We start from the raw sequence: 230686 nt of genomic DNA, 5'->3' as shown, positions 1-230686 counted from the left end.
GCACAGCTCGAAACAATGAGCACCGACCTGGGCCACCGCGACGCCGTCGGCGAAGGTGCCCACCTGCGGCAGGATCACCCGCTCGCCAGCGGCCATGGCGGCCTGCAGGCAATTGGAGTCTTCCGGTTCTACTCCGATCACCTTCACCTCAGGGCGCAGGTACTTCACATACGCGGCGATGCCCGCCACCAGCCCGCCACCACCGACCGGCACGAAGATCGCGTCGAGTTGGCCTGGTTGTTGGCGGAGGATCTCCATGCCAACGGTGCCCTGCCCGGCGATCACGTCCTGATCATCGAAGGGTGGCACGAAGGTTGCGCCCTCGCTGTCTGCAAGCTTGAGCGCATGGGCCAGGGCATGGGGGAAGCTTTCACCCTGCAGCACCACATGACCGCCCCGCGAACGCACACCTTCGACCTTCAACGAAGGTGTGGTGGTTGGCATGACTATCGTTGCCTTCAAGCCCAGATGCGACGCCGCCAGGGCCACACCTTGGGCGTGGTTGCCCGCTGATGCGGTGATCACCCCACGCTCGCGCTGGGCTGTGGTCAAGCGCGACAGCCGCGTGTAGGCACCGCGGATCTTGAACGAGAACGTGGGCTGCAGGTCTTCGCGCTTGAGCAGCACCTGATTGCCCAGGCTGGCAGACAGTGCAGGCGCCGCTTGCAGCGGCGTCTCGATGGCCAGGTCGTACACCGGCGCGGACAAGATGCGCCGCACCTGCTCCGACAGCAGCTGCTGCGGGCTGAGCGGGGTACGTGGGTTGACGTTGAGGCTGGTCATCGAATGCAACTCCTTGGCTGTTGTTCACGTTGCCCAGGAGTCAGAGATTGAAAACCCGCCTCCAGGGCGGGTTAGGTGCACGTACGCGCTAGCCCGCCAAACTGATGATGGCGGTAATAATAATGGCGTTCACGTGCGGGAAGGTGTTCATGGGGTGGGAACTTATCCCGCCGCGCGCAGGCCTGTCAACACTTGGCCTGTTGCGCCGAGAGCGGCACATCGAAGACCTTGTCGAAGCCCCACTGGAACACGAAGGCATACACGAAGAAGAACACGAACAGCGCCAGGTTGGTGAGCAGCGCCGCCCACAGGCTGACATCCAGCCAGTACGCCACCAGTGGCAGCAGGATGACCACCAGCCCGCCTTCGAAGCCGAGCGCGTGCAACAGCCGGCGCATGAAGGTGCGCTCGCGTTTGGGCTGTCGCGCTTCCCAACGCTCGAACACCCAGTTGTAACCCATGTTCCAGCTCATGGCGATGCCCGACATCAGCACCGACAGCACGGTCGATTGCGCCATGCCGGCGCCGAACGCCAGTTCCAGCGCAGGCGCCACGCAGGCCACGGCGATGGCTTCGTAGAGAATGGCCTGGACGATCTTGCGTGCCTTGCCTTGCATGTTCAGATCCCTCTCGAAAAGGCCTACCAAATTACAAGAAGCAGCCTGCAAGAAAAAGTCTGAAATACATTTTTGACTGACCATTCAGTCAAGAATAACTAGCATAAACGTTTCCGCACCACCCCATTCCCCTGGCACCCGGCCGCGTGACGGCCTGACCCGACCTCGCCTTCATTCGCTCAGCGCATGCCGCTGACCGCGAACGGCCGTGCATTGGACAACCCCGCAGCTGACTGCTTGTATCTATCCATTGCAAGTGGCGCGAAGTCGTACACCTACGTCCAGGGAATCGTACGAGGAACAAGACGATGGCTAACACCGTCATGATGGTATTCGGTACCCGCCCAGAAGCGATCAAGATGGCCCCCCTGGCCAGGGTCCTGCGCGAGTGGCCCGACATCGACCTGCATATCTGCTCCACCGGCCAGCACCGCGAGATGCTCGGGCAGGTGCTCACCGCGTTTGGGCTGAGCGTCGATCAGGACCTCAAGGTGATGACCCAGAACCAGACCCTCAACGGGCTGGCCCGCGACCTGTTGGACAAGATCGACAAGGCCTATGAACAGGTCAAACCGGATATCGTACTGGTCCATGGCGACACCACCACCAGCTTCATTGCCGCCCTTGCCGCGTTCCACCGGCATATCCCCATCGGCCACGTCGAAGCCGGGCTGCGCACCGGCAACCTGCAGCAGCCCTGGCCCGAGGAAGCCAACCGGCGCCTCACCGGGGTAATTGCCGACCTGCATTTCGCCCCCACTACCAAGTCCCGCGACAACCTGCTGCGCGAAGGTGTACCGCTGGAGCACATCGAGGTCACCGGCAACACCGTCATCGACGCCTTGCTGTGGATGCGCGAATACCTCGCCACCACCGCCTGGCACCCCGCTGCCGACTCCCCGCTGCACAACCTGCGTGATGACCAGCGCATGGTGCTGATAACCGGCCACCGTCGGGAGAACTTCGGTGCCGGTTTCGAGCGCATTTGCCTGGCGTTGGCCGAGCTGGCCTTGCGTTATCCCGAGGTGCAGTTCGTCTACCCGGTGCACCTCAACCCGCAGGTGCAAAAAGCGGTCTACGGCCTGCTGTCGGGGCGCGACAACATTCACCTGGTGGCGCCACAGGACTACCAGCACTTCGTCTGGCTGATGAACCGCGCCCACATCATCCTCACCGACTCCGGTGGCGTGCAGGAAGAAGCCCCGGCGCTGGGCAAGCCGGTACTGGTGCTGCGCAAGGTCACCGAGCGCCCATCGGTGCTGGAGGGCGGCACGGTCAAGCTGGTCGGCACCCAGGCCGAGCGCATCGTCAAGGAAACCAGCCAACTGCTGGAAGACGAGGCCGCTTACCAGCGCATGGCCCGCGTCTTCACCCCATTTGGTGACGGCCACGCCAGCGAGATCATCGCCGAACGCCTGAGCCGCTGGTTCGAGGCAACCTCCAATCAACGGGAAGACGCATGAGCCTGGCTTTCATCGATTTCCTCACCTATGTGCTGTTCGGCCTCAAGATCCTGGCCATCATCCTCGCCACATTGATGTTCCTGCTCGGCCTCGATGACCTGTTCATCGACCTGTGCTACTGGTGCCGCAAGCTGATCCGGCGTTTTCGCATCTACGACAAGTACGAGCGGGCCGACGAGAAACGCCTGTTCGAAGTACCGGAAAAACCCCTGGCGATCATGGTCCCAGCCTGGAATGAAGTAGGCGTGGTCGGCGAAATGGCGCGCCTGGCGGCCTCCACCATCGACTACGAAAACTACCAGATCTTCGTCGGCACCTACCCCAACGACCCGCAGACCCAGGCCGACGTCGATGCCGTGTGCCTGCACTACCCCAACGTGCACAAGGTGGTTTGCGCCCGCCCCGGCCCGACCAGCAAGGCCGACTGCCTGAACAACATCATCGATGCCATCCTGCGCTTCCAGGACGACGCGCGCATCGAGTTCGCCGGCTTCATCCTGCATGACGCCGAAGACGTGATTTCGCCCATGGAACTGCGCCTGTTCAACTACCTGTTGCCGGCCAAGGACATGATCCAGATCCCGGTCTACCCCTATGCGCCGGAATGGAAAGGCTTCACCGCCGGGCACTACGTGGACGAGTTTGCGGAAAACCACGGCAAGGACGTGATCGTGCGCGAGGCCCTTACGGGCCAGGTGCCCAGCGCCGGGGTCGGCACCTGCTTCAGCCGCCGCGCCATCAGCGCCCTGCTCGAAGACGGCGACGGCATCGCCTTCGATGTGCAGAGCCTCACCGAAGACTACGACATTGGTTTTCGCCTGAAACAGAAAGGCATGAAATGCATCTTCGCCCGCTACTCCGTCACCGACCCGGCCCTGGCGCTCAAGCACGAATGGCGCCCTGGCATGAGCCGCGAGTTCTCTCAGGTGATTTGCGTGCGCGAGCATTTCCCGCGGGACTGGCAGCATGCTATCCGGCAGAAGTCGCGGTGGATCGTCGGTATCGTGTTCCAGGGCACCAGCAACCTTGGCTGGAGCCGCACGGGCGCGCTCAATTACTTCCTCTGGCGTGATCGTCGAGGCTTGTTCGCCTACCTGCTCAGCTTCCTGGTCAACCTGTTGTTCCTGGTGTTGCTGGCGATGTGGCTGGTGACGGTGGTCGCGCCGGAGTCCTGGCGTTTCATGTCGATCCTCAGCGACAGCTGGTGGCTCACCACGCTGCTTTGGCTCAACGGCCTGATGCTGATCAACCGCCTGTTCCAGCGCGGCTGGTTCGTGACCCGCTATTACGGCATCGGCGAAGGGCTGCTGTCGGCGCCGCGAATGATGTGGAGCAATTTCGTCAACTTCTTCGCCAATTTGCGCGCCTTGCGCCAGGTCATGGAGATGGGTGATTCGCGCCGTGTCGCCTGGGACAAGACCACCCACGAGTTCCCCGCCCTGGCCTCCCCTGCCCGCACACCCCTGGGCCACCGCCTGGTGGAAAAAGGCTACATCACCGAATTACAGCTGGAGCAGGCGATCACCAGCCCGGTGCGCCGACGCCTGGGCCGTGAGCTGCTGTTGCGCGGCTGGCTGACCAGCGAACAGCTGGTGCAGACCCTGGCCGAGCAGCTCGACATGCCCTGGGCACCGCTCAACCCGTTCAAGCTTGACGCACACCTGATCGCGCAACTGCCGCGCCGCTTGGCGACGCACTATGGCGTGCTGCCAGTGGCCGAAGACGGCGACACCTTGCTGCTGGCCAGCGAAAGCCCGGTCAGCCAAGTCTCGCTGGGAGTGATCAGCCGCCAGCTCAAGCGCCCGGTCAAATGCCGACTGGCGCCCCAGGGCCGGGTCACCCTGGGCCTGCGCTATCACTACCCCAGCCCCTGGCAGCACGAGGAGACCCGGCAGATGCTGGAGGTGCTGGAAAAACATCAGGACAACGCCGAACTGATCGAGCAGGTCAGCACCCACCAGGTCATGCTCGGGGCCTTGCTGCAGGTACGCGGCATGGTTCCGGTGACCCTGTTCAACCAGGCATTGATCGACTTCGACCCGGAGCAGCAGAGCCTGGGCGAACACCTGATCGCACGCGGCATCATCACCGAGCACGTGCTGCAGCAGGCGCTCGACGAACAGGCCAGCGAACAGCAGGCCGCCTTTGACCTGATCAGGGAGGTGGCATGAAGCCGCGTTTTACCCTTACGTTTACCGGCCTGCTGCTGTGCTACACCGCCCTGCCCGCCCTGGCCGCGCCGATGACTGATTTTCAGCGCTTCACCAGCTATCCATTCATGGAGCGCAGCTACCGCGAAGCGAAAAAGGACAACTGGGCCGAGGTCGAGCGCCTGACCCGCCATGTGCTGGGGCGCGTGCCGAACAATGACGAGGCCCGCGCGCTGCTGGTCGAGGCGTTGGCCCATCAGCGCCGCTACAAGGACGCTGAAGCAGTAGCAGAGCAACTCGACGGCGGCCCCGAATATGCCGATGCCCTGCTTGAATTGCGCCTGACCTGGATCGAACAGGACCCACCCTCCGCCACTCAGGTGGAGGGCTGGATGGCCACGGCTGACAGCATGCACCGAGTACGCCTGTGGCAGGCATACAGCTTGAGCCTGGCCAAGTTCGGCGGGGCCGGCAAGGCCCTCGAATGGCTCAACCAACTGCCGCCCCGCGACGATGGCCAGGTGCTGCGTCTGGCCCGAGCCAACTTTGCCGAGCAACTGCGCAACTGGAAAGAAACCATCGAACAGCTGCAACCCTTGGCCGACAAAGGCCAGTTGCCGGCCCAGGACTGGCAGCGCCTGGCCAATGCCTACGTGCAACAGGTCGATGAAAAGGGGCTGACTAAACTGCTGGAGAGCGCCCCCTCGCCCGAGATCGCCAACCAGACCCGGCTGGCGATGGCCAACCGCGCCATCGCCGTTGGCCATAACGAGCAGGCCCAGCGCTGGCTGCAAACCTTGCCTGCCGAGCAACTGCAAGACCCCGCACTGCGCCAACAGCTTTGGGAACTGGCCCGTGAAGGCGACGATGCGCCCTTGGTGCGGCGCCTTAGCAACGAATTGCAGCGTCCGTGCCTGGACACGGTCGACTGGCTGTCACGCCACGACCCGGATGTCGCCCGCGAGCAGTTCAAGGACTGCCAGGCCAGTGCCGATGCCCGTGCCTATGCAGTACTCAAGCAGCGCCTGTATGGCGACCCCGCACCAGCGCCACAACCGCGCACCGCAGCTGAATGGGAGCAGCGTTACCGGCAGAGCGGTGATCTGGCAGCCCTCGAACAAGCCAGCTTCCTGCTGTTGCAGCAAGGCCACAGCGACCGCGCACGAACGCTGCTGGAGCAGGCCTACGACCGCCGCCAGGGGCGCCTGACGCCCTCGCTGCTGCAGCGTCTGGGCAATCTCTATGCACGCAACGACGGTCCGCTGGACACGCGGCGCATGCTCAACCTGGTCCCCAGGGTCGATGCCAACACCCGCGCCCAGTTGCTCGGCCGTCTTGCCGAGGCCGGCGAGTGTGACGCCGTGCGCCAGGCCATTCCGGCAAACCCCACCGAGGCCGGGCAGTACCGCGCCTTAGGCCGCTGCGCCATGCCTGACCAACCCGGTGAAGCGGTGGTCTATTACCAGGCCGCCGAGCGCCTGGGCGACAGCGGCAATCGCCTGCCATTGGCCTACGCGCTGGAAGCCGCCGGTGATTCCGAAACGGCCCTGCCCATCTGGCGCGATTTGCCGGCCAGCGCCTGGACCGACAATGCCCGCCTGACCGCCGCCGCGGGTGCATTGAACGCAGGCGAGCCGCAAACCGCTCGTCGATACTGGGATGCTGCCGCGCACAACAGCGCCGACGACTGGGCGCTCGGCGCCGCGATCGCGCAACGCCAGGGCGACCCGCAGGCGGCTTTGGGCTTCCAGCGCCAAGCGTTGGCCCACAACCCGCGTGCCGACCACTACTACGCGGCTGCCAGCACCGCGCAGCTGGCCGGCGACAACGCCCAGAGCACCGCCTGGCTGGCCGAAGCAGTACGCCTGGCGCCCAACCAGCCACGCTACCGCGCCGACTACGGCATGCGCCTGGCCGGCTCGCCAGACAAAAGCCAGCGGCGGCAGTCGATCCCCTATCTGGAGCAGGCTACCCGCGACTTCCCTGAAGATTATCGCCTTGGCGAAACCCTCGCTGTGCGCTACGACGAAGCCGAAGACAGCGCCTCGGCCCGCCGCGAACTGCGCCGGATCCTCGATGTTGAAGAGAACCTGGTCGACGCCGACGACGAATACGGCAGCCTCGAAGCGCGCAAGTATCGCCAGCGTCGTGCCCACGAAACCTTGTCACGCCGCGACAGCATCACCCTGGCCAGCACCTGGTCACCAGCGGGTACCTCGACCAACGACAAGTTCCTCGACAACGGCGAACGCAGCGGCAGTTCCCGCCGGGCGCAATCGCAGAACGTGCAGTTGGCCATGTGGGACCACGCGCTGGGTGAAGAACCCAGCCGCAACGGCAGCACCCTGTCGGTCTACGGCCGGGTGCTGTTCGGTGGCCAGAGCCGCACGGATTACGCGCAAAGCATCGGCACCGGCGTCGGCCTGCGCTACAAACCGCTCGGCCAGGCCAACCTCAACCTGTATGCCGAGCTGTATCACCAGCGGCAGATCGATACGGAGCACTACAACGGCCTGAGCCTGGGCGAACTGCTGAGTCCGAGTAAGGTTGGCGGCAACTGGGGCGACCTGCGCAACAACGCCGAGTCGAGCAATGACCTGCTGCTGCGCGCCACGGCTTCGTTCCTCGACCAGGGTGCCTGGCGCAATGACTGGCGGGTCGACGAAGACGACTGGAACGAGCGCTTTCTCTACCTCGACGCGGCCTGGTGGACCCGTGCCGGCGACCATGCCTGGCTGTCGCGCTACCAGCAAGGTCATGCCTGGAAGCTCCCTGGCAGTTCGCCGCAGACCCTGATGCCATACGGATTCCTCGAATTTTCCAGCCAGGATCCGAGCAACGACTGGCGCCAGGATGCCCGCGCCGGTGTCGGCGTGCGCTGGCAATGGTGGTTCGACGACGATCGCTACAACGCCTATCGCGGCACGCTGAAAGTACGCGCCGAGTATCAGCAGTCGTTGGGTGGCAACCTCTACGAACGCGCCAACGGTGTGCTGGTTGGCGCGGAGATGACCTTCTGATGCGTACCTTCCTGGCAATCTGCATGCTCGCCCTGTGCCTGCCGGCGCTGGCCGACCAACGCCTGTTCTACCAGCCGCTGAACCGCGATGCCGATGTCAGCCCCGCCCAGTGGCAGCAGCTGTGGCGCGCCACTGCGGCGCAGGGCGGCAAAACCCTGATCGTGCAATGGAGCGCCTATGGCGACAGCGATTTCGGCGGCGCCCAGGGCTGGCTGGCCAACAGCTTGCGCGAAGCGCGTGCTCAGGGGCTGGAGCTAGTGCTCGGGCTTTATATGGACCCGGCTTACTACAAGCGCATCGAGGAACTCGATGGCGATGGCCTGAGCAGCTATTGGAAGGCCCAGCTGGGACGCTCGTTGAGCCAATACCAGCAGTTGCGCAAGGACTGGAACATCGAGGTGGAGGGGTGGTACTTGCCAATGGAATTGGACGACCTGCACTTTCGTGACGTCGCCCGACGCGAGGCGTTGTACAGCCGGTTGCAGGCCTTCAACCGGCAGTTGGACAAACCGCTGCACATCAGCGCGTTCAGTGCTGGCAAGCTGGCGCCACGGGTCAATGCCGCGTGGTTGGATCAACTGGCGGGGCTGGGCTTGACTGTGTGGTGGCAGGACGGTGCGGGGACAGGGCGATTGCCAGCGATGGTGCGCCAGCGTTACGAGCAAGCCTTGCCGTGCCGGGTGGGTGTGGTGCGTGAGGCGTTTCGCCAGGTGAGTGGGTCGGGGGAGGCATTTCGGGCGCAGGGGACCAAACCGAGGCTGACTGGTGGATGCCATGTCGAAGCGGTGTTCGCTCTTCGGTATCGGCCTTGGGCTCGCGGGATACTGTCGCAGAATTAAGTCGCCTGCTCCGGCCTCTTCGCGGGGCAAGCCCGCTCCCACAGGTTCTGCGAACGCCACGGAACCTGTGGGAGCGGGCTTGCCCCGCGAAGAAGCCGCAGCAGCCATGCATTCCTCAGCAGGAACACACCCATGCTCAAGACCATCGAGGACCACGTCCGCCAGCAGGTCGCCCCCGCCGCCCTGCGCGCCGAGTTCCGTCAGCATGAGTTCGACAACTCACGGCGCTTCTGCCAGCTGATCTTCTGCGTCAGCATCGCCGTCTGGCTGGTCTTCGACCTGATTGTCAGCTACCTCGGCAATCAGGGCTTCACCTGGCTTTCCGGTCTGTTCCTGGCGCTGATGTGCAGCCTCACCGTGGTCCTGGGCTTCACCCGCAGAAGCCACCATTTCGACGTGCTCAACCTGCTGTTCATCAGCGTCATCACCCTGGGCATGCGCCTGGTCATCGAGGGCATCCCCACCCCTTTGCGCCCGGTCTGGCTGGTGCTCGGCACGTCCACCGTGCTGTACAGCGTTTCGGTACTGCCAGTACGGCGCTGGTCGTTCTTCTGTGCCATGGTCATCACCTGGGCCATGCTCAACCCGTTCTACGGCACCAACATCGACCTCGACGACCTCGAAGCCGCCATGCTGCTGAGCTATGCCGTGTTCCTCAGCGGCCTGGTGATCTACAGTTACCTGCGCATCCGTCAGGCCAAGCTGCACAACTTCTATATGTCCAAGTTGCTGCTCGAACAGGCTTATGTCGACGTGCTCACCGAAATCCCCAACCGCCGCTCGTTCATGGCCAAGGCCGAGCGCCAGTTGCACCAGGCGCCGCCTGGGCAATACCTGGCGATGGTCGATATCGACAATTTCAAGAAGGTCAACGACCGCTTCGGGCATGACATCGGTGACGAGGTGCTCAAGCGGGTGGCCATGCACATCAAGGCGTCGATGGCGGCTTACGCGTTCGCAAGGCTCGGCGGCGAGGAGTTCGCGATCTTCTTCCAGGGCCTGGATCAGCCAGCTGCCGAGGGCCTGGTCGAAGCATTGTGCAAGCGTGTGCGGGAAGACCTGGGGGCGCATCCGGTGACGATCAGTATCGGCCTGGCCCACGTCGATAGCGCGGACACCCTGACCATGGCGCTGGTCAAGGCTGATCAGGCGTTGTACGAAGCCAAGCACACTGGCAAAGACCGCTTCGTACTGTGGACTAGCCGGCTGGCAGCCGAATCCTGAACTGCGCCCCACCCAACGCCGATTGCGCCACCGTCAGTGTCCCGCCCTGCCCCTCGATGGCCCGCCGGCTGATCGCCAGCCCCAGGCCAAACCCGCCGGTATTGCGATCGCGGCTGCGGTCCAGGCGGTAGAACGGCTGGAAGATCCGCTCGCGTTCCTCAACAGGGATGCCGATGCCGTCGTCCTCGACGGTCAGCAGGCAGGCGCCGTCCTCTTCCAGGCGCAGGCGCAGCAACAGGCTTTCATCACAATAGCGCATGCCATTGCGCACCAGGTTCTGCACGGCACGCGCCGTCAGCCGTGGGTCGAGTACGAAGCGTGGCAGGTTGCCCTCGGCACGGACTTCCCAGGTGATACCCCGGGTATCGAGCTCTTCGGCAAAGCCACCGAGCACACTGTCGACCAGCTCAAGCAACGACACCTCGACCCGCTCGCGGGCCTGGTCGGCGTTGTACAGGCGGCTGTATGAAAGCAGTTCGAGCACCAGTTCGTCCAGCTCGCGCACATGCCCGACCAGCTCCAGCAAGCGCTTGCGACTGCTCGCCGGCACTTCGTCGAACAACAGCACCAGGCCGAAGTCCAGCCGGGTGAGCGGCGTGCGCAACTCATGGGATACCGCATTGAGCAGCTCGCGCTGCTGATTGACGTGGCGTTCCAGGTCGCTGGCCATGGTGTCGAACACCCCGGCCAGCTCACCGATGTTCGAGTGTGGCGAGATGTGCGTACGCTCGGCCATCTGCCCTTGGCCCAGACGCCTTGCAGTCTCCTTGAGGCGTTCCAGATCACGCCAGTGCGGCCACACCCACAACAGCAGGCACCCGAGCATGGCGGCGCCGATCAGCACGGTCACGCCCCAGGACAGGACATTGATGTCCAGCGGGTCTGGTGGCGCATGCAGGCTCACTAACCAACCTTCTTCCAGCGGCGCCAGCGCCGTCTGGTAGTAACCCCAGTCGCCGATGCGCACCACGTACAAGCCATGTTCCAGACGAGCTTGCTCCTGTGGGCTCAGACCGGCCTGGTCACTGCGCAACAGCTTCACTTCCAGCGGCGCGAACTCCTTGGCCAGGTCCTGCTCCACCTCAGGCCACTGCTCGCGCGGCGCCTGGCGGAACTGGCGGACGATCAGCGATTGCACGCCTTTGGCCTGGTCCAGGTTGTAGGCCATGAAGCGCTCATGGAACAGGCCGACGATGGTGTCGGGGATGAGCAGCAACGCGCCGGCGTAGGCGACGATGATCACCAGGTACAGGCGCACCAGGATCTTGAGCATGAGCAGTCAGCACTCCCACTCGACACGGCTGAACAGGTAACCCTTGCCCCACACGGTCTTGATCTTGCGCGCCTCGCCGGCGCTGTCGTCGAATTTGCGGCGCAGCTTGGAAATGGCCACGTCCACCGAACGGTCGGTGCCATTGAACTCGATGCCGCGCAACTGCTGGAGGATGCGGTCGCGGCTGAGCACTTCGCCGGCATTGCGCGCCAGGACCACCAGCAGGTTGTATTCGCCGCTGGACAGCTCCACCTCTTCACCGCGCCAGCTGACCAGGCGCTCGGCGAGGTCGATACGCAGGCCGCCGACCAGGATCTGCTCGCTGTCCAGGCGCGGCTCGTGCACGCTGCTGCGGCGTAGCAAGGTACGTACCCGTGCCAGCAACACTCGAGGTTCGCAGGGTTTGGTCACATAGTCGTCGGCGCCCATCTCAAGGCCCAGCACCTGGTCGTGGCTGTCGTCGCGTGCCGTCAGCATCAGGATCGGCAGGCTCTGCGATTCCTGGCGCAGCAGGCGGCATACTTGCAAGCCATCGATGCCCGGCAGCATCAGGTCGAGGATCACCAGATCGGGTTTGTCCTGGCGAAACGCCTCCAGCACATGGTCGCCACGGGCGATGACCCGCACATGGAAGTCGTTGCGTTGCAGGTAGCTGGCAATCAGCTCGGACAGGGCACTGTCGTCTTCGACCAGTAGAATATTCGGCATAGGGGCTTGAAACAGAATTTGGAGGAGACTTCACCGGCCTCTTCGCGGGGCAAGCCCGCTCCCACAGGTTCTGCATGAAACCCTGTGGGAGCGGGCTTGCCCCACGAAGAGGCCGGCACAGACAGCGAGAATATAGAATCCCGCCGGCAGGCAGGATTGTTCTTCACACTTTTTCACACACGCCCTACACAGCTTAACAGGCGCTCAGGCAGCCACTGCCTTAGCATACGCACGGTCATCATCGGAAGATCCGTATGCCTATTATCTTCACCCCTCGCCTGCGCCCTGTGGCGCTTCTGGCACTGCTGAGCCTGTCCCTGGCCGGTTGCGGCGACAACACCGAGCCGGACGAACAGGCACCCACGCCCGAAGTACGGGTAGAAACCCTGCAGCTGCAGCCGTTGGCCATCAGCACCGAACTGAGCGGACGCATCCTCGCCCCGCGCACCGCCGAAGTGCGTGCCCGGGTGGCTGGCGTGGTGCTCAAGCGCGTTTACCGCGAAGGCAGCGACGTCAAACGAGGCGATGTGCTGTTCCTGATCGACCCGGCGCCGTTCAAGGCCGACCATGACAGCGCCAAAGCCACCCTGGCCAAGGCCGAGGCCAACCTGTACCAGGCGCGCCTGCAGGAACAACGCTACCGTGAGCTGGTCGACGACAAGGCCGTCAGCCGCCAGGAGTACGACAATGCCCGTGCGACCTACCTTCAAGCCGACGCCGAAGTTGCCGGGGCCAAGGCCGCGCTGGAACGTACGCGCCTGAACCTGGGCTACGCCACCGTCACCGCGCCGATTTCCGGGCGCATCGGCCGCGCGCTGGTCACCGAAGGCGCACTGGTCGGGCAGAACGAGACCACGCCACTGGCCACCATCCAGCAGCTGGACCCGATCCACGCCGACGTCACCCAGTCGACCCGCGAGCTCAATGCCCTGCGCCGCGCGCTGCGGGCCGGCGAACTGCAAAAAGCAGACAACGGTGAGGCGCGCGCCACGTTGATTCAGGACGACGGCAGCGCCTACCCGTTGCCCGGCAAGCTGCTGTTCTCCGACATCAGTGTCGACCCGAGCACCAACCAGATCACCCTGCGCAGCGAGTTCCCCAACCCGGACCTCGACCTGCTGCCCGGCAGCTACGTGCGCGTGCGCCTGGAGCAGGCCGTGCAGCCCCAAGGGATCAGCGTGCCGCAGCGCGCCATCCTGCGCGACAGCGCCGGGGTGCCGAAGGTGCTGGTGGTCGATGACCAGGCGCGCATCAGCGAGCGCCAGGTGGTGCTCGGCAGCGCACAGGGTGACCGCTGGATCGTCAGCGAGGGCCTGAAAGCCGGCGAACGCGTGGTGGTCGAAGGCCTGCAGCACGTCAAGGCCGGTGACCAGGTGCAAGTCGACACCAGCCAGAACACTCAGCCCATCGCCCAGCACAACGGCCAATGAGGGCCTGACCCATGCCGCAATTCTTCATCGACCGCCCGGTATTCGCCTGGGTGGTCGCCCTGTTCATCCTGCTCGCAGGCGCGCTGGCCATCCCCCAGTTACCGGTGGCCCAGTACCCCAACGTGGCGCCGCCGCAGGTGGAAATCTACGCCGTGTACCCGGGCGCCTCGGCGGCGACCATGGACGAGAGCGTGGTCAGCCTGATCGAGCAGGAGCTCAACGGTGCCGACAACCTGCTGTATTTCGAATCGCAAAGCAGCCTGGGCAGCGCCACCATCACCGCCACCTTCGAGCCGGGCACCCACCCGGACCTGGCCCAGGTGGATGTGCAGAACCGCTTGAAAGTGGTCGAGTCGCGGCTGCCGCGCCCGGTTACCCAGCAAGGGCTGCAGGTGGAGAAGGTGTCCACCGGCTTCCTGCTGCTCGGCACCCTGACGTCCGAAGATGGCAGCCTCGATGAAATCGCGCTGTCCGACATCCTCGCGCGCAACGTGATGAACGAAATCCGCCGCATCAAGGGCGTCGGCAAGGCCCAACTGTATGGCTCCGAACGGGCCATGCGGATCTGGATCGACCCGGCCAAGCTGATCGGATTCAACCTCACACCCAACGACGTGGCCGAAGCCATCGCCGCGCAGAACGCCCAGGTTGCCCCCGGCAGCATCGGCGACCTGCCCGCCCGCAGTACTCAGGAAATCACCGCCAACGTGGTGGTCAAAGGCCAGCTGAGCACCCCTGAAGAATTTGCCGCGATCGTGCTGCGGGCGAATCAGGACGGCTCGACGGTCACCATCGGCGATGTGGCCCGGGTCGAGATCGGTGCCCAGGAGTATCAATACGGCACACGCCTGAACGGCAAACCCGCCAGCGCTTTCAGCGTGCAGCTGGCGCCGGGCGCCAATGCCATGGAAACCGCCACCCTGGTGCGGGCGAAGATGCAGGAGCTGTCGGGCTACTTCCCCGAAGGCGTGAAATACGACATACCCTATGACACTTCGCCATTCGTCAAGGTCTCGATCCAGCAGGTCATCACTACCCTGTTCGAGGCCATGCTGCTGGTCTTCGCGGTGATGTTCCTGTTCCTGCAGAACCTGCGCTACACGCTGATCCCGACCCTGGTAGTGCCGGTAGCGCTGATGGGCACCTTTGCCGTGATGCTGGCGCTGGGCTTTTCGGTCAACGTGCTGACCCTGTTCGGCATGGTGCTGGCCATCGGCATCCTGGTCGACGATGCCATCGTCGTGGTGGAGAACGTCGAGCGGATCATGGCCGAGGAAGGCCTGCCACCCAAGGCGGCCACGCGCAAGGCCATGGGCCAGATCAGCGGCGCCATCGTCGGCATCACCCTGGTGCTGGTGGCGGTGTTCCTGCCGATGGCGTTCATGAAAGGTTCGGTCGGCGTCATTTACCAGCAGTTCTCGCTGTCGATGGCCGTGTCGATCCTGTTCTCGGCTTTTCTCGCCCTGAGCCTGACCCCGGCCCTCTGCGCCACCCTGCTCAAGCCCATTGCCAAAGGCGAGCACCACGAACGCAAAGGCTTCTTCGGTTGGTTCAACCGCCGTTTCGAAGCCATGAGCACTGGCTACGAGCGCTGGGTCGTACAAGCGCTTAAGCGTAGCGGGCGCTACCTGCTGGTGTACGGTGTGCTGCTCGCCGTGTTGGGTTACGGCTTCAGCCAGCTGCCCACGGCGTTCTTGCCGACCGAAGACCAGGGCTACACCATCACCGACATCCAGTTGCCACCGGGAGCCAGCCGCATGCGTACCGAGCAGGTCGCCGCGCACATCGAGGCGCACAACGCCGAAGAACCTGGCGTGGGCAACACCACGGTGATCCTGGGCTTCAGCTTCTCCGGCAGCGGGCAGAACGCGGCGCTGACCTTCACCACCTTGAAGGACTGGTCCGAACGCGGTGCCGACGACAGCGCCCAATCGATTGCCGACCGGGCCAATGCGGCGTTTTCGCAGATCAAGGATGCAGTGGCGTTTTCCGTGCTGCCGCCACCTATCGATGGCCTGGGCGAGTCCACTGGCTTCGAGTTCCGTTTGCAGGACCGTGGCGGCATGGGCCATGCAGCGCTGATGGCAGCCCGAGACGAACTGCTGGCTGGTGCCCACAAGAGCAAGGTGCTGGTCAACGTGCGTGAAGCCTCGCTGGCGGAAAGCCCGCAGGTGCAACTGGAAATCGACCGCCGCCAGGCCAACGCGTTGGGCATCTCGTTCGCCGACATCGGCGCGGTGCTGGACACCGCCGTGGGCTCCAACTACGTCAACGACTTCCCCAACCAGGGCCGCATGCAGCGCGTGGTGGTGCAGGCCGAAGGCGACCAGCGCAGCCAGGTCGAGGACCTGTTGAAGATCCACGTGCGCAACAGCAGCGGCAAGATGGTCCCGTTGGGTGCCTTCGTCCAGGCCAAGTGGGTCAGTGGCCCAGTACAGCTGACCCGCTACAACGGCTACCCGGCGGTGTCGATTTCCGGCGAGCCTGCGGCAGGCTACAGCTCGGGCGAAGCCATGGCCGAAATCGAGCGCTTGGTCGCAAAATTGCCGGCTGGCGCCGGCCTGGAATGGACCGGCCTGTCGCTGCAAGAGCGCCTGTCCGGCAGCCAGGCACCGCTGCTGATGGCGTTGTCGCTGCTGGTGGTGTTCCTGTGCCTGGCGGCGTTGTACGAAAGCTGGTCGATCCCCACCGCCGTGCTGCTGGTGGTGCCGCTCGGTGTGCTCGGCGCGGTGCTGGCAGTGACCCTGCGCGGCATGCCCAACGACGTGTTCTTCAAGGTTGGCCTGATCACCCTGATCGGCCTGTCGGCAAAGAACGCCATCCTTATCATCGAGTTCGCCAAGAGCCTGGTGGACCAGGGCGTGGATGCCGTCGACGCCGCGATCCAGGCAGCGCGCCTGCGCCTGCGACCGATCGTCATGACCTCGCTGGCGTTCATCCTCGGTGTAGTGCCGCTGGCGATCGCCACCGGCGCCAGCTCGGCCAGCCAGCAGGCGATTGGCACCGGGGTGATCGGCGGGATGCTCAGTGCGACGCTGGCGGTTGTGTTCGTGCCGGTGTTCTTCGTGGTGGTGATGCGTTTGGCTGGGCGCAAGAAAGCCCAGGCCAGTCAGGTCGAAGCCAGCGAAACCTGACTGGACAAGCATTGCGTTGAATGAGAGGGTTCCGGGCATCGACTGCTCGGAGCCCTTTTTCATGACCGCCCCCCTGCCCCCTTGCTCCATCCTCATCCTCGCCGGTGGCCGTGGCCAGCGCATGGGCGGGCGTGACAAAGGCTTGCTGGAATGGCGCGGCGAGCCGTTGATCGCGCATTTGCACCGCTTATTGCGGCCGCTGAGCGATGACCTGTTGATTTCCTGCAACCGCAACCAGAAGGCATATGCAGTTTACGCCGACCAGTGTGTGGGCGATGCCGAGGCGGACTTCCCCGGGCCTCTGGCCGGGGTGATTGCCGGATTGAAGGTGGCACGCCATGAATGGGTCGTGCTCCTTGCCTGTGATGCGCCATTGGTGGATCAGGCGCTGATCGATGCCCTGCGACAGCTGGCTGTGGCCAGTAACAGCGCTGCGATGGTGCGTCAGGGCGGGTATTGGCAACCGATGTTCAGTGTCTTGCCTCGCAGTATCCTGCCCGTGCTGGAACACGCCTGGTTGGCGGGAGAGCGTAGTTTGCAGAAGGCCCTGCTGCGTGAGGAGGTGCAGGGGTTGACCTGCACCGACGACGACCCAAGATTGAACAATTTCAATACACCCGACTGGCTACAGGTTGTAACAGGCCCTCACGACTTGTAACACACCAGGCAGCATCGACCTTCAGGCCCCGCCGAGCTGATTCCACCCAACACCAGCCGAGAATCTCCCCATGCCAGCGCGCACGTGGTGATATCGGCGCCACGGTCGACATTGGTGGGCCACATGCCTCGGCCGGCTCCAAACCGGCTGTCCAGTCCGCCGTTCTTCAGGTATCGCCCTACCAGAAGCTGGGTAGCTTCGCCGTTGAAGGGAACACCCGCCAACCCTGCGACCACGATATCGCCGTCTTCCTGATGAAACACCCGTAGCCAACGTGAGCCTTGAACGACGGCAGTGTTTACCCGAATCATGCCGCCATTGAACAACGGATCAGGGCGCCCGTCATCGGCAACTCGGCACAAGACACCGGCGTGCGGAGCAGATGCCGTTGCGCCCGCAACCAGCAAGCAACCTACTTCATCCTCTGCCACGTCGAAGATTTCCACACCCTGCTGACGGTAGATGGCGGGCAGCATCAGGTGTGCCACACCCTCATGCGCGAAGCCGGTGTCCAGGTGCAGTTCTTTGTTCAAACGTAGCAGCAGCCCCGACGAGCCTTCCATACCCCATACGACAATCTGGCCGTCACGTTGCTGCATCAGCCCGTCAAAGCTCACGTCAACCGCGTCACGCAGACTGAATGTGAAGAATCCGCGCTGATGAAAACCCTGGGCCAGAGTGCCATCAGGCTGCAAGCGCACCAATAGGCCAGAGGCCTTGCCGTCGGCATCGAATCGGGTAGCCGCGACCATCAGGCTGTCATCGCTACATGGCAATAGCGCGCATGGCTCATCGCTCAGCGCTGCCCCACCTCGGCGCAAAGACACCACCCCGGCGTTACCGAAGCTCATGTCTGGCGAACCGTCAGCCCTGTAGCGGGCCAGCAGCGGCGCGCTGCAAAACTGCGAACGGTCTTCGGCGAGCACCACGAATGTGTCATCGCTGGTTACCTGCAGGTCGATGGGCACAACGCTCGCTTCGCCGCCGAATGGAACACGCAGCAGCCCCTGCTGGGCAAAGCTGCGGTCCAACGCGCCATCGGCGAGCAAGGCACACACGAAAGTACACGCCTTGCCATCGACATAGGCTTTGCACAGCACCAGCAGCCTTTCTCCTTGCACTGCCATTGCACTTGCCTGGCTGGTCGAGCTGCCTGCAATCTCCAACTCCACTTTTCCAGCCATGCCGAAATCCGTATCTCGATGACAACCGCCGCAAAAACGCCCGCTCATCAATCAATCCTCAATGCACCTATGAACGGCAATTGACGCACGTTCACTGCAATGAGGGCGCCTGGCAGCCATTCCCGATGGGAGGTACTAGCCACTGGCTTGTCGAGCAAGCATTTCAACGCTGATCTCGCGCATGCGAAACTTCTGCACCTTGCCGGTCACTGTCATCGGGAATTCATCGACGAAACGGAAATACCGGGGCACCTTGAAATGCGCGATGCGCGCCCTCGCCCACTCGCGCAATTCTTCCTCGCTGACCGCATGCCCCGGATGCAAGCGCACCCAGGCGACAATCTCCTCACCATACTTGCTGCACGGCACGCCGATCACCTGCACATCGGCCACGGCCGGGTGGGTGAAGAAGAACTCCTCCAGTTCCCTTGGATAGATGTTCTCGCCACCGCGGATGATCATGTCCTTGCTGCGCCCGACGATGCGCACATACCCCTCCTCGTCCATCACCGCCAGGTCACCGGTGTGCATCCAGCCCTCGGCATCGATGCTTTCGGCAGTGGCCTTGGGGTTGTTCCAGTAGCCCAGCATCACGCTGTAGCCACGGGTACACAGCTCGCCGATCTCGCCTCGCGGCAGGGTGTTGCCGTCGGCATCGATCACTTTGTTTTCCAGCCGTGGCTGGGTGCGGCCGACGCTGGTCACGCGGCGTTCCAGGTCGTCGTCGGGCCCAGTCTGCAGCGAAACCGGGCTGGTTTCGGTCATGCCATAGGCGATCTGCACTTCGGCCATGTGCATCTCGTCGATCACCCGGCGCATCACTTCGATCGGGCAGGTCGCACCGGCCATGATTCCGGTGCGCAGGCTCGACAGGTCGAAGTCGCCGCGCTGCGGGTGGTCCAGTTCGGCGATGAACATGGTGGGCACGCCGTACAATGCAGTGGCCTTCTCTTCAGCAACGGCGCGCAGGGTGGCCAGCGGGTCGAAAGCGTCATTGGGGTAGATCAAGGTGCTGCCGTGGGTCATGCAGCCGAGGTTGGCCATGACCATGCCGAAACAGTGGTACAGCGGCACCGGCACCACGAGGCGGTCGTGCTCGGTCAGGCCGAGGCTTTCGCCGACCATGTAGCCATTGTTGAGGATGTTGCTGTGGCTGAGCGTGGCGCCCTTGGGGAAACCGGTGGTGCCGGAGGTGTACTGGATGTTGATCGGGTCGCCGGGTTGCAACTGTGCCTGGCGCTCGGCCAGCGCTTGAGCACTGACCGCAGCGGCACGGGATTGCAAGTCGTGCCAGGGAAGGAAGCCAGGCGGTGGCGCGGCGGCAAGGCTCACTACACCGCGCAGCTTGGGGAATCGCTCGCAGCTCAAGGCGCCGGGTTGGCCATTCGCCAAGGCCGGTATGAGGCCCAGCAGCATGGCGTGGTAATCCGAGGTCTTGAACGCGTCGGCGCAGATGACCCAGCGGCAACCTGCCTGGCCCAGGGCGTAGTCCAGTTCGTTTGAGCGGTACGCGGGGTTGATGTTGACCAGGATCGCGCCGACCTTGGCGCTGGCGAACTGGGTGATGCACCACTCGGCGCAGTTGGGTGCCCAGATGCCCAGCCGATCACCCGGTTGCACGCCCAGAGCCATGAGGGCGCGGGCGTGCTGGTCGACGGCGTCGGCCAGTTGCCGCCAGGTGTAGCGCAGGGCCTGGTGGTGCACGACCAGGGCTTCGCGGTCGGGGAAGCGGGCGACGGTGGTGTCGAAGGCGTCGCCGATGCAGTGGGTGAGCAAGGGCTTGGTCGGGTCGCCTTGGGAGTGGCTTGGCTGGGGCATGGGTGTTCTCTTGTTGTTTTTGTGGTGTTTGAATTGGCGTCATCGCGGATGAATCCGCTCCTACGGGATCTCCGGTAGGAGCGGATTCATCCGCGATGCGGCCAACACCGATCTAGCGGACAAACACCTGCGGCGTAGTGGTCGACATGTCCCCACCCGGCAACTTGATGTTCTTCACTTTCTCCAGCGTCTGCGGGTCGAACACCGCCAGGTCGTTGAAGGTGCCGCCCAGGTACAACTTGTCGCCCTTCTTGTCGAAGGTCACGCAGTAGTAAGTGTGCTCAAGGTTAGCCGCCTTGAGCAGCTTGCGCTGCTTGATGTCGTACTTGGCCAGGCGGTTGAGCACGCCGTAGATCTGGTTCGGGTCCTTCGGCGAGCGCAGGCCGGTGAAGTACAGCTCGGTCAGGTCGCCGAACTCCTGGGTGTGGGTCTTGCCGGTTTTCAGGTCGACGCTCAGGTAGCCATACAGCAGCTCGGCGGTGTTGGGGTCCTGTTTCTCGTCCTTGAACTTGGCGATGGTATAGAGCATCGAGAATTCATGGCGGGGGCTCTGGTGCGGCCAGAAGTACAGCACATCCGGCGCGCTGTAGCCTTTGCGGTTCCAGCTGCGCAGCGGCAAGGCGACCTCGTACTTGCCGGTGTTGACGTCCATCTTGTAGATATCCGGCCCTGCGACGAACAGGCTGCCGTCGTCGGCGGCGCGCATCAGGTAGACCTGACGCGGCATCGGGAAGGTGCGTACCGGCTTGGCATCGACACCATCGGCCGTGCGGAACACTTCCAGGCGCGGCGGCTTGACCACGTAGTGGTCGTTCAGGCGCTGGCTGGGGTTGACCGTGGCGTACACCTCTTTGCCATCCGGGCTGATGGCGAACGAGTACATCGACTTGCCGACCTCGCCCGGCACGCTGGACAGGTTGGCGTGGAAGGTGGTCTTGCAGCTGTCGAGGTCGATGCCGTAGATGTCGGCATAGTGGTTGTTGAGCACATACGCGGTGCGGTTGTCCGGCGCCATCATCGCGGTGCCGGGGCCGAACGCGTCGGGCAGGCGGCAGCTCTTGTACAGCGTGTCGCTGGCGACATCCACCACGTGCAGGTTGTTCGGGTAGTTGGTGGCGATCAGGTATTCCTTGCCGGCCGTAAGCGCCGGCCCGGTGTCATCGGCCTGTACCGCCCAGGCGCAGGCCGTGGCGGCGACGGTGAGCGCGAGTTGCGCGCAGAGTCCAGGTTTCATGCGGTTTCCCCTTGTCATTCTTGTTGGGCCGGTCACTTGTCTTTCGGGAACACGGTGCCGAGGTTGCGCCAGTCGTCCTGGGAGTTGGTCGCCTGGGCGTTCCAGTCCTGGTAAGTGCTCATCATGTCCGGCACCTGGGCCGGCCACCAGCACGGGTCGGAGCAGCCGTACAGGTCGGCTTCCATCGGCTGGCACAGCGAACTGACGCCGCCAAAGGCGTCGACTTCCCAACCCGGGTCGGTGGTTGCAGTGCAGCCAGCCACCGCGCTCATGGCCATGACTTCTTCGACACGGTCTTCGGCGGCGGCCTGTTCAAGGATGCGCGCCTTGTTGTTCAGGGGCTTCAAGTGCTTCATGTCAATGCGCCTTCCGCGGGGTGATGTAGCGGTCGATGAAGGCCGGGTTGGCGGCCATGATGCGGCTGTAGACCTCGATGCCGAAGTCGACCCAGTCACGCATCAGCTCGCAGTAGTGGTAGGTCGGGTGCTGAGGGTCACCGTAACGTGCGTAGCTTTCGTGGTAGCAGCCGCCGGAGCACAGGTTGCGGATGCGGCAGCTGTCGCAGCCGGTGTTGCTGCGGTCCAGGCGTTGGGACAGGAAGTCGTTGAGCTGCGCCTGCTTCACGCCCTGGTGGACGTTGCCGAAGGTCGGCAGGCTGGAACCGGTGAAGCGGTGGCACAGGTTCAGCTCGCCCTCGTGGTCCACCGCCAGCATCTTCAGCCCGGCGCCGCAAGGCAGGGCTTTCTTGTGGCCCTCGTGGATGTCGGTGATCAGCTGGTGCAGGTTGGAGAAGCCGATGTTGCGGTGCTCCAGCGCCGCCTCCAGGTAGCGCCGGCCGAGGGCCTTCATGTTGGCGAAGACCTCGATCAGTTCTTCGCCGGTCAGGTTGAAATCGGCCATGTCGCCAGACGTCACCGGCGCAAAGCCGACTTCGGCAAAGCCCAGCTCGTTGAACAGGTGGTTCCAGATGGTCTCGACGTCGGTGATGCCGCGGGTGAGGGTCACGCGCGCGCCCACCGGGCGGCTGGTATAACGCGACAGCAGCATCTGCGCCTTGCGCCGCACCACGTCATAGGTGCCCTGCCCGCCCACGGTGATGCGGTTGCGGTCGTGCACGGTCTTGGGCCCGTCGATGCTCACCGACAGGCCGAAGCGGTGGGCGTTGAGCCAGTCGATGGTGTCTTCGGTGAGCAGCGTGGCGTTGGTGGTCATGATGAATTCCACCTGCTTGCCGGCCTCGGCGAAGCGCCGCTCGCAGTAGGCGACCATATGCTCGATCAACGGCCGGTTGGACAACGGCTCGCCACCGAAGAACACCACGCTGTAGCGTTCTTCATCGGGCGATTCCTTGAGCAGCATCTCGACCGACGCTTCAGCGGTGGCGGTGCTCATCTTCTTGCCGGCGGACGGTTTGTCCAGGTCTTCCTTGTAGCAGTAGGTGCAGCTGAGGTTGCAGCCGGTGTTGACGTTGAGCACCACGGTGTTCAACGCGGTCCGCTCGACCTGCTTGAGGGCGATTTCCGGGGTCAGCGGCGAACCGTCGCTGACCAGTTCCAGCGCAATCAGCTCGTGCAGGGTTTCCTGGATATCGTTGCCGGCGAACTGCTGGCCGAGGCGCTGCATCAGCTCCTCGGCGGAGCAGCCTTGCTGGCGCAGGGTGTCGATGATGCCCCCGGTCACCGCGTCGGCGGTGAACAGCGAGCTGCTGGGGATATGGAACAGCATGCGGTCGGCATCGACCTGCACTTCGTGCAGGTTGCGTTCGACCAGGTTCAGTAGTGCGCCCATGATGACTCCTGATAATCGATCCGTTGGTTGACGCGTCTGCGAACCGGCCCCTATGGCAAGGGCGGGTTGTTCCAGCGCTGTACGGTGACGATCATGTGCCCCTCGCCACGCTGGCCGCCGTCAGCCAGGGTGGCGATGACTTTCAGGTTGCCGGCGTTGTTGGTCATCATCTTGCGCGCCGGGTTCGGTCCTGCGCCGCCCGGCACGAACACACCGTCGGCCTGCATCTGCCCGGCGAATTTGACGTCTTCGTCCTCGACCGCCCGTTCGTTGAACGGCTCGACCTGCCACGTGGCTGGCAGGTAGCCGATGCGCAGCGGTTGGCCGCTGGCGTCCTTGCCCCAGGCTTCGGCCTCGAAGCGCCCCTGCACCTTCGGTACCGAAGCGCCGTTTTCGCCGATACGGGCGATGGAGAATGCGGGTATCACCTTCACTTCCTCGACCTTGTCGTATACGGCGAGATTGACGCCCTTCAGCGCACCGACCGCGACTTGACGCTGGCCAGGCTTGGCATCGGCCGCTGCGCGCGCCTTGACCCGTACCAGGGTTGGGGTCTGCTCCAATACTTCGGTCACCTCTACACCTTCGCCCAGGTCAGGTTTGCCGCTCAGGTCACTGCCGACCAGGGTGATCTCGCTTCCACCGCCCGCTTTGATGAAGGCAGGCTGCACCGCCAACAGTCGTGGCGTGCCTGCTTTCACCGCTGTGAAGTCCAGCCCGCGCTCATCATGCTCGGCCTCGAACATACGGCCCTTCATCTCGCCATCCAGCGCAGCGAACACCTGACGCAGGTTGGCATCGCCGACCTTGACGTTGCCACGCCACTCGTAGCCGTTGTAGAGAATCGCCGAGCCCGTGCCATTGAAGGCCGTGCCGTCGGCGTAGGCACCCTTGACCTCGACCTTGAAGGTATCGCCCTGGTCGGGGCTGACCGTCATCACCCCGCGCACATCGCCTTTGGCCAGCATGTGGCCGCTGAACGACCATTGCCCCGGCAGCGTCTCGGCCTTGGGTTTGACTTTCTGCCAGTCGGCCCAGGCGGCGTCTTCCAGCGGGTAGCGCTTGCCCAGTTCCGGCACCACTTGCTTGAGGGCGATGTCCAGCCAGTCGCGGTCACGCGCCTGGGCCTGGTACTCCAGCGATGGCCACTGGCTGAGGTGGAAGTTGACCAGATGTTCCCATTCCTTTGCCGGGCGGCGCTGCAGGGCGACGCGGGCACCCGAGTGGCAGCGGCCACAGGTTTCGCCAATCAACGGATCGAAGTGCTCGACGGTGTTGAGCCGGCGTTCCATGGCGTAACGCACACCTTCGGTTTCACTCGGCGCCAGGCCCTGCTTGTCGGCCAGGTACTTCACCAGGGTGCGGCGGTCGTCGTCGCTGATCTGCAGGCCGTGCATGATCTGCATGCGGGCGATGCTCATCAGCCAGCCTTCGGGGGTTTTGCGCTGATGGCTGATGCGGCTGTAGCTGTCGTTGCCCTCGGGGATATGGCACCCCATGCACTTGTTCTGCAACAGGCTCGGGCCCTGCTCGGCCGCCATGGCCTGGGTGCCCAGCAGTGCGGCGGCGATCAGCGCCAGCTTGCCCGCATGCCGCCGGAGTCGAGTCGTCTTCAAGGTCAGACCTCCACGGTTGTTGTTCTTATGGTTTTCGCACGCTTTGGTACAGCAGGTGTGCATGTGACAGTTGCGATACAGAAACTGTGCCACATGCTTGAAAGTTGTTGTATTTCAGCTTTTTAGTGAATTTGACAGGCCTACGGCTGGCTGTCGAGATAGCGTTGGAGCGTGCCATTTCGCGACAGGGTGTTTCATCTTGAGACAGCGCCAACTCCTCAGGCCTCTTCGCGGGCAAGCCCGCTCCCACAGGGCAATGTGGTGACCCTGTGGGAGCGGGCTTGCCCGCGAAGAGGCCAGTACAGGCACTGTTTCAATCACCGTCTCACAGCGTCTCAATGTGCAACAGCGCAGCGCTGCAATTGCATCCTTGCATCAGAGCAAAACCCAATGCAGTCAAGACCTTGGACTCTTTTGGTCAGCTTGGCACGAGCATTGCGCCAATGCCCGCCACATCCAATGACAAGAGGCACAGCCCCATGCTTTCCGACCTGCCCATCCTGCCCGCCACCCGCGCCTTCCTGGAGCGCAAGCTGAAGATGCGCATCGGCGCCGACTGGCAGGACGCCGCCAGCGGCCGCACCCTGTCGTTCCGCAACCCGGCCACGGGTGACGTGCTCGGCGAAGTGCCCGCCGCCGACCTGGAAGACGTCGACCGCGCCGTACGCGCCGCCCGCCAGGCCTTCGACGACTCGCCGTGGAGCCGCGTGCGCCCACGCGAACGGCAGAATTTGCTGTGGCGCCTGGCCGACCTGATGGAGCGCGACGCGCAGCAACTGGCCGAGCTGGAATGCCTGAACAACGGCAAGAGCGCCGTCGTGGCCAAGGTCATGGACGTGCAGCTGGCCATCGACTTCTTGCGCTACATGGCCGGCTGGGCCACCAAGATCGAAGGTAGCACCGTCGAAGCCTCGATGCCGTTGATGCCCAATGACCAGTTCCATGGTTTCGTGCGCCGGGAGGCTGTCGGTGTAGTGGGCGCCATCGTCGCCTGGAACTTCCCGCTGCTGCTGGCTTGCTGGAAGCTCGGCCCGGCCCTGGCCACTGGCTGCACCGTGGTGCTCAAACCCGCCGACGAAACTCCGCTGACCGCGCTCAAGCTCGCCGAACTGGTGGATGAGGCCGGCTACCCGGCCGGCGTGTTCAATGTGATCACCGGCACCGGCATAAGCGCTGGCGCGGCGCTGAGCCGCCACCCCGGCGTGGACAAGCTGACCTTTACCGGTTCCACCGAGGTCGGCAAGCTGATCGGCAAGGCGGCGATGGACAACATGACCCGGGTCACCCTGGAGCTGGGCGGCAAGTCGCCGACCATCGTCCTGCCCGACGCCAACCTGCAGGAGGCCGCCGCCGGCGCCGCCACGGCGATCTTCTTCAACCAGGGCCAGGTGTGCTGCGCCGGCTCCCGGCTGTACGTGCACCGCAAGCACTTCGACAACGTGGTCGCAGACATCGCCGGTATCGCCAACGGCATGAAGCTTGGCAGCGGCCTGGACCCCGCCGTGCAGATGGGGCCGCTGATCTCGGCCAAGCAGCAGGACCGCGTCACCGGCTACATCGAGCTGGGCCGCGAACTGGGGGCGACCATTGCCTGTGGCGGCGAAGGCTTTGGGCCGGGTTATTTCGTCAAGCCGACGGTGATCGTCGACGTCGACCAACGCAATCGCCTGGTGCAGGAGGAGATCTTCGGGCCGGTGCTGGTGGCGATGCCGTTCGATGACCTCGACGAGGTGATCGGCATGGCCAACGACAACCCCTATGGCCTGGGCGCCAGTATCTGGTCGAACGACCTGGCCGCCGTGCACCGCATGATCCCACGTATCAAGTCGGGCTCGGTGTGGGTGAACTGCCACAGCGCTCTGGACCCGGCCCTGCCGTTCGGGGGCTACAAGATGTCCGGCGTTGGCCGCGAGATGGGCGCGGCGGCGATCGAGCATTACACCGAACTCAAATCGGTGCTGATTAAGCTCTGATCCTTAATCTGCGCTGGCCTCTTCGCGGGGCGAGCCCGCTCCCACAAGTCCTATGCTGCACCTCAGATCAGCACAACACCTGTGGGAGCGGGCTGGCCCCGCGAAGAGGCCGGAACAGCCAACTCAAAAACAACAACAAAAAACATGGAGCACACCATGAGGCACTCGCTCGCCTGCACACTGGCCCTACTGCTTGCCACCCCGCTCAGCCAAGCCCACGAACTCTACAATCACAACGGCACCACCTTGAGCGCCGACCTCGAAGCCCTGTTCGGTGTCTTCCACAGCGACGAGAGCTACAACCAGGCCGGCAACCGCCAGCCGGGCAGCAGCAACTGGCGCGAGGGCTACGTCAAGTACGGCCTCAGCGGCAGCCAGGCGCTTGCCGACAACGGCGCGCTGTATGGCGCTTTCAACCTGCTGAGTTCGGCCACCTGGGGCGATGGCGATGCCGCCGGCCTGACCCTCGGCGACGAACGCCGTACAGCCATCGAAGACCTGTACCTGGGCTGGCGTTCGGCCAATCTGTTCCCCGCGTTGGGCGAGGACGGCGTGGACATCTCCGGCGGCCGTCAGGTGGTGACCCTGGGTGACGGCTTCCTGATCCAGGGCGACCCGGTCAACCTGGGCAAGGTCGACCTGGGCGCCAATTTCGACCGCGGCGGCGCCTATTACCTGGCCGCACGCAAGGCTTTCGACCGCACTGCCGTACTGCGCCTGGGCGGTAAGCAAGGCTGGCGTGGCGACGTGATGTGGCTCAAATCCGATAACCACTATCAAGCTGACACATCGCTGGCGGTGACCAACATCGAGCATGTCGCTGACGCCGGTAGCGTTGGCCTCAGCTGGATCCGCGGCCTGGACGTCGACCAGCGCTACGCGCAGATCATGGGCCTGGAACACCGCGATGGCATGGACACGGTCAGCCTGCGTGGGCGCGGCAATCTTGGGGTGAAAGACCTGGAACTGGCCGGGGAATACGTCACCCAGGACCGCACTGGCGGGCGCGAAGACGCCTGGTACCTGGAAGCTAACTGGACCTTCTCGGCACTGCCCTGGATGCCCACCGCCACCTACCGCTTCAGCCGCTTTTCAGAGGATTTCGACCCGTTGTTCTATGGCCTGAGCCGAGGCTACGGCACCTGGTTCCAGGGAGAAGTCGCGGCCAACTATGCCGGGCCGTTCAACAGCAACAGTCAGGTGCATCACGTGGCGCTCAAGGGCAAGCCCCGGGACAACCTGACGGTGGGGGCGTTGTACTTCGATTTCGATACCCTCGACACCGACCAAGGTAACCTCGGTGGGCGTGAGCTGGACCTGTATGTGGAATGGATGGTCAATGAGCATCTGCTGATCAGCCCGTTGGTGGGGTTCTACAAGCCGGAGCGCAGTGTGGCCAATGGCGGGACGCAGATGGGCAGCCGGGATACCGGGACCTACCTGCAGCTGGTGGTCGGGACCTTCTTCTGATCGGCATACCGGGGCCGCCCTGCGGCCCCCTGTTTTCAGGGGCAGCCCTGCTCTGCCAGCCAGCGCCGCAGCCTCAGCTGGTCGTTAGCAGAAAGGCCGATCATGGTCGCCTCCAACCCCTGCCCCGACTGCACTGCCTGCACCACCGGCGCCAGCTCGACCCCTTGCAAATGCCAAACGCCCAAGGGTTGATCCGCCGTCACCACCACGTCGGCCTCATCCACCCACCCCTCCCGCAACACAGGCCTGCGCTCTACCCGCACCGCCCGCCAATCCGCCGCCAGATGCAATGGCTGTGCATCCGGCCATTCTCGCCGCCGCGCCCAGAACGGTTGCCCTGCGCGAGCCTGCTCCTGACCATAGAAATCCCGCCCAATGCGCGCAAAGCGCATGAACAACTGCTCGACACGCTGCTGATGAAATTGCCGCGCCAACGCTGCTCGCTCGGGCCGACGCAGCAAGGTGTTTATCACCACGGGCGCCAGCAGCGCTGACGACAGCGACTGGAAAATGCCGTTCCCCGAAAGTGGGTCAACCGCCATGGCCGCATCGCCCACCCGTATCCAGTCGTCCCCCACGCAATCCCCGGCAAGGATTGCCGTACTGCTGCGGGCATGCACCTGCGCAGGCTCCAATGCGCGCGCGTCGAACAACTCAGCCACTAACGCTGACTCACGTCGACGTGCTGCGCAGTATTCCGGCAGTTCGGCTTTACCCGGTACGCCTTCGGCATTCAGGGTTATCTGCCAATAACAGCGCCCATCGCCCAACCTGGCCATCCAGGCCCAGCCGTCGTCCAGGCTTTCCACCGCTGAAGCCGGTGTGCCGGGGTCTCCTTGCCAGTGATTGAGCAGGCTGACCGTCTCTGGCCCACGCAGTCGATCAGGTGCCAGAGGTGCCTGGCGCCCACGCGCTTCAATCATAAAGTCGGCTTGCAGGACTTGCCCATCGTCCAGGCGTACCTGTTTCGCCACTTCACGGATACGCCCCTCGATCAGCGTCACCCCCGCTCGCTCAAGGTCAGCGCGCAAGGCGCGATCGAAGCGTTGCCGGTCGAGCAGAAATTCCTGGTTCATCAGCAGGTGTTCGCCGTTCCAGCGCACCTGACGGGTCGCCGGCATCGCCGCTTCACCCAAGGCAGCCCCCAGTCCGGCGTGGCGCAGACCTTCCAGTACCCGTTGCGATACCCCTTCCACGGCCGCGAAACGTCGCCAGTCGGAGACCACCGTCACCGGATAGCCGAGCCGACGCAGGCCAATTGCGGTGGCGGCTCCGGCAGGTCCGGCCCCCAACACAAGAATCTGTGGCTCAGGCATCACGCGCACCTCGCCGCTCAGGGCCGACGAAAGTCGCGTGGGCCTGCAGCCAGGTCAGGACCTGCTCGCGCTCAAGGGAGGGATGCTGCTGCAGCAGGGCCGCAATCCGCCCGGTCAGCGCAGCGCAACCCAGGCTGGCACCGGCCATGCTGCGTTCTCCCACATAGCCGCCAAAATCGGCCTGGGCACTGTTCAGCCACGACCACTGCCCGGATGCACAACGGGCATCGCCAGTAATGCGGATGACATCAGGATAAGCGGCCGGGTACACCGCATTACCCCGCGCTGGGCTCGACGCACAAAGCAGTACGCCAGCCGCTTGTACCTCAGCGCAAGCCTGGCGTAACACTGGACGATCTTGCTGGATACCGAGACTGAGGTTGATCACCGTTGCGCCCTGCTCGGCCAGCCACAACAGCGCAGCGGCAACCTGCAAGGCACTGGTGCTGCCCTGCCCGCTGAATACCTGGGCCACCAGCAGCGTCACCTGGCCCGCTTCCTGTTGCAGGCGAGCCAGCACGGCACTGCCATGGCCAAGGCTATCGGGCTCAGGTTCGCCCTCACGCAATACGCCGTCTTCCAACCAGAAGCGCCGCGCCGCTACCACCCACTGGGCCTGTTCGGGAGAGTAGCCACTGTCAATCATGCCAACCCGCAGTTCATTGGCCATGTTGAGTGGCCTCCTGCGGCAGTTCGCGCAGTAGCCCGCCCTGCAGGTGCAGGCGCAGGTCGGCATCGGCCAGGGTTGAAGCACGGTGGCTGATCAGGATGCGAGTGCGACCCGCAAACAAGTGGTCGATGGCAGCTATCACCTCGCGCTCCGTGGCTTCGTCGACCGCCGAGGTGGCCTCGTCCAGTACCAGGATCGACGGGGCCTGCAGCACGGCGCGGGCGATGGCGATGCGTTGCTTCTGCCCGCCGGAAAGCTGCTGGCCACGCTCACCGAGCAGGCCATCCAGGCCCAGCGGCAGGCTGTCGACCAAGGTATCCAACTGCGCCAGTCGCACCACCCGCTCAAGCTCCGCACGGCTGGCCTGCGGCGCGCCGTAGGCGAGGTTCTGCGCCAGGGTGCCACGGAACAGCACGATATCCTGGCTGACCACGGCGATTCGCTGGCGCAGCGCAGCAAGGTCAAGTTCGCGCAAATCAACGCCATCGAGCAGGATGCGCCCGGCATCCGGATCATAGAAGCGTTGCAACAGGTCGATCAGGGTCGATTTTCCAACACCGGAGGCCCCGCTGATGGCGACTTTCAAGCCGCCTGGCACGCAGGCATGCACATCCTCCAACACCGCGCCTTGGCGGCCGTCGTGGGCAAAGTGCACCCCTTCAAGGCGCAGCTCTCCTGGGCCTTGCGGCATCGGCCGGGGCGACTTTGCTTCGCGCACAGCCACGGGCTCCTGCTTCAGCTCCATCACCCGGCCCAGGCTGACGGCCATCCGCTGCACCGCGACATAAAGCCCCAGCAGGCTTTGTACCGGGCCAACGGCCATGCCCATGTAAGTGGAAAACGCGATCAGAGCGCCCAGTTGCCAGGTCCCCTGGATCACCCACCAGCCACCGACCAGAAACGCACACGCTCGGCACCACGACGTCAGCGTGCCCGGAATCGCCTGGGTGAAGAACTCGGTGACCTGCACCTTGAGCAACTGGCGCATATAGCCCTGCCCCAGCTGGTCCAGGCGCCCGGCCTCGCGGCCTTGCTGGCCGGCGGCCTGGATGAACTTCATCGCGGGCAGCGTCTCCACCAGGAACGACGACACGTCCGCCGAACGTTCGCGCAAGCTGCGCACTTCGCGCTCGACCTTGCGCCGCATCCAACGCAGCCACAGCACCTCGATCGGGATCAGCATCGCCAGCAACAGCGACAACTGCCACGACAGCAGCAACATCAACGCCACCGCGCCCACCAGGCCGATCACCGCCGACACTGCGGAGAACAGCGAGTCCACGGCAAAGCGTTGAATCTCCGCAACGTCGCCATCCAGCCGCGACAGGATATCGCCCGTGCGCCGCCGCCCATAAAACGTTGGCGACAACTGCTGCAGATGGCGGTAAAGGTCGTCGCGCAGGGCAAACAGGATGCGCCCGGAGAGCCGCGTGTGCAGGTAGCGGTTGACGCCCGCCAGCACGGTGCCGAGCAGGCCGGCGACGATCATGATCGCGGCCATGTGCCAGAGCGTCTGGTAATCCTTGGCCAACAGGCCTTCGTCGATCAACGTCTTGACCAACCAGGGTTGCGCCAGGGCCAGGAGCGAAGCGCCCAGGGACAAGCCCAGCAGCACGCCGATGGCCCGCCGCTGCGGGCGGACGAAACCGTACAGCCAGGCCAGCGCCTGGCGCATGAGTACTGGGTCGCTGGTTTCTACCAGCCTTGCGAACAAGCCGCCCATATCAGCTCCGCAACTGCTTGAGCTTGCGGTACAGCGTCGCCCGGCTGATCCCCAGCGCTTCGGCGGCGGCCGAGACATTGCCCTGATGGCGGGCCAGGGCTTCGCGGATCAGCTCCAGCTCGTTGTCCTTCAGGCTGCCGGAAGGCGCCGTGCCGCTGGCCAGTTCATCGAGCAGGCAGTCGGTCAGGTGGTCCAGGGTCAGGTGTTGTTCGCCGTCCTCGCGCATGGCCAGGGCCGTGCGCACGACCATCTCCAGTTGACGGATGTTGCCTGGCCAGTCGAAACCTTCGAGCAATGCGGCCAGCGCCGGGTCGAGGCTCACGCCCTTGGCCCCGGCCTTGTCCAGCAGGCCCTGGATGATGGTCGTCAGGTCGTCGCGTTCGCGCAGGGCTGGCAGGCGCAACGAGACGCCGTTGACCCGGTAATACAAGTCTTCACGAAAGTGCTGCTCTTGCACCAGGCGCTTGAGGTCGCGGTGGGTGGCGCAGATCAGCGCCACATCGATGTCCTGCTCGTCGGCAGCCCCTAGCGGCGCCACCCGACGCTCCTGCAGCACCCGCAAAAGGCGCGCCTGCAGGGCCAGCGGCATGTCGCCGATCTCGTCGAGGAACAGCGTGCCGCCGTGAGCCTGCATCAGCCGCCCGACCATGCCACCACGGCGCGAGCCGGTAAATGCACCCTCGCGGTATCCAAACAGTTCCGACTCGATCAGCCCCTCGGGAATGGCCGCGCAGTTGACCGCAATGAAGGGTTTGTCTGCCCGTGGACTGGCTTGGTGCAAGGCCCGCGCCACCACTTCCTTGCCGGTACCGGTCTCGCCCAGCAGCAACACCGGCAGGCCATTGCCCAGGCCCTGGCGGGCCATGCGCAGGTTGCGCGCCAGGCGTGCATCACCCCCGGCGAGGGCGTCCAAGGCCGGTGACTTGTTGGCCAGCGTCGGCTTGCTCGGCGCCGCGTTGCCGTTCAACTGGCCATGGCGCGGCAGCTGCAGCGCACGGAAGAAGAACTCGCCCTTGGCGGTCTGCACGCTGCTCACGCCGCCCTGCCACAGGCGTGCGATGAAGGCCGGCGAACGCTCGCCCAGCAGGTCACTGCTGCGCCGCCCGATCAGGCTCTGGCGCGGCATCTGCAACAGCTGGCAGGCGTTGTCGTTGGCGGCCAGCACTTCACCGTCCAGACTCAGCGCAAGCAAGCCGTGCCAGGCGCTGTTGAGGTATTGCGGGCGGCTGTGGAAGGCCAGCACCAGGTGCTCGGGGTGGCACAGGCCGAAGAGTCGGCTTTCGATATTGCCGGCCGCCAGCATCAGCATGGTCAGGCTGTCCTGCGGCTGGGCCAGGTTGCCTTCGCGGGTGATGTCGAGTACGCCGATCACCTCGCCATTGGGGTCGCGCAGCGGCACCGAGGTGCAGGCGAAAGGGCTGAGCCGGTCGAGGTAATGCTCGCCGCAGTTGATCAGGGTCGGCCGCCCTTCCACCACCGCCGTGCCGATGGCGTTGGTACCGCGCAGCGACTCGCTCCAGCAGCTGCCGGGGTGCAGGTCGCGCAGACCTTCGCGTTCGAGGACGTGGGTCTGCCCTTCGATGGCCAGCACGTTGGCCTGGGCGTCGCCGAGGATGATGATGCCGGCCTTGCCTTGGCGTGCGACCAGGTAGTCCAGCTCGGGGGTGACGGCATCGACCAGCAGCCGGTTGTGTTCCAGCAACGCACGCAGGTCGTGGCCGTGTTGCAGGCCCAGGCCGACCTGTTCGCCTTGCAGGCAATCCAGGCCATGGCCCAGGCTGCGCCGCCAGGAAGCGTCGATTTCGTCGCGCAGCATGCCCAGGGGCAGCTCGCCTTCGCTGGCCAGCTTGAGCCGGGCCTGGCGGGATTCGTGCAGTGGGTCTTGGGCGTTTGGTTGTTGTTGTCGCGCCATTTTTTGCTCCGGCTGTGACCCCCTCACGGTGGGGGTTACGGGCTTGGGATTTTTTTGCAGTGTGCGGGAGAATTTTCTGGGCGTCATTAGGGAGATTGCGTTGGGGCTGGGTGCTCGCCTTGGGTTTTTTGGCGCTCTAGAGATCGAGCGCCGCCCGCGCGGCGCATCGCGGATGAATCCGCTCCTACCGTCCACCTCCGGCCAGTCTTGTCAGTGGCATCTCCATAGCCAGCCTTGGTGCCTGACTTGATATTGAGTCGGTCACACAAGGCGGACAGCGGAGATGCCACAGGCATAATTGGCCTGAGGTGGACGGTAGGAGCGGATTCATCCGCGATGCGCCGCGCGGGCGGCGCTCGATCTCAAGAGCGCTGAAAATCCCAAGACAGGCCCCCCGCCCCACCACCAATCCCACCCCCAACCCTGGGGACCACCCCCCATCCGCGCACCGCGCAAGCCCCCGAGCCGAAGCCTAAAACCCAAGCCCCACAAGCCCTCCAGCCCATTTCCCGACACTTGGCACGCCTGTTGCCCCTCCCCTCCCAGACGCCCCAAGTCCATGGGCCCGTTTGCAGGAGGAATAGACTCATGCACCGACCGAAACCCACCCGGCTGGCCGTGGCGATCTTCGCCAGCCTGCTCCAGCTACCGGCCCAGGCAGCGCTGTACGCCGTCGACACCGGTCCCTACAACCCCGCCAACGGCGGCTTTGCCGCCTGGTACCAGGATTCCCATGGCCGAACCCTGGACCTGTGCCTGACCAAGGCAGTCAGCTCTCGCGTCGCTGGCGCCCCCGGTGCACCGGCCTACATGTGCACACTGCTGCCGACCCCCGGCGTGTTCGACGACACCCAGCCGATCGTCTTTCCCAGCAACTTCCCCGACGAAGCCTTCTGGTTCACCGCTGACGCCGCCATCGTCGACGCCGCCCGCGGCATCGACCTGAGCTACGGCACGGCGATCGAAGCGGCATTCGCCGCAGAAGAGCCGGTCGAAGGCGACCAGGTGAGCTTCGCCCGGGTGCGGATCCGCGTCGATGTACCGACCGCAGGCACCTACGTGGTCACCCACCCCTACGGCGTCGACGTGTTCGACGTGCCCGCCGCCGGCCGCCGGGCGATCAACATGACCCGCGACATCGGCATTGCCGGCGCTGGCGACTTCAGCGGCGCACTCAAGGGCGATGTCGGGCCGTTCCTGCGCAGCGTCAACGGCCCCTACACCGAGGGCAGCGAACGCTTCATCGGCGACCCCAACCTGGAAGAGCGCGTCACCGGCAGCCCGTTCAACACCAACTACGTGCGTATCGAAGGCCCTGGCGGCATCGACCTGCGCACCGAACTGTTCGCGATCTCCGGCAAGCTTTCCGACGTCGCCCGGCCCACCCCGCTGATGCCACTGCGCAGCACCTACTCCCGGCACACCGAGAATGGTGACCTGCGTGCCCAGCAGGATGTGTTCGTCATGGCCCCACCGCCGCCGGCCAGCGTCACCCTGACCAGCCAGACGCCGAACCTCAGCCTCACCGAAGCCAACGGTACCGGCGCCTGGTATGCCCAATCGGTGCTCAACCCGATCCTGCCGGCCACCCTGGTGCTCAACGCTGACAACAGCGTGGCGATCCCCACCAGCAGTGCGAGCACCGCCAATCTGCCACTCACCGACCTGGTCACCATCAGCCGCGCCGAATTCAGCCTGGCCAGCGGCCAGCTGACCCTGGTGGCCAGCACCAGTGACGAAACCAGCCCGCCGGTGCTCAGCGCCCGCACCGGCAATGGCACGTTCATCGGCAACCTGGCCGGTAACGGTGCGGTGAAAACCCTCAACACCTCTCTGTCGCCCCTGCCTCCGGCCAAGGTGCAAGTCATCAGCGCCAACGGCGGTAGCGACAGCGAAGACGTGGTGCTGGTGCCATGAACAGACAAAGGCTCCGCCTTCAAGGAGGCAGCATGAACACTTGGCAACGCCGCGCGCTGTTGGCCGCCGGTTTCTCCCTTACTGTCAGCAGCGCGGCCTGGGCCGCGCTGTCCGACGTCGACCCTGGGCCCTATACCTTTGCCACGGGTGGCTACCCCATGTGGTACAAGGACGCCAACGACCTGTCCCTGGAACTGTGCCAGTCCCGCGCCACCAGTTCCCGGGCACCTGGCGCGCCGGGTGCGCCGGCCTACATGTGCACCCTGCTGCCGGAGCCGGGCGTGTATGACGACGCGCTGCCGTTGGTGTTCCCGGACAACTGGCCGCCAGAGATGTTCTGGTTCCTGGCCGAAACCGAAATCCCCCAGGTAGGCAACAGCGGCTATGAGCTGGAAGTCTATGTAGCTGGCCTGGAAGCCGCGTTCGCCGAAGAAAACCCGGTAGATGGCGACCAGCAAAGCTTCGCCCGTATCCGCATCCGCGCCTCGGTGCCACGTACCGGCACCTACACCATCACTCACCCATACGGGGTGGAAACGGTCAACGTGACCACCGCCGGCCGCCGGGCAATCAACATCACCCGCGATATCGGCATCGGCGCCCCCGGTAATTTCAGCGGTGCGCTCAATGGCAACCTCGGCCCATGGCTGCGCGGGGTCGGCGGTCCGTACACCGAGGTCAATCCGGACACCGGTGCCAGCGAGACATTCGTAGGCGACCCGAACCTCACCGAAGCGGTGACCGGCAGCCCATTCAACACCAACTTCGTGCGCATCGAAGGCCCGCCCGGGGCCATCCAGACCAACGTGTTCACCGTATCGGGCAAGGTCCTCGACCAGCGCGCACAAACGCCAGTCACCCTGGAGCGCGCCACCTACTCGCGCAATGGAGCCGGCACCCGTGTCGAGGTCTTCGCCAAGGCACCCAACGATGCCAGCGTGTGTCTGCGCAATGGCCTGGCACTGGTCGGTACACCGCCCTCTCCTTGCCAGTTCAGCCTGCTGTCGGATAACAACGGCTTGTTCTTCAGCCAACAGCTCGGCCAGGCCGCGCCGCCATCGGTAGTGGTGGTCACGGCCAGCGCGACCACCGGCGGCACCCGCCCGACCGCGTTGTCGAGCAAGCTGACCGACGTGGTCAAGGTCAGCACTGCCCGCTATGACTGGGCCAACAAACGCCTGGTGATCGAGGCGCGCTCCAGCGATGAGGTGGTGATTCCCGACCTGCTGGCACAGGGCTATGGCCGGATGTCCAAATCCGGCACCCTGCAGAGCCTGACCGTCAACGACCTGGCCCAACCGCCGGCTAGCGTCACCATCAAATCGTCCCACGGTGGCAGCGATGAGGAGCCGGTGATCGTGGTCGGCAATGCGCCGGTCGAAGCCGCCAACCAGCCGCCATTGGCGCAAGCCGACAACGGCAGCACCAGCGTCGGTGTACCGCTGACGCTCAACCTGCTGCAGAACGACAGCGACCCAGACGGCGATGTGCCGCTGACCATCAGCGACCTCACCCAGCCCGGCACTGGCCTGGGCGGCGTCGTACTCAACGGCACCACCTCGGTGACCTACACCCCGCCTGCAGGTGCTACGCAACCTCTGGTGGCCACCTTCACCTACCAGGCAGTGGACGCCAAAGGCCTGAAGTCGACACCGGCGACTGTGACCATCAACGTTGCGCCCAACCAGCCCCCCACCGTAGCAGCCCAGACCGTCGCCACGTTGGGCGTGCCACTGACCGTCAACGCGCTGGCGGGCGCTGCGGATCCGGAGGGCAATACCCCACTGGTCATCGCCGCGGTCACCCAACCCCCTGCCGGCCGCGGTACGGTCAGCACCGACGGCAGCACGGTGACCTACACCCCACCGGCCACGGTCACCACGGCGTTCAGCACGACGTTCACCTTCCAGGTGCGTGACTCGCTCGGTGCGCTGTCCAACCCCGGCACCGTCACGGTCAACGTATCGCCACGCCCCGCCGCCGAAAACTTCGCTGTTACCGCAGCGACCGTCCAGGCCCGTTCCAACAACCGCTTCAACTGGGACATCAGCGGTACGTCCTCGGCGACCACCGGCAACACCATCACCGTGCGCGTGACCACCACCACCGGCGTGCAGACGCTGGGCACCACCACGGTACCGCTGACTGGCCGTTGGCGCCTGGCGGTGGGCAACAGCACCACGATGATCCCGACAGCGGCACCGACGGCGACCATCACCACCAGCCAAGGCACCAGCCGCACCGTCAACGTAAACGTGCAGTGAAGCTGGGGGAGAACGCCATGAAATGCCGGTATCCGCTGCTGCTGTGCCTGGCCCTCGCCAGCCAGGCACAGGCCGACGACCTGATGGACAACGCCGACCTTGCCGCCGGCAGCGACCTCGGTGACCCGGTGATCATCCGCCTGCTGCCGGCCGGTGCCGGCCAGGTGGCGCTGATCGAACAGCAGGGCTCGGGCAACCGCGCCGCCCTCGACCAGAACGGCCAGGCCCTGCTGGGCCGTATCGTCCAGGCCGGGGGCGCGCAAGAAGCGTACATCCTGCAAGAAGGTAGTGACCTGATGGCCAGTATCCGCCAACAGGGAAATGGCAACAGCGCGTCGATCCGCCAGAGCGGCACCAGCAACAACGCCAGCATCGAGCAGGTCGGCAACGACAACAGCGCCAGCATCGTGCAAGCCGGCTCGGGCCTGAACAGCTCCGTGACCCAAGCCGGCACTGGCCAGCATGTGCAGATCACTCAATACCGATAGACCTGGAGGCACCACCATGTTCAAGCTCGCTCCCTTAAGCGCCGCTATCGTCCTGGCCCTGGCGGGCCAGGCCATGGCAGCCGACAGCACTTCGACCCAATCGCAGACCGGCAACCAGAACATCGCCGAGGTCAAGCAGACGGTCGCACCGTTCGCCGCCGCCACCCAAACCCAGGACGGCAAGGGCCACAACCACCTGGCCGTACAGGAAAGCAGCACGAGCTTCATCGACCAGAGCGCCAGCGGCTCGTACAACGCCGGCTACGGCGAACAGTTGTTCGAGAACGGCAGCCAGATCACCCAGCAAGCGGCAGGCACCTACAACGACGCCTTTGCCAGTCAGTCGCTGGGCGAGAACAACCAGTCGCTGCAGGTTCAGGAAGGCGCCGAGAACCGCTCGACCGTCTGGCAGGACTCCCAGCTGGGCAGCCAGGCCACCACCCGGCAGAACGGCCAACGTAACGAAGCCTTCGTCGAGCAGCTGTTCGGCGGCAGCAACAACAAGAGCCTGGTGAACCAGGACGGCCAGGACAACTACGCCGCCGCCGAGCACCTGACGCACAACGACGGCACCATCGAGGTCTACCAGCAGGGCAAACAGAACTGGGCCTACGGCGACCAGCGTGATGGCACCGGCGGCATCATCGCCATCGACCAGAATGGCACCGGCAACTCGGCCGAAGTGTGGCAGGACACCCAGGTCGGCAGCCAGGCCACGGTCAACCAGAATGGCCAGCTCAACGAAGCCTACATTGACCAGAGCTTGGGCAACGACAACACCGCCAGTCTGTATCAACAGGGCAAGTCCAACGCCAGCTGGTCCGATCAATTCGAAACCACCCACTCGAACACCCGAATCTCTCAGGCGGGTACCAGCAACCTGCATTTCACCTACCAGAACGGTGACAACCAGAGCCTGACCATCACTACCCAGGGCACCGGCAACAAGGTGATGGCCAGCAACTGGAAGGGCGAGAAGCTCGGCGGGCAGTTCGGCGCCGATCAAACCGCCGTGATCAACCAGAAAGGTACCGGCAACACCGCCAACCTGACGCAGAACGGCAACCTGCAACGGGCCACCCTGGGCCAGAAAGGCACCGGCAACTCGATGGAAACCAAACAGGCCGACAGCAACAACGAGCTGTACTTCGAGCAGAACGGCACCGACAACATCCTCGTCGCCGACCAGCGCGGCACCGACAACTACGCCACCGGTGACACCAATGGCACTGGCAGCACCATCACCCTCGACCAGTCGGGCTACGCCAACCAGAGCTACACCACCCAGCTGTACGGCAGTGGTAACGATGCCAACATCAAGCAGACCGACACCGCCAACGTCGCCTACGTGACCCAAGGCGGCAACAACAACAAAGCGATCGTCGACCAGGCCGGCGCCAACCAGAGCGCCACCATTACCCAGATGGGTAATGGCAACACCGCCACGGCTACCCAGCGGTAAGCAGCTCCCCCCTTGAACCGCGGCGTCTTCTCTCCCTGGCGTCGCGGTTCCTTTTTTGTGGGAGCGGCTTTAGCCGCGAAGCAAGCGACGCGGTAGATGGCACCGGCTTCGCCGGTGATCGCGGCTGAAGCCGCTCCTACCAGGGACTCCGCTGCATCCTTGCTGCGAATAGGCCAACGGCGCTGGCAGCGCTAGAATGGCTGCACTACATCCCAGCGCCGCCCCCATGATCCAGTCCGACCTCGACCTGTTCGGCCACCAACCGCAACGCCTGGCCAGCCACACCGTGCTGCTGCCCGGTTTCGCCCTGGCCGAAATCGAGCCACTGCTCGACGCTCTGCGCCCGGTTCTGCGCGCCGCACCCTTCCGGCATATGCAAACGCCAGGTGGGTTGAACATGGCGGTGGCGTTAACCAATTGCGGTTCGCTGGGCTGGGTGAGTGATACCAAAGGCTACCGCTACAGCCCAACCGACCCCGTCAGCGGCAACCCTTGGCCCGCCTTGCCCCAGGTTCTGCTCGACCTCGCGGGTCGCGCCGCAGCCGCAGCGGGCTTTGACGGGTTTGTGCCGGATGCCTGCCTGGTCAACCACTATCTACCCGGCACCCGCCTGAGCCTGCACCAGGACCGCGACGAAGCGGATTTCGGGCAGCCGATCGTGTCGATTTCGCTGGGGTTGCCGGCGGTGTTTCTGCTGGGAGAGTTACAGCGCTCGGATCGAACGCAACGGATCCCGTTGAGCCATGGCGATGTGCTGGTCTGGGGTGGCGAGGACCGATTGCGCTTTCATGGGGTGTTACCGATCAAGCCCGGCGTGCATTCGCGGATGGGAGAGCGTCGGATTAATTTGACGCTGCGTAAGGCCGGCTAAGGGCTATGCCAGTACCGGCTTGGGGGCCGGTACTGGCTTATGAATGACTCAGGCGCTACGCATCTGGGCGGCCTTGATCTGCACTGCCTCGTGCTGCAACTCCACCCCGTCGAGCAAGGCCTCGACAACCGCTTTTGCCGAGTCCAATGCGTGATCGTTACTCAACAACAGATCGCGGCAGGTACCGGTGGCCAATTCCATGGCCTTCAGATTGGTCGCAAACGCACCTTTGAGCAGCGTTGACAGGTGTACCAGCGCATCTTCGAAATCCACGCCTGAACGCACCGCGAACAACGGTGGATGGCTGCATTCGCAATTGCCGAAATCGGAAGATGCCGTGGTGGCGCGGGTTGGCGGGTCGGGTAAGCCTTTTGTCATTGTGTCGCTCCTTGATTCAATGGAGCCGCCACACAACGTGACCAAACGAATGGGTGGCGACTGTACGCGGGTTGGTCAACCGGGAATCAAGGAAACCGGCGCGCACGAAGGCGCCCCACGCACAGCCGCCATAACACGAGACAGTCTGGCAGGAAAATGCCGACTGATTCGGAGTGCGAGCGCTTGTGCGCCTTGATGATTGCGGGTGACCAAACCCGACTGCTGGATTGACAGCAGCGGGCGAAAGACTACCGGTCTAGAGGAAGGGTTTCAAGGGTGGGGCATTTTCAGAAACATTTGTGTTGTTTGGACTGGCGCTTCGCGGATGAATCCGCTCCTACGAGCGGGTGGTGTGTCATAGCCAGATTGCATCCCAGTGGGGGTAGTCGCCCACCTTGCGTACCAGGCCCGCTCTTATTGGATTGGCGATGATGTACCTTGCCACGTGCAGCACATCCTCCTCTCGGCGCAAGGCGTGGTCGTGGTAACCGGCTTGCCAGACAGGTGACGCAATGTCGAGCATGCGGCTCGAGCGGGCTTTGAAGTGACGCATCAGCGTACCTAGCGGTATGTCTTTCAACTCGATCAACCAATGAATGTGGTCTGGCATGACTACCCAGGCAAGGGATTGGCAGCTGTTCTGCTGCTCTGCCAGGCGAAGCTGATGAATCACCGTTCTTGCGCGATAGAGGTCAAGGAATAGAGGAAGGCGGTGTTGGGTGACTGTGGTGAGCAGGTAGAGCCTGCCGAATTCTGAATATCTGCCGCGACGCAGCAGAGAACCTTTGGGTTTGGGCATGTCAATCGTCCATGAATGAGCATAATTCAGCGTAGCTCTTGCGCAGGACACACTGAACACCCCACTTGTCTCAAGGCATGTACCAAGGCGGGCAACCATGGCCTGGCAGGCAATGGCACGTTGCAACAAACCGTAGGAGCGGATTCATCCGCGATGCGCCGCGCGGGCGGCGCTCGATTTCCGCCGCTCTGCAGGAATCAAGGCGGGCGTTTGTCAATGCCAACACGGTCTCAAACTGGGCAGGTTCTGTTTTGCGGTGTTCGCGAGGTGCATGCCTTGAGCCCTCCAGCGTCGCCCAAACCGAGCGCCGCCCGCGCGGCGCATCGCGGATGAATCCGCTCCTACATTTGTTGCAACGTGCCTATGTCTGGTAGGCCATGGTTGCCCGCCTTGTTTGCACGACGTTATTGCTGCTGCGACTGGCTCAGGTATTTTTCCACCCCTGCCTTGCCCTCCCCCGCATCCCCCGCCACCTGCCACAACCGCCGCTCGATCCCCTGCGCCAGCAGATGCCCCACCGCTGCCTCGATCGCCGACAGCACGCACAACTGCGCCGGCTCGTTGGTGGTGTAGCCCACCTCGGCCTCCAGCAGTTTCTTGAACTCGATGAACTTGAACACCCCAGCGCTACGCCCGACCGAATAGATGGTCTTGCTGGTCATCACGTTGGCCAACACCTGCCCGGTGCGCACGTCCACTGCGCGCAGGTTGACCGTCACCTGGTCGACCCGGTATTCACGGGAGATGTCTATCCCTAAGTAACGCGCCCCCTCCCCGCCGCTGCGCACGTTGGTGTCGTAGGCGATAATGCCGCCTTCGAGCATCAAATTAGCGGCCTGCAACGGTGGCAATTCAGCCGCGATGTTCTCGGCCACATCGGGCTTTTTCTGCGAGGCGCGGATGATCTTGCGCTCGGTCAGCAGGTTCTGCAGGCCTTCGCGCTCCAGCACCACGAACCAACCGCTGGCGCTCAGGGCATCCATCAACATGCTCGCCGCACCCTGGGTGACGCTGGTGGAGAACGAGCTGGCCGGAGTTGGCTTGTACTGCCCGGTCTGATCGCGGAAGCCGTAGACCACCGCCATCAGCCGGCCTTTGGGCCGTGGCATGTTGATCAGGTCGTAGTAGGTCGAGGCCCGCGGGGTCAGGGTCGGGGTTTCCGAATCCTGTTCGGCCGGCATCGGTTCACGCAGGCCGCAGCCCTGCAGGGTGGCGAGGATCAGCAAAGTGCTCAGCAGACGTTTCATGGTTTCTCTCCCCAGATAACAAGCCGTCCCTCTCAGGGGTTCAGGCCGCTGACCTCAATGATCGAAATTTCTCCCGTGGCGCGGTCGGTGACCCTGATGCTCAAGGCACCGGAGTCGTCGAGCACATCGATCAGGAACGCGTCGGTGGCCATGCTGCCGGTCTGGCCGTTGCTGATGTTGTCCAGCAGCTGCGACAACATCCGCGACTCCAGCTGGTTGCTGAAGCGCTCCAGGGCCGAGGTGCCGCCAAAGGCGGAGCTGCGGTCCTTGAGGTCGGGGTCGTCGTAATCGTTCTGTGCCTGGGCGTTGTTGAGCAGCCAGGTGCCGTTCAGCGGATTGCCGCCGAAGGCCGGATTGACAGGGGTGTACACCAGTTCCGTGGCCTGGGCGGCGAAGGCGCTGGCCAGCAAGCCGGCGGCGATGCAGTGCGCGATGCGAGTGTTCATAGCTCGTCCCTCTCCAGATCAGTGGTGTCCTGGAGCAGGCGCTGCAGCTTGCGCTGGATCACCTCCTGCTTGACCAGGTCGGCGGCCGCGACGGCCTCTTCTTTTAATTGGGTGACGTTGGGCGGCAGGAAGCGCCGGTACAGCACGTCGCGCTCGAACTCCACCGTCACCAGGCTGCCCCAGCGGGCATCCGGGCGTTCGCGTACCACCAGGTTGAAATCCAGGCGGCTAGTGGCGCGCAGGCGGTCGGCGAAGTAGTAGTAAAAGTCGTGGCCGATGTGCGAGATGGTGTTGTCGACGATGAAGCCCTTCATCTCATCCTCGGCTTCGGCCTGGGCCACACCGGACACCCCGGCGGCCAACAGCAGGCCAAGGCTCAGGCAGAACACGTTGAGGCCTTTCATGGCGTGTCTCCCGGGCCGCTGTGGGTTTGTGCGCCGCTGGCGCTTTCGTTGAAGGCCTGTTCGGCGACGAACTGCCAGTCGCTGTAGTGCTCCAGGCCCTCGAAGCCCGACCATTGGGTGTCGAAACCGCTGCGTTTGAACGGCATGGCGTCGGAGCGGCTGTGCACGCCGGTGATGCGCCCGTCGATCGAACGCAGCAGGCCCCATTCGTCACTGCCGGTAATCGGGTCGGGGTACAGCCGGCGGATGTGGTGCCGGGCCTCGGGGAAGCGGTTGTCGTCCAGCAGCTCGGTCAGATCCTGCGGGTACTGCGCAAGTCCTGGCGAGGCGCGGTAGTAGCTGCGCAGCGCCTGGGCGTACTGGCCGCCGACCCACAGCAATTGGCGTTCGTTGTCGCGCTGGGCCGCACTCGACCACACCGTGCCGGTAGCGGCCAGGGCCACGCTGCTGACCGCGATCAACAGCAGCACGCCCAGGTATGTGAAGCCGGCGCAGGCCTTACCATTCCGCGAAGAGGCTGCCATCACGTGCCCTCCCTGTTGCGCCGCTCTTGATATCGGCCACGCCACCTGCCACGCCTTCCGGCGGAGGCACCAGCTGCCAGCCATCGCTGCGTTCGGTGATCGGGTCGACCGGGGTGTTGCGCAGGTAGCGCAGCTCGACCAGTTGTTCCAGCGAATCGGGGTAGTGCCCGGTGTCGCCGTAGAAGTGGTCCAGCGACTCGCGCAACACCGCCAGGCTCTGGCGCAGGGTCGCTTCGCGGGAGCTCTCCAGGCTGTTGAAGTAGCGCGGCATGGCGATGGTCATCAGCGTGGCGATGATCGCCATCACCACCAGCAGTTCGATCAGGGTGAAGCCTCGGCTGCGTTTCATGGCCGTCACCATTGCCCGTAAGGGATGTTGTTGAGGCCTTTGCCGCGGGCCTTGGAGTACACGTCGAAGACGTCCTGCCCTTCACGCGGGTTGTCGGGGCTGCTGTCGTAGGCACGCAGGCCCCAGCCCCCGCCATCCTCGCCCTTGGCAGCCAGCAGCGGGTCGTGCGGGATGCGCCGCAGGAAGTAGAACTTGGCACCTTTGGCGCTGCGCACATCGCGCACGCCGTCGACCAGTACCTGCAGGTTCGGCGGGTAGCCGCTGGCGTCCAGGCGTTTTTCGATGAAGCCAGCGTCGAAGGCGCGCTTGTAGGCGTCGATGGCATCGCGGATCTGATACAGCGCCTCGCGCAGTTGCTGCTCCTTGCCACGGCGCACCACGGTTTCGGTCAGCGGCGCGGCCATGCTGGCGAGCAGCCCGAGCAGTGCCAGGGTCAGCACCACCTCGATCAGGCTGAAGCCTTGCTGCCGGCGTTTCATGGGCGTGGGCTCCGGGTAGCGGGCACCACCGCCATCTGGCTTTCAGCCACGGGGGCATCGCTCGGATCGTCGGCTGGCAGCGCACTGGCGGGCAGCGGCTGGGTCATTTGCCGCACCTGCATGGCGGATTCGGTGCCGGTACCAAACTCCATGTCCGACGGGCTCTGGTAAGGCAGGTTGCGCACGATGCGCGGGGTGATCGCCAGCACCAGCTCGGACTTGCTCATGTCATCGCGGTTGCTGCCGAACAGCCGGCCCAGGCCAGGGATGTCGCCAAGGCCCGGGATCTTGTTGCCGCTGGAGGTCTTGTCGTTACGCACCAGGCCCGCCAGCACCTGGGTTTCGCCGTCGTGAAGGCGCAGGCTGGTCTGTGCGTTGCGGGTGTCGACCTGAACCGGGATGGTGCCCTGGCGGGTCGGTTCCAGCGGTGTGGCGTTGCTGACCTCCAGCGCCACCTTGATCGCCACTTCGTTGTTCAGGTGCACGGTGGGCTGCACTTCGAGCTTCAAACCGACGTCCAGGTAGGTGACGCTTTCGGTGATCACCGGGCCCTGGGTGGACGGCACCGAGGTGGCGCTGATGATTGGCACGCGCTGGCCAATGTGGATGCGCGCCTGCTCGCGGTTGCTGACGCGGATCACGGGGCTTGCCAGGGTGTTGATGTCCTTGTCCTGGGCGTTGATCTTGGCCTGTGGCGCTGGTGCGATGCTGATGCGGCTGGAGTTGATGCCGCGCAATTGGTCGAGCACGCTGACCGGGTTGCCCTCGTCGTTGAGCACGCCGAAGGTGTTGGGCCACTGCAGGCCGAGGTCGAGGATGCGCGAGCGGGCCACCTCCATCACCTCCACTTCCAGCACCACCTCGGGGTTGGACTGGTCCTGGGACTGCAGCAGCTTCTCGGCCATGCGCACGGCGTCTGGGGTATCGCGCATGGTCAGGGTGTTGAGGCGCTCGTCGACGAACACGTCGCGCGTCTTGAGCATGGTCTTGACCATGTTCAATGCGGTGTTGGCGTCGATGCTGGTCAGGTAGAAGGTGCGCATGACCAGTTCCTGATAGTCCTTGGTCTTCTGCGGCGAGTCGGGGTAGACCATCAGGGTGTTGTCGTTGACGATCTTCTGGCGCAGCTGGTTCTGCTCCAGCAGCAGCGCGATGGCGTCCTCGATGCGTACTTCGCGCACGAAGATGGTCGCCTTCATGTCCGGGCGCAGGTCCTTGTCGAAAATGAAGTTGATGCCGGCCACCTGCGACAGCACTTCGAAGATGGTCTTGAGCTCTGCATCACGAAATTCCAGGGTGACCGGGCGTTCCAGCTTGCTGCGCAGTTGCGGGAACGGCTGCGCGGTGCGCGCCTGGACGTTCTCGATGTCGCTGCGCAGCATGATGCCCTTCTGGTTTTGCGGGTCCAGGCGCAGTACTTCGCGCATGTAGCGCTCGGCACCGAACAGGTCGCCCTGGCGCAAGGCCGCCTGGCCCAGTGCCATGCGGTCGTCGAGGGTGCGTACCAGTTCAAGCTGGCGAATGCCTTCCAGGGCACGGCGGTTGTTCGGCTCGATGGTCAGCACGCGGCCATAGCCGATGCGGGCGGCGGCGAAGTCGTGGCGGGCGCGGTCACTGTCAGCCTGGGTAATCAGCGCCTCGACCGCTTCCTGGCGGCCGTGGGCCAGGGCGATGTTCAGGTCGGTGTCACGCGGGTCGTCGCGCAGGGCCTCTTCCAGGCGGGCGATGCCGGCTTCGTACTGGCCCTCCTTCATCAGTTCCTGGCTGTCCTTGCGCACCGCGCTGGAGCCGCAGCCGGCAATGGCCACGCAGAGCGCCAGGAGCATGAACGGAGCAGGCTTGCACAACTTCGATGGCTTCATGGTGCGCTCCCTACAGACAAGGTCTGTGATTGGTGCAAAGGCAGGTAAACCAGGTCCAGCTCGTTGGCCGAGACTCTGTCGAGGCGGTAGGTGTCGTCGATCACGTCGCCCTGGCGCACGACGTAGAGCTTTGCGCCGCTCTGCAGGAAGATCTGCAGGTCGTCGCGGTCGCCGAGGCGGCCGATGAACTGGAATGGCAGTGCGGGGGCCGTGGGGGCGGCGGCTACCACGGGGGTGACGGCCAGGGGTTGTTCGGTGATGGTGGCCAGGGATTGGGGTTGGGTCCATTGCTGGCGGGGGAACAGGTCGCGGGATGGCTGTGCCGGCCTCTTCGCGGGCAAGCCCGCTCCCACAGGATTTATGGGCACCTCGGCCCCTGTGGGAGCGGGCTTGCCCGCGAAAGGAGCAACACCATCTTCCAGTCCAAACCAATGCCCCGGCGCCCAAGCCAACGCCCCGGCCAACCCCAGAAATCCCGCCCACATCACTGCACGCTGAAGGTTCATCACGACCTCGACAGGTAAAGGGTCATGCGCAGGCGGCCGTTGAGCTCGCTGTCGCCGATGCGTTTGCGTTGCAGCTCGAGATCTTCCAGCACCAGGGTCGGCAGCTGGCCCAGCAGGCCGCGCAGGAAGCCGCGGATCTGCGGGTAGCTGCCGCGCACCGGCAGGACGATCTGGTAGCGCGCCAGCTGGGTCTTGGGATCAACGCCGAGGGCGTATTCACCACGGGCCAGATTGATGCGCTCGGCGCTGGCCAGTTGGTACAGGCGCTCGATCAGCTCGCTGGCCTCGGGTTGCCCCGGCAGTTGCTGGCGCAGGCTGTCCAGCGCTTGCTGTTCAGGCTTGACGGCAATCTTCAGCTCGCCGCGCTTGACCCGCTCTACCTGGGCACTGGCATCGGCCTCGGTGGCGCGCAGTTCCCGCAGTGCCTGCCACTGTGGCAGCACGCCCACCAGGGCTACCCCCACTGCGAACACAGCCACCGCAGCTGCAGCCAGGCCGACCGGCCCGATGCGGCGCAGCTGCTCCTGGATGATCAGGCGGCTTATCGACTCAGGGACGCGCATGGCCGGTCTCCCAGGTGGCGGTGAGGGTGAAGCGCACCGGGTGTTCGGGCTGGCCCGCCAGCACCTCGTGGTTGAGCAGCGACACATCGCTGAGCTCGGCGCTCTGTTCCAGGCGGTGGTGGTACTGCAGCATCGCTTCCAGGTTGCGCGCCTCAGCGGCGATGCGGACCTGGCCCTTGCGCGCATCGGGGGTCAGGCCGAGCAGCGCGACGTCGTCCTGTGGCAGCGCTTCGAGCATGGCGAACAGTTGTTGCCACGGCCGTTGCAGTTGCTGCGAGACGCTGCGCATCTGCGCCAGCCGTTCGGCCTGTTCGCGGCTGGCGGCGCTGTTCTGGGGTGCGGCTGTGGCCGGGCGGCGGCCCAGTTGCAGTTCCAGGCCGTGCACGCGGGCTTCCAGGTCGACCTGCTCGTTTTGCAGGTGTTGTTGCAGCAGGACCAGCACCGCCACCACGGCGCCCGCGAGGGCGAGCAGCGACCAGGCCAGCGGGCTGCTGCGCCGGGGTTGGAATTCCAGATCCAGGCGGCGCATCTCAGGCCACCGCCCGCCACATTGCGCACAACGGGTCGGTTTCGCTGGCCGGTTGGCACAGTTGCACCGCCGCCAGTTGCGGCACGTCGCCCCGGCCTGGGGCATGCAGGTAGACCTGCGGCATCTGCTCACCGTACAGCTCGCAGGTACGCTCGATCAGCGCTTGCAGCGCCTGGTCACTGTCGGCGCAGCCCTGGGCCAGCACTTGCTGCCAGGCGCCGCCGCATGCCAGCAGCAGCACACTGCGGCGGGGCTCGGCGAGGACGAAGAGGAAGTCACCTGCTTGCAGTTGCGCCGAGCAACGGTTGTAGGCGGCCATCAGGTACGGCTGTACCGAACGCAGCCGTAGATGGCTCTCCTGGCCCAGTGCCTGCAGGCCCTGCAGCAGGGCGTCGGGCAACGCGGTGGCGATACGCGCGGCACCCGCTGGCTCTGGCGACAGGACGATGCGCCAGTCGTCCAGCGACTGCGCGTAGAGGTTTTCGAAGCAGGCTCGGGCGTAGGCATCCAGCTCGCGTGGGTGGCTGATGGCATCGCTCCAGGGCACCAGGCAGAAGCGGCTGTAGCGGGCCGACAGCAGCACCTGCAACTGACCGCCACGCACGACGTATTCGGCCAACAGTGCGCTGAGCGCTTGCAGCGCCGCTTGCCAGGCCGGTTGCGCGGCCTCGCAGGTGAAGGCGCGGCTGCCCAGCCACTGGTGTTGGCTGCCGTGCCAGCGCCCCAGGCCGACACCCTCTGCGCCGAGCACGGCGCAGTATTGATTGGAGGCTCGATCACGCAATGAATGTGACACGGTTGATCTCCTCGAGTGTGGTACGGCCCTCGCGGACCAGGTCCAGGGCGGACGTGCGCAGCAGGCGCAGACCGCGTTGGCAGGCCAGCGCCTTGATCTGCGCCAGCGGGCGGCGTTCGACGATCATCTGCCGCAGGTCGTCGTCCAGGTGCAGCAGTTCGGCGATGGCGCTGCGCCCGCGATAGCCACTGCCGCGGCACTGGCCACAGCCTTGGGCGCGGACGAACCTCCAGCCGTGTACGGCGTCGCGGGTCAGGCCCGAGGCGGCAAGCAGGCCGTCGTCGACCTCGCAGGGGCTGCAGCAGTGTGGGCAGGCCAGGCGGATCAGGCGCTGGGCCAACACGGCATTCAGCGCAGAGACGAAGCTGTAGGGGTCGACCTGCATCTGGCTGAAGCGGCCGATCACATCGAAGACGTTGTTGGCGTGGATGGTGGTGAACACCAGGTGGCCGGTGAGCGCCGACTGCACGGCGATCTGCGCGGTGTCGGGGTCGCGGATCTCGCCGACCAGGATCTTGTCCGGGTCATGGCGCAGGATCGAGCGCAGGCCGCGGGCGAAGGTCAGGCCCTTCTTCTCGTTGACCGGGATCTGCAGCACGCCGGGCAGCTGGTACTCGACCGGGTCTTCGATGGTGATGATCTTGTCCACGCCGTGGTTGATCTCGCTGATCATGGCGTACAGGGTGGTGGTCTTGCCGCTGCCGGTGGGGCCGGTGACCAGGATCATGCCGTAGGGCTCGCCAGCCAGGCGGCGCAGGGCGCGCAGGGTTTCCTCGGCAAAACCCAGGGCCTGCAGCTGCACGCCGCTGACCCGGTCGGACAGGTCTTGCTTGTCGAGCACCCGCAGCACGGCGTCTTCACCGAAGATGCTTGGCATGATCGACACGCGAAAGTCGATCTGGCGCTCGCCGACTGCGACTTTGAAGCGACCATCCTGGGGCACGCGCTTTTCGCCGATGTCCAGCTCGGCCATGACCTTGATGCGCGAGATCACCTGGTCGGCGAAGGCGCTGCCGCTGGCCTTGCCGGCAGCGTTGAGCACGCCGTCGATGCGGTATTTGATGGTCAGGCCCTGGCCGGTCATGCCCAGGTGGATATCACTGGCATGCTGCTTGAGGGCGTCGTAAAGGGTCGAGTTGACCAGCTTGACCACCTTGCTCTGGTCTTCGCTGATGCTGGTCAGCGACAGGCGCTGCAGCGGGTCGCTTTCGCTGCTGGTTTCGGCGTCGTGGTCGAGGGCGTCGACGGCATGGAAGCTTTCTTCGTGGCGGGCCAGGAAGGTGGCCAGGTCGGCGGCGTGGGCCAGGTACAGCGGTGCGCCTTGCAGCACGTCGTCGATCCAGGCCAGGCGGGCGTGGTCGAAGGGGTCGGCGAACACGCCGAGGCGTTCACCGCCCTGCTCTATCAGGACGAATTCACGCCTCAGGCACTGGGCCAGGCTGACCTGGTCGAAACGCGGCGTGCTGGCCAGCAGCGCCTGGCTGTCCAGCACCGGGTAATGCAGGGTGGTGGCCAGGCGGCGAACGAAGGTGTCGGGGGTATCGCAGGACAGGCGTTCCAGGCAGTTGAGCAGGCGCTCGTCGCTGGCTTGCAGGCGGGCCTGGGCCAGAAGGTCCCGGGGGTAGGCCGAAACGGTGGGCTCGAATGCATCGGACATGGCCTGCGACTCCGCTCAGGGGGCGCGTCGCAGGCTCGGTGAGGGCTGCGGGCGCCGCTATTCCCCAGTGAGCAGTTGGTCGTCGTCGGGTCCAGGGGGCTTGGCGCCAGTACGGCGGCGGTCGGCCAGGACCCAGCTACCATCGAACAACTGCAGGGGGAACGATTCGTTCCTCGACTGGCGTCGCTCGACGAACCCTTCTGCCGGGTTGTCCGTGGCCCTGCGCCGGCGCTCGATGCCCATCAGGTCGAAGATCGCGCGGGCCAGTTCCACCAGCGGGAACGGCTTGAACAGGACATGGGTCACGCCAAGTTCGGCGGCGCGCTCACGGACCTCGGCGGTCGGGTGAGCGGTGATCAGCACGAAATGGCACTGCCTGTTCTTGCGCACGGTCTCCAGGACCTGAAACCCCTCCATGTCGGGCAAGCGGTAATCCAGCACAATCACACCCGGTGCCAGGCTTTCAGCCAGGCCGATACCACTGGCACCGTCGTGGGCAACATGGACTTCCAGGCCTTGCGCCTGCAGATACGCTTGCAGGTTCTGCGCAAGGGTCTGTTCGTCATCGACTACCAATACTCTGTTCACCAAGGTCGACTCCCAAGAACTGCCCGGTTTCCCGGTCTGCGAAGTGCGGCCTTGATAAGGCTTGAGCAGGCTTCGTGCCAGGCGTGAATAGTCATGTTGCACCGTTTCAAGTCATTGATTTTACTGGGGCCTGTGGTTACCACTGGAGCAGCCGCTGATTCGCTGCCCCACATCCGGGGCAACTGATGGCACTTTGCCAAGGCGTTATTCCCCAGTTTTGGGGAAACGCCATCCGGGGCATCAGTCAGCGAGCTCCACTGTAGCGGATTCACGCAAACGTTGGCGCACGCTTTGCCGTGCTTGCGTCTGCAGTTGCCCGATGAGCGCGGCCCTGGCCAACACCAGGCCCTGTTCCGGTATGACCGAAGGGTTATCACTTTGGTTCTGCGCTCCTTGCAGTCTTTGTCGATTGGCCTGGTAGAACGCCTCCACCTCGGCCTGGGTGGGCGCCTGGACTGCGCTGAGCTGGGCGTATACCTGTTGCGAGGCCAGCTCGTGGCGCATGTAGTCAGCGTATGCTGCGCGGTCGAAACCTGCATCAGCAAGGCGCCTTTCGAACAGCGCTGGGCTGCCGAACGCCGCCTCCACCTCGCCGACCTGAGCCGACACTTGTTCATCTGTGATGACGATGCCACGGCGCTGGGCCTCCTGCCACAACAACTCTTTGTCGATCAGGTCATCCAGGGCCTGGGCCCGCAGACGCTTGTACAGCGCCGGGTTGCGGATGCTGGTAACCGCTCGGCCTTGTGCTTCGAGGTATTCACTGAAATACCGCTCCAGGCGCAGCACGCCGATGTCCACGCCATTGACCCGTGCCGCTGGCATGTCTGCCCAGCTTGTCTGGGCGAGCGTCAGCAGCATCAGGCACAAACATAGAGTCCGCATGGTGACCTCCAATCAAGGGCTGTCCGGCACGGGCCGGTACGGGGCTGCAGAGATGAAACGCGGACCGGGTAGCGCCACCGCAACCACGTGTGCACCGGCCATGCCCTGTCGTCGACCGGGGCCAAAGCCCAGCGCTGGGGTAAGGCCAGTGTCGACATCGTGCAGGCCCTCCAGGGCCGCGACCAGGCGCTCGCGGCTGGCGTCGCGGCCAATCTGCTTGAGTGCCTCGGTCAACAGTTGCAGCGCACACAGCGTATTTACCTGCAGCGATGCCTGGCGCGGGTCGAGGCCTTGGCGCTGCTGCAACCCGGCCAAGGTCGCCAGGCCCTGCTCAGTCCAATCGCCAGGCACGAACGGATAGGCCAGGAACACCCGATTCGACCATTGTGTCGGCAACGTCGCCACAGCACCGGCCACCTGGCCGGAACTGGCAAACAGATAGGGTTCACGACCTGCCGCCTGCGCCGCCGCAGCCAGTTCAGCAAAGGCCCTAGCGCGCCCGAGGAAGACAATACCCTGGCTCTCAACCGCCTGACCGGTGAAAGCCTCGGCCGGGGGTAGTACCCAGCCCTGCTGCTGCAATCGCTCTCGCACCTGTTCGGCCAGCGCTGCCTGATCGTTGCCGGCGTACACCACACGCAGGCCATCCGGCGCCAAGCCCAAGCTTTCGCGGGCATGCACGGCCAGGCTCAGAAGCTGCGTGGCGATGCCTGGCAGCGGGTCGAACATCTGCAAACTGCCGCCACTGCGCGGCGTGCTGCCGATTAAAGGCACGCCTTGCTGTTCGAGCACCGTGGCCAGGCGCTGGTCGAGCATCGGCGCCAGCGGGCTGATCAGGGCGAATGCCTGCTCTTGATCGAGCAATCGCATCAATGCTTGTTCGGCGCTGGCCTGATCGGGGCCAGGGTCGGCCACCACCAGTTCCAGGCGACGCCCATGGATCCCGCCCTGCTGATTGAGCTGTGCCACACCGTCTTCGAGTACGGCGCGCACCACCCGCCCGGCCTCGGCCAACGGCCCGTCGGCCGGTAACAGCGTGCCCAGGCGCAGCACGCCCTCCTCCACGCCGGGGTCACGGTCCTCTGCCAGACGTTTCAAGTAAGCGGTGAGGTTGCGCTGATCGGCCAGGGTCAGCTCAAAGCGCGGCATGGCCGGGTCCAGGCGATTGCCGCCGGGGTCGACGCCGTGCTGGATGGCGCGGGCCAGGCTGGCGTCGGTATAGGCCGGATAGCTCCGTGCGTTGCTCTGGCGGGCGCCTTGGCTCAGGGCCAGGCGTTGCCAGTCGAGGACCGAGGGGCGTACCCCTCCTTCAGCGCGGCCACGCCCATCTCTGCCGTGGCAACTGGCACAGGGCAGGACGCTGGCGGGGACGCTCAGGTCGCTGGCGCCGACGCGGGCGGTGAGTTGCGCGTCGCTGCTGGACAGGCCTTCGCGGTAGAGGCGTTTGCCGGCTTGTTCCTGGGGGGAGAGGGTCAGCGCAAGGGCTGGAGTGCAGAGACTCAGGGATATGAGTACGGCCAGGGCTTTGGCAGTGCTCATACCGGCCTTTTCGCGGGGCAAGCCCGCTCCCACAGATACCCCATTGCCCTTATGAGATGTGAAATCTCTGTGGGAGCGGGCTTGCCCCGCGAAGAGGCCGATACAGACACCCCAGATGTTCATTGCTCAGCGCCCAGCCAGAGGTTGGGTGAGCAGCTGCATCCGCTGAGCAATGGCCTGTGGCGGCGCATCTGGCCGAATCTTGCTCCAGCGCTTGCCGGCCACGTCCCCGGCAATCAACTGGGTCGAATGCTGCTCAGGACTTGGCAGGAACTGCCCGATGCGCCCGAGCACCAGGTCGACACTGGCCTTGTCGCCGGTCAGGAACAACCAGTTGGCACCGTCCACCCCCTGCTTCTGGGCAAAGGCCTTGAGCGCTGCCGGCGTGTCGTTGAGCGGGTCGCTGCTGATCGAGACGAAGGTCACCTGGCTGGCCAACTCCGGCCCCATCGCCTCACGCACCTCGCGCAACTTGCGGGTGATCAGCGGGCAGGCGTCGGTGCAGTGGGTGAAGATCACATTGAGCATCACCACCTTGTCCTTGAGCACATCGCTGTAGAAGCGCAGCTCACGGCCGTTCTGATCCTGCAGCACGGTATCGGTGAACCAGGTCTGCGCATCGCGGGTGCCGCCGCCGCTGGTCATGGTCGGTGGCGCTGGCTGCGGGCTGGGGCCACTTGGCGCATGGCCTTCGTGGGCCATGGCAACCGAGGCGAAAATCCACAGGCAAGCGGCCAACACCAGCCAGTCGAGGCTGCGCATGGTCGCATGCTGCGAGCTGTGAGCGCTCATGGTTGCACCTCATGATGGTCGGCGATGGCGGTACTTTTGGCGTGCACGCGGCGGGCGCTGAGGCGGTTGATTTCGGCAATCAGCACGGCGGGGTCGGTGAAGCCGTAATAGCGCGTCCAGTGGCCGCTGCGCCCGTCGCCCACCAGGATCAGCGGCGGGTGCTGGGTGAGGTCGGCGCTGAAGCTGCCCAGGCCTTTGAGGGTCTCGGTAATGGCGTAAGGCGAGCCCGTCAGCCAGCTCCAGCCGGGGCCGTGCTGGAACGCCTTGGCGTAGGTCTGCAGGCGCTTGGAATCGTCACGCTGCGGATCGACGCTGATCGACACCAGCTGGATCTCTTCGCCGACCCTGCCTCCAAGTTGCTGCTGGACCTTGCCCATGATCGAGGACACCACCGGGCACACCGTGGTGCAGCTGGTATAGATGAAGCCCATCACCACCAGGTGCTCACCCACCAGGTCCTTCTCCAGGCGCACCGGCATGCCGTTCTGGTCCAGCAGCGAGACATCGGCAAAGCGCACGCTGGCTTTTTCCTGGTGCTGAGCCGCCTGCGACCCAGCATGGCCGTCGTGGTCATGGTTGGCGTGGGCCAAGACCAGGTTGCTGAAACCGGCCAGGGCCAGGCTCAGGGCAAGCAGCTTGCAAGAATGCTTGGCGTTCATCGCACATTCCTCACGTCGGTCTGGGAAGCGTTGGAGGCTGCGGTCGGCAGGACGCGCAGGCTGGTGTAATTGTCCTCGGCAAACTTGCGTCCCAGCGATGGCGACTGCACATGCAGGTACCAGGCGCCGGCCTCCGGCAATATCAGCGAGGCCTGGTAGACACCTTCGCCCACTTCTTCCAGGCGCAAATTGCGCGGCATCGACGACGGGGCCAGGAAGTAGCGCAGGGTCAGATCGTCCAATCCCAACCTGGGCAAACCATCATCGCCGACGATGCGTACCTTGGCAGTGAAGGGGCTGTGCTGGGGCAGGGGCTGGTCGAGGCCGATGAACTCGGCGTGGGCGCCCTTGCGTTTGCTGGCGTCGGGCGCTGCGGCCACATCGGTGCTGAAGCAGTGGATGATCTGTGGTTGATTGAGCAGGAACGCCACGTCGAACTTGCCCGCCGCCGGCATTTTCACCGTCGAGCCGTACACTCCCGGCGCCAGCTCGCGCAGGCTGCGGTCAATGACGATGGCCGCGCGGGCCTGGTGACCGCGGTTGTTGTAGCCGGACATTGGCGCGTTCATGCCTTCGGCATAGAAGTAGGTGGTGTTGTCCACCGGGTTGACCACGAACACCGAGTTGTCATCACGCGATACCGACAGCCCTTGCGCTAACGGCAGGTCGCCGGCCTGGCGCGGCGCCGCGGGGCCGGCCTCGAAGCCCTGGACGATCGGCGTGCGCCCCTCGCCCAGGCTGCTCAGGTTGATCATGCTGACCTTTGAGGACGCCAGGCCGCGCACGTAGGCATAGCCTTTGGTGAAGGTGAGCTGGTACGGCTCGGCGGCCACCGGGATGCGATGGATCAGCTTGTCGGTGCTGGCGTCGATTACCAGCGCCTGGTTTTCCAGGGTGTTGAGGACGATGCCGTAACGGCCATCGCTGCTGAAGCGCATCGGCCCGAGGCCCTGTTCGGCCTGCACCGTATGGCGCAGTTGGTGGCTGTGGGCATCGTAGACGCGCACCGTGCCTTCCGAGCCATCGCTCACGTACACCCCCTGGGACAGTGCCGAGTAAGCCACCGCCAAGGGGTGCGGGCCGACTTCCACAGTTTTCACCAGGCGCATCTCGGGGATATCGATGATGCTCAGGGTGCCGCCGTCGCGGTTGCTGACGTAGGCATAGCGCGAATCGGCGCTGAAGGCGATCTCGTGGTGCCCGGAGCCGGTGGCGAAGTTTTTCAGCGTCGTGCGGCCCGGTACATCGATCACCGTCACCCCGCCCTTAGCCGGGTCGTCGCTGTTGTTGCCGACCCACAGCCGGTGCTGGTCCGGCTGCAGGGCCACGCGCAGCGGCATCTCGCCGGCATCCAGGGTGGCGACGCGGGTGAAGGTCTCGGTGTCGATCACCGCGACCTTGCCGCGCTCAGGGATCGACACGAATACCTGCTTGTCGTCACGGGTGGCGACCCAGTCCATGGGCCGGCCCGGCAGGTCGATACGTGCCATGGTGCTGGTGACGCCGCCCACCGATACCGTCGGGTCGATCACCGTCAGGCTGGCGTCCTTGTTCAGCACCAGCAGGAAGTAACTGTTCAGGTCAAGCAGCGGCCTGGCACCGATGCTGCTCTTGAGAAACAGCGCGACACGGGCCTTGCAGCTCTGGTCGCGGGTGCTTTCCAGTGGGGCCGCTTGCGCCGGGTCGATCCACGCTCCTGGTGCCATGCCCGAGAGCGGCTGACCGCTGCTCTGGTCGGTGACTTTGAAGCGGATGTTGGCGAAGGTGCCTTCGCGCAGCTCGCCGCCGGCCAGCGGCCTCGCCTCGAACTCGACGGTCACGCCGTCACGGCTGAGCCGGTGCAGGGCCTGCGGGTCGGCAGGTTCCTGCTGCACCTCGCGCAGGTCGCACCAGAGTTCCTCATAGGCGACCCCCAAACCGATAAGGGCCATGCTCAGCAGCAGGCCGGCGTAGGCTGGGCGTAGTTTGAACGTCATGTTGGAGCCCTCTTGCTCAGGCAGGGTTCAAGCGCAGGAGGTGCAACTGTTTCGGGTGTGATCAACATGATGCGGCACCTCCCCAAGCATTATTGTTCTGCAGAGGGTTCAAGCAAGCCGTGTGCCATGGATCAATGTTCGTAAAAACGGTCAGTTAGCTCAACAATCGAAAATCGATGGGGAAGATTCCCCGGCATCATTCCCCAAATGGGGGGAAACCGGGCCTGCAACTAGCATTTTTATCAGTTTCGGCGAGATGAAAATCTGTCGATACTTCTGGCTACCACCATTAAGCCGGAGCGAACATCAATGAAAAACGACACCAGAAGTGTATTTCAGTCAGCACCACTTTCTTTTTCGGTAGTGAGCGCCCCCACAATCGACTCCGTAGTGGGCAACTATGGGGATCAAATAGCGCACGCTGGCAGGACGATCTCTCGCACGGTGACATTGAGTGGAAGCGCCACTCCGGGCCAGCAAATCTCGTTGCTGCTTAACGGTTTAGCCGTAGGTACTTACACGGCGAATCCAAGCGGTGTGTGGAGCACGTCTTCGGCGGTCAGCCTGGTTCATGGCAATCACCAATTCATCGCCCAAATCAATGAAGGTCAAATCCAGTCCGCCGTGAGGGAGCTGCGCCGAGTCAATGGCGGGTATGAAGACTTTTCAGGGCTGCGTGACGGACAGACTTTTCTGGACGGTAAAAGTACTTCCTTGGATTCGGGCTTGATCATTGAGCCTGGCAAAGGGGACACGGGAATCACATCTAACGCTCGCATCAACGCCCACAACGGTGGCCTTGCGTTGGTCTATGACAATTTGAGTGAAGGTGGTCCTGCTTGGAACCGTGTATGGCTTGCCTTCGCAGACCTTGTCGTCCCATTGGAGCGCCCACTGGTGGTTACGGTCCGTCTGCAAGCAACTGGCAGTAGAAATAGATTGGTTGCATACCTCGCCTGGGCCGAGAGCAATCAGGCCGGGGTACAAAAACTGCATGCAGGCTTTGATTATTTCTCCATCAACGAAACTGTAAAATCATTTGTTTTTCCAGCCAACGCCTACTACCCGATACCAGGCTACAGCACTCAAGGCCTAGTGTTGGACATTTCCGTTAAAAGTAACACGACCGATATTGCTGAAATAATTTCTGGATCAGCAACAATCATAATCGATTCAGTAAGATGGGAAGAGCTGCCAGCGTAGGGCAGCCCTTCCAAGCAACCAAGCCGCTACTGGGCCACCGCTGACGTCGGCGGTGGATCATTGGTCACCCGCAAGATCCCCCATAACCCCGACGTATTGCCATACGCCGCATAGTCCCGGAACAGATAATCCCCCGGCACCGCATTCGCCCCCCCCGCACTCGGCAGCATGAAGCTGAAGTGCGCTGCTGGCAGCACGCTCTCTTGGGCGCCGACATACATCGACATCGGGTTGTAACCGAAACGCACCGAGCCAATCCCAGGCAAGCTCATCGGATAGCCATCGAGATCATTCTTCTCAGCCTGGTACGCATGCAGCGGCCACAGGTGCCCGTCGAGCTGATAGGTAATACCCCGGCTCCCCCCGCTCGGCATCACCACATGACTGCGCAGCGGCTGCCCAGGCTTGGCCCACAACACCGGGGTCTGCGGGTCACCGCCGACCAGGGCGTTGCTGTAGGCCATGTGCGCATTGGGCACGTCGGCGAAGCCAAAGCCATCGGCATGGCCGAACGGTGCATCGGGGGCCAGGCCGAAGCGCAGCCACAGCGGTTCGGTCTTGTAGTTGATGGCCATGTTGCCGTTGTCTTTCGGGTCACCCGGCACGCCGTTGCCTTCGGTTGCGATGCCCTCCACCGGGCGGCCGTCGGCCCAGCGCATGTTCAGCGAGCGCTGCCAGACCGTGACGAAGTCGCGGTAGTCAGGCTGGCCGCTGACCTTGACCGTGGCCTGGGCGCGGCTGGCGGTGTCTTCGGTCCAGGTCGCGGTTTGCGGCAAGATACTCATGGCACCGACCAGGCCCTTCTGCGACTGCTTGATGACATCCGCCGGGGTCAGGTTGAGGCCACCGAACTCGATCGCCGTGGTGTTGATGTTGTCCACCGTGCGGCCCAGTTGCAGCGTTGGTTTGCCTTCGCGCTCCAGGTGCCCGGCGTAGTACTGGTACACCTTGGTCGGGTAGGCACCGCTGCTGCCGCTGCGCGGTGGCACGGTCTGCACCGGGTTGAGGCCGACGTTGACACCATCGGACTTGGTGATGTCGTAGGCCAGCAACTGCGCGTGCAGGCCGACGTGGCTGGAGGGCCGCATCAGGTTGTTGTTGAAGGCGGTGGAGCCTTCACTGCCGTTGCGGTCGCGCTTGACCACGTTCTGCATCACCGCCGTGCTGGGCAGGTCGGGCATGACCAGCGGCAAGCGGTTCTCCAGAGTGATGCTGATGCAGTCGCCGGCGTTGGCACGCAGCACCAGCGGCTCCACCGGCACCCCGGCCTTGAGCTTGCCGGTGCTGGCATCCAGGTCGGCCTTGCGCACGTAGAGCACGGCGGTCGGGTCGTGCAGCGGTGCACTGTGGCCGCCCACAGTGAAGGTGGTGCCGTCTTCCTCGTCGGTCACCGTCACTTGCGGGATGCTGGTTTTACGGCTGTTGAACACCAGGGTACCGCCGTTGGCCTTGAGCGGGCCGCCGACGTGCTGGCCGATGCCGGCGGGGTCACTGATGCTGACGCCGTGGCGGTTTTCGAGGATGTCGTTGGCCAGCGCGGCGACGATCTCGTAGTTGCGCTTGACCGTCGCCCGGCTGCCGACGCCGTTGGGGTTGGCGGTGGTTTTCGGGCAGATGCCATCGAAGTTGACGGTGTTGCGCATGGCCACCGGCTGCGGGTTGTTGGGCAGCGGGAACAGGTCGGCGCGTTGCGCGGTGTAGTTGCGCATGACACCCCAGATACCGTTCCAGTAGCCTTCCAGCGCCGCATCCAGCGAGTACAGGTAGTCGCCGTTGGTGGCGGCGGAGCTGGAGATCATCGACACCGGCGACATGAAGCCCAGCTGCTCGGAGATCCCGATCATCTGCGACGACTTCCAGCCCGAGTTGGAGCTGTTGCCGAAACCGGTGCCGTTCTGCAGCCATTTGACGCCGTGCAGGGTGACGTTGTGTTCCTCCTCATGGCCGCCGGCATGCATGCGCAGGCGCACGTTGTCGCCGGAGTAGGTGCGCAGCAGCGGTGTGAACGGGTCGCCAGGCTCGCTGCCGGCCGTGTTGATGTGCGGCGGGAACAGGGTGGTGCCGCCGGTGGGGCCGACCGCCGAGGTGATCGCCGAAGGGGCCAGGTTCATCGCCGGAATGGCGCGGTCGGTGCGGCTTTGCAGGGCATAGCCGAGGTCGCCGCCGAGGCCATCTGCCTGCATGCCGCGTTTGCCGTCCGGGGCCACTTTGTTGGGGTCGAACACACGCAGGGCCAGTGGCTCGTTGCGGTAGTTGACGACGAACATGCCCGGGTCATCCACCGAGATCGCCTGCGGGCATGGCCGGGTCGGGCAGCCTGGGCTCAGCCCGCCGCGCGACTCGACCACCGACTCCAGCAGTGTCGAAGCCTTTTGCCGCACGGGTGGGTTGATGGCGTAGCGGAAGCTGTCGGCGGTGGCCGGGTATGCCTGGCCATTGGGGATGCCATCGGGGCCGGCGCCCACATACACACCGGCCTCGTAGGCATGTTGGAAATCGCTGTATTCGAGGAAGAACTCGCGGTAGCTGTCGTTTTTGCCATCGCCGTCATGGTCGCCGGTCTTGATCACCGCCTGCCACGAGGTCGGGCCGCCGTCCTGGCGCAGTGCCGGGTTGTACAGCTGCTCGCCGGTTTCGGCGTGGTACCAGGTGGAGCCGGCAGGCTCCGCCAGCACGGTGGCGTACAGGCCCAACTGCTGGTGGGTCGATGGGCCGAGGTGGTCATGGGTGAAGATGGTGCCCAGGCCACGGTCGACGTTGTGCACGTTGACCAGTGGGTCGGCGAACCACCGTTGCATGGCCGTGCGTGCGCCTACCCAGTCAGCCCGGCCGAAGCGGCCGAAATACGGGTGCAACTTGGCTTTCGGGCAGGCGGCTGTGCCATCGCGGCTATCGCCTTCGCTGCATTCGTTGAACGCACGGATGGCATGCACACGTTCCACAACGCTGCCGGGCGAGAGAATGCCGTCCTCGTAGTTCCAGCCGTTGGCCGAACCGTCGGCGGCGGTGAGGTCCCACTTGGGCAGGTGGATATGCTGGCCGATCACGTCGGTTGGGGTGCGCACCTGGTAGTCGTCCATTTCATAGAACGACGGGATCAGGTTGGTGTGCTGGTACATGGTGCAGTCGAAGGTGTTCATGCGCATCACCAGCGGCTCTGGTGGGCGCTGCTTGGTGATAACCGGCCAGGCGTCTTCCCACAGCGCGATGATGCGCGCTTGCGGGAAGTGGTAGCCGACTTTGTTGTACACCGCATCGAACTGGATGTTGGCGCCCTTGTAGATGCGCGGGCGGTCGGCGGTGAAGGTGGAAGCGCCACGGAAGTTGATGCCGCTGAGGCTCTCGCCGCTAAAGAACTCGCCGGTGCCCGAAGACTGGGTCAGGCGTTTGCCGCGGTCGTCCATGCACGGTTCGAAGAACGGCGCGCCAGCAGTGGGCAACGCGCCATTGGTGCGGAACGCCTTGGCCACCGGCTGGCTGCCGGGGATCAGAGCGAAGCTTGGGTGCTCGGCCTTGGCGTGGAACTGCATGGCGGCCTGTTCGACATCGGTGCCTTCTTCAGGCAGATAGATCGGCTTGGCCTTGTGCACCACCTTGGAGAAGTCCAGCTTGTTGGTGGTGGTTTCGGCTTCGCCGCCCGCTGAGACGCCGTCCAGTGCATGACGGCCGAGGCCGCCGTCCCAGCCGTCGACCTGATTGGCGTCGAGGTTGGCCCACAGGGCCTTGCCGCTGTCCTTGAGCTGGCGTGCCAGAACCGGGTCGAGCATGTCCAGCGGCGGGGTTGGTGGGCGTTGGCCGACGCTGCTTTCCATGCCACCGATCCAGAACGGGTAGCCTGGGTTTTTCAAGGTGCCGTCGGCGTTACGGTTGGCCTCGCTGCGATCGACCAGCGCCAACGAGCCGACTGCCTTGGCGAGCGGCGCGTTGCCGTGATCGTCATCCCCCTCCTCTTCCTCGTCATCGTCATGCTCGGCGACCAATTGCTCGGCAAGCTTCGGCACCACCACCACCTTGCCCGGCATCGGCGCCATGGCCTTGCCAGGCAGGGGCACGATGGCCGGAATCGGCGTACCGGCGACGATCTCGCCATCCGGCAGCGCCCGTGCGCCGACCGCCGGCTTGCCACTGCGCAGGGCGAACGGCGTGCCATGGAAGCCGTTCGCGCCCTCCCCGCTGACTTCCAGGCGGGTGCCTTCCTCGAACACATCATGCACCCGCCACATGGCCCACATGCCTTGGGCGAAGTGCGGATAGAAATGGCAATGGTAGATGGCATCGCCCGCCACCCGGTTGCGGTTGCCCGAACCGCCGTTGGCGATCTCGTAGGTGTAGCCCACACCTGGGCCGATGCCCTGGGCATCGATGTAGTCGGAGTTGTCGTCATTGGGGTTGAACAGCCACTGGTGGCCGTGCAGGTGGAAAATGTGCTGCTCGTGGCCGTTGTGGGTGTTGCGGAACTTGGTGAAGTCGCCAATGTAGCTGTGGTGCACGTTGGCCGGCTCCGCGGGGTACAGCGCCATGCTGGCCTTGACGCCGATGGCGCTGGCCGGTGGCGTTTCACCTGGGCGAATGTGCTCCAGCCCGGTGTTGGCAGGGACGTCCACGAGGGTGCCGATATCGCCCACGGTGTGGGCGCTGAGGAAGAACTCTTCATAGGCGCAGGACAGGCAGTCGTGCATCGGCCCGACCCCCAATCGGTTGGCGACCACTTCGGCACCCATGCCGCCCGAGCCGTAGTTGATCATGAACGAATCGCGCGCAGGCTCCAGCACATGCCCCATCACCGGGTCAGCCCAGTAAGCGGGGAAGGCCTGGGTGCCGGCCACTTCATCGGCGAACTGGGCGGCGAAGTCGCGAAACGCTTCCAGCCGGTTGGGCAGGGCCGGGTTGCGTTTGTTGATGCTTTCCAGCGGGTATGTGGCGCGGGGGAAGCTGCCATCCGGGTTAGGGCCCATGACGATGGCGTCGGTTTCACTGTTGATGATTTCGTTGCCGTCGACCATGGCGATGATCGGCTTGCCAGCCTTGCCTTCTGCGATCCACGGCTGAACTTGCGGGTAACGCGCCTCATAATTCACCACCGGGTGGCCAGTCGCGGTACGGCCTGTGCTGGCCAGGCGCATCTCCTCTTCGGTCAGGGTATTGCGGTAGGTGCGCCCACCTTTGGGTACGACGACCACCTGGCCGAACAGGCCATTGGACACGTTGCCGCCGTTGCCCTGCCCACCGAAAGTCGCACCCAGGCTGGTGGCAGCGAATGCGCCTTCACGTTCGGCATACAGGGTGTAGCTGCGGGTGGTGCCCGGGGCGATCAGGAAGTTGCCGTTGCGGCCGGTGTTGGCGGCGATGTCGCCGATGCTGTTGACTGCCTGCAGGCCGTTGACCTGGAAGCCGACATGGCGGTCGGTCACCTGTTCATCGGCGACGAAGTTTTCACCACCGCCGTTATTTTCCACTTCCGGGGCTTCTTCGCCCTCTTCGCCCTCTTCGCCCTCTTCTCCCTCGACCTCGTTCTCCTCGTGGTCGATGCCGTGCTTGTTGGGGTTGGCCTGATAGGCCAGCAGGTTGGTCAGGTTGACCGTCAGGCAGTCACCGGCAGCGACCCGCAGCACGATGGGGCGCGGGCGTTTGTCCGGGCGCAGGGTGACCTTGCCGGGGACAGCGGCCCCTCCCTTGCTCAGTGGCACCTGGTGCTCGTCCACTACATCCTGACGCAGGGCGAACATCATGCCGTTGGCGTTTTGCGCGCCAAGGCGGTTGAACATCAGTGGCTGGTCCAGCGCCACCACATTGGCCACCAGGGTGCGCTGGCATTGCACAGCCGCCTCGCTGGTCGCTGCCCAGCCCACCAGGGCCAGAACGAGTGAAGTCAGGACAGGGCCTTTAATCGGGGTCGACATGCTGCACCTCCGGGACACAGGGACTCTACGGAGGTGCAAGCAAGGTCTGTGCCGCCAGCAAACAGCGTTTCGTTTCAACGACTTAGGGTGATGTTTACGACATAGTGGGGAGAATTCCCCGCAGTATTCCCCAAGTGGGGGTTAGCCGAGGCCGATTGGCCCCCGCGAAAAAAGTTGAACGACCGCGTGATTGCGCTTTCAGAATGCTGATACCTGTTCATTTCGCAGGAGCCCCGCAGCGATGAAGATGCCCGGCCGATCCCCCAACGCCAACCTGCAACTCGATTATGTGCGCGACACGCTGTTCGGTCCGGTAGCGCAAAGTGTGGAGTGCCAGTGCCAACTTGCCGCACTCAACCTGCAGGGCCGCCCCGCCCTGCGCCTGCACATCTGCCCGCCGTTGCCCGACAAGGTCGAGCGAGCGCACAGTGTGGCGTTCATCTGGGATGGCCGCAGTTATCACGGTGTGGTACGTGATCAGGGCAAATGCGGCGATGGCGGCCTGAACCTGCTGGTTGAACTGCAATAAGCCGATCAACGGCGGCCTACCGGGCTGAACCTGCCGCCGACAGCGCGTCTCCATAACTAGAGGCCTGTGCCTTGAGGAGACCGCCATGAACAGTCCGTTGCTCAAGCTCTTCATCCACCCCTCCGACGCCTGGATGGAGATCCGCCGCGCCGAAGAAGATCACCCGCAGCAATACCTGCCACGCCTGCTGGTACTGGCTCTGATTCCCGCGCTGTGTCTGTTCGTAGGCACCACGACCTTCGGTTGGAGCCTGGCCGCCGAAGAGCGGGTGCGCCTGAGCATGGCCAGCGCAGCACAGCTGGCCGCGCTGCTGTACGCCACCACGGTGGTCGGAGTGATGTTGATGGGGGTGATGATCCGCTGGATGTCGCGCGGGTTCGATGTGCAACCGAGCCTCAGCCAGTGTATTGGCTTTGCCGCCTACTGCGCCTCGCCGTGGTTTTTTGCGGGAGTCATCGGCCTGGTACCCATCCGTTGGTTGGCGCTGGTTGTGCTGGTGGCCGCGTCTGCCTATGCGACGGTACTGCTGTACGGCGGGCTGCAAACGTTCCTGCGCTTGCGCAAGGAACAGGCAATGCTGTTTGCAACGTGCGTATGGGGGGTTGGGCTGTTGCTGCTGGTGACGATCCTGGTGTCGATGATTCTATTCTGGACCCACGGCCTGATGCCGGAATACGTGCGGCCGGGCAGCCTCGGCTGACCGGCACACGAAGGCAGTCAGGCAATTGCCCGTTGTGGCGCTGGGCGGTTGTCACGCAGCGCGTGCAATTGCCCAACCAGATTGACCACGTCGCGGCAGCTGTTCAGGTCCTGCAGTGACACCCCGGTGAGGATCACGCCCTTATCCAGGCTTTGGCCCTGACCGAGCCGAATGGTCAGGCTGGTACCATCGATGCAACTGACTTCGCAACGGTCAGGCAGGCAGGCCTGTTCGATCATTTGCCGCATTTCCAGCATCGAAACTCCAATCAACGACATGTCGCGACCCTCTCTTGTTATGGATGGCCTGTTGTTCAGTGAGTACGCCCTTGGCAGGCAGGGTGCCAATTGATAATGCGCATGCCCAAGCGGCCGTCCATGCGCCGGAGCAATGATAATGCGGCAGATCATCTAGCACCTTAGTGGAAGATCGCGCAACGGCCGTGACCGTTCGATCCAATGAAGACACTTGGCGACAGGCGGTCAGTCGGCCAAAGATATCCATAAATGCTGCGCGGCATATGCACGCCAAGGTTGCCAGGCAAGGGCCCGTTCGGCCAATTTCGCATCCGGCCCTTCCAGCAAGCGCAACGCCTTGACCAAGGCGACGTCACCCAACGGAAAAGCATCGCCCTCGCCCGCCTGGCGCAACGCCAGGTACTGAGCACTCCAGGGTCCGATACCCTTCAGGCGGCAGAGATTGGCGAGCAGCGTTGGCAGCCCCTGCCCTGCGCTCAGCAAGTCGGGTTGATCGAGCAGTGCGCTGGCCATGGTAGCGAGGGTCGCCGCCCGCGAGCGTGGCATACCGAGATTGGCCAAGTCTGCAGTAGCGAGCGCTTGCAGGGTCGGGAACACATGTGTCAGGCCTGGAGTGGGCACGCGCAGCGGTTGCCCATGGCGCGCCACCAGGCGCCCGGCCAGGGTCATAGCTCCAGCCACACTGATCTGCTGGCCGAGCACGGTGCGCATGGCTTGCTCGCAGGCGTCCCAGCCTTGGGGGACGCGCAGGCCTGGGCGGGCAGCGACCAGCTTGGCCATCAGTGGATCGTTCGACAAGGCAGTCGCGATGCGCACTGGATTGGCGTCCAGATCGAATACGCGGCGGATGCGGGCGATCAACGCCGGAATTGCGGGGCTGCCATTGGCGCTGATGCGGATGTGGAGATGGTTGCCTGCTGCGGGCTTGGCTTCGAGTACTCCCTGTTGGCCGTTGATGGCGAAGGTGCGACGGTAAATGCCGTTGCTGAAGGTTTCGATGCCGGGGATGCAGCGGGCTGACAGAAATGCCAGGGTCGAGGGCCAATGATAGGGGGCACGGTAGCGCAGCCACAGGGAATGGTGGCCAGTGGGGTTGAGGGTGCGACGTACCGCGTGCAGGCGATTCATTGCGGCATGATGCCAGGGTTTCGGCCAGTTGTGCCGGCCTCTTCGCGGCTAAAGCCGCTCCCACAGGGTGGACTGCACGCCAATCGGTGGTGTCCAACTTCTTGGGAGCAGTCCAATCGGTGGGAGCGGCTTTAGCCGCGAAGAGGCCGGTGCAGGCTGTCAGTGAGCTTCGGCCTCCATTTGCCCAAACCGCCCGGAATGGAAATCATCGAACGACTCGGCAATCTCCGCTTGGCTGTTCATCACAAACGGACCATAACCCACGATCGGCTCATCGATCGGCTCGCCACTGAGCAACAGCACACTGGCGCCTTCGAGCGCCTCGACCATCACGCCTTCGCCATCGCGCTCCAGCAACACCAGACTGGCCGGCCGAGCCTCACGCTCGGCGTTGATCCGCACCGATCCACGCAGTACCACCAACGCGGCATTGCGGCCGGCAGCGATGGGCAAGCGCAGCGTCGACCCGCCATTCAGGCGCATGTCCCAAACGTCCATGGCGGTGAATGTTCGCGCCGGGCCTTGATGCCCTTGGTAACGGCCAGCGATCACCCGCAGGCTCCCAGCATCAGCGTCAAGCGCAACGTTGGGAATATCCGCCGCAAGTAGCGTTTGATAGCCAGCAGCCGCACGCTTGTCGCGCGCCGGCAGGTTGACCCACAACTGCACCATTTCAAGCGGGCCGCCACTGCGGGCGAACGCCAGGGAATGAAACTCTTCATGGATGATGCCATTTGCGGCGGTCATCCACTGCACATCTCCTGGGCCGATCAGCCCACCGGCACCGGTTGAGTCCCGATGCTCCAGCTCACCCTGATAAACGATGGTCACGGTTTCGAAGCCCCGGTGAGGATGCTGACCGACGCCGCGCCGGTCAGTGGTCGGGGTGAAAACGTGGGGGCCGGCGTAGTCTAGCAACAGGAACGGGCTGATCTGGTTGGCCAGGTTGTCGTAGGTGAACAGGCTGCGCACCGGGAAGCCATCGCCTACCCAGTGGGCGTGGGGGCTGCGGTAAATGCCCAGAATCTTTTTCAAGGGAAGTCTCCTCTATCAGGCTGGGTTAACCTTACCAGCGAGACCAATTAGCCAGTAGCCAGCAGAAATGGCTTTGATCGTCCCACCAATGGAACAGTCGCTCAGCTCTGCAGGTAATCCACTACCTGTTGAGCGGCCATGGCCGGAGCTTCCTGCATGAAACAGTGCCCCCCTGCCACCTGCCGGGCTTGAACGTGAACATTGAGGGAGGCCAGTCGCTGCACGGAATGAGGCACGAAGGGATAGGTTTGTTCCCCATACAGCACCAGGGTAGGTGTTTGAATGGCGGCCAGCTGCGCCCACATCCGCGTCGGGAACGAACTGAAAATCTCCACCTCACGGCTGGGACGGCACTTGAGCACCACGCCCTCACCGCAGTCACCGAGCCCGTGCTCGATATACGCCTGCAGCGCCGTATCGCTCCAACCTTTGAAAATCCCCCGCCCTTGCAGCGAGGCCAGGGCCGCTTCGCGGTCCGGCCAGTGGCTGCGGCGGCTGGCAGCCTTGCGCGCCAGGGCATGGCGGCGGTGCAGGCCAACCAGTGCGGCGGCCCCCATCACACCGATCATGCGCCGGCTGAACAGCACCGGGTCGAGCAGTACGGCGCGTTCGAACAGGCTCGGCTCACTGGCCAGGATCAAACCGGTAAGCACACCGCCGAAACTGTGCCCCAGCGCGAAGCGGCGTACCTGGCCATATTCGCCACGGCCCGCCTCGAACGCCTCCACTGCCAAGGCAGCCGTGCGGTTCCAGCCGCGGAATACGCCACCATGATCACTGTCACCATGCCCCTGAACATCACACAGCCACAGGTCGAAATGCTCGCCCAGGCGCATCAGCATCGGCTCATAAGCCAGGCAGCAGAAACCGTTGCCATGCAGAAAATGCAGCAACGGCCTGCCGCTGGCGGGCGAGCGCCAGCCGCGCAGGGTGAAACCTTCGGAGCATTCATGAGACCAGGGAATCAACTGCATGGCTGGGTGATACTCGTTGCGTCACTAAAACGATGATTCTACAAACAGCAGCGGGTACAGCGATATCACCAGCAGCAAGGCCATCAGGACATTGAACAGCATCAGCCAGCGCGGGTTCTGCAACAGGTTGCGCAGCGCACTGCCGCACATCACCCACACCCCCACGCTAGGCAGGTTGACCAAGGCGAACACCGCAGCCACCACGATCACGTTCATCACGTAGCCTTGGGCGGGTGTGTAGGTGGTAATCGCTCCGACCGCCATCACCCAGGCCTTGGGGTTGACCCACTGGAACGCTGCCGCGCCGAGGAAGCTCAACGGTTTGCGGGCATTGGGCGAGTCGGCGCTGAGCGGCCCGGAGGTGGCGATCTTCCAGGCCAGGTACAGCAAGTAGGCAGCCCCTGTATAGCGCAGTACGGAATAGAGCGCAGGCCAGGCCTTGAACACCTCGCCCAGGCCCAGGCCGACGGCCAGCACCATGATCATGAAGCCAATGCTGATGCCCAGCGCATGGGGGATCGAGCGGCGCACGCCAAAATTGACCCCCGACGCCAGCAACATGGTGTTGTTGGGGCCGGGAGTGATCGAGGAAACGAATGCAAACAGCACGAAGGCGGTGAGCAGGTCAAGAGAGGCAAGCATGGCAGGCATTCCAGATACGTTATATGTGCTGTCAGACTACTGGAGTCGCCCTGCCCTGCGACTGGTACAGTTACATAAAATTAAGCAGATACACATCACTGTATCGTTACCAACCAGTTCAGAAATACCCTACACCACGGCGCGCCCTTGTTGGCTTTCTTTGTAGACGTGAATCGCTGATGGTTTGGCTTCTCGTGAAAAGGAGCCTCCATGCATCAGTTCTTACTTGCGTGTCTGACAGTGTTGCAGTTGTGGATTCTGTCACCAGCGGCCATAGCCGACACAGCCCATAAGGTAAAGATCGGCGTAGGTGGCCAAGCCACCCTTTACCACTTGCCGTTGGCCGTCGCCGTGGAGAAAGGTTACTTCAAGGATGAGGGGCTTGAGGTAGAGATCGTTGACTTCGCCGGTGGTGGCAAGGCAGTACAGGCCTTGGTGGCCGACGGGGTCGATGTGGTGGCGGGTGCCTTCGAGCACACATTGCGCACGCAGGCGCGCGGTCTGTCGATGCAAGCGTTCGTGGTTGCCAGCGCAGCCCCCCAGATAGCCATGGTGGTGTCGCAGGATGCGCTGCCTGGCTACCAATCGCTCGCTCAATTGCGGGGTAAAACAATCGCTATAAGTGCGCCAGGCTCCGGTACGCACATGGTCGCTACGCTACTGCTGAACCAGGCCGGTGTCCGCAGCGAAGATGTCTCCTTCATCGGACTGGGGACGGGGCCCGCTGCCATCGATGCACTGGTGTCCGGCAAGGTTCAGGCCCTGGTCAATACAGAGCCGCTGATCAGCCTGCTCGAACAACGCGCAGGCATGCGCGTGGTCGCTGACACCCGTACTGCCGCAGGCACGGAGCATGTATTTGGCGGGCCGATCCCCGCCAATGTTCTATTCGCAAAGACAGCCTACATTGAACAAAACCCGCAAACGGTTCAGCAGTTGACCAACGCCATGCTCAACGCCTTGGATTGGTTGCGCGAAGCCAGCGCCGAAGAGGTCTCAGCGACAGTGCCCAAACGCTGGCAACTGGATAATCAGGCGCTGTATAAACAGGCTTTCAGCAACATTCAGCCATCGTTGAGTTCGGATGGGCGCTTTAACGCAACGGCTGTGGAAAACATCCAAAAGGCGCTTAGCAGTTTCGATAAGGCATTCTCCGAAACCACCGCCGATTTGGATGCCACCTGGACCAACCGATTCGTTGACGGCGCCCGGAACCACAATCCATGAACGCCGCGCCTGCTTTGCAGATGCGTAATGTATGCGTCGATCGGGGCCAGACCAGAATCCTCGAGGGCCTGGATCTTGACATCCAACCAGGAGAGTTCGTTTGCCTCCTTGGCCCCAGCGGGTGTGGCAAAACCACCCTGCTCGACCTCGCCGCGGGCCTGATAAAGGCAGAGGTCGGCCAAATTGAATGCATGGGGCAGCCGGTCGAGGGACTGAACGCCAAGGTCGGCTATCTCTTTCAATCCGACGCACTCTTGCCGTGGAGTACGGCACTGACCAATGTCAGCCTCCCCTTACGTCTGAAAGGCTTGTCAGCCAGAGTGGCCGACAAGCAGGCTCAAGCCTGGTTGGAGCGGGTCGGCCTGGGCAAATGTGGCCATTACTATCGTTCTCAGCTGTCCGGCGGCATGCGCAAACGCGTAGCCCTGGCGCAATTGTTGATCCAGGACGCAGCCGTTCTGCTGATGGACGAACCCTTCGCCGCGCTTGATGCCCTGACGCGTCAACAGATGCACGGGCTTCTGTTGACACTCTGGGAGCAACAACGCAAAGCCGTTTTGTTCGTCACCCATGATCTGGATGAAGCCATTACCCTGTCTGACCGCATCGTGGTCCTGAGTGCAGGTCCTAACGCCCGCTGTCTACACGTACTGCCTGTCACCCTGCCCCGCCCTCGCTCAATGATGACCATGCGCACCCATCCGACCTACCTGCAAATGCATCAATCTTTATGGGGATTATTGCAGGGTGTTGCGCAGCCCGCTGAAGTGGAGCAGCTCGGATGAAACCTTGGCATCTTTGGGGCATCCGCAGCGCTCTGCTCACTGCGCTACTGGGGTTTTGGCTAGTGGCATCAGCCAATGAGCAACTGCGTTTTTTCATCGGCGACCCCATGCAAGTGGCGCAGCGTCTCTGGAGCTGGCTTAGCGCCGGAGGTGGGTCATTGCTGGTCGAATTGCCTGGAGCACAACCCTTTACTCTGCAGTTTCCTGGCCCGCTCTATCCGCATTTGCTGGTAACCCTCGCAGAAACGCTGGCCGCGCTGGCAATCGGTGTAGCAACCGGCCTTCTGGCGGGGTTATGGCTGGGCTTGAACCCTACCAGCGCCGACATCCTCGCGCCCTTCATCAAGGCCGCCAATGCCGTGCCGCGGGTGGTCCTGGCGCCCTTGTTCATCCTGTGGTACGGCCTGGGGATGACTTCCAAGATTGCCTTGGGAATATCCCTGGTTTTCTTCACCGTGTTCTTCAACGTGATGCAGGGCGTGCGCGAAGTGAGCCCGGCGCTCCTGTGCAACCTCAGGTTGATGGGCGCCAATCGTTGGCAGCTCATCCGGCTACTGTACCTGCCGTCTGCCACGGGCTGGGTGTTCTCAAGCCTCAATGCAGTCACCGGCCTGGCGTTCGTGGGGGTCGTGGTGGGCGAATACCTCGGTTCAACTCGCGGTATTGGCTACCTGATCCTGCAAGCCGAAGCGACATTTGACGTCAATACGGTGGTAGCGGGGATCATGGTTTTGATGATCTGTGCACTGTGCCTGGATGGTTTTTTTGGCTGGTTTGAACGACGTGCTCAAGCATGGCGCAGGGCGGACCTCTGAAGCGCTATCCGCTAAGGCGCTTATCTGCTAGTGCCCCATGGGCGAAACATCACGCCCATGGGACCGGGTTGATGGACAGGCTGCTACTGCACGACGCCGCAGGCGACTCGCGCACCACCGCCACCGAGTTTCTCGGGGTGGTCACTGTGGTTGTCGCCACCGGCATGCGATCAGCGTCAGGCGCAGGGCTTCGCTGGGCTCGTATTCCAGCATCCCGCGTACCCCCTTGCGCTTGTTTCCGTTGACATCGTGGCCGTTGGCGACGTTTTCGACGTTGCCGTCATAGTCGCCCCACAGGGTGCTGAGCGAGCCCTTGAGTTGCTCGTTCAGGCGGCCGCCATCGCGGGAGATTGGCAAGGTGGCGGCGTTGCGGGTGTTGCAGGCATTAGGCGCAAGGAGACATGAGGTCGACGTACAAAAACTGAATCTATTGACTTGAGTGCTAGTGGCACGGGAAAGCGCCTGAATGGTACATCCTCTACGCTGATACCTGGCATTTTTGTCAGGTTACGAAACACGCAAAATGTTGGATGCTCCGCTCACAAGACATCTTCTGAGCGGGCATTGGTATGGGCAATACAGACGCAACCGTCCATCGTAATACACCTGATGTTATGGTTCAGAGTAATCGTGGATTGGTCGTGCTCGAAATTGGCTATCACCGCCACCCCAACAGTACGGAAGAAACACAAGAACGCATTACCCGTCACTCCTACAATAGCTGTGGCTTCCTCATGCGCAGCGCGGATCCTCGGCTCGGGCAAAAGGGGCTGGCCAACTTCACTTACCTCAATGACCTTTCCGGCGGCCGATTGCGCACCAATAGTGTGGACGCCGGTACGTCCATAATGCTTAACGATACGGCCAGCCGACCACTTTTGAAGTTAACCAGCATCCTTATCAGAGACGATGGTGCGGATGACTTCACTCAGGCAGTTACCCATACCTATGAGTACGAAGGTGTCAACCTCTTAGGTCGTCCGCTGTCGGTATCAGACCAAGTTGCTGGCGGCAGCGCGTGGATCACCGAGCGTTTCGTGTACGCGGGCGACTCACCGGCGAACAAGCGCTTGAATCTCGTTGGACAATGTATTTGCCATTACGACCCTGCGGGCCTGCTCATGTCAGACAGCATGAGCATTGCAGGTTGTGAGTTATCCAATACCCGTCGGCTGCTGAAAGACGCCGACTTACCGGATACCCTGGCAGACTGGCAAGGTCCGGACAGCAGTACCTGGAACAAGTCGTTGAACAATGAGACATACACTTCTCTAAATATGCCAGATGCGACTGGGAAGATACGTATCTCCATTGATGCAGCTGGCCATCAGCAACGTGTGGAGTACCAGATAGCAGGAGAGCCCAAATCCTGCTGGCTGACAGTGAACGCTGGCCATGAACGCCCCATCATGACCGCCATCGCCTACTCGGCGAACGGAAAAAAGCTACATGAAGTTCACGGTAACGGGATTGTCAGCACCTGTAGGTATGACCCTCGTGCGCAGTACCTCACTGCGCTTAGAACGGAGCGTCCATCCGGGCACAAGGCTGGATCGAAACTACTGCAAGAACTGCGTTACCAGTACGACCCCGTGGGCAACGTGCTCCTTGCTGAAGATGCGTCTCAGCAGACCCGGGTCTGGCGAAACCAGAATGTGGTGCCCGAAAACCATTATGTCTACGATAGCCTTTATCAACTTGTATCAGCTACTGGCAGAGAGATGGCGAATGCTGCTAGACAGAGCAGCAGTATGCCTCGAGTGCTTGTACCTATTCCCACAGACCGAGATGCGTACACCAACTATGTCCGAACCTACCGCTACGACAGCGCCTGCAACCTTACGCAGATAGTCCACACAGCTCCCGCTACGGGAAACAGCTACACCACCCTAATTACGGTCAGCGATCGTAGTAATCGGGCTGTATCGGACTGGTTCACGGAGAATCCGAATCATGTGGAAGACCTATTTACCCCAAATGGACAGCAGCGACAGCTCACGCCAGGTCAAATACTCGCCTGGACAACACGTGGCACGCTTCAAATGGTTGCGCCAATCGTTCGCAATGGTGGAACGAACGACGTTGAACGCTATCTTTATGACGCAAACAGTCAGCGCGTATTGAAAGCTAGTATGCAGGTATCGCATAACAGTACTCAAAGGCAACGCATTGTTTACCTGCCAAGCCTGGAGCTCAGGGTGTCGTTTAGTGGCGCTGTCGAGAAAGAACAGCTGCAAATTATTAGTATGAGCACCAGCGAGAGAGCTCAGGCTCGTCTGTTGCATTGGAAGAGCGGAAAACCGCCAGAATTGAGCGCCGATGCAGTGCGCTACAGCTTTGGAAATCTTACAGGCAGCGTTAGCTTGGAGGTGGGCGATGATGGTAAGGTAATAAGTATCGAGGAGTACTACCCTTACGGTGGGACTTCCCTCTGGGCAGCGCGTAGCGCCACAGAGGCTTCATATAAACTTGTGCGTTACTCAGGCCAGGAACGGGATGCGACAGGGCTTTATTATTACGGATATCGCTACTACCAGCCATGGTGCGGGCGCTGGTTGAGTGCTGACCCAGCTGGCACGGTAGATGGGCTGAATCTTTTCACGATGGTCCGAAATAACCCTACAGGGCAAATTGATGCATTAGGATTGGTTTTGATAATAGCGCAAGGCTTGTCAGAATTCCCTGAGGACGAAATTGATAAAGTACTTCAAGCATTGCAAGATGCACGCAATGCGTTAGATACAGTTACTCAGCCAGACCAGGATCTATTGGCGACGGAAATGAAAAGCTTTTTTGGTCCCAATTACGCGATGGAGACTAATCAAATTATAAACACATGGAAAACAACCAATAATTTACTAGCTGAATACGACACGCCCTATCAGGGGTACCCGAAATTCTATAGAATATCCCAAGACGCTAGCCCAACGATTGCACAAGTCAGCCTGGATGATCCTGAGAGCAGGATATTCATTCACGATGACTTTTTTCTCGACGAACTGACTGATGAATCACGCGCAGCCGCACTTATTCACGAAGCAAGCCACCTAGAAGGTGTAGACAGTTTCCAGCTACCCGGGGCTAAAACAGAAGACTACTATTATTTATCGGACAGCACCCCATTAAGCGACTCTTTTAAAAAAGTCGTCGAAGGGGTTCTTGAAGAACATCAGATAAAGGCACCAGAGGCTTTCTTCGAGCAAATTGCCATCAGCAACAACATGAGCATCTTCGGAATAAATGAAAATTTCATGAGCTATGCAGATGGAGAAGGTATTCAAGACTTAACCCTAGCTGAGGCAGTTCAGGTTTATAACCACGTCCCTTCTCTTCGTACGAAGATAGCTTCTCGCAATGCAGATAATATCGCCTATTCAGCCATGAAAATGGCCGCCCGACTGTAGGTCGTCAACAATTCCCTGCACCGCTAGAGCCAGTCCCATGTGAGATCGCTGGCATGTTTGCGCACTACCCTCCCCCGCCGATTTTCCTGGCACTGTCAGCATGCGGCGCGGACCAGCGCGCCGTCCCTTGCCTGGGCGTCGCAAGAAATCTGTTACTGCACGACCCCACAGGCGACCCGCGCACCACCGCCACCGAGTTTCTCGGGGTAATCACTGTGGTTGTCGCCCCCGGCATGCACCATCAGCGCGTGCCCTTTGAAGTCAGAAGCTTTCAGCCGTGGCGCCAACACCGGGTAGGTAGCCTTGCCGTCCGCGCCTACATACAGCGCCGGCAGGTCACCGCGGTGACTGCCATCGTCATACGGCCCCTTGTGCGCATTGGTCTTGTCCGGATCCCAATGGCCGCCCGCCGCACCTGCCGGCACAGGCTTGCCGTTTTCATTGGCCGGCGCGCACGAGGGGTTCTGATGCAGGTGGAAGCCATGCACACCTGGCGGCAGGTCCTTGAGGTCCGGGGTAAGTACGGTGCCGTACTTGTTCTGCGCGATGCTGACGGTGCCAATCACCTTGCCTGGGCCGTCCGGCCCCGCCAGTTTGAGTTCCACCGTTTCAGCAGCTTGTGCAAGGCCGGCCGAAGCCATCAATGCGGTGAGTACCAGCGCTTTCATGTCGTGTCTCCATGTCTTGGGATGAGCGGGTGTCGTACCCACATGACTAGTGGGACTGCGCAGGTTGCCAGGCATTCCATCCAGCCACAGAATGAAATACTTCCCATCGGAGCCCTTCCGCGTGTCACTCAAAGCCCTGCGCACCCTCGTCACCATTGCCCGCCACGGCACCTTCGCCCGTGCCGCCGACCTGCTCAGCCTGACCCCCTCGGCGGTGAGCCTGCACATCAAGACGCTGGAAGACGAACTGCAGGTTGTGCTGTTCGACCGCAGCCGCCGCCAGGTGGTGTTGACCGAGGCCGGACAAATGGCCGTGGCACGGGCTGACACCATCCTCGCTGCCTATGACGAACTGGCCGATGCCGTGTCCACTGGCCCGAGCCTGCGCGGGCGCCTGCGTTTGGGTGCGATCCATACGGTCCTGGCAAGGCGCCTGCCCCGGGCGCTGGTGTGGATCAAGGCGCATCACCCGGACCTGCACATCAGCGTGGCCTCGGGCATGTCGGCGGAACTGGCGCGGCGTATCGAAGACGGCGACCTGGATGCCGCGATTACCACCGAGCCAGTCAGCCCCTACCCGCAGAGCCTGGATTACACGCCGTTGTTCGAGGACCGTTTCTGGGCTATCGCCAGCCCTGAGCTGGATGGCCAGAGCCTGCCGCAGCTGCTCGCCAGCCAACCTTTCCTGCGTTTCGACAAGCGCGCCTGGGCGGGCCGGCAGATCGAACAGGAACTGCGTCGCCAGCATCTGCAGGTCAGCGAGCAAATGGAATTGGACAGCCAGGAAGCGTTGGCCAGCATGGCGGTGATGGGGTTGGGGGTGGCGATCATTCCTATGTCCGATGAAGATCTGCAGCGCTTGCCACCTGCTATTTGCCTGCCGTTTGGCGAGCCGCAGCTGAAACGGCGGGTGGTGTTGCTGGAGCATGAAAAGAGTCAGCGACGGCATTTGAGTGCGGTGTTGAAGAGAGCACTGGAGGCGTGACGGTGTGGGAGCGACTTCAGTCGCGAAGCAGGCAATGCGGTGGATGGCACCGGCTTCGCCGGTGATCGCGGCTGAAGCCGCTCCTGCGGGGTGCGCGAAATCTTTAAGAAACCGTGCATTTTTTCTCAACAGTCACTGCAAAAATCAGCGTTTTTCCCAATCAATCAGCCAAGCTAATCTGTGCCGAACCCGACTACGGAACGTCACCCATGCTTCATCTGCTGCTGACCACTTTGCTGCCCATCATCTTGTTGATCGGCCTGGGCACCCTCCTGCGCGTGCGGGGTTTTCTCGCCGAGAGCTTCTGGCCGGGCGCCGAACGCCTGAGCTATTACGTGCTGCTGCCGTCGCTGTTCCTCCACGGCCTGGCCACCGCCGACCTCGATGGGGTGCCGGTGCTGGGCATGGTCGGCGTGCTGATGCTCTCGACCGTGCTCGGCGCGGCGCTACTGGTGCTCTACCAAGGCGCGGTCAACCATGACGGCGCAGACTTTACCTCGGTCTTCCAGGGCGGCGTACGTTTCAACAACTACATCGGCGCAACATTGGCGGCGGGCATCTACGGCAGTGCTGGCATCGCCCTGGCGGCAGTGGCCAACGCGGCCATCGTGCCGCTGGTGAACCTGCTCTGCGTGCTGGTGTTCGCCCGCTTCAGCGCGCGCCACAGTTCCCCAGTCACGGTGTTGCGGGCCATTTTCGCCAACCCGCTGATCGTCGGCTGTGCCGGCGGCATGTTGCTGCGGGTCACGGGAGTGGGGCTGCCCGCAGGGCTGGAACCAACGGTCAAGGCGCTTGGCCAGGCCGCCCTGCCCTTGGGCCTGCTGTGCGTCGGCGCGGCGCTGGGTGGCGTCAGCGCCGGGCAGCAGGTGCGGCCACTGATGGCGGCGTCGATGTTCAAATTCCTGGTCATGCCGCTGACAACCTGGGGCTTGTGCCGGGTGCTTGGCCTAGGTGGCCAGGCGGCGGTGGTGGCGGTGCTGTTCCAGGCACTGCCCACGGCGTCGTCGTCCTACGTGATGGCACGGCAGATGGGCGGCAACGCGCCTTTGATGGCCACCATCATCGCCGTGCAGACGGTGGCGGCTGGGGTGATATTACCCTTGGTGCTAATGCTTTCGCTCAATTGAATGCGCTTGGCTAGACTGTGAAGCAACACACACTTCGGAAATTCGACCATGCGCCTTACGTGGATGGTGATCGGCCTGACCTCGGCCCTGCTCGCAGGCCCATCGAATGCTGCCGACACCGCCAAGGCTGCGGTTGCCGAAGACAAGGCCGAAGTGCTCGAAGAAAAGGTGGTCGAAGACGCGCCACCGCCCAAAAAAGCCGAAACCCTGACGCCCAGTGAAGTCAAAGCCGTCGACCCGGCAGGCCAGGCGCCAATGGACGACAGCATCACCTGCCTGGCCCGTACCATTTATTGGGAAGCCAAGGGCGCCGATGAAAAAGACATGAGTGCGGTGGCCAGCGTGGTGATCAACCGCCTGGGCAAGGACGGTTTTCCCAACACCATTTGCGGCGTGGTCAAGCAAGGTGTCGAGAGCAAGTCCTGCCAGTTTTCCTGGTGGTGCGACGGGCGCTCCGATCAGGTCGAAGAGCCCGAGCGCTACGAAGTCGCCAAGGAGATCGCACGCAAGGCGCTCAACCAGCAGCTCAAGGACAGCACGGGCGGTGCGCTGTACTTCCATGACCGCAATGTCCGTCCGGACTGGGCCAAGGCTTACCGCAGAACCGCCGAAACCCGTCACTTTCTGTTTTACAAGCCGAACCAGGAACTGGCCCGCTGAATCCGCCATCAGAAGTCGATGGTACCGGAGAACTTCACCAGGCGCGGATCGCCTTGAGTCAGGTAGCCGCCATTGGCCGATGCCCAGTAGTTCTTGTCGCTCAGGTTCTCCACATTCATGCGTAAGGTGACAGCCTTCTCCTGCACCTTGAAGCGATACCGAGCGCCCACGTCGAAGCGGTTCCAGGTCGGCAGGCTTAGGGTATTCGCCGGGTTGGCGTACTGCCCGCCGGTGCGCAGCATGCGGGCATTGAGCGCCAGCCCTTCGAGCCCGGGCACGTCCCAGTCGACGCTGGCATTGAGCTGGAACGTCGGCACGCCCACGGCATGATTGCCGTCGTCGGCACCGTTGAGGGTTTTCTTCAGTTCGGTGTCCATGCGCGTACCACCCGCCATCAGCCGCAAGCCGGTGACCGGTTCGCCAAACACGCTGAGTTCGATGCCTTTGTTGACCTGCTCGCCATCCTGGACGAATACATCACCTTGCACGAAGCCGTCGGTGGGCCGTTCGATGCGGAACACTGCCAGGTTGGCGCCGAAGCTTTGGTAATCGAGCTTGACCCCCGCCTCCACCTGCTTGGTCTTGGCCGGCGGGAACACCTCGCCCGCGTTGATCACCTGGCCCGAAGCCGTGGCACCCTGGGCCAGGCCCTCGATGCGGTTGGCATACAGCGAGATAGACGGGTTGACCTTGTAGACGATGCCATACACCGGGGTGGTAACCGATTCGTCGTAGAACGCGTTGCGGCCGAGGTCCGGGCCTTCACCGTCGTAGGCATAACCCTCGACGCGCAGCTGCTGGCGACGGACGCCCACGGTAAGCAGGAGGCTGTCGTCGAACAGCCCGACGGTGTCGGACACGGCGATACTGCGATTGCGGGTTTTGCCGGTCACGCCCGGGTCGTCCAGCTTGCCGCCGGTAAAGGTTGGCGTGGTCGGTTTGGGCAGCGGGTCGGTGTTGTAGATATTGGTGTCCTGCGAGTTGTAGAAGACGAAGGCGTTTTCCTGCTGGGTCCAGATGCTGGCAGCGCCGATGTTCAGCTGGTGGCTGACCGGGCCGGTCTGGAAGCGGCCGTTCACGCCGCCCATGACCGTGCTGTTGTCCTCGTTGTGAGGTATTTTCGAGCCGCCGATGGTGGCATCGCCGCTGGCAGCGTCAGTGAGGATGGGGGTGCCGTAGAAGCCGTTCTCGTGGGTGTGCTTGACGCCGCCAGACAGGTACGCGCTCCAGTTGTCGTTGAAGTCGTAATCGCCGCGAACCATGCCGAAGGTGTCCTCGGTTTCGGTCCAGGACCAGTCCTGGCCGTAGTTGTGGTCGGCGTCTGGCGCGCGCGGGATGTCGGTCAGGCCAGCGCCCAGGCGCACCGTGTTGCGCATGTGATTGACCCGCTGCTTCTGGTAGCCGATGTCGGTGGACACGCGGAAGTTGTCGCCACGGTAGTCGAGGCCAACGATGAACAGCTTGCTGCGCTGGTCCTGGTCATCGACTCCCGTCTCGCCCTCGCGCTGCGACAGGTTCAGACGCACGCCGAAGCGGTTGTCTTCACCAAAGCGCTGGCCGAGGTCCAGGTGTTCGCCGAGCCGGCCATCGGTGCTGATGTCCTGGGTGTAACGGCGCGTCGGCGTGTCACCGGCACGCTTGGGTTGCAGGTTGACGTTGCCGCCCAGGCCCGTGCCGGTCGGGCTGGCACCATTGAGGAAGGCATTCGGGCCCTTGAGCACCTCGACCCGCTCCACCGCATCGGTGGAGATCATCTGCCGCGGCAGCACTCCATACAGGCCGTTGAAGGCCACGTCGTCGCCATTGAGCGGCAGCCCGCGAATGACGAAGACCTGCGACTGGTTGCCAAAACCGAACGACTGGCGCACCGACGGGTCATTGAGCAGCACGTCGCCGATGTCTTCGGCCTGTTGGTCCTCGATCAACTGCGAGGTATAGCTGGTCATGGTGAAGGGCACATCCATCATGTCCTGGTTGCCCAGTATCCCCATTTGCCCGCCACGGGCCACCTGGCCACCGGCAAAAGGTTCGGGCGGCTCGCCCTTGGGGCGCGCGGCTTCGGCATTGATGGCGGTGGCCTCCAGCTCGATGGTGCCGTCGGCCGCTTGGACAGGCACGGCGACGGAACAGCAAACGGCGAAGAAGGTCGACTGATACGAAGGGATTCGTGCCATGAAGGGCTCCAGAGTGCGCAAAGTGGGGCCTTCCTGGCGGATGAGGAATTATTAGCGTTTGCGTATTGTTTCTAGTCGAAGTTACGAATGATTACCAAACCATCGCACTTTCTGGGCGACCAGTGGTCTACTCCCTCTTTTGCCGCCTGCAAGCCATTGCGGGCGTTTTCATTGCTTTGCACGACACCGGGCCAAAAGCCTTGGGCTTGTGTAGGATGAGCAGCGCAAACCAAGGCGCTGCCAGTCACAGGGAGATCCACATGCGCGTCCTGTCATCCGTTGCCGCCTTGTCGCTGGGCCTGTTCCTTTCGACTTCAAGCCTGGCTGCCACCGGCGAAGAGGCGCAGCTGATCGATTCGATCAACGCCTACCGCAGCCAGACCCAGCGCTGCGGCGGTGAAGCATCGCTGGAGCTGCCGCCGCTCAATAGCGACACCCGCCTGGCGTTGTCGCCAGAGGGTACCCGCGACCTGCAGCAGGCCATGACCCGTGCCGCGTACCCGATGGTCAATGTGCAGGCCATCAGCCTGTCCGGCCCACGTGATGCACGCGCCGCGATGCACGCCATCGAGGAGAGCTTCTGCCAGGTGGTGCTCGACCCGCAGTTCGTCGACATCGGCGTCAGCCAGGAAGGCCGCGACTGGCGCATCGTCCTGGCGCGCCCTCTGCTCAGCGGGCGGCTGGGCGACTGGCAGGCCGAAGGCCAGAAAGTCATGCAGGCGATCAACGCTGCACGCAAGGCGCCCCGTCAGTGCGGCGGCCAGCCCTTCGCCGCAGCGCCCGCCCTTGGCTGGAGCAGCGCACTTGCCGGTGTAGCGGCCAACCACACCCGGGCGATGGCCAACCAGAACTTCTTCGATCATATTGACCGCGAAGGGCGTACTCCGGGCGATCGTGCGGAGCTGGCAGGCTACCTGTACCAACAAATTGGCGAGAACATCGCGGCCGGGCGGGACACCGCGCAGAAGGTGGTGGCTGGCTGGCTGGCGAGCCCCGGGCACTGCGCCACGTTGATGAACCCGGACTTCCGCGAGATGGGCGCGGCCTATGCCGTTGACCCGAAGAGCGATGCCGGCATCTACTGGACGGGGCTGTTTGGCACACCACAATGAACGTCACGGCGCAGTTCAAGCGCCGTGCACGCAAACCGACGCCGCACGCATTTTCCCAGATAGCTCGCATCGCCCAGCCCCACTTCATCGGCGATCTGCGAAAGGCTGTGGCTGGAGTTGAGCAGCCGCCAGCGCGCTTGCTGCAGGCGCGTTTCCAGCCACCAGGCCTTGGCGCTCATGCCATGGCTGGCCTGGAACTGGCGGTCCAGTTGCCGCCGGCTGATGCCCAGCTCCGCCGCCAGTTCTTCAATCGACAGATGCGCGCTCAGGTGATGACGCATCAGCGCCAACGCGCGCTGCACCTGCCGTCCCTGACCTGCGCCGGCCTCCAGCGAACGCAGGGCGTGACGACTGTCACGGGACTCGTCCACCAGCATGTCGGCCAGGCCCTTCAATGCGCGGGCACGCCCGCACGCTTTTGATAACAGCTCGACTGCCAGGTCAAGGGCTGCCGTGCCGCCCGCGCAGGTAATGCGCGTACCGTCGATGCAGTACAACTGCTCAGGCAGCAGCTGCAGGTGCGGAAACGATGCGCGAAACTCGGCTTCATGCCGCCAATGCACCACCACCTTGTGCCCGTCCAGCAAACCGCAAGCCGCCAGCAGAAAGGCGGCGTTGTCGATGGCGACCAGCTTCACGCCAGCCTTGGCCGCACGCTTGAGCAGGTTTTTGTAATGGGCTGCCAGACCGGCTGTGGCCTCGGCATTGCGGCTGCCGAACAGCACCAGATAATCATAGCCATCCAGTACGAGCTGATCGGTGATCGCTTCCACCTGCATGACCGCACCGCTACTGGACACGACGGGCTCGGCAGTCAGACCGGCCAGTGTCCAGCTGCAATAACGCTGGCGGCTGTAGTCTTCGTCGTCGGCGCTGAAGCGCAACTTGTCGAGAAAGGCGCCGAAAGGCAGCAAGGCGAAGTCCGGTAGCGGCAGGATCAGGAGTCGGATATCGGGGGGCATGGTTGACTGTCCGAAAATCACCACGAGATGTCCAGATCATACTCCTTGAATCGCATTAGGTCGCCTAGACTGGCCACCTCTGAATACTGACTGACTCAAGGCGCATGTCATGGCTCTGGATACCTGGCTCATCTACCTGCTGGCTAGCATTGGCTTGTCCTTGACCCCCGGCCCGAACAGCCTGCTGGCCCTGACCCATGGCGCGCTGTATGGCACACGGCGCACCTTGTTCACCATCGTTGGCGGGGTGTTCGGTTTCAGCGCTTTGATTGCCCTGGCCATGTTCGGACTCACTGCTCTGCTACAGACCTCGGCGTCGGTGCTGACCGTGCTGAAGTGGGTAGGTGGAGCCTATCTCGTCTGGCTGGGCGTCCAGCTCTGGCGCAGCCCGGCCTTGCACCTGGAGTTGAATGCACAGGCTGCTCGCCTGAGCAATTCCGGCCTGTTCCGCCAGGGCTTGCTGTCGGCCATGGCCAACCCCAAAGTGCTGCTGTTCTACGGGGCGTTCCTGCCGCAGTTCATAGACCCACAGCGGGGGCTGTTTCTGCAGTTCGTGATCATGGCCGCTACCTTTGCCAGCGTGGAGTTCATGGTCGAATACCTGCTCGCGCGCCTGGCGTTCCGGATCAAGCCTTGGTTGACCAGGGGCGGCAAGGGTTTCAATCGCTGCTGCGGGGGGCTGTTTGCGTTGATTGGTGTCGCATTGCCGCTCGGCCGCTAGCATGTGCGGATTCACTTATCCCGCGAAATCACCAGGAACATCAGTAGCCCCAGCCCAGGCAAGCTCGCCCCCAGCCATACCACACCTTGCCAGCCATACCCGGCGAACACCGTACTGGCCGCCGCCGATCCCATGGCGCCGCCCAGAAAGATGCTGGTCATGTACAGCGCATTGAGCCGCCCGCGGCTGGCCGGGTCCAGGGCGTAGACTTCGCGCTGACCGATGACCATGCTCATCTGCACAGCGAAATCCAGGAGCACGCCGGTCAACCCCAGGCCGATAATGCTGTAACCCGGCGCGGTGAGCCCCCACAGCAGTGCCACAGGCGCCAGTATCAATGCCAGCAATGAGGCTGCGCGAGCATGGCCGGCGTCTGCCAGGCGCCCGGCCATGGGCGCGGCGATAGCACCGACCGCGCCAATCAGAGCGAACAGCGCGATCTGGCTTTGCGATAGGCCATGTTCGGCCGCCAAGGCCAACGGCACCGCCGTCCAGTAAAGGCTGAACGCGGCGAACATCAACGCCTGGTACAGCGAGCGCTGGCGCAGTACCGGGTATTGCCGCAACAACCGGATCAGCGATGCCATCAAACCGGCATAGCTGGCCTTGTGGTCCGGTACCCGGCGCGGCAAGGTCAGCGCCAGCAGCAGGATGATCGCCAGCATCAAGCCCGCTGCACCGATGAACACTGTGCGCCAGCCGAAATGGTCAGCCACCAGGCTCGACAGCGGCCGCGCCAGCAGGATACCCAGCAACAGGCCGCCCATGATGTTACCGACCACCCGGCCACGCTGCTGCTCTGGCGCGAGGTGTGCAGCCAACGGGATCAGCATCTGCACCGATACGGAGCTGAAACCGATCAGCAAGGCATAGCCCAGGAACAACGCCCCCTGGCCATTGCTGCTGGTACCCGCCAGCAGCAGGCTGACGCAGGCGAGTACCGCTGTGACGATCATCAACCGGCGATTCTCCACCAGGTCAGCCAAGGGCACCAGCAACAGCAGGCCCAGCGCGTAGCCCAGTTGGGTCAGCGAGACAATCAGGCTGGCCCGCTCGGAGGACAAGCCAAGGTCCGGGGCAATCAGCCCGACGATGGGTTGGGCGTAGTAGATGTTGGCGACGATCGCGCCGCAACAAAACGCCAGCAAGGTGACCAGGGCGCGGCTCAGGCCCGACGCTGCGGCCTGTGTGGTGGCAAGGGAGGGGTTCATGCGAGGTGCCTCGGCATTGGCAAAGAAGATGCCGGGCACATTAGCGGGGCACCGTGGCCAGGAGAATCCGGGCGCGGCGCAACAGGGCTTTGCGCCCAGCGCAACGTAAGCGGTTCATGGCGCCAAAAGCTGCTCGCAGAACGCGATGAATGCCTGCACGCGCCGCGAACCGCGGTGGTTGGGCAAGTACAAGGCATTGATGCTGTCATTGGCCGCCCCTGGGCTGGCCTGCCAGTCGCTGAATACGCGCTGCAGGTGCCCCGCGGCCACGTCTTCGCGGACCAGCCAGTCAGCCAGCAGCGCTATGCCAGTGCCCGCCAGCGCGGCTTCGCGCAGCAAGTCGGCGTTGGCGCTGCGCAGCGGGCCGCGCACGTCCAGCACCTGGGTATCGTCTGCTCGCTGCAGGCGCCAGGGCAGCGCCTTCTGGCCATAGCGAAAGCGCAGGCAGGCGTGGTCCAGGAGTTGCGCGGGGTGCTGCAACGCTTCGTGGCGGGCCAGGTATTCAGGGCTGGCCACCAGCCAGCGTTCGAAGCGGCCCAATGGTCGGCACACCAATTCGTCGCTCGGTGAGGGGTCGCCAAGGCGAATTGACAGGTCGTAACGGCCGTCCAGAAGGTCATCGAGCCGGTCGCTCATGTCGATGTCCAGCTCCATAGCCGGATGCCTCGCCAGAAACATCCCCAGGTGCGGCGCGATCACGCGTCGACCGAACTCGACCGGCAGACACAGGCGCAATACGCCGACAGGCTCCTCACCACGGTCAGCGACGCTGGCATCCGCCTCGTCCAGCGCTTCGAAGATATCCCGCGCGCGGGCGTAGTAGCGAGCGCCAGCCTCGGTCAGGGTGATCTGACGCGTGGAGCGGTTGAGCAAAGTGGCACCCAGCGCCGACTCCAGCGCATCGACCAGGCGCGTCACCGACGAGGTGGCGATACCCAGCTTGCGCGCTGCGGCGGAAAAGCCCTGGGCATCGACGGTCGCGGTGAACATCTTCATCGCCAGAAACTTGTCCATGAACACCCCGGTTTTCAATTTGCGGAACGGTCCTACAATCCACGGTGCGGGTCAAGAAGCGCACGGCCGATTGAGCGGGGCCAAGGCCTCGACTGTCTGGCTTGCCATCTTCTACGGCAGTGTCCCGCCGTGACCTGCGATTGATGTCACCTGATACGAAGGTCTAACAGCTTTCGATGGGACCCGCTTAAATCTAGGATTTAGCGCAACTTTCGCCACGTGATCTAAGCTTTTAGGCACAGCTTGGCAAGTTCAGCCCTGCGACAATCAGCCTCAGAATATTATGTACTAACTTGTTAATTAGCTTGCTAAGGGCTTAAACTGCGCCCATTCCACCTGCTGAGATCCCTGGCATGAACGAAACACCGCGCGCCTCTGGCGCCACAAAAATCATCCTGGTCGGCTTGGGCGTAATCATCGCCCTGCTCGGCCTGCTCCTGGCTGCTGGCGGCGTCAAGCTGGCCGGCCTGGGCGGTTCCTGGTACTTCCTCATCGGCGGCCTGGCGATGGCCATTGCCGGTGTGCTCATCGCCCGGCGCAAAAAGGCCGGTGCCTGGTTGTACGCTGCTTTTCTGATCGGTACCGCACTGTGGGCGCTGATCGACGCTGGCCTGGTGTTCTGGCCACTGTTCTCGCGCCTGTTCATGTTCGGCGCGATCGGCATGGTGGTGGCGCTGGTCTATCCGCTGCTGGTGCGTAGCAATGGCGGCAGCACCGGGCGTGGCGCCTACGGCATTGCTGGCGTGCTCGCCGTGGTGCTGGTGATCGCCGCTGGCAACATGTTCGTTGCCCACCCAAGCGTCGCGCCTACCGGCAACGGCCCGGGCATGACCCCGGTCGAAGCTGGCAAGGAGCAGAAGGACTGGGCCCATTACGGCAATACCGAAGGTGGCAGCCGCTTCGCCGCGCTGGACCAGATCAACCGCGACAATGTCGACAAGCTCAAGGTCGCCTGGACCTACCACACCGGTGACGTGGCCATCAGCGACGGCAACGGTGCCGAAGACCAGCTGACCCCATTGCAAGTCGGCAACAAGGTGTTCATCTGCACCCCGCACAACAACCTGATCGCCCTCGATGCCGACACCGGCAAAGAGCTGTGGAAGAACGAGATCAACGCCCAGTCCAAGGTCTGGCAGCGTTGCCGCGGCATGGCCTACTTCGACGCCACCGCGCCGATCGCCCAGCCGTCCCAGCCGAACAGCTCGCCGATTACCGTCGGTAGCGTACCGGCCGGTGCCAATTGCCAGCGCCGTTTGCTGACCAACACCATCGACGGCCGGCTGATCGCCGTCGACGCCGATACCGGTGAGTTCTGCCAGGGCTTCGGCAACAATGGCCAGGTCAACCTCATGGCCGGCCTGGGTGATGTGCCGGACTCCTTCTACCAGCTGTCCTCCGCGCCGTTGATGGCCGGTACCACCGTAGTGGTGGGCGGCCGTGTCGCCGACAACGTTCAGACCGACATGCCAGGCGGCGTGATCCGTGGTTTCGACGTGTTCACCGGGGCCATGCGCTGGGCCTTCGACCCGGGTAATCCAGAAGACCGCAACGCCCCGGGCGACGGTGCCACCTATGTGCGCAGCACCCCGAACAGCTGGGCACCGATGTCCTACGACCCGGCCATGAACACCGTGTTCCTGCCGATGGGCTCGTCGTCCACCGACATCTACGGTGTCGAGCGCAACAAGCTGGACCACACCTACGGCGCTTCGGTGCTGGCCCTGGACGCCACCACCGGTAACGAGAAGTGGGTGTTCCAGACCGTGCACAACGACCTGTGGGACTTCGACCTGCCGATGCAGCCGAGCCTGATCGACTTCACCAAGGACGACGGCAAGTCGGTACCTGCGGTGGTGATCGGCACCAAGGCCGGGCAGATCTATGTGCTCGACCGCGCCACCGGCAAGCCGCTGACCCAGGTTGACGAAGTGCCGGTCAAACCAAGCAACATCCCTAACGAGCCGTACTCCCCGACCCAGCCGAAATCGGTAGGCATGCCGCAGATCGGCGCGCAGACCCTGACCGAATCGGACATGTGGGGCGCCACGCCGTATGACCAGCTGCTGTGCCGCATCGACTTCAAGAAGATGCGCTACGACGGCCTCTACACCGCGCCAGGCACCGACCTGTCGCTGAGCTTCCCAGGTTCGCTGGGTGGCATGAACTGGGGCAGTATCTCAACCGACCCGGTGCATGGCTTCATCTTCGTCAACGACATGCGCCTGGGCCTGTGGATTCAGATGATCCCGTCGCAGAACAAGGGCCAGGCGGCGTCCGGTGGCGAAGCGCTGAACACCGGCATGGGCGCCGTACCGCTCAAAGGCACCCCGTATGCGGTGAACAAGAACCGCTTCCTGTCGGTCGCTGGCATCCCGTGCCAGGCGCCGCCATTCGGCACCCTGACCGCCATCGACATGAAGACCCGCCAGGTCGCCTGGCAGGTTCCGGTCGGCACCGTTGAAGATACCGGCCCGCTCGGCATCCGCATGCACCTGCCGATCAAGATCGGCCTGCCAACCCTGGGCGGCACCCTGTCGACCCAAGGCGGCCTGGTGTTCATCGCCGGCACCCAGGACTTCTACCTGCGCGCCTATGACAGCAGCAACGGTAACGAAATCTGGAAGGCCCGCCTGCCGGTCGGCAGCCAGGGCGGCCCGATGACCTACGTTTCGCCGAAGACTGGCAAACAGTACGTGGTGATCACTGCGGGCGGCGCCCGTCAGTCGACTGACCGTGGCGACTATGTGATTTCTTACGCCTTGCCTTAAGACCGCGTCGCTTTCTTCGCGGGCAAGCCCGCTCCCACAAGGCTCACCTCGGCCCCTGTGGGAGCGGGCTTGCCCGCGAATAGGCCCCAAATAACAATCCGAGATTCAGCAATGCAATTCGCAATTCGCATTACCCCTGCCGTTCTTCTGGCCCTGGCCAGCACCACCGCCCTGGCCGACGGCGACCTCATGACCCGCAGCACGATGACCGGCGACTGGGGCGGCTTGCGTCACCAGCTCGAAGAAGACGGCGTCAAAATCACCGGCGACTACAGCGGTGAAACCGCCTACAACGCCCACGGCGGCTTGCACCGCTCGGCGCGCTACTCGCAGAACCTCAAGTTCGGTGTGCAGTTCGACCTGTCGAAACTGTATGGCCTGGACAACGGCGGCAAGGTCCAGCTGACCATCAACGACCGCCGTGGCAACAGCGCCTCGGAAGACCTGGTCGGCAACCGCCTGCCGATTCAGGAAAACTACGGTGGCCTGTACACCCGCCTGACTGAGCTGAGCTACGAGCGCACCCTGTTCACCCCGGCACTCAACGTCAAGCTCGGCTACATGGCCATGGGTAACGACCTCGGCGGCCTGGACAGCGGCATCCTGTGCAACTTCATGAACGCCGGTTTCTGCGGCCACCCGCTGAACATGTCCGGTGGCAGCGGCTGGACCAACTACCCCAACGCCCACCTGGGCGTGCGGGTGAAGTATGACCTGTCGCCTTCCTGGCAGCTGCGCGTGGCAGCGTTCAACGTCGACCCGGAAAGCAACGGCAACTCCAGCCGCGCCTGGCATCTGGGCCCCAAGCACACCACCGGCACCGTGGTGCCGATCGAGCTGGTATACAAGCTACAGGGTGAATTGCCGGGCGAGTACAAGCTGGGTTACTACTACGACAGCTCAGACGTCAAACGCATCGGCAGCGACAAGGAGGTTTCCGGCCGTGGTGGCCACTACCTGCTGATCGACCAGGCCGTGTGGAACGACGCCGGCTCACCGGGCCGCAGCCTGCATGCCTTCGGCCAGTACTCGGCATCGAGCGAAGCGGCATCGCCATTCACCAAGTGGTATGGCGCCGGCGTGGTGCTGTACAAGCCGTTTGCGAGCCGCCCGCGTGATACTGTGGCACTGGGCTATGGCCGCGCCGTGCAGAACCCGCGCAGCCGTGATGTGCTGGAAGACGCGGCGTTCAACGCCGGGCAGCAGTTCCCCAACATCGACGGCGCCGAGCAGTTGGTCGAGCTGAGTTATGGCTATCAGGCCACGCCGTGGCTGAATCTTCGTCCTGACGTGCAGTACATCATCGAGCCGGGCGCGTTCTCCGGGAAGGAGATCGACAACGCGTTGGTGGTTGGGTTGCAGGTCAAGGCGACCTTCTGATTCCTTGGGGCCGCTTTGCGGCCCTTTCGCGGGGCTAGCCCGCTCCCACAGTTCTTGAATTCAGCACCATTCCTGTGGGAGCGGGCTTGCCCCGCGAAAGGGCCACCGCTATCAGCCCTGCTTAAGGTAATCCACCAACCTCAGCAGCATCGCATCACATCCCTGCAACTGCTCGACACTGACAAACTCATCCGGCTTGTGTCCCTGTTCCATGCTTCCCGGTCCACAGACCACGGTAGGTATGCCCGCCTGATCGAACAACCCGCCTTCCGTACCAAACGCGACCGTGCCGAAGTCCTCCGATCCACTGAGCAACGCGACCAACCGCGCCGCCTCGCTGTCAGCCGGCGTGGCCAATCCCGGATAAGCACTCAATGGCTCCAGGCGAATGTCACTGGCCGCATTGACCTTGCGCATGCGCGGTAACAACTCGGCCTCGGCATAGGCCTGCAGCTGATCGGCCACCGCCTGTGCCTCGAAGCCTGGCAACGCACGCACCTCGAAATCGAAGGCGCACTCCTCGGGCACGATGTTCAGCGCCCTGCCCCCATGGATCACCCCGGTCTGCACCGTCGAGAACGGCGGATCGAAGCGCTCGTCATGCCGTTCAGGTAACGCCAATGCCTCACCAATCTCGCCCAGCCTGCCGATCAACTTCGCGGCATACTCGATGGCATTGACCCCGTAAGGCGCATAGGCCGAATGGCACGCCGCACCGTGCACCTGGCAACGCATGGCCAGCTTGCCCTTGTGTCCGAGCACCGGCTTGAGTTCGGTCGGCTCTCCGATCAGACACAAGCGCGGCTTGTGCGGGCGCTGTTCCAGCGCCGCGAGCATCGAACGCACGCCCAGGCAACCGACCTCTTCGTCATAGGAAAACGCCAGGTGCACCGGCAGTCGCAGCGGCTGCGCCAGGAACGCCGGCACCGCCGCCAGCACCGAGGCGATGAAGCCTTTCATGTCGGCGGTGCCACGGCCATACAATCGCCCCTCGCGCTCACTCAGGGCAAACGGCTCGACCGTCCAGGCCTGGCCGTCCACCGGCACCACATCGGTATGGCCGGAAAGCACCACGCCGCCGACGTCCTTGGGGCCAATGGTGGCGAACAGGTTGGCTTTCGTGCCCTCGGCGTTGTGGAACAGTTCGCTTTCAACACCCTGTTCGGCCAGATAATCGCGAATGAAGCCGATCAGTTGCAGGTTCGAATCGCGGCTGACCGTGGCGAAGCCGATCAGCCGGGCCAGCAAGGCGCGGCTGCTGAATTCACTCATCACCCGGCACCCCATAGCTGGGTGCGGTGGTGGGGTCCAAGGCGCGCGTGACGTAGTCCTGCATCTGCGGACGATACGCTTGCCACAGGCCATCCAGCGTGCCAATCGGGTCATGCTCGGCCCAGTCCACACGCAGGTCCACCAGCGGCCAGGTCAGCTCGCCGGCGATTTTCAGTGCCGCCGAATGCACCGGGCCGGCTTCACCGCCTGCAGCCATGGCCGCGTGCATCGCCGCCAGCAAGCGGTCGGCAAGATGCCCACCGGCCTGTTCGAAGGCTTGCACCATGGCTTCAATCACGTGAACCGATGACAGCAAGTTGCCGGCCGCGGCACATTGCTCACCGGCCACTGCATTGTGCACCCCCAGCGCTTCCTTGCCGGTGAACAGCGCCACCTGGCCATTGCTGTCGATTACCGTGACCTGGCGATACTCGCTCCAACCATTGGCACTGAGCACCCGGTCCAGCGCTGCGGCTGGCAGTATCTGGCCCTGTTCCAGAACATCGAGAATCTGCGGGCCGAGCGCCGGTAAGGTGATGTTCTGAGTAGCAACGGCGCCGACACCTGCTCGCACCCATGGGCAGCGGGCACCTACAGCGATGCTCGAAGAGCTGATGGCGATGCCGACCTGGCCGGTTTCCTGGCAGCGACCGATGATGGAAAAGGTCATGTGATGCTCCTGTTGTTCTGTGCAGTTGCAGGCCATCTGAACAGAACCCTTTAGTGCGCGAAACCAACATTTTCCTGTGCCTTGAACAGGAAAAAACTAAGGCCGCGAAGCGCGCTTCAAAACACTCGAAAAACGCCGGCAAACATCCCTGCAAGCCTTTCTGTGCAAGGCCTTCGCCGTTTTATCGGCAAGCCCAAGCTAAATACTATTTTCGCGATTTGCGCAGCGTCCCTAGTCTGGCCCCAGGTAACGGCGGTCCTCCAAACCGACCTGACAAAAACCGCCTGAACAAGGGCTCGGACAATGACAATGAACAACATCGAAATCGACACCCTCGTCGTCGGCGCAGGCCAAGCCGGCGTGGCCATGAGCGAACACTTGAGCAAGCTCGGCGTGCCGCACCTGGTACTGGAACGCAAGCGCATCGCCGAAGCATGGCGCACGGGCCGCTGGGACTCGCTGGTGGCCAATGGCCCGGTCTGGCACGACCGCTTCCCAGGCCTTGAATTCAACCTCGACGCCGACGCCTTCGCCGGCAAGGACCAGGTAGCCGACTACTTCGAGCAGTACGTACGCAAGTACAACCTGCCGGTGCGCACGGGCATCGAGGTCAAGAAGGTGGTGCGCAATGCCGACCGCCCGGGCTTCACCATCGAAACCAACGAGGGCGTGATCCGCGCCAACCGCGTGGTCGCCGCCACCGGCCCGTTCCAGCGCCCGGTGATCCCAGCCATTGCGCCCAAGGACGAGCAACTGCACCAGATCCACTCCGCCGCCTACTTCAACCCCGAGCAGCTGCCTGAAGGCGCTGTGCTGGTGGTGGGTGCCGGCTCCTCCGGCGTGCAGATCGCCGAAGAGCTGATGCGCGCCGGGCGCCAGGTGTACCTGTCGGTCGGCGCCCATGACCGGCCGCCACGCGCCTATCGCAACCGTGACTTCTGCTGGTGGCTGGGCGTGCTGGGCGAGTGGGATGCGGAAATCGCCAAGCCCGGTCGCGAGCACGTGACCATCGCCGTCAGCGGCGCCCGTGGCGGCCACACCGTGGACTTCCGCGCCCTCGCCCATCAAGGCATGACCCTGGTCGGCCTGACCGAGTCGTTCGACAACGGCGTCGCGCGTTTCCAGGACAACCTGGCCGACAACATTCGCCGCGGCGACGAAAACTACCTGGCCCTGCTCGACGCCGCCGATGCCTACATCGAACGCAACGGCCTCGACTTGCCGCAAGAGCCCGAAGCCCGCAAGCGCCTGCCTGACCCGGACTGCGTCAGCAACCCGCTGCGCGAACTGGACCTGGCCCAGGCCGGCGTCACCAGCATCATCTGGGCCACCGGTTATGGCGTGGACTTCAGCTGGCTGCAGGTCGACACCTTCGACGCCAACGGCAAGCCCCAGCACCAGCGCGGCGTATCGCGCGAGCCGGGGGTGTACTTCCTCGGCCTGCCCTGGCTGTCGCGCCGTGGCTCGTCGTTCATCTGGGGCGTGTGGCACGACGCCAAGCACGTTGCCGGCCACATCGCCACCCAGCGCACTTACCTCGCCTACCGCGACCGCGAACAGCGTGACGCGGACGAGCAGAAACCCGATTCGATCAGCAATGTCAGCACCCTCGGAGCCCACTGATGCCTACCCATACTCGCATTCGCATGTTCAACACCAAGGTCACCTACCCCAACCAGACCCTGGACAACGACCTGTGCCAAGCCGTGCGCGCCGGCAATACCATCTATGTGCGCGGCCAGGTCGGTACTGATTTCGAAGGCCGCCTGGTAGGCCTGGGCGACCCGCGGGCGCAGGCCGAACAAGCGATGAAGAACGTCAAGCAGCTGCTTGAAGAAGCAGGCTCGGACCTTTCGCACATCGTCAAGACCACCACCTACATCACCGATCCGCGCTTCCGTGAGCCGGTGTACAAGGAAGTGGGCAAGTGGCTCAAAGGGGTGTTCCCGATTTCCACCGGGTTGGTGGTGGCGGGGCTTGCCCAGGCTGAGTGGTTGATGGAGATCGATGTGATTGCAGTGGTGCCGGATCAGGCGTAATTCATTGAGATGGCCGGGGGCGCTTAGCGCCCCATTCGCGGGGCAAGCCCGCTCCCACAAGTACTGCACCAATCAGATACTTGTGGGAGCGGGCTTGCCGAGACGTCGGACCGCCCGCAAAGCTTTTAGAGCTTGCCCAGTTCCTCCCGGCAGAACTCCACGAACAGCTGCGCCGGCTTGGTCAGCTGCACCCGCTTCAAGCGCGCCGCCGCAAGCCCCGACAAGGTCACCGGCTCGGCGATCTCCAGCGTCACCAGCTTCTGCCCATCATAGGTGTACGGCGAATGCGGCCGGGTCACCAGCAGCGAGAAGCCGAAGCCCTGCCCCACCATTCCACGCACCATCTCGATCGACGGCGAGCTGAAGACGATATTGGGCGTCAGGCCCAGCTCGTTGAACAGGCTGACGAAATAGGTGCGGCTTGGCGCCACGTCCAGCAAGATCATCGGCTCCGGGCACAGGTCACGCAGTGAAACCTGGCCTTGGCCTGCGAAACGGTGCTTCTCGGGCAGCAGCACGTAGGGCTTCTGCGGCGGCATCAACGGCTCGGTTTCGATGGTGCCGTCGAGGTCGTGATCGTAGAGAAACGCCAGGTCGAAAGTGCCAGCCGTCAAGCCCTGGATCAGCTCCTGTTGCTCGCCGTCGCGCAGGCGTATGTCGACACCCGGGTAGCGTTCGCGAAAACCGGCGATCAGCCGTGGCAGGTACAAGGGCGCGACGGTTTCGAAGCAACCGATGTCGATCTGCCCGGCCACGGTGTCGTTATCTGCCAGCGCGTTCTGCTCGAACTCGTGGGTCATCTGCAGCAGCGACTTGGTCTTGGCGTAGAAGCGCTTGCCGCTGGGGGTCAGTGATACCCCCTGGGCGTGGTGGCGGATGAACAGCTGTACGCCAAAGCTTTCTTCCAGGCTTTTGATCGCCGTGGAGATGGAAGGCTGCGCAATGTACAGCTGACGCGAGGCCTCGGCGACGCTGCCGGCCTCGACGGTGGTGACGAAATACTTGAGTTGTCGCAAGGTATAGGAAGCCACAGGCACCTCATTGGCGCGGGTTTATGGGCGCCTTTGGAATTATCCTGCCACTTTACCGTGCCACTGGGTGCGTGGGCGCCTGGGTGATGAAGGATTTGCCTATGACCTGACGATATTCTATGTGAGGGTAAGGTTCAGGCGCCGATGAAGTTCACCTCGCGATTATCACCGCACGCTGCTGGTCAAATGAATCAGACCCGCTTTACTGGTAGATAAACAGCCGCAGGAACGGTGTGTGCCTATGAAGATCGTTGTCACCAGCATCCTCGTCGACGACCAGGCCAAGGCCTTGGCTTTCTACCACTATGTGCTCGGTTTCGAGCCCAAGGATGATATACCTCTGGGCCAGCATCGCTGGCTTACCCTGACCTCACCTCACGACCCCAATGGTGTGCAGTTGGTACTGGAGCCCGACGCTCACCCCGCCGCCAAGACCTACAAAGCAGCATTGCGCAAGGATGGCATCCCCGCCACCTCCTTTGGCGTACGCGACATCCGGGCCGAATACACCCGCTTGTGCAAGGCCGGGGTCAAATTCACCCAGGAGCCCACTGTTCTGGGCCCGGTGACCATCGCAGTTTTCGACGACACTTGCGGCAATCTTATCCAGATCGCCCAAAAACACTGACCCTGGTGCGCTAGAACAAGGAAAACCAATGCGCCATGAATTCAGCGAAGTGCTCAATGACCAGGTCGATTACTTTCTGGTCGGTGACATACAGTTGCTCGACCGCTTCAAGCATCAACATGACCTCCCCGACGACTTGGCCAGCGAATTCACCCACGCCGACAGCGGCGATCAGGTAGTACGCGAGGGCGTCGTGCTGCCCCTGGCCGGAGTCGACAACCTGCCCTACCACATCATTTTCACCCTCGATGGCGACCCACCCGCCCTGCTGGAGCCGGGCAGCCGGCTGAAGCACCGGCGCGGCGGCTATGTGCTGCAGGTCGAGCACCATGCAGTGATGGTCTACACCTGGCGCATTCTCCAGCATTTCACCAACAAGACCCTCGGCGACCTGCTGGCCGGGTATCAGGTGCCGGGGCGGCCGATCATCGAGCTGGACAATGGCTGGTATGACGTCGAGGTACTGGGGGGCGCGGTGGTGCGGGATGGTTTATACGAACCGGCGTTCGAGTTTGTGATGACAAAACGCTGGAGCCGAGGCGAGGCCAAGGACGTGGATATTGGCTATGCCTTCAGCCTGCGCGGGTATTTCGACTGAATGTGTTTATTCAATACCGGCCTCTTCGCGTGGCAAGCCCGCTCCCACAATGATTAGTATGGACAGGGCCATTGTGGGAGCGGGCTGGCCCCGCGAAGAGGCCGGTACAGGCTATGCATGGATTATGTGATATCCCGGTCTTTGGTCTCCGGCAGGAAGAAAATCCCCAGCACCGCCGTCATCACCGCAATCACGATCGGGTACCACAGCCCGTAGTAGATATCCCCGGTAGCCGCCACCATGGCAAACGCCACGGTCGGCAGGAAGCCGCCGAACCAGCCGTTGCCGATATGGTAAGGCAGCGACATCGAGGTGTAGCGGATGCGCGCCGGGAACAACTCGACCAGCCAAGCCGCGATCGGGCCGTAGACCATGGTCACGTAGATCACCAGGATGGTCAGCAGCAACAGCACCATCGGGTAATGGATCTTCGCCGGGTCCGCCTTCTCCGGATACCCGGCCTCTTTCAAGGCCCCCGTCAGGCTGGCGGTGAAGGCATCGCTCTGGGTCTTCAGGTCTGCCGCGGCCAGGCTGCTGCCTTCAAAGCTCGGGATCACCCGTTCACCGATGCGGATTTGCGCCACGCTGCCGCGCTCGGCCGCCACGTTCTCATACGGGATCGCTCGCTTGGCCAACAGGCTCTTGGCGATGTCGCAGGAGCTGGTGAATTTGGCCTTGCCCACCGGGTCGAACTGGAACGCGCACTGGCTCGGATCAGCCACTACCACCACAGGGTTCTGCTCCTGCGCAACGAATACGTCCGGGTTGCCGTACTCCGTCAGTGCCTTGAAGATCGGGAAGTAGGTCAACGCGGCGATGATGCAGCCCGCCATGATGATTTTCTTGCGCCCGATGCGGTCGGACAGGCTGCCAAAGAAGATGAAGAATGGCGTGCCGATGAGCAAGGAACCGGCGATCAGCAAGTTGGCTGTCTGCGGGTCGATCTTCAACGTCTGCAACAGGAAGAACAGCGCATAGAACTGCCCCGTGTACCACACCACGGCCTGGCCGGCGGTACCGCCAAGCAGTGCCATGATCACCACCTTGAGGTTTTCCCAGCGGGCAAACGACTCGGTCAGCGGCGCCTTGGATGCCTTGCCCTCGGCCTTCATCTTCATGAACACCGGCGACTCGTTGAGCTGCATGCGGATGTACACCGAAATCGCCAGCAGCAGGATCGACAGCAGGAAGGGTATGCGCCAGCCCCACGCCTCGAAAGCCTCGGTGCCCAACGCCGTGCGGCAGGCCAGGATCACCAGCAGCGAGAGGAACAGGCCCAGGGTCGCGGTGGTCTGGATCCAGGAGGTGAAGAAACCGCGCCGCCCCTTGGGTGCATGTTCGGCGACATAGGTGGCCGCCCCCCCGTACTCGCCGCCCAACGCCAGTCCCTGCAACAGGCGCAGGGTGATCAGAATGACCGGGGCTGCGACACCGATCGTGGCATAGCTGGGCAGCAGGCCGACGATAGCGGTCGACAGGCCCATGATGACGATGGTGATCAGGAAGGTGTGCTTGCGCCCGATCATGTCGCCGAGGCGGCCGAACACGATGGCGCCGAACGGCCGCACCGCAAAGCCCGCGGCGAACGCGAGCAAGGCGAAGATGAACGAGGTGGTTTCATTGACCCCGGCGAAGAAGTGTTTGGCAATGATCGCCGCCAGTGAGCCGTACAGGTAGAAGTCGTACCATTCGAACACGGTACCCAGCGAGGAGGCGAAGATGACCTTGCGCTCCTCCTTGGTGATACCCCGTTGGGGCGCGCTACTGCCCGTGGATGCGCTGTCGAGAACCGCCATGAGTTGCCTCCGTCTTGTCGTTATCGAAGGCCGGAGTACCTCACACCCATTTCACCGTCGCACCCAGGCCCTAGGCTTGCATTGGTTGCGCGAAGCACGACGAGGCGGGGCGCCTCGGATCGCAGCAAGGTATCTGAAGCATAATCGCCTTTGCCAAGATATCCACTGGCCATCGACCTTGAGAGGCGTCAGGCCGGCGCTTCGATCGGGCCCTTGAGCTCGACCTGATTACCATCAGGGTCGAAACAGTAAAGCGACAGTCCCTCGCCTTCGGCGCCATAGCGCTTTTCGGCCGACTCTACCGCAACCCCTTCCGCCTGCAGGTACGCCTTCAGGGCCTGTTCGTCAAATGGCTCGATGCGCAGGCAAAAGTGATGCAGGTTACGCCCTTGCGCCCCCGGTGCCGCGCCACCCGGTTGCCCCAGCGGGCCGTCGAGCGTCACCAGGTCGATCATTGCGCTGCCGGCCGCCAGGTGCACCATGCCCAGGTCCGGGCGTTCACGGCTGACAAGGCACCCCAGCAGGTCGCGGTAAAACGCCACACTGCGCTGCAGGTCGCTGACCCGTAGCACCAGGTGATCGATGTGTTTGATGGCGAACGGTCGCATGCCAGCTCTCCTTGTGGCGGTTGTTCAGCGGCGTTCGCTACCATAGCCCAGAAACCCACTCACTGGCCATCGCCCCTATTCATTGACCCACTGGCCCGCACGCCGCCAATTAAGTACCGCATCCGGTCGCTGCTTGTGCTGTCGACTATGCCCCCCTAATTGACCAGAGTGCGTTCAGCCATGACGACCGCCCCTCCTCCCTTTCATCAGGCCCAGATACTCGATACGTTGCCAGGCTGGGTCTCGACGATGCACCCCGACCACATCGGTCGCATCGTACAGGCCGTGCGCAAGGATTACCTGGATGAAAATGGCTCGCCGTATAGTTGGTACGGCACTGCCAGCCAAGACGATCAAGCGCTGTTACAGCAACTCATGACCGACCGCGACACCCGCATCAAGGCCTTGCATGGTGCACTCAAGGATTTCAAATCCATCCGTGAATTCTGCAAGCCATTGCTGGCAGCACGGCTGGGTCTTAGTGTCGAAGTGGATCAGGCGCAATACATCCATCAGCCATCCAAGACCTACAAGCATCAGGTAAACCCACCCGGCCTGGAGATATCGCTGGGCCGGGACCAACCCCATGACCCAGCGTTATCAATGGGCGCTGACCAACCCTACCTTGCAATTCCCGACGGGCCTGCACAAAAGCGCTCGCTGCTGGAAGCCGCCCTGCATAACTTCGAAGGGCCCGAGGAAGTGGGGACCCTTGATCAGCTGACCTTAGGCCTGAACGATGGCAGATCGATACCCCTTCTAGAACCTCGGGCGTTCGTCGAGCAATGTCGGGCGCTCGATCTGGGCCAGCGATATCAAGACCATCTGCACGCCGTTTACGAGGGCTCCAACCGCGCAGAAGTCCAGCGATTGTGGACAGAGGCAACCCAGCAGGCACTCGCTGTCGAATCGATGGCCGCTTACCTCAAAGGCCTGTTGACCCTCGAAGGCCGCGCCGCGCTGGCGCAACTGTGCAACAACGAGCGTGCGCCGGCCTATGGTGATCGCCCCCTTCACTGTTGGCGAATCAGCCTGTTCGATATTGCGCTCCATGATGTGCTGCTGATAGGTCCTGATGAGGACGACCAGGCCAATCCCTGCATCCTCTACATTCCCCAGGATACCGAGCATCCGATAAGGGAATACGCATCGCTGCAAAAGGTCGGCGACTTCCTGCGTCAGCACCTGCTGCACACGCCATTTCGCCGCCAGTTGATCAGCTTCGCTGACAAGAACAGGCAAGCCGAGCTGGCCAGCATGCTGGACGACGCGGTGTTCGAGGTGAACGACTCCCTGCGCAAGCCGCGCAAGACCCCTAAAAATCTTCACTTCAGTAAAACCGGCCTGTCACTGCCCATCTGGCCTGCGCTGTACACAGACCACACGCGACGGCTGATGGCCGATGCCCGAACCATTGCGGTCCCCACCGCCGATGCGGATGCCAAGGCACGCATGGAGCGGCTGAAAAGTTGGCTCGAGCAAGGCTTGACACTGCTCAACGTGGCCGCGTTCTTCGTGCCCGGCGCGGATGTGGTGATGATGGGTGTGTTCGCTTACGACATCATGGATTCGGTGTTCACCGGATTCGATGCCTGGGAAGCAGGCGATACCCATGAAGCATTGCTGCAACTCGAATCGCTGGCCATCAATGCCGCCGCGATTGGGGGCTTCGCAGGTACAGCCAAACTGGTGAAGGCATCGGGTTTCGTCGATGGGCTGGAGAGTGTCTGGAAAGGTGGCAAACCGCGGCTCTGGAATCCCGACATGGCGCCCTATGCGAGTACACGACCGTTGCCCGTTCGAGCGCTGCCTGACGAGCAAGGGCTTTACACCGTAGGTGAAAAACAGTTCCTGTCGCTGGATGACCACCTGTATGAAGTGTCACAAAGCGCAGAGGGGCAGTGGCTCGCTCATCAACCTGGTGTCCCCGACGCCTACACCCCGGACTTGCGTTACCTGGGTGACAAACGTTGGCAGTGGGTACATGACGACCCGCTCACCTGGGACGACGCGCGGTTGGTTCGCGGGCTCGGGCAGTTCAGTGAAGCCCTGGAAGCATCGGAGCAGCTCACCGCACTGCGTATTGCCGGCGTCGATGCAAAAGCCTTGCGCAATCTCCAGATCACCGGCAAGCGCCCTCCAGCCTTGCTGACCGACATGCTGCTGCGGTTGCATGTGGACAACGAGACCCAGCACATCATCACCCGCGTGCGCCATGGGCTGGCGCTGGATGCTTACAAGAACTTCGCACTGCCGGAATTGACCAACATGCCGGGCTGGCCTTTACGCTACCGGTTGAAAGTCTTCACCGGCGCTGAAAAATGGGGCGATGCCAGTTACTTCGGGCCCGCAGAGACGCCCGACTCGTTGGAGATCGAGATCAGCCGCGCGGACCTGAATGAGGGCAATCTGAGCAAGATAGTCGCGGCCGCGATGGATGAAGACAGCTTGAGCCAGCTGCTACCTGAGTCCGCACCTGAACGGCGCTGGCGAGACCTGAATGAGCTATTGGCCAACCGTTTGACCGAGCGCCGCCAGCGTATTTTCGAGAGCATGCTCAAAGGCCATCAAGCAACGCCCAGCATCGCGATACAGACGCTCGGCCGCCAGTTTCCAGGCTTGCCTGAAAATGCCCTGGAAGAGATCGTCGCCCAGGCGCACAGCTACGAACGCCAGCGCATGACCAGTGGCCGCGTGCCCTTGCGCGTGGCTGAAGAAGCACGCTACCTGCAAGCCCGCGCCCGCGTGGATCGCGCCTTGCTTGGCCTGTACCGGCCAAACCTGGCCAATGACGATAGCCAGCTGCTGCGCGAGGCACTGCTGGCCAAACACACGCAAGCAAGCGAAACCGAGTTGCTGGACTTGGCCCTGGAAGACCGTCGAGGATGTGCCACGGCGCTTGGCCAGCAACCGATCAAGCCAGGTTTCCGTTCCCCCCTGCGGCTGGCCCATGGACGCATCGGCTACCCCCTTAGCGGTCGGCTACAGTGGCTCGACACCGCCAGTCGCAAGCTGAATCGACTGTATCCAGGCTTGACCAAAGAGCAGACAAGCGCACTGCACGCGCAGCTCCACCAGCGTGGTGACATCGGCGCCCAGATTACCGCCTTGGAGCGCGAGCGCGAAACCCTCGACCGCGCGCTTGCCCGCTGGGTAGCGCAGGGCAGCGACGCTCAACAGCCCGATCGGCAACGCCTTCGGGATGGCCTGAACAGCAGCTGGCGCCGAGACGACGGCGCCACCCTCACCCTGCAAGGCCTGGCAATCGAAACGCTGCCGTCCCTGCCCGCGCGGTTCGATCACATCACCACCCTGCAAGTGCGCAATCTTGGCATCCGGCAGATCCCTGATGACTTCTTCCAGAGTTTCCCCTCCCTTCGCACACTGCGGTTGGTGCAAACTCCACAACTGGATTTCGATCAGCTCGCCCAGGCCCTGCAACATACGCCAAGATTGCAAGGGCTGGAGCTGGGCAGCAATCAGCTCGGCGAACTGAGCGAGGCGATGCGCCTGCGCATCGGCAACCTGCATGAGCTGCGCAGGTTGAGCCTGCGCAATAATGGGCTGCAGCTCTCCGATACTGATCTGCAAACCTTGGCGCAACTGCCACTTGAGCGATTGGACCTGGAAAACAACCTGATCACCCTTACGGCTGAAATGGCCAGCCGCTTTTCCAGCCTGCGGCGGGTGACCGACCTGCGCCTGAGTCACAATCCACTGCAGCATGCCCCCGACGTAACGGGCCAGATCGGCCTGGTAAGACTGGAGCTGAGAAACTGCCAATTGACGCACTGGCCACAAGGGCTGACCGAACTGATGAATGTGCGCAATACCCAGTTGCGGTTCATTGGCCTGAGTGACAACAACATCGCCCAGACCCCCGACCTGGACAGGGTACTGAACAGTGAGTTCGCCACCGCTCTGCAAGCTCGGCAGCGTTTCATGTCCTGGGATTTGACCTTCAATCCCATCGATGCCCAGGCAGCGCAGAGGTTCAGGGCTGTTGGCGCCGAGATCGAAGTGATCGCCCCTCCCCTGGAGGCGGTCGACTGGCTGTCGGACGCCAGCGAAGCGCAGCGTCAACTGTGGGCAGACCTCTTCGCTGAGGGCGACTATCCCATGCTGCGTGACTCGGTAGAACGCGTGGGGTTTTCAGCCCAGGCACGCAAGAATCCCCAGGGCATGGCCCGACAAGTCTGGCAGTTGCTCGAAAGTGCAGCACAGGATGAGCACCTGCGCGACCGCCTGAACAGCGTGGCCGACGAGTTTCCCGCGTCCTGCGGTGATTCTGCCACCGACGGCTTCAGCACATTGGAGGTGGAAGCCTTGGCTCACGCAACCGTCAGCGAAGAATCGAGTCGCCCCAGTGTCGTGTTCAACTTCTACAGGCGCCTTTACCGCAGGGAAATGGTCAACGTGCTGAGCGAACGCCTCCAGCTTGCGCGTTTTGCACGGCGCGAGGGCCTGTTCGCGTGGGAGCGGCTGCCGACCGAAGCACGGCCACCTGCACCTGACATGCCCGCGCTCGATGAACTCGATGACATTGGCGATGAAGACCTGCTGCAGGGCGGTGTGGACCTGATCGAGATTCGTTTGGCATTGCGTCAGGAACTGGCCCAGCGGCTCAACTTCCCGGAGCCGAGCTCGGACATGCTCTATCGCGACACCGCGATGATCACCTACACCACGACCTACAAAGTCGAGGATGCGGTAAACGCGCTGGATCATAGCGCAGTGGCACGCAGACGCTGGATTGCCCGGGCACCCGGCTGGAAAAGTTATCTCAAATCGCTTTACGCCGATCAGTTCGATGAGATCCTTTTGCGCTGGAACGAGGGGCTCGAGTACTTGCACTACTGCCTGGACGCCAACGCCGACGCGGTCACTGAGCTCGACCCGCGTGTGCTGAAGGTATTGCAAGGCATCTTCACGGAATCGCCGCTGGGCTCAGATGGGCAACTGCGCCGGGTGAACATCAACAGCGGCCTGTATGAGTCGGCCGCCAACGGCATCAAAATGGGCCGCGAACTCGAAGAAGAGGCATTGCTCTACCAGCGCACTGCCATGCACGATCCGAACATGTGAAACGGCCTACTGGCCGCGCAGGTCCTCGAAGAAGTCCTGGCGTCCATCCACCTGGCTCGAAGCGCGGGGCAGCTTGGCTGTCTCCGCACTCGGCGTTTCCACATGCCAATAGCAGTGCCTGACCGCGCGAGTCACCGCAACATAGGCCAGACGCTGCACTTCTTCCTTTTGCGCCGTATCGAACGCTTGAGCATCGCCGGGCCGGCCCAGGCCAGCTTGGCGATACACCTGATTCTTGTAGGGGGAACTGGTCAGGTATTGGCAATCGCCCAGCATGAACACGGCATCCGCTTGCAGGCCTTTGGCACTGTGGTAGGTCAACTGACGCAGACGGCGCTGGTCGGCAGGCAGGCTTGCCTCGGTCTGCAGCACCGCCTGCAGGTGCTCGTGCATCAGTGCCTTGTCACTGCCCTTGCGGTACAGCAGCATCACCGACTCGCCGCGTTGGTAATGCTCGATCAGCGTTGCTCCCAACGCCGCTTCATCACGCTCGAATACCTTGACCGCAGAGCCCGGCAGCTGCGCAGCTGGCCCGCTGGCCCGCGCTTTCTTGCCGGCAATGGCCGGGGTTCCCTTGACCAGATGCTCGGCAGCGTCGATGACCTGTTGCTGGCAACGGTAATTGTCGACCAGCATCACCCGCGTATTGGCTGGCGACGGGAAGGCCTTGGTGAACTCCATGAAGTACTTTGGCGAACTGCCGCGCCACCCGTAAATCGATTGCCAGTCGTCGCCCACGCACAGCAGCGAAGCGTGCTGTGCGTTGCGCCCGGTATGCATGGCCGGGCCTCGACGGCGGATCTCCGCGAGACAGGCGCGTAGCCAGCTGACGATCTGTGGAGAAACGTCCTGGAACTCGTCGATCATCAGGTGCGCCAGCGGCCTGAGCAGCGGGTCCGGGAGCAGCTGCAGGTTCTCGGGGTTATTCTCGCCGAACAAGGCGAACATGCGGTTGTAGGTCATCACCGGCGGCGACTGGTCCATCAGCTGGGTTTCCAAGGCTTTCCAGTACAGCGCCAGGGCCTCGAAGAACAACGCGTCGCTGTCGGCTGCGGGGAAGCTCATGGCCGCGACGGCGCTATTCACTTCAAGGCCAAGGTTCTCGATGAAATTGGCGGCAGCGACGAAGGCATCGAGCAAGGGTGCCGGAGCCAGTTCGCCCTTGACCTTGTATTCGAAACCAGGGCCGGCAACCGCATTGCCGGCCAGCGATGCGGCCAGGCCGCGGGCCATGGTGTAGTTGTCAAGCCAGATCAGCGGCTTGTCGCAGAACGCCTGCAACAGCGTGCGCTTGACCGCCCATTCGGCGCGCACCGCCAGTTTGGCGCCGGGACGTTGGTATTGGGCACTCTCCGACGGGTCGAAGCCGAGCACCACCCAGGCATCGACGCCTTCCAGGCGGCCATGCACATGGAACCGGCTGCCTCTGATCTGGACTGTCTCGCGACACGGCTCGATGCCTTTGATCGGCCACGCCCCTGCGGCGAACCAGAGGTCTTCGATCACGTCGCACAGTTCTTCGTCACGCTGGGCGGCGAGCTGGGTGACCTGCACCCGCTTCTGCACATCCGGATGGTCCGGGTCCAGCGGCTTGAGTTGCAACGCCTCGCGCCGCAAGTGGGTAATGATCTCGGCGAAGCGTGGGTTTTCCCCAAGCAAGTGGCTGTAGCACTGGTTGAGCTGTTGGCGCTGGGCATCGTTCAGGCGCAAGTCGAACGGGTTGCTCTCGGCTTCGGCTTCACGCCCCACGGGCATCTCATTGCCCAGGGTCTCGAACGCCCGCACCTGGCCGAAGCCAGGCAGGCTGCGCACCAGCGGCAGGATGCGTGAGTGGAACGTGCGCACCAGCTCGCGGGCCTTGGCTGGCTGCAGGTCGAGCTGCCAGAGGGCGAACACCTGCACCAGGCGCTTGATGAAATCCTTGCGCGATTCGCGGGTGAAGGTGACCACGGTCATCGCGTCCAGCTCGTAGCCCAGATAGTGGCGCAACAGCAGAATACGCAGCACCAGCGAGGTGGACTTGCCCGCCCCTGCCCCGGCGATCACGCAGGTAGAAGGCGTGTCGCTGAAGATTAGCTTCCACTGCGCTGCGCTGGGCTGGGCCTCGGCGGGCAGGCGCTGGGCGACATCGGCTTTGAAACGCTTCTTCAGGTCGGCGCTCAGCGGCAGGCGCCAGTCATCGAATAGGTTGTCATCCTGACCGGGCACGGCAGCACTTTCGGGGCGTGAATCGCGAATCACCAGCACTTGTCGCCCTGCCTCATACCCCTCGACCCGCCCGCGCTCGAAACCTTCGCGCAGGCCATCGGCGTGGCCACTGCGTTGGCCAGTGGCATGACCCAGGAACCAGGAATCGCGGTGCTGCGCCTGCAGGTGGCTCAAGCCGCGGCCCAACAGGCGGGCGGCCAGGCGGCGAAACCAAGGCAGTTGTGCAGGCGGGGTCAGTTCGGCGGGGGCCAGGGGTTGCTCGTGAGCCACGGTCACTCCGTTGAAAATTGAATCAGGGTGCATGTTCACCGCATCGGCAAAAAATCGCCAGCGAATGCTTACAGATCAGAGGATTAGGCGATGAATCGCACAACCAACATCGGCATTTAAATCGAATTATTAGATGATAACAAGCCGATATTTACGCTTATTTTCGATCTTTCTTTGCAGCATCATTGCCTCATTCCACTGATTCAAGGAGCACGACCATGCTGCAATTGCGACCCTTCGAAGGCCTCGGCCACGCCAACCACGGCTGGCTCGATGCCCACCACCACTTCTCGTTCGCCGAGTATTACGACCCAGCGAGAATGCACTGGGGCAACCTGCGCGTGTGGAACGATGACCTGATCGCCGCCGGCAGCGGTTTCCCGCCGCACCCGCACCGCGACATGGAAATCATCACCTATGTGCGCGAAGGCGCCATCACTCACCAGGACAGCCTGGGCAACAAGGGCCGTACCGAGGCCGGGGATGTGCAGGTGATGAGTGCCGGGTCCGGTATCGTGCACAGTGAGTACAACCTGGAAGAGGTCGATACCCGCATCTTCCAGATCTGGATCGTGCCGGAGCGTGTGGGCGATGCACCTTCATGGGGTACCCGCCCATTCCCTAAAGGCGAGCGCGGTGAAGGCTTCGTCACCCTGGCCAGCGGTCGGGCGGGTGATGAAGACAGCTTGCAGATCCGTACCGATGCACGGCTGGTAGCGGCCACCCTGAAAGCAGGTGAGACGGCCGAGTACCGCTTCGACACCGGGCGCAGAGGTTACCTGGTGCCGGCCAAAGGGCTGGTGGAGGTCAATGGACTGCGGGCCAAGGGCCGCGATGGCGTGGCGATCGAGGAAGAAGACGTGCTGCGGGTGACGGCGATCGAGGACAGCGAGATCGTATTGGTCGATGTGGCGTGAATGAATGGGGCCGCTGTGCGGCCCATTCGCGGGGCAAGCCCGCTCCCACAGGTATCGCGCTGATCTCAGGCACAGCGCAGATCCTGTGGGAGCGGGCTTGCCCGCGAATAGGCTGCGCAGCAGCCACCCTTCACTAATCAATCAGGCAATCGCTGCATCCACCAGCACCTGAGCTTCAGCGACCAGGCGCTGCAGATGCGCTTCGTCGATGAAGCTTTCGGCGTAGATCTTGTAGATGTCTTCGGTCCCCGATGGCCGCGCAGCGAACCAGCCATTGGCGGTCATGACCTTCAGGCCCCCAATCGCCTGGCCATTGCCCGGCGCATGGCTGAGAATCTGCTCAATGGGCTCACCGGCCAGTTCGGTCGACTTGACCTGCTCCGGCGCCAGCTTGCTCAGCAATGCCTTCTGCCTGGCATCGGCCTTGGCTTCAACGCGGGTAGCGAACGGCTTGCCCAGGGCGGCGGTGAGGTCGGCATAGGCCTGGCTGGGATTGCGACCGGTACGTGCGGTCATTTCTGCCGCCAACAAGGCCGGAATCAGCCCGTCCTTGTCAGTAGCCCACACCGTGCCGTCCTTGCGCAGGAACGATGCACCAGCGCTCTCTTCGCCGCCAAAGCCCAACGATCCGTCGAACAATCCCTGGGCGAAGAACTTGAAGCCCACCGGCACTTCGTACAGGTCACGCCCCAGACGTGCGGTGACGCGGTCGATCAGGCCGCTGGACACCACGGTCTTGCCGACGGCCGCATCGCTGCGCCATTGCGGGCGATGGCGGTACAGGTAATCGATGGCCACGGCCAGGTAGTTGTTCGGCTGCAGCAGGCCATCGGCGGTGACGATGCCATGGCGGTCGTGGTCCGGGTCGCAGGCGAAAGCCACGTCGAAACGCTCGCGCAGGCCGATCAGGCCTTGCATGGCGTATGGCGAGGACGGGTCCATGCGGATCTGGCCGTCCCAATCGACGGTCATGAAGCGGAAGGTCGGGTCGACCTCGCTGTTGACCACTTCCAGGTCAAGCTTGTAATGCTCGGCAATCGCCGACCAGTAGCGCACCCCTGCCCCGCCCAGCGGGTCGACGCCCAGGCGCAGCTTGGCGTTGCGGATGACGTCGAAGTCGATGACGTTTTCCAGGTCTGCGACATAGTTGCTCACGTAGTCATGACGGTGTGTCGTAGGTGCCTGCAGCGCCTGCTCGTGCTCGACACGCTTGACCCCCGCCAGGCCTGCGGCCAGCAGTTCGTTGGCCTTGGCCTCGACCCACTTGGTCACGTCGCTGTCGGCCGGGCCACCATGGGGCGGGTTGTACTTGAAGCCGCCGCTCTGTGGCGGGTTGTGCGACGGGGTGATGACGATGCCGTCGGCCAGGTCTTCGTTGCGGCCACGGTTGTAGCAGAGGATGGCATGGGACACCGCAGGTGTCGGGGTGTACTCATCGTCCTTGGACAACATTACCTGCACGCCATTGGCGGCCAGCACTTGCAGGGCGCTGGCGGCAGCAGGCGTTGACAGCGCGTGGGTGTCGGCACCGATGAACAATGGGCCGTCGATACCCTTCTCTTGGCGATACAAGCAGATGGCCTGAGTGATCGCCAGCACGTGGTCTTCGTTGAAGCTCAGGTCGAACGCGCTGCCCCGGTGGCCCGAGGTGCCGAAGGCCACGCGCTGGGCCGCCACGGACGCGTCAGGGCGGCCGGTGTAGTAAGCGGTGAGCAAGCGGGGGATATCGACCAGCACGCTGGCCGGAGCCGGCTTGCCTGCCAAAGGACTGAGCGTCATGCAGAAACCTCGAGTTCAACGGATGTTGGAGTTGGAACGCGCAGTGTACTGGGAGTTGCAAGGCCATGCGAAGGGCCTGCCGCGGATTATTCGCTGGCCGTCTGCCACCAGCTGGGGAACATCCGCTGCACCCGCGGCTCGGCGAACCGCTCATCGATCAGCACCAGCACGCCACGGTCCTGATCGCCACGGATGACCCGGCCTGCGGCCTGGATCACCTTGCGCACACCGGGGTACAGGTAGGCGTAGTCGAAACCCGCGCCAAACTGCCGCCCCAGGCGTTGCTTGAATTGCTCGTTGACCGGGTTCACCTGCGGCAGGCCCAGGGTGGCGACGAAAGCACCGATCAGGCGGGTCCCGGGCAAGTCCACACCCTCACCGAAAGCGCCCCCGAGCACGGCAAACCCGATGCCCTGCCCATCAGCGGCAAAGCGCGCAAGAAAATCATCCCGCGCCGACTCATCCATGCCTGGGGCCTGCGCCCAGGTTGGTATCGCCGGATGCCGTTCGCAAAGCAGCGCGTAGACCTGCTGCAGGTATTCGAAACTGCTGAAGAAGGCCAGGTAGTTGCCCGGCTGGCGCTGATACTGCTCCGCTATCAGTGCAACGATCGGGGCCAGCGAACCCTGGCGCTCGCGATAGCGCGTGGATACCCGGCTGGCGATGCGTACTTCGAGCTGATCGGCACTGAAGGGGGCCGCCACTTCGAGCCACGCGGTGTCGGCCGGCATGCCGAGCAAGTCGGTATAGAAATGCCGTGGGCTCAGTGTCGCCGAGAACAGTGTGACGCTGCGCGCCGCTTGCATGCGCGGCGCCAGCAGCCGTGCCGGGGTGACGTTGCGCAAGCACAGGGTGGCAAGGCGCCGCTTGCGCGGGCCGTTACGCAGGCTCACATCGAACAGGAAGTGTTCGTCGAACAATTCGGCGACACGATTGAACTGCAGCGCCTGGAAGAGGAACTGCAAGGTCTGCGCATCCACTTGGGTGGGCGTTTCGTTGAGGCGCTCCTGAATCAGCCCGACGCATTGTTGCAGCGCACGCACAAACGCTTGCGGTACTCGCTCTGTCGCTTGATAGGGCGCCTGCTGATCCTTGTACAGGGCATTCCACTGGCGGTTGAGCCGATCCAGCGCCCCGGCCAGCCCTTGTGGCTTGGCTTGGCGCAACGCGAGCAATTGGCCCTGGTCGAGGCTGGCGGTGTACATGCTGCGGCCACGCTCCACCAGGTTATGCGCCTCGTCCACCAGCACCGCAACCCGCCATTGGTTGGCCTGGGTCAGGCTGTAAAGCAGGGCGTGGGCGTCGAAGTAGTAGTTATAGTCAGCCACCAGTACATCCACCCAGCGCGCCATTTCCTGCCCCAGGTAGTAGGGGCAGACCTGGTGTGCCAGGGCAACCTCCCGCAGCCTTGCGCGGTCCAGTATTGGCAGCTGCGCAGCAGCCTCGCGCGCTGCGGGCAAACGGTCGTAAAAACCCTGAGCCAAGGGGCAGGACTCGCCATGGCAAGCGTTGTCAGGGTGCTCACAGGCCCTGTCGCGGGCAATCAGCTCCAGGGTACGCAGCGCTGGCTGCGCAGTGGCCCTGGTGACCTGCTGCAGGGCGTCCAGCGCCAGTGCTCGGCCGGGGGTCTTGGCGGTGAGGAAGAACACTTTGTCCAATTGCTGGGGCGCCATGGCCTTGAGCAAGGGGAACAGGGTGCCGAGGGTCTTGCCGATGCCGGTACTGGCCTGAGCCATCAGGCAGCGTCCGGTGCTGACCGCCTTGTACAAGGTTTCGGCCAATTGCCGCTGCCCCTGGCGAAACTGCGGGTAGGGAAACGCCAGCGCCTGCAGACCGTGATTGCGCGCCGCCAGCCGCTGCTCCTGCCCTTGGGCCCAGGCGAGAAAGCGCCGGCATTGGGTTTCAAAGAACACTCGCAGTTCATCGGCGCTGTAATGCTCGCTGAGCAGCGTCTGGCCGTCGCTGTCGACGTTCAGGTAGACCAGCGCCACCTCGATGGCTGGCAATTGCCGCGCCTGGCACATCAGCCAGGCGTACACCTTGGCCTGGGCCCAGTGCAGCTGACGGTGATTGGGCGGTTGCCGGGCCAGGTCGCCGCGGTAGGTCTTGATCTCTTCCAGGCGATTGGCCAACGGATCATAACCATCGGCGCGGCCACGGACCTGCAGGCCCTCATAGTCGCCTTCAAGGGCCACCTCCGCTTCGTAGCCAGCTGCGCGCCGCGCCACCACCCGGCGATGCCCTTCGATACCTTCCTGAGCTGTAGGTGAAGGTGTGAAGCGCAAGTCCAGATCACCGACCTTGGCGCTGAACTCGCACAACGCGCGCACCGCTACGCGGTAACTCACGCCGCCAGGCTCCAGCGCACGTGGCAAACCGCCACGGGCAGGCCATGCTCGGCGCAGAATTCCAGCCACCGCAACTGGTTGTCTTGCAGCCGATCGCCCGGCCCCTTGACCTCGACCATGCGATAGCGCCCCTGCTCCGGCCAGAACTGAATCAGGTCGGGCATGCCTGCGCGATTGTTGCGAATGTCCTGTAGCAAGCGCAGAAAACACTGCTTGAGGTGCGCGGGCGGCAGGCAGGCCAAAGCCTGGGCGAGCAAGCTCTCATCGAGCATCGACCAGAACACGAAGGGGGATTGCAGGCCTTGCTTGGCGGCATAGCAGTCGAGAATGGCTTGATGATGCGTACCGTCGTCGAGCCGCCCCAGACAAGCATCGAAGTAAGCGGCGCGGCGCTGCTGGAAATCGCAATCGTGCAAGTCCTGGGGCGCGGACTGAAATGGGTTGAAGAACGCACCGGGGACCGGGGCGAAGATCGCCTCCCAGCACAGCAGGCCGAACAGGCTGTTGAGCAGCGTATTTTCAACGTAATGCACCTGCCCCCCCGCTTGCGCCAGGTGTTGCCGAACAGCCTCTTCGACACCCAGCATGGCGTGCTCGTGCGGCAACTCCAGTTCGATCACTTGCGCGGCAACCGAGCGCCGCCTTGGCTGTGGCGGCCCGCCGAGCTTGCGGGCCAAGCGCGGCAACATGCGCTGCAGCGCCTGAACTTCCAGAGCGTTGGCGGGGGCTTGCGCGACCTGCAGGGCCAGTGCATGCGCCTGCGGCCAGCGTTCGCTGCGCTCCAGCACGCGCACGTGGCGGATGCGTGCTTGCGCATGACCGCACTGGGCATACACCGCAAGCGCCTGGTCCCAGTCACCGAGACGCTCGCACTGCTGGCCGAGGGCAAACAGCAGGCGCGCATGGCGCCGGGCAAGCCAGGCGTTGTCACTGTGCCAGCCTGCCAGGGCGGCAAGAATCGAAGCCGGTTCGTCGCCCTGCTCCAGCCGCTCGGCGCACTGGTGCAACGCCATGGCCAGGTCGACTTCGCTACGTTGCTGCAAGGCGCGCGAGCTGGAACTGAACGACACCTGCTCGAAGCGCAGCAGGCCGAGATCGGCCAGCACGAAGTCTGACCAGTCCTGATACAGGTTGCCGAAGAACAGCAGGCGCATGCGGTCGCACAGCGGCTGCAGGCACCATTGCACGATGCTTACCGGAGGCTGGGCAAACCATTCGGACAACGGCCTTGGGCCCAGTGCCAACGATTGCAGCTGCACGCGCAGGTCGGCCTTGGAGGCGCGGGGTCGGCTCAATTGCCCGGCAAAACCGCAGGCAAGCTCATCCTTGCGCAGCAGGGCAAACAGCTGTTCCAGGCTCAACTGCTCAGGTTCGCGGACCCATCCCAAGGCTTGCAAAGGCTGCAAGGCGCTGGGGGTATCACCGATTTCGGGATAGTCGAGCCGGTCGCTGCGAAACAACTCACCCTTGCGCATCACCATACGCACCAACAGCGCCTGGGCGGGCGCCTGCAACGCGGCAAAAGCCTGCAGGAAGGCCAGCTCTTCTGCGTCGAGCAAATCGGCGTAGCGCTGTTCGACCCACAGCAGCACCTGGCGGAAGTTATGCAGGTAATACAACGGGTCAGTGACGGAATGGGCGATCACAGGCGGGCGCAGGCAGTAAAATCGGATACTGTTTATACATACAGACATACCGTACTGGCAAGCGCCACAAGTCAGGTCGGCAAGGCGCCGACCAATGGCATGACGACGCGGTCAGAGCGTCATGATCATTTCATGCCAGGCCATGCCGCCGTGGTCGGAGGGCGACGGCCGCACATATTGGTAGCCCATCTTGCCGTACAACTCGACATGCTGCTTCTTGCACATGAGGTGAATGGTCTGCTTGTCGAGCGCTGTCATCCGCTGGATAAACGCAGTCATCAGGACTTTCGCATAGCCTCTGCCCTGAAAGTCAGCGTCGACGACCACCGACATGATCACCACATTGGGGGCAACTGGATCATGGCCCACCAGTTCCTTGAATGCTTCGTCGGACATGACCACTTCGTGAGCGCAGCCACTGTTGATGAAGCCCACGATCTGGCCGTCGAGTTCAAGAACGAGAAAACCTTCGGGGTATTGCGCAATACGGGTACGAATTTTTTCCAGGGTTGCGGCTTCATCCCCTTCATACGCACCGATTTCGATCTGGTAACAGCGTTCGGCGTCCTGGATGACGGGTTGGCGCAAGTGCGTGCTGCTCATGCCTTAGGCTCCTGATGTTCGACAATCGCGCCATGGTAAACCAACCCACCCTGCTTGTCCGAAGCCTGTGCCATCAGTGCGCGCCGCCCACCTTCAGCGCCTGTGCCAACAGGCACAGCGCATCTTGCAGCGGTTCTGGCTGATCATCCACCCAGCTCAGCGCGAGGTATTGCTGATAACGCCCCTGCACCCCGAACTGCTCGCCCGGTTCCACACGCAGGACCGAGCCGTCCAGCGCTGCAACTATGCGCCGAGCGGGTACTCGTTTGCCCAGCCGCAGCCATACGACCCGCCCGCCTTCAGGGATCGCGAAAGCAGTCTGCCTTCCCAGGTGCCGCTGCAACTGCTGACACAACAGTTGCATGCGCCGCTGCAGCTCGACGCGCTGCCTGCCCATCTGTTCATCGATCTCACCCATGCCGAGCATTTGCGCCAATGCCTGTTGACGCAACGGTGCGAGCTGGAAATCGCGCTGGGCAAAGGTTTGCACCAGGGCGGCGGGTCGGCCGAGTACATAAGCGTACGGCGCCTCAGCACCGACTGCCGCTTCCAGCGAACCCATCACCAGCAGCCAATGGGGGTCTACCCAGTCGCGCAAGCGCGAACGCACGGGCCCTGCGAAACAGTGCTCGCTGTCCAGGTCGTTCTCCAGCAGCCAGACAGGGTGCAACGCCAACAGGCGCGCGATCTGCTGTTGATCTTCTGGCGACATCGACAACCCCAGTGGCATGCCGAGGCACGACGGCATCACCACCATGCGCACCACCCCCTGCCCGAGCACCCGTGCAAGACGCCCCAGGTCGGGGCTGCCGAGGTGATTCAAGGGCAGCTCCTGGATTTGCACGCCTGCACGTTGCAGCGCACGCCACAGACGCCAGCAGCACGGTGACGTGACCAGCACCGTGCTGCCGTGCAGCGCCAATGCCGCCAGCAACGTTTCCAGCAATGCCTGCACATCGGGGGCCAAGTGCACATCTTCTGGCAGCCAGCACTGCCGGGATGAGCGGGTATAGCGTTCTGCCAATGCCTTGCGCAAGCGTGTGGACCCAGCGCTGTGAAGGCACAATGAGCGGGCCCGCTGGCGGGCCAGCCGTCGCTCATGGGCAAGCAGCGCACGTTCGATCGACGGCTGCATGGGCGTCGCGGGGCAGCGATGGGATTCGACGGCCTGGGCAAAGTAGCCGGACTTGGGCACCGACAGCACACGCCCTTCGTGCTCAAGCAGCCCATAGGCCGTTTGCACGGTGGACAGTGACACCCGCAGTCGTCGAGACAATGCTCGCAACGAGGGCAAACGCAGCTGGCCTCCCCGCTGCGCTTCTTCGACCAGCGCTTCCAAATAGCGATAAACCGCTTGATAGGCAAACTCACGCCCCATCAGCGCAGGCCTCGCACACGACCCGGTCGGCAGTGCGCCGTCGCGACAGCAGCGCCAGGTGTACATCGCGCCTGGCCAGGCTTTCCAGCATGCGCCACACGCTGGACTGCACGCGGCTGTCATAGATCGTGCGCAACTGTGTCAGCGAAAGTCCGCTGGTGTTGGTCAGCCAATGCTTGACCGCCTCGGGACATGCCTTGCCCTGCAGCGCCCGATGCAGGTAAGGCAAGGCCACCAACATATCGGGGTGGCAGCACTGCAGAAAACGCTCAAGACCACGTCCGTGATCGACGAATGGGCTGTGAAACAAGCACATCAGCTGGGTTCTTTCCAGCCCATAGGCCTTGGCAATGTGAGACTGCGGCACCTGCGTCTCGCCCAGACCAGGCTGACCAACCAGACTCAGCGTCCGTCGACTCCCGGTAAGGGCCGTGCAGCGCGTACGCAGACCCTGCAACTGTTCGAAGGCCAAGGTGTCGAGAAAAGCAGCCAACGGCTTGGCCTGCGGGGCAGGCTCCATGCCGAGCTCCATCATCCGGTCCAATTCGCCTTCACTCAGCAGTTGTGGCAGCAGATCATCGATCGCCATGAGCCTCAGCGGCGAATCGACAAGCGGACTCTGGTCGAGATCGTCTGGCAGCTCTTGGGGCAAAACGGCAACATGCTGCAGGCGACCGAGCCGCTCGGCCAGACCGGCCACACACTGATGCAAGGTGCCAGACCCGCCTCCTCCCGCCAGACGCAATGACCTGCGGGCCCAGACCAGATAACGCCGCCGTTGGCCTACAGGCATGGCCGTGAGCAGTACATCTGCCCTCGGCTGCCCACCGAGCGCCAGCCGAACACTGTCGGCCACTTCCAGGTGCAAGCGGCTGCCAAGCAACGCTTCTGGGCGCGAATCGATGAGGTGCCCGAACAACAGCAGGCCGTCGCGGGCCAGAGCCCTGGAATCAGCCGCCGCTGTGGGCCGGCGGCTGAACGGCGTCACAGCCCCTGCATCGATCATCTGCAACTGAACCCGCGGATCATCCTGCATGAACAAGGTGTTGAAACTGCGTTCATGCTGCTCCAGTAGCGCACTGCTGGCGACCGGCAGGCAAACCACGAGTACCCTTAGCTGGAATGTTACCGGAGCGCGCAGCGCGATACTCAACTGGGCCGCGCGCACCATTGCCAACAGGCGTGCGCTGGCGTGGTCACCGCCCTGCACGACCAGTACCCGGAACGTACCGATGTATTCCGGACCTCCGGCAGCCACCAGCAGGCGCTGGATCAGCAATTGCAGGGAGGCCCGTTGCGCTTGGGACATATGGCTCAACAAGCGCTCCAGAACTTGCTGGTAAATATAGTGCATAGCCTGGTCATGAATAATGGTCATGCGCCACCTCGCAACTTCAGTCATTTTCCGCATCCTTGACAACGACAGGAGGAATGAATGCGGAAGTTAGGTTTAAGAAACTTCCTACAAAATTTTAGGAAACACTGAAGTTCTGAGTTTCTGTCGCCAGGCCATTGAAAAAAACCGGCAGTTGCGTGGCGCTGAAGACGCCGCCTGTCGCACACTGCAATCCCCTCTCTTATCCATTGCACGCTCCTTGCGCCATCCATCACTGCGCCATTATCAAGCGTTGCCAGACGAATAAAAGATACAGATTTTGGTAAAAAAACCATTCACATTGTAGATAACACAGCTTGCACTGAGAGCCACTAACAATTAATTGCCACTTGTTACCTGTGATCAAGCAATGCAGCAGTCAGAATGTAGGACGCGCATTTAAATTGTGTAGGAAAACCCCAAAAAAGATCAAAAAAAACCCGAGTATATTACCCGGGTTTTACTTTGAGCAGTCTTTCAACCGTTGGCCATATCCAGCACCACCCGTCCCCCACAAGGACATTGATCCATATACCGGTGGGCTTCGACCACCTGCTCGAACGGGTACACCTTGATGATCTGCGGCGTCAGCAATTGGTCCGCGGTGAACTGGTTGATATCTCGCAGGGCGCGCTGCAAGGCAACCTGGTCCTGGCTGATGCCCAGCTCCGGCTTGCCGGTAAAGTTGCCGATGCAGTGCACATAGAACTGGATATTCTTCTGAAACGCCGCACAGGCCGGAAACGGGGTCTGGTTGCCGCCCTGCAGGCCATACAACACCAGGCTGCCACGTGGCGCGAGCACATCGCCCAGCAGCGACATCTGCGGCCCACCCATACCATCGAGGACCATGTCCACGCCACGGCCATCCGTGTACTTGCCGACCTGCATCAGCAAGTCCTGCTCTTCGGTGACGATCACCTTGTCGGCGCCCAAGCCCAGCAGGTATTCGCGCTGCTCTGGCTCCTTGGTGGCGGCGAATACCTTGAGGCCAAGGGCCTTGCCCAGCTGCACGAACGCAGGCCCGGCGCAGTGGCTGGCATCGGTTACCAGCGCCGTCTGGCCGGCCTTGGCCCGGGCCAGGTCGACGTAGGCAAAGTAGGCGATCAGCAAGGGTGTGTAATGCACACTGGCTTCGATCGGGGTGAGGACGTCCGGGTAACGAGTGATCGCGTTGCGTGGCAGGACGATGACTTCGCCGTAGACCGGATGTTCGTTGGCACTGGTCGCCGGGAAGCTGGCGACCTTGTCGCCCACCGCAATGTCCTCGACACCCTCGCCCACCGCCGTCACCACGCCAGCCATCTCATGGCCGATCCCGGCCGGCAAGCGTGCCTGGGACGGTGCCAGGTTCTGCCGCCAAAGCACGTCGTACCAGCTCACGCCGATCGCTTCGACGCGGATCTGCACCTCGCCGACAGCTGGGGACGGTTCGGCCTGCTCCTCGCAACGGAGCACATCGGCAGCGCCGAACTTATGGAACCGGATCATGCGGGACATCGCATACCTCGCCTTTGTGAATCTCGTATTACCACGGACTTTATCCGGGCTTTTGCCGTTAGACCATCAGTGGCTATTAATAGTCGACATGCCTGTCATCGATTGGGCACCGCACATTCCTGTGCATTGGCCCCCACAAATCGGTGCAGGGTAGCAGCCTTTGGCCTTAAGATTCACCCCTGCCCCACTTTAGGCGAAGCGCACCGATGAATCGAAACGACCTGCGTCGCGTAGACCTCAACCTGCTGATCGTGTTCGAAACCCTCATGCATGAGCGTAGCGTGACCCGCGCCGCGGAAAAGCTGTTCCTCGGCCAGCCGGCGATCAGCGCGGCGCTGTCGCGCCTGCGCAACCTGTTCGATGACCCGCTGTTCGTGCGCACCGGCCGCAGCATGGAGCCGTCGGCACGGGCCCATGAAATCTTTGCCCTGCTGTCGCCGGCCCTGGACTCGATCTCCACCGCCGTCAGCCGCGCCGCCGAATTCGACCCCGCCACCAGCAATGCGGTATTCCGCATTGGTCTGTCTGACGACGCTGAATTCGCCCTGCTGCCGCAATTGCTCAAGCGCGTGCGCGCCGAGGCGCCAGGCATCGTGCTGGTGGTGCGCCGGGTCAATTACCTGCTGATGCCGACCTTGCTGGCCTCGGGCGAGATCTCGGTAGGCGTGAGCTATACCAGTGAGCTGCCGGCCAACGCCAAGCGCAAGGTGTTGCGCCGCAGCAAGCCCAAGTTGCTGCGCGCTGACAGCGTGCCAGGCAGCATCACCCTTGATGACTTCTGTGGCCGCCCACACGCGCTGGTGTCGTTCGCAGGGGACCTGTCGGGCTTCATCGACGAGGCGCTGGAGGAAATCGGCCGCAAACGCCACGTGGTGCTGGCTGTGCCGCAGTTCAACGGCCTGGGGAGTTTGCTGGCGGGGACAGACATCGTTGCGACCGTGCCGGATTATACGGCCGATGCCTTGACGGCGGCAGGCGGGCTGCGCGCCGAGGACTTGCCGATGGAAGTGCGCAGCTTCGAGCTGCACATGGCCTGGCGCGGGGCGCAGGACAATGACCCGGCGGAGCGGTGGTTGAGGTCCAGAATTCAGATGTTTTTTGGGGACCCTGATAGTCTTTAGGCGTCGCCGGTTAGGCTGTTTATCTGATCATTTCTGCCTTTCCACAAACCATTGAGCTCCATTCACTTCCGGTAGATTGTTACATGGGTGGGGCCACATCTGAGGGCATGCGTTGGATTGATTGAAAAGGATGCCCCTAGCCTTGGGCCAAGTGGGCTATTGATGAGGATGGATGCACTGAGGGAGATGTGGAGCCCCTACCCATATCAATGACCGATCCCTAGAGAACGCACCACCCACCACGCTGGGCAAATGCGTGCAAATGTAAAAAATTATGATGGCATAATGCCTCGGCAACCGGCAAAATCCACACGTTCCTAACGGATTTTAAGGACCGGTTCCGATGACATGGCCAGTCACGCTGAAACTCGACAGCGCAGCCTACCCGCTCAGCGTGGTGCAACGCGCCGCTTATTCCCTGGCCGACACTGTCACGATTCAGGTCGGCATTGAAGCCAATCAGATAAGCCTCACGGCCCATCCCGCTGAAGTGAGGCTAACGCTTTCCCCGGAGCAGGCTCACTCGCTGATCCTTCAACATCTGAACGACTTCGCCCTACGCGACCTTATCAACCGCGAAACAGTAGGGTTGCGCGAAGTCCTGGCCCGAGCCGCTCTCGCTGGATGTGGGATTTCCCAGTGACATTGATTGCGACAGACGCCAAGCACTACCGCTTGCTGCCTTTTCGATTCATGCGCATGAACACGGGAAATGACCGTGACATCCTGCTCACCTCCGATACCGGTGAGTACATGCACGTGAACGACGCGCAATTACGAGCCCTCAGTTACTTTGACATTCAAGCAAGTACGCCTTTTTACAAGGACCTGCTGGCCCGCCACTACATCTACGAACCAGGCCGCCACGACCCGTTCCCGGAAATGGCTGCGCAGTATCGCAGCCGCAAGGACTTCCTCTTCCAGGGGCCTGCACTGCACTTGTTCGTGGTTACATTGCGCTGTAACCACACCTGTCAGTACTGCCAAGTGTCGCGGGCCCCTGTGGGAGGGTCCGGACACGACCTATCGGAAGCGGATGCACAAGCGGCGGTCGATCGCCTGTTCGAATCGAACGCTCCCGCCCTGACTGTGGAGTTTCAGGGTGGCGAGCCGCTTCTGGCCTTCGAGCGCGTCCGCCAGATCGTCGAATGGATCGTTGAACGGAACGTGGTCGAACAACGGGATATCCAGTTCGTCATCACCACCACGCTGCACCACCTGACGGAAGAAATACTCGGCTTCGCAGAACAACATCGCATCCAGTTTTCGACCTCGCTCGATGGGCCCGCGCCCCTGCACAATGCCAACCGCCCCACCCCGTCACGAAACTCCTACGAACGCACTGTAAAAGGCATCCAGTGGGTCCGTGAGCACCTTGGCCATGATGCGGTTTCCGCACTGACCACGCTGACTTCAAGAAGCCTCGAACAACCTGAAGCGATCATCGATGAGTATGTAAGCCAGGGTTTCTCCAGCATCTCGCTTCGACCTCTAAGCCCTTATGGGTTTGCCACCAAGAGTGCCCATCGACTTGATTACCCTATTGAGCGATACCTGGCCTTCTACAAGAAAGCACTGGCCTATTTGCTGCACATCAACCAGCAGGGCGTATACCTCTCAGAGAGTTACACAAGCCTGCTGCTGAAAAATATCCTGACACCCTTCTCCTCCGGGTATGTAGACCTGCGATCCCCTGCTGGCGCTGGCACTGCAGCACTGGTTTACAACTATGACGGCTACGTCTATCCCTCGGACGAAGCCCGAATGCTGCTGGAAATGGGTGAAGACGGCTTGCGGCTCGGCACGGTGCAGCAACCCTTATCGGAATTACTCGCATCGCCAGTTATGAATGCGTTGCTCGCCAGTGGTGTAGCAGAGACGCTGCCGGGCTGCTCCGATTGCGCACTTGTCCCGTACTGTGGCGCTGACCCTATCGAGCACTATGCCCGCCAAGCTGATCCGATCGGACACCGAGTGTTCAGCAGCTTCTGCAAGAAGAACATGGGGCTTCTGAAGCATCTATTCGGTCTGCTTTACGATGGCGACGATAACGTGCAGAGGGTGCTTCTGTCTTGGTTGAACAGGCGCTCTTACAACGATGTTCGGTTTCCGGGTTACAGGGGCTGATGGCGATGCTGCGCAAAGATACTCACTTCGAAATCCATCACCTGAATGGGCCGAAACTGCTCAAGGTCATCACGCTGGATGAGTTCATCGAACAAGGCCTGGCTGTTTGTGCCGGAAGCGCTGAGTTAAGTGACCTGCTACTTTGGCTGCCAAACGAAGAACGGCTACGGAGCCCGCATCTACTGTCATTACCAGTGGGTGGATTCCTGATCCCGGAACCATTGATCGGCGACTTCGACAGCGCGCGACCCTATCTCCACACACCAAAAGATGCGGATGTCGTGCAGCCCGGCGATGTCATTGCCATCACGCCAGGCAACACGTTGGTGCGAGTACTCTATCGACGAGGCTCAGACAGCAACCTGCTGTTCATGACCGATCGTTGCAACAGCCTCTGTCTGATGTGCTCGCAGCCGCCCAAAGATATTGATGACCGTTGGCACATTGAGGAGAACCTAAGGCTGATCGACCTGATGGACCCGGGCGAGGAGAATCTGGGAATCAGCGGCGGAGAACCAACGCTTTATCGCGACGGCCTGCTGGAAATCCTGGCCAAGTGCAAAGCCGTTATGCCGCAGAAATCCATTCATGTACTCAGCAACGGGCGCCTGTTCCAAGACCCGAGCTGGATCGCAGCGCTCTCTGCCATCGGCCACCCTCAGCTGAGCTGGGGCATCCCGCTGTACGCCGACAATGCCGAAGACCATGACCATGTGGTTCAGGCTCCAGGCGCGTTAAGCGAAACCCTGCAAGGTCTTTACAACCTGGCGCGGGCCAACCAAATCATCGAAATACGTGTGGTGCTCAATCGCCTGACTACGCCACGTTTGCCCGAGCTCGCCTACTACGTGTTCAGAAATCTGCCATTCGTGCGTCATGTTGCGCTGATGGGTATTGAAAGTACCGGCCTGGCCAGGAAGAACTATGAAGAATTGTGGATTGACCCGCTGGACTATCAGGAGTCGTTGAGCCAAGCCGTGTATTTCCTGTTCAACCGCGGGGTGCCGGTTTCGATCTACAACTTGCCCCTGTGCCTGATCCCGGCCCGCCTCTCACGCTTCGCCCGCCAGAGCATCTCGGACTGGAAAAACCTGTTCATCGATACCTGCCAACAATGCGCCGCCGTCAAACATTGCTCTGGCTTTTTCAAATCCCATACCGACCGCTGGCAGAGCCGCGGCGTACAACCACTATCGACCGAAGCCTTTAGTGCCTATGCAAGGAGTGCACAGTGAAATTGCTCGACCGCTGGAAAGTCCTGATCAGTGGGATCAGCCTGCTGCCAATGGCAAGTACCACCCTGGCACAGGTGGTCCCTACGCCGCTCGCCGATGCAAAATGGCAACCCAACGACAAGCTACAGCCCCCGGTCTTTGCCGATACGCTCAATGCGCCAGACACCGTCAACATCTATGCTGCGCATCGCTCGCACAGTTCACACCGGTCCCACAGTTCGCACAGTTCTCACTACAGCGGCTCGGGTGGCTATAGCGCACCTCGCTACTACAGTCCACCCGCGACCAGTACCCGAAGCTACAGCCCATCGAGTGCACAGAGCAGCACACCGAGCAGCAACAGCCTTTATCAGTCGTCTGGCACTACCCGTGGGACAAGCACGAACACTTCAAAGAGCCGCGCGACCAATGAGCAGAAAAGTAACCTGGTCACCCGTGTGCAGACCGCGCTGATGGTGCGTCAGTATTACCAGGGCACCATTGATGGGGTGATGGGCAAAGCGACGCGTGGTGCGTTGATGGCCTTTCAGATGGACAGTGGGCTGACAGTCAATGGCCGGATGGATACGCCATCGCTGAATGCGTTGGGGATCAAAATCCCTTGAGTCGCTTGGGGTTGAAGCAGGCGCACGTTCAACAACGAATAAAATATCCCTTGCTGCACAACACTCAAGTCGGCAACACTCGCTAGAGGTTGCTCGACCACCTGCAAAATGATGCCGGTAGGTAGAGTAAGTAATCCTAGGGAGTTGTTGAGCACCTGCCCGCTTACGTTTGATGAGCAGAAGACGAAGATTGACCATGTAAGGATTATTCCTTACCATTCACCCACCATACCCGGGAGAACACTCATGCCTGCCATCCACGAAATCGCCACGTTGACCTCGAAGGGGCAGGTCACACTGCCCAAATCCGTTCGCCAGCTTTTGGGAATAGACACTGGAGGCAAGATCGCATTCGACGTACGCGGCGGTGAAATCGTAGTCAGTCGCGTAGAAACCACCCACGAAGACCCTGCCATCGGTGCATTCCTGGGTTTGCTGGAGGCTGATATCCGAAGCGGACGCAACCTCACCACCCTGCCGGAGGATTTGACGCAAACCATGCTCGCCAACGCAAACCACTCCGTAAACCTGGACGAAGAGATCGACGGTGAGGTCGCGATCTGATGGTGCGACATGGCTGGACACTGTTGTTCCATGAAGGTGTGACTTTACAGCTACGCAAATTGCAAGAAGCAGCCGTCCGGGCCGAGCAGAACGACCCTCAGGGTTTTGAAGGCAACGCCAACGTGAAGCTGTTTCGGGCATTGAGCCATCTGATCATGGAGGCTGTGCCTGCCGACCCGGGTCGTGATGAGTTCCGCCAAGGCAACACGCTGGGCACCGCCTACCGACATTGGCGTCGGGCAAAAATCGGCAGGCGCTTTCGGCTGTTCTTTCGCTACGATTCAAGGTCCAAGGTCATCGTGTATGCATGGGTCAACGACGAAAATACCCTACGGTCCGCAGGCAGCAAATCCGATCCCTACGCCGTATTCGAGAAGATGCTGGGCCGCGGCAACCCTCCTGATGACTGGGATGCGCTGACTGCTGGGACGCGTAGCGACTGGGACGAGCCCAAGGCGTAACCGGCACGCTTTGGAGAGTGATATCACGTTCAACACCGCCCCTCAGTGCGTCCACTATCGTCCAATCGTAACCACTGCAAAAATGGGTACTTCTGGGGGTACAAATTGAATTCCCCACTCATAATTTGTTGATTAGCATGGATGTCCAAATGTTCTTTGGCGACCCTGAGAGTCTTTGAGGGCGGATGCGAGCGTGAAGGCGAATGCCCATGAACTGAGGTTTGCCGATGTGGGGTATTTCAGCCGGTTTTTTCGCAAGCAGTGTGGGGTGAGCCCGAGTGAATATCGGGGTAGCTGGTCAGACTAACGTCCTTTTTGCCAGCGACTGGCGCGGCTCGATGACGCAACGTCCGGGCACAGGTTTCGAGCGCATCGAATGCGTGAGTGAACAATGGGCTTAGCGTTTCCTCCAGCGGTGTAAGCCTCACGCCATTAGCATGACGCTCGAACAGTGCAGCACCGTATTGCTGCTCAATCTTCTTGATCAATGCAGTGATCGCACCTGGGCTGACCTGGAGCTCGCCAGCTGCTTGAGCAAAGCCACTAAGCCGGGCTGCTGCCTCGAACGCACGCAGAGCATTCAGCTGCAGGGGATGCCGCACAGGTAAGCTTGGCGACGCGGACCGGCCCATCGTTCCCGACGCCTATGCGTTGACAGCAGCGAGGACGTATCGGCTGACAATCAGATCAAGGTGCGCGCCGCCCGCATTCTTGTATAGGGTGATATCTGCAGATGATCGTGAAAAATCGGCCCGCTGACACAATTCGAACAGATCAGCCTCGATGGAACCTGCTTCGATTACACCCTGGCTCAAAGGAATGCACAGATCACCTGATGCCAGCGCTGATGCGCGATCATCTGCAAAAATGCGCGCCTTGCCGACCAGTTCGACGTCGGCCTCCTGCATGTCAGCCCTGTAGCCACCCACCAGATCGACATGAGTGCCAGGACGAACGCACCGGCCTGCAATCAACGGCGTTGCTGTCGAAGTCGCCGAGACGATGATGTCGGCCCGCGATACCGCCTGCTCGAGCTCGTCGACAATCGACACCTCGACCCCAAGGCTGGCAATACGCTGAACAGCGTGCTCAAGCTTTGCCGGCGTTCTGTTCCACAGCAACATATGCCGTAATTTCGGGCGAACATGCAGGTAGGCCTCAGTCAGCGCCCGCGCAATGGGCCCAGCACCGAGCACCAGTAACACCTCGCTGTCTTCCCTGCTGAGCAGGCTGGCTGCGAGAGCCGAATCTGCTGCGGTCTTCAGCTGGGTAATGGCGGGGCCGTCGAGAAAGGCGCCAACGACCCCGGTTTGCTCTTCTATATATAAGAAGGCTGCGTGCTCGTTAGGCAGGCTCGGCGTACGTGCGGCGTTGCCTGCTCGTATCGAAGCGATCTTGACGCCCGCCCCAACACCCGCGAGCACGACACCTCGGCTGAAAAGTCCGGCCTCGGCATCCCCGACAAAAAATTCGCCGTTCTGTGGGCGGTCGCCCAAATGCCCATTATGCAGTGCCTGGATGATCGCCCCCCATTCGGCCACTGCCTCGATCTGGTCTTTCGAGATGATCTGCATAACAAGTTCTCCAACGAACAAAGGGGGCTGCAAAGCCCCCCCGTTACAGGTGACAGCGCGTTGTTCAGCCAGTAATCACTTGAAGAGGCTGGCCGAGTACATCCATGCGTGGCGTGACTCCCAGGCCAGGTGCATCAGAGGCAACCATGTAGCCATCTTTGATGACCGGGCCGCCGTCAGCTATCGCCGCGCTGTGGTACTCATGGAATGCCGAGGACTGGAAGTGGAAGCCTTTGGGCGTCGAGTGTGCCAGGTGCGTCAACGCCGAGGTTGCGATCTCGCCACCCCAGGTATCCTCGATGGTGAGCGCAATACCCAGGCTCACGCAAAGGTCGCGGAACTGGCGCGCTTTGGTCAGCCCACCGACGCGGCTCACTTTAAGGTTGATCACATCCATGGCACTGTCCTGGTAGCCACGCATCAATACGCGCAGGTCATCCATGCATTCATCGAGGATGATGGGATGGCTGGTGCTTTTACGAACGGCCAGGCATTCCTCATAAGAAAGGCAGGGTTGCTCGACATAGATGTCAACATCGCGAATCGCCTTGACGACGCGGATGGCTTCATGTTGCTTCCAGCCAGTGTTTGCGTCCGCCGCCAGGACATTTCCGGACTTGAGGTTTTCCGATACCGCGAAAATACGCTCGATGTCGTCACTCGCCTTCGCCCCCACCTTCATCTGGAACTGGCGGAAACCTTGATCCTGGTAGCTTGCCAGCTTACTGGCCATGACGTCCGGCGTATCGCGGCTGATCACCTTGAACAGCGTGACGTTCTCGGTCAGCAAGCCGCCCAGCAAGTTGTAAACTGGCTGCTCGGTGGCTTTCCCCAGCAAGTCCCAGCAGGCCATGTCCATGGCCGATTTTGCATAGGGATGTCCCTTGAGCAGCTCATCCATACGCTGATTGATACGGCCGATCTGCAACGGGTCTTCACCAATGAGGCCTTGGGCGAGCTGAGCCAGCCCGGCGCGAGCGCCCGCTGCGAATGCAGGAAGGTAAGACGGGCCAAGGGGGCAGATCTCACCGACGCCGGTGAGGCCACTGTCGGTTTCGACCAGCACCACGGTGCTGTCGAACGCGGTGTAGGTCTGGGTCGACCAGCTGTAGGGTTCCCGCAGAGGGAGTGCAACCTGGTAGATCGAAATCTTGGAAATCTTCACGCGCCTTGCTCCTGCCTTTGGACCGATTTCGAACGAGGATAGTGGCTTTGCAAGGGCGGTAATTGTAGATTCAGGAAAATTCGTAGTAGATCTCAGCAGAGGCATCTGCATCATGCACGTCGATCAGTCCTACCTCGGGCCAACCCGGCCAGCCCCAGACGCCAAGCCCCCCCTGCGCGTGGGCATCGTCCCTTTGCCGGATTTCACGCTGATGTCGCTTTCCTGCTTCGTGGAATTCTTGAGGCTCTCTGCGGACGAGCGTGATTACAGCCGGCAGATCTACTGCGCATGGGATCTTCTGGCCGAAGATGCAAAACCCATCACGGCGAGTTGCGGGTTCCCGATGCTGCCAACCAAGCGCTTTGGCGATCCAGCCGATTACGACTACGTGGTCGTGCACGGCGGCATCCTGCACACCGCCAAGCCGATTCCGGACGCGACCATCGACTTCATCCAGCGAGCCATCAGCGCGGGAGTCCCTCTGATCGGCCTGTGCACCGGGCAATTTCTACTTGCCCGCATGGGGCTGCTCGAGGGCCGCCGCTGTGCCGTGCACTTCTCGATGGCCGATGCGTTGCGCCAGTTGCACCCAGGTGCGATCCCAGTGACCGATGAGCCGGTGGTGCGGGACGCGATCATCACCTGCCCGGGGGGGCTGGCGGCCATCAACCTGGCCATGCACCTGGTGACTGAACACTGCGGAAAAGTCAGGGCAGACAAGACCTTGCATTTCCTCATGGCCGACCGAGGTTACGACCAGATGCAGGTGGTCAGCGCTACCGACGACGAGATCGGGCTGAACTGCTCGGATCAGCGCGTGGTGAACGCAGTAGGCCTGATGCGCCAACGCATGCACGAGACCGGGTCGGTAACCAGCATCGCTTCTGCCGTGGGCGTGTCCGAGCGCGAACTGAGCCGGTTGTTTGACCTGCACCTGCATGTACCTCCAGCTGCCTACTGGCGGCAGATCCGCCTCAAGGCCGCACACTGGATGGTGTTGAACAGCACCCGCTCGATCACCCAGATCGCTCACGAATGCGGATTCACCGACAGTGCACACCTGATTCTATGGTTCAAACGCACCTACCAGACGACGCCCTCACGGCTACGAACGATCCGTAAACAGGTGGGCGGGCACTGAGCCGGTGACGTGCTTGCTGCCGATGCCTCAACACGACAGGCAGCGACACCAAACACGTCAGCGCATAACTTGTCACTGGCAACCATCCCTAAAACGACCTCTGACGTCCTGTTAGCGACAAATACAAAAAATTCTCATACTTCTAAGTCATTGATATTAAAAGACAAAATTTTCGCATAAATGTGCCGTCGTGCACGGCGCAGCGGCAGACTCACGCTGACCGCTATTGACCACCAACAAGACGCGTGCGATTTTGAATTGAAGCGACGGCATCAACTTTTACTATTTCAGGACTAACGTCAGAGTACTTGTGAATACTAAAGCCTTGCCACTCAAGCATCGTTCAGTTGTTGCAACATGCTGAGTCAATGGCTGTGGCATTTGCACGCCAATAAAAAATATAAAGCGAGGTTGTAGAACATGAACGACGCGAAAAAAACCTACGATTACATTATCGTGGGCGCGGGCTCGGCTGGCTGCGTGGTGGCTAATCGACTGTCGGCCAACCCCACTAATCGTGTGCTATTGATCGAAGCCGGCCCTAGCGATAACAACGTTATCATCAAGATGCCGGCAGCGATGGGGCTTCCCCTCGAAGCCACGCGGTACAACTGGATGTTTTCGTCGGAACCCGAGCCCGGCCTCAATGGCCGAGTCGATGTTCAGCACCGCGGAAAAGTGCTCGGCGGAAGTTCATCCATCAATGGCATGATCTTCAACCGCGGCAATCACCGTGACTATGATGCGTGGGCGCAAGCAGGGTTGGCGAAGTGGTCTTACGCCCATTGTTTGCCTTATTTCAAGCGCATGGAATGTTTCGAGGGTGGTGCCAACGAATACCGCGGCGGCAGCGGGCCTCTCAATGTCAAGCGCTGCGAGGCCAAAGGCCCGCTCTATGATGCGTTCATTCAGGCAGGCCAACAGTTCGGCTTGCCGCTTTCACGCGACCACAACGCCGCGCAACAAGACGGTGTGCATTATGTGCAAGCCACCATCAGGAAAGGCGTGCGGGAAAGCACCGCTGCGAGCTTTCTGAACCCTGCCGCCGACCGCCAGAACCTCACGGTGGTCACCAATGCCCTTGCCCAGAAGATCATCTTCAACGGCCGTCGGGCGATCGGGCTGCAGTACGCTGTGAATGACAAATCGTTCCAGGCTGAAGCCAACCGTGAGGTCATCCTGTGCGCAGGCGCCATCGGCTCTCCGCACTTGCTGATGCTTTCTGGCGTGGGCGACCGCCAGCAACTCGCCGAGCACGGTGTGAAGTCGGTTCATCATCTTCCAGGTGTCGGCCAGAATATGCTGGATCACTTGGGCGTGCCGATTCAATACACAACTAACCGCGATGTTTCGCCCGTTAAACAGCTTTCACCGGTGGGCCGAATTGTCACCGGTGCAAAGTGGGTACTGGCCAAGCGTGGGCTCGGCACCAGCAACTATTTTGAAGTCGGCTCTTTCATGCGCAGCCGCGACGGGCTCGATCGCCCGGACATTCAACAAGAGTTCTTCCCGATGATCGGCTTGTTCCACCAGGGCAAGTCGACAGCCACTGAAGGTTTTCAATACTTCACCAGCATTCTGCACCCCAAAAGCCGCGGCAGCGTGACATTGAAGTCGGCAGACCCGAAGGCGGCCCCAACCCTAAAGTTCAATTACCTGACCGATCCCTTCGACATCAAGACGCTCACCGACGGTGTTGAAATGACCCGGGAAATGGTCCGGCTGTCTGCCTGGGATGAACTGCGAAAAGGCGGCTTCGGCAAAGTCACTGAAATGAAAACCCGCGCAGAACTGGAAAACTGGGTCAGGGATAACTCCGGCAGCGGTTACCACCCCGTGGGGACCTGCATGATGGGCTTCGACGAGATGGCGGTGACGGATGAAAACGGCAAGGTCCATGGACTGGACGGCTTGCGCGTCATCGATGCTTCGATCATGCCGACCTTGACCACAGGCAACACCAACGCGCCAACCATCATGATCGCGGAGAAGTTGTCCGATGCCGTCCTGGGCCAGGCGCTCTCCCCGATCAACCTTCGCTGTGCGTAATGCCAGGCAGCCCATTGTACGTTTCAGGAGATCGAAGTAATGCAGCAGCCAATCCCCAGTACCATGCATGCCGTCTTGCTCACCGGGCATGGAGGGCTCGACAAGCTGGAGTATCGCACCGACGTCGCGACACCCGCGCCAAAAGACGGCGAAGTGCTCATTCGCGTCCTCGCAGCGGCGGTCAACAACACCGATGTGAATACGCGAATCGGCTGGTACTCAAAATCCGTCACTCAGGATACTGCCGCCAGCGCCAATGGCGATTTCACCCGCGATGCCGAAGATGCGTCCTGGTCTGGCACCCCGTTGAAGTTCCCGCTTATTCAGGGTGCAGACTGCTGCGGGATCATCGTCAATGTGGGTGAAGGTGTCGATCCTGCGCGGATCGGTGAGCGGGTGATCGTTCGGAACATGTTGCGAGGGCCAGTGAACGGTGCGCCGTTTGCCTGCTGGACGTACGGATCGGAGTGCAACGGTGCGTTCGCCCAATATACGGTTGCACCCTCGGTCGACACCTGGCCGGTACGTTCAGACTGGAGTGATATCGAACTGGCCTCGATTCCTTGCTCTTACTCCACCTCAGAACTACTGATGCAACGCGCCCAGGTGACGGGCAAGGACATTGTACTGATCACTGGTGCAAGCGGCGGCGTTGGCTCTGGCGCAGTACAGCTGGCCAAGTGCCGTGGTGCGAAAGTGATCGCCATCACCAGCGAAGACAAAAAGCAGGATGTGCTCGGGCTTGGCGCGGACGAGGTGGTGATTCGCGGAAGTGATCTGGTCAGGACGCTGGGCAAGGAGTCCGTCACCGTGGTGATCGACCTGGTAGGCGGCAGTGATTGGAGCCAGCTGCTCGATGTGCTGGTCAAAGGTGGCCGCTACGCCGTATCAGGCGCCATCGGCGGGCCATTGGTGCAGCTCGATCTGCGCACCGTCTACCTCAAGGACCTGACCTTGGTCGGCTGCACCTGGCAGGACGACGCGGTATTCCAGTCGCTGATCAACTACGTGGAATCCGGGAAGATCAAACCCTTGGTCAGCAAAGTGTATCCACTGAGCGAAATCGCCACGGCGCAAGAAACCTTCCTGTCCAAAAAGTACGCGGGAAAGATCGTCCTCACCCCGCCTAAGTGAATGACCGCACTCTTTTACCAGGCCCAGATCATGAAAATAAAAACCATTGAAGTCTACCAATATGACTTGCCCGTCAAGAATGGCCCCTACCGGATGGCGGGAAGTGATGTTTATGCACTGAGCGCCGCGCTGGTTAAAATGACCGCCGACGAGGGTGCGTGGGGTTGGGGCGAAACTTGCCCATTGGGGCCGGTTTATGCGGAATCCCACATCGACGGCGCGCTGGCCGCCTTGAAGGTATTGGCCAAGCAATTGATTGGCACTGAAGTGATGCCCAATGCCATTGCTCAGAAGATGGCACAGACACTGAACGGGCATCATTACGCAAAATCAGCGATTGATATTGCCTGTTATGACTTGCTGGGGAAAATACTCGGCGTGCCGGTCAGCACCCTGCTCGGTGGCGCCGTCACAGCGCACATCCCTTCTTATTACGCAGCGATCATTGCCTCACCCGAAGAAACCGCCCGAACCCTGGCGGAAAAGCAAAAGGCAGGCTATTCGAGGCTGCAGGTCAAAGTGGGCGGTCGAGCCATCGAAGAAGACATCGAAACGCTTCACAGGGTTTGGGAGAGGATCAAGGGCACGGACACCAGGCTTGCTGCGGACGCCAACCGGGGCTTGTTGCAACGCGACGCCATCCGCTTGAGCCAGGCGTGCAAGGATATTCCGTTCATTCTTGAGCAGCCCTGCGACTCTTTCGAAGAGCTCAAGGCGATTCGCCCACTCATTTGCCATGCCGTCTACATGGACGAAAGCAGTACCCACCTGGCCATTGCCATCGATGCGATCGCATCGGGCAGCATCGACGGCTTTGGCATGAAAGTGAGCCGCCTGGGCGGCCTGCGGGCGATGCAGGCGTTCCGAGATGCCTGTGCCGCGAAAAAAATCCCGCATACCTGCGATGATGCATGGGGTGGCGATATCGTCGCAGCGGCCTGCGTGCAAATGGCAGCCACGGTAGACCCGCGGCTGCTCGAAGGCACCTGGATCGCCGAACCTTACATCGACGGGCATTACGACCAGGAAAACCCCATTGTGGTCAAGGGAGGACGAATAACGGTGTCGAAAGCACCGGGTCTAGGCATCAACGTCAACGAGAAAATCCTGAAGGAACCGGTAATGGCATTCGATTGAAACTCGAGGCCTGTGCACACGTGGAAAAATAATAAACAAGCCATCTGTAGATCTAACTGCCCTCAGTGAAAAGCGAGGGCGCAGCGTGCAATGTGCTGCGCACTCGAACAATAAAATGACCGATAAGAAGAAATACCGGCGTTGCTTCAGGGCACACTATTTCTCGAGGAACAAGGCATGACCACCACTAAACCACATGTACATGACATTGAAATGATCGACGCTCAATCTGATGATGGGCGTGAAGTTACCCTGAAGCGCTCGCTTACCGTTACCGATCTTATCGTCTATGGCATGGTTTACATGCTCCCGATCGCGCCATTCGCACTGTACGGCATCATTGCGAATGCCTCGAACGGGATGGTCCCCTTAGTCTATGTGTTCAGCGTAGTGGCCATGATGTTTACCGCGCGCAGTTATCAGTTGATGAGCCGGGAGTTTCCCGTCGCCGGTTCTGCCTATGCCTATGCGACACAAGGCCTGGGCGAGTTCGTCGGTTTCTTCGCCGGGTGGGTGGTGTTCCTGGATTACATCCTGATCCCTGGGTTGCTGGCAGTCATCAGCGGCGCCGCCATGAACAACCTGTTCCCGGAAATCCCTCGCTGGGCCTGGATCATCGGTTTTGTCAGCCTGGGGACTGCGCTGAACCTCGTGGGTGTATCGGTGACGGCCAAGGTCAATAAATTCTTCCTGATCGGCATGCTGGCAGTACTGGCCACTTTCCTGATTGCCGGTTGCCATGCGCTGTATCAAGGCAAAGGCAGTGGCGCGTTGACCTTCGATACGTTCTTCAACAAAGACACCTTCACCTGGTCCGCCATTGGCGCCGGGGTGTTATTGGGTTCCTCGAACTTCCTGGGCTTCGATGCGATCACCACGCTGGGTGAAGAGGTAAAGAAGGAGCAGCGGCATCTGCTTGGTTTTGCCGGCATGGCGACCTTGATCATCATCGCGATACTCGCCGTTGCGCAGACCTGGGTCGCCAGTGACCTGGCGGCAGGTGCAGATATCAGATCAGCCGACACCGCGTTCTATGACATTGCCCGTTACGCAGGTGGCGACTGGTTGTTCGCGCTGACCTCGATCAGCACCGCCATTGCCTTTGGCGTGCCCTGCACCATCGTTTGCCAAATGGGCGTGACGCGCATCATCTATGCCATGGGCCGCGACAAGCAGCTGCCGTCGGTGCTTGGCCGGCTGAGCAAGAAAACACGCCAGCCTTGGGTCGCCAACCTGTTCGTCGCGGCTGTCACCTTGATCATTGCCCTGCTGTTCCAGGACCACCTGGAAGAAATTGCCCTGTTCCAGAACTTTGGCGCCCTCACCGCCTTCATGCTGGTGAACATCTCGGTCGTGGGGTACTTCTGGGGCCGCAAACGCACCGGTAACGTGCTGCAGCACCTGGCCATTCCTCTGGTCGCCCTGATCATCATCATTGCAATCATGTCCGCCATGCGCCCGATGACGCTGTGGATGGGCAGCTGCTGGCTGCTACTGGGCATTGTCTACTACCTGGTCATGCGTTTCGGCTTTGGTCGTAGTGCAGCCATCAAGGTCTGATCGCTGCCAGGTCAGAAGGCTCATGGCCAGGGTGATTGTCATGCGGGCCAAGACACAGCAACAAGCGCTCGCATGACGGATCAGCAACAAGTATTCCGTGATCTGCACAACCTTGATAGGGATCACTTGCTATCTCCATCGTCTGACGACTGCCACTCCCCCGTCACGGCGAACTCCGAACAGCTTCCAGTGTCCGGCTATTGGCGAAACGAGCAGCTGACTGCCGCATGCCTCAGACCATTACCTGTTCACTTTCAACTCTACTCCTCTGCATTCACAAAGGCTCTGACACCTCGCTGATCTTTGGCTGGTTGAATGCTTAGTGACGATGCTCGACCCCAGTTGATGATGAAGTAAAGGAAGCCCGCCAAGAGCAATCCAGCGATCCAGCTAACGTCTGCCCCAATCAGCTTCGCAAAGTAGCCCTCGAAGAACGAAAACTTCATGAATGGAACGGTTCCGATGATTGATACGCCATAAACGATCATGGTTTTCCCGTTCCAACGGCCATATCGACCTCGAGCATCGTAGAGATCGTCGATCCTGTAGCAACCTCGCTGAACTACGTAGTAATCCACAAGGTTGATCGCACTCCAAGGAATTAATAGGTAAAGCTGGCCTATCAGGATGTCGGCAAAGAACGTGTCGAAGTGATACTGCGTTTGGATAGCAATGACACAGGCAAGTACCGAGAGAACCGCCATGAGCAATGTCTTGGTGCCATGCCGCACATGCTGCAGTTTGGCAAATCCACTGAAAATAGTCGTGGTGGACATGTAGGCGCTGTAAAGACACAAGACGTTGTACTGAATTACTCCGAGCGCAACCACCAGTAGAGCGGCTTTCGCCCAAGGGCCAAACAGGGTGGCGATCGCAGTCCCTGGGTCGACGTCAAGAGCGGATGGCACCACAGCAGCCAGGGTTGCCCCCAACGCCATCATTCCCAGAGAGCCTAGTGCGCAGCCAAAATAAGTCGTCCAGAACGTATCCTTGGTGCGGACATCCGCTGGCAAATAACGGGAGTAATCTGCCACATAGGGGCCATATCCTAGTGTCCAGGATGCAGCTTGTGCGATCACCAGGTTGAACACCGGCATCGAGAAACCACCTGCATCCACATGGATTGCCTCGGCAGCGCTTGCTCGGATCAAAACCAGTACCAAGGCAGCGCCGAACACAACTGATGACAGCAAGGTCATCCAAGCCCCCATGCGATGAATGAGCTCATAGCCAACGACACCAATCAGGAACGTCAAGATGCCGATAATCAAGATTGCCTGGTTGTCCGAGACTGGGATCAGCGCCTTGAGCGGATCTCGCATCAAGACGCCGCTGGCCGCCATGAACAGCACTGCGGCAGTCACCATCACCAACAGTGGGATAGCCGCTCCGAATACGCCGAACTGGGCTCGGCTCTGGATCATTTGAGGCACCCCCAGATGCGGCCCTTGCGCCGAATGAGCTGCCATGAAGATGGTGCCCAACATGCAGCCAATCAGTAACCCTGCAAGCGTCCACATCAGGCTCAGCCCTGAGGCCACACCCAATGTACCGATCATCAATGCTGTCACCTGCAGGTTTGAACTGAACCACACAGTGAACAACCGTCGTGGCCGACCATAGCGCTCGTTGTGCGGTACGAATTCGATACTTCGCTTCTCGACTTTCATTTTATTGTCCTTATTTTCAGGCGAGCCTTTCCCCAGACAGGCAAGGCCTGGCCGTTCAGACAACCCCTTCAATGTGCCCCTTTCGGGGCAAGGTTACTTATTCAGAAAATGCTGGAACGCATCGAAACCGGGTTTTCCATCACGAGTCGTCACCCCATCAAACCAGGGCTTTACCTGTTCGGCGTTGGCTTTGAGCCAAGCAAACGCCGCGTCTTTTTGGAGAAACTCGTTCCAGGATTGGCACCATCAGGTGGCTTACCTGATCGCTTTTGAAGGACAGGTTTTGTGGTAGCCGGCCAGAGTTGGGACAACGTTGTTCGTACCCATTGGCTGTCATCACCGAAACGGTCGCTGCGCCTTCGCCTGGGCCGAATGCATCATCGCTTCCGGTTAGGTAGACCATGTCCAGCTGAAGGTTCATGGGATGTGGTTTCCAACCGAAGAACACTACCCACTCTTGCCTGCTCACGGCGCGCTTCACCGCCGTCAACATCCCCGCCTCACTCGACTCCATCAGAGTGAAACCTTTGAGACCAAACTGGTCGTTCTCGATCATTTTCGCGGTGATGCGGTTTGAGCCACTGCCAGGTTCGATGACGTAGATTTTGGAGTCGAGCTTGTCTTTGAATTTCGCGATGTCGCCGAAAGTACGTAGTCTTGCATCGAACGCGTAACGCGGTACAGCGAAGGTGGACTGTGCATCGGGCAATGCAGCGGGAGCGAGTACCTGGATCTGCTGTTTTTGGATATAGGGAGTAGCAACCGGTTGCATGGTTGGCTGCCAGTAACCCAGGAACGTATCCAGCTTTTTGTCAGCCAGGCCGGCGAGGATGATCTGCTGGGAAGCTGTTGTGAGCTTCACCTGATAACCCAGCGGCTCCATTGCGAGCTGAGCCATTGCGGAAGTCGCTACGGTATCCGACCAGTTGGTCGATCCCAGTTTCACCATCTTGCACTCGACGGGATTAGACGCCCAGCTGCCACCACTCGACAGGGCACACACTGCCCCTGCAAGGCCCAGTGCGATCCACGATGACGCACGTGAGCGCTTCTTCAGCCCTTGGAGATAGTTCATCATGGCGCCACCTCCGCTTTGACTTTCTCAAGGCCAGGCTGGCCATCCCATGTAGTCACCCCTGCTAACCAACCATCGAGCACCTGAGGATTCTGCTTCAACCAGGCCCTGGCAGCCGCCTCCGGCTCCATCTTGTCGTAAAGGATGGCGCCCATTATGTGGTTCTCCATATCCAGGGGTGAAGCTCAGGTTCTTGAGCAGTTGCCCAACGTTCGGACACTCTTCGGCGTAACCTTTTCGAGTACTGGTGTAGACCGTGGCATCGCCGAAATCAGGGCCGAAGTAGTCGTCGCCGCCAGTGAGGAACTTCATCTTGAAGCGGGTGTTCATCGGGTGCGGCTCCCAACCCAGATACAAGATCGCCTGATTGCGCCGCTGCGCGCGCTCAACCTGGGCCAGCATGCCCGACTCGCTGGACGCGACCACCGAGAACCCGGCGTCCTTCAGGCCGAAAGCGTTATCGCCAATGGCCTTGAGTACCGCATTGTTGCCGCCGTCACCGGGTTCAAGGCCATAGATCTTGCCACCCAGCTCGTTCTTGAATTTCGGGATGTCGGCAAAGTCCTTCAGCCCTTGATCCCATAAGGTCTGCGGAACTGCCAACGTATACTTGGCATGCTGCAGATTGACTCGAACGATATCGATTGCACCTGCATCACGATGGGGTTTGAGATCAGGTTCCATGGTTGGCAGCCAAGTGCCCAAGAACACATCCATGCTCTTGCCGTCAGCCAGAGCCTTGAAGGTCAGCGGCACGCCGACCAACGTGGATTTGGTTTGATAGCCGAGACTCTTCAGCAGTGTGGTGGCGATGGCGGTGGTGGTTTGAATGTCAGTCCAGCCGGGATCAGACATCCGCACCAAGCGGCACTGAGATGGCTCAGCTGCATAGGTATTCACGGAAAGGGCCAAGACGGAGCAGAACATAACGCGCAGTGCATTTTTCATGACGCAAATCCTCTCTGTAGCAGCTATGGGAAGCGGCAGTTTTTTGTTATTCAGAGGCAACGCAGTCTTGTTGTTCTATGGGTGCAGCAACAGATATTTCAGCGACGAATGCCAATCACACGACCGCAATAGCCGGGACGCGGCAGTGATCGATGAGATTCGTAAATCGCGCTGATTTTCGCTTCTACAGACGTGGCGAATTTAGCCGCACGCCCAGCCTCACTGGCGATGTTCATGAGCATCTGCTCACTGGCAGCCAAGAGTTCTCCGTCCTTGGGACGATACAAGTGATGGACAATGTGCAGCCGCTTACTGTCATGGTCGATCACCTGGGTAAATACTTGCACCTCCTCCCCTAGCCGGGTTTCGCTCAGGTAGTTGATATGGGCCTCCAGCGTGTACAGCGTGTGGCCGTAAATGGCCCGGCCGTCGGCGTCGAGGCCGATGTGATCCATCAGCGCATCGGTGGCATGGCTGAACAGCAGGAAGTAGAAGGCATCGCGCAGGTGCCCGTTGTAATCGATCCAGTCTTCGCCAATGGTGGCCTGGTGAATCAGCAGCAGGTTGTTCACGAGTAAATCCTTCCAGAAGTCATGGGCGCATTTCAGAGATCGAGAACGAGGCTTTCTGAAAGCGACCGGGAAACGCAGATCATCATCACATCGTTCTTCTTGCGTTCGGCTGCTGTCAGCACGCTGTCGCGATGGTCGGGGATACCCTCCAGGACGCAAATTTCGCACGAGGCGCATGTCCCCTCCCGGCAAGAGCTCTCGACGCGAAGGCCGTTCGCCTCCAGTACCTGAAGAATGCTTTTGTCTGCCGGCACTTCGAACGACTTGCCGCTCTTGGCCAGTTCTACAGTGAAGGCTTTATCTGCCCCCGAGTTTTTCGGCTCCTTCGGCGTAAACCACTCGAAATGCACCTGCTCATCGGGGTAGCCACTTGCGGCTGCTTCTACGGCAAGCATTAGTGGCGTAGGCCCGCAGGTATAGAAGTGAACATCTGGCGGCTGTTGACCGATCGCACCAGCGATATCGAACAAACCACCCGCCTCATCGTCAGCATGCAAGGTGACCCGATCACCAAAAGCACGAAGCTCCTCCAGGAACGCCGCACGCTGACGATTACGTACAAGATAAAAGAGGTGCCAAGGACGCTTGTTGGCTTCGCACCACTGGATCATCGACCACACCGGTGTGATGCCAATTCCGCCTGCGAAGAAAACGAAACCGGACGCGTCTTCTTCCAATGGGAAATGGTTACGCGGTGGACTGATCTTCAGCGTGTCTCCCACGCGAAGCGATTGATGCACATGCCGGGAGCCGCCGCGACTGATGGGCGAAAGGCCAACCCCAACGCAATAACGGTGGTTCTCTCGTGAGTCGTTACACAGGGAATACTGGCGCACGATATCGCCGGGCAAATGCAGTTCGATATGGGCGCCGGGTTTGAAGGACGGCAGCGCGTTACCCGAAGGAGAGCGCAGCTCTATGACCATGATGCCTTTGGCTTCGGCGATCAGGTCGGTTATCTGTAGGGTCAATACGTCATCAGGCATGGCAAACCTCACGCAACGGCAAACTGGCCCGAGACGGTAAGCGCCTCGGGCCCAAACTCAACGGCGCCGCAGTGGCGCGGTTGCCTTCAACATGTGAGTGATCAGTTCATCCCGAGTTGTCGCGAGAGAAGCCCAACTGTTGGCCCCGGCTTCGTGATTAACGCCCTCCACGAGCATGGTGGCCGTTTCTGCATCAAGACGTGGGTCACCCAGGTCATCCCACCAGCCGTTGAAGCTATCGGTATATTTCTGGCAGAAGGAACTGAGGCCTTCCGATCCACCGCCCAGGTGGAACAGCATGGTTGGCCCCATTGCAGCCCAACGTAGACCTGGGCCCGCCCATACGGCCTTGTCGACATCTTCCACGCTGGCGACACCGCTCTTGACCAGGTGAATGGCCTCTCGCCACAGCGCAGCCTGCAGGCGGTTTGCAACGTGTCCCTTCACTTCACGGTTGACCCGGATGGTCACCTTGCCGACTAGGTCATAGAAGCGCTCAGCCTTCTCGACGACACCGGCAGCGGTCTTGTCGTTGCCCATGACCTCCACCAGCGGAATGAGGTGCGGCGGGTTGAAGGGGTGGCCGAGAATGAAGTGCGACGGATTCTTCCAACCCGCCTGCATCTCGCCCAGGCGCAGGCCGGACGCGGACGACGCCACGATGGCACCTGGCTTGAGCGCCGCCTCCAACTTAGCGAAAAGGTCGTGCTTGATCGCAATCCGCTCCGGCACGCTTTCCTGCACGAAATCGGCGTGTTGCACTGCGCTGGCAACATCATCGTGGAAACTCAGTTGACCCGGCTCTGCGCTGGTCAAGCCCAGCTCGCGCAGTGTCGGCCAAGCATTGTCGATGTAGCTACGAACATCAGCTTCCATGGTCGGCGACGGATCATAGACGGCGACGTTACGCCCGGACGCCAAGAACAGTGCGGCCCAACTAGCACCGATGACACCAGCGCCGATCACCGCGACATTTTGAAATTCACTCATCAGAAAAACCTCGGTTGTAAAGGGGAAGCACTGGTCAGGCCGCCATCAACCACAAAGCACTGTCCGGTAATGAATCGCGCCGCATCGGATGCCAACCACACCACCGTTTCGGCGATGTCGTCAGGTTGTCCAAACCGGCCTGCTGGGTGACGAGCCAAAGCATCCGCTTTGGCCTTGTCAGGGTTGTCCGCCATGGCAAAGGCGTCTTCGGCCATCGCAGTCATGATCCAGCCGGGGCATATGGCGTTGCAACGCACTCGGGGCCCGTGATCCACCGCAATCGAGCGGGTAAGCCCGTGTACGAACGCTTTGGACGCGTTGTAGATCGCCATGGACGGGTCAGCTGTTTGTCCTGAAATAGAGCCCAGGTTGATGATCGAACCGCCGCTCTGAACCATCCCTGGCAGAACTGCACGGCAAAGGTTGAAAGTCCCGCGGGCGTTGATGCCCATCACCTCATCCCAATCGGCATCAGTGCTTTCCAGAACAGTTTTTTCGATCTGCACGCCGGCGTTGTTGACCAGGATGCTCACTCGACCAAAGCGCTGCTCAGCACGCTCTACGATGTATCGAGCGTCTTCGGGTTTGGAGACGTCGGCCTGCACCCACTCGACCGATGCATCAAAGTGTCTTGGCCTTACTCCACGCCCACACGTCACGACCTGGCGCCCTTGCGCTAAAAATTTTTCCACGATGGCGAAGCCAATGCCTCGGCTACCACCCGTCACGATTACTGCGGATCTGTCCATGCTGATCACCCGTGAGCAAGCATGACGTGACGAACACTGGTGTAGGCATCCAGCGCAAACACCGACATGTCGCAACCGTGGCCCGAGCCCTTCATGGCCGCCCAAGGCATTTCTGGCGTTGCAACACCATGCGTGTTAACCCACGTGAAGCCATAACGCAGGCGGCTACTGGCTTCCATTGCACGCCCACTGTCACGCGTCCACAGGGACGAGGCCAGGCCATAACGGGTAGCGTTGGCGATCGCGACGGGGTCTTGATCCGGGGTGAACCGAGATACCGATATCACCGGCCCGAACATTTCCTGGGTTGCGATTTCAGCATGATGGTCGACATCAGCAACCACGGTTGGGCTGTAGAAGAAGCCACCGCCAGGTTCGACCGTTCCTCCTGTTACTACCTCAGCGTAAGCCCGAGCGCGGTCTACGAACCCGGCTACCCGTTGGCGGTGCACTTCGGTCACGAGCGGCCCCATCTCTGTTCCGTTAGCCCTTGGCGCACCAACTTTGATCGATGTCGCAGCTTCGGCCAAGGCACTGACGACGCGGTCATAGATCTTGCTGGCGACCAGCACCCTGCAAGGCTGTGCACAGTCCTGACCCGCATTGAAAAATGCCGTGGCGCGCAGGGTCGCGACCAGCTTATCGACGTCGGCATCCTCATAAACGATTACGGGCGCCTTGCCGCCGAGTTCGACGTGAACCTGACGCATCTGCTGTGCAGCCGCTCGCATGGCCGCACTTCCTGTTGCCGGCGAACCGGTGATGCTTACGGCTTCGATACCTTCAGCATTGATCAGACGAGCCCCGGTCGAAGTGCCAATCCCGTGCACGATGTTGATGACACCCTTGGGTACCACATCCGCCAGTAATTGCCCCAGGCGCAGCGTCGATAGCGGTGTGACCTCCGAGGGCTTTAGTACCACGGTGCAGCCTGCTGCCAACGGCGCCGCCAACTTCCAAGCCGCCATCATGAGCGGATAGTTCCACGGTGCGATAGCCGCCACTGGGCCGATCGGGTCGCGACGAATCAGGCTTGTGTGACCAGGAACGTACTCTCCGGCAGCCACACCAGCCATGGTGCGGGCGGCTCCTGCAAAGAACCGAAAGGTATCGAGGGTCATCGGCATTTCGTCGTCGAGCGCCGATGGCCATGGTTTGCCGACGTTCTGACTCTCCAAGGAGGCCAGTTCTTCAGCGTTCTGCTCGATCACGCCTGCAATGTCCTGCAAGAGAGCAGCACGCTGCGTCGGGGTAGTTTTCGAATAGGACTCGAACGCTTCATGCGCGCTACGCACGGCGCCATCCAACTGAGCATCATCCACCTGGCGAACACTGACGATCTCCTCGCCCGTGGCCGGGTCGATGACAGCCAGCGGCGCAGCGGCGCCTTCAACGAGCTCGCCGTTGATCAACATTTTGATATGCATGGCGTATCCCCAATCACGAATCACAAGGTGATCTTGTCGCGACCTTTCAATCCGAGGCGCGCTCGAGCCTCTTCAGGCGTGGCCACCTTGAGCCCGAGGTTTTCGACGATCGAACGGATCTTCAGCACTTGCTCGGCATTGCTTTTGGCCTTCTCACCCGCACCGATGAAGAGGCTATCTTCCAGACCTACTCGCACGTTGCCGCCGAGCATTGCAGCCTGGGTGGCAAAGTTCATCTGGTTCTTGCCAGCTGCCAATACCGACCATTCGTAATCCTTGCCGAACAGCTTCTGCGCCACCGTGTGCATGTGCATCAGGTTGTCCAGGTCGGCGCCAACGCCACCGAGCACACCGAACACAATCTGGATGAGGAACGGTGGCTTGACCCAGCCCTGATCGATCACCCACGCCAGGTTGTACAGGTGGCCCAAGTCGTAGCATTCAAACTCGAATCGGGTGCCATGGCCCTCGCCCAGTTCTTTGACGATGTATTCGATGTCGGCGAAGGTGTTGCGGAAGATAAAATCGCGGGTGCTGTCGAGGAAGGCCGGCTCCCAGTCATGCTTCCAGTTGGAGTACTTGGCCTTCATCGGGAAGATGCCGAAGTTCATCGAGCCCACGTTCAGCGAAGCCATCTCCGGGCTGACCGCCAGGGCAGCTCGCAGGCGCTCCTCACGGGTCATGCCCAGGCCGCCACCGGTCGACACGTTGAGCACAGCATCGCTCTGACGGTGGATCTGTCCCATGAAGTCTTGGAACAGCTCAGGGCGAGGATCCGGCTTGCCGGTCTCGGGGTTGCGGGCATGCAGGTGGATAATCGAGGCGCCAGCGTTGGCGGCTTCAATGGACGAATCGGCAATTTCCTGCGGGGTAATTGGCAGGTATTCCGACATGGTAGGGGTGTGCACGCCACCGGTAGTGGCACAGGTAATGATCACGGATTTTGGCATGGCAAGGCTCACAATTTCATTTGTTGTACTTGGGCGGTCAGGCCACCATCGAGAATCCACAACTGGCCGCTGGCGTAGCGGGCCTCATCACTGGCCAGCCAGTAAACGAGGTTGGCGACATCGGCCGGAGTGCCGTAGCGCCGGGTGGGGTGCACATCGCGCACTGCGCTTTCCAGACTGGCGATGTCGCCGTGGTCCTGGAAGAAACTGCGCAACATCGGCGTGTCGATGTAGCCGGGGCACACCGCATTGACGCGGATGCCCTCGGGGCCGTGGTCACAGGCCATGGCACGGGTCAGTGCATGCACCGCGCCTTTGCTGGCGCAGTACGCCGCAAGCCCCGGGTCGGCAATGAAGCCGTCGTAGGAGCCGAAGTTGATCACGCTGGCCCCGCTGCTTTCGCGCATCAGTGCCAAGGCGTGCTTGCTGACCAGGAAGGTGCCGGTGACATTGACCGCGAACACCCGATTCCACACGTCCAAGGTGGTGTGTTCAATGGTGTGTTCCACCTCGATGCCGGCGGCGTTGACCAGCACGTCGAGCCGCCCATGGGCTTGCGTCACCTGCTGCATCGCCGTTTTCACCTGCGCCTCGTCGGCAACATTCAACTGCACCGCAGTCGCACCCAGCACTGGATGCTGCTGGGACAGATCAGCGGCATAAACCACCGCCCCTTCTTTGAGCAGGCGCTCGCACACCGCCCTGCCGATGCCCCCGGTGGCACCGGTTACCAGCGCCACCTTGTCGCTCAGGCCACCGCTCATGACTTCACACAGCGCGCATAGGCGTCCAGTACCAAGCCGTGGAAGTGATGCAAGGCATGCTCGGATTTACCCGACCCATTCGGGTCGGTGACGATCCGGCCTTGGTCGAAGGCCGGGGTCTGCATGCCACGCTGCACGTTCTCGACCAGTGAGATGTCTTCAACCTGCAGCACTTCATCCAGGTAGCGGATGGCCTCTTTTTCCATGTCGTCCGGCTCGGGCGTTTCGAGGAAGAAGTCGTAGGTCTCAAAGGTGAGATCGGGGCCCATGGGCACGATGTTCAGGACGATCATCGAGCTGCGGCCCGGGTAGCGCATCAGGCAGGTGTTGGGCCACAGCCACCAGACCGCGTGGGTACGTACGCTGGCCTTGGACACGTCGTACGCCGAGTTCTGACCATTGCCTGCTTCAGCCATGTGACTGGAATAGATGCCGTGGGTCTGCACCTTGTAAGTGTCCATGTCGACCAGAGTGCAGAAGTCCTTGTGTGCGGTCGGACAGTGGTAGCACTCGAGGAAGTTGTCGACCACGTTCTTCCAGTTGGACTTGATCTTGTAGGTCAGCCGGTGGCCAAAGGTGAGCTTCTCGATGTCCGGTGCCCAGTGCAGGATCTCCTTGGCCAGATCGCCGGACTGCTCGTGCAGCGGGGCAGCCTGGGGATCAAGGTTGACGTAGACGAAGCCACAGAATTCTTCGACCTGCACCGGGGTCAGGTGGATCTCTTCCTTGTTGAACTCCTTGAGCCCGCCTACGTGCGGTGCAGCGACCAGGCTGCCGTTGAGACCGTAGCACCATGAGTGATACGGGCAGACGATGCGGCGCGTCTTGCCTTCACCTTGCAGCACCGGATGGGCGCGATGCTTGCAGACGTTGTAGAACGCGCGCAGTGTGCCATCCTGATCGCGAACCACGGCAATAGGGTGACCAGCAATGTCTACGGTGGTGTAACTACCCGGCTCGCGCACCTTCTCGACGTGGCAGACCCACTGCCACGACTTGGCAAGGATTGCCTGTTGATCGAGGCGGAACCACTCAGGTTCGACATAGGCGTCAGCGCGCAACGACTGAGAGACAAGTGGGTCGGGATCATAGCCCTGTTTGATCGATTCGAACTGGCGAGGATGCAGCAACTCAGACATGTCAACGGCCCTTTTATTATCACGGGCATGAAGTTTTACCCGTTCTGTGGCGCTGATAGTGGTCTGGTTGAAAAGCAGAAAATGTTCATAATTCGCCGATTTATTCGCTTATTTCGTCGGCGTCGTTTTTAGATAAGTGCGTGCAATGAACGACGCCTTATCGATCTTTACCGCCCTGGTGCATTGGCCAAGCTCGATAGTTGAATGGCACGCGCCCCTCCTGCCTGTCCTGGCGAGGGGTTAACCCGAAACGTTCTCGATAGATTTTGCAGAAGTGGGATTGGTTGGGAAAACCCGAAGCCACACCCACCTTGGTCAGCGCCATGCTGGTCTGGGTGACCAGACCGCGCGCACGATCCAGCCGGATATCGCGGTAGTAAAGTGCAGGCGTTTTATGGGTCACATCGCGGAACAAGCGGTCGAGCTGTCGCTGTGAGATTCCCACCCGTTCGCTGATCTCCGGAATGCTGATGACTTCTTCCAGGTGGGTCTCCATCAGCTTGATCGCATGCATCACCGCTGGCGCTATGGTGTGCCCCAAGGGCTGATGGTCTTGCGGATTCTGCTGAGTACTGCCTGGCCGAAACTGTTGATGAAAGACATAGCGGGCAGCTTCGTTGGAGACGGTCTCACCCTGCATGTTGCGGATAAGTTGCAGGGCGGTGTCGGTCGCTGCTGAGCCACCACAGCAGGTGAAACGATTGTCGTCGAATACATACAAGTCCTCGACGATTCTCACGTCAGGGTAAAGCTCGATGAGCGCATCAATGTGCTCGTAATGTCCCGTCGCACGACGTCCTGAGAGCAAACCGGCCTCTGCAAGCAAGAATGTGCCAGTGTCGAGTGCACCAAGCATGCACCCTTTGCTCGCCCATGCCCTGAGCAGGTTCTGCAAGCGAGGGCTGTGAAATTTTTCAGGCGTCCAACTGCAGGACACCACCACCAGGTCCCAACTTTCGGTTCGCACCTTCGCCAGGGACTGCGTAAACAAGTCCATGCCATTTGAAGCTCGGATGCCACCGCCACCGAGTGAGGCGAACTCCCAGTGGAAATGAGTCTCTCCGCTGAGGTAGTTGGCTGCCCTGAAAGGATCGACAAATGCAGAGGTCGCAGCAGCATTGAAGTAGGGGAAAACGATGACCAGGAACTTGAACACGCGAGCCTCGGATCCAGTTTCAGAATCTACATCATACGATACGTCGGATCCGGGAGCGCCTGAAGATCGGGGAGTGGATCTGCACAGAGCCAATGAAAGTCGGCCATGCAACGACAGCTGCCGTTAATGATAAACGCCTCCACTCCTACGCAGCCCCACCTTGCTTACGACCGCCCGCCTTCGAGGTACACTGGAGTCCAGTGTGTACCACCTCGACAATTGTCAGGAATCGCCATTCTCTATCGCGCTTACTGCTGGGGGTATGCGGGTATCTTTGAGGGTACATTTATGGTTTTTCGAACCTTGATCGCCGCCCTAGAGCCATGTCCAAATGTTCTATGGGGCCCCTGACAGTCTCTGATCGAGTTCCCTCAGGATCCACAGAGCAGACGGGTAGGACGCCGACGGCGAAGTTACCGGCCTGTACTTGCAGGTATGGACCTCGCTCAAACCGCACCAACGCACAGCCTCGAATACATCGATACTCCGGGCCGAATGGCCAAGGGTGGACAGTGCACAACTGTCCCCGCGATAGCACAACTCCATCAGCGACGGGCTTTCTTCTCGGCCTCGGCCAATTGCTGGTTGATCTGGCGCGCTTGTTCTTCCAGTTCCTTGATAGAGGTGGGGGTAATAACTTTGTCCACTGCATCGGTATCCCGGTCTGGTCGCTCGAGCACCGGGTCTGGCGCCCGATCGCCTTGCTGCGCCTCTTCAGAAGAAAGTGGTCGTGGGACTTTGTCGCCAGTCTTGCCATCGTCAATTTTCATGGGCTGCTCCTCCCGGTGCAATGTGTTCTCAAAGGAGCCCCACGGCAGCAAAAAGGTTCGATTCGGTTGCTTCAGCGCAGATACCGCTCAAGCGCCAGCGCGTTACCCAGAGCGGCACCAGAGGCCGTGTTGTCGAAGATGCACCAGGTAACCGCACCTGCAGCGTGGCTGCGCTGCAACCGCTCAGCCAACTGTCGCAGGCACTGCTGCGAATACTCGCTGTGGTAAATCTGCGGTTCGCCGTGCAGGCGCCAATAAACCAATCCGGGCCAGCCAGCGGGTTGCGCATCGGCAGCGAAACGTGAAGGGCTCGCCGCCACCTGAGCTATACGCAAGTCGGTCAGCATCGACTGCGCGGCTTGCCAACTGGCGTGCCTGGGTTCCACCGCCACCAACCCGGCATGACGTTGGCGCAGGGCTTCAAAGAAACGCTGGTCGCGGCGGGCATCATGGGCCAGCGACGGCGGAAGTTGCACGAGCAAGCAGCCCAGGCGGTCACCCAATTGCTGGCATTGGCCAAGAAAGGCATCCAGCGCAATCTCACAGTTTTCCAAACGCAGCTCGTGAGTGAGGAGCCTGGGCAGCTTGACGGAGAAGCGAAAATGCTCCGGTACCGAGCGAGCCCAACGGGCATAGGTTGCAGGCAGGTGCGCCCGGTAGAACGAGCTGTTGATCTCCACGGCATCAAGCCGCACGGCATAGCGCTGCAAGTGACTGCCAGGCTGCAGGAACTCATTGGCATACTGGCGGGACAAGCTCCAGCCCGCGCAACCCAGGTAGATCATCATGGCACTCCAAATCACGCCGTTGCTGCAATGGAGTTGACAGGGCCGGCCGTCGTTCCACGGGTGCAATCGACCGGGTGCGGTGGCATCAGCAACTCCCTGCTACCGGTCGCCCGTCCGTCGGTCGCATCGCACCGCACACTCCGCCACTGGCCGAACACTAGGCGAACACCGCAAACAGGAGATTCATCATGAAGAGAATGAAGGCTCATACATGGCTACTGGCGCTGTGCCTGAGTGCAAGCGCACCCATCGTGCTGGCGGCAACCAACATGAACGATCAGCGCGTCCCTGGCACACAAACGCAAGACGATGGCCAGATGAACGGCGGCGCCAGCGGATCCGGTACACCGGGTGATGGCATGGGAACCGGGTCAGGCGGCGGTACGGGTAGCAATGGCACCGACAGTACGGGAGGTGACGGCACTACCAGCGGTTCGGGCAATGGCTCCGGAATGGGCGGATCGGGAAGTAGCGGCACGGGGACTGGCACGGGCACAGGCACCGGTTCGGGCTCTGGTACAGGTAGTGGAACCGGCGGTTCGGGCGGCGCAGGCGGCGGTGGTTCGAGCGGCGGTGGATCTGGGGGATGATTGCAGAACTGGCGATCCCTGTGGGGGCGGCGGTGCGCTGCGCCCCTATGGGGACAGCTGTCGTAAGCGGGAATGCCTACTCACTCGCCACGCGCCATGATGGGCTGCGCAGTGAGGCCATGTACCACGATACTGAGCGCAACGACCGACAGCACCATACTGACTGTCTGCGCAGCCGCGTGGGTCGCCAGGCCGTGATTCAGCGCGTAGAAAAGGTAGTAGAAGCTCCCTATACCCCGAATACCGAACCATCCGAGCAGCACTCGCTGCCTGAAGCTGGCCAGCCTCCTGCCTGGGATACACATGACCGCGACTGGGCGAATAGCCATGAATAGCAGGCCAGCAACGATCACGGCTCGAGTGTCCCAATGTTCCAGAAGCACCACGCCCAGTAGCGTCACGAGAAAAACCTCCAACGCACGCTCCACCAGGCTGCCAAAAGCGAGCATGTCACCGAGCATGATGCCGGCAGCCACCTGGGTTTCCGGCAGACGATCAACATCCCCTTTGACCGCATGCTCCGGTGCAACATGCTGATGGCCCACCACGGGTAGAACAAGATGCTCCGCAGGCTCGCTGGCGTCGCCGGAGGTATTGACCTCCGCTTGGCGCAACCCTAACCCTGCAGCGAAAACGGCGAGGAAGCCGTAACCCTGGATCATTTCGGCGACGACATAGGCCATGGCGATCAAGGCCAATGCCAGGTAGTCATTGGGCGAAACCGTGCTGTCCTCGTGCTGAATTCGCAGATAGAGGGTCAGCTTACCTAGCCCGCGCCCCATCCAGTAGCCGCTCAGCAAGCCAGCACTCACCGCCCATAACACATCCCTCATCAGCCATCCGCTGAACCACTCGACTGACGCCGTATCCTGCATCAGCAGCAGCCCAAGTATGACGAACGGGAACGCCACGCCATCGTTCAAGCCTGCTTCTCCCGACAGGCTGAATCTTACGGGATCATAGTCCTGCGCATGGACAACCTGTACCAGGGTCGCCAGCACCGGATCGGTGGGTGCCAGAATGGCGCCGATGAGTACTGAAACGCCCCAGTCGAGGCCGAAACCGTAGTGCAGCAGCGCACTGACGCCCGCGATGCACATCAGCATGACGGGGCCGGCCAGGAAAAAAGCCGGCCACCACCGCCGGCTCAGCAGCGATCGCCGGAGCTTGAGCCCGCTGAAGAACAGGGAAAACAGTACCGCAACTTCAGTGAGGTGCTCCATCCAGCTGCTCGCCTTGGCGATATCGAGATGCAGCAAGCCAATGCCGGAGGATCCCAACGCGATTCCAAGCCCGAGGCAAACCACTGAAGTCGTTAGTGGAAGCCAGCGCAGATACGAGGAAGAGAGCGCGAGCAGCAGCAATACTGCCCCGAGCATGGCGAACCAGACGATGAAGGTCATCTGCGTAACATTGACTGAATGGGATGGTAGTCAGCGCCTGCTATGGCTCTGTGAAATCCACGGTCGGCAAGACGACGCAGGTCCCGCCATTCGCGCCAGTCAATGAGCTGCAAGCGATCCATCTCGTCGACCTGGCGGAGCAATTCTTCGTAATGGCTGCTTGGGCAATCGCGCCTGCGCTCGACATCGTCATACAGCAGAAACCATCGATTCACCGCAGCCAGTCGGCGCTGTTCCTGGTCAATCTGCTGAGTGATCGCATTCATGTCGCCAGCCTCGCACGCTTTGACTGTCGAGCTCAGAGACGCGGCAAGGTTCACCTGGAACAGGTCAGCGGCCATTGCGGCCTGGACAGCTTCGCAGTAGAAATTGAGCGGCCGCAGTAGTGTTACGTTATTACATCATTTACCATGCGCGCCCCGCCTGATGAAATTTTCTACATCAGAATTCAGTTGCCAGGCCTGATGGCAAGACAGGCCACGTTCACGAAAGGATTTCCATGCCGTTTGTCATGAAGCCCACCTTGAAACTGCTCGCAGCGTTTGTTTTAGCCACGAGTGCAGTCTGCGCAGCACATGCCGCAGAAGCGGATCGTGTATTCGACGTCGTCGCCCCGTTTGAGATCGTCGGCCTCGATCCGTCCGTGAGCGGTTTCATCTTCCAGCGCATGCAGATCACCGAGACGTTGCTGGAGGCCGATGCGAAGGGCCAACCACTACCCGCGCTGGCCGAAAAATGGCACGTTTCCGATGAGGGTAAAACCTGGCGCCTGTCCATCCGCCAAGGCGTCAAGTTCCATGACGGCAGCGACCTCGACGCCGCCGTCGCCGCCCATGCACTCAATGTCGCCCGCACTAAACCGGGCATGCTGCGCAACGCCAATATAGAATCGATCAGCGCGCAGGGACGCGACGTCGTGATCCGTCTGCAGCAGCCTTTCGCGCCGCTGGCTGCGCTACTGGCCCACTCGTCGACCAGCATCCTCGCTGCCAGCGCCTACGACGCCAACGATAATGTGCTCAAGGTCATCGGCACCGGGCCGTACCAGACAACCTTGGTGGAGCCGCCTCAGCGCTTGGCTGCAGAACGCTTCGAAGATTACTGGGGTGCCAAACCAACCATCCAGCGAACCACTTACCTGGGCGCAGGGCGTGGCGAAACCCGCACCCTGATGGCCGAAAGTGGCGGCGCCGAACTGGTCTTCCAGCTCGACCCACCCAGCATCGCCCGCCTTTCCCGCGCCGACAAAGTGCAGGTGCTGATGGGGCCGGTTCCGCGGGTGGTGATGCTGGCCATCAACTCGGCCGACGGCAGTACCGCTGATGTGGAGGTTCGCAAGGCGCTGAGCCTGGCCATCCAGCGTGAAGGCATCGCCGCTGCGGTGCTGCGTGCGCCTGGCACCGGCGCGACGCAGATGTTCGCCGACAACGTCGCCGCCTGGCACGACCCCGGCCTTTCCCCTCTGCAGTACGATCCGCAAGCGGCCCGTCAACTGCTCGAGGCCCAGGGCTGGGTAGCCGGCAGCGATGGTATCCGGGAGAAGAACGGCAAGCGCCTTCAATTCAAACTGCAGACTTTCAGCGACCGCCCCGAGCTGCCCTTGATCGCCACGGCGCTGCAAGCGCAAATGCGCGAGGTTGGCATCGCCGTCGACGTTGCCGTCGAAAATGCCAGCGCCATTCCCGCCGCCTACCAGGACGGCAGCCTGCAAATGGCCTTGTTCTCACGCAACTACGCCCTGGTGCCCGACCCGTTGGTGACCCTGTACGGTGACTTTGCCCATGGTGGTGCCGAATGGGGCCCTCTGGGGTGGCACAATGCCCAGTTCGACCAGGCGCTGACTGCACTGTTGTCGAGCTCCCAGCCCACCGAGCAGCAGCCCCTGCGCAATCAGATGCTGACGCAGATCCACAACGATCTGCCGATCATCCCCATCGCCTGGTATCGCCAGTCCATTGCCGTGTCGAAGCAGATAGAAGGCGCCGCCATCGACCCGTTCGAACGTACCTTCGGCCTCAGCGATATGCGGTGGTCCGAATGATCCGGGTGCTAGGTTCGCGCCTGCTGCAGGCGCTGATGGTGGCCGTGCTGGTCGGCGCGCTCACCTTCCTGTTGATGAGTTTGCTGCCTGGCGACGCCGCCTATCGCATCGCCGTCGGGCGCTATGGCTACGACATGGTCAACGGCGCCGCCGCCGAAGCGGTCCGCGCCGAGCTCAACCTGGACCAGCCGCTGCTGTGGCGATTCACCGCCTGGATGGGCGACCTGCTCAGCCTCGACCTGGGCAAGTCACTGGTATCAGGTACGCCCGTCATCGATGTGGTGTTGCATGAACTGGGTAGCTCGGTGAAGCTCGCGCTTGGCGCGGTTGTGCTGTCGTTCCTGATCGGCCCGCCTCTGGGCGTGCTGGCTGGGCTCAATCCCGGCGGTTTGATCGACCGCGGGCTGCTGCTGATCAGTACCGCGACACGGGCCATTCCGCACTTCGTACTGGGCGTCATCCTGGTCCTGATCTTTGCAGTGTGGCTGGCCATTCTACCGTCGGCAGGCCATGGCGGTTGGACCCACACCGTGCTGCCCTCACTCACCCTCGCCCTGGGCCTGGCGGCTGTTTCCAGCCAAGTCGCCCGGGACGCGACGGTCAAGGTCGCCAGCTCGCCGTATTACGCCTTCGGCCGCCTCAAAGGGCTGGACGGCTTCACGGTGTTCCGCCGCCACGGTCTGCGCAACATCGCGGTACCCGTGGTGACCTACCTGGGCGTGCAACTGGTGTACCTGATCGAAGGTGTGGTGGTGGTCGAAACGCTGTTCGCCTGGCCTGGCATCGGCCATGGCCTGGTACACGCCATCGTCCAACGCGACATCCCCGTGGTGCAAGGCGCAGCGCTGGCCATGGGGTTGATGTTCGTCGTGCTCAACACCTGCGTCGACCTGGCCAACCATCTGATCGACCCGCGCCGGAGAGACGCATGAACCTCGAACTCGCCATCGCCGATGCGGCGCCAAAACCACGCAGCCTGCCGCGTTACATCGGTTTCACCGTCCTCGCCCTGCTCACCGGGTTCGCCGTCCTCGTGCCACTGCTATGGGGCGCCGATGTCGCCAGGCAGGACTACAACGCAATCCTCTCGCTGCCGACGCAAGACCATCCGCTGGGCACCGACCACCTGGGCCGCGACATGCTGGCGCGCCTGGCCGCGGCCGTGCAATTGTCACTTGGCTTGGCCCTGGTCAGTGTGGCCAGTGCGGCGGTGCCTGGCGTGCTGTTGGGCATGCTGGCGGCCTGGAAGGGTGGTCTGACTGACAAGTGCCTCGGCCTGCTGGCAGAAATGTTCCTGGCGTTGCCCGGGTTGCTGCTGGTGCTGCTGATCGTGGCCATCTTTCCTGGCTCGTTCGTGGCCCTGTATGGCGCGGTCGCGCTGGTGCTGTGGATCGAATACTTTCGCATGAGCCGCGCCCTGTCGCGTACGGTGCTGGCCTCCCCTGCCGTTACCGCAAGCCGCCTGCTGGGCTTCGGCCCGTGGTACATCGTGCGGCGCCACCTGTGGCCAGAGCTGGCACCGATGGTGATGACCATCGCCGCCTTCGGCGCCGCCTCGGCGGTGATGGCCATTGCCGCGTTGGGCTTCGTCAGCGTTGGTGTACGGCCACCGACCGCAGAGCTGGGGCTGATGATCACCGAGTTGCTGCCCTACTTTGCCGAGGCGCCATCGATCATCGCCCTGCCGATCCTGGTCATTTTCCTGATTATCCTCGCCTTGATGCTGATCGCCGGGGGGCGCAAACCATGAAACCGCTGCTGAAAACCGAGAACCTGGAAATCCGCAGCGCTACTGCGCAGTTGGTACAGCCGTTGTCGATCGAACTGTTGCCGGGCAAGGTGCTGACGATCATCGGCGAGACCGGGTCGGGCAAAAGCCTGTTCGCCCAAGGGGTGGTCGGCAACCTGCCTGCGGGCCTGCAAGCTCATGGCCATGTCGCGTTCGCCGACAGCTTCGACGAAGACGCCCGCAGCAACGGCAGGCAGGCATTGTGGGGGCGGGAAATCGCAGTGCTGCCCCAGGAGCCGTGGCTGAGCCTGGACCCAACCATGCGCGCCTTGCCGCAAGTCAGCGAGACCTACCGATACGTGGTCGGCCACGACCAGCAACAGGCACAGGCGCTGGCGAGCCAGGATATGTCCCGCTTGGGGCTTGAGGCGGCACAGCACAAATACCCGTACCAGCTATCGGGTGGCATGGCCCAGCGCCTGGCGTTCGCCGCCACCTATGCAGGCGGCGCCCGGGTGCTGATAGCCGATGAACCGACCAAAGGCCTGGACAGCGACCGCATCGATGAAGTGATCACGTTGTTGCAGGCAGGGTTGGCCAAAGGCGGGGCGCTGCTGATCATCACCCACGACACCGAAGTCGCCCGGCGCCTGGGCGGCGAGGTCATGATCATGCTCAAGGGCAAGGTGATCGAAAAAGGCAGCGCCGAGCAGGTGCTGAACGTACCTCGGCATGCTTATACGCAGCAGCTGCTGGCGGCGGCTCCGGCGAAGTGGGCACGGCGTGCACCTGCACAAATTGCCGGGGACCCCGTGGTAAGGGTGACCGACCTGGGTGTGGACCGAGGTGGCCGGGCGCTGTTCAGGCAGTTGTCCTTCAACGTGCGTCCCGGCGAAATCGTTGGCGTCACCGGCCCATCCGGTTGCGGCAAGTCTACGCTGGGCGATGTGATCCTGGGTTTGATGAGCAGCAGCGAAGGCAATGTTGCCAAGCCCTCGATGGCGCCTGACGTGGCCTTTCAGAAACTGTTCCAAGACCCGGTTGCCGCTTTCCCACCCACCGTAACCCTGGCCCGCAATCTGGCGGATCTGGTCAAGCTGCACCGCCTGGACGCCAGCCGCATCGGCCCATTGCTGCAGCGTTTGAGGCTCGAACCAGCGCTACTCCAGCGCCTGCCCGGCCAGGTTTCTGGCGGTGAACTGCAACGTTTCTCGCTGCTGCGGGTGCTGCTGCTCGACCCAGTGTTCATCTTCGCCGATGAGCCGAGTTCGCGACTGGACCAGATCACCCAGAAGGAAATGCTCGAACTGCTGCTCGACGCCGCCACGGAACGAAAGACCGCCATCCTCCTGGTCAGCCACGATGAAGCATTGATCGATGCTGTCTGCGACCAGCGCATCCGCTTGGGCGAAACCGCTCGGGACTGCGAGCCTGCGCCGGCGCCACCCCCGGTTACCTGCGAGGCAATCGGATTGAACAGTCCTCCCGGCGACGCGGCCTGACACCTTGCACATTCCGCTGCGAGAGCCAGATCATGATCGATCCGAACCATCCAGACCCTTATGTCGATGAGGTGCCACATAACCCTGGCGAACCGATTCCCAAGCCTGAGCCGGAACAGGAGGCACCCGACTGGCCCGACGGCCAGGTGCCGCCCGAAGAACAATCTGACGGTTGACAGATGACAGCCCTGAAAATGACAGACCTTGCCCGCCTTGCTGCGGGCTTTTTTTCGCCCGGCATAAGGGCGAGTCCGTGTTGGCAGCGAAATGAGGGCTATCGGGTTGCACCATCTTGGCGAGGCAGATTGACGCACCCAACAGTCAATCATACAATCTGTATACACATTGTATTTTCATCATCAAATGCAATGCGACGCATGGGCTTGTCCCAAGCGGCCGTGCCGGGCGAACACTGAACCGCACCCGGCCGTGTCACCCAACACTCTGAATGAGATGGATGTAAATGGCAGTTACCCGCAGGAAAGTACTTATCGGGGCCGGCGTTGGTGCCGGTGTTGTCGCAGCCGGTGGCGCCACTGCGCTGCTCAATGACGGAATCCCGGCCGACCCGGCCTCGCTGGTGCGCGTCGATGCGCTGCCACGTGACGACTCCTCCCCAGGCTGGTTCCACACCAGCCGCGTACGCCAGCCAAAAGCACCACTGGTCGGTGACGACCAGGCGCCATGGGTGGTGATCGGTGCCGGCTTCACCGGCCTTGCCGCCGCGCGCCAGCTGGCACTGAACTTCCCTCAGGACAAGGTGATCCTGGTTGAAGCACAGCAGGTCGGTTTCGGCACCTCTGGCCGTAACGCCGGCTTCCTGATCGACGTGCCCCACGACATCGGCGCGCCGGACTACATCGGCGACAAGGCCAACGCCAAGAACATCCTGCACCTGAACCAGCGCGGCCAAGGCATCCTTCGCGACCTGGTGGCCGAGCACAACATCGTCGACGCCCACCTGCGCCACTCCGGCAAGTACCAGGCCGCCATCGAGGACAAGGGCATTGCGGTGCTCAATGCCTACCGTGGTGGCCTGGAAGCCCTGGGCGAAAAGGTCGAGCTGATCGAAGGCAACGAGCTGAAGGACCACATCGGCACCTCGTTCTACCGCAAGGCGCTGTACACCCCAGGCACCATGCTGGTCCAGCCTTCGGCCCTGGTCAAAGGCCTGGCCGACAGCCTGCCGGAGAACGTCACGCTGTACGAAGACACGGTGATCACCGCCGTCGACTATGGTCAGAAGATCGTGCTGCATCACCCGACCGGTCGCATCACTGCCGACAAGCTGATCCTCGGCAACAACCACTTCGGTCAACATTTCGGCTTCCTGCAGAACCGTATGCTGCCGATCTTCACCTACGGCAGCCTGACCCGTCCGCTGACCCCGGCCGAGCAGGCCAGCATCGGTGGCCAGGAATTCTGGGGCGTGATCCCGGCCGACCCGTTCGGTTCGACCCTGCGTCGTACCCACGACAACCGCATCCTGGTGCGCAACAGCTTCAGCTTCAACCCCGACGGCCGCTCCAAGGATGGCTATACCAACAAGGTCCGTGCCGCCCACCGCCTGTCGTTCGAGCGTCGCTTCCCGACCCTCACCGACGTGCAGTTCGAGCACACCTGGGGCGGTGGCCTGGGCATGACCCGCAACGGCGCCGGCTTCTTCGGCGAGCTGCGTGAAAACGTGTATGGCGCATTGGCCTGCAATGGCCTTGGCACAGTGCGCGGCACCGCTACCGGCACCCTGCTGGCCAACATGCTGGCGGGCAAAAGCGAGCCGCTGACCGAGTTCCTGCTGGCCGCGCCAAAGCCTAACTGGAACCCACCTCAGCCGGCGCTTTCGATGGGCGTGAACTTCACCCTGCGCACCGGCCAGGCAAGAGCTGGCCTCGAAGCCTGACCTGGCAGGCTGGCGCCTCGCGCGCCAGCCTCCTTCCCCTTGCCTGAACGGCACAACAGCAGAGAACACCATGGGTATTTTTGACTGGAAACACTGGATCGTCCTCTTGGTCGTCGTGGTCCTGGTCTTCGGCACCAAGAAGCTGAAGAACCTCGGCGGCGACCTGGGCGAATCGATCAAGGGCTTTCGCAAAGCCATGCACGAGGAAGAGAACACACCCGCCCAAGCGACTGCTCAGCCGCTGCAAGACCCACAGCATAAAGGGTGACCCATGTTCGGCATCAGCTTTACCGAGCTACTGCTCGTCGGCCTGGTCGCCTTGCTGGTTCTCGGCCCCGAGCGCTTGCCCGGTGCTGCCCGTACGGCCGGGTTGTGGATCGGCCGGGCGAAACGCAGTTTCAACGCAATAAAGGCCGATATCGAGCACGAGATCGGCGCCGACGACATCCGTCGCCCCACGCCCACCGCGTACACCCCGCCGGCGCAGCCATCTACCGCGCCCGAACAGCCTCAACCGCCGCGAGCCCAATGAACCTGAACCTGCAAGACGACCAGCCCATGCCGCTGGTCTCGCACCTGACCGAACTGCGCACCCGCCTGCTGCGCTGCGTGGCCGCGATCTTCCTGATCTTCGCCGGGCTGTTCTCCTTCGCCCAGCAGATCTACACCCTGGTCTCGGCGCCGCTGCGCGACCACTTGCCGGCCAACGCGACGATGATCGCCACCGACGTGGCCTCGCCGTTCCTGACGCCGTTCAAGCTGACCATGATCGTTTCGCTGTTCCTGGCGATCCCGTTCATCCTCCAGCAGATCTGGGGCTTCATCGCACCGGGGCTGTACCGCCACGAAAAGCGCATCGCCATCCCGCTGCTGGTGTCGAGCATCCTGCTGTTCTACGCCGGCATGGCCTTCGCCTACTTCCTGGTGTTCCCGCTGATGTTCAAGTTCTTCGCCGCTGCCACCCCGGATGGCGTGGCGATGATGACCGACATCGCCAACTACCTCGACTTCGTCATGACCCTGTTCTTCGCCTTCGGCGTGGCCTTCGAGATCCCGGTGGCGGTGGTGCTGCTGGTGTGGATCGGCGTGGTCGATGTGCAGTACCTGAAGAAGATCCGCCCCTACGTGATCATCGGCTGCTTCGTGGTCGGCATGATCCTCACCCCGCCGGACATCTTCTCGCAGACCCTGCTCGCCGTGCCCATGTGGCTGTTGTTCGAGATCGGCGTGCTGTGTGGCAGTTTGGTGCGCAAGCGTAGTGGAGCTAGTGAGGTCAGCGAGCTAGAGCGCTCCACCCAATAACGGGTACAGAAAGCGATCATGAACAATATTGCATTTGTTCTTTAAAAAAATGAGCTTTCCTCATAACCGCCTTTTACTGACAATCCCCGCATTGAATTTTCCGCTGCATGGACAGGGTGCCACTGGAGGCCAACACGGCTTTGGGTAGTACACCCGGCCCGCAGAAATCAGGGTGTCAGATCAAAATGAATAATGAGTTCACGTTCGCCATCAAGCGCATCAGCTTCGATGAACACTACCAACCTTCGGCCAATACCCGCGCCACGACAAACTTCGCCAACCTCGCGCGGGGCACCCAACGCCAAGAGAATCTGCGCAACACCTTGCGGATGATCGACAACCGCTTCAATGCGCTGGCGGACTGGGACAACCCCAAGGGAGACCGCTATACGGTAGAGCTGGAAATCATTTCTGCCGAGGTGTGTGTAGACCCTGAACGTGAAGCCCCTGCCCTGCCCTTGATTGAAATCCTGAAAACGACGGTGGTCGATCAAAAAACCAACGCACGCATCGACGGCATGGTCGGCAACAACTTTTCATCCTATGTGCGTGACTATGACTTCAGCGTGCTGCTGCTCGGGCATAACAAAGGCCAGGCAACGTTCAGCACGCCCGCCGATTTTGGCGACCTGCATGGCAAGCTGTTCAAGTGCTTCGTCAATTCAAGCGCCTACAAAAATCATTTCAACAAGCCGCCAGTCATCTGCCTGAGCGTTTCCAGCAGCAAGACCTACCACCGAACCGAGAATCAGCACCCGGTGCTGGGCGTTGAGTATCGTCAGGATGAATACTCGCTGACGGATGACTACTTCAAGAAAATGGGGCTCAATGTTCGCTACTTCATGCCCGCCAACAGCGTCGCGCCTTTGGCTTTTTACTTTTCCGGCGACCTGCTTGCTGATTACACCAACCTCGAACTGATCAGCACCATCAGCACGATGGACACCTTCCAGAAAATTTATCGCCCTGAAATTTACAACGCCAATACGGCTGCCGGAAAAACCTATCAGCCGAGCCTGCAGCATCAGGATTATTCACTGACTCGAATCGTTTACGACCGAGAAGAGCGCAGCCGACTGGCTATCGAACAGGGAACGTTTGCCGAAGCCAACTTCATCAAACCCTACCAGACTGTGCTCGCGCAGTGGTCCGCTCACTACGCGCTTTGACGTACCCCAAGGACAAGGTCTTCTTTCATGAAAAAACTGCTACCTACCTCGACTGCCGGCAGCCTGCCCAAACCCGCCTGGCTTGCGCAGCCCGAGACCCTCTGGTCCCCTTGGAAACTTCAGGGCGATGAATTGACCGAGGGCAAACACGACGCATTGCGCCTGGCATTGCACGAGCAACAGCAGGCCGGGATTGATATCGTCAGTGACGGTGAACAAACCCGCCAACATTTCGTCACGACGTTTATCGAACACCTCAGTGGCGTCGATTTCGAGAAGCGTGAAACCGTCAGAATTCGCGATCGCTACGATGCCAGCGTGCCGACGGTCGTGGGCGCCGTCGCTCGGCAAAAGCCGGTGTTCGTCGAAGACGCCAAGTTCTTGCGCCAGCAAACCCAGCAACCGATCAAGTGGGCGCTGCCTGGCCCCATGACCATGATCGATACGCTGTATGACAGCCACTATAAAAGCCGCGAAAAACTGGCCTGGGAATTTGCCAAAATCCTCAACGAGGAGGCGAAAGAACTGGAAGCCGCTGGTGTCGATATCATCCAGTTCGATGAGCCTGCCTTCAACGTCTTCTTCGACGACGTGAACGACTGGGGCGTTGCCACCCTGGAGCGGGCCATTGAAGGGCTGAAATGTGAAACGGCGGTGCACATCTGCTACGGCTATGGCATCAAGGCCAACACCGATTGGAAAAAGACGCTCGGGTCAGAGTGGCGCCAATATGAAGAGGCGTTCCCCAAGCTGCAGAAGTCCAGTATCGACATCGTCTCGCTGGAATGCCACAACTCGCACGTGCCCATGGAACTGATCGAGCTCATCCGTGGCAAGAAAGTGATGGTAGGGGCCATCGACGTGGCGAACCACGCGATTGAAACACCTGAGGAAGTCGCCAACACGCTGCGCAAAGCCCTGCAGTTCGTCGATGCCGACAAGCTCTACCCCTGCACCAACTGCGGCATGGCGCCCCTGCCCCGACGCGTTGCAAACGGCAAGCTCAACGCATTGAGCGCAGGCGCAGAGATCGTCCGCAGAGAACTCGCATTTCGCCGGTAGGAGCGGATTTATCCGCGAAGCAGGCGCTGCGGTGCATGGCACGGGCTTCGCCCGTGTTCGCGGCTGAAGCCGCTCCCACAGGGATTGCATGCAAACCAGCGCTAAAGCAATGCCGGATGTGGCAAGCAAGCAGTCTTGCCACTTCAGGCCACAGCCAAACTTCAGGCCCCTCCATGTCAATTCCTAGTGTTGCCATCGAGCCCTCGCGCTTTCGCGAGGCGCTCGGGCACTACGCTTCTGGTATCACGGTGATCACATCACAGGTTGATGGCGAACCCATCGGTTTCACCTGCCAGTCGTTCTACAGCGTGTCGATGAGCCCGCCGCTGGTGTCGTTCAGCGTCATGGCCAATTCGGCCAGCTATCCAAAAATCCGCCGGGCAGGCCGCTTCGCGGTCAATATCCTCTCGGGTGAGCAGGCCGGGATTTCCAACCAGTTCGCTCGACGAGGCACGGACAAGTGGCACGGTATCGCTTGGCAGACGTCGCCACTGGGCAATCCGATCATTGGCGGCAGCCTGCACTGGCTTGATTGTGAAATCTACGCCGAACACGTTGCAGGTGATCACCTGATTGTGGTCGGGGAAGTGAAAGCATTAAACCTGCAAGATGCGGTTGCGACTCAGCCTTTGCTGTATTTCAAAGGTCAATATTGCTCACTTGGCGCGGCATGATGCGCGGCACTTTGTAGCGATTCCGAGGCACTGAGCTACATTTGGCATACAAGTGCTATGCAGGCACGGGCAGCATCCTCACCTATGGCGGCAACAACATCTGGCTGAAGGCTGCTGCCAGCGCAGATGTAAATGCCACAGTGGGGTCGGGCGTCAGTCTGACGGTCGACAACAACGACCCTCTGTCCGCCGGCGATCCGAACATCGACGACGAGAATGACCCTCAAGCGGGCACCGGCAACCATGCTGGCTTACATACCCGCGCCATCGTTACAGGGGAAGGTCACGGTCAGCTCCAGCGGGTGCCACTGGTGCCTACCTGCCACTCGGCCAGAGCGCCAACGCCACGCTATTGGGTGGCGCGGTACAAAGCCAGCTGCTGGGTGTGGGCACCTTCACCAACAGTGGCCTGATCGACCTGACCGGTGGCGGCAGTGGAGTGGGCAACGTGCTGCTCATCAGTAATGCTCAGGTGGCCGGCAACAGCGGGGGCGGTGTTTTTGTCTCGAATGGAGGTCGGCTGTTAATCAATTCCGAGCTCAACGCGATACCGAGTCGTACGAACAAGGCGTTCGCGCGCGTCTGTCACTCACGTTACTGGGCTGAAACAAACGTAGGAGCGAGCGTTGCTCGCGATGCGCCGCGCGGGCGGCGCTCGATCTCATAGGCGCTGAACATTTCAAGGCGAACACATCCGAACACCGCACTGACCCCAAGGCATGCACCGTCCGCAATGGGTCGGAAGCTGTCACTCGCCAGCGGCCGCTTTCGACCCTTTTCGGACGTTCGCCATGACATCGTCTGCGCCTATGAGATCGAGCGCCGCCCGCGCGGCGCATCGCGGATAAAATCCGCTCCTACGTTTGTTTTTGGCCAGTTATGTCAGTGAGATTTGCGCGCGGCCGCCTGGGTGCCTGACGCGATACCGAGTCGTACGAACAAGGCGTTCGCGCGCGTCTGTCACTGACGTTACTGGCCTGAAACAAACGTAGGAGCGAGCGTTGCTCGCGATGCGCCGCGCGGGCGGCGCTCGATCTCACAGGCGCTGAACATTTCAAGGCGAACACATCCGGACACCGCACTGACCCCAAGGCATGCACCGTCCGCAATGGCTCGGAAGCTGTCACTCGCCAGCGGCCGCTATCGACCCTTTGCGGACGTTCGCCATGACATCGTCTGCGCCTATGAGATCGAGCGCCGCCCGCGCGGCGCATCGCGGATAACATCCGCTCCTACGTTTGTTTCTGGCCAATTATGTCAGTGAGATTTGTGCGCGGCCGCCTTGGTGCCTGACGCGATACCGAGTCGTACGAACAAGGCGTTCGCGCGCGTCTGTCACTGACGTTACTGGCCAGAAACAAACGTAGGAGCGAGCGTTGCTCGCGATGCGCCGCGCGGGCGGCGCTCGATCTCATAGGCGCTGAAAATTTCAAGGCGAACACATCCGAACACCGCACTGACCTCAAGGCATGCACCGCCCGCAATGAGTCGAAGTCGTCACTCGCCAGCGGCCGCTTTCGACTCAAAGCCGCCGGTCGTATCAGGCTGCAACAGTACTTACAGCGAGGCGAATGAACACGTTCTTGATAAAATCAGGGGCAAGCCCTGCTCGTCGATGTTGACGAGGCAGGCTGAGGCAGGGATTTCAGTTTTGACAGGCGAGTGCTTGGGCTACTGACGCTCCGTAGCCTTCTCAGACGACGCCACCGTGCCGCTCCCACAATTGATGTAGGAAGAAGACTTCAGCCAGCGTTGATCGGGATAGTAGGAAAACAGCAACTGCCCATCTTTCATGGCGTCGATCAGCCGGTGCGCAATTGCCGGTCTGACTGCCGGACAGCCGAGGCTTCTGCCGATGCGCCCGTTGGCCCGGGCCAGCACCGGGCTGACGTACGGTGCACCATGGATGACGATTGCTCGATCAAAAGCGTTATCGTTAAAGCCCGGTTCCAGGCCTTGCATGCGCAAGGAGTAGCCATTCTGGCCACGATAGCTTTCCTGGGTACGGAAAAGCCCAAGGCTGGTGGCAAAGCTTTCGTTCTGGTTGGAGAACTGGGTAGCCATGTTCTCGCCGCTGTTACGGCCATGGGCAACGAGCTCGTGGAACAGCAATGTGCGCTTTTTCAGATCGAATACCCACAACCGTTGTTCGGTCGAGGGCAGGGAGTAATCGATCACTGCCAGTCTCTGCGCCAAAGCAGCGCCTTGGGCGCGGGCACATTGGGTGGCACGAACCGCCAGGGCGATGACCTTGGCATTGGCTTTTGGAGCGGCTTTGGCTAACGCAATTTCAAGCGAGTCGGCGTAGGCTGTGGGTAGGAAGGCCGACGTCAACAGCAGCGCTGTGAGTGGAAAGCCAAAGCGATGAAGCGCCATATGTGAGTCTCATCAAGAATATGCCTAGTCTAGCAGCGGTTGGGACGCCAGCTTTTTGATTTGCGAGAGATTAAGGATTATCCATGGTGCAATTAACAAGGTTATTCGTCATAAGCCGCGCGTTATTTATGGTCTTTCTGATCAGTGGCATTGCGCTGGGTAAAACGTCGCAGATCGTGTCGGCATCTACGCAAATCAGTCCGGCGACTGCAGCGCCTGACGACATTGTTGGACAAGGGATCCAAGCCGCGCTTGAACCCCTGGCGTCGTCATTTCCTCCCTTGATTACCTCTCGCAAGCATCAGCGCGCGGACATCAATCGCGTTGTTCTCGATTTCTATTCCCATCGCAACTATCGCGCCGCCTGGACAGACGGGCGCGATGTCAGCCAGTTGCTCAAGAGCCTGAATGACACTCACACCGACGGCCTGAACCCTGCGGACTTCCGGGTCGGCGAGTTGGCCGAGGCTCAATCGTTATTGCAGGCCTCGGCGCCGACGCCAGCGCAAGCGGCGGCTTTTGATATCGCGCTGACCCGCACCTACATCACCGCACTCCTGCAATTGCGGCGTGGCAAGGTCAACCCATCGCAGCTTGATTTTCATTGGAACTTCGACCCGGTCGGTGTTGATCCCCGTGAAGATGTGAGCAGTTTATTTGCTGCCCTGGATGCCCACGATGTGGCCCGTGCGTTCGCCCAGGCGCCGCCGCAAGAGGCAGTTTATAGCAACATGCGTTTGGCATTGGCGCAGTTGCGTCAGGTTCGCGATGCCGGCGGTTGGCCGAAAATCGCCGAAGGGCTGTCACTCAAACCGGGGATGGGCGGCGCTGTGGTCGCACAGTTACGTGCCCGTCTGGTGGCCGGTGGTTACCTGGATCCGCATAAGGGCAAGCGCAGCGATTACGACGACAAAGTCATTGCTGCGGTGAAGAAGTATCAGGCCGACCAGTATCTTGGTGTGGATGGCGTGGCTGGCGCGGCCACCCTGGCGGCACTGAATGTGCCTGTCGAGGCACGGATTGATCAGGTTCGGGTGAACTTGGAACGGGCGCGCTGGCTGCTCTACAAACTCCATGGCACCTTCGTCGTTGTCGATATCGCCGGCTACAAGGTGGCGTTTTACCGCGACGGCAAGCCCATCTGGCGTTCCCGGGTGCAGGTCGGCAAGCCTGTGCGAAGCACGCCGGTATTTCAATCCGAGATCACTTACATCACCTTCAATCCCACCTGGACTGTGCCGCCGACGATTCTGGAAAAGGATATGCTGCCCAAGATTCAGCAGAATCCAGATTACCTGGCGGCCAGCCGGATCAGGGTCCTTGATCGGGCTGGCAATGAACTCGATCCGGCGAACGTCGACTGGTACAACGCGCGCGGCCTCACACTGCGCCAGGACGCCGGCCCTACCAACTCGTTAGGGCAGGTGGTCATTCGTTTCCCCAACGACTATGCGATTTACCTGCACGACACGCCGCATCGCGAGTTGTTCCCCAAGTCGGTGCGCACCACTAGCTCCGGATGTATTCGGGTGGAGAATCCCCTGCAGTTGGTCGAGCTGTTGTTCAACGACCCGGTGCGCTGGAATAGCGAGGGGATTCAAAAGCAGTTGGCCAATGGCAGGACCGAGAACATCAAGCTTCCGGTCAAGGTACCGGTGTTGCTGGCCTATTGGACGGTCGACTTGAGCACCGAGGGGCGGGTGACGTTCAAGCCCGACGTTTATGGCTACGACACGCCGCTATTGCGGCAGTTGAACTTGCCTTCAAAACTGCCCGCCTTCGCGTTGCCGCAGGCAGAAACGACTAGGGTGGTCACAGGGCATAGCCAGATTTAGGCAGCGCGTGAGCAACCAGTAATTGCGGCGCTCACCGATTGGAGCATGTGCACTTGCGCTGCGCTCGAATACGCTTGAGAGAAAGGTCTCTCTCTTCAAGATCGCAGCTGTACGGACATCCACGGGCAGGCGATTGGGCGTCTGCATCATCTCTGTGAATCCAATCCTGTGGGCTTGTCCCGCGAAGAGGCCAGCCCAAAAACTGGAGGTGTCTGGCACGGGCTATGCCTGAGTTCGCGGGGCGAGCCCGCTCCCACAGATTGCGCGTAGCGCTCACGATACCGGGGGTTTGATACCCGACGCTAAGGTGGTTATCACCACTATCGGGTAAAACCACTGGTCCCCGCCCGCCTTGATTACGAGACAGCAAATCCGGTGCCAAAAACTATCCGCCCGCCAATCACGCGAGCTGAATCAGAAACTCGCTAATACGACTTTAGTCTCATGCGCGAATTGTTTTTGCATACATCAGCGAGGCCGCAAGGCGAACGGGTGACCCATAAACACTGGCCCGGGAGGAAGGCGACTTTAAGTCATGCACCAATCAGGTGCAAAAAATCCTTGAAACCAGCATTCTAGAGCGGTTCTTTCATTTTTAATCAGGTGAAAACTGGGTTACGCTGCGCGCGCCAAAATAACACCAAGGAGATGGCGTGGATGAAGATCGAGATACAGAAATCCGAAAGCGAATCGGGCTGCAAAGTGATTATTGACGGGCATGCAGTATCGTTCGCAAGCACTGATGACGCAGAGGCTTACATCGCCCGTCTGCAGGAGCGACTTCAAGCTGCGCCAGGTGCCTTTGCATCACCCGAGGGGACTTCGGCCTAGGCCGTTCAGGCACAGCGCTTGAGCAAGGTCTTGATAGGCCGCCGAACGCGGCGCTTGGGCACATCCCTGGCTTTGATCCAGCGGCATGCCTCGATCTCATTGCGAGGCCGGGGCTTATCATCGGCTTTACGCGCTTCGAACAGGTAGTGAATGACCTTTTCCTCACGGTACACCGTGACATAGCGCAGCTCATCGAACGCCAGGCCCGTTTCCTCGGCCATTTCCCGCATGGCCGCCTGCAGCGGCGTCTCGTCACGCTCTACCCTGCCCCCCGGCAGGTTCCACTTGGCGTTGCGCTTGCGCACGAACAGCACCTCGCCGTCCTTCCGGTAAATCACCGTAGCGCGAAGTTTGATGCCTTTTCGTCTGGCTGTAGCAATGTCCGTTGCCTTCATGAATTGTCCTGGATGGTTGGCTGGACTTGGGGCTGTGCGGCCCTGCGTCTTTAGCCTAAGCCTGATTTATGTCGGTTAAATGACCATCAGTGCCCAGGACTGTTCAGATTTTTACCCAAGCGCGCCAGCAGCAGCTTGATGCCCACGAGCAACGGCGCCGCCACGGCAAACAACAACGCCACGGCGTTGAACGCCGCATCAAAGGCAATGATCGCCCCTTGACCCGTCACGGCCCGTCCCAGCAGGTTTATCGCCACCCGTCCAGCCATCAGTGGGTCCATGCCCTCTAGCCGTAGCATCGTCGTTGTCACTTCCAGGCGTTCGACCACAGCAGTGGTCCCGGCGCTGACATGCGCGCCTAGCGCTTGGGCATTCAGCACGCCGTGCTGATCGAGCAACGTCTGCAACCCTGCCACACCGAGCAGGCCACCTAACTGCCGCCCGGTATTGAACAGCCCGATACCGCTGGCCAGGTTGTCTGGGCCCAACTTGCCGAAAGCGATAAGGGTCAGCGACAGGAACAATAATCCAAGGCCAGCGCCACGCAACGCTACTGCGGCCATCATGTCGTCGATTCCGCTCTCGCCGGTCGAGCCAGAGAGCATCCACATTGCGATCATGAGGGTCAGGATGCCGAATGGCACCGTGGCAAACGGCGCGACACCGCGCGCCTGAATCAGGTAGGCCACCCCCAGCAGCACGGCGATGAACACCACGCCACTGGGCAGCAGCAGCAGGCCGACCTCGGTCGGCGTGAAGGCCAGTGCAGACAAAGCAAACGCCGGGATCACGAACGCGCTGCCAAACAACGCAGCGCCGGCCACGAAGCTGACGATGAAAGCGAATGTGAAGTCGGCCGAGCGGAACAGGCTGAAGTCCAGCACCCCTTGCCCTTTGCCCCATAGTTGCTGAGCAAGGAATAGCAGTAGCGCAGCGAGACCTGCCAGGCCGACCCAGCGCAGGTGCGGTGCCTCGAACCAATCCCAGCGGCTGCCCTGGTTCAGGAGGTATGTCAGGCACAGCAGCGCGGTGGCGGCCAACAGCCAGCCCAGCCAGTCTGAACGACGTCGACCAGCAAGAGCGTGCGCAGGCAGTTCGACGAGCAGCAACAGCCCGATCGCCGCCAAAGCCAACGGCAGCACACTGAGGAATATCCAGGTCCAGTCCTGGCTGTCGATCATCCAACCCTGCATGACTGGCGTGAGGGCCGCTGGCGCGACCACCGCGCCAATCGCGAACACGCCTTGCAGGGCCGGTTGCTGCTTCTGCGGGCAGGCCAGGAAAATCAGCGCTTGACCTGCCACCAGCAACCCACCGCCCGCCAAGCCCTGGCAGGCGCGCAAGGCCACCAGCACATCGACGTTTGTCACCTGTGCCGCACCGACGCAGGCAATACCCATCATCAGGGTGGCGCCAATGATCACTGCTCGAGCTGAAAGCCACCCCAGCAGCCACGGCGCGAACAGAAACCCCATCAATTTGCAGGCGATGTAGCCGATGTCCAGCCAGGCGAATTCGTCGGGGGTGGCATGGGTATCACCCAGAATGTCGTTGCGCCCCAGCGCCAGCACACTGCTGGCGATGGCTTCGGTGAGGGCGGCCAGTACGACACCGGCCACCAGCAGCCAGCGCGTGGCCCAACCGCCACCCACCAGCCCGTTGCTCACGAGCCACCTCCGAACTCGACCTGCACCCGCGCCGACAGCCCCGGCACGATCCGCCCGGGCAATGGGTTGTGGGCCAGTCGGATTTTCACCGGCACCCGCTGCACCACCCGCACGAAATTGCCCGTGGCGTTGTCCGGCGGCAACAGGCTGAACGCCGCGCCGCTGCCGGGCGCGAAGCTGTCGACGACCCCTTCGAGGGTATCCGATGGGTAGCCGTCCAGAGTGATTCTGGCACGCTGCCCAGGCTGGATGTGCTCCAGTTGGGTTTCCTTGAAGTTGGCCACGATCCACACACCCTCGACCGGCACCAGGTCGAGCAAGGCGCCACCGGGGGTGACGAATCGGCCGACGCGCACCTGGCGATTGCCGATCACCCCGGCAACCGGCGCCCGCACCACGGTGTGTTCCAGGTCGATCAACGCCAGATCGCGCGCGGCCTGGGCCTGGGCGATGGCCGCCACGGCAGCCTCACGCTGGGCCTGAAGCACGGCGATACGTTGGCGCTGGGCATCCAGCGTCGCCGCTGCCGCCATCAGGCCGGCTTCGGCAGTGCTGCGCGCCGCATCAGTCTGGTCGACCAAGGCCTGGCTGACAGCGCTGTACTGGATCAGCTTGCGGCTGCGCTCATGGCTCTTGCTGGCCAATTGCCGTTCAGCCAGGGCGGACTGGCGCTGGCCCTCGGCCTGGCGAATCTGCGCCTGCTGAAGACGCGTCTGGGCATCGACATCGGTCACCCGCGCCTGGGCAGCCTTGAGGTTGGCCTCGGCCTGGGCCAGGTGGGCTCGGTAGTCACGGTCATCGATGCGGAACAACACATCGCCGGCCCTGACCTGCTGATTGTCTTCGATCTCCACGGAGGTCACGTAACCCGAAACCTTGGCGGCCAACGAAGTAACATCGCCGCGCACATATGCGTTGTCGGTAAAGGCGGCGTCTGCGCGGTAAAACGCAAACCATCCCCCAGCCAGCACCAGCACGGCCGCCACGCACAGCGCGATGCCCAGCTTCTTCCTCCTGCCTCGCCCTGCTATCACCGCTTCGTTGGCCTGTTCAGGTTGCTGTGTGTTCATGATGTGTTGTCCTGTTATCAGCCCTGTTGGCATGTCACTGCCGACAGGGCTGACGGGCTACTTCTCGCTTGGCGTGACCAGTTCCGTCTCGTTGCTGTCGAGCACGAAGACGGCCATCAGCTTGGCGGGCTTGCTGTCGCTGGCGTTGGCGCTGACGCCGTGGAACGCGCCCGGCGCCTCATACCAGTTCTCACCCGGCTTGTAGACCTTGGCCGGTTCGCCGTTGACGCTGCTGCGCACTTCGCCTTCGAGCACGGTGGCGTAGATAAAGGCGGATTTAGGGTGCCGGTGCGCGGGCGATGCGGCGCCCGGGGCGTAGTCGACGATAACCCCACGCATGCTCTTGCCTGGAACGTTCGGCAGGGGGCGGTCGAAAACGACGGTCACTTTGCTGGCCGGGGGCTCGGCGGCCACGACCTGGGTAATGGCCAGCGCGCTGAACGCAGCGGCCACAAGGGTGCGACTGAACATGGCGATGCTCCTTCGATTAGGGATAGGGTTTTGCTGACTCATTGACGCGCCAGCCAGTCTTCGAAACGGGTCTTGCCCAACCGCGCGCCCTTGCCGGGCGTGAGGGCCTGGTCATCGAGTTTGGCGCCGAAATACAAGGCGTGCACATCGGCCACCACCTTGCGCGGATCGCCGCTCAGACGCAGGAAGCGCCGCACCAGTTCATCCAGCGGCGTGGCCTCAGGCCCGGCCACCTCCAGCGTGCCGTTGGCCGGTGGCGCCAGTGCCACGTCGGTAAGCGCAACGACCACATCGTCCGATGCCATGGGCTGGAACAGCGCCGGCGACAGGCGGATCTCCTCACCCACCGCGCCCGCCTGGGCAATGCCTGCGACGAACTCGAAGAACTGCGTGGCGCGCAGCAGGGTGTATGGCACCCCGGATTCTTTGATCAGCGCCTCCTGGGCGACCTTGGCCCGGAAATAGCCATTTTCTGGCAAACGCTCGCTGCCTACGATCGACAACGCAACATGGTGCTTCACCCCCGCCGCCTTCTCGGCGGCCAGCAGGTTGCGGGTGGACGTCTGGAAGAAGTCGAGCACGGCCTGATCCTCCCAGGACGGCGCATTGGCCACGTCCACCACCACATCCGCGCCATTCATCGCGTCAGCCAGGCCCTCGCGAGTGATGCTGTTCACCCCCGTGCTCGGTGAAGCGGCTAGGGCTTGATGGCCGCGCTCGCGCAGGCCGCTGACCAGCTTGGAACCAATGAGGCCGGTGCCTCCGATGACCACGATTTTCATGGGGTTCTCCCGCGTGCACGACCGCAACCATTGCCGTCGTCTGATTCGAGCATGCGCCTTACCCTGCGCTGCGTCCTTGCCAAGCGGCTGGATTTATCTCCACGCGAGATTCAATTTGCGTCCAAACTGTTCAAGCCATGTGCAGTCGACAAACGCCTGCCGTATCATCGAAAAATCAAGAACAGTCGCCTCGGACACGAAGCCTAAGGCGTGCGAGGGGACACCCGGTGTCATTCGAGTTTGACGACTATGTGCTCGATGAGCAGCGCAGAGAGCTGACCCTGCGCGGACAGCCTGTTGCCATGGGCCCGCAGGTGTTCGACCTGCTCTTGCAACTGCTCAACAACCGCGATCGGGTGATGAGCCGTGACGAGCTGCTGGTGCGCGTGTGGAACGGCAAGATCGTTTCCGAATCGACCATCACCAGCCACGTCAACGCCGTGCGCAAAGCCATTGGCGACTCGGGCGAGGAGCAGCGGCTGCTGCGCACCGTGGCACGCAAGGGCTATCGTTTCGTGGGCCAGGTTCGCGAGTGCAGCAACCGTGAAGCAACCGTTGCCGCCCAGCCCTTCACCACCCGCTCCGGCCCTGACCTTCCCGACAAACCCTCGATCACCGTGCTGCCGTTCCAGAACCTCAGCGGTGATCCTGAGCAGGACTATTTCGCCGATGGCATGGTCGAGGACATCATCGCCGCCCTGTCGCGCATTCGCTGGCTGTTCGTCATCGCTCGCAATTCAAGCTTTACCTTCAAGGGCCAGCGCATCGACGTGCAGCAGGTCGGCCAAGCTTTGGGCGTGCGCTATGTACTCGAAGGCAGCGTGCGCAAGGCAGGCGAGCGGCTGCGCATTACCGGGCAACTGATCGACGCGACCACAGGGGAGCACCTGTGGGCCGAGCGTTTCGAAGGCAGGCTCGACGACCTGTTCGAGCTACAGGACCAGGTGGCTGAGAGCGTGGTGGGCGCCATCGCCCCGCAGCTGGAACGCGCCGAGATCGAACGGGCCAAGCGCAAACCCACCGACAGCCTGTGCGCCTACGACTATTACCTGCGCGGCACGGCGAAGCTGCATAACGGCACCCGTGAAGCCATCGATCAGGCGCTGCCGCTGTTTTACCAGGCCATCGAGCGCGACCCGGAGTTCGCTTCCGCATATGGCATGGCGGCCTGGTGCTACTTCTGGCGCAAGCTCAATGGCTGGATGCTCGATCGCACCGAAGAAATTGCCGAGGGTGCCCGGTTGGCACGGCTCGCCGTTGAGCTGGGGCGTGACGATGCCGTGGCATTGACCCGTGGCGGGCATGCGCTCGGGCACCTGGCGGGTGATCTGGATGGCGGCATCGCCCTGCTCGACCGGGCCCGTCTGTTGAACCCCAATCTGGCCCCCGCCTGGTACCTGGGCGGCATCCTACGGGCGCTGCGCGGTGAGACGCAGACGGCCATCGACAATCTGGCTCACGCGGCACGCCTGAGCCCGCTGGATCCGGAAATGTTCCGCATGCAAGTGGGAATGGCGCTGGCGCATTTTTTCGCCGGGCGGCTGGATGAGGCGGTGGAATGGGCGGACAAGGCGCTGGGCAACCTGCCCAGCCTGCTGGCGGCAGTCGCCCTGCTGGCGGCCAGCCACGCCCTGAGCGGACGCATGGATAGCGCGCGCCAGGCGATGGCGCGCTTGCGGACACTGGACCCGGAGCTGCGCGTGTCGACGCTGAGGCAGTGGTTGCCGATCTATCGCGATACAGATCTGGCCAGGCTGGCCGAGGGGCTGAAATTGGCGGGGTTGCCGGCGTGATGGCCGAACGAGAACTGCCTCATCACCTGCTGCTGGACGTGAGTCGCAGCCTCCTTGACGCTCTGCGCCCAGTTGTCATCCTTCGGGCAGACGACGACGACACGGAAGCCATGATCCTGACCTTCAAGTCGAACACCTTCGGAATCATCGACATGCAAATCGATATCGAAGGCCGACGGCAACTTCGAGGGTGAGTTCACCAACCCACGCTTGTTCAAGGCCTGCTGATGGCGATCGCTGTTGACGACCCCATCGACGTGGATGCCATAAAGCAACAGCCAGCGCCGGATGTAGGACGGCGTGCGCCCGGACGAGGTATAGATCCAGATGCTGCAGCCCTGACGGCGCAGGTCGCGGAACAGCTCGCGGGTACCGCTGCGCAGGGGCTCGCCCAGCCAGCGATGGATGAACTCAGGCAGTTTGCTTTCCTCGACGTCACTGTGGTCAGGCAGGCAGGCCAGCGTGTCATCGATATCGAACGAAATGCGTACCCGCGGGCGCTTGATCATACGCCCCACGGCTTGCAATACCTGGTCCATCAGAACGACTCCTGAAAACGGGGCATGGATGTGCCACCGAGGAAGAACACGTCGGGATCAGGCGCCTTGGCCTCCAGGAACGCCGCGTACTTTTTCTTGATCTTGGGCAATTCGTACAATGCTTTGACACCATGCTTGGCGGAGTTGCGTATGACCGAGGACGGGTTGAAGTAACCCTCGGCGTTGTCCAGCGTGAGCACAAACGGCGGAAGTCCCGCGCGCATCAACAGGTAACTGACGATCAGCGAGCCGCTGCGGTTATTGCCCTCGATGAACAATTGCGGCTTGCTGAGGATTCGCACGTAGACACCGGCCGCGCGTTTCCAGATCGAATCACTGCGGTATGAGCAGTACCAGTTGTACAGGTCCTTGATGCCGCCTTCGACGTTGTTGAAGAAGTGCGCTTCGGTGGCTTCAAGGTGTTGAGCAAACTCCCGACGGCGTGCAGGATCGCGGCCGCACAGTACGGTGGCGTTGATCTCCAGCATGAGGTTCAACTGCTGCAGATCGAACAGATCGACGCCCCGGGCGACATAATCGTCAATCAGGGCGTAGCCCTCAAGCACATTCAGCAGCACTTCGTCGGTGAACGGATCACGCGGCTCGGTGAAGTGCCGGCTGAGTTCGCCGAAGCGGCCCTGCACTTCGCGCAGGGCACGCTCGATGGCGTTCAGATCAAGACGGCGGGTCGGGAGTGAAGCCATCAGCTGAATTTACCGCTGATGTAGTCGCTGGTCAGCTGTTCGCGCGGGTTCTGGAAGATCTGTGCGGTCTCGCCCATCTCGACCAGGTAGCCGGTGCGCGTGCCCTGGGAAATGTCGACAGAGAAGAACGCCGTGGTGTCGGCCACACGAATCGCCTGCTGCATGTTGTGAGTGACCAGCGCGATGGTGTAGTCCTTCTTCAGCTCGACCATCAGCTCTTCTACCCGGCGGGTAGCGATCGGGTCGAGTGCCGAGCATGGTTCATCCAGCAACAGCACTTCGGGCTCGGTCGCGATGGCACGGGCAATGCACAGACGCTGCTGCTGGCCACCGGACAGGGACAGGCCGCTGACCTTGAGCTTGTCCTTGACCTCGTCCCACAGCGCCGCGCCTTGCAACGCATGCTTGACGCGGTCGCCCAGGTCGCCCTTGTAGCGATTGAGGCGCAGGCCGAAGGCGACGTTGTCGAAAATGCTCATCGAGAACGGGTTCGGCTGCTGGAACACCATGCCGATGTAGCGGCGTACGACAACCGGGTCCACGCCTTTGCCATAGACATCCTGGCCGAGGAAATGCACATGGCCCTCGAAGCGGAAGCCTTTGACCAGGTCGTTCATGCGGTTCAGGCTGCGCAGCACGGTACTCTTGCCGCAGCCGGACGGGCCGATGAAACCGGTGATCTTGTTCTTTTCGATCGGCACATGGCTGTCGCGCACAGCCATGAAATTGCCGTAGAAAATCTTGTCCAGCTTGCAGTCCATGACTACGGGCGAGGGATTGACCACGGGAGCAGCCCTTTGTGCAGTTGATACGTTCAAGTTCGGATGCTCCCTTTCTCAATACTTGGGTTTGCCGAAGATTCGGCTCAAAATGTTGACCACCAGTACGATCATCACCAGTACCAGCGAGGCCGCCCAGGCCAGCTCGAGCTGGTTGTCGAAGGGCATGCCGGAGAAGTTGTAGATCAGCACGGCAAGCGATGCCGTCGGGTTCATGACCGCCAGGCTGCCGTCATGGTAGATCCAATAGTTGCTGAACAGCGCAGTGAACAGCAGCGGCGCGGTTTCGCCGGCGGCGCGGGCCACGGCCAGCATCACACCGGTCAGAATCGCCGGCATGCCGGTCGGCAAGACGATCTTCCAGACCACCTGCGCACGGGTGCAACCCATGCCGTAGGCTGCGTCTTTCATGATTTTGGGCACCATCTTCATCGATTCTTCGGCCGTCAGCACGACGATCGGCAGCATCAGGACCGCCAGTGCCACGCCACCTGCCGGTGCCGAGTAAGTGCCTGTGGTCATGACCACCAGCGCGTAAGCAAACACACCCGCCAGAATCGATGGCAGGCCGGTGAGCATCTTGGCGGCGAAGCGCGATGCATTCGCCAGCTTGCTGTCCGGGCCCAGTTCAGCCAGGAACACCGCTGCCAGAATACCGACCGGGACCGCGATAGCCGCGGCGATACCAACCATGACGAAGGTGCCCGCCATCGCGTTGCCAAAGCCACCGCCCATCTCGAAACCGGTGGGTGGCAATTCGGTGAAGACTTCCAGGCTCAGGCGCGCACCACCGCGGGTGATCAGCATGTACAGCACGGAAATCAGTGGCACGCTGGCCACCAGTGCCGCGCCCCACACCAACGTGGTCAATACCAGGCTGCGCAGGGCACGGCCTTCGAACCGGCGCTGCAGGCTGGGCAATGCAGTTGCGGGCGTAGTGAGGTCTGTCATTGTCTGTTACCCCGCTGGGCGTAGAGCATGATCATCGAACCGAGCACGTTCACCAACAGGGTGATGAACATCAACACCAGGGCGGCGTACATCAGCACTTCCACCTCGTTCGGCCCGGCTTCCGGGAAGTTCAGTGCCAGCAAGGCGGCAAGCGTGTTGGCCGGCGCGAACAGGGAAATGGAAATGTTGTTGGCGTTGCCGACCAACATGGCCAGGGCCATGGTTTCACCCAGGGCACGGCCCAGGCCGAGCACCAGAGAACCGAAGATCCCGGTGGCAGCAGATGGCACCATCACCTTGAGGATGGCCTCCCAGTGGGTGGTGCCCATGCCGTAGGCGGCCTGCTTGGTTTTCATCGGCACGCTGGCCAGGGCATCCTGCGACACGGCAGCGATGGTCGGCAGGATCATGATGGCGAGGACCAGCGCCGCAGGCAGCAGCCCTGGTCCGCTCAAAGAGGTAGAGAAAAACGGGATCCAGCCCAACTCGCTGTTCAACCAGGTGGTGAACGGACGAATCGCCGGAATGACCACGTAGATCCCCCACAGGCCATAAACGACGCTGGGGATGGCGGCGAGCAATTCGACGATGGTGCGAAAGACCGCTGCAAGCTTGGCCGGCAGGAAGTCCTGGGTAAGGAAAATGGCCATGCTGACGCCGAACATCCCGGCAATCAACAGTGCGATGAAGGCGCTGTAAAGCGTGCCCCAGATCGCTGGCAGGATACCGTACTTGCCTTGGTTGACATCCCACACGCTGCCGAACAGCACGTCAAAACCGTGCTTTTCCATGCCTGGCAGCGCCTTGCGGCCGACTTCATAGATCAGCGCGAAAACGACCGCGAGCACCAGCACGACGCCGATGCGTGCGAGCGCGCGGAAGGTGCGATCTACCATGAAGTCTTTCGCAGACGGTGGCCGGCAAGCAGAGTCGGGATTGTCCGGTATGGCAAAAGGTGTGTTCATTGACTTGTTCCGGGGCTAAGTACAAACGCCCCTGGCATGGTGTACACCCACGCCAGGAGCGGCCGATGCACCTTACTGAATGTTGGCAGACGCTTTACGCACCTGGTCGACGACCGACTGCGGCAGCGGGATGTAGCCCATCGAGTCAGCGATCTTCTGGCCTTCGGTCAGGCTGTACTCGACCATCTTGCGCATGGCTTCGGCCTTGGCCGGGTTGCCGTTGTCCTTGCGGAAGATCATCCAGGTGTAGGAGGTGATCGGGTAGGACTTGGCACCGTCGGGATCAGGCAGCCAGGCCACCAGGTTTTCCGGCATCTTCACCGCGGCAAGGGCCTCGGCACCGCTTTCAGCATTTGGCACGACGTACTGGCCGGCCTTGTTCTGCAGCTGGGCGAAGTCGACCTTGGCCAGCTTGGCGAAGCCGTATTCGATGTAGCCGATGGCGCCTGGGGTCTGGCGCACGGTGGCGGTCACGCCATCGTTCTTCGGCGACTTGATGAACTTGTCGGTGGCTGGCCAGTTGACCGTGTTGCCTTCACCCAGCGCTTCCTTGAATGCAGGGTTGATGGCCGACAGGTGCTTGGTGAACACAGCGGTGGTACCGCTGGAGTCTGCACGCACGACCACGGTGATCGGGGTGGCCGGCAGTTTCAGTTCAGGGTTGGCGGCAGCGATCTTCGGATCGTTCCACTGGGTGATCTTGCCGAGGAAGATGTCGGAATAGACATCGCGTGGCAGTTTCAGCCCTTTTGGGTTGCCCGGCAGGTTGTAAGCCAGGACGATTTCACCGGCGGTCATCGGCAGCAACTGTACGCCCTCGCCCACTTTGGCGATTTCTTCGGGCTTCATGGCCGAGTCACTGGCTGCGAAGTCGACGGTCTTGTTCAGGAAGTCCTGAACACCCGCGCCACTCCCCTTGGACTGGTAGTCAACGGTGACGCCAGCGGTCTGCTTGCTGAAGTCCTTGAACCAGGTGAGGTAGATCGGGGCTGGGAAGCTTGCGCCAGAACCCGTCAGGCGGATGCTCTCTGCAGCGAAGGCTGCGGAAGTGGTGCAAAGAGAAACAGCAGCCGCGAGTGCAGCAGTCTTGATCAGGCGAATCATCGAAAACGCTCCGTGTGATGGCCTTCTCACTGTGCAGCAGCAATGTTACGAATTTGTGAAATTAGAGTGGCAAAACGCCTGGGCCGGAATTTTTTCACATGGAATTAGGAAATTTTCCCAGGTTCAACCATGCCCAACCCGCTGAGAACCATCCGCTCCTGCCTGGCTGTTACGGCTGGCACATTGGTAATCAGCTTCGGCCCGGGTCGGTAAATTCAGGCTCAAGCGGATCTTGTCATGGGTGTCATAGAGGTCGTACCCCGTGCCGACCTCACAAGCCACTCCGACACGCCGCGGGAGGCGTTCTCGTTCCTGGGGAAATGCGGGGATTACAACGTAGCGTGCCTGCATGGTCATCCCTCTTTTCAATCGTGCTTAAGTATTAGTCTCACTAGACCAAAGCATCAAGGCGAATCATGGTCTTTTGTGCAGGCACTGCGATTGAACTTCCAAGGCGGTGAAAGGCCCTCCCTAAATAGCGGAGGAGAAACCATGAACCCAATTCTGGAACGTCACAGCACCGTCATCTGCCTGCGCGACGCGAAGATCTTGCTGGTGCGCAAGGAAGCACCCGAATGGTCGTTACCAGGCGGCAAGATAGACCCCGGTGAAAGCCACGAAGAAGCCGCCCGCCGTGAGCTGCGCGAGGAAACTACGCTGCCGCTCACCGACGCGCGGTTCATTGCGCACCGTGTCTTCGAGACGGAAGAACACTATCTGTATGAAATGCGGGTGGACGACACGATGCAGCCGCGCGCCTCGGATGAGATCGTGGAGTGCCGGTGGTTCAGTGCCGACGAGCTGCGTGACATCCATGTAAAGCCCACGAACATTGCCCTGCTGGTGTTGGCCGGTCAGCTCAATGAACGATAAACCCGCCCCAGGCGACGAGGAGATACCAGAATGAATGCACAACTCAATGGCAAACGCGTGGCCTTTCTGGTCACCGATGGCTTCGAACAGGTGGAGCTCACCGGGCCGCGTGAAGCGCTGGAAAACAGCGGCGCTGTGGTGGATATTCTGAGTGACAAGGAAGGCAGCGTGCGGGGATGGAACCATGACAAGCCAGCCGATGACTTTGCCGTGGATGCGACTTTCGACAGCGCCCAACTTGACCTTTACGATGCCCTGGTACTGCCTGGTGGCGTGCAAAACTCCGACACGATCCGACTCATCCCCGCTGCTCAGAAGCTGGTGAAAAGCCATGCTTCGGCCAACAAACCGCTGGCGGTTATCTGCCACGGCGCATGGCTTCTGGTGTCGTGCGGCCTTGCAAACGGCAAGAGGATGACGAGCTACAAGACGTTGCAGGATGACATTCGCAACGCTGGCGGCACGTGGGTCGATGAAGAAGTGGTCGTAGATGGCAACCTGATCACCAGCCGGCAGCCAGACGACATACCTGCTTTCAATGCGCAGTTGATCAGAGCGCTGGGAGGTCAAGCCAGCTGAATGTAAACCGAGTAACTGCCCAATAGCACCCAGAACACCAGGAAAATCCACGGCGTTCGCAGTGAAAAGAGCAGCGACTTCCGGTGCCCGGCCTGTGACGTCTCCGCCTCGCAAAACAGGGGCGATTCGTCGTAGGCCAAGCCCATCAATGGCTCGCTGCGCAGCAGATGACTCTGCTTGAGCTGCCAGTGCTCGATGATCCGGTAGGCCGCTCGAATGCCCGGCCAGGCGTTGAGTGTACTCAAGATGCCCAGGAGCGCCAGGAACGCGGGCACGACGAGGGTAAACATCTCGCCCCACCCTTCATTCAGGTTGCTCATGGACGAAACGAATGCGATGACCAAAAACGATTGTGCGGCCAGGTAGGCGTCGGTGCGGTTGGCCAGGATTGTGGTCTCGTACTGGATTTCATTGCGATAGAAATCCAGGCGCTCCTTGGGTGATCCGAACATTCGGGCGTTGTGCGCGTCGATTTCGTGCTCGGGCGTTTGCGGTGTGATGATGCGAGGCACTGCGCTTCTCCACAGATGATCCAGCGCTAGGCGAGGAAATGGTCGAGTGTCTTCGGTAGAGACATACAGAGAACGAAAATTCAGTACGGTATCAAGCTCACCGTCCGTCGTTAAAATCGGGGATCCACACCAACACTCAGCGGCAGCTTCTTTCCAACAGGTATCACCATCCTCAACCGCAGGAGCTACTGCCATGCGTGACTACCCCACCCCGCCTTTTCCATCGCAAGCGCAAAATGTGCCTGGCTCTCAACGCAAGATGGAGCCCTATCCTGACTGCGGCGAGCAGTCCTATAAAGGCAGCGGTCGCCTGGAGGGTAAGATCGCCCTGATTACCGGTGCCGACAGTGGCATCGGCCGGGCTGTGGCGATTGCCTACGCACGTGAAGGCGCCGACGTGGCGATTGCCTATCTGGATGAACACGACGATGCCCAGGAAACGGCCCGTTGGGTTGAAGCCGCTGGCCGACAGTGCCTGCTGCTGCCGGGCGACCTCGGGCAAAAGCAGCATTGTTACGACATCGTCGACAAAACGGTCGAGCAGTTCGGGCGTATCGACATTCTGGTCAACAACGCGGCGTTTCAGATGGCCCATGAAACCCTGGATGAAATAGACGATGATGAGTGGCTGATGACGTTCGATGTCAACATCACCGCCATTTTCCGTATTTGCCAGCGCGCCCTTCCCTCCATGCCCAAAGGCAGCTCGATCATCAACACAAGCTCGGTGAATTCCGATGATCCCTCGCCTCAGCTGCTGGCCTACGCGACGACCAAAGGCGCCATTGCCAACTTCACTGCAGGATTGGCCCAGTTATTGGGCAAGCAAGGCATTCGTGTGAACAGTGTCGCGCCCGGGCCGATATGGACGCCGTTGATTCCTGCAACGATGCCCGATGAAGCGGTCAGAAACTTCGGCTCGAGCTACCCGATGGGTCGACCCGGACAGCCAGTCGAAGTAGCGCCTATCTATGTCTTGCTTGGCTCGGACGAAGCCAGCTATATCTCCGGCTCGCGCTATGCCGTAACCGGGGGCAAGCCAATTCTCTGATCGACTGGCCACCACCGGAAAACGTGCTGAACCATTTGCCTGCAAACTACGTCCACCGCTAAAGATCGAGCGAGTCGACAGAAAATGGAAAGCGATCCGGTGCTGGCCGTACTTGGCTATCTCAAAGACCATCATTTGGTGCTCACTACCGCTGAATCCTGTACTGCCGGTTGCATGGTCGCGCTGCTTGCAGCGTTTCCCGGGACTGGGGAAGTACTGGACAGTGGTTATGTCGTCTATTCACCCAGCGCCAAGAAACGCCTGTTGGGCGTCGACCCGGCCACCATCGAACGGTACGGGCTGACCAGCGAGGCAGTGGCCTGGGAGATGGCGTTAGGTGCCTTGCGCGACAGCGACGCCAATGTCGTCATTGCCACCACGGGTGTCGCCGGGCCCTCCCCTGCCTCTGGGATTCTACCGGGCACCTTGTGTTTCGCCTGGGCGTTCGCGGGCGAACCGGTTGCGGTATTCACCCGTACCCAGCGGTTTTTCGGTGAGCGCTCACAGGTCATGCACGAAGGCGCTCTGTATGGGCTGACGCGGCTGGTTCACTATCACGAACGTTGGCTGCGCGGTGAGCGCGCCTGAGGGCCAGGGCCGTGATGGATGATGAGTTCACCTCTCGCACCGAGCCGGTTCAAGAAAACATGGCCCTGCAGCGGCGCGTCTGGCGCTTTGAGCGCGTGGGCTGGTACGCACTGGTGGTCGTCATTCTACTTGGCCTTGCAGGCGTGTTCGGTAATGGCCCATTGAGCGATGCGCAGGTCAGCAGCCGTGATGGCAGGTTACACGTGGACTACCAGCGGTTAAGTCGCAGCGGTACTACCGATAGCCTGAAAATAAGGGTGCAGGGGCGTGCGGGGGAGCTTGTGGATATTCAACTCAGCGGCTCGCTGTTCAGCGTAGCCAGCATCGAGACCCTGCAGCCCCAACCCCAATTGTCTCGCTCTCAAGGCGACTCGATCCTGTTGCAGACGGGTAGCAGCGCCGATGGCCGCGTCACCCTTTACCTGACGCTGCGCAGTGAGTCGGTAGGTCGGTTGCAAGGCCAGGTCAGGACAGGCCCAGCCACGGCCGTACACTTTTCAACCTTCCTTTATCCCTAGGAGCACGTCATGGATTCGATCCTTCGTGCGGCGGGTATGTATGTCGCATTGATGCTGTTGTTTCGCATAGCGGGACGACGCTCGCTGGCAGACCTGACCACGTTCGATTTTGTCCTGCTGCTGATCATCGGCGAGGCCACCCAACAAGCTCTGTTAGGGGATGACTTCTCCTTTACCAATGCCATGCTGGTGATCGCTACGCTGATCGCCCTGGACGTCGGCCTATCGCTCGCCAAACTCAACTCCAGGCGCTTGGCGCGCCTGCTCGACGGCCACGCAACCGTGGTCGTCGAGAACGGCAAGTTTCTTCATCAGCGTATGAGACGCGCACGCCTGACCGAAGACGACATCCTGGAATCGGCTCGCGACAGCCAGGGCATCGAGCATATCGAGCAGATCAAGTTCGCCATCGTCGAGCGCAATGGGAAGATCTCGGTCATACCGGCCGAATGATCAACCTCGATTACAGACCCTCTCGAGTGAATCGATCAGCTCCTCATATTGCACCGGTTTGCTCATCACGATCTGGAAGCCTGCCTCCTTCGCACGGTGACGATGCTGGTGATCGCCAAACCCACTCAGTGCAAGCGCCGGTGTTTTTGCAAATTGCGGCAGTTTGCGCAGGGCTTCCACCAACTGGTAGCCGTCCATGCCCGGCATGCCGATATCTGAAATGATGACATCGTAATGGGATTCACGAACGTCCTCGACGACCCGCAGCGGATCCGAATAAGCGCTGACGGTAGCCTGTTCGTCCTCGAGCAACATTTGCATGACATTGAGGACCTCGACCGAATCGTCCACCAGCAACACCTTGAGCCCGGCCAGGCGATGCTGCGGCGTTTCGATGCCTGCCCGATCACAGGCCTCTGTCGTGTCTGCCACCGGCAGCCGCACCGTGAACGTGCAACCCTGGCCAACCCCTGCTGAGTTCACCCTTACAGTCCCTTGATGCGCTTGCACCAACTGACGTACAAGTGAAAGCCCGATACCCAGGCCTTCATACTGACGTGCGTGGGTGGCGGTCGCTTGCTTGAACAAGTCGAAAATACGCTCACTGTCACCTGGAGACAGGCCAATGCCGTTGTCACTCACGGTGATGACGACGTCACCCCCTTCCAGCGCCAGGGTGATCTTTATGGGTGGGTCGGGCATGCTGAACTTCAGCGCGTTGTTCAACAGGTTCCAGAGGATCTGCTCGATACGGGTAATGTCGCCGCTGATGAAGACGGGTGAGTTCGCATGCACCTCCAGGCTGATCAGGCTCTCTGGATATTCACTGACCGCAACAGCATGGATATCCGTCAGCAGTGCCGTCAGGTTGATGCTGAGCATCTTGAGTTTGAGCTTGCCGGTCCGAATGCGCGCGACATCCAAGAGGTCATCGATTATGCGCGCCTGGCTACTGACCGCGTCACTGATGGTCAGCACGGCCTTTTTAGCCCGCTCCGTATTGCGCACCGCCGGCAGGCGGCGAAGCATTTCCACATTCAGTTGAATTAGATTGAGGGGGTGCTTGAGCTCATGGGACATGACCGCAAAGAACTCATCCTTCAAGTTGCTGCTGGATTGGGTTTCTTCCAGTTGACGACTCTGCTCGTCATGGAGGCGCTTGTGGCCGGTGAGGTCCCGCGCAATCTTGACGTAGCCCTTGACCTTCTCCCCTTGCAAAACGGCCACTTCGCCACTGCAGTAGAAGCGATGCCCGTCCTTGCGAACATGCCAGCGCTCGTCTTTACCGCGGCCTTTCAAGCGGGCCGTTTGCAGCTCTTGCTCAGGGATACCCGCCGCAATATCGTCTTCGGTGAAAATCAGCGAGTAATGTTCACCGATCACTTCGTGCTTGTTGTAACGGAAGATGATTTCCGCGCCGGTATTCCAATCGGAGATACGGCCCTGTTCATCCAGCACGATGATGGCGAATTCATGGGTGCTTTCCGCCACCAGGCGCATGCGCTCCTGGCCCAATCGCAGATCTTCCTCGGCAGCGCGCCGGCTGGAGATGTCGATGAAGGTCAGGACCGTGCCATCGATGTGGCTTTCACTCGCCCGGTAAGGCAGAAGCCGAGCGATATACCAGCGCCCATCCTGGCTACGCACTTCCCGCTCGATCACATTCAATGAGTCGAAGACATTGCTGGCATCGCTGGTCAGCTCGGGATAATCCAGGCGGTGAGTGATATCCAGCAACGAGCGACCTGTATCAGAAGGCAACATGCTGAAGATTTCAGTTGCCCGGGGCGTGAACCAACGGATACGCATCCCGCGGTCAACGAACACCGTGGCGATGTCCGTCGAGGTGATCAAGTTGGCCAGGTAGTCGTTGATCTTGTCGGTCTCTTCCACTTTGTTCTTCAACTCGTGGTTGACCGTCAGCAACTCCTCATTGATCGATTGCAGTTCCTCCTTGCTGGTTTCCAACTCTTCAGTGGCAGAGCGAAGTTCCTCGTTGACCGCTTGCATCTCTTCGTTGGAGGCTTTGAGTTCTTCACTGGAAACCTCGAACTGCTCAACCGTGTCCTGCAACTGCGACTTGGTGCGCTGCAACTCCTGCTCGAGGCTCGCCAGCACCTGATTGTGCTCATGGTTATCGCTCGGGTTCACACTGTCAGCAGCCTTGCCATGCGTCAGCAGGAAGATCACCAGCGTGACATCATGCCCCGTCTTGGCATCCTTGAAGGGCTTGGCCTTGATACGTACCGTGCCCTGCCCGATGCTGTCCTGATAATCGACTTCTCGGGAGATGACCGTTTTGCCGCTGTGTTGCGCTTCGAACAGGGTGGTACGCAACGAAAGCCGCAGCGTCGAGGTAATCAACGAAAGCACGTTGCGCCCGACTTCACCGGTCAGGTAGCGCAAAAATCGCCCGCATTCCGCAGTCATGTAGAGAATTTCAGCGTTGCTATCGACGATCAGGCTCGCCGGCAATTCATCTTCCAGGGCTCGCTGATGCACATCGGCGAAGGAGACTTTGCGCTGGGGTTCGGCGCGGGGCGTCAACGGCTCCGGTTCGTTTCGAACGTAGCCTTGGCGTGGAATCGTGAACGACTTCCTGATAGCCAGATTGGTGGTTTTCGCCCGGTAGATCCGATTGCGCTTGTCGACCGGCGTAAACAGTTCGGGACAGGCGTCGGCTGCCTCGGAAGAGCCCAGGAACAAGATGCCACCGGGCTTGAGGGCAAAGTGGAACATTTGCAGAATTTCACGCTGGATTTCGCGGTCCAGGTAAATCAGCAGATTACGGCACACGATCAGGTCGATCTGCGAGAACGGCGGGTCGGATAACAGATTGTGCTTGGCAAACAGCACACATTCCCGCACCTCTTTGCGTACCCGATAAGCACCGCGTTCTTTCACGAAAAACTGACGCAGGCGCACAGAACTCACATCGGCAACGATCGTTTCCGGGTAGATACCGCTGCGGCCCTTGGCAATGGCCCGTTCATCGATATCCGTGGCAAATACCTGTACCTTGGCCATTGACTGAGTCCGCGCCTGAAACTCAGCTGCCACGATGGCAAGTGCGAAAGCCTCTTCGCCAGTCGAGCAACCCGCTGACCAGATACGAATTTCCGAGTCATCTTTAACAGCATGCTCGGTATTGGCCAGAATCTCGCCGAATACATGTTTTTCAAGCGACTCAAACGCTTCACGATCACGGAAGAAGTTGGTGACACCAATCAGCATGTCATCCAGCAGCCCTTTCGCCTCGTCGGTGTTGTTTTCCAGGAACTTCAAATAGGCCTTGAGCTCTGTTTGCGCGTTGACCTGCATCCGCCGTTCAATGCGTCGTAGAACGGTCGCGCGTTTGTAATGCTTGAAATCATGCCCCGTTCTTGCGCGCAACAGCGCCAGGATATCGCGGATAGTCTGCTCGACTTCAACTTGGTCAGGCACTGGCGTGTGCAATGCATGGAGATCATCCGTCCATTTAGGCAGGCGGATCGCTTGCATGCTCTGCCAAAGCTCCACCAGCTTTATAGGTATCTGCGCTACCGGCAATACGATATCTACCAGTCCAGTAGCGATCGCCGCCTCTGGCATACCAGGGAAGGAGGCATCGTCCGGGCTTTGCGCCAGGGTGATACCACCCTCCTCCTTGATTCGGGCCAATCCCAGCGCCCCATCCGACCCGCTGCCGGAAAGTACGATACCAACGGCACGGCTCTGATGGGCGCAAGCCAGCTCCCTGAAGAACACGTCAATGGCCACATGCACACCAGCAGCAGGCTGCGCGGGTTTCACTATCAACTGGTCGCCGGTCATCTCGATTCGGCTGCCAGGTGAGCTGATATACACGCAATTTTTCTGGATACGGCAAGACTGAGTCACTTGCTGCACCCGCACCTGGGTATGCGCCTGCAAGATTTCATCGATCACACTGTCGTGATCCGGCGACAGATGCATCACCACGACAAAGGCCATGTCGTTTTCGGCCGGCAAATGATCGAAGAATACCTGCAGCGCCTCCAGGCCGCCCGCCGATGCGCCAATGCCAACTACCGGAAAATCCACAGCATTCTTCTCAACCGCCGACGACGCTGGCGCGATAGCCGTTGCCTTGGTTTTCTCGTTCATCATACTTCTCTTGATTTGAAGGCCGTCATGGCAAATGGCAGGCGCAACCCGCTTCCAGCGCAGGGATCAGTGCGTTTGGCAAACCCGCGTCGCTAACGCATTCTCACCAGCATACAGCACTGGGATCATTGCACTGCATCAAAGGTTTTACATGGACGAGAAGGAGACAGATCAGAACGTCATTTGACTGCGCTGCCAGCCCTTTTCCCTATCAGCAAAAGGGCCGGCGAGGCGCTTGAGAAGATTCAAGAAGGGAAGCCCAATCCTGCGGAAAGGTCCGAGCCTTCAGGCTTGCCGACTTTCTGGTCCGAGGTTTTATCGCCTTGTTGATCAAGGGATTGTTCGACAGAGGCCTTTACCTCGCGCCCCTTGGCCTTGGCCAGATCGGTCAGTCGGTCGCTGCTGGCACCCATCAGTTGATCTTCCTTTCGAGTACTGGGCAGCGCAGCTCCCAGGGCCGCGCCCAGCGCTATCCCCAAGGCCGCCATGACCAAGGGTTGCTCATGCAGCAGATGGTCGAACTGCCCCTTGAGCGCCGTGGTCTGGTCCGCGACCGTATGCGCCGAGTCCCGTGCCCCACTGCCCAGCTCACTGGCCCGGTCGCGCACGTCATGGGCCTTCATGCGCACTTTATGACCCGCACCATGCATCGCCTCTCCAGCGTGAGCTACTGCGCTCTTAACCGTGTCCACCGCCTCGCCCAGTTTCTCGCCCAACCCCGGCCCTGTGTGGGCGGGCCCAGCGTTGAAGGGGCGATTCTGATTGAGCCCCAGCCACGCCAATCCAAGCACCGTCAATGTCGCGGGGACCGGGTTGTTCTTGAGGGTAGTGCCGAGATTCTGGAAAAACTCGCCACCGTTGCCCTTGGCATAGGCCAGTACCCGGTCGACCATCTGGCCGGGGCTCAGGCGTTGTTCCAGGGCGTCGACCAGATCGCTGATATGCTCGCGTTTGGCATTGATTTCCTGCTCCAGCAGGTCAGGGTCCTTTTGCGCCTCATGTTCGAAGGAAGTGGTCATGGCAGTTTCCTCTTCAGCGTTTCCTTGTCCTGTTGCATGGCGTGCAAGGTGCGGTCAGGCGCCAGATGGGTGGGTTCGAACTGCTTCTTGCCTGATTGCAGCATGATGAAACCAATCACAACGGTGATTGCCCCGACGATCAGAGCAGCCAGCCAGGGCGCGACCACCGTCGCCAGCGCATAAACCGCCGCCAGCAGCAGGATGATGAAGCCCGCCAGCACGACGATCGCGCCCGCCGCGACTGCGGCAGTCCCGGCCTTGAGAGTGGCAAGGTTGTGCTGCAGCTCGGCCTTGGCCAGCGCCAGTTCCTTGGTGAACAAGTCTGGAACTTCTCGCATCAGCTGGCGCAGCAGGCCACCGACGCCGAGTGCGTCATCCTCCGGCGTATGCAGACCTGGTGTTGTATGCAGTGTGTCTTTGTTCATCATTCGGCTCCTTTCAATGGGTCACGCTCGAACGGGCTTCCACCCACCGGAGTGCCCGCTCCGGCGCCCATCGGGTCGACTGGGGTATAGGGTGAATGGGTGGATACATCGCTGCCCTTGTCAGGGACGACGGACGGTGCCGGGCGCTTATCACTGGCGGCTGCGGCCGACGTACCGTGCGTGGCGCTGGCTCGCATGAAGCGCGATACGGCAAACCCGACCGCTACGCTGCCGGCGAGGAACAGTGCCGGGTTGTCGCGTGCCAACTGGGCGCCGCGTTGCAGCAGGCTCTCGGCGCTTTCATGGCGCACCTGCTCGGCGAATTCCCCCATGCAGCTCGCGGCCTGGGTCAGGTAGTGAGAGAGGCCAAGGCTGTCATTGTCCTCCAGCGCGCTGGCCGCAGAACGTGCGCTCTCCTTCAGCGAGTCGAGTTGATCGGCTGCGCTGTCGCGATAGTGCTCGAACTGCTCGCTGCCCATGTGACGGGCCTCATCGAGCAGCGCTCCGGCCTCATCGGTCATCGTGTGCAGATGGTCCTGTGGGGTGCCGGGTGGCGAACTTGAACTCTGATCGGTCTTTTCCATGGTGACGCCCTCGAAGCTTGTGGATGTGCGAATGCTCATACCTGAAGCACTCAATCGGGGGACGCGGTAAGGACGATAAGAGTTCAGCGCCATGGATATGCGACATCTGCCTGGTTCTCAAAAGAACAGCGCGCGATAAACCAGTCGCCCGGCTAATAGGGCACCGCGCAGTCATGAACCTGCCAGCAAGCCTTAGGCTATGTTATTTCGTACACAGCCTAGCCTTTGCTATGTTCAGGCGAGGATGGCCCCGTCCCTCGCTTGATGCCCCGCGGCCCCATCACACCCCAGATGGCCAGCCCCACTACAGGCAACGCCAAGAGCAACAGCGCCCACATCGCCTTGGTGGTATCGGCCTTGTCGCTGCGGAAAACGCTGACGATGGCCCACAGGTCTACCAACAATATGATCACCGCAACGGCAATCCAGAAATACGTGACAGGCTCGGTCATGATCGCCACTCCTACGCAAGATAAACAGGCCGTGCTAAGTCACGGCGCTCTCACTCAGGAGAAGCAGACACAGGCATCAAAGTTCAAGCTGCTTCACCCAGCGGATGAGTGCAAGAGCGCTGATCAGAAGGGTTGAACCTTGCCGCTTGCACTCAATCCACCAAAGGCAACCGTGACTTTTCACAGCCCATGAGGAGGTGCGCCATGAATGCGATCGAACTGCTTATCCAGGATCATCAACTGGTCAAAAAACTCCTTGAAGAGCTTTCTTCGACCACGGAGCGCGCGGTGAAGAAACGCGCCGAACTGCTTGCCCGTATCAAACAGGAGGTCAGTATTCATACTGCTTTGGAGGAGGAGATTCTGTATCCGGCGATCAAGCAGGCCGGCGGTAAGGAGGAGGAGAAAATGTACTACGAGGCCAAGGAAGAACACCGCACGGTCGACTCGCTGGTGATTCCCGACCTGCTGCACACCGAAACCAACACCGTTGAGTTCGCAGGGCGGGTGAAGGTGATGAAGGAGCTGCTGGAGCATCACATCGAGGAAGAAGAAAGCGAACTGTTCCCGACTGCAAGGAAGCTCTTGGGTAAACAGGAACTCGAAGAGATGGGGATGGCCATGGAAGCACAGAAAAAGCTGCTCAAAGGCGAACAGCACGCCGCCTGAAAAAAACCTGCGCGCCCAGGCGGGCGCGCAGGTATCGGTTCATTTCGCTATTAGAACGCGGTAAAGGAACAGAGTGATGGAATTCTGGATCGACCTCCTTGATTGGCCCGCCATGGTGCTGACTGTACTTGCAGCCTGGTTCATCGGGTCAAAACGTGCGGGCCGACGCAAAGTGGGCTTTTGCTGCTTTATGGCCAGCAATCTGCTGTGGGCCGTCTGGGGCTGGCACGCCCAGGCCTGGGCGCTGATCATCCTGCAGCTGTGCCTGTGCACCATGAACGTTCGCGGCTGGAAGAAGAATACGGCAATGCAGGCAGGCTGAACGACACCCTGCCCTATTTGCGTAATGCTTCAATCAACTGTGCTTTGCTCATGCTGGAACGCCCCTTGATATCGCGGCTGCGTGCCTCTTTCATCAAGCTCTCCTTGGTCTGTGTTTCCAGCGAAGAAGCGGATGTGCGTGAATGGCCCTGACGCGTTTTCGCAGCGCGTCTGGCCGAATCCGAGCGCGCTGACTTCTTCTCGCTCGATGACGTCTTCTTCCCAGACCCACCCGACTTTTCCCCGCCGCCTGACTGCTTGTTGACGGTGGCCCAGGCGCGCGATTCTGCCTCGGACTTGGAAACCCCCTTCTGCTCGTAACGCTCTTCGATGTGCTCGGCCTTGCGTTTTTGTTTTTCCGTATACTTGTCTTTCTCTCCACGGGGCATCGTATGCACTCCTCTAGATCAACGCAATGACCAGGCTACACAGGCTGCGCCTTGTTACTGGGTACGGCATCTGCCGCCTCGCTGCACTTACACCCGGCCATGCGGCAGGGCTCACCGTGGCGGTGCCCCGTGGCACAGGCTTCACAGCAATAGGCTTCACCACCTTGCACAAGGGCATTTGCATCCACGGTGCATGAACATGCTTTGCAGGCACAACGTTGCTCGCTCATCGTCCTATCTCCCGTTTCGATTGAGGGCAGGTATTGCTCAATCGACCCGGCAATGGGAGGAATGATTCAGAGATTCTTGCCAAACGGCGGATGAGGGAGCGCAAGCGCTCTGCGTCATGGGTTTCATCGACCAGGCTGATGATTACTATCAAGACGCCTGTTTGTCCGCTGGCCGAATCCGACTTTTATAATCGCCTTCAATTTTCTCGCTTTCGTCTGTTTCAGGCGATCCTCTCCTTTGGAATCCCCCCGCATGTCAATGACAAGCCAGGCCGCCCCCGGCCTTCCCGAACATGATCAACAGAGCGTCAAGCAACAGTGGCTGGCCATTCTCTCAGTTGCCGTGGGTGCCTTCGCCCTGGTCACCAGTGAGTTCCTGCCCGTGGGCGTGCTCAACGACGTCGCCAGCGACCTGGGCATCAGCGCCGGCCAGGCCGGCCTGATGGTGACCCTGCCCGGCATCATGGCCGCCCTCGCCGCCCCGCTGCTGTCGGTGGGGATCGGCGCCCTGGACCGACGCTACCTGCTGATCGGCCTGACGCTGATCATGATCATCGCCAATGCGGTCGTGGCCTATGCCAGTGACTTCAACCTGCTGCTGTTCGGCCGCGTACTGCTCGGCGTCAGTATCGGTGGCTTCTGGGCGACCGCCATCGCCCTCAGCGGACGCCTGGCGCCCAAGGGCGTCGGCGTCGCCCAGGCCACCTCGATCATCATGGTCGGCGTGACGCTGGCTACCGTGCTGGGCGTGCCGGTCGGCACCTGGCTGAGCGGCCTGATGGGCTGGCGCATGACCTTTTTGATCACCGCGCTGGTGGGCGTGCCGGTGCTGTTGGCGCAGGTTCTGTTGCTGCCACGGCTCAATCCCGACAAAGCCATACGCATCAGCGATCTGCCGGCCTTGTTCATCAATCCGCAAGCGCGGGTTGGCTTGATAGCGGTATTGCTGATTGGCCTGGCGCATTTTGCCGCCTACACCTATGTCGCCCCATTCTTTAAACAAAATGCCGGTTTCGATGGCCCGACCATTGGCTCGCTGTTGCTGCTGTATGGCGTGGCCGGGGTCATGGGCAATATCTTCGCCGGCTTCGCCGCCAACCGCAGCGTGCGTCACACCTTGCTGCTGGTGGCGCTGATGATCGCCGTCAGCACCGCGCTGTTCCCGCACTTCGCCACCGGCATGACCGGCGCGGCCATGCTGATCGCGCTGTGGGGCTTCGCTTTCGGCGCCTTCCCGGCCTGCGCCAGCATCTGGATGTTCGTCGTCGCGCCCAAAGATGTCGAACGCGGCATGCCGCTGTTCGTCGCGATGTTCCAGGTGATCATCGCCCTGGGCTCGTTCTTCGGCGGGCGTATCGTCGACGAAATGGGTAGCTCGGTGCTGCTGAGCCTGGCCACGGCGCTGGTCGGGTGCGGGTTCGTCACCGTCCTGGTGCTGGGGCGCAACGTCAGTAACAGCCTGGCGGCGCAGCCTTCCTGAGCTGTGATTCGAGGCCTTAACCAAACTTAAACACAAACGTGACATTTGTCTTTTCAGCCTGTTCGCAAGGATCGGTGCACCGCCGGCCCGGATTCGACAAGGGAGCTGCAAGATGAAGGTCACGGTTTTCGGTACAGGGTATGTAGGCCTCACCCAAGCGATCTGCCTGGCCCAGGTCGGGCATTCGGTGCTATGCATGGATGTCGATGTAGCTCGGATAGCCGCCTTGCAAGAAGGGCACTGTCCGCTTTTCGAACCGGGCATGGCGCCGCTGTTGAGCAAGAACCTGGCCTGTGGCCGCCTGCGGTTCACCACCGACCCGAAGCAGGCGATCGAGCACGCCAGGTTGCTGTTCATCGCCGTCGGCACTCCGCCGCAGAACGATGGAAGCGCAGACCTGAGCCAGGTCTTCGCGGTGGTCGGCAGCATTCTGGAACACGCCGACAGCCCTAAAGTGATCGTCAACAAGTCCACCTCCCCGGTCGGCACGGTCGATCGCATCAGGGCATTGATCGATACCAACGCCAACTCCCAGCAGTTCAGGGTCGTCAGCAATCCAGAATTTCTCAAGGAAGGCTCGGCCATCGACGACTGCATGCGCCCGGATCGCATCATCATCGGTGGCGCTGGCCCTGCGGAAGTGGAACTGCTGCGCGAGCTGTACTTGCCCTTCAACCGTAACCGGGAAAAGTTCATGGTCATGGACGCGCGCAGCGCCGAGATGACCAAATACGCCGCCAACTGCATGCTGGCGACGAAAATCTCCTTCATCAACGAGATGGCCAACCTCGCCGAGCACCTGGGCGCCGATATCGAAATGGTGCGCAGGGGCATCGGCTCGGACCCGCGCATCGGTTACGACTTCATCTACGCCGGCTGTGGTTTTGGCGGCTCATGCTTCCCCAAGGACCTCCAGGCCCTGCGCCGAAGCGCCGAAGCCGAAGGCTTCGAGCCGCAGTTGCTGCAGGCGGTGGAGGCCATCAACCAGCGGCAGAAAAGCCGGCTGTTCAGCAAGATCCAGCGGCACTACCCCGATGGCCTGACCGGCAAGGTCTTCGCGGTCTGGGGGCTGTCCTTCAAGCCCAACACCAATGACATACGCGAGGCGTGCAGCCGCGTGCTGCTCGAAGCATTGTGGGCCGCCGGCGCGCGGGTGCAGGCGCACGATCCGCAGGCCATGGAGGAAATCCAGCGCCATTACGGCACACGCCCCGATCTGTCCCTGGTGCCCTGCAAGGATGACGCGCTCGAAGGCGCCGACGCCCTGGTGATCGTCACCGAATGGCACGACTACCGGGTGCTGAACCTGGACCAGGTGCCGCATCAACTGGCCGACCGCGTGGTGTTCGACGGCCGCAACCTGTTCGAGCCCGAGCACATGGCCGCCGCCGGCCTGACCTACTACGGCATTGGCCGTGGCCAGGTACAACCGCCCGCCTGAGGTGGAATGCCGGGGGAACGGCGGATACCCTGCTGTGGCCTAAGATGAGGCTTGCGATCCATTGCCTTGCGGAGACCACCATGCTGGGTGCTTTTGAACGACGGCTCGACCCCTTCCCCCCTGACGAGGCGCCACCGCCTCCCATCGGCCTGCTGCGCTTCCTGTGGGCCTGCACACGGGGTGCCCGCGGCTACATCCTGGCACTGGCGCTGTCCAGCGCCAGCGTCTCGATCTATGAAGCCTGGCTGTTTTCCTTTCTCGGGCAGGTCGTGGACCTGCTGCCGACCTGGCAAGCCGGCGGCGCCGCAGGCGAGCAGGAACGCTCCATCTTGTGGGGCATCGGCATCGTCCTGCTGACCAGCATCGGGCTGGTGGCCATGCGCACGATGCTGCAGCACCAGGTGCTGGCGATCAACCTGCCGCTGCGTTTGCGCTGGGACTTCCATCGGCTGATGCTGCGGCAAAGCCTGTCGTTCTTTTCCGACGAATTCTCCGGACGCGTCACCACCAAGGTGATGCAAACCGCGCTGGCCGTGCGTGAGGTGCTGTTCACCCTGATCGAGATCATCCCCGGCATCGGCGTGTACTTCATCGCGATCATCGCCCTGGCCGGTGGGTTCGACCTGAAGCTGATGCTGCCCTTCGTTGCCTGGGTCGCGCTGTTCGGCCTGGCCCTGCTGTACTTCGTGCCGCGCCTGGGCAAGGTCGGCCAGGAGCAGGCGCACGCGCGCTCGTCGATGACCGGCCGGGTTTCGGATGCGTACACCAACATCACCACGGTGAAGCTGTTCTCGCATTCCAAGCGGGAGGCGCACTTCGCCCGCGCGGCGATGGAAGACTTCAAGCAGACCGGCTTTCGCCAGATGCGCCTGGTCAGCCAGTTCGAGATCGTCAACCAGGCGCTGGTGGTCGGGCTGATTTTCGGCGCTGGCGGCTATGCCTTGTGGCTGTGGCACCAGGGCCAGGTCGGCACCGGTGCGGTGGCGGCGATTACCGCCATGGCCCTGCGGGTCAACGGCATGTCCCACTGGATCATGTGGCAGATGACCTCGCTGTTCGAGAACATAGGCACCGTGCAGGATGGCATGGCCACCTTGACCCGCGGCCCCAAGGTGCAAGATGCACCGGATGCCGGCCTGCTGACCACCTCAGGCGGCGCGGTGGCCTTCGACAATGTCAGCTTCAACTACAACGGTGAACGCCAAGTGCTCGATGGCCTGAGCCTGAACATCCGCCCGGGCGAAAAGGTCGGCCTGGTGGGCCGCTCCGGCGCGGGCAAATCGACCCTGATCAACCTGCTGCTGCGCTTCTATGACGTCGACAGTGGCGAGATTCGTATCGATGGCCAGAACATCGCCAAGGTCACTCAGGACAGCCTGCGCAGTGCCATCGGTATGGTGACCCAGGACACGTCCCTGCTGCACCGTTCGATCCGCGACAACATCGCCTACGGCCGCCCCGATGCCACCGAGGCGCAGATCCGCCGCGCAGCCGCCAACGCCCAGGCCGACGGTTTCATCAGCCAATTGAGCGACCGCCAGGGCCACAGCGGCTATGACACCCTGGTGGGCGAGCGTGGCATCAAGCTCTCAGGTGGCCAGCGCCAGCGCATCGCCATCGCCCGGGTGATGCTGAAAAACGCCCCTATCCTGTTGCTCGACGAGGCCACCAGCGCGCTGGACTCGGAAGTCGAAGTCGCCATCCAGGAAAGCCTCAATGAAATGATGCAAGGTAAAACCGTCATCGCCATCGCCCACCGGCTGTCCACGATCGCAGCCATGGACCGGCTGATCGTCATGGACGAGGGGCGCATCATCGAGCAAGGCACCCACAGCGAGCTGCTCGCTCGCAACGGTACCTATGCCAGGCTGTGGCAACACCAGAGCGGCGGGTTCCTGGGAGAGGATCAGGGTGTTGCCGAGGCCGTGGAGTAACCTGCGCTAGTCTTTCGGCGGTTTGGCCGGCCCCTGGGGATCTACCTGGGGGTCGTCCAGGTCCGGAGAGTCGGGGTCGAAGCCCAGGTCATCCTTGCGCGTCGCGTGTTCGGACGAGTGCGGCCCCTTGCCTCGGGCCGTTCGCTGCGCCGTTGAATCATGCGCGGTGCCGGTCGAGCCGTCCGGGCGATGGGCATCGTTGTCGCGCTCCTGCTCGCCGTGGGTGGCAGACCCTTTGGATTGATTAGTCATCACGCCTCCTGTCTGTTGTGCGTCAACCAGGCATCGGTTGGCATAACAGAGGAAGCCCCAAGCGGGGATAAAGTTCAGCGCAGCTTCGCGAGCCTGGATGGATGGCTCATAACCCTGACAACGCCTGCTTCAGGTTGACCTCGGGAGGCGTCACATCGTCGAGGGTCAATTGGCCCTCGAGTTCGTCCAAGTGCGCAATCATCTGCTTCACGGCCATCTCGGTATCACCCTCGCGCAATGCGTCGATGATTGCCTGATGCTCGCATGAGGCACAGGGCGGGCTGTCGCCACGCTGGTACAGCGCGACGATCAACGAGCTGCGCACCATCAGGTTACCGAGAATCTCGGCCAGCACCCGGTTGCCACTCACTTCCCCCAACAACAGGTGGAACTCGCAGAGTACGCGGACGATGAGGCGGCGATCGGTGCCGGCTGTTACGGTGCACTCGTCGCGCATGTGCTGATCGATGCGCTTGCGATGCTCCGCGACTCGAACAGGGGTAATACCTTCGACGATCGCCCGCTCCACCGCACGCCGTGCCGCAAAGATTTCCCGCGCCTCCCGGGCGCTGGGCTGGGCCACGGTCGCGCCACGATTGCGCTCGATGTCGACGATGCGCTCCATGGCCAGGCGCTGCAGCGCCGCCTGCACATGGTTGCGGTTGGCCTGCAAGGCTTCGACGATATGCGCTTCGACCAGGCGCACGCCGGGGCGCAGGCGGTGCTGGGCGATGGCCGTGGAGAGTACATCGGCGATACGCTGGACTTCCTGCTGCTTGCTGCTGACCACGCTGCTCTTCATGACCACCTCAAGACCCTCAAAGCATAGGGCCGGCATTATCCGCCGGCCCATGCAGTGGGGCAATCGGTGCGATGCACGAAGCCCGGTATCAAGCCGCCATCAAGGCGTAACGATCGGGAACCAGAAGTCGAAGTTGTCCATGTAGCTCAACAACTCTTCGAGCTTGGCTTCTGCGCCCTCCACCTTGATCACTCCCGAAGAGACAGCGTCCTTGAGGGTGGTTTCCTTGAGCATCAGCTTGTTCAACGTATCGCGGGTCAGCGTGAGCTTGGCATCGGCGTCCTTCGCCTGCATGCCTTCGGTATGGTTGAGCACGCCGTTCACCATCTCCAGCGCGTACTGCTGCTTCAGGTCGGTAAAGTCGAAATTCAGCGTGATGTGCTTGTCTTCGGCTTCTGGTCCTTTCAAACGCATGGCCAGGTAATCGAAGAACAGGTCGAGGTCCATTGCCTTGACCGTATCGGGGCTGGCGGTATCGGGGGTTGGCAACTGCTTGACCCCTTCGCGCAGCTCCTTGGCGCCGGTCAGGTAGAAGTTGCGCCACGGGCCGCTTTCAGCCTGGTAGCCGAGTTGCTCCAGCGCGTCGGCTTGCATGTTTTTCGCAGCCTGGTTGGTCGGGTCGGCGAAAACCACCTTGTTGACCACCTCTGCTACCCAACGGAAATCCCCCTTGTCGTAATACTCTTTGGCCTTCTTCAGTACCGCATCGGCCCCGCCCATCATGTCCACGTAGCGCTTGGCCTGCTCTTCAGGCGGCAGTTCCCACAGGGTCGCCGGGTTGCCAATGAACCAGCCCAGGTACAGCACATAGGTGGCCTTCACGTTGTGGTTGAGCGAACCGTAGTAACCCCGGTTGGAAAAGCGCTGGGCGATCGCCTTGGGCAGTTTCACCTGCTCGGCAATCTCGGTCATGGTCAAACCCTTGTTGGCCAGGCGCAGGGTTTCGTCATTGATGTAACGGTACATGTCGCGCTGCGACGAAAGTTGGTCGCGCACTTCCTGGTTGCCCCAGACCGGCCAGTGGTGCATCGCATACATGACCTGGACGTCATCGCCCCACATTTTCAGCGCTTGATTGAGGTATTTGGACCACGGCAGTGGCTCGCGAATTTTCGCGCCGCGCAGCGAATAGGTGTTATGCAGCGTGTGGGTGGAGTCCTCGGCGGTGTTGAGCGCTTTCTTCTCGTGGATGTAATAGAGCATCTCTGCCGGTGCTTCGCTGCCGGGGGCATAGAGGAACTCGTAGGTCAGGCCATCGATGGTGCGTTTCTCGCCGGTCTTCTCGATGATGTCGGTCGGCGGTATCAAGGTGACGGTCCCTGCGGACGTCGTGGTCCCAAGGCCCGCGCCCAGTTGGCCGGTTTCACTCGGCGGCAACAGGTTGCCGTACATGTAACTGGCCCGGCGGCTCATGGCGGTACCGGCCATCACGTTTTCGGCTACGGCATGTTCGAGGAAGCCTTTTGGCGCATAGACCTTGACCTTGCCCGCCTTCACGTCCTCCTCGTTGATCACGCCGCGTACACCGCCGTAGTGGTCAACGTGACTGTGGGTATAGATCACAGCAACTACCGGTTTTTTCGGCCGGTGTTTGTAATAGAGGTCGAGGGCCGCCTTGGCCGTTTCGCTGGAAATCAACGGGTCGAAGATGGTGATACCTTCCTTGCCTTCGACGATCGTCATGTTCGACAGATCGTAGTTGCGCACCTGATAGATGCCGTCGGTCACCTCGAACAGGCCGGAGATATTGATCAACTGCGACTGTCGCCACAGGCTGGGGTTGGTGGAAGCCGGCGCGGCCTCGCCCTCTTTGATGAACCCGTACTTGTTCGGGTCCCAGATCATGTTACCGCTGGGGCCTTTGATCGGTTCGGACGGCAGCGGCGCAATGAACCCCTTGTGCGCCAGTTCGAAAGAGGTTTTGTCGTTGAAGGGTAATTCTTTGAGTAATGCGTCGTTGGCAGCCTTGGTGGCATCCGTGGCAGGTTTAGGCGCTTCTTCGGCCCATACGTGAGTAGAAAGTGCGATGGCACTCGCCAACAATAACGATGAGCCTGTTTTCCAGCGCGCCATGGGCGCTTTGATGGCCTTGTCGCCTCTGTCAGGTTTCGCAAACAATCTCATGACAATCTCCCTTTGAACTGATGCGCTGTACCTGAGAGGCAACCGCCAGCGGAAGAAAGAACTCGCGATATTGAGTACTCACGCTCCAGTGATCACGCGGATAAACGCCATCCGGTCATGAGAGAAACGCAATACGACTCAATAGACCTTACACACTAGGTGAGCTTGGGCTCCTTGCAAGTCAACCGACCGAAATACAGGTCAGAAGGCTACTGAACGGTATTGCTCGGCTGTTGCCACGATTCTTCCGCGCTTGAGCACCATCAGCCGCGCTGGCAAATCGAGAATGACATCACTGACTGCACGGGTGTCCAGCAGCACCAGGTCCGCATCGTTGCCCACTGCCAGGCCGTATTTGTTCAAACCCAGGGCTTTAGCCGGGTTGGTGGTGAGCATGGCGAGGACGGTGGCTTGGTCATCCGCCCCGCCCAAGTGGCAGGCTGGCAGCGCCAGTTGCGCGATGTTGAGCAGATCGCCCGTGCCATATGGGGTGAAGGCATTGCGAATGTTGTTGGTCGCCAGGCAGGTGTTCACACCGCCATCGCGCAGTGCCCGCACGGGGGTCAACGTTCGCCGCACGTTATGGCTGTCGCCGCGGGCGCCCAGGTGCAAGTCGGTGGCAGGCAGGCACATCACACTGATATCCGCCTCGCGCAGCAACTCGATGATCGGCGCCTGCCGTTCGGGTGCGACAGCCGCCAAACTGGTGAGGTGACCGACGCAGACGCGCCCTTGATAACCCTCGGCGAGGGTTCTGCGAGCCACATGTTCGATGGTCATGTGCTCGGCGTCATCGGCGAAATCCTGGTGCAAATCGATGGGCTTGCCGTAGCGCTTGGCCAGGTCGAAGACGAAGTCGATGTGCTCGATGGGGCAACTGTCGTTGTAGGGGATCCCGCCAACGACATCGGCCCCCTTCTCCATGGCTTCGACCATCATGGCCTTCATCCCAGGCAGTTTCAGGATCCCTTCCTGCGGAAAGGCGACCACCTGGATATCAATGAACTCACGGAATTTTTCGCGCAGTTCCAGCACCACATCCAGGCCGGTGAAGCCCTGTGATGGATCGAACTCGGCGTGGGCACGGACATGGGTGCTGCCCGCCTGCACCAGCGCGCGCAAGACTTGGGTCGACCGCGCCAGAATGTCTTCTCGGGTCAGTGTCGGCTTGAGCGCCGCCGTCACCGCGATGGCTTCCTTCAAAGTGCCCGAACGATTGGCCCGACGCTCCATGACGTTGGCTTTTTCCAGATGCAGATGGCCTTCGACGAAACCGGGAATCAGTACATTGCCGTTGCCCTCGACCTCCTGCCTTGCGCGTGCAGCGATGGCGGGCTCGACCGCGACGATCTTGCCGCCCTGCACACCGACATCCACCAATGTTTGCGCATCATCGATGCGTACGTTTCGAAAGATCATATCCATGCGCTTCATTCCTCCGGCGGCCGGGCGCGGTCAGGCGCCGGGCCGCTTGCATCGGGATTAGAAAGGTTTGGTCGGCAGGTACTTGCCATCCAGGGTGATCACCGCGCGCGAGCCGCCTTCTGGATCTTCGACCTTCTTGATGTCCAGTTTGAAGTTGATGGCACTGATGATGCCGTCACCGAACTTCTCGTGAACCAGCGCCTTGAGGGTGGTGCCGTAGACCTGCAGCATCTCGTAGAAGCGGTAGATCGTAGGGTCGGTCGGCACACCGTTCTCCATGCAACCGCGCACCGGTACGGTTTGCAGCAGGGCAATGCCATCGACGTCGAGGCCGAGCTTTTCGCCAACGACCTGGGCGGCGCTGGCAGGCAGCGGGTGCTGGCCCAACAGTGCGGCGGTCACGAAGGCTTCGGACAGGCCGGTACCGTCGGTGATCTGGGCATACGACAGGTCTTTGCGGGCCTTGGCCATGAGGATGACTTCGGTCAGTGCCTGGCGAACGCTCTGGGTGGCTTGGGACTGGATCATGGGGTTGTCTCCTTGGGTAAAAAGTTGGGTTCAAGCAGCGTGCTTGGGTTGATGGGAAACGGCGTGTACCTGCGGGTTGTCCGCAAGGCTCACGAAAGAGCCGGTGCTGCCATCGAACGCGTCGATACGGCCGCTCTCGATGTCGTAGATCCAGCCGTGCAGGGTGACCCGGCCCTCTTCCAGGGCGAGGCGTACCGACGGGTGGGTCTGGATATTGGCCAACTGGGCAATGACGTTCTCACGCACCATGGCCTCGACCTTGCTGTGCTGGTCCTGATGCTGGCGGGCTTCGTTCACCACCCGGGCGGAATCGGCGTAGCGCAGCCAACCGGCCACGGCGGGCATGTGGTCCAGGCACTTGCAGGTGGCGATGGCGGTCATGGCGCCGCAGTCGGAGTGGCCACAGATCACGATATCCGCGACTTGCAGCGCGGCGACCGCGTATTCGACCGAGGCCGATACGCCCCCAGGCTCAGGGCCGTAGGACGGCACGATGTTGCCGGCATTGCGGATGACGAACAGGTCACCCGGCTCGCGTTGGGTCACCAGCTCCGGCACCAGGCGGCTGTCGGAGCAGGATATGAACAGCGCCCTCGGGCTCTGCTGGGTGGCGAGTTCCTTGAACAGCTTGACGCGCTCGGGGAAGGCGTCTTTCTGGAACTTCAGGAAACCATCGATGATGTCTTTCATGGCTGTTGCCTCTGTCTGGCCGTTGTTGAAGCAAAGGTTACGGACCGGATGACATAAGGTAAAAGTCTCATTTATTATCTGCCGCATCAGATAATCTTATGTGAATGACCATGCTTGCCCGACACATCCAGTACTTCCTCGCGGTTGCGGAGCATCACAGCTTCACCCGGGCCGCAGCGGCCTTGCATGTCTCCCAGCCCGCACTGTCGCAGCAGGTCAAGCAGCTGGAAGAAAGCCTCGGCGCTCAGTTGTTCGACCGATCAGGCCGCACGACCCGCCTGACGGATGCGGGTGAGGTGTATCTTCAATACGTGCGGCGTGCCTCCCAGGAGCTTCAAGAGGCCAAGCGTGCCATCCATGATGTGAGCGACCTCAGCCGAGGGTCGCTGCGGGTGGCGGTGACGCCCACCTTCACCAGTTACTTGATCGGCCCATTGGTCGAGGCGTTTCACAGCCGATATCCAGGCATCATCCTCAACCTGCGGGAAATCTCCCAGGAGCGCATGGAGGCGCTTTTGCTGGCCGATGAGCTGGATGTGGGTATCGCGTTCGAGCAGGCGCACGCTCAGGACATAGAGGCGCTCCCGCTGCTGGTTGAAACCCTTGCCTTAGTGGTCAGCCGTACACACCCCTTGGCAGAGAACCAGTCCATCGGGCTGCAAACCCTCAGCGCGCAGGCGCTGGTGCTGCTCAGCGGAGAATTTGCTACCCGAGAACAGATCGACCGCTATTGCCGTCAGCACGACATTCATCCTCAGGTTCGGATGGAGGCCAACACCATCAGTGCCGTGCTCGAAATCGTGCTCAGGGTGAAACTGTCGACGCTGTTGCCCGCTGCAGTCGCCCTGGCGCATGACGACCTGATCGCCATCGCGCTCGATCCGGCACGCCTGCAGCGCACCGCGGTGCTAATGCGGCGCAAGGGCGCTTATCAGAGCGCCGCTGTTCGCGTTTTCATCGAGCTGGCCCTGACAGTGGCCGCACAGCTGGAGAAGTAAACGAGATTGGCGGCCCTGCTCTTTACGAAGGGCAGCCGGGATGGCCAATTGCCCGAAACCGGCACCGACGCTAGAATTGCTAACCATTCGCATTAGAAACCAAGGCGCCGTTCCCATGACCGCTGCTCCCGGCACTGCTGGCTCCGACCTGGAAGCACTCTATCGCGCCCATCACGGCTGGATACGCCAATGGCTCCAGCGCAAACTCGGCAACGCCCATGATGCCGCAGAACTTGCCCAGGACGTCTTCGTCCGCTTGCTGAGCAAGCCGCGGGCGTTCAATGATGCCGAGCATGCCAAGGCTTATCTGGGGCGGATGTCGCGCAACGCTTGCGTCGACTTCTGGCGCCGGCGGCGAATCGAACAAGCCTACATGGAGGTGCTGTCGGCCCAGCCGGAACAACTGCTGCCTTCACTCGAACACCAGGCCATCATCCTGGAAACCCTGGCGCAATTGCAGGCCATGATCGACCGCATGCCCCAACGTGTAGCAGAAGCGTTCTGCCTGGCCCAACTGCAAGGGATGAAACAGCGGGAGATCGCCGAGCACTTGAAGGTGAGCGAACGTAGCGTGAACAACTACCTGGCCCAGGCGATGTACCAGTGCCTGCTGCTGGAAGTCGAACTGGACGCGTCGCTTTGATGAACAACGCCCCGCTCGACCACGCCGTACTGCAAGCCGCCGCTTCGTGGTTCGCACGCCTGCATGGCGCTGCGGACGATCCCGCCACAATCGCACAATGGAACACGTGGCTTGCCGAAGATGCACGGCATCGCCTGGCCTGGCGCTACGTCGAAGGGATCAACCAGCGCTTCGGCACCCTGCACGCCGACGCCGACCATGCCCATCAGGCGCTCAACGCCGCACACCGTGGGCGTCACTCGCGCCGCAGCCTGCTCGGCGGCCTGTGCGTAGCCGGCGCCACGGGCCTGTTGGGCTGGGGAAGCTGGCGACAGGGTTGGGTCGACTCGCCACGGGCGTGGTTCGCCACCTACCGCACCGGCCTGGCCGATGTGCGGCCGCTGACCCTTGCCGATGGCAGCCGGCTGTGGTTGAACGGGCAGACGGCGCTGGATGTGCAGTTCGATGAATCCGTTCGACAACTGCGGCTGTATCGCGGCGAAATCCTGATCGAGACCGGCGCCGATGCCCGGCCCCTGCAGGTGCTGACCCGCGCAGGCCGCATGCAGCCCCTGGGCACACGTTTCAGCGTGCGTGATCAGGGCCTGCGCACCACCTTGAGCGTGTTCGAAGGCACGGTGCAGGCCACGTGCGCAGAAAGTGGCCGACAACTGCGGGTAGAGGCTGGGCAGATGACCGTCTTCGATGCGCAGCAGGGCGCCGCGCCTAGGCCGGCAAACGCCCTTCGACAAGACTGGAGCCGTGGTGTGCTGGTGGCCGAAGACATGCCACTGGGCCAAGTGATCAGTGTGCTGAAGGACTATCGCCACGGGCATCTGGGCATCGACCCAAGCCTTGACGCACTGCGCGTCGTGGGTACCTATCCACTGCTCGACAGCGACCGTGCGCTGGCGATGCTTGAGCGGGCATTGCCGATCCGAGTGGTACGCACCCTGCCGTGGTGGGTCTCGGTCGAAGCACGCTGAAATTAATTCAAAAATCTTTTTCCGGTTTTGCGCTGCTCGTTCGCTTGGTGGGATGACGACACTTCATCGAACTTGCCAAGGACCCGCTCATGTTTGCTCGCGACACCGCTCTCCCCCGCCGTCATCCACTCGCACTGGCCGTATGTCTCGCACTGGCCGGCCTGAGCGCGAACGTCTTCGCCGATAGCGCCGGGGCAGCAACCCAAGCGCAGGCGATCAATATTCCCGCGGGGCCCCTCGCCCGCCAGTTGAACCTGCTTGCCAGCCAGGCCGGCCTGCTGATCGGCGGCGATGCCGCGCTCACGGCCAACAAGCAGAGCCAGGCGGTGCACGCGACCAGCGTGGAACAAGCGCTGGCGCAGATGCTGGCCGGCAGTGGCGTGGAAGCCGTACGCACAGGTGAACGTGAGTTTCAGCTGGTGCGCAAGGTCGAGGGCTCGGCCCTGACCCTGGACAGCACCACCGTCAACGGCCAAGGGCTGGGCGACGTCACCGAGGGCACTCACGCTTACGCCACCGGCCGCTCGGCCACCGCCACCAAACTGCCATTGTCGCTGCGCGAAACACCGCAGTCGGTAACCGTGGTCACCCGCCAACGCATGGATGACCAGGGCATGAAGACCCTTGATGACGTGATGCAGAACACCACCGGCATCACCATCGTCAAGAACGGAGGCGAACGCTCGCTGTACCAGGCACGTGGCCAACTGGTGGACAACCTGCAGATCGACGGGGTGCCGACCAATATCAGCAACGCCTATTCGATGGACGCTATCTCCAAGCCCAACACCGACATCTATGACCGCGTGGAGATCGTGCGCGGCGCCACAGGCTTGATGGAGGGTGCGGGCAACCCGTCGGCATCGATCAACCTCATTCGCAAACGCCCGACGGCCGAGCGACAGGCCCTGATCGAAACCTCGGTGGGCTCGTGGGACGACTACAAGACCATGGTCGACCTGTCCTCGCCGCTGAACGAGGCCGGTACCCTGCGCGGCAGGTCGGTGATTTCCTACAATAATGCCAACAGCTACCTGGATACCGCACAAAAGGAAAACCAGCTGTTCTACGGCATCCTCGAAGCCGACCTGAGCGAGTCGACCATGGCCACCTTCGGCTTCAGCTACCAGAAGGAGCGCAACTCGGGTTACGACTGGTCCGGGCTGCCGTCCCGTGAAAGCGGCGCGTTCTATCCCCTGTCGCGTTCTACCTCGCTGACCGGAGACTGGAATCACCTGGACAAGCGCAACACCACGGTGTTCGCCGATATGCAGCACAGCTTCGCCAACGACTGGAAGGCCGTGATCGCTGTTAACCAGATGTGGGCCAAGTCGGACTTCCTGGGCAACTACACCTTCCCCGGTGGTGACACCGACTTGTTTACCCTGAACCCGCGCCTGTTTCGCTACGACGACACCCAGACCAGCCTCGATGGCTACCTGACCGGACCGTTCCAGTTGCTCGGTCGCCAACACGACCTGATCGTCGGCGGCAACTGGCGCAAGGACGATTTCGACTACCACGGCGGCCGCGATGCCGGGTACCGCTATATCGTCGACATGAACAACCTGGCAGCCTTCGACCCGCCTGCACCCACCGGCCTGAACGTCAATCAGTGGCAGTACAACCGCTCCCAGGAGCAAAAAGGCGTGTATGTCGCCAGCCGCTTCAGCCTGACCGACAGCACCCGTTTCATTCTGGGCAGCCGCGTGAGCTGGGTAAGCTACGACACGCTGGATGACACCAACGGCATACGCACACCTGAAGACCGTGAGCATTACTCCAAAAGCGGCGAAATCACGCCATACGCTGGCTTGGTACAGGACCTGGACGAACACTGGTCGGCCTACGCCAGCTACACCGAGATCTTCAAACCGCAGGATGTACGCGACATCAACGGCGGCATCCTCAAGCCCACGACCGGCAGCAACTACGAAGTCGGTCTCAAGGGTGAGTTCCTCGACAAACGCCTGCAAACCTCGATAGCGCTGTTCCAGGCCGACCAGACCGGCCGCGCCGAACTGGTCACCGCCGATGACTGCCCCGACGGTTGCTACCGCCCTTCGGACAAGGTTCGCAACAAAGGTATCGAACTTGAGCTGACCGGCGAGATCCTGCCGGATTGGAACCTGTCTGCTGGCTACACCTACACCCAGTCGAAGTACATCGGCGGCCAGCAGAAAGGCGACGACTTCAATGGTGCCTCGCCACGTCACCTGTTCAAGGTGGCCACTGATTATCGGCTGTCAGGAGCGTTGAACCACCTGCGGGTGGGCGGCAGCTTCTATGCCCAGAGCAAGATGACCCAGACCGAGGTCGGCGAAGATTACAAGATTCGTCAGGACGCCTACCACCTGACCAACCTCCACGCGGTCTACGAGATCAGCCGGAACCTGGAGCTCCAGTACAACCTGGATAACGTGTTCGACAAGAAGTACTACCAGACGCTGGGGAATGCCAACTATTGGAACTTCTATGGCGAGCCACGCAATTTCAACCTGGCGTTGCGCGCGAAGTTTTGAAAAGCTTGCCGTCATGGGCTTGGTTTGGGCTTATTGGGGACGTCTGCCTTGGGATTAGTGCGGTGTTTGGATGTGTTCGCCTTGAAATGTTCAGCGCCTATGAGATCGAGCGCCGCCCGCGCAGCGCATCGCGAGCAACGCTCGCTCCTACGTTTGTTTCTGGCCAGTAACGTCAGTGACAGACGCGCGCGAACGCCTTGTTCGCGCGACTCGGTATCGCGTCAGGCACCCAGGCGGCCGCGCGCAAATCTCACTGACATAATTGGCCAAAAACAAACGTAGGAGCGGATGTTATCCGCGATGCGCCGCGCGGGCGGCGCTCGATCTCATAGGCGCTGAACATTTCAAGGCGAACACATCCGAACACTGCACTGACCCCAAGGCATGCACCGTCCGCAATAGGTCGGGAGCAGTCACTCGCCAGCGGCCACCGCATCAATTTCAATCAACATGCCATCCAGTGCCAGACGCGGTACCGGAATCAACGTGCAGACAGGTTGCCGCCCTTGCCCCCAGATGCGGTTTGCCTGCGCGACCCAGGCGTGCAAGCGATCTTGGTCGTGATCGACGATCAGCACCGTGAGCTTGAATATCTGTGCCAGGCCTGCACCCCGAGACGCTAGCGCCGTCTCCAAGTTGGCCAAGGCCTGGCTGGCTTGCTCAGTAAAATCCGACGACAACTTACCCTCGGCATTCTCGCCGCCCTGCCCAGCAATGAACAATAGTCTGGCCCCGGGAGGTACTTCAGCGACGTGTGAGTATCCGTTACCACGAGGATCGTACAATCCGTCAGGGTTAGACAACGTGAATGCTGCGTTAGAGGCATTGGTCATAGGACTCACTCCGGATAAGGAGCGAACAGTCTGAAACCTGAGGTTAAGTAGAGGTCAAGCGGCTCGTAACAGGCAACCGTCTCGCGAAGCAGTCCGCCTGGTTAACCGCGTTGTCGGGCACAACCCCATTTGAATCCGCCTCCAGCATAGGGGGCAGTCCAGTCAGTCCTTTGAATGCAGGCGCTGGCAGCTATGGGTCGAAAGCTGCTAGCCGCGAACGACCGTTTTCGAACCATCGGACCATCACCGTCGCCCGTTATCGACCTCAAGCAACGCCGCGATAATGAACGGTCCCTTCTTCTCCAGATATTCAGCCATGCCGCCGGTATTGGTGGCTTCCAGCTCAAGCTTGAGGTCTTGATATCGCTGCCGAAGGGAGGTGTCGTTCCTGAGCAGATCTCTGAACGTCAGCATCTGGATGACTGATGGGTGGCCACACCTGCAAATGTGGATCTTGTGGGTTCGCACCTCACCAACATTGCGGCGGTAGAAATGGTGCCCTTGCGACAGGTCACTGCCGCGTACATACCCCAGCGTCAGCAAAACCTCGTCCCGCACTGCCTCATTGCGATGCTCTGAAACCTCTATCAGCACATCGATCTCAGGCTTGGCTGAAAGTTGCGGGACAGCCGTGCTGCCTACATGGTGCATGGCGGCAAGCTCATCGCCGAATGCCAGGGCGAGCAGCAGTTTGTCCGCTTCGTACCGTTGCGGCCATGCGGGGTCGTAGGTCGTGATTTTGCTGGTCAGCGCCATGGGCCATCCTTGGGCAGGTAAGAACGTTCTGATGCGCCTTTTCGGCAGGCGCCTGCCGCCACCTAATGACCTTGCACAACCTCATCAGGCTGCGTGCCCACACTTGCGAGAAAGACCTCGGCATCCCGATCGGACCGCAGGCAGACCACGCGACACCCCGACGGCACCGTCGCAACGTATCGCTTTATCGCCTCCCGGGACGAGGTTTTCGTCCGCCACATGAACCTGAAAAACTCCGGCAGGTTGGCCAGCAGTTCCGGGCAGTTTTCCGGCAAGTCTGGCCGCGATCGACCGCGGTTCAGCAGCGTTCTGCGGAGCACGCGCCAGAATCGAAGCGGCGCAGAGCGGTCGATCCATATCACCATGTCAGCGCGGGCCAGGCGGTTGTTCCAAGTGGCCGAATGCCCGCCTTCGAAGATCCAGCGTTCACGGGCCTCGACCTCATGGCATAGACGCGTCTTCTCGTCCCGGCTCCGCTCGATCCAGCCTGGCTGCCAATGAATCGTGTCGATATGCACGACCGGCAAGCCCGTGCGCTCGCCCAGCTTGCGCGCCAGGGTACTTTTCCCAGAACCTGGCTGACCAATGATCATCACCCGTTGCATTGAAGCTCCCTCTCGCCATGCTTGTTGAATTTGGGGCGCGGGATTCTACGGCAATGGGCGATGCGGTCAACTGCATTTCCTTCGCGGATAAACCCGCAACCACAGGGCCAGGTGGTAGCCGCCTCCAGAGGTGAACACGAGCGCGAACAGGCCAGCCAGCAGGCTAGCGCCCCACAGCGCGCCTCGGTCATCGATGATCGCGCTCGCCGTGGGCGCCTCGGGGCGATACAACACGCCCACTTGGTCACCTACCGCGTAGCCGAAGATCAACCCACTTTCGGGGTAGCTGATCACGTTGCCCGTAGCGTCGGTAAAGTCGATTTGTGGATGGCTGCCGCCTGCGTTCAGCGCGCTGACATTGCCCTGGGCGCGTTGGGCCTGAGCCACAAAGCCCAGACGTTCTTCAACCAGCCACAGTGTGAGGGAGAGCAGGCACAGGCCCAGCGGAATGAAAACCAGGGCTCGAAGCAAGTCGCCCCGAGGGGAGGATGGCGTCTTGGCCATGGCAGGTTCCTTGTGTCGTCCTTGAAACGTCGGTCATTGCAGTCAATCAAGAAGGCCCTGTCAAGCACAGGGGGGGCGGCCATCGACCCTTCGGACGTTCGCCATGACATCGTCTGCGCCTATGAGATCGAGCGCCGCCCGCGCGGCGCATCGCGGATAAAATCCGCTCCTACGTTTGTTTCTGGCCAATTATGTCAGTGAGATTTGCGCGCGGCCGCCTTGGTGCCTGACGCGATACCGAGTCGTACGAACAAGGCGTTCGCGCGCGTCTGTCGCTGACGTTACTGGCCAGAAACAAACGTAGGAGCGGATTTTATCCGCGATGCGCCGCGCGGGCGGCGCTCGATCTCACAGGCGCTGAACATTTCAAGGCGAACACATCCGAACACCGCACTGACCCCAAGGAATGCACCGTCCGCAATGGGTCGGAAGCTGTCACTCGCCAGCGGCCGCTACCGACCCAAAGCGGTCATAGGATCATTGCTAATGCGCAGGAATCAACACACCGAAGATCACGAAGAACCCTCCACAGACCTGATTGAATCGACGCCCCGTCCGAGCCAGCCAAGGCCTCACTTTGTGCGCAGCACTTGCTACGCCTAGTTCGACCCCAAACTCCACCACTGCATACGTCACGGACAAAATCGCCGCTTGGGCCACGAGATCTCCGCGAGGGTCGATGAAGGGTGTGATGAATGCCGTGAACAGCAGCAGTGCTTTGGGGTTGGAAATCGCGCTGAGCAGCCCCTGATAGAAAAGCGACCAGCTGCCAGAGCCAGAATGCCCCTTGTTGGCCAGCGTAATCGGCTCTGATCGCCACAGCATGATACCTAGCCAAATCAGGTACAGGCCGCCGACGACCTTCAGCACCGTCAGCCACAGCATCGAAGCCTGTAGCAGGGCACCCAAACCAAGCACGCAGAGCGCGATCATCCCGACAAAACCGATCACGCCCCCGCTGATGGTGAAGAGCGCCTTTCTTCTTCCATGCAAAGCGCCATGGGTCAGGACCAGTAGCGCATTCGGGCCGGGGACCACTGCAATACCGCAGCATGTGATCAGGTAAAGCAACCAAGTATCGAGCTGCATGATGACTCCAAACGTTCAGATTCAGCGCATCATCAGGCCGTATGTGCTGGACGAAAAGCGAATAATGTGACATCTAAGTATTCGTTTATCGAAAGCCACAAGGACACGTCATGTCGCCTCGCGATTTGCAGTTGGACTGGCTCAAATGCTTTGTCGCCGCGGTTGATACCGGCTCGCTGTCCAGCGCAGCGATCGAGGTGCACCGGTCCCAGTCCGCCGTCAGCATGCAACTCAAGAAACTGGAAGCAGCACTTGGCCGGGAGATCCTCAAGCGCGGCCCACGCCAGCTTGAGTTGACCGAGGATGGGCAGATGCTGCTGGGCTACGCGCGGCGCATGCTCGCGCTGCACGCGCAAACTCAGGCCGCGTTTCACGGTGAGATGCTTACCGGGCGAGTTCGGCTTGGCGTGGCGGAAGACTATGCAGCGCATTACCTCACGCCGATACTCAAGCGCTTCGCTCCCAGGCATGAGGGGGTGGAGATCGAGTTGACGTGTGAGCAATCCACAACACTGATACCTCGGATAGACAGCGGCGACCTCGACCTTGCCCTGATCTCCAGCGACTCACCTCGGCGGGGTTCGGTGCTATTCCAGGAACCCATGGTCTGGGTGGGATCGCCCCAATTCGAACTCTGGGCACGAGATCCACTGCCTATTGCCGTTTACGAGGCGGGAAGCCTGGCTCGTCTTGGCGCACTCAGTTCCTTGGCCAAGCAAGAGCGCGATTACAAAGTGGTCTACAACAGCTCCAGTCTGGCAGGTCAAATCGTGGCGGTTGAGAGCGGTTTGGCGGTGGCTGTTCTTACCCGGTGCAGTGTCCCCGCTCATTGTCAGATTTTGGGTGCGGCCCACGGGCTGGGGCCGCTTGAACCCATGAATGTTTCGGTTTATCGAAGCAAGGCGTCACAAGGGTCTAATGCGGTGGACGGCCTGCGGCGTTTCATCATTCAGTCCTTTGACGCTTCGCTTCCAGGGCAAGCAACCTAGGAAGGGTTCTGGCTGAGGTACTCTGCAGTGGACATCACCGGCGCATAACCGAACTTCAGTGCCGCCATAAAGGCCGCATGTACATGGGCCGCCGGCACCTTCACACCATCGAATTCCAGGTCCAGCGTCGCGCAGGCATCATGCAGCACGGTGGTCTGATAACCGAAATCGACCGAGGCACGGGTGATGCCGTCCACGCACATGTGGCTCATGTTGCCGACCACCACTACCTCGCTGACGCCGGCCTCGTCGAGGATCGGCTTCAGCTCGGTCTCGCGGAACGAGTTGATGTAGTGCTTGAGTACCACCGGCTCGCCCGGCTGGTTGACCACGCTCTGGTGCAGCTGCGCGCCCTCGCTGTTCGGCCGGAAGAACGGGGCGTCCTGGCTGGTGAACTCGTGGCGGATATGCACCACTAGGTCGCCGCTGTTGCGAAACGCGGCGATTACCTGGGCCGCGTTGGCCGCCGCCGCCTCGACCTTGCTCAGGGTCCACAGGCCGCCGGGGAAGTAGTCATTCTGGATATCTACCACGATCAATGCTTTCTTGCCGCTCATCTCGTCACTCCTTTCGCTATGGCCTTAGGAAATTCATATGAACCCACAAAACTCAGACTCAGGGACCGCTCAGCGCAATGATCACCGGCCCACAGACCGCCAGCAGCACATTGGAAATCGCATAGCACACGGTAAAACCGATAACCGGCATATTGCTGCCTGACTGCTCGATGATCTTGTTCATCGACGCCGCTTCGGTCTGCGCTCCGGCCAGGGCGCCGAACAGGATGATCGGGTGCAGGCGCAACACGTAATAGCCAGAGTACAAGGTCACCACTGGCGGGATCAGGGTGACTGCGGCACCTGAGATCAACAGCGCCAGCCCTTGCGTCTCGATCGCCGCCAGCGCGGCGGGGCCTGCCAGCAAACCGACGACTGCACCGAATGCCGTAAGGCCGAACTCGGAAAATGCCCATTGCGCGGCAGGTGGCAGCGCACCGAAATCAGGGTGCCGCGAGTTGTACCAGCCGATCAGCAACCCCACCAGCAAGACGCCCCCGCCTACGCCCAACTCGACCGGAATGATGCCGACGTGGGTAGACAGCATGCCCAGTAGCGACCCCACCACCAACCCCAGCGCATGGATCGCGATGTCGCTCTTGTACTGGCGCTGGCGCACCCGCCCTACCTGCTCGGCCAGCGCTTCTACACTGCTGGTGCGCCCGGTCAGGGTAATCACATCGCCACGGCGCAATACCGTATCGGGCAGCAGCGGCAAGTCCAGGCCCTGGCGGCTGACGCCCACGATGTAGCAGCCCATGCGCGTAGCGCCGACCAGCTCATGCTTGATCCGCCTCAGGGTTTTGCCCGCGAGCTTGCGCGAGGTGAGCACGACGTTCGCGGTGCGCGTGGCGAACGACATCGACAGCGGGTCATCCACCTCGGGGCCGATCCACTGGCTGAGCTCGGCAACGGCTTCGCGCAGCGCATACACGCCCAGCACATCGCCACGCTGCAGAAGCAGTTGCGTGTCGCGCTCAAGCACCTGCCCGTCACGGATAATGCGCTCCACACTGAGGTTGCCGTGCAGTGCCTCGATATCGGCAATGCTCATGCCCTCGGCCGCCGGCACGGCCAAGCGATGAGCACGAACCACGATGCGGGTGTAAGGAACGCTCAGCGCCTCGTCCTCTTGCTCGATACCCAGCGAGCGCTCCAGTTCCCGCGCAACACTGGCCAGGTCGACACGCAACAGCCGCGGCGCGATGCTGCCCACGAATACCACCAGGCCGATGGTGCCGAACACATAAGTGATGGCGTAAGCCACCGCCATATGGCTGTTGAGCTGCGCCTTGGCCGCCTCGTCCAAGGACAACTGGGCGATGGCACTGCTGGCCGTGCCCATGATCGCCGTGTCGGTCAAGGCACCGGCGCCAAGCCCGGCAGTGAACCCGGCATCGAAGCCATGCCAGCGGCTCATCAAGAGAATCGTCGCCAGCGCCGTACTGCACAAGACCACCGACAGCAGCACCAACTTCAGCGTGCCTCGGTTCAAGCTGCCGAAGAACTCCGGCCCGCTCTTGAAGCCGACGGCATAGATGAACAAGGCGAAGAAGACCGATTTGAGCTCATGCGGCACCTCCAACCCGATCTGCCCGATGAGCAAACCCATGAGCAGCGCCCCGGCGACCGAGCCGAGGTGAAAACTGCCAAGCTGAATCCGACCGACCAGAACGCCCGACGCAATGGCCAGGAACACGGCAATCTCTGGATTACCACGCAAGGCATGCAGCACGAACTCGATCATTGCCGTACGCCTGTGAACCAACGCATATAGGGATTCTGCGCCATGATCGGCGCCAAGGCCCGCATCTCGCGCTGCCAAGCCTGGCGATTGCCGCTGTACGCCAGCAACGACAGGCCATAAAACCGCCGCAGCACCTGCCACTCCTCCTCCACCGCAGCGCGCAGCGAAGGGCTGGCATTCTCCAGCACGGGCGCTACGCGCAGGGCCAGCAATGCCGGCAGAACACGGGTGATTTCCCGTGGCCGCACCCAGGCGGCGTATTCGATACGTGGGCGATCATCGGTCACCGGTTGCGCATCGGCGGCATAACGTTCCAGCCCTTCCCTGTCGGTGACGAAGGTCGCCAGCAAGGCGTTGACCGAATCGACACCGACCTCTGCCAGCGCAGCGGATACCTGGGGTTGCTCGAAGCGTTGGCGGATGCGCGAAACGTCCAGCACCATGGGCGTGGCTGAACCGATCAGCAACATCTCGTGGAACTCGGTGGTCCACAACGACGCATGCGGGAACACATCCAGGAAGCTGCGCACCAGTGAGCGGCTGTCCTCATCGTTCTGGGTTGGCAGCGGCAGCCATTGGGCGACCAGCCCATGGGCCTGCAGCCGTGACGCGGCCAACTGGTAGAAGTCGCGCGAGTACAAGTTGACCACCCCTGCCGCGGACGGTGGTGGCGGCTCCAGGGTGATCACATCGTAGCGTTGCTTGCTGCGTAGCAGCTCGCGGCGCCCGTCACGCAGGCGGATGTCCAGGCGCGGATCATGCACAGCGTCGTAGGTACCCGAAAACAGCGGCGCCGCTGCCAGCACTTGCGGTAGCAGCTCGGCGACAACCGGGTGTTTCAGCCCCGGATAGCGCAGCATCGCACCGGCAGTGATACCAGTGCCGAAGCCGATCACCAGCGCCGAACGCGGTTCGCCACGGTGGATCAGCAGCGGCAGCAACGCCTGCAGGCGCATGTAGCGCAGCGACGGCATGGCGTCACCGGTGTTGGACACGCCTTGAATGTACAGGCGGTTGAACGCTTGCCCTTGGCGCTGCTGGTTGACCACCGCCACCGTGCCACCGCGGCCCTCCTGGTAGAACACCAGTTCGCCACTGCGGGCGCCGGGCAGCAGTTGCGCAAGCCGCTGGGGTGACGTGAACGCACCGGTGATCAAGGTCGCGGCGCCTACCATCAGCACCATCACCTGCATGCGCCTGCGCACCGCCTGGCCACGCCACGCAGCCACCATACCGATAACCGCCGCCACGGCGGCGAGCACGAACAGCGTGCGTACCAGCCCAAATTGCGGGACTAGGACGAACCCGGTGAGCATCACACCGATGATGCCGCCCAACGTATTGAGGGCGACCACCAGACCAACATCACGGCCCACGTGACCATTGCCCACTGCCAGACGCAACGCCAACGGGAATGCCGCACCGAGCAGCGTGGTAGGCAGAAATACCACGCACACCGCCGCCGCAAAGAAGCGCGCACACATGCCTGCCAGCTGGCTGCCGGTCAGTTGCAGCACCTGGCTTTCCAGCAGGGTCTGCAGGGCCACCAACCAACGCCCGAGCCCAGCAACCTGCAGCAAGGCCAGCAGACCAGCTGCCGCGATCAGCAGGCCGAACAACCCCCAAGGGTCGCGAATACGGTCGGCGCGGCGGGCGTACACGGCACTGCCCAGCACCAGCCCAGCCAGGTAAGTGGCCAGGACCACGGAAAAGGCAAAGGCACGCGTACTCATGAACTGCACGATCGACTGCGTCCACACCACCTCGTACCCGAGCGCCACGCCCCCGGCCAGGCAATACAAGGCGATGGCCAAGCGCGCCTGCGGTGTCCGCGGCAGCGGCGTGGCCGCAGGCTCAGGCAGCGCCTGCTCACCCTTGGCGCGACCAACCCAGGCGCCAAGCGCGGCAAGCAGATTCAACAGTGCGGCCACGCAAGCAGCCCCGGTCACACCGAACTGGGGCAGCAGGACGAACGCCGCCAACAAGGTGCCGCCTATTGCGCCAGCGGTATTGGCGGCGTACAGCCGACCACCCGCCTCGCCCATCTGCCCGTCGACTGGGGTCAAGGCCCGCACCAACACCGGCAAGGTTCCGCCCATCAAGAACGCCGGCAGCCCGACCAGGGTGAAGGGCAGCAGCCATGCCAGCATCCCGACATCCGCCTCCAGGCGGGCGAACGGTGCCGCACACTGCGCCAACGCCAAGGTCGCCGCCACGCCGAGCAAGGCCACCGCCACCTCCAGGCCCGCATAGAGTCTGACCGGGCGGCGCAAGCGATCAGCCCAACGACCGAACACCAGGCCGCCCAGCGCCAGCCCGGCAAAAAACGCACTGATGCCAGCGGTGATGGCATACACCTCCACACCGACCACCAGTGACAGCTGCTTGACCCACAGGACCTGGTAAATCAACGCAGCGCCGCCGGAGATGAACAGCAGCGCTGCTGGCAGCAGCCATTGCAACGGCGCCAGCCTTTCGTTGGTTTCAGGCGTGTCGGCGCGGGTGAGGTTCACAACTGCGGGCATCACTAAACCTTAGCGGACTCACGGTCATGTCCGCGCAAGTAATGAAAGAATGCGCCCGCCGATGGCGGGCGCGGCACATCGCTATTGTTTGTTCATCTTTTCTTCGATCTTTTTGTCCACGTCGGACTGAATCTGATCGATGCTGAAGCTCGCCGGACGTTGGCTCGGAGGGTAATCAACAAAGGTCTGCAGGAACTGCGCGGCCCTCTGGGTACCCTGGAAGAACAGATAGTCGTTCTTGGTCAGCCAGTCGTAGTATTGGTCGGAAACGATATCCGCGCGTTCGTAAGGGTCCATTCGCAGGTTGAATAGCTTGGGTGCGCGCAAGCAGGTGAAAGGCTCGCTCCAAACAGCAAACCCACCCGGCGCCCGCTGCTCGCAATAGACGATTTTCCAGTCCTTGAATCGCATCCCTACCAATTCACCGTCATCGTTGAAGTAGTAGAACTCTGTGCGAGCACTCTTGTCGGTCTTGCCGGTGAGGAAGTCCAGCTGGTTGTAGCCGTCCAAGTGCACCTTGAAGTTCTTGCCGCCAACGTCCGCGCCCTTGAGCAGGCGATCCTTGATGTCGGTGTCACCCGCGATGGCCAGCAAGGTAGGGAACCAATCCAGCCCGGAGAACATCTGGGTGCTGATCGAATCGGCCTTGATCTTGCCAGGCCAGCGTACTATCGCCGGTACGCGATAGGCTCCTTCCCAGTTGGAGTTCTTTTCGTTTCGGAACGGCGTGGTGGCGGCGTCTGGCCACGACCATTGGTTCGGGCCGTTGTCAGTGGTGTAGACAACGATGGTGTTGTCGGCGATCTTCAGATCGTCCAGCGCTTTGAGCAACTTGCCGACATCACCGTCATGCTCGAGCATGCCATCGGCATACTCGTTGCCGACCATGCCGCTCTGCCCTTTCATGGACTCACGCACATGGGTGAACGCGTGCATGCGCGTGGTGTTCATCCACACGAAGAACGGCTTGTCGGCCTTGGCCTGCTTGTCGATAAAGTTGATCGCCGCCTGGGTGGTTTCGTCATCGATGGTTTCCATGCGTTTGCGGGTCAATGCACCGGTGTCCTCGATCTTGCCGTCGGCGCTGGACTTGATCACGCCGCGCGGCGTGGTGGCTTTGAGGAACTCGGGGTCATCTTTAGGCCAGTAAGGGCGCTCTGGCTCCTCTTCGGCGTTGAGGTGGTACAGGTTGCCGAAGAATTCGTCGAAACCGTGGTTGGTCGGCAGATACTCATCGCGGTCACCCAGATGGTTCTTGCCGAATTGACCTGTGGCATAGCCGTGGGCCTTCAAAGCCTGAGCAATGGTCACGTCACGTGCCTGCAGGCCGACCGGCACACCTGGCATACCGACCTTGGACAGCCCCGTGCGCTTGGCAACCTGGCCTGTGATGAACGTCGACCGCCCTGCCGTGCAACTATTTTCGGCATAGTAATCGGTGAACATCATGCCTTCTTTGGCAAGGCGATCAATGTTCGGCGTCTGATAGCCCACCACACCCTGGCCATAGGCACTGATATTGGTCTGGCCGATGTCATCGCCGAATATCACCAGGATATTGGGCTTCTCCGCAGCATTGGCCGAGCACACGCCCATCGCTGCCGAAGCGGCGAGCGCGAGTGTCGGTATCCATCTTCTACTGAACTTCATGAGCCGATCTCTCCGTTTCACGTTTACTGGCATGTGCCACGACTACGTGCACGGGTGACCTACTACTCGGCTGGTTCCCTGTGCGCCTGCGGTGTCTCCTTCATTGAGGCGGGTTGTTGTCAAAGGGGTAGATGCGTTGCCATTCCTGGGCCATGTCGACCACGGTCCAGTTCGCGGTTCTTGCCGCGTCGAGTGCCTTGTCCAGGCGCCCGACCTGGCTGTTACGGTCGTAGGCCCACTCGCGGACGGCATCGGTATGGTGGACCAGGCCGGCAAAGCGCTTGCCGCTGCCGGCCATCGTCCACTGGAGCATTTGCAGGTCGCCGTCGGAATTGCCGAAGGCGAAGATCGGCCGCCGGCCGATGCGGGCATCGATGCTGACCGGTTTACCCGGTCCGTCATCGTTGTGCAGTAACTTGGGCAGCCGCTCGATCGACAGCTTGCCGTTGTCATCGATGAAACGCGCATCCAGGGTGGTGCCGATCACCTGCTCCGGTGGCACCCCATAGACCTCCTGCGCGAAGGCGCGCATGAACGCCACTTCGCCGCCGGACACGATGTAGGTCCTGAACCCGTTGGCGCGCAGGTACTGCAAGAGCTCCAGCATGGGCTGGAAGACCATCTCGGTATACGGTTTGTGGCTGCGTGGGTGCTTGGCGGTGGCCAGCCAACGCTGGGTGTTGGCGATGAACGCCTCGGTGCTGACCCCGGCGTGGGTGGCGGCTACGATCTTGAGGATGCCGTCCATGCCGCTGTCGCTGAGGGCCTTCTGGTCCCCTTCCAGCACGGCCTTGAACGGTTGCTGGCTGGCCCACTCGGGGTGCTGGGGGGCTAGCCGCTTCACCTCGTCGAGGGCAAACAGCACTTCGAAATACAGCGGTTGTTCGCTCCACAAGGTGCCGTCATTGTCGAAGACGGCCACCCGCTCGGCCTCTGGCACATAGTCCTTGCCGCCCTGGGTGGTCACAGCGGCGACAAAGGCTTCGATGGCTTGGCGCGACGGCCCATCGCGCCATGACGGCAGAGGGTCTGCAGCCTGCAGCAGCAAGGGCAGGAAGAGCAACAGCGTCAGCCACCAGCGTGTGCGTTGAAGGTGGAGCATCAAGCATCCCTCCTCTGTGCTACCTGCCCTGCTCGACTCTGTTCATGGATTGAGTGGTTTCAAGCCCTTGCGCTTACGGATGCGTCGCTCCGGCGCTGCCGCTCGCCGAACCTGATTCAGCATCGGGCTCGACGGCGCAATTACCCCTGTGGCCTTGCCGTAGCAGGTCTGGAGCCAGTCTAGTAGACGAACGCCCAGTGAGGGGGGCAAATCCTGGGAAAATTCAAACAGCGTGTAGCGCCCGGTACGGCGACGGATCCACAGATACAGGCCGCCCAGCTCAGGAGGACTTTGCGCCAGTTGCTTGCGGGCCAACGTCCAGGCGTAGTCCGCAGACTGCAAGCGCGCCGTGCGCCGCGCCGCTTGCCAGGCTTTGAATCGACGCCATGCCGCCTGCAGCCAAGGTCTGGCGAGGTAAATCAGCCCCCCGCCGAGCACCAGCAGCCCGATCAACCATAGCCGTTGCGCTGGCAAGCGCAGCTGGGCCTGGCGGCCTAGCGCACGCAGGTCTTCGTCAATGGAGAACGGCGCCTTGTAAGTACCTTCGATGACGTCGATCTCGACGGGGGGCAGCGCTGCCTGCCTAGCCTGGCCAGTGACGGCATCCCACCACTGCAGTTCGATGGCCGGCAGCTGGTAGTGTCCTGCGGCCGATACCACGTAGGTCACGCTGTCTTCCCGCTGCCCACCGTTCGCACCGCCTCGCCCGTCACTCAGAGGCGCCACTTTGGGCGTTTGCACATAGCGTTTGAGGCCGGCAACTTCGCTCAACGGTGGCGGCGGTAGCAACATCGCCTGGGTGCCCTCGGCGCGGGTCAATACACGCCGGGTAATGCTGTCGCCCGCACGCAGGGGCGAATGCGACAACTGCGTCTGTTGCGTGAGGCTGACGTTGCTTGCCACCAGGCGATGCCCCACAGCATCACCGGCCAAGGGCTTGGCAACGAACGTCAACGGTTCGCTGGCAAGCGTGATAGGCGTATCCGATTGCCCAGGGAATACCTGAAAGGATTGCGCCGCAAGCGTGAAGGTCTGGGCCGCCTGCGGGGTAATTTGATAGGTGTAGCGCAGGCCGAAGAAGGTCTTGCCGTCATGCTGCTCGTTCAGATGCTGGGCCTCGCCACTGGGTGCACTCACCGTGGCGCCCGGTAGATTGATGACCGGCAGCACCGGTGGCTGGGTGAACCAGGTGTCGACCAGCAAATCGACCTGCAATTCGACGGTGGCGCCCACCACCGTGTCGCCGGCAGGCGCCAGGCGCGTTTGCACCCGGGCCTCGGTCGCCGCCAAGGCCAACAGCGGCAGGTACAGCCCCAACAGGAGTAGCAAACGCTTCATGGGTTGCCCTGCGCCGCTTTTCGCGAGGCGTCCTGCAACAGGAACTTGCGCTGAAGAAACTGTGCCGGTGAGGTGGTCAGGTTATTCAGCCAGACCTGATCGGACGCCGCCTGGGGCGTTACTTGCTGCTTTTGCTTGGCACCTTGTGACGGCGTCTGGTCCTCGACCACCTTGTCGGCCTTCTCATCCGGTGTATCGGCCTGCTGCTGGTCTTCGTAGTCCTTCAGCAAAGCCTGGGCCAGCGCGAGATTGGCGGTGGCTTCAGGAAAGACCGCCTGCTGCTTCAATGCCTGCTGGTAAGCCGTGACCGCCTGGGCAAACTTGAACTGGCGCACATAGATGTTGCCCCGGTAGAAATTGGCCTGGGCACTATCGAGCCTGCCCAAGCTGGCGAGGGCGAGGTCGTAGTCGGCGGCGTTGTAGGCTGCCAGGCCTTTCCAGAAAGGATCGCTGAAATGCTCCGCGGCCTGAGGATAATGGCCATGCTCGAAGGCCCAGCGCCCCTGCTGGTCGGGGGTAAAAAACGCATCGGCGACGGGCCCGGCCCGGGCGCTCTGTGGCTGTGCGCCCAGCACCACCGCCAGTCCCGCAACGGCCAGCCAGTGCACCTTCCATCCGCGACGCAGGCACAACAGCGCAATCAGCGCCAGCGGCCAGCACAGCCAATAGCCGGCATCTTTCCAGTGCACCTGCTGCGGGTCGCCTTTAGCCGCCTGAAAGTGCTGCTGCGCATGCAGTTCGATCCAATCGAGGTCATCGTCGTTCAAGGTCAGGCTGCCCAAGGGGCCATTGCTGGCGCTGGCCAGCTTGCGCAACGCGTCTTCGTCGAAATCCGCCTGCACTGCCCGGCCGTCGCTGGCGATTCGCGCACGGCCCTGGGCATCACGCAGGACGCCAGCGTTGCCGCTACCCACCGCCAATACCATCACCTGCAGGTCGCTGCCTTTCAACGCAGCGGGGATCGCCGCGAATTGACTGGCATCGGCGCCATCGGTGAGCAACACCAAGGTGCCGGGCACTTGCTCGGCTGCCAGCAGCCGCTTGGCCACCTCGATCACCCCCAGCACGTCCTTGCCGGTTTGTGCGATCAGGTCGGTGGACAAGGCCTGCAGGAAGGTGTCGAGCAGTTGCGGATCTTGGGTCGCAGGCAAGACCAGGTGCGCGCTACCGGCGTAGGCAATCAGCGCGGTCCGCGCCCCTGCCCTGCGCATGACTAGGTCGTGCAGGGTGTGCTTGGCGGCCTGCAGGCGCGAGGGCGGAACGTCGTCGGCATCCATCGAGGGCGAAAGGTCCAGCGCCAGTATCAGCGGCGCGCGATTGTCGACGAAGGCCGGAATGTCTCGCTGCCAGGTAGGCCCGGCAGCGGCCAGGGCACCGATGCCGAGCAACGCGGCCAGCAGGTAGACCGGCCGCAGTCGCGGCTGTTCTTGGGGCGTGATGATCAGATGCTCGACCAGGTGCGTCGCAATCGTACCCTGCAGTTGCCGCTTCAGGTCATTGCGCCGCCGCCACGCCCAAGGCAGCAGCGCCGCCGGGATCCATAGCAAGAGCCAGTAAGGTCGAAGGAGATGCAGCGCACTGAGGTCAATATCCATCTCAAGACCTCGCCTGCGCAGGTTTTGACCGCAACGGCGCGGCCACAGCAGCAAGGCAGTGACCCACTGCCAGTAATAGCAAGGCCGCAGCCAACGGCCACCAGAACAGGTCGCGCTTGGGCTGGTGGCTGAACGTCTTGACCTTGTGCGGAGTTATCTGGTCGAGCGTGGCATAGACCTGAGCCAGGGCACCGCGATCATCGACGCGGAAGAAGCGCCCGCCCGTGGTGCGGGCGATATCTTCCAGCGCCTGCAGGTCGACCTTGTCCTCGCCGCTGGCCTGGGGGCCACCGATACCAATGGTATGTACTACGATATCGTGGGTATGAGCGAGGGCCGCTGCGTGCCCAGGGGTGATCGCACTGCCGGTGTCATTGCCGTCGCTCAGCAGTATCAGCACCTTCTCCTGCTCCTTGGCCGAGTCCAGCAGCTTGATGGCCAGGCCAATTGCATCACCGATCGCGGTGTTCGGGCCGGCCATGCCGACGCCCACCTCATCGAGAAGTAGCAGCAGGCTGGCATGGTCCAAGGTCAAGGGTGCCTGTGGGTAGGCGCCGGTACCAAAGACGATGAGCCCAATGCGGTCCTGCCTGCGCTGGGCGATAAAGTCGCGCACTACCCCTTTGACCGCGCTCAACCGGTCCGTTTGTTGGCCGCCGGCATCCGTGAAATCCTTGGCCTGCATGGATTGGGAAATATCGATCGCCAGCAGCATGTCGCGAATCGGCTGGTCGTGCTCGATGGCCCTTTCCACCAGCACTGGACGCGCACAGGCTGCCAACAGCAGCCCCCATACCAGCACGTTGATGATCACCTGCCAGCGACCGCCTGTACTTTGCGAGGCACTCGGCAGCTGATTGACTGCCCGGCTCATGGCGAAGAAAAACGGCACCCGCAACGCACTGTGCGGCTCCTGATACGGGCGCAGGAAACGATAGGCGAGCCAGGGCGATGGCAGCAGCAAGAACACCCAGAGGTAGTCAAACTGCCACATGATGAGCCTCGATCCAGCGCCGGCTGGTTTGCAGCAGCGTGCTGAGTTCTTCTGCGCCGATCGCCTGCACCTGCGCATCCGGGGCATAGGCCAGGGTCTGCAAGCGCTCGGCAAACTGCTCGGGCAGGGCAAAGCGTGCCCGCTGCTGCAAAAACTCCTGCCAGTGCGCACCGGACAGGCTTTGCACAGGCGGCGAATCGGGCATCGACAGTGCCACACGCTTGAGCAGTTCGGGTAGTTCGCGCAGGGCCGACAGACGCTGCTCAGGGACGGCCAGCGACGCATCAAGTTGGCTGAGGCGTTGCAGCGCCTCGCGCCGATAACGTTCACGCTGCCAGCGCCGCCAAGCAAACAATGCGTAGCCCAGTCCCGCCGCCAGTACGATCGCCAACACCACCCACCAGCCCCAGGTCTGCGGGGTATAGCTGAACGGCGGTATCGGCAGCGGCAACTCCTTGAGCTGGTCGATCGCCGCGGCGGGTGGCCGGGTACTCACCGGGCACCGCCCGAAAGCCGGCCCAGCTCGCGCCGCAACTGGCCCAGCACTTCCTCACCAGTGCTGATCATCATCAGCGGGATCTGGCTGCGCCGCAGCAGTTGGGCTACTTCCTGCAAACGCCCGGAGAAATACTCGCTCAGCGGGCGCTGCACCTGTCGGCGACCGACTTCAAGGTCGATCTGCAGCTCGCCCTGGGTCACGGTCAGCCGCCCCTTGTCCGGCACTTCCAGAGCGATGGGGTCATACACCTGCATGGCGATCACATCGTTGTGCGCACTGAGCTGGCGCAGCAGCTTCAAGGTCTGCTCGGTCACCCCGGCGAAATCGCTGATGATGCACACCAGGGCATCATGCCCGGTGATGCCAATGGCCGCGCGCAGCATGTTGTCGAGCTGCATCTGCTGTTCGCTGTCCGGGCCTGCCGCGCTGAGTGCGTTGTTGCTGCGCACTACCGCGGCGCACAGCGCTTGAACCCGGGCGCGACTGCGCAGCGGCTTGATGTGCGTCACCTGTTGGTCGTCGAACACCAAGCCACCGACGCGGTCGCCAGCGTGCAAGGCGATCCACGCCGACAAGGCGGCAAGCTCGGCGGCGGTGACCGATTTGAAGCTGCGCTGCGAACCGAAATACATGTTCATGCGTTGGTCCACCAGCAGCAGCGTCGGCCGGTCACGTTCCTCGGTGAAGGTGCGCACGAATGGCTTGCCGAAGCGCAACGACGCTCGCCAGTCGAGGTGGCGCAGGTCGTCACCGGGGATGTACCGGCGCAGCTCGTCGAAGCTCAGCCCCCTCCCCCTCAAGCGCGAAGCATGGCTTCCCGCCAGGATGCTGGCCAGCGGCTGACGCGCCAGGAAGCTCAAGCCGCGCACGCGGTGCTCGAACGCCATGAGCTGGCCTAATGAGGCGTAAACGAATCCATCCTGAGTCGGTTGCATGGGCTCGCTCCGCTCAGGCCGGGATCGCCACTTTATCCAGTAACCGGTCGATCACCTGGTCGGCGCCGATGCCATCGGCAATCGCGTCGTAAGAGAGCTGCAGCCGATGGCGCAACACCGGGTGGACTACCGCGCGCACATCGTCCGGGGTGACGAAACCCTGCCCCGCCAGCCAGGCATGGGCCCGCGCTACCCGATCGAGGCTGATGCCGCCACGCGGGCTGGCGCCAATCTTGATCCAGCGCGCGAGGTCAGGGTCATGCGCTGTCGGATGACGAGTGGCATTGATCAGATCGATCACGTAGCGATCGAGCGCCGGTGAAACTGCGACGCCCGAGATAGCACCGCGCGCTGCGAACAGCACTTCCTGGGCCAGACGCTCAGGCGCCTGTTGCGGATGGCTGGCCTGCTGTTCCTCAGTGCGCACCAGGCGCAACACCTGGGTTTCATCCTCGACCTGTGGATAATCCAGCTGCAGCTTCATCAGAAAGCGGTCCATCTGCGCCTCGGGCAGCGGATAGGTGCCCTCTTGTTCGATGGGGTTCTGGGTGGCCAGCACCATGAACAACCCGGACATCGGGTAGCTCTGGCCGGCGACGGTGATCTGGCGCTCTTCCATGGCCTCCAGCAGCGCCGCCTGGACCTTGGCCGGAGCACGGTTGATTTCGTCGGCGAGAATCACGTTGCCGAACAGCGGCCCGGGTTGGAATTTGATCTCGTTGCCCTGGGCGGTCTGCTGGAGGATTTCGCCACCAGTGATGTCCGAGGGCAACAAGTCCGGGGTGAATTGAATGCGCCGCATGCTGGCTTCCAGGTGCGTCGCCAGGGCCTTGACGGTGCGGGTCTTGGCCAGCCCCGGCAAGCTCTCGAGCAGTACATGGCCGTTAGCCAGCAAGCCGAGAATCACATGGCGGATGGTATGCGCCTGGCCCAGTACACTTTGCGCCACACTGGCTTCAAGCGCGGCAATCTGCTCGCGTATGTCCACGGGTCCACTCCTGTGCAGCAGGGCATGGGCGGGATGGCCCACGACGGTTCGCCACTGCTGAAGGCGACTTGGTAAATCTAGACGCTAAAGTCACCAGCGCCAGTTCAACGAGTACTTTCGTATCGTTGCCAATAAGGCTCGATACCCTGCAGCCGCGGATCGTCCGGCGCTGCTTTGCGCATACGCTGGACGTACGCGTAGGCCTCGCTCTGCTCACCGGCCAAGGCATGCAGGTAGATCAGCGAGTAGAGCAAGTCGGGGTTTTCCGGCGCCTGCTGCAGACCACTTTCAAGGGCCACCAGGGCCTCATCGCGCCGATTCATGCGCGACAGCAGCAGGCCTTGGTTGTAGCGAATGCGCGTGTTGCCAGGCAGCGCCACCGCGGCCGTCTCCATCCAGTTCAGCGCCTCTTCTGGCTGGCGCTTTTCCACCAATAGCAGCGCCAGCATGTAGGCCAGGTTGCCATGGTCGGTGGCTGGCATCTTGGCCAGGGCCACGCCGGCGCGCAGCACCTCTTCCGCTTCATCCAGTTGATGTTCCGCCGTTGCCAGGTTGGCCAGGTTGACCCGTGCGGGGACGAAGTACGGGTCCAGCCGCAATGCCTGGCGATACTGGTCCATGGCTTCTGCCTGGCGCCCCTGTCGGCTCAACAGCACCGCCAGGTTCAAGCGCCCGCCTGGCAGGTCGGCATTGCCGCGCAGGCGCGCTTCGTAGTCCGCCAGCGCGGTGCTGAACGCGTCCAGCGATTGCTCAGGCAACTGCGCCTTGGGCACATCGGCGAGCGCCCGCACAGCCTCGTCGCGAACCGCAAGGGCGGGATCTTCGAGCAAGGGCAGCAGTGTCTTGAGACGTTGCTGCGGTGGCACGCTTGAAAAACCGGACGCAGCATAGGCGCGCACCAGCGGGCTTGGGTCCTTGAGTGCCCAGCCCAGGCTGATTGACGCCTGCGCGCCCAGGTCGGCCATCTGCTCGGCGGCTGTGGCGCGTACAATAGTCGGCTTGGTCTTGTCTGCCAGCACTGCACTCAACAGGCTCATTGGAATGCCTTCGCCGTTGCGCACCGCCTGAAAATTCTCACCGAACAGCGGGGGGCGCTTCGGCGTGCCAAACCATTGCTCGATCGCCTTGGCCGCCCAGGCCGGTTGCTGGTCCTTGTGGCAGGCGGTGCAGGCATCGGGGCTGTCTATCTTGCTCGCGAGGTCGGGCCGCGGGATGCGCAAGCTGTGGTCTCGACGGGGATCGACCACCATGTAGGTCTTGGTTGGCATGTGGCAGCTGACACACTGGGCGCCAGGGCTGCCTGGGGCATGATGATGGTGGGCGGGCGTGTCGTAGTCCTTGGCTTGCAAGGTCGCGAAGCGGGCCACCGGTGGATTGCCGTTGTGGCATTGCAGGCATAGGCCGTTGCCTTCGACCTTTACTTTGCTGGTGTGCGGGTTGTGGCAATCGGTGCAGCCGACACCGGCGTTGTACATTTTGCTTTGGGTGAACGAGCCGTACTCGTACACCTCGCCGTCGATCTGCCCATCGGCATGGTAGAGGCCGCTGCGCAACGTCGCCGGCAGGCTCTGGTCGAGCTGCGGATGGCCGGGGAGCTGGCCGACGCCAAGGGTCTGTCGGCGGCTGTGGCAGAAGGCGCACTGTTCGACCTGGCCCTGACTGCCTAGCGCCTTGTAGTCAACGGCTAGGCCGATGTCCTTTGCCGAGGCGTACGTTTGTTTGGCGGGCGCGGCTTTGTTCGCCCAATCAACATGCGCCTGGCCCGGACCATGACAGCTCTGACAGCCGACATTCTGCTCTTTCCAGGTGGTTGCGAAACTGTCCTTAGCGTCGTCGTAATGCTTCATCAAACGGGTGGAATGGCAGTCCGCGCACATCCCGTTCCAGTTCTGGTAGCGGCCAGTCCAGTGCAGCGCGTCTTCAGGGGCGAAACGTTGGCCCGGGTAGAGCGAGAACCAGCGTTGCCCGCCCTCCTGCTTGGTTCTGCTGTCCCAGGCGATGGTCAGCGCCTGCAGGCGGCCTCTGGGCAAGGCGACCAGATACTGTTGCAGCGGATAGTGGCCGAACGTGTACAGAATCTGAAAGTCTGCGGGTTTACCGTCTTCACCCTCGGTATTGACGAAAAAGCTGCCTTGCTTGCGGAAGAAGCGTGCCGTCACGCCGGCCTCGTCGAACCGAGCATTCTTGAAATTGCCCAGGACATTGGCTTGGTTGGCATCGCGCATTGCCCAGCCGTGGTCGGAATCTTTCCAGGCGTTGGCCTGCGTGACATGACACCCCAGGCAAGTAGCCGTCGCCACGTAACCTTCGCCTGAATCCTGGGCGGCCAATGCCATGCCTCCCGGGCCAAGCAACAGGGTGATCAATACAGCCAGCCGCCACCAAGTACTGAGCGACGAACCCAAACTCCTTTCTTCGTTGCGATGCCCCATCCCTTAGCTCCACGGTCAACGCGAACAACGGCCCTTCAGGCTCTTCTGGCACGCTACGTCTGGAGGATCAGGCTAGCGCATGGCTCTGACAATGACAGGCCAGGTCCCGGAAAAAACCTCAGCTATGCTTTGCTTCTGCTTGCAGATCACGGTCGCGCAACGTTGCAACTCATCTGACGAGGCACTCTATGTTGAAGGGGAACCACCACCCGTTCTATCTGCTTGCCTTGCTGGTGCCCACCGGGGTCGGGCATGCGGAAGACTCGGCAGAACTCGCCAAGAAAGCGCTGAATCCGGTGGCCGCCATGTACAGCCTGCCCGTGCAGTACAACTGGGACCAGAAAATGGGGCCCAGCGGCGATGGCAAGCGCAGCCTGACCAATATCCAACCGGTGCTGCCCTTCAGCCTGAATGATGACTGGAACCTGATCTCGCGCACGATTCTCCCGGTGATCGACCAGCATGGCCTGGGCGGTGGAGCGGACAAATCCGGTGTGGGCGATATCACCCAGAGCTTTTTCTTCTCCCCGAGACAACCGACTGCCAGCGGCTGGATACTCGGCGCCGGGCCGGCAGTGCTGATCCCGACTGGCAGCGACGACGTACTCAGCTATGAACAATGGGGGCTCGGCCCCACCGCAGTTGCCTTGAAACAGGCCAACGGCTGGACTCATGGAGTACTGGCCAACCACATCTGGGGACTGGAAGGCAGCCCCGCCGATGGCAAGGACAAGGTCAACCAGACGTTCCTGCAGCCCTTTCTTTCATTTACCGATAGCTCGCTGACCACCTTTGGCATCAACAGTGAGGCGAACTACGACTGGCAATCCAGAGAATGGTCGATCCCGCTCAACCTCACCGTGACCCAGCTGCTGAAGGTCGATGGGCACCCGCTCACCCTTCAGGCCGGCCCCCGCTATTGGCTAGATTCTGCGGAGAATGGCCCACAAGGGTGGGGTTTTCGCTTTGCGGTGACGTTGCTGTTTCCACGCTGATTGCCTGGATTACCAGGCGTATTGAAGGCGAAGCGTCCAGGTGTTCACATCCGGTGAGCCACTTTGCTCGGAAACGGTGTCCGAATACGCGACCAGGCCGCCAAACTGGGGCGAAAGCATGAAACCCAGGCTCGCGCCGAGCACGGTATTTTCCTGCTCGTTGTCCTGATTGGTGCCATTGATCTTGGTCTCCCCGCCTTTGCTGTAGGTGGCATCCAGAGAAACCCAAAGCGCGCGATTGATGGTGTAGCTGTAGTGGCCCTCAGCAGCCCACAGCGGGTCCTGCTCCAACTTCGTAGTAACCAAAAATCATGTTCAGGTCTTTTGGCAGGTTCTGCCAATCTCTGGCATTGTCCGCTTGTACGCTGGCGCATGAGACCATCGCGCCGAGACCTAGCAGCGTGGGTAGATTCCAACGCAAACGCTCAGGGGTAGTGGTCATGACCCAGCCTCACAGGTCCATCACAAGGGTGAACTGACCCAACGCGCAGTAGACAGGTCAGTCAATGCAGTGGCTGGTTCTAGCGTAGACGCATTCCACACACTGCAAAGCCTGCAACCATCAAGGACGGTGCCCATGTTTTCACTGACTGACGAACACTTGCTGACCAGCATTCACGAGAACCCGGTTAACCGGGTTTTATCGGCCACTCTGCCACTGCTCGACATTCCAGACTGCATGCTGACAGCTGGCGCACTGTTCCAGAGCTTCTGGAATCACCGCTCAGGGCTCCCTGTCGAGCAAGGCATCAAGGACTATGACATTGCCTATTTCGATCCAGACCTGTCCTGGGAAGCAGAGGACCGCGTGATCAACCGCGTGCAACAGGCGTGCGCGCATCTGGGCGTCAATGTCGAAGTACGCAACCAGGCACGCGTGCACCTGTGGTACGAAGCGAAATTCGGTGGCGTCTACTCGCCTTTGACACGGGTAACCGATGGCATTGACCGGTACCTGATCCGTTCAACCTGCCTGGGCGTTGACGTCCGCACTGGCAAGCTTTACAGCACCCATGGGTTGGACGACCTGCAGAACAACGTGCTCAGGATGAATGAGTTGAACCCACGGCCGGGTTTGTTCAGGGAGAAGGCTGCCAGCTACCAGTTGCGATGGCCTTGGCTTGTACTGGTTGAATGAGTATTTGTTGCGGAGCGAATGCAGCCACTCGGGTGGCAGCTTTCGACCCTTTGCGGACGGTGCATGCCTTGGGGGCAGTGCGGTGTTCGGATGTGTTCGCCTTGAAATTTTCAGCGCTTATGAGATCGAGCGCCGCCCGCGCGGCGCATCGCGGATAACATCCGCTCCTACGTTTGTTTCTGGCCAGTAACGTCAGTGACAGACGCGCGCGAAC

The 230686-nt window shown here is 61.7% G+C and carries 198 protein-coding genes and 8 pseudogenes (1 of these 206 cut by a window edge); 83 read left to right on the top strand and 123 right to left on the bottom strand.

The window, feature by feature from the left end:
• Together ilvA and ACIPZF_RS18625 are read right to left on the bottom strand one after the other, a co-directional pair.
• A protein-coding gene (gene ilvA, locus ACIPZF_RS18630) for a threonine ammonia-lyase, biosynthetic (RefSeq protein ID WP_400801929.1) crosses the window boundary here: on the bottom strand, positions 1-783 show its 5' portion. It extends 780 nt beyond the left edge of the window; only the first 783 of its 1563 coding nucleotides appear in the window; it begins with the start codon at positions 781-783; the stop codon falls past the left edge of the window.
• A 185-nt stretch (positions 784-968) separates the two neighbouring features.
• Positions 969-1400, bottom strand: a complete 432-nt coding sequence (locus ACIPZF_RS18625; protein WP_400801927.1) for a PACE efflux transporter — start codon at positions 1398-1400, stop codon at positions 969-971.
• A 308-nt stretch (positions 1401-1708) separates the two neighbouring features.
• On the opposite strand from ACIPZF_RS18625, the gene wecB reads away from it, so the two are divergent.
• The 5 genes from wecB to ACIPZF_RS18600 all read left to right on the top strand — a co-directional run bounded on the left by wecB (position 1709) and on the right by ACIPZF_RS18600 (position 10096).
• Positions 1709-2863 carry a non-hydrolyzing UDP-N-acetylglucosamine 2-epimerase gene (gene wecB, locus ACIPZF_RS18620; protein ID WP_400801926.1) on the top strand — a complete coding sequence of 385 codons (1155 nt, stop codon included), beginning with the start codon at positions 1709-1711 and terminating at the stop codon, positions 2861-2863.
• A complete protein-coding gene (nrfB, locus tag ACIPZF_RS18615; protein ID WP_400801924.1) occupies positions 2860-5034 on the top strand; it encodes a cyclic di-3',5'-guanylate-activated glycosyltransferase NrfB in 2175 nt (724 codons plus the stop codon). Before wecB ends, nrfB begins: the two co-directional genes overlap by 4 nt.
• A complete protein-coding gene (locus ACIPZF_RS18610; RefSeq protein ID WP_400801922.1) occupies positions 5031-8033 on the top strand; it encodes a phage receptor in 3003 nt (1000 codons plus the stop codon). Before nrfB ends, ACIPZF_RS18610 begins: the two co-directional genes overlap by 4 nt.
• Positions 8033-8872, top strand: a complete 840-nt coding sequence (locus ACIPZF_RS18605) for a DUF4434 family protein (protein ID WP_400801920.1) — start codon at positions 8033-8035, stop codon at positions 8870-8872. Before ACIPZF_RS18610 ends, ACIPZF_RS18605 begins: the two co-directional genes overlap by 1 nt.
• Positions 8873-9004: 132 nt before the next feature.
• Positions 9005-10096 carry a diguanylate cyclase domain-containing protein gene (locus ACIPZF_RS18600; protein ID WP_400801918.1) on the top strand — a complete coding sequence of 364 codons (1092 nt, stop codon included), beginning with the start codon at positions 9005-9007 and terminating at the stop codon, positions 10094-10096.
• On the opposite strand, the gene ACIPZF_RS18595 is transcribed toward ACIPZF_RS18600, so the two are convergent.
• The gene (locus tag ACIPZF_RS18595; RefSeq protein ID WP_400801916.1) at positions 10071-11369 is read right to left on the bottom strand and encodes an ATP-binding protein; all 1299 of its coding nucleotides are present in this window, start codon (positions 11367-11369) and stop codon (positions 10071-10073) included. The genes ACIPZF_RS18600 and ACIPZF_RS18595 overlap by 26 nt on opposite strands.
• Before the next feature lie 6 nt (positions 11370-11375).
• Positions 11376-12077 (bottom strand): response regulator transcription factor, encoded by a 702-nt coding sequence (locus ACIPZF_RS18590; RefSeq protein WP_012314786.1) that lies wholly within the window; start codon positions 12075-12077, stop codon positions 11376-11378.
• A 254-nt stretch (positions 12078-12331) separates the two neighbouring features.
• Between ACIPZF_RS18590 and ACIPZF_RS18585 the strand changes: the two genes are divergently transcribed.
• The 3 genes from ACIPZF_RS18585 (at position 12332) to mobA (ending at position 17299) form a co-directional block, all read left to right on the top strand.
• Positions 12332-13507: an efflux RND transporter periplasmic adaptor subunit gene (locus ACIPZF_RS18585; protein WP_400801914.1), complete on the top strand. Its 1176-nt coding sequence runs from the start codon at positions 12332-12334 to the stop codon at positions 13505-13507.
• 11 nt (positions 13508-13518) lie between these two features.
• Positions 13519-16641, top strand: coding sequence for a multidrug efflux RND transporter permease subunit (locus ACIPZF_RS18580; RefSeq protein WP_400801912.1), 3123 nt, complete (start codon positions 13519-13521; stop codon positions 16639-16641).
• Between the two features lie 61 nt (positions 16642-16702).
• Entirely contained in the window at positions 16703-17299 is a 597-nt protein-coding gene (gene mobA, locus ACIPZF_RS18575) for a molybdenum cofactor guanylyltransferase MobA (RefSeq protein WP_400801910.1), read from the top strand.
• Here the strand turns inward: mobA and ACIPZF_RS18570 are convergent.
• From ACIPZF_RS18570 to peaA, 6 genes are all read right to left on the bottom strand, one after another.
• The gene (locus tag ACIPZF_RS18570; RefSeq protein ID WP_400801909.1) at positions 17287-18483 is read right to left on the bottom strand and encodes a hypothetical protein; all 1197 of its coding nucleotides are present in this window, start codon (positions 18481-18483) and stop codon (positions 17287-17289) included. The two genes, mobA and ACIPZF_RS18570, sit on opposite strands and share 13 nt — an antisense overlap.
• Positions 18484-18618: 135 nt before the next feature.
• Positions 18619-20301 carry a fatty acid CoA ligase family protein gene (locus ACIPZF_RS18565; RefSeq protein ID WP_400801907.1) on the bottom strand — a complete coding sequence of 561 codons (1683 nt, stop codon included), beginning with the start codon at positions 20299-20301 and terminating at the stop codon, positions 18619-18621.
• 112 nt (positions 20302-20413) lie between these two features.
• Positions 20414-21535 carry a quinohemoprotein amine dehydrogenase subunit beta gene (gene peaD, locus ACIPZF_RS18560; protein WP_400801905.1) on the bottom strand — a complete coding sequence of 374 codons (1122 nt, stop codon included), beginning with the start codon at positions 21533-21535 and terminating at the stop codon, positions 20414-20416.
• A gap of 32 nt (positions 21536-21567) precedes the next feature.
• Positions 21568-21891 carry a quinohemoprotein amine dehydrogenase subunit gamma gene (qhpC, locus tag ACIPZF_RS18555; protein ID WP_008091708.1) on the bottom strand — a complete coding sequence of 108 codons (324 nt, stop codon included), beginning with the start codon at positions 21889-21891 and terminating at the stop codon, positions 21568-21570.
• A 1-nt stretch (position 21892) separates the two neighbouring features.
• The gene (peaB, locus tag ACIPZF_RS18550) at positions 21893-23323 is read right to left on the bottom strand and encodes a quinohemoprotein amine dehydrogenase maturation protein (RefSeq protein ID WP_400801904.1); all 1431 of its coding nucleotides are present in this window, start codon (positions 23321-23323) and stop codon (positions 21893-21895) included.
• A 50-nt stretch (positions 23324-23373) separates the two neighbouring features.
• Positions 23374-24939, bottom strand: a complete 1566-nt coding sequence (peaA, locus tag ACIPZF_RS18545; RefSeq protein ID WP_400801902.1) for a quinohemoprotein amine dehydrogenase subunit alpha — start codon at positions 24937-24939, stop codon at positions 23374-23376.
• A gap of 479 nt (positions 24940-25418) precedes the next feature.
• Here peaA and ACIPZF_RS18540 point away from each other — a divergent pair, with 479 nt between their 5' ends.
• Both ACIPZF_RS18540 and ACIPZF_RS18535 read left to right on the top strand, forming a co-directional pair.
• Entirely contained in the window at positions 25419-26912 is a 1494-nt protein-coding gene (locus ACIPZF_RS18540; protein WP_400801900.1) for an aldehyde dehydrogenase family protein, read from the top strand.
• Positions 26913-27068: 156 nt separating this feature from the next.
• A complete protein-coding gene (locus tag ACIPZF_RS18535; protein ID WP_400801899.1) occupies positions 27069-28382 on the top strand; it encodes a hypothetical protein in 1314 nt (437 codons plus the stop codon).
• A 35-nt stretch (positions 28383-28417) separates the two neighbouring features.
• Here ACIPZF_RS18535 and ACIPZF_RS18530 read toward each other — a convergent pair whose 3' ends face one another.
• Genes ACIPZF_RS18530 through ACIPZF_RS18515 form a run of 4 tightly spaced genes read right to left on the bottom strand, consistent with a single transcriptional unit; the run spans position 28418 to position 34003 of the window.
• Positions 28418-29698, bottom strand: a complete 1281-nt coding sequence (locus tag ACIPZF_RS18530; RefSeq protein WP_400801897.1) for an NAD(P)/FAD-dependent oxidoreductase — start codon at positions 29696-29698, stop codon at positions 28418-28420.
• Positions 29691-30368 (bottom strand): S8 family serine peptidase, encoded by a 678-nt coding sequence (locus ACIPZF_RS18525; RefSeq protein ID WP_400801896.1) that lies wholly within the window; start codon positions 30366-30368, stop codon positions 29691-29693. The genes ACIPZF_RS18530 and ACIPZF_RS18525 overlap by 8 nt, the downstream gene beginning before the upstream one ends.
• The gene (locus ACIPZF_RS18520) at positions 30358-32091 is read right to left on the bottom strand and encodes an ABC transporter ATP-binding protein (RefSeq protein ID WP_400801894.1); all 1734 of its coding nucleotides are present in this window, start codon (positions 32089-32091) and stop codon (positions 30358-30360) included. Before ACIPZF_RS18520 ends, ACIPZF_RS18525 begins: the two co-directional genes overlap by 11 nt.
• Position 32092: 1 nt before the next feature.
• Positions 32093-34003, bottom strand: a complete 1911-nt coding sequence (locus ACIPZF_RS18515) for a sigma-54-dependent Fis family transcriptional regulator (RefSeq protein WP_400801892.1) — start codon at positions 34001-34003, stop codon at positions 32093-32095.
• Between the two features lie 588 nt (positions 34004-34591).
• Here ACIPZF_RS18515 and ACIPZF_RS18510 point away from each other — a divergent pair.
• The 5 genes from ACIPZF_RS18510 to alkB all read left to right on the top strand — a co-directional run bounded on the left by ACIPZF_RS18510 (position 34592) and on the right by alkB (position 41005).
• The gene (locus tag ACIPZF_RS18510; RefSeq protein ID WP_400801890.1) at positions 34592-35920 is read left to right on the top strand and encodes a hypothetical protein; all 1329 of its coding nucleotides are present in this window, start codon (positions 34592-34594) and stop codon (positions 35918-35920) included.
• A 32-nt stretch (positions 35921-35952) separates the two neighbouring features.
• Entirely contained in the window at positions 35953-38184 is a 2232-nt protein-coding gene (locus tag ACIPZF_RS18505) for an Ig-like domain-containing protein (RefSeq protein WP_400801888.1), read from the top strand.
• Positions 38185-38201: 17 nt separating this feature from the next.
• Entirely contained in the window at positions 38202-38672 is a 471-nt protein-coding gene (locus ACIPZF_RS18500) for a curlin (protein WP_400801886.1), read from the top strand.
• 16 nt (positions 38673-38688) lie between these two features.
• On the top strand, positions 38689-40134 hold the full coding sequence (locus tag ACIPZF_RS18495) for a curlin (RefSeq protein ID WP_400801885.1): 1446 nt from the start codon (positions 38689-38691) through the stop codon (positions 40132-40134).
• Between the two features lie 226 nt (positions 40135-40360).
• The gene (alkB, locus tag ACIPZF_RS18490; protein ID WP_400801955.1) at positions 40361-41005 is read left to right on the top strand and encodes a DNA oxidative demethylase AlkB; all 645 of its coding nucleotides are present in this window, start codon (positions 40361-40363) and stop codon (positions 41003-41005) included.
• 48 nt (positions 41006-41053) lie between these two features.
• Here the strand turns inward: alkB and ACIPZF_RS18485 are convergent, their stop codons facing one another.
• The 20 genes from ACIPZF_RS18485 to ACIPZF_RS18390 form a co-directional block, all read right to left on the bottom strand.
• A complete protein-coding gene (locus ACIPZF_RS18485; protein WP_400801953.1) occupies positions 41054-41299 on the bottom strand; it encodes a hypothetical protein in 246 nt (81 codons plus the stop codon).
• 439 nt (positions 41300-41738) lie between these two features.
• Positions 41739-42182, bottom strand: a complete 444-nt coding sequence (locus tag ACIPZF_RS18480; RefSeq protein WP_400801883.1) for an REP-associated tyrosine transposase — start codon at positions 42180-42182, stop codon at positions 41739-41741.
• Positions 42183-42586: 404 nt separating this feature from the next.
• Positions 42587-43429 (bottom strand): CsgG/HfaB family protein, encoded by an 843-nt coding sequence (locus ACIPZF_RS18475; RefSeq protein WP_400801881.1) that lies wholly within the window; start codon positions 43427-43429, stop codon positions 42587-42589.
• Positions 43430-43461: 32 nt separating this feature from the next.
• Positions 43462-43875, bottom strand: coding sequence for a curli assembly protein CsgF (locus ACIPZF_RS18470; RefSeq protein ID WP_400801879.1), 414 nt, complete (start codon positions 43873-43875; stop codon positions 43462-43464).
• On the bottom strand, positions 43872-44279 hold the full coding sequence (gene csgE, locus ACIPZF_RS18465; RefSeq protein ID WP_400801877.1) for a curli production assembly/transport protein CsgE: 408 nt from the start codon (positions 44277-44279) through the stop codon (positions 43872-43874). Before csgE ends, ACIPZF_RS18470 begins: the two co-directional genes overlap by 4 nt.
• Complete coding sequence (locus tag ACIPZF_RS18460) at positions 44276-44803, bottom strand: type II secretion system protein (protein ID WP_400801876.1); 528 nt, start codon at positions 44801-44803, stop codon at positions 44276-44278. The genes csgE and ACIPZF_RS18460 overlap by 4 nt, the downstream gene beginning before the upstream one ends.
• Positions 44778-45152, bottom strand: coding sequence for a type II secretion system protein (locus ACIPZF_RS18455; RefSeq protein ID WP_400801874.1), 375 nt, complete (start codon positions 45150-45152; stop codon positions 44778-44780). Before ACIPZF_RS18455 ends, ACIPZF_RS18460 begins: the two co-directional genes overlap by 26 nt.
• A 5-nt stretch (positions 45153-45157) precedes the next feature.
• Positions 45158-45631: a type II secretion system protein gene (locus ACIPZF_RS18450; protein ID WP_400801872.1), complete on the bottom strand. Its 474-nt coding sequence runs from the start codon at positions 45629-45631 to the stop codon at positions 45158-45160.
• Entirely contained in the window at positions 45628-47493 is a 1866-nt protein-coding gene (locus tag ACIPZF_RS18445) for a secretin N-terminal domain-containing protein (protein ID WP_400801870.1), read from the bottom strand. The genes ACIPZF_RS18450 and ACIPZF_RS18445 overlap by 4 nt, the downstream gene beginning before the upstream one ends.
• The gene (locus tag ACIPZF_RS18440) at positions 47490-47999 is read right to left on the bottom strand and encodes a hypothetical protein (RefSeq protein ID WP_400801868.1); all 510 of its coding nucleotides are present in this window, start codon (positions 47997-47999) and stop codon (positions 47490-47492) included. Before ACIPZF_RS18440 ends, ACIPZF_RS18445 begins: the two co-directional genes overlap by 4 nt.
• Positions 47999-48562, bottom strand: a complete 564-nt coding sequence (gene pilO, locus ACIPZF_RS18435) for a type 4a pilus biogenesis protein PilO (protein ID WP_400801866.1) — start codon at positions 48560-48562, stop codon at positions 47999-48001. Before pilO ends, ACIPZF_RS18440 begins: the two co-directional genes overlap by 1 nt.
• Positions 48549-49091: a pilus assembly protein gene (locus ACIPZF_RS18430; protein WP_400801864.1), complete on the bottom strand. Its 543-nt coding sequence runs from the start codon at positions 49089-49091 to the stop codon at positions 48549-48551. The genes pilO and ACIPZF_RS18430 overlap by 14 nt, the downstream gene beginning before the upstream one ends.
• 1 nt (position 49092) lies before the next feature.
• Positions 49093-49887: a hypothetical protein gene (locus ACIPZF_RS18425; protein WP_400801862.1), complete on the bottom strand. Its 795-nt coding sequence runs from the start codon at positions 49885-49887 to the stop codon at positions 49093-49095.
• The gene (locus ACIPZF_RS18420) at positions 49868-51544 is read right to left on the bottom strand and encodes a GspE/PulE family protein (RefSeq protein WP_400801861.1); all 1677 of its coding nucleotides are present in this window, start codon (positions 51542-51544) and stop codon (positions 49868-49870) included. The genes ACIPZF_RS18425 and ACIPZF_RS18420 overlap by 20 nt, the downstream gene beginning before the upstream one ends.
• A 57-nt stretch (positions 51545-51601) precedes the next feature.
• Positions 51602-52135: a response regulator gene (locus tag ACIPZF_RS18415; protein WP_400801951.1), complete on the bottom strand. Its 534-nt coding sequence runs from the start codon at positions 52133-52135 to the stop codon at positions 51602-51604.
• Positions 52136-52372: 237 nt separating this feature from the next.
• Positions 52373-53017 (bottom strand): SurA N-terminal domain-containing protein, encoded by a 645-nt coding sequence (locus ACIPZF_RS18410; protein ID WP_400801859.1) that lies wholly within the window; start codon positions 53015-53017, stop codon positions 52373-52375.
• Positions 53018-53029: 12 nt separating this feature from the next.
• On the bottom strand, positions 53030-54556 hold the full coding sequence (locus ACIPZF_RS18405) for an ABC transporter substrate-binding protein (RefSeq protein WP_400801857.1): 1527 nt from the start codon (positions 54554-54556) through the stop codon (positions 53030-53032).
• Positions 54557-54682: 126 nt separating this feature from the next.
• On the bottom strand, positions 54683-55348 hold the full coding sequence (locus ACIPZF_RS18400; protein WP_400801855.1) for an SCO family protein: 666 nt from the start codon (positions 55346-55348) through the stop codon (positions 54683-54685).
• Positions 55345-56007: an SCO family protein gene (locus ACIPZF_RS18395; RefSeq protein ID WP_400801854.1), complete on the bottom strand. Its 663-nt coding sequence runs from the start codon at positions 56005-56007 to the stop codon at positions 55345-55347. Before ACIPZF_RS18395 ends, ACIPZF_RS18400 begins: the two co-directional genes overlap by 4 nt.
• A complete protein-coding gene (locus ACIPZF_RS18390) occupies positions 56004-57983 on the bottom strand; it encodes a cytochrome D1 domain-containing protein (RefSeq protein WP_400801852.1) in 1980 nt (659 codons plus the stop codon). Before ACIPZF_RS18390 ends, ACIPZF_RS18395 begins: the two co-directional genes overlap by 4 nt.
• Before the next feature lie 309 nt (positions 57984-58292).
• Between ACIPZF_RS18390 and ACIPZF_RS18385 the strand changes: the two genes are divergently transcribed.
• On the top strand, positions 58293-59186 hold the full coding sequence (locus tag ACIPZF_RS18385) for a hypothetical protein (RefSeq protein ID WP_400801850.1): 894 nt from the start codon (positions 58293-58295) through the stop codon (positions 59184-59186).
• A 26-nt stretch (positions 59187-59212) separates the two neighbouring features.
• Here ACIPZF_RS18385 and mnxG read toward each other — a convergent pair whose 3' ends face one another.
• Positions 59213-65086 carry a manganese-oxidizing multicopper oxidase MnxG gene (gene mnxG, locus ACIPZF_RS18380; RefSeq protein ID WP_400801849.1) on the bottom strand — a complete coding sequence of 1958 codons (5874 nt, stop codon included), beginning with the start codon at positions 65084-65086 and terminating at the stop codon, positions 59213-59215.
• Between the two features lie 241 nt (positions 65087-65327).
• Here mnxG and ACIPZF_RS18375 point away from each other — a divergent pair, with 241 nt between their 5' ends.
• Together ACIPZF_RS18375 and ACIPZF_RS18370 are read left to right on the top strand one after the other, a co-directional pair.
• On the top strand, positions 65328-65615 hold the full coding sequence (locus ACIPZF_RS18375; protein WP_400801847.1) for a hypothetical protein: 288 nt from the start codon (positions 65328-65330) through the stop codon (positions 65613-65615).
• A gap of 85 nt (positions 65616-65700) precedes the next feature.
• A complete protein-coding gene (locus tag ACIPZF_RS18370) occupies positions 65701-66315 on the top strand; it encodes a Yip1 family protein (protein WP_400801846.1) in 615 nt (204 codons plus the stop codon).
• Between the two features lie 17 nt (positions 66316-66332).
• Here ACIPZF_RS18370 and ACIPZF_RS18365 read toward each other — a convergent pair whose 3' ends face one another.
• The 5 genes from ACIPZF_RS18365 to ACIPZF_RS18345 all read right to left on the bottom strand — a co-directional run bounded on the left by ACIPZF_RS18365 (position 66333) and on the right by ACIPZF_RS18345 (position 70360).
• Positions 66333-66593, bottom strand: a complete 261-nt coding sequence (locus tag ACIPZF_RS18365; protein ID WP_400801845.1) for a DUF1652 domain-containing protein — start codon at positions 66591-66593, stop codon at positions 66333-66335.
• Positions 66594-66797: 204 nt separating this feature from the next.
• Entirely contained in the window at positions 66798-67700 is a 903-nt protein-coding gene (locus ACIPZF_RS18360) for a DNA-3-methyladenine glycosylase family protein (protein ID WP_400801843.1), read from the bottom strand.
• A 159-nt stretch (positions 67701-67859) separates the two neighbouring features.
• Positions 67860-68735 (bottom strand): pirin family protein, encoded by an 876-nt coding sequence (locus tag ACIPZF_RS18355; RefSeq protein WP_400801842.1) that lies wholly within the window; start codon positions 68733-68735, stop codon positions 67860-67862.
• Positions 68736-68836: 101 nt separating this feature from the next.
• Complete coding sequence (locus ACIPZF_RS18350; RefSeq protein ID WP_400801840.1) at positions 68837-69709, bottom strand: alpha/beta fold hydrolase; 873 nt, start codon at positions 69707-69709, stop codon at positions 68837-68839.
• Positions 69710-69733: 24 nt separating this feature from the next.
• Entirely contained in the window at positions 69734-70360 is a 627-nt protein-coding gene (locus tag ACIPZF_RS18345) for a LysE family translocator (protein ID WP_400801838.1), read from the bottom strand.
• A 201-nt stretch (positions 70361-70561) separates the two neighbouring features.
• Here ACIPZF_RS18345 and ACIPZF_RS18340 point away from each other — a divergent pair, with 201 nt between their 5' ends.
• Genes ACIPZF_RS18340 through ACIPZF_RS18330 form a run of 3 tightly spaced genes read left to right on the top strand, consistent with a single transcriptional unit; the run spans position 70562 to position 73178 of the window.
• Positions 70562-71578 (top strand): ABC transporter substrate-binding protein, encoded by a 1017-nt coding sequence (locus ACIPZF_RS18340; RefSeq protein WP_400801836.1) that lies wholly within the window; start codon positions 70562-70564, stop codon positions 71576-71578.
• Positions 71575-72363 (top strand): ABC transporter ATP-binding protein, encoded by a 789-nt coding sequence (locus ACIPZF_RS18335; protein WP_400801835.1) that lies wholly within the window; start codon positions 71575-71577, stop codon positions 72361-72363. The genes ACIPZF_RS18340 and ACIPZF_RS18335 overlap by 4 nt, the downstream gene beginning before the upstream one ends.
• Entirely contained in the window at positions 72360-73178 is an 819-nt protein-coding gene (locus ACIPZF_RS18330; RefSeq protein ID WP_400801833.1) for an ABC transporter permease, read from the top strand. The genes ACIPZF_RS18335 and ACIPZF_RS18330 overlap by 4 nt, the downstream gene beginning before the upstream one ends.
• An 83-nt stretch (positions 73179-73261) precedes the next feature.
• Here the strand turns inward: ACIPZF_RS18330 and ACIPZF_RS18325 are convergent.
• Positions 73262-73345 (bottom strand): annotated as a pseudogene (locus ACIPZF_RS18325) (superoxide dismutase [Cu-Zn] SodC1); the annotation flags it as partial.
• On the bottom strand, positions 73320-73535 hold the full coding sequence (locus ACIPZF_RS18320; RefSeq protein WP_400801831.1) for a hypothetical protein: 216 nt from the start codon (positions 73533-73535) through the stop codon (positions 73320-73322). The pseudogene ACIPZF_RS18325 and the gene ACIPZF_RS18320, both read right to left, overlap by 26 nt.
• 212 nt (positions 73536-73747) lie before the next feature.
• Here ACIPZF_RS18320 and ACIPZF_RS18315 point away from each other — a divergent pair, with 212 nt between their 5' ends.
• Complete coding sequence (locus ACIPZF_RS18315; protein WP_400801829.1) at positions 73748-76582, top strand: RHS repeat-associated core domain-containing protein; 2835 nt, start codon at positions 73748-73750, stop codon at positions 76580-76582.
• A 152-nt stretch (positions 76583-76734) separates the two neighbouring features.
• On the opposite strand, the gene sodC is transcribed toward ACIPZF_RS18315, so the two are convergent.
• Positions 76735-77250 (bottom strand): superoxide dismutase [Cu-Zn] SodC, encoded by a 516-nt coding sequence (gene sodC / locus ACIPZF_RS18310; protein WP_400801828.1) that lies wholly within the window; start codon positions 77248-77250, stop codon positions 76735-76737.
• 121 nt (positions 77251-77371) lie between these two features.
• Between sodC and ACIPZF_RS18305 the strand changes: the two genes are divergently transcribed.
• The 3 genes from ACIPZF_RS18305 to ACIPZF_RS18295 all read left to right on the top strand — a co-directional run bounded on the left by ACIPZF_RS18305 (position 77372) and on the right by ACIPZF_RS18295 (position 80022).
• Positions 77372-78235: a LysR family transcriptional regulator gene (locus tag ACIPZF_RS18305; protein ID WP_400801827.1), complete on the top strand. Its 864-nt coding sequence runs from the start codon at positions 77372-77374 to the stop codon at positions 78233-78235.
• 209 nt (positions 78236-78444) lie between these two features.
• The gene (locus tag ACIPZF_RS18300; protein WP_400801825.1) at positions 78445-79362 is read left to right on the top strand and encodes an AEC family transporter; all 918 of its coding nucleotides are present in this window, start codon (positions 78445-78447) and stop codon (positions 79360-79362) included.
• Between the two features lie 48 nt (positions 79363-79410).
• Positions 79411-80022, top strand: coding sequence for a cell wall hydrolase (locus ACIPZF_RS18295; RefSeq protein WP_400801824.1), 612 nt, complete (start codon positions 79411-79413; stop codon positions 80020-80022).
• 8 nt (positions 80023-80030) lie between these two features.
• On the opposite strand, the gene ACIPZF_RS18290 is transcribed toward ACIPZF_RS18295, so the two are convergent.
• On the bottom strand, positions 80031-82196 hold the full coding sequence (locus ACIPZF_RS18290) for a TonB-dependent receptor (protein WP_400801822.1): 2166 nt from the start codon (positions 82194-82196) through the stop codon (positions 80031-80033).
• Between the two features lie 260 nt (positions 82197-82456).
• On the opposite strand from ACIPZF_RS18290, the gene ACIPZF_RS18285 reads away from it, so the two are divergent.
• A complete protein-coding gene (locus tag ACIPZF_RS18285) occupies positions 82457-83308 on the top strand; it encodes a CAP domain-containing protein (protein WP_400801821.1) in 852 nt (283 codons plus the stop codon).
• Here the strand turns inward: ACIPZF_RS18285 and ACIPZF_RS18280 are convergent.
• Positions 83275-84270, bottom strand: a complete 996-nt coding sequence (locus ACIPZF_RS18280) for a GlxA family transcriptional regulator (RefSeq protein ID WP_400801820.1) — start codon at positions 84268-84270, stop codon at positions 83275-83277. The genes ACIPZF_RS18285 and ACIPZF_RS18280 overlap by 34 nt on opposite strands.
• Positions 84271-84379: 109 nt before the next feature.
• Here ACIPZF_RS18280 and ACIPZF_RS18275 point away from each other — a divergent pair, with 109 nt between their 5' ends.
• Positions 84380-84991 carry a LysE family translocator gene (locus ACIPZF_RS18275; protein WP_400801818.1) on the top strand — a complete coding sequence of 204 codons (612 nt, stop codon included), beginning with the start codon at positions 84380-84382 and terminating at the stop codon, positions 84989-84991.
• 11 nt (positions 84992-85002) lie between these two features.
• Here ACIPZF_RS18275 and ACIPZF_RS18270 read toward each other — a convergent pair whose 3' ends face one another.
• Positions 85003-86202 carry an MFS transporter gene (locus tag ACIPZF_RS18270; RefSeq protein WP_400801817.1) on the bottom strand — a complete coding sequence of 400 codons (1200 nt, stop codon included), beginning with the start codon at positions 86200-86202 and terminating at the stop codon, positions 85003-85005.
• 114 nt (positions 86203-86316) lie between these two features.
• A complete protein-coding gene (locus ACIPZF_RS18265) occupies positions 86317-87216 on the bottom strand; it encodes a LysR family transcriptional regulator (RefSeq protein ID WP_400801816.1) in 900 nt (299 codons plus the stop codon).
• Between the two features lie 353 nt (positions 87217-87569).
• Here ACIPZF_RS18265 and ACIPZF_RS18260 point away from each other — a divergent pair, with 353 nt between their 5' ends.
• Both ACIPZF_RS18260 and ACIPZF_RS18255 read left to right on the top strand, forming a co-directional pair.
• The gene (locus ACIPZF_RS18260; protein ID WP_400801814.1) at positions 87570-89987 is read left to right on the top strand and encodes a glucose/quinate/shikimate family membrane-bound PQQ-dependent dehydrogenase; all 2418 of its coding nucleotides are present in this window, start codon (positions 87570-87572) and stop codon (positions 89985-89987) included.
• Positions 89988-90098: 111 nt separating this feature from the next.
• Positions 90099-91367, top strand: a complete 1269-nt coding sequence (locus tag ACIPZF_RS18255; protein ID WP_400801812.1) for a carbohydrate porin — start codon at positions 90099-90101, stop codon at positions 91365-91367.
• A 111-nt stretch (positions 91368-91478) separates the two neighbouring features.
• On the opposite strand, the gene argE is transcribed toward ACIPZF_RS18255, so the two are convergent.
• Together argE and ACIPZF_RS18245 are read right to left on the bottom strand one after the other, a co-directional pair.
• Positions 91479-92639: an acetylornithine deacetylase gene (gene argE / locus ACIPZF_RS18250; RefSeq protein ID WP_400801810.1), complete on the bottom strand. Its 1161-nt coding sequence runs from the start codon at positions 92637-92639 to the stop codon at positions 91479-91481.
• Positions 92632-93309 carry a DUF1028 domain-containing protein gene (locus tag ACIPZF_RS18245; protein WP_400801808.1) on the bottom strand — a complete coding sequence of 226 codons (678 nt, stop codon included), beginning with the start codon at positions 93307-93309 and terminating at the stop codon, positions 92632-92634. Before ACIPZF_RS18245 ends, argE begins: the two co-directional genes overlap by 8 nt.
• Before the next feature lie 303 nt (positions 93310-93612).
• Between ACIPZF_RS18245 and ACIPZF_RS18240 the strand changes: the two genes are divergently transcribed.
• Together ACIPZF_RS18240 and ACIPZF_RS18235 are read left to right on the top strand one after the other, a co-directional pair.
• Positions 93613-94932 (top strand): flavin-containing monooxygenase, encoded by a 1320-nt coding sequence (locus ACIPZF_RS18240; protein WP_400801806.1) that lies wholly within the window; start codon positions 93613-93615, stop codon positions 94930-94932.
• On the top strand, positions 94932-95348 hold the full coding sequence (locus tag ACIPZF_RS18235) for a RidA family protein (protein WP_027593581.1): 417 nt from the start codon (positions 94932-94934) through the stop codon (positions 95346-95348). The genes ACIPZF_RS18240 and ACIPZF_RS18235 overlap by 1 nt, the downstream gene beginning before the upstream one ends.
• 125 nt (positions 95349-95473) lie before the next feature.
• On the opposite strand, the gene ACIPZF_RS18230 is transcribed toward ACIPZF_RS18235, so the two are convergent.
• Positions 95474-96379, bottom strand: coding sequence for a LysR family transcriptional regulator (locus tag ACIPZF_RS18230; RefSeq protein WP_400801804.1), 906 nt, complete (start codon positions 96377-96379; stop codon positions 95474-95476).
• A gap of 241 nt (positions 96380-96620) precedes the next feature.
• Between ACIPZF_RS18230 and ACIPZF_RS18225 the strand changes: the two genes are divergently transcribed.
• Positions 96621-97007, top strand: a complete 387-nt coding sequence (locus ACIPZF_RS18225) for a VOC family protein (protein WP_400801802.1) — start codon at positions 96621-96623, stop codon at positions 97005-97007.
• 28 nt (positions 97008-97035) lie between these two features.
• Positions 97036-97605, top strand: coding sequence for a hypothetical protein (locus ACIPZF_RS18220; RefSeq protein WP_400801801.1), 570 nt, complete (start codon positions 97036-97038; stop codon positions 97603-97605).
• Positions 97606-97727: 122 nt separating this feature from the next.
• Here ACIPZF_RS18220 and ACIPZF_RS18215 read toward each other — a convergent pair whose 3' ends face one another.
• On the bottom strand, positions 97728-99401 hold the full coding sequence (locus tag ACIPZF_RS18215) for an MFS transporter (RefSeq protein WP_400801800.1): 1674 nt from the start codon (positions 99399-99401) through the stop codon (positions 97728-97730).
• A 188-nt stretch (positions 99402-99589) separates the two neighbouring features.
• On the bottom strand, positions 99590-100009 hold the full coding sequence (locus ACIPZF_RS18210; protein WP_400801798.1) for a VOC family protein: 420 nt from the start codon (positions 100007-100009) through the stop codon (positions 99590-99592).
• A 180-nt stretch (positions 100010-100189) separates the two neighbouring features.
• Here ACIPZF_RS18210 and ACIPZF_RS18205 point away from each other — a divergent pair, with 180 nt between their 5' ends.
• Positions 100190-105094, top strand: coding sequence for a dermonecrotic toxin domain-containing protein (locus ACIPZF_RS18205; protein ID WP_400801797.1), 4905 nt, complete (start codon positions 100190-100192; stop codon positions 105092-105094).
• A gap of 6 nt (positions 105095-105100) precedes the next feature.
• On the opposite strand, the gene ACIPZF_RS18200 is transcribed toward ACIPZF_RS18205, so the two are convergent.
• Positions 105101-107605: a UvrD-helicase domain-containing protein gene (locus ACIPZF_RS18200; RefSeq protein WP_400801796.1), complete on the bottom strand. Its 2505-nt coding sequence runs from the start codon at positions 107603-107605 to the stop codon at positions 105101-105103.
• A gap of 185 nt (positions 107606-107790) precedes the next feature.
• Between ACIPZF_RS18200 and ACIPZF_RS18195 the strand changes: the two genes are divergently transcribed.
• Positions 107791-108489 (top strand): pirin family protein, encoded by a 699-nt coding sequence (locus ACIPZF_RS18195; protein ID WP_400801794.1) that lies wholly within the window; start codon positions 107791-107793, stop codon positions 108487-108489.
• A 141-nt stretch (positions 108490-108630) separates the two neighbouring features.
• Here the strand turns inward: ACIPZF_RS18195 and pgm are convergent, their stop codons facing one another.
• The 7 genes from pgm to ACIPZF_RS18160 form a co-directional block, all read right to left on the bottom strand.
• Positions 108631-110268, bottom strand: a complete 1638-nt coding sequence (pgm, locus tag ACIPZF_RS18190; protein WP_400801793.1) for a phosphoglucomutase (alpha-D-glucose-1,6-bisphosphate-dependent) — start codon at positions 110266-110268, stop codon at positions 108631-108633.
• Between the two features lie 86 nt (positions 110269-110354).
• Positions 110355-112616 (bottom strand): ATP-dependent DNA helicase, encoded by a 2262-nt coding sequence (locus tag ACIPZF_RS18185; RefSeq protein WP_400801792.1) that lies wholly within the window; start codon positions 112614-112616, stop codon positions 110355-110357.
• Positions 112613-114262, bottom strand: a complete 1650-nt coding sequence (locus ACIPZF_RS18180) for a VRR-NUC domain-containing protein (RefSeq protein WP_400801791.1) — start codon at positions 114260-114262, stop codon at positions 112613-112615. Before ACIPZF_RS18180 ends, ACIPZF_RS18185 begins: the two co-directional genes overlap by 4 nt.
• A gap of 111 nt (positions 114263-114373) precedes the next feature.
• Positions 114374-114865, bottom strand: a complete 492-nt coding sequence (locus tag ACIPZF_RS18175) for a GNAT family N-acetyltransferase (protein WP_400801790.1) — start codon at positions 114863-114865, stop codon at positions 114374-114376.
• 73 nt (positions 114866-114938) lie between these two features.
• Positions 114939-116243 (bottom strand): aminotransferase class I/II-fold pyridoxal phosphate-dependent enzyme, encoded by a 1305-nt coding sequence (locus tag ACIPZF_RS18170; protein WP_400801788.1) that lies wholly within the window; start codon positions 116241-116243, stop codon positions 114939-114941.
• Entirely contained in the window at positions 116233-117621 is a 1389-nt protein-coding gene (locus tag ACIPZF_RS18165) for a hypothetical protein (protein WP_400801787.1), read from the bottom strand. Before ACIPZF_RS18165 ends, ACIPZF_RS18170 begins: the two co-directional genes overlap by 11 nt.
• Before the next feature lie 474 nt (positions 117622-118095).
• The gene (locus ACIPZF_RS18160; RefSeq protein ID WP_400801786.1) at positions 118096-119118 is read right to left on the bottom strand and encodes a zinc-dependent alcohol dehydrogenase family protein; all 1023 of its coding nucleotides are present in this window, start codon (positions 119116-119118) and stop codon (positions 118096-118098) included.
• Positions 119119-119324: 206 nt separating this feature from the next.
• Between ACIPZF_RS18160 and ACIPZF_RS18155 the strand changes: the two genes are divergently transcribed.
• The 8 genes and pseudogenes from ACIPZF_RS18155 to ACIPZF_RS18120 form a co-directional block, all read left to right on the top strand.
• Positions 119325-120239 (top strand): LysR family transcriptional regulator, encoded by a 915-nt coding sequence (locus ACIPZF_RS18155; protein WP_400801784.1) that lies wholly within the window; start codon positions 119325-119327, stop codon positions 120237-120239.
• Between the two features lie 343 nt (positions 120240-120582).
• A complete protein-coding gene (gene hxsD / locus ACIPZF_RS18150; protein WP_400801782.1) occupies positions 120583-120882 on the top strand; it encodes a His-Xaa-Ser system protein HxsD in 300 nt (99 codons plus the stop codon).
• Complete coding sequence (gene hxsB, locus ACIPZF_RS18145; protein WP_400801780.1) at positions 120879-122366, top strand: His-Xaa-Ser system radical SAM maturase HxsB; 1488 nt, start codon at positions 120879-120881, stop codon at positions 122364-122366. The genes hxsD and hxsB overlap by 4 nt, the downstream gene beginning before the upstream one ends.
• Positions 122366-123601, top strand: a complete 1236-nt coding sequence (hxsC, locus tag ACIPZF_RS18140; RefSeq protein ID WP_400801779.1) for a His-Xaa-Ser system radical SAM maturase HxsC — start codon at positions 122366-122368, stop codon at positions 123599-123601. Before hxsB ends, hxsC begins: the two co-directional genes overlap by 1 nt.
• Positions 123598-124206, top strand: a complete 609-nt coding sequence (gene hxsA / locus ACIPZF_RS18135) for a His-Xaa-Ser repeat protein HxsA (RefSeq protein WP_400801777.1) — start codon at positions 123598-123600, stop codon at positions 124204-124206. The genes hxsC and hxsA overlap by 4 nt, the downstream gene beginning before the upstream one ends.
• A 246-nt stretch (positions 124207-124452) precedes the next feature.
• The gene (locus ACIPZF_RS18130) at positions 124453-124770 is read left to right on the top strand and encodes a type II toxin-antitoxin system PrlF family antitoxin (RefSeq protein WP_400801776.1); all 318 of its coding nucleotides are present in this window, start codon (positions 124453-124455) and stop codon (positions 124768-124770) included.
• Positions 124770-125231 (top strand): type II toxin-antitoxin system YhaV family toxin, encoded by a 462-nt coding sequence (locus tag ACIPZF_RS18125; RefSeq protein ID WP_400801774.1) that lies wholly within the window; start codon positions 124770-124772, stop codon positions 125229-125231. The genes ACIPZF_RS18130 and ACIPZF_RS18125 overlap by 1 nt, the downstream gene beginning before the upstream one ends.
• Before the next feature lie 190 nt (positions 125232-125421).
• Positions 125422-125538, top strand: a pseudogene (locus ACIPZF_RS18120) (helix-turn-helix domain-containing protein); the annotation flags it as partial.
• A 118-nt stretch (positions 125539-125656) separates the two neighbouring features.
• On the opposite strand, the pseudogene ACIPZF_RS18115 reads toward ACIPZF_RS18120, so the two are convergent.
• The 3 genes and pseudogenes from ACIPZF_RS18115 to ACIPZF_RS18105 all read right to left on the bottom strand — a co-directional run.
• Positions 125657-125863: pseudogene (locus ACIPZF_RS18115) on the bottom strand (LysR family transcriptional regulator); the annotation flags it as partial.
• A 12-nt stretch (positions 125864-125875) separates the two neighbouring features.
• The gene (locus tag ACIPZF_RS18110) at positions 125876-126805 is read right to left on the bottom strand and encodes an ornithine cyclodeaminase family protein (RefSeq protein WP_400801772.1); all 930 of its coding nucleotides are present in this window, start codon (positions 126803-126805) and stop codon (positions 125876-125878) included.
• Positions 126806-126869: 64 nt separating this feature from the next.
• Positions 126870-127970: a cis-3-hydroxy-L-proline dehydratase gene (locus ACIPZF_RS18105; RefSeq protein WP_400801770.1), complete on the bottom strand. Its 1101-nt coding sequence runs from the start codon at positions 127968-127970 to the stop codon at positions 126870-126872.
• Positions 127971-128082: 112 nt separating this feature from the next.
• Here ACIPZF_RS18105 and ACIPZF_RS18100 point away from each other — a divergent pair, with 112 nt between their 5' ends.
• The 5 genes from ACIPZF_RS18100 to ACIPZF_RS18080 all read left to right on the top strand — a co-directional run bounded on the left by ACIPZF_RS18100 (position 128083) and on the right by ACIPZF_RS18080 (position 134991).
• Positions 128083-129111 carry a GlxA family transcriptional regulator gene (locus ACIPZF_RS18100; protein ID WP_400801768.1) on the top strand — a complete coding sequence of 343 codons (1029 nt, stop codon included), beginning with the start codon at positions 128083-128085 and terminating at the stop codon, positions 129109-129111.
• 420 nt (positions 129112-129531) lie between these two features.
• On the top strand, positions 129532-131160 hold the full coding sequence (locus ACIPZF_RS18095; RefSeq protein WP_400801766.1) for a choline dehydrogenase: 1629 nt from the start codon (positions 129532-129534) through the stop codon (positions 131158-131160).
• Between the two features lie 39 nt (positions 131161-131199).
• Positions 131200-132294: an alcohol dehydrogenase family protein gene (locus tag ACIPZF_RS18090; RefSeq protein WP_400801765.1), complete on the top strand. Its 1095-nt coding sequence runs from the start codon at positions 131200-131202 to the stop codon at positions 132292-132294.
• A gap of 30 nt (positions 132295-132324) precedes the next feature.
• Complete coding sequence (locus tag ACIPZF_RS18085; protein WP_400801763.1) at positions 132325-133431, top strand: mandelate racemase/muconate lactonizing enzyme family protein; 1107 nt, start codon at positions 132325-132327, stop codon at positions 133429-133431.
• A gap of 177 nt (positions 133432-133608) precedes the next feature.
• Positions 133609-134991 carry an APC family permease gene (locus ACIPZF_RS18080; RefSeq protein WP_400801761.1) on the top strand — a complete coding sequence of 461 codons (1383 nt, stop codon included), beginning with the start codon at positions 133609-133611 and terminating at the stop codon, positions 134989-134991.
• A 260-nt stretch (positions 134992-135251) separates the two neighbouring features.
• Here ACIPZF_RS18080 and ACIPZF_RS18075 read toward each other — a convergent pair whose 3' ends face one another.
• The 15 genes and pseudogenes from ACIPZF_RS18075 to ACIPZF_RS18005 form a co-directional block, all read right to left on the bottom strand.
• The gene (locus tag ACIPZF_RS18075; protein WP_400801760.1) at positions 135252-136661 is read right to left on the bottom strand and encodes a purine-cytosine permease family protein; all 1410 of its coding nucleotides are present in this window, start codon (positions 136659-136661) and stop codon (positions 135252-135254) included.
• A gap of 93 nt (positions 136662-136754) precedes the next feature.
• A pseudogene (locus tag ACIPZF_RS18070) lies at positions 136755-137736 on the bottom strand (glycine betaine ABC transporter substrate-binding protein).
• Positions 137736-138684: pseudogene (choX, locus tag ACIPZF_RS18065) on the bottom strand (choline ABC transporter substrate-binding protein). The pseudogenes ACIPZF_RS18070 and choX overlap by 1 nt, the downstream one beginning before the upstream one ends.
• 98 nt (positions 138685-138782) lie before the next feature.
• Positions 138783-139256: a thioesterase family protein gene (locus ACIPZF_RS18060; protein ID WP_196172920.1), complete on the bottom strand. Its 474-nt coding sequence runs from the start codon at positions 139254-139256 to the stop codon at positions 138783-138785.
• Between the two features lie 32 nt (positions 139257-139288).
• Positions 139289-140242, bottom strand: coding sequence for a PDR/VanB family oxidoreductase (locus ACIPZF_RS18055; protein WP_400801758.1), 954 nt, complete (start codon positions 140240-140242; stop codon positions 139289-139291).
• A gap of 57 nt (positions 140243-140299) precedes the next feature.
• Positions 140300-141232, bottom strand: a complete 933-nt coding sequence (locus tag ACIPZF_RS18050) for a 3-hydroxyacyl-CoA dehydrogenase NAD-binding domain-containing protein (RefSeq protein WP_400801756.1) — start codon at positions 141230-141232, stop codon at positions 140300-140302.
• On the bottom strand, positions 141232-141981 hold the full coding sequence (locus ACIPZF_RS18045; protein WP_400801755.1) for an SDR family NAD(P)-dependent oxidoreductase: 750 nt from the start codon (positions 141979-141981) through the stop codon (positions 141232-141234). Before ACIPZF_RS18045 ends, ACIPZF_RS18050 begins: the two co-directional genes overlap by 1 nt.
• A 5-nt stretch (positions 141982-141986) precedes the next feature.
• A complete protein-coding gene (locus tag ACIPZF_RS18040) occupies positions 141987-143408 on the bottom strand; it encodes an aminobutyraldehyde dehydrogenase (RefSeq protein ID WP_400801753.1) in 1422 nt (473 codons plus the stop codon).
• A 20-nt stretch (positions 143409-143428) separates the two neighbouring features.
• On the bottom strand, positions 143429-144358 hold the full coding sequence (locus tag ACIPZF_RS18035; RefSeq protein ID WP_400801751.1) for a 3-keto-5-aminohexanoate cleavage protein: 930 nt from the start codon (positions 144356-144358) through the stop codon (positions 143429-143431).
• 8 nt (positions 144359-144366) lie between these two features.
• Positions 144367-145122, bottom strand: a complete 756-nt coding sequence (locus ACIPZF_RS18030) for an SDR family NAD(P)-dependent oxidoreductase (RefSeq protein WP_400801749.1) — start codon at positions 145120-145122, stop codon at positions 144367-144369.
• Positions 145119-146261 (bottom strand): SRPBCC family protein, encoded by a 1143-nt coding sequence (locus tag ACIPZF_RS18025; RefSeq protein WP_400801747.1) that lies wholly within the window; start codon positions 146259-146261, stop codon positions 145119-145121. Before ACIPZF_RS18025 ends, ACIPZF_RS18030 begins: the two co-directional genes overlap by 4 nt.
• 157 nt (positions 146262-146418) lie before the next feature.
• Positions 146419-147417, bottom strand: a complete 999-nt coding sequence (locus ACIPZF_RS18020; protein ID WP_400801745.1) for a GlxA family transcriptional regulator — start codon at positions 147415-147417, stop codon at positions 146419-146421.
• Positions 147418-147962: 545 nt separating this feature from the next.
• Positions 147963-148187, bottom strand: a complete 225-nt coding sequence (locus ACIPZF_RS18015) for a hypothetical protein (protein ID WP_400801743.1) — start codon at positions 148185-148187, stop codon at positions 147963-147965.
• A gap of 71 nt (positions 148188-148258) precedes the next feature.
• Positions 148259-148972 carry a DUF72 domain-containing protein gene (locus tag ACIPZF_RS18010; protein WP_400801949.1) on the bottom strand — a complete coding sequence of 238 codons (714 nt, stop codon included), beginning with the start codon at positions 148970-148972 and terminating at the stop codon, positions 148259-148261.
• Positions 148973-149645: 673 nt separating this feature from the next.
• The gene (locus ACIPZF_RS18005) at positions 149646-150968 is read right to left on the bottom strand and encodes a cation:proton antiporter (RefSeq protein WP_400801742.1); all 1323 of its coding nucleotides are present in this window, start codon (positions 150966-150968) and stop codon (positions 149646-149648) included.
• A gap of 23 nt (positions 150969-150991) precedes the next feature.
• Between ACIPZF_RS18005 and ACIPZF_RS18000 the strand changes: the two genes are divergently transcribed.
• From ACIPZF_RS18000 to ACIPZF_RS17935, 14 genes and pseudogenes are all read left to right on the top strand, one after another.
• Positions 150992-151354 carry a hypothetical protein gene (locus ACIPZF_RS18000; protein ID WP_400801741.1) on the top strand — a complete coding sequence of 121 codons (363 nt, stop codon included), beginning with the start codon at positions 150992-150994 and terminating at the stop codon, positions 151352-151354.
• Between the two features lie 113 nt (positions 151355-151467).
• On the top strand, positions 151468-153009 hold the full coding sequence (locus tag ACIPZF_RS17995) for an ABC transporter substrate-binding protein (RefSeq protein WP_400801740.1): 1542 nt from the start codon (positions 151468-151470) through the stop codon (positions 153007-153009).
• Entirely contained in the window at positions 153006-153941 is a 936-nt protein-coding gene (locus ACIPZF_RS17990) for an ABC transporter permease (protein ID WP_400801739.1), read from the top strand. The genes ACIPZF_RS17995 and ACIPZF_RS17990 overlap by 4 nt, the downstream gene beginning before the upstream one ends.
• The gene (locus ACIPZF_RS17985; protein WP_400801737.1) at positions 153938-154759 is read left to right on the top strand and encodes an ABC transporter permease; all 822 of its coding nucleotides are present in this window, start codon (positions 153938-153940) and stop codon (positions 154757-154759) included. The genes ACIPZF_RS17990 and ACIPZF_RS17985 overlap by 4 nt, the downstream gene beginning before the upstream one ends.
• A complete protein-coding gene (locus tag ACIPZF_RS17980) occupies positions 154756-156240 on the top strand; it encodes an ABC transporter ATP-binding protein (RefSeq protein WP_400801735.1) in 1485 nt (494 codons plus the stop codon). Before ACIPZF_RS17985 ends, ACIPZF_RS17980 begins: the two co-directional genes overlap by 4 nt.
• 32 nt (positions 156241-156272) lie before the next feature.
• The gene (locus ACIPZF_RS17975; RefSeq protein ID WP_400801733.1) at positions 156273-156416 is read left to right on the top strand and encodes a hypothetical protein; all 144 of its coding nucleotides are present in this window, start codon (positions 156273-156275) and stop codon (positions 156414-156416) included.
• Positions 156417-156817: 401 nt separating this feature from the next.
• Positions 156818-158140, top strand: a complete 1323-nt coding sequence (locus ACIPZF_RS17970; RefSeq protein WP_400801948.1) for an NAD(P)/FAD-dependent oxidoreductase — start codon at positions 156818-156820, stop codon at positions 158138-158140.
• A 70-nt stretch (positions 158141-158210) separates the two neighbouring features.
• Positions 158211-158408 carry a twin-arginine translocase TatA/TatE family subunit gene (locus ACIPZF_RS17965; protein ID WP_400801731.1) on the top strand — a complete coding sequence of 66 codons (198 nt, stop codon included), beginning with the start codon at positions 158211-158213 and terminating at the stop codon, positions 158406-158408.
• A gap of 3 nt (positions 158409-158411) precedes the next feature.
• Positions 158412-158660, top strand: a pseudogene (tatB, locus tag ACIPZF_RS17960) (Sec-independent protein translocase protein TatB); the annotation flags it as partial.
• A gap of 8 nt (positions 158661-158668) precedes the next feature.
• A complete protein-coding gene (gene tatC, locus ACIPZF_RS17955) occupies positions 158669-159442 on the top strand; it encodes a twin-arginine translocase subunit TatC (RefSeq protein ID WP_400801729.1) in 774 nt (257 codons plus the stop codon).
• Between the two features lie 185 nt (positions 159443-159627).
• A complete protein-coding gene (locus ACIPZF_RS17950) occupies positions 159628-160611 on the top strand; it encodes a DUF1852 domain-containing protein (protein WP_400801727.1) in 984 nt (327 codons plus the stop codon).
• A gap of 27 nt (positions 160612-160638) precedes the next feature.
• Entirely contained in the window at positions 160639-161673 is a 1035-nt protein-coding gene (locus tag ACIPZF_RS17945; RefSeq protein ID WP_400801726.1) for a methionine synthase, read from the top strand.
• Between the two features lie 173 nt (positions 161674-161846).
• The gene (locus ACIPZF_RS17940; protein ID WP_400801725.1) at positions 161847-162347 is read left to right on the top strand and encodes a flavin reductase family protein; all 501 of its coding nucleotides are present in this window, start codon (positions 161847-161849) and stop codon (positions 162345-162347) included.
• A 41-nt stretch (positions 162348-162388) separates the two neighbouring features.
• On the top strand, positions 162389-162760 hold the full coding sequence (locus tag ACIPZF_RS17935; RefSeq protein WP_400801724.1) for a hypothetical protein: 372 nt from the start codon (positions 162389-162391) through the stop codon (positions 162758-162760).
• Between the two features lie 1258 nt (positions 162761-164018).
• On the opposite strand, the gene ACIPZF_RS17930 is transcribed toward ACIPZF_RS17935, so the two are convergent.
• Complete coding sequence (locus ACIPZF_RS17930) at positions 164019-164723, bottom strand: murein L,D-transpeptidase catalytic domain family protein (RefSeq protein ID WP_400801723.1); 705 nt, start codon at positions 164721-164723, stop codon at positions 164019-164021.
• Between the two features lie 83 nt (positions 164724-164806).
• On the opposite strand from ACIPZF_RS17930, the gene ACIPZF_RS17925 reads away from it, so the two are divergent.
• Together ACIPZF_RS17925 and ACIPZF_RS17920 are read left to right on the top strand one after the other, a co-directional pair.
• Entirely contained in the window at positions 164807-166558 is a 1752-nt protein-coding gene (locus tag ACIPZF_RS17925; protein WP_400801721.1) for a murein L,D-transpeptidase, read from the top strand.
• 657 nt (positions 166559-167215) lie between these two features.
• Positions 167216-167389: a hypothetical protein gene (locus tag ACIPZF_RS17920; protein WP_400801720.1), complete on the top strand. Its 174-nt coding sequence runs from the start codon at positions 167216-167218 to the stop codon at positions 167387-167389.
• A gap of 5 nt (positions 167390-167394) precedes the next feature.
• Here the strand turns inward: ACIPZF_RS17920 and ACIPZF_RS17915 are convergent, their stop codons facing one another.
• From ACIPZF_RS17915 to ACIPZF_RS17895, 5 genes are all read right to left on the bottom strand, one after another.
• Positions 167395-167784 carry an NUDIX domain-containing protein gene (locus ACIPZF_RS17915; protein WP_400801718.1) on the bottom strand — a complete coding sequence of 130 codons (390 nt, stop codon included), beginning with the start codon at positions 167782-167784 and terminating at the stop codon, positions 167395-167397.
• 86 nt (positions 167785-167870) lie between these two features.
• Positions 167871-169451, bottom strand: coding sequence for an MFS transporter (locus ACIPZF_RS17910; protein WP_400801716.1), 1581 nt, complete (start codon positions 169449-169451; stop codon positions 167871-167873).
• On the bottom strand, positions 169448-170521 hold the full coding sequence (locus ACIPZF_RS17905) for an HlyD family secretion protein (RefSeq protein ID WP_400801714.1): 1074 nt from the start codon (positions 170519-170521) through the stop codon (positions 169448-169450). The genes ACIPZF_RS17910 and ACIPZF_RS17905 overlap by 4 nt, the downstream gene beginning before the upstream one ends.
• Positions 170522-170578: 57 nt before the next feature.
• Complete coding sequence (locus ACIPZF_RS17900) at positions 170579-170992, bottom strand: cupin domain-containing protein (protein WP_400801712.1); 414 nt, start codon at positions 170990-170992, stop codon at positions 170579-170581.
• Positions 170993-171030: 38 nt separating this feature from the next.
• On the bottom strand, positions 171031-171774 hold the full coding sequence (locus ACIPZF_RS17895; RefSeq protein WP_400801710.1) for an SDR family oxidoreductase: 744 nt from the start codon (positions 171772-171774) through the stop codon (positions 171031-171033).
• A gap of 227 nt (positions 171775-172001) precedes the next feature.
• Here ACIPZF_RS17895 and ACIPZF_RS17890 point away from each other — a divergent pair, with 227 nt between their 5' ends.
• Entirely contained in the window at positions 172002-173567 is a 1566-nt protein-coding gene (locus ACIPZF_RS17890; protein ID WP_400801709.1) for a winged helix-turn-helix domain-containing tetratricopeptide repeat protein, read from the top strand.
• Here ACIPZF_RS17890 and ACIPZF_RS17885 read toward each other — a convergent pair.
• From ACIPZF_RS17885 to ACIPZF_RS17855, 7 genes are all read right to left on the bottom strand, one after another.
• Positions 173504-174106 carry a hypothetical protein gene (locus ACIPZF_RS17885; RefSeq protein WP_400801707.1) on the bottom strand — a complete coding sequence of 201 codons (603 nt, stop codon included), beginning with the start codon at positions 174104-174106 and terminating at the stop codon, positions 173504-173506. The genes ACIPZF_RS17890 and ACIPZF_RS17885 overlap by 64 nt on opposite strands.
• Positions 174106-174810 (bottom strand): hypothetical protein, encoded by a 705-nt coding sequence (locus ACIPZF_RS17880; RefSeq protein ID WP_400801705.1) that lies wholly within the window; start codon positions 174808-174810, stop codon positions 174106-174108. The genes ACIPZF_RS17885 and ACIPZF_RS17880 overlap by 1 nt, the downstream gene beginning before the upstream one ends.
• Entirely contained in the window at positions 174810-175571 is a 762-nt protein-coding gene (pstB, locus tag ACIPZF_RS17875) for a phosphate ABC transporter ATP-binding protein PstB (protein ID WP_400801947.1), read from the bottom strand. Before pstB ends, ACIPZF_RS17880 begins: the two co-directional genes overlap by 1 nt.
• Positions 175572-175646: 75 nt before the next feature.
• Entirely contained in the window at positions 175647-176540 is an 894-nt protein-coding gene (pstA, locus tag ACIPZF_RS17870) for a phosphate ABC transporter permease PstA (RefSeq protein WP_400801703.1), read from the bottom strand.
• Entirely contained in the window at positions 176537-177505 is a 969-nt protein-coding gene (gene pstC, locus ACIPZF_RS17865) for a phosphate ABC transporter permease subunit PstC (protein WP_400801701.1), read from the bottom strand. Before pstC ends, pstA begins: the two co-directional genes overlap by 4 nt.
• Before the next feature lie 72 nt (positions 177506-177577).
• Positions 177578-178609: a phosphate ABC transporter substrate-binding protein PstS gene (gene pstS, locus ACIPZF_RS17860; RefSeq protein WP_400801700.1), complete on the bottom strand. Its 1032-nt coding sequence runs from the start codon at positions 178607-178609 to the stop codon at positions 177578-177580.
• Between the two features lie 123 nt (positions 178610-178732).
• Positions 178733-178966 (bottom strand): hypothetical protein, encoded by a 234-nt coding sequence (locus ACIPZF_RS17855; protein WP_400801699.1) that lies wholly within the window; start codon positions 178964-178966, stop codon positions 178733-178735.
• A 135-nt stretch (positions 178967-179101) separates the two neighbouring features.
• Here ACIPZF_RS17855 and ACIPZF_RS17850 point away from each other — a divergent pair, with 135 nt between their 5' ends.
• Positions 179102-179482, top strand: a complete 381-nt coding sequence (locus ACIPZF_RS17850) for an NUDIX domain-containing protein (RefSeq protein ID WP_400801697.1) — start codon at positions 179102-179104, stop codon at positions 179480-179482.
• Between the two features lie 30 nt (positions 179483-179512).
• Positions 179513-180061 (top strand): type 1 glutamine amidotransferase domain-containing protein, encoded by a 549-nt coding sequence (locus tag ACIPZF_RS17845; RefSeq protein WP_400801695.1) that lies wholly within the window; start codon positions 179513-179515, stop codon positions 180059-180061.
• Here the strand turns inward: ACIPZF_RS17845 and ACIPZF_RS17840 are convergent.
• Positions 180049-180573: a hypothetical protein gene (locus tag ACIPZF_RS17840; RefSeq protein WP_400801694.1), complete on the bottom strand. Its 525-nt coding sequence runs from the start codon at positions 180571-180573 to the stop codon at positions 180049-180051. The genes ACIPZF_RS17845 and ACIPZF_RS17840 overlap by 13 nt on opposite strands.
• 193 nt (positions 180574-180766) lie before the next feature.
• On the opposite strand from ACIPZF_RS17840, the gene ACIPZF_RS17835 reads away from it, so the two are divergent.
• The 4 genes from ACIPZF_RS17835 (at position 180767) to ACIPZF_RS17820 (ending at position 183183) form a co-directional block, all read left to right on the top strand.
• Positions 180767-181624 carry an SDR family oxidoreductase gene (locus ACIPZF_RS17835; RefSeq protein WP_400801693.1) on the top strand — a complete coding sequence of 286 codons (858 nt, stop codon included), beginning with the start codon at positions 180767-180769 and terminating at the stop codon, positions 181622-181624.
• A gap of 84 nt (positions 181625-181708) precedes the next feature.
• Positions 181709-182212 carry a CinA family protein gene (locus ACIPZF_RS17830; RefSeq protein ID WP_400801692.1) on the top strand — a complete coding sequence of 168 codons (504 nt, stop codon included), beginning with the start codon at positions 181709-181711 and terminating at the stop codon, positions 182210-182212.
• A gap of 14 nt (positions 182213-182226) precedes the next feature.
• Positions 182227-182730: a hypothetical protein gene (locus ACIPZF_RS17825; RefSeq protein WP_400801691.1), complete on the top strand. Its 504-nt coding sequence runs from the start codon at positions 182227-182229 to the stop codon at positions 182728-182730.
• A gap of 9 nt (positions 182731-182739) precedes the next feature.
• A complete protein-coding gene (locus tag ACIPZF_RS17820; RefSeq protein WP_400801689.1) occupies positions 182740-183183 on the top strand; it encodes a DUF421 domain-containing protein in 444 nt (147 codons plus the stop codon).
• On the opposite strand, the gene ACIPZF_RS17815 is transcribed toward ACIPZF_RS17820, so the two are convergent.
• From ACIPZF_RS17815 to ACIPZF_RS17795, 5 genes are all read right to left on the bottom strand, one after another.
• Positions 183184-187308: a CheR family methyltransferase gene (locus tag ACIPZF_RS17815; protein ID WP_400801687.1), complete on the bottom strand. Its 4125-nt coding sequence runs from the start codon at positions 187306-187308 to the stop codon at positions 183184-183186.
• A 245-nt stretch (positions 187309-187553) separates the two neighbouring features.
• Positions 187554-188327 (bottom strand): DUF3618 domain-containing protein, encoded by a 774-nt coding sequence (locus ACIPZF_RS17810; RefSeq protein WP_400801685.1) that lies wholly within the window; start codon positions 188325-188327, stop codon positions 187554-187556.
• Positions 188324-188752: a phage holin family protein gene (locus ACIPZF_RS17805; RefSeq protein ID WP_400801684.1), complete on the bottom strand. Its 429-nt coding sequence runs from the start codon at positions 188750-188752 to the stop codon at positions 188324-188326. Before ACIPZF_RS17805 ends, ACIPZF_RS17810 begins: the two co-directional genes overlap by 4 nt.
• A complete protein-coding gene (locus tag ACIPZF_RS17800) occupies positions 188752-189375 on the bottom strand; it encodes a hypothetical protein (RefSeq protein ID WP_400801682.1) in 624 nt (207 codons plus the stop codon). The genes ACIPZF_RS17805 and ACIPZF_RS17800 overlap by 1 nt, the downstream gene beginning before the upstream one ends.
• Positions 189376-189554: 179 nt before the next feature.
• The gene (locus ACIPZF_RS17795) at positions 189555-189788 is read right to left on the bottom strand and encodes a PLDc N-terminal domain-containing protein (protein ID WP_400801680.1); all 234 of its coding nucleotides are present in this window, start codon (positions 189786-189788) and stop codon (positions 189555-189557) included.
• 204 nt (positions 189789-189992) lie between these two features.
• Between ACIPZF_RS17795 and ACIPZF_RS17790 the strand changes: the two genes are divergently transcribed.
• Both ACIPZF_RS17790 and ACIPZF_RS17785 read left to right on the top strand, forming a co-directional pair.
• Positions 189993-190457: a hemerythrin domain-containing protein gene (locus ACIPZF_RS17790; RefSeq protein ID WP_400801678.1), complete on the top strand. Its 465-nt coding sequence runs from the start codon at positions 189993-189995 to the stop codon at positions 190455-190457.
• A gap of 76 nt (positions 190458-190533) precedes the next feature.
• Positions 190534-190779 carry a hypothetical protein gene (locus ACIPZF_RS17785; RefSeq protein WP_400801676.1) on the top strand — a complete coding sequence of 82 codons (246 nt, stop codon included), beginning with the start codon at positions 190534-190536 and terminating at the stop codon, positions 190777-190779.
• Positions 190780-190792: 13 nt separating this feature from the next.
• Here ACIPZF_RS17785 and ACIPZF_RS17780 read toward each other — a convergent pair whose 3' ends face one another.
• Both ACIPZF_RS17780 and ACIPZF_RS17775 read right to left on the bottom strand, forming a co-directional pair.
• Positions 190793-191167 (bottom strand): termination factor Rho, encoded by a 375-nt coding sequence (locus tag ACIPZF_RS17780; RefSeq protein ID WP_400801674.1) that lies wholly within the window; start codon positions 191165-191167, stop codon positions 190793-190795.
• 35 nt (positions 191168-191202) lie between these two features.
• Positions 191203-191397 (bottom strand): metallothionein, encoded by a 195-nt coding sequence (locus ACIPZF_RS17775; protein ID WP_400801673.1) that lies wholly within the window; start codon positions 191395-191397, stop codon positions 191203-191205.
• A 253-nt stretch (positions 191398-191650) separates the two neighbouring features.
• Here ACIPZF_RS17775 and ACIPZF_RS17770 point away from each other — a divergent pair, with 253 nt between their 5' ends.
• The 3 genes from ACIPZF_RS17770 (at position 191651) to ACIPZF_RS17760 (ending at position 196252) form a co-directional block, all read left to right on the top strand.
• Complete coding sequence (locus tag ACIPZF_RS17770) at positions 191651-192877, top strand: MFS transporter (protein ID WP_400801671.1); 1227 nt, start codon at positions 191651-191653, stop codon at positions 192875-192877.
• Between the two features lie 112 nt (positions 192878-192989).
• Positions 192990-194318 (top strand): UDP-glucose dehydrogenase family protein, encoded by a 1329-nt coding sequence (locus ACIPZF_RS17765; protein WP_400801669.1) that lies wholly within the window; start codon positions 192990-192992, stop codon positions 194316-194318.
• A gap of 80 nt (positions 194319-194398) precedes the next feature.
• On the top strand, positions 194399-196252 hold the full coding sequence (locus tag ACIPZF_RS17760) for an ABC transporter ATP-binding protein (RefSeq protein WP_400801667.1): 1854 nt from the start codon (positions 194399-194401) through the stop codon (positions 196250-196252).
• A 6-nt stretch (positions 196253-196258) separates the two neighbouring features.
• Here ACIPZF_RS17760 and ACIPZF_RS17755 read toward each other — a convergent pair.
• The 6 genes and pseudogenes from ACIPZF_RS17755 to ACIPZF_RS17730 all read right to left on the bottom strand — a co-directional run.
• Positions 196259-196381 (bottom strand): annotated as a pseudogene (locus ACIPZF_RS17755) (DUF6021 family protein); the annotation flags it as partial.
• 229 nt (positions 196382-196610) lie between these two features.
• Positions 196611-197306: a GntR family transcriptional regulator gene (locus ACIPZF_RS17750; protein WP_400801666.1), complete on the bottom strand. Its 696-nt coding sequence runs from the start codon at positions 197304-197306 to the stop codon at positions 196611-196613.
• 99 nt (positions 197307-197405) lie between these two features.
• Positions 197406-199430, bottom strand: coding sequence for an alkyl/aryl-sulfatase (locus ACIPZF_RS17745; RefSeq protein ID WP_400801664.1), 2025 nt, complete (start codon positions 199428-199430; stop codon positions 197406-197408).
• Between the two features lie 201 nt (positions 199431-199631).
• Complete coding sequence (locus ACIPZF_RS17740; protein ID WP_400801663.1) at positions 199632-200855, bottom strand: amidohydrolase family protein; 1224 nt, start codon at positions 200853-200855, stop codon at positions 199632-199634.
• 57 nt (positions 200856-200912) lie between these two features.
• Complete coding sequence (gene cynS / locus ACIPZF_RS17735; protein WP_400801661.1) at positions 200913-201383, bottom strand: cyanase; 471 nt, start codon at positions 201381-201383, stop codon at positions 200913-200915.
• Between the two features lie 30 nt (positions 201384-201413).
• Positions 201414-202073 carry a carbonic anhydrase gene (locus tag ACIPZF_RS17730; protein ID WP_400801659.1) on the bottom strand — a complete coding sequence of 220 codons (660 nt, stop codon included), beginning with the start codon at positions 202071-202073 and terminating at the stop codon, positions 201414-201416.
• 110 nt (positions 202074-202183) lie between these two features.
• On the opposite strand from ACIPZF_RS17730, the gene cynR reads away from it, so the two are divergent.
• The 4 genes from cynR (at position 202184) to ACIPZF_RS17710 (ending at position 207201) form a co-directional block, all read left to right on the top strand.
• Positions 202184-203071 (top strand): transcriptional regulator CynR, encoded by an 888-nt coding sequence (gene cynR / locus ACIPZF_RS17725; protein WP_400801657.1) that lies wholly within the window; start codon positions 202184-202186, stop codon positions 203069-203071.
• 115 nt (positions 203072-203186) lie between these two features.
• Entirely contained in the window at positions 203187-203714 is a 528-nt protein-coding gene (locus ACIPZF_RS17720; protein WP_400801656.1) for a sigma-70 family RNA polymerase sigma factor, read from the top strand.
• Complete coding sequence (locus tag ACIPZF_RS17715; RefSeq protein WP_400801654.1) at positions 203714-204679, top strand: FecR domain-containing protein; 966 nt, start codon at positions 203714-203716, stop codon at positions 204677-204679. Before ACIPZF_RS17720 ends, ACIPZF_RS17715 begins: the two co-directional genes overlap by 1 nt.
• Before the next feature lie 89 nt (positions 204680-204768).
• Complete coding sequence (locus ACIPZF_RS17710; RefSeq protein WP_400801652.1) at positions 204769-207201, top strand: TonB-dependent siderophore receptor; 2433 nt, start codon at positions 204769-204771, stop codon at positions 207199-207201.
• A gap of 413 nt (positions 207202-207614) precedes the next feature.
• Here the strand turns inward: ACIPZF_RS17710 and ACIPZF_RS17705 are convergent, their stop codons facing one another.
• The 5 genes from ACIPZF_RS17705 to ACIPZF_RS17685 all read right to left on the bottom strand — a co-directional run bounded on the left by ACIPZF_RS17705 (position 207615) and on the right by ACIPZF_RS17685 (position 210988).
• Complete coding sequence (locus ACIPZF_RS17705; protein ID WP_400801650.1) at positions 207615-208034, bottom strand: RidA family protein; 420 nt, start codon at positions 208032-208034, stop codon at positions 207615-207617.
• Positions 208035-208277: 243 nt separating this feature from the next.
• On the bottom strand, positions 208278-208790 hold the full coding sequence (locus tag ACIPZF_RS17700; RefSeq protein ID WP_400801648.1) for a GrpB family protein: 513 nt from the start codon (positions 208788-208790) through the stop codon (positions 208278-208280).
• 62 nt (positions 208791-208852) lie between these two features.
• Positions 208853-209395 (bottom strand): AAA family ATPase, encoded by a 543-nt coding sequence (locus tag ACIPZF_RS17695; RefSeq protein WP_400801647.1) that lies wholly within the window; start codon positions 209393-209395, stop codon positions 208853-208855.
• 66 nt (positions 209396-209461) lie between these two features.
• A complete protein-coding gene (locus ACIPZF_RS17690; protein WP_400801645.1) occupies positions 209462-209899 on the bottom strand; it encodes a DUF3592 domain-containing protein in 438 nt (145 codons plus the stop codon).
• Positions 209900-210382: 483 nt separating this feature from the next.
• On the bottom strand, positions 210383-210988 hold the full coding sequence (locus tag ACIPZF_RS17685; protein WP_400801643.1) for a LysE family translocator: 606 nt from the start codon (positions 210986-210988) through the stop codon (positions 210383-210385).
• 110 nt (positions 210989-211098) lie between these two features.
• Between ACIPZF_RS17685 and ACIPZF_RS17680 the strand changes: the two genes are divergently transcribed.
• Complete coding sequence (locus tag ACIPZF_RS17680; RefSeq protein WP_400801642.1) at positions 211099-211977, top strand: LysR family transcriptional regulator; 879 nt, start codon at positions 211099-211101, stop codon at positions 211975-211977.
• On the opposite strand, the gene ACIPZF_RS17675 is transcribed toward ACIPZF_RS17680, so the two are convergent.
• The 12 genes from ACIPZF_RS17675 to ACIPZF_RS17620 form a co-directional block, all read right to left on the bottom strand.
• Positions 211974-212534 carry a cysteine hydrolase family protein gene (locus tag ACIPZF_RS17675; RefSeq protein ID WP_400801640.1) on the bottom strand — a complete coding sequence of 187 codons (561 nt, stop codon included), beginning with the start codon at positions 212532-212534 and terminating at the stop codon, positions 211974-211976. The two genes, ACIPZF_RS17680 and ACIPZF_RS17675, sit on opposite strands and share 4 nt — an antisense overlap.
• Positions 212535-212592: 58 nt before the next feature.
• The gene (gene aspT / locus ACIPZF_RS17670) at positions 212593-214281 is read right to left on the bottom strand and encodes an aspartate-alanine antiporter (RefSeq protein WP_400801639.1); all 1689 of its coding nucleotides are present in this window, start codon (positions 214279-214281) and stop codon (positions 212593-212595) included.
• Entirely contained in the window at positions 214278-216806 is a 2529-nt protein-coding gene (locus ACIPZF_RS17665) for a fused MFS/spermidine synthase (RefSeq protein ID WP_400801637.1), read from the bottom strand. The genes aspT and ACIPZF_RS17665 overlap by 4 nt, the downstream gene beginning before the upstream one ends.
• An 81-nt stretch (positions 216807-216887) precedes the next feature.
• On the bottom strand, positions 216888-218456 hold the full coding sequence (locus ACIPZF_RS17660) for an arylsulfatase (RefSeq protein WP_400801635.1): 1569 nt from the start codon (positions 218454-218456) through the stop codon (positions 216888-216890).
• A gap of 100 nt (positions 218457-218556) precedes the next feature.
• A complete protein-coding gene (locus ACIPZF_RS17655; protein WP_400801633.1) occupies positions 218557-219558 on the bottom strand; it encodes an HAD family hydrolase in 1002 nt (333 codons plus the stop codon).
• 42 nt (positions 219559-219600) lie between these two features.
• Positions 219601-220896 (bottom strand): hypothetical protein, encoded by a 1296-nt coding sequence (locus ACIPZF_RS17650; RefSeq protein ID WP_400801632.1) that lies wholly within the window; start codon positions 220894-220896, stop codon positions 219601-219603.
• The gene (locus tag ACIPZF_RS17645; RefSeq protein WP_400801630.1) at positions 220893-222491 is read right to left on the bottom strand and encodes a VWA domain-containing protein; all 1599 of its coding nucleotides are present in this window, start codon (positions 222489-222491) and stop codon (positions 220893-220895) included. The genes ACIPZF_RS17650 and ACIPZF_RS17645 overlap by 4 nt, the downstream gene beginning before the upstream one ends.
• Position 222492: 1 nt before the next feature.
• A complete protein-coding gene (locus ACIPZF_RS17640; RefSeq protein ID WP_400801628.1) occupies positions 222493-223485 on the bottom strand; it encodes a vWA domain-containing protein in 993 nt (330 codons plus the stop codon).
• Positions 223472-223981, bottom strand: coding sequence for a DUF4381 domain-containing protein (locus ACIPZF_RS17635; protein WP_400801626.1), 510 nt, complete (start codon positions 223979-223981; stop codon positions 223472-223474). Before ACIPZF_RS17635 ends, ACIPZF_RS17640 begins: the two co-directional genes overlap by 14 nt.
• A complete protein-coding gene (locus ACIPZF_RS17630) occupies positions 223978-224919 on the bottom strand; it encodes a DUF58 domain-containing protein (protein ID WP_400801624.1) in 942 nt (313 codons plus the stop codon). Before ACIPZF_RS17630 ends, ACIPZF_RS17635 begins: the two co-directional genes overlap by 4 nt.
• A gap of 13 nt (positions 224920-224932) precedes the next feature.
• The gene (locus ACIPZF_RS17625; RefSeq protein WP_400801622.1) at positions 224933-225907 is read right to left on the bottom strand and encodes an AAA family ATPase; all 975 of its coding nucleotides are present in this window, start codon (positions 225905-225907) and stop codon (positions 224933-224935) included.
• A 104-nt stretch (positions 225908-226011) separates the two neighbouring features.
• Complete coding sequence (locus ACIPZF_RS17620; RefSeq protein ID WP_400801620.1) at positions 226012-228339, bottom strand: tetratricopeptide repeat protein; 2328 nt, start codon at positions 228337-228339, stop codon at positions 226012-226014.
• 188 nt (positions 228340-228527) lie between these two features.
• Between ACIPZF_RS17620 and ACIPZF_RS17615 the strand changes: the two genes are divergently transcribed.
• On the top strand, positions 228528-229334 hold the full coding sequence (locus ACIPZF_RS17615; RefSeq protein ID WP_400801619.1) for a transporter: 807 nt from the start codon (positions 228528-228530) through the stop codon (positions 229332-229334).
• A gap of 9 nt (positions 229335-229343) precedes the next feature.
• Here the strand turns inward: ACIPZF_RS17615 and ACIPZF_RS17610 are convergent.
• Positions 229344-229631 (bottom strand): annotated as a pseudogene (locus tag ACIPZF_RS17610) (transporter); the annotation flags it as partial.
• Between the two features lie 280 nt (positions 229632-229911).
• On the opposite strand from ACIPZF_RS17610, the gene ACIPZF_RS17605 reads away from it, so the two are divergent.
• Positions 229912-230472, top strand: a complete 561-nt coding sequence (locus ACIPZF_RS17605; RefSeq protein WP_400801617.1) for a nucleotidyltransferase family protein — start codon at positions 229912-229914, stop codon at positions 230470-230472.
• The last annotated feature ends 214 nt before the right edge of the window (positions 230473-230686 follow it).

The sequence above is a fragment of the Pseudomonas sp. NPDC089752 genome (assembly GCF_044748725.1).
Classification (GTDB): domain Bacteria; phylum Pseudomonadota; class Gammaproteobacteria; order Pseudomonadales; family Pseudomonadaceae; genus Aquipseudomonas.
This window is presented reverse-complemented; position numbering and strand designations above follow the sequence as displayed.

What these genes read in the sequence shown, in the direction of transcription:
- ACIPZF_RS17830 (WP_400801692.1), top strand. Translation starts at nt 181,709, where the DNA reads ATGGAAAGCGATCCGGTGCTGGCCGTACTTGGCTATCTCAAAGACCAT.
- ACIPZF_RS18195 (WP_400801794.1), top strand. Translation starts at nt 107,791, where the DNA reads ATGCTGCAATTGCGACCCTTCGAAGGCCTCGGCCACGCCAACCACGGC.
- ACIPZF_RS18430 (WP_400801864.1), bottom strand. Translation starts at nt 49,091, where the DNA reads ATGCGCCGCCTGGATCTGGAATTCCAACCCCGGCGCAGCAGCCCGCTG.
- ACIPZF_RS17930 (WP_400801723.1), bottom strand. Translation starts at nt 164,723, where the DNA reads ATGGCGCTTCATCGCTTTGGCTTTCCACTCACAGCGCTGCTGTTGACG.
- ACIPZF_RS17920 (WP_400801720.1), top strand. Translation starts at nt 167,216, where the DNA reads ATGAAGATCGAGATACAGAAATCCGAAAGCGAATCGGGCTGCAAAGTG.
- qhpC (WP_008091708.1), bottom strand. Translation starts at nt 21,891, where the DNA reads ATGAAGCACTTGAAGCCCCTGAACAACAAGGCGCGCATCCTTGAACAG.
- ACIPZF_RS18505 (WP_400801888.1), top strand. Translation starts at nt 35,953, where the DNA reads ATGAACACTTGGCAACGCCGCGCGCTGTTGGCCGCCGGTTTCTCCCTT.
- peaD (WP_400801905.1), bottom strand. Translation starts at nt 21,535, where the DNA reads ATGAAACCTGGACTCTGCGCGCAACTCGCGCTCACCGTCGCCGCCACG.
- ACIPZF_RS18370 (WP_400801846.1), top strand. Translation starts at nt 65,701, where the DNA reads ATGAACAGTCCGTTGCTCAAGCTCTTCATCCACCCCTCCGACGCCTGG.
- wecB (WP_400801926.1), top strand. Translation starts at nt 1,709, where the DNA reads ATGGCTAACACCGTCATGATGGTATTCGGTACCCGCCCAGAAGCGATC.
- ACIPZF_RS18390 (WP_400801852.1), bottom strand. Translation starts at nt 57,983, where the DNA reads ATGACGTTCAAACTACGCCCAGCCTACGCCGGCCTGCTGCTGAGCATG.
- ACIPZF_RS18295 (WP_400801824.1), top strand. Translation starts at nt 79,411, where the DNA reads ATGCGCCTTACGTGGATGGTGATCGGCCTGACCTCGGCCCTGCTCGCA.
- ACIPZF_RS17650 (WP_400801632.1), bottom strand. Translation starts at nt 220,896, where the DNA reads ATGAAGCGTTTGCTACTCCTGTTGGGGCTGTACCTGCCGCTGTTGGCC.
- ACIPZF_RS18220 (WP_400801801.1), top strand. Translation starts at nt 97,036, where the DNA reads ATGCGCCATGAATTCAGCGAAGTGCTCAATGACCAGGTCGATTACTTT.
- ACIPZF_RS18530 (WP_400801897.1), bottom strand. Translation starts at nt 29,698, where the DNA reads ATGCCTGAGCCACAGATTCTTGTGTTGGGGGCCGGACCTGCCGGAGCC.
- ACIPZF_RS18255 (WP_400801812.1), top strand. Translation starts at nt 90,099, where the DNA reads ATGCAATTCGCAATTCGCATTACCCCTGCCGTTCTTCTGGCCCTGGCC.
- ACIPZF_RS17945 (WP_400801726.1), top strand. Translation starts at nt 160,639, where the DNA reads ATGAAAAAACTGCTACCTACCTCGACTGCCGGCAGCCTGCCCAAACCC.
- ACIPZF_RS17740 (WP_400801663.1), bottom strand. Translation starts at nt 200,855, where the DNA reads ATGGATATGATCTTTCGAAACGTACGCATCGATGATGCGCAAACATTG.
- ACIPZF_RS17975 (WP_400801733.1), top strand. Translation starts at nt 156,273, where the DNA reads ATGATCGATCCGAACCATCCAGACCCTTATGTCGATGAGGTGCCACAT.
- pgm (WP_400801793.1), bottom strand. Translation starts at nt 110,268, where the DNA reads ATGACGCTCAGTCCTTTGGCAGGCAAGCCGGCTCCGGCCAGCGTGCTG.
- ACIPZF_RS18045 (WP_400801755.1), bottom strand. Translation starts at nt 141,981, where the DNA reads ATGGACAGATCCGCAGTAATCGTGACGGGTGGTAGCCGAGGCATTGGC.
- ACIPZF_RS17885 (WP_400801707.1), bottom strand. Translation starts at nt 174,106, where the DNA reads ATGGACCAGGTATTGCAAGCCGTGGGGCGTATGATCAAGCGCCCGCGG.
- ACIPZF_RS18610 (WP_400801922.1), top strand. Translation starts at nt 5,031, where the DNA reads ATGAAGCCGCGTTTTACCCTTACGTTTACCGGCCTGCTGCTGTGCTAC.
- ACIPZF_RS18175 (WP_400801790.1), bottom strand. Translation starts at nt 114,865, where the DNA reads ATGAGCAGCACGCACTTGCGCCAACCCGTCATCCAGGACGCCGAACGC.
- ACIPZF_RS17785 (WP_400801676.1), top strand. Translation starts at nt 190,534, where the DNA reads ATGGAATTCTGGATCGACCTCCTTGATTGGCCCGCCATGGTGCTGACT.
- ACIPZF_RS18015 (WP_400801743.1), bottom strand. Translation starts at nt 148,187, where the DNA reads ATGAAAATTGACGATGGCAAGACTGGCGACAAAGTCCCACGACCACTT.
- ACIPZF_RS18570 (WP_400801909.1), bottom strand. Translation starts at nt 18,483, where the DNA reads ATGGCTGGAAAAGTGGAGTTGGAGATTGCAGGCAGCTCGACCAGCCAG.
- ACIPZF_RS17940 (WP_400801725.1), top strand. Translation starts at nt 161,847, where the DNA reads ATGTCAATTCCTAGTGTTGCCATCGAGCCCTCGCGCTTTCGCGAGGCG.
- ACIPZF_RS18275 (WP_400801818.1), top strand. Translation starts at nt 84,380, where the DNA reads ATGGCTCTGGATACCTGGCTCATCTACCTGCTGGCTAGCATTGGCTTG.
- cynS (WP_400801661.1), bottom strand. Translation starts at nt 201,383, where the DNA reads ATGATCCAGTCCCAAGCCACCCAGAGCGTTCGCCAGGCACTGACCGAA.
- ACIPZF_RS18315 (WP_400801829.1), top strand. Translation starts at nt 73,748, where the DNA reads ATGGGCAATACAGACGCAACCGTCCATCGTAATACACCTGATGTTATG.
- ACIPZF_RS18130 (WP_400801776.1), top strand. Translation starts at nt 124,453, where the DNA reads ATGCCTGCCATCCACGAAATCGCCACGTTGACCTCGAAGGGGCAGGTC.
- pstC (WP_400801701.1), bottom strand. Translation starts at nt 177,505, where the DNA reads ATGAACACACCTTTTGCCATACCGGACAATCCCGACTCTGCTTGCCGG.
- ACIPZF_RS17620 (WP_400801620.1), bottom strand. Translation starts at nt 228,339, where the DNA reads ATGGGGCATCGCAACGAAGAAAGGAGTTTGGGTTCGTCGCTCAGTACT.
- ACIPZF_RS17640 (WP_400801628.1), bottom strand. Translation starts at nt 223,485, where the DNA reads ATGTGGCAGTTTGACTACCTCTGGGTGTTCTTGCTGCTGCCATCGCCC.
- ACIPZF_RS18110 (WP_400801772.1), bottom strand. Translation starts at nt 126,805, where the DNA reads ATGCAGATCATCTCGAAAGACCAGATCGAGGCAGTGGCCGAATGGGGG.
- ACIPZF_RS17835 (WP_400801693.1), top strand. Translation starts at nt 180,767, where the DNA reads ATGCGTGACTACCCCACCCCGCCTTTTCCATCGCAAGCGCAAAATGTG.
- ACIPZF_RS17995 (WP_400801740.1), top strand. Translation starts at nt 151,468, where the DNA reads ATGCCGTTTGTCATGAAGCCCACCTTGAAACTGCTCGCAGCGTTTGTT.
- ACIPZF_RS18345 (WP_400801838.1), bottom strand. Translation starts at nt 70,360, where the DNA reads ATGCCTGCCATGCTTGCCTCTCTTGACCTGCTCACCGCCTTCGTGCTG.
- ACIPZF_RS18595 (WP_400801916.1), bottom strand. Translation starts at nt 11,369, where the DNA reads ATGCTCAAGATCCTGGTGCGCCTGTACCTGGTGATCATCGTCGCCTAC.
- ACIPZF_RS17770 (WP_400801671.1), top strand. Translation starts at nt 191,651, where the DNA reads ATGTCAATGACAAGCCAGGCCGCCCCCGGCCTTCCCGAACATGATCAA.
- ACIPZF_RS17805 (WP_400801684.1), bottom strand. Translation starts at nt 188,752, where the DNA reads ATGAACAAAGACACACTGCATACAACACCAGGTCTGCATACGCCGGAG.
- ACIPZF_RS18270 (WP_400801817.1), bottom strand. Translation starts at nt 86,202, where the DNA reads ATGAACCCCTCCCTTGCCACCACACAGGCCGCAGCGTCGGGCCTGAGC.
- ACIPZF_RS17825 (WP_400801691.1), top strand. Translation starts at nt 182,227, where the DNA reads ATGGATGATGAGTTCACCTCTCGCACCGAGCCGGTTCAAGAAAACATG.
- ACIPZF_RS18075 (WP_400801760.1), bottom strand. Translation starts at nt 136,661, where the DNA reads ATGAAAGTCGAGAAGCGAAGTATCGAATTCGTACCGCACAACGAGCGC.
- ACIPZF_RS17720 (WP_400801656.1), top strand. Translation starts at nt 203,187, where the DNA reads ATGACCGCTGCTCCCGGCACTGCTGGCTCCGACCTGGAAGCACTCTAT.
- mnxG (WP_400801849.1), bottom strand. Translation starts at nt 65,086, where the DNA reads ATGTCGACCCCGATTAAAGGCCCTGTCCTGACTTCACTCGTTCTGGCC.
- ACIPZF_RS18405 (WP_400801857.1), bottom strand. Translation starts at nt 54,556, where the DNA reads ATGAGCACTGCCAAAGCCCTGGCCGTACTCATATCCCTGAGTCTCTGC.
- ACIPZF_RS18030 (WP_400801749.1), bottom strand. Translation starts at nt 145,122, where the DNA reads ATGAGCGGTGGCCTGAGCGACAAGGTGGCGCTGGTAACCGGTGCCACC.
- ACIPZF_RS18365 (WP_400801845.1), bottom strand. Translation starts at nt 66,593, where the DNA reads ATGTCGTTGATTGGAGTTTCGATGCTGGAAATGCGGCAAATGATCGAA.
- ACIPZF_RS17780 (WP_400801674.1), bottom strand. Translation starts at nt 191,167, where the DNA reads ATGCCCCGTGGAGAGAAAGACAAGTATACGGAAAAACAAAAACGCAAG.
- ACIPZF_RS17630 (WP_400801624.1), bottom strand. Translation starts at nt 224,919, where the DNA reads ATGCAACCGACTCAGGATGGATTCGTTTACGCCTCATTAGGCCAGCTC.
- ACIPZF_RS17895 (WP_400801710.1), bottom strand. Translation starts at nt 171,774, where the DNA reads ATGAAAATCGTGGTCATCGGAGGCACCGGCCTCATTGGTTCCAAGCTG.
- ACIPZF_RS18035 (WP_400801751.1), bottom strand. Translation starts at nt 144,358, where the DNA reads ATGCCAAAATCCGTGATCATTACCTGTGCCACTACCGGTGGCGTGCAC.
- ACIPZF_RS17760 (WP_400801667.1), top strand. Translation starts at nt 194,399, where the DNA reads ATGCTGGGTGCTTTTGAACGACGGCTCGACCCCTTCCCCCCTGACGAG.
- ACIPZF_RS18225 (WP_400801802.1), top strand. Translation starts at nt 96,621, where the DNA reads ATGAAGATCGTTGTCACCAGCATCCTCGTCGACGACCAGGCCAAGGCC.
- ACIPZF_RS18515 (WP_400801892.1), bottom strand. Translation starts at nt 34,003, where the DNA reads ATGGCGCGACAACAACAACCAAACGCCCAAGACCCACTGCACGAATCC.
- ACIPZF_RS18260 (WP_400801814.1), top strand. Translation starts at nt 87,570, where the DNA reads ATGAACGAAACACCGCGCGCCTCTGGCGCCACAAAAATCATCCTGGTC.
- ACIPZF_RS18440 (WP_400801868.1), bottom strand. Translation starts at nt 47,999, where the DNA reads ATGAACCTTCAGCGTGCAGTGATGTGGGCGGGATTTCTGGGGTTGGCC.
- ACIPZF_RS18480 (WP_400801883.1), bottom strand. Translation starts at nt 42,182, where the DNA reads ATGCCCAAACCCAAAGGTTCTCTGCTGCGTCGCGGCAGATATTCAGAA.
- ACIPZF_RS18580 (WP_400801912.1), top strand. Translation starts at nt 13,519, where the DNA reads ATGCCGCAATTCTTCATCGACCGCCCGGTATTCGCCTGGGTGGTCGCC.
- ACIPZF_RS18445 (WP_400801870.1), bottom strand. Translation starts at nt 47,493, where the DNA reads ATGAAGCCATCGAAGTTGTGCAAGCCTGCTCCGTTCATGCTCCTGGCG.
- ACIPZF_RS17605 (WP_400801617.1), top strand. Translation starts at nt 229,912, where the DNA reads ATGTTTTCACTGACTGACGAACACTTGCTGACCAGCATTCACGAGAAC.
- ACIPZF_RS18395 (WP_400801854.1), bottom strand. Translation starts at nt 56,007, where the DNA reads ATGAACGCCAAGCATTCTTGCAAGCTGCTTGCCCTGAGCCTGGCCCTG.
- ACIPZF_RS18055 (WP_400801758.1), bottom strand. Translation starts at nt 140,242, where the DNA reads ATGCCTGATGACGTATTGACCCTACAGATAACCGACCTGATCGCCGAA.
- ACIPZF_RS17810 (WP_400801685.1), bottom strand. Translation starts at nt 188,327, where the DNA reads ATGACCACTTCCTTCGAACATGAGGCGCAAAAGGACCCTGACCTGCTG.
- ACIPZF_RS17655 (WP_400801633.1), bottom strand. Translation starts at nt 219,558, where the DNA reads ATGCTCCACCTTCAACGCACACGCTGGTGGCTGACGCTGTTGCTCTTC.
- ACIPZF_RS17690 (WP_400801645.1), bottom strand. Translation starts at nt 209,899, where the DNA reads ATGGCCAAGACGCCATCCTCCCCTCGGGGCGACTTGCTTCGAGCCCTG.
- sodC (WP_400801828.1), bottom strand. Translation starts at nt 77,250, where the DNA reads ATGAAAGCGCTGGTACTCACCGCATTGATGGCTTCGGCCGGCCTTGCA.
- ACIPZF_RS18200 (WP_400801796.1), bottom strand. Translation starts at nt 107,605, where the DNA reads ATGCACCCTGATTCAATTTTCAACGGAGTGACCGTGGCTCACGAGCAA.
- ACIPZF_RS18500 (WP_400801886.1), top strand. Translation starts at nt 38,202, where the DNA reads ATGAAATGCCGGTATCCGCTGCTGCTGTGCCTGGCCCTCGCCAGCCAG.
- ACIPZF_RS17685 (WP_400801643.1), bottom strand. Translation starts at nt 210,988, where the DNA reads ATGCAGCTCGATACTTGGTTGCTTTACCTGATCACATGCTGCGGTATT.
- ACIPZF_RS17680 (WP_400801642.1), top strand. Translation starts at nt 211,099, where the DNA reads ATGTCGCCTCGCGATTTGCAGTTGGACTGGCTCAAATGCTTTGTCGCC.
- ACIPZF_RS17915 (WP_400801718.1), bottom strand. Translation starts at nt 167,784, where the DNA reads ATGAAGGCAACGGACATTGCTACAGCCAGACGAAAAGGCATCAAACTT.
- tatC (WP_400801729.1), top strand. Translation starts at nt 158,669, where the DNA reads ATGAACCTGAACCTGCAAGACGACCAGCCCATGCCGCTGGTCTCGCAC.
- ACIPZF_RS18205 (WP_400801797.1), top strand. Translation starts at nt 100,190, where the DNA reads ATGACGACCGCCCCTCCTCCCTTTCATCAGGCCCAGATACTCGATACG.
- ACIPZF_RS18125 (WP_400801774.1), top strand. Translation starts at nt 124,770, where the DNA reads ATGGTGCGACATGGCTGGACACTGTTGTTCCATGAAGGTGTGACTTTA.
- mobA (WP_400801910.1), top strand. Translation starts at nt 16,703, where the DNA reads ATGACCGCCCCCCTGCCCCCTTGCTCCATCCTCATCCTCGCCGGTGGC.
- ACIPZF_RS18540 (WP_400801900.1), top strand. Translation starts at nt 25,419, where the DNA reads ATGCTTTCCGACCTGCCCATCCTGCCCGCCACCCGCGCCTTCCTGGAG.
- ACIPZF_RS18265 (WP_400801816.1), bottom strand. Translation starts at nt 87,216, where the DNA reads ATGGACAAGTTTCTGGCGATGAAGATGTTCACCGCGACCGTCGATGCC.
- ACIPZF_RS18335 (WP_400801835.1), top strand. Translation starts at nt 71,575, where the DNA reads ATGAACGCCGCGCCTGCTTTGCAGATGCGTAATGTATGCGTCGATCGG.
- ACIPZF_RS17715 (WP_400801654.1), top strand. Translation starts at nt 203,714, where the DNA reads ATGAACAACGCCCCGCTCGACCACGCCGTACTGCAAGCCGCCGCTTCG.
- ACIPZF_RS18525 (WP_400801896.1), bottom strand. Translation starts at nt 30,368, where the DNA reads ATGGCCAATGAACTGCGGGTTGGCATGATTGACAGTGGCTACTCTCCC.
- ACIPZF_RS18400 (WP_400801855.1), bottom strand. Translation starts at nt 55,348, where the DNA reads ATGAGCGCTCACAGCTCGCAGCATGCGACCATGCGCAGCCTCGACTGG.
- ACIPZF_RS18625 (WP_400801927.1), bottom strand. Translation starts at nt 1,400, where the DNA reads ATGCAAGGCAAGGCACGCAAGATCGTCCAGGCCATTCTCTACGAAGCC.
- ACIPZF_RS17925 (WP_400801721.1), top strand. Translation starts at nt 164,807, where the DNA reads ATGGTGCAATTAACAAGGTTATTCGTCATAAGCCGCGCGTTATTTATG.
- ACIPZF_RS18155 (WP_400801784.1), top strand. Translation starts at nt 119,325, where the DNA reads ATGAATCGAAACGACCTGCGTCGCGTAGACCTCAACCTGCTGATCGTG.
- ACIPZF_RS18235 (WP_027593581.1), top strand. Translation starts at nt 94,932, where the DNA reads ATGCCTACCCATACTCGCATTCGCATGTTCAACACCAAGGTCACCTAC.
- ACIPZF_RS18495 (WP_400801885.1), top strand. Translation starts at nt 38,689, where the DNA reads ATGTTCAAGCTCGCTCCCTTAAGCGCCGCTATCGTCCTGGCCCTGGCG.
- ACIPZF_RS17845 (WP_400801695.1), top strand. Translation starts at nt 179,513, where the DNA reads ATGAATGCACAACTCAATGGCAAACGCGTGGCCTTTCTGGTCACCGAT.
- ACIPZF_RS17665 (WP_400801637.1), bottom strand. Translation starts at nt 216,806, where the DNA reads ATGCCCGCAGTTGTGAACCTCACCCGCGCCGACACGCCTGAAACCAAC.
- ACIPZF_RS17775 (WP_400801673.1), bottom strand. Translation starts at nt 191,397, where the DNA reads ATGAGCGAGCAACGTTGTGCCTGCAAAGCATGTTCATGCACCGTGGAT.
- ACIPZF_RS18290 (WP_400801822.1), bottom strand. Translation starts at nt 82,196, where the DNA reads ATGGCACGAATCCCTTCGTATCAGTCGACCTTCTTCGCCGTTTGCTGT.
- ACIPZF_RS18160 (WP_400801786.1), bottom strand. Translation starts at nt 119,118, where the DNA reads ATGTCCCGCATGATCCGGTTCCATAAGTTCGGCGCTGCCGATGTGCTC.
- pstB (WP_400801947.1), bottom strand. Translation starts at nt 175,571, where the DNA reads ATGGACTGCAAGCTGGACAAGATTTTCTACGGCAATTTCATGGCTGTG.
- ACIPZF_RS18535 (WP_400801899.1), top strand. Translation starts at nt 27,069, where the DNA reads ATGAGGCACTCGCTCGCCTGCACACTGGCCCTACTGCTTGCCACCCCG.
- ACIPZF_RS17675 (WP_400801640.1), bottom strand. Translation starts at nt 212,534, where the DNA reads ATGAGCGGCAAGAAAGCATTGATCGTGGTAGATATCCAGAATGACTAC.
- cynR (WP_400801657.1), top strand. Translation starts at nt 202,184, where the DNA reads ATGCTTGCCCGACACATCCAGTACTTCCTCGCGGTTGCGGAGCATCAC.
- ACIPZF_RS17790 (WP_400801678.1), top strand. Translation starts at nt 189,993, where the DNA reads ATGAATGCGATCGAACTGCTTATCCAGGATCATCAACTGGTCAAAAAA.
- ACIPZF_RS17730 (WP_400801659.1), bottom strand. Translation starts at nt 202,073, where the DNA reads ATGAAAGACATCATCGATGGTTTCCTGAAGTTCCAGAAAGACGCCTTC.
- ACIPZF_RS18510 (WP_400801890.1), top strand. Translation starts at nt 34,592, where the DNA reads ATGCACCGACCGAAACCCACCCGGCTGGCCGTGGCGATCTTCGCCAGC.
- ACIPZF_RS17795 (WP_400801680.1), bottom strand. Translation starts at nt 189,788, where the DNA reads ATGACCGAGCCTGTCACGTATTTCTGGATTGCCGTTGCGGTGATCATA.
- ACIPZF_RS18585 (WP_400801914.1), top strand. Translation starts at nt 12,332, where the DNA reads ATGCCTATTATCTTCACCCCTCGCCTGCGCCCTGTGGCGCTTCTGGCA.
- nrfB (WP_400801924.1), top strand. Translation starts at nt 2,860, where the DNA reads ATGAGCCTGGCTTTCATCGATTTCCTCACCTATGTGCTGTTCGGCCTC.
- ACIPZF_RS18360 (WP_400801843.1), bottom strand. Translation starts at nt 67,700, where the DNA reads ATGAATCGCCTGCACGCGGTACGTCGCACCCTCAACCCCACTGGCCAC.
- pilO (WP_400801866.1), bottom strand. Translation starts at nt 48,562, where the DNA reads ATGCGCGTCCCTGAGTCGATAAGCCGCCTGATCATCCAGGAGCAGCTG.
- aspT (WP_400801639.1), bottom strand. Translation starts at nt 214,281, where the DNA reads ATGATCGAGTTCGTGCTGCATGCCTTGCGTGGTAATCCAGAGATTGCC.
- ACIPZF_RS17985 (WP_400801737.1), top strand. Translation starts at nt 153,938, where the DNA reads ATGAACCTCGAACTCGCCATCGCCGATGCGGCGCCAAAACCACGCAGC.
- ACIPZF_RS17660 (WP_400801635.1), bottom strand. Translation starts at nt 218,456, where the DNA reads ATGAAGTTCAGTAGAAGATGGATACCGACACTCGCGCTCGCCGCTTCG.
- ACIPZF_RS17695 (WP_400801647.1), bottom strand. Translation starts at nt 209,395, where the DNA reads ATGCAACGGGTGATGATCATTGGTCAGCCAGGTTCTGGGAAAAGTACC.
- hxsC (WP_400801779.1), top strand. Translation starts at nt 122,366, where the DNA reads ATGGCGATGCTGCGCAAAGATACTCACTTCGAAATCCATCACCTGAAT.
- ACIPZF_RS18165 (WP_400801787.1), bottom strand. Translation starts at nt 117,621, where the DNA reads ATGACCATTATTCATGACCAGGCTATGCACTATATTTACCAGCAAGTT.
- ACIPZF_RS18040 (WP_400801753.1), bottom strand. Translation starts at nt 143,408, where the DNA reads ATGCATATCAAAATGTTGATCAACGGCGAGCTCGTTGAAGGCGCCGCT.
- ACIPZF_RS18100 (WP_400801768.1), top strand. Translation starts at nt 128,083, where the DNA reads ATGCACGTCGATCAGTCCTACCTCGGGCCAACCCGGCCAGCCCCAGAC.
- ACIPZF_RS17815 (WP_400801687.1), bottom strand. Translation starts at nt 187,308, where the DNA reads ATGAACGAGAAAACCAAGGCAACGGCTATCGCGCCAGCGTCGTCGGCG.
- ACIPZF_RS18340 (WP_400801836.1), top strand. Translation starts at nt 70,562, where the DNA reads ATGCATCAGTTCTTACTTGCGTGTCTGACAGTGTTGCAGTTGTGGATT.
- ACIPZF_RS18420 (WP_400801861.1), bottom strand. Translation starts at nt 51,544, where the DNA reads ATGTCCGATGCATTCGAGCCCACCGTTTCGGCCTACCCCCGGGACCTT.
- ACIPZF_RS17950 (WP_400801727.1), top strand. Translation starts at nt 159,628, where the DNA reads ATGAATAATGAGTTCACGTTCGCCATCAAGCGCATCAGCTTCGATGAA.
- ACIPZF_RS18280 (WP_400801820.1), bottom strand. Translation starts at nt 84,270, where the DNA reads ATGCCCCCCGATATCCGACTCCTGATCCTGCCGCTACCGGACTTCGCC.
- ACIPZF_RS18450 (WP_400801872.1), bottom strand. Translation starts at nt 45,631, where the DNA reads ATGAAACGCCGGCAGCAAGGCTTCAGCCTGATCGAGGTGGTGCTGACC.
- ACIPZF_RS17765 (WP_400801669.1), top strand. Translation starts at nt 192,990, where the DNA reads ATGAAGGTCACGGTTTTCGGTACAGGGTATGTAGGCCTCACCCAAGCG.
- ACIPZF_RS18005 (WP_400801742.1), bottom strand. Translation starts at nt 150,968, where the DNA reads ATGACCTTCATCGTCTGGTTCGCCATGCTCGGGGCAGTATTGCTGCTG.
- ACIPZF_RS18565 (WP_400801907.1), bottom strand. Translation starts at nt 20,301, where the DNA reads ATGCCCCAGCCAAGCCACTCCCAAGGCGACCCGACCAAGCCCTTGCTC.
- ACIPZF_RS17745 (WP_400801664.1), bottom strand. Translation starts at nt 199,430, where the DNA reads ATGAGATTGTTTGCGAAACCTGACAGAGGCGACAAGGCCATCAAAGCG.
- ACIPZF_RS17645 (WP_400801630.1), bottom strand. Translation starts at nt 222,491, where the DNA reads ATGGATATTGACCTCAGTGCGCTGCATCTCCTTCGACCTTACTGGCTC.
- ACIPZF_RS17700 (WP_400801648.1), bottom strand. Translation starts at nt 208,790, where the DNA reads ATGGCGCTGACCAGCAAAATCACGACCTACGACCCCGCATGGCCGCAA.
- ACIPZF_RS17615 (WP_400801619.1), top strand. Translation starts at nt 228,528, where the DNA reads ATGTTGAAGGGGAACCACCACCCGTTCTATCTGCTTGCCTTGCTGGTG.
- ACIPZF_RS18605 (WP_400801920.1), top strand. Translation starts at nt 8,033, where the DNA reads ATGCGTACCTTCCTGGCAATCTGCATGCTCGCCCTGTGCCTGCCGGCG.
- ACIPZF_RS17800 (WP_400801682.1), bottom strand. Translation starts at nt 189,375, where the DNA reads ATGAGCATTCGCACATCCACAAGCTTCGAGGGCGTCACCATGGAAAAG.
- ACIPZF_RS17965 (WP_400801731.1), top strand. Translation starts at nt 158,211, where the DNA reads ATGGGTATTTTTGACTGGAAACACTGGATCGTCCTCTTGGTCGTCGTG.
- peaB (WP_400801904.1), bottom strand. Translation starts at nt 23,323, where the DNA reads ATGGGCGCACTACTGAACCTGGTCGAACGCAACCTGCACGAAGTGCAG.
- ACIPZF_RS18025 (WP_400801747.1), bottom strand. Translation starts at nt 146,261, where the DNA reads ATGTCTGAGTTGCTGCATCCTCGCCAGTTCGAATCGATCAAACAGGGC.
- ACIPZF_RS18520 (WP_400801894.1), bottom strand. Translation starts at nt 32,091, where the DNA reads ATGGGCGGCTTGTTCGCAAGGCTGGTAGAAACCAGCGACCCAGTACTC.
- ACIPZF_RS18455 (WP_400801874.1), bottom strand. Translation starts at nt 45,152, where the DNA reads ATGAAACGCAGCCGAGGCTTCACCCTGATCGAACTGCTGGTGGTGATG.
- ACIPZF_RS18050 (WP_400801756.1), bottom strand. Translation starts at nt 141,232, where the DNA reads ATGAGTGAATTTCAAAATGTCGCGGTGATCGGCGCTGGTGTCATCGGT.
- ACIPZF_RS18385 (WP_400801850.1), top strand. Translation starts at nt 58,293, where the DNA reads ATGAAAAACGACACCAGAAGTGTATTTCAGTCAGCACCACTTTCTTTT.
- ACIPZF_RS18000 (WP_400801741.1), top strand. Translation starts at nt 150,992, where the DNA reads ATGGTAGTCAGCGCCTGCTATGGCTCTGTGAAATCCACGGTCGGCAAG.
- ACIPZF_RS18215 (WP_400801800.1), bottom strand. Translation starts at nt 99,401, where the DNA reads ATGGCGGTTCTCGACAGCGCATCCACGGGCAGTAGCGCGCCCCAACGG.
- ACIPZF_RS18330 (WP_400801833.1), top strand. Translation starts at nt 72,360, where the DNA reads ATGAAACCTTGGCATCTTTGGGGCATCCGCAGCGCTCTGCTCACTGCG.
- pstA (WP_400801703.1), bottom strand. Translation starts at nt 176,540, where the DNA reads ATGACAGACCTCACTACGCCCGCAACTGCATTGCCCAGCCTGCAGCGC.
- argE (WP_400801810.1), bottom strand. Translation starts at nt 92,639, where the DNA reads ATGAGTGAATTCAGCAGCCGCGCCTTGCTGGCCCGGCTGATCGGCTTC.
- ACIPZF_RS17750 (WP_400801666.1), bottom strand. Translation starts at nt 197,306, where the DNA reads ATGAAGAGCAGCGTGGTCAGCAGCAAGCAGCAGGAAGTCCAGCGTATC.
- ACIPZF_RS18085 (WP_400801763.1), top strand. Translation starts at nt 132,325, where the DNA reads ATGAAAATAAAAACCATTGAAGTCTACCAATATGACTTGCCCGTCAAG.
- ACIPZF_RS17980 (WP_400801735.1), top strand. Translation starts at nt 154,756, where the DNA reads ATGAAACCGCTGCTGAAAACCGAGAACCTGGAAATCCGCAGCGCTACT.
- ACIPZF_RS17990 (WP_400801739.1), top strand. Translation starts at nt 153,006, where the DNA reads ATGATCCGGGTGCTAGGTTCGCGCCTGCTGCAGGCGCTGATGGTGGCC.
- ACIPZF_RS18475 (WP_400801881.1), bottom strand. Translation starts at nt 43,429, where the DNA reads ATGAAACGTCTGCTGAGCACTTTGCTGATCCTCGCCACCCTGCAGGGC.
- ACIPZF_RS18210 (WP_400801798.1), bottom strand. Translation starts at nt 100,009, where the DNA reads ATGCGACCGTTCGCCATCAAACACATCGATCACCTGGTGCTACGGGTC.
- ACIPZF_RS18470 (WP_400801879.1), bottom strand. Translation starts at nt 43,875, where the DNA reads ATGAACACTCGCATCGCGCACTGCATCGCCGCCGGCTTGCTGGCCAGC.
- ACIPZF_RS17850 (WP_400801697.1), top strand. Translation starts at nt 179,102, where the DNA reads ATGAACCCAATTCTGGAACGTCACAGCACCGTCATCTGCCTGCGCGAC.
- ACIPZF_RS18285 (WP_400801821.1), top strand. Translation starts at nt 82,457, where the DNA reads ATGCGCGTCCTGTCATCCGTTGCCGCCTTGTCGCTGGGCCTGTTCCTT.
- ACIPZF_RS17820 (WP_400801689.1), top strand. Translation starts at nt 182,740, where the DNA reads ATGGATTCGATCCTTCGTGCGGCGGGTATGTATGTCGCATTGATGCTG.
- ACIPZF_RS17880 (WP_400801705.1), bottom strand. Translation starts at nt 174,810, where the DNA reads ATGGCTTCACTCCCGACCCGCCGTCTTGATCTGAACGCCATCGAGCGT.
- ACIPZF_RS18590 (WP_012314786.1), bottom strand. Translation starts at nt 12,077, where the DNA reads ATGCCGAATATTCTACTGGTCGAAGACGACAGTGCCCTGTCCGAGCTG.
- ACIPZF_RS18300 (WP_400801825.1), top strand. Translation starts at nt 78,445, where the DNA reads ATGCTTCATCTGCTGCTGACCACTTTGCTGCCCATCATCTTGTTGATC.
- ACIPZF_RS17710 (WP_400801652.1), top strand. Translation starts at nt 204,769, where the DNA reads ATGTTTGCTCGCGACACCGCTCTCCCCCGCCGTCATCCACTCGCACTG.
- ACIPZF_RS18460 (WP_400801876.1), bottom strand. Translation starts at nt 44,803, where the DNA reads ATGGCAGCCTCTTCGCGGAATGGTAAGGCCTGCGCCGGCTTCACATAC.
- pstS (WP_400801700.1), bottom strand. Translation starts at nt 178,609, where the DNA reads ATGATTCGCCTGATCAAGACTGCTGCACTCGCGGCTGCTGTTTCTCTT.
- ACIPZF_RS18095 (WP_400801766.1), top strand. Translation starts at nt 129,532, where the DNA reads ATGAACGACGCGAAAAAAACCTACGATTACATTATCGTGGGCGCGGGC.
- ACIPZF_RS18375 (WP_400801847.1), top strand. Translation starts at nt 65,328, where the DNA reads ATGAAGATGCCCGGCCGATCCCCCAACGCCAACCTGCAACTCGATTAT.
- alkB (WP_400801955.1), top strand. Translation starts at nt 40,361, where the DNA reads ATGATCCAGTCCGACCTCGACCTGTTCGGCCACCAACCGCAACGCCTG.
- ACIPZF_RS18350 (WP_400801840.1), bottom strand. Translation starts at nt 69,709, where the DNA reads ATGCAGTTGATTCCCTGGTCTCATGAATGCTCCGAAGGTTTCACCCTG.
- ACIPZF_RS17900 (WP_400801712.1), bottom strand. Translation starts at nt 170,992, where the DNA reads ATGTTCAGTCGCACCCTTGTGGCCGCTGCGTTCAGCGCGCTGGCCATT.
- ACIPZF_RS18170 (WP_400801788.1), bottom strand. Translation starts at nt 116,243, where the DNA reads ATGGGGCGTGAGTTTGCCTATCAAGCGGTTTATCGCTATTTGGAAGCG.
- csgE (WP_400801877.1), bottom strand. Translation starts at nt 44,279, where the DNA reads ATGAAAGGCCTCAACGTGTTCTGCCTGAGCCTTGGCCTGCTGTTGGCC.
- ACIPZF_RS17905 (WP_400801714.1), bottom strand. Translation starts at nt 170,521, where the DNA reads ATGAACACACAGCAACCTGAACAGGCCAACGAAGCGGTGATAGCAGGG.
- ACIPZF_RS18080 (WP_400801761.1), top strand. Translation starts at nt 133,609, where the DNA reads ATGACCACCACTAAACCACATGTACATGACATTGAAATGATCGACGCT.
- ACIPZF_RS17855 (WP_400801699.1), bottom strand. Translation starts at nt 178,966, where the DNA reads ATGACCATGCAGGCACGCTACGTTGTAATCCCCGCATTTCCCCAGGAA.
- ACIPZF_RS18090 (WP_400801765.1), top strand. Translation starts at nt 131,200, where the DNA reads ATGCAGCAGCCAATCCCCAGTACCATGCATGCCGTCTTGCTCACCGGG.
- ACIPZF_RS18240 (WP_400801806.1), top strand. Translation starts at nt 93,613, where the DNA reads ATGACAATGAACAACATCGAAATCGACACCCTCGTCGTCGGCGCAGGC.
- ACIPZF_RS18010 (WP_400801949.1), bottom strand. Translation starts at nt 148,972, where the DNA reads ATGATCTACCTGGGTTGCGCGGGCTGGAGCTTGTCCCGCCAGTATGCC.
- ACIPZF_RS18600 (WP_400801918.1), top strand. Translation starts at nt 9,005, where the DNA reads ATGCTCAAGACCATCGAGGACCACGTCCGCCAGCAGGTCGCCCCCGCC.
- ACIPZF_RS17705 (WP_400801650.1), bottom strand. Translation starts at nt 208,034, where the DNA reads ATGACCAATGCCTCTAACGCAGCATTCACGTTGTCTAACCCTGACGGA.
- ACIPZF_RS18410 (WP_400801859.1), bottom strand. Translation starts at nt 53,017, where the DNA reads ATGCGGACTCTATGTTTGTGCCTGATGCTGCTGACGCTCGCCCAGACA.
- ACIPZF_RS18245 (WP_400801808.1), bottom strand. Translation starts at nt 93,309, where the DNA reads ATGACCTTTTCCATCATCGGTCGCTGCCAGGAAACCGGCCAGGTCGGC.
- hxsD (WP_400801782.1), top strand. Translation starts at nt 120,583, where the DNA reads ATGACATGGCCAGTCACGCTGAAACTCGACAGCGCAGCCTACCCGCTC.